The organism is Gallibacterium trehalosifermentans (genome assembly GCF_042433055.1).
GTDB lineage: Bacteria > Pseudomonadota > Gammaproteobacteria > Enterobacterales > Pasteurellaceae > Gallibacterium > Gallibacterium trehalosifermentans.
This window is the reverse complement of the sequence record NZ_JBHLWB010000001.1, coordinates 1-230,686: the sequence shown is the minus strand read 5'-3', so window position 1 is coordinate 230,686 and position 230,686 is coordinate 1. Positions and strand designations below refer to the sequence as shown.

Sequence of the window (230,686 nt, the reverse complement as noted above, 5' to 3'; positions counted from 1 at the left end):
AAACCCAACTCACAAATATTCGTTTAAATCAACCAGCCACTATTGTATTTGATCTCTATGGAGAGAGCGTCGAGTTTGCAGGAAAAGTTGTTGGTATTGATGCAGGAACAGGCAGTGCCTTTTCATTATTGCCAGCACAAAACGCAACAGGCAACTGGATCAAAGTAGTTCAACGCTTACCTGTCCGTATTGAACTCGATCCTGAACAAATTCAGAAATATCCATTACGGATTGGTCTTTCGGCAACGGTTGAAGTAAATACATCTAACCGTGATGGCGATGTTTTACCAAACAAAGCGCGGACAGAAACACGTTATGAAACCGATACGCTACACTATGATTTAGCCCCCATTAATCAAGAGATTATTAAAATAATTCAACAAAATAGTCATTGATTAAGGAAAATTACTATGAATACAGCACCGATCAAAGGTGGAGCATTAGTTATGATGACACTTGGGCTTGCTTTAGCAACATTTATGCAAGTCCTTGATTCAACGATTGCGAATGTCGCTATTCCTACTATTGCGGGAGACTTAGGTGCTTCAAGTTCGCAAGGCACATGGGTCATCACCTCTTTTGGCGTAGCCAATGCGATTGCTATTCCAATTACTGGTTGGTTAGCTCGTCGTTTTGGTGAAGTCAAACTCTTCCTTATCTCTGTACTCATCTTTGTGATTGCTTCATGGTTATGTGGGATTTCACATTCATTAAATATGCTCATTGCCTGCCGTATTATCCAAGGATTAGCAGCAGGTCCCATTGTCCCACTCTCTCAAAGCCTCTTATTGAATAATTATCCACCACAACGTCGTGCAATGGCATTAGCTTTCTGGTCTATGACGGTTGTCATTGCGCCAATTTGTGGTCCCATTTTAGGTGGTTGGTTAAGTGATGATTTTCATTGGGGTTGGATTTTCTTTATTAATATTCCAATAGGTATATTGGTTATTCTCTTTACCAAAATTACATTAGGTGATAAAGAAACTAAAACTTATCAACAACCGATTGATAGTGTTGGATTGATTTTACTGATATTAGGTGTTGGCGCCTTACAACTTATGCTCGATAGAGGACGTGAGGAAGATTGGTTTAATTCAACAGAAATTGTCATACTAGCTATTGTTGCTGTTATTGGCTTGATTGCACTAATCATCTGGGAATTAGGCGAAAAACACCCCATTGTTGATATTTCATTATTTAAAAAGCGAAATTTTACCGTAGGTTGTTTGTGTACCTCGCTAGCCTTTTTAATCTATCTAGGGTCAGTCGTATTAATTCCATTGTTATTACAACAGGTTTATGGCTATACTGCGACTTGGGCTGGGCTAGCAACTGCACCAATCGGGTTATTTCCTCTCCTACTTTCCCCGATTATTGGACGTTTTGGTTATAAAGTAGATATGCGCTTATTAGTTACCATTAGCTTCTTTGTCTATGCTTTCACATTTCATTGGCGTGCGGTAACCTTTGAACCAGAAATGGACTTTGCTGCTGTAGCATTACCACAATTTATTCAAGGTATCGCAGTAGCTTGTTTCTTTATGCCATTAACCACCATTACCTTATCAGGCTTAAAACCAGAACAAACTGCATCAGCCTCAAGTTTATTTAACTTTTTGCGAACCCTTGCAGGATCAATCGGAACTTCGCTCACTACCTTTATGTGGTATAACCGTGAAGCGTTACACCATGGACAAATGGTAGAAAACATTACGCCATATAATCCAATAGCTCAACAATATTTTCAATCAATGGCTGATAAAGGATTAAATGATACGCAATCTACAGCTTATCTCGCTAGCCAGATTACACAACAAGGTTTAATTATTGGTGCCAACGAAATATTCTATATTTCAGCTATCGCTTTTATGTTACTGTTTGTCATAATTTGGTTAGCTAAACCACCATTTAGTTCCCAGCACTAATATCTACCAATCATTTAGCTCACAAGTCCAATATTTCTTTTCGACAATAATCTATTATGTTATTAAAAACCTCTTTTATCGTGCTATTACTACGCTATTAAAAGGGGTTTTGTACTATTTAAAATTTGCAGGTATTTTGTTTTTCTATGACAGCGATAATGTTTTAAGCGACACGGCGTTTTTGCAAACGATGAATAGTACTGACCACCACACCTTGTAGATTTAGTGCTGTTAATTGCGTTACAGAAATATTTGGATATCGGGAATCTAGAGAAAAGAAAACAAATTTTCCGTCCTGTTTAGCAAAAAATTCATAAAGCTGTAATCCTTGTTCTTGTTCAATAACAACGAGATCGCCAAGCTGTAAATTGGTTGTTTTTTCAATAATCAACATATCACCAATATCAATCCCCCATGCAGCTAAATTCTCATTTTTCACCCGCATGAAAAAAGTTTCTTGAGGTTTCTGAATACAATATAGATTGAGATCCATTCGATAATGTATATCACTTTGCTTATTAAAAAATTCTTTTCGTGGATAATCATCATATAACGGCAAAGGAAGATAAGAGTATTTTTGTTGTTCCATATTGAACATTGAATGAGCTTGCATCTGCATAAACCATCTCCACCAAATCACTGTTTATTTATACAGTATAATTTACTGTATATGAATACAGTATTCAACTATTTTTTTGCTTTTCGTGAAATGTTGGTTAAATACCTTTCAACATTGGCAGCGAAATAAAAGTTGATTAAACTACTGAAGATTGAAATAAAGGAATGAGATAAATGCAAGTTCACCTAAAGCAAGCAAAAATGAGAATTACCTCACAACAATGGTTATATGTTGATCAATTCCAACTACAAGAAAAAAGTTTTACGATTATTGTTGGGCATAATGGCAGTGGAAAAAGTACATTAAGCAGATTTATTAGCCAATACCAACCTCCTTATTCTGGTCAATATACCAATGATTTTCAAAAGATTTCTTTAGTCTCTCTTGCCCAACAGCAACTACTACTAGAACAAATTTATCGTGATTTAAATAATGATAGTGTTAGCCCTGACGATCATGGAAAAACAGCTCAACAAATCATCTTAACTGGTTCCTCAGCGTCTAATGATCAATTAACAGCTATTGCAAAGCGTATTGGTATTGAAACATTATTGGATAGACCGTTTAAACTATTATCGACTGGCGAAGCTCGTAAAATATTACTTGCTAAAGCCTTAATTGAACAACCTGATCTCTTAATTCTTGACGAACCTTTTGAAGGGCTTGATTTTGCCTCTCAACAGCAATGGCTCACCTTGTTATCTCAATTAAAACAGCATTTAACTATTGTATTAGTCATTAATCGTTTAACTGATATCCCAATTTGGGCTGATTCCATTGCCTTATTACATCAATGCCAATTAATTACTCAACAACCTACACAACTGATATTAAATAGCGATATATTTAATCAGTTATGCTATGCAGAAAAATCAACTCACATACCGATCCCCCCTCCAGCAAATCCAAGAATTTTGTTACCTGAAAAACTAGACACTATTTTTGATTTATCCGAAGTTACAGTGAAATATGGCGACAAAATTATTTTGGATAAATTAAATTGGCAAGTCAAAACAGGTGAACATTGGTGGATTAAAGGACCAAATGGTTGTGGAAAATCAACGCTTCTTTCCCTTATCAATGGTGATCACCCACAAGCATTCAATAATAAAGTTAAACTATTTGGTAAGCAGCGTGGCAGTGGCGAAACAGTGTGGGAAATTAAACAATATATTGGCTTTTTAAGTAATCATTTTCATCTTGATTATCGGGTAAACTGTTCAGCCTTGATGGTAATTATTTCTGGGTATTTTGACTCTATTGGCGTGTATCAACATATAGACGAAAATACACGCCTCAATGCTTTACAATGGTTACAACGCATCAATATGGAAAAATTTGCTAACACCCCATTTCGAGCGCTTTCTTGGGGACAACAACGATTATTGTTAATTGCTCGTGCGTTAGTGAAACAGCCGCCTATTCTTATTTTAGATGAGCCATTGATGGGATTAGACGCGCTAAATCGACATCTCGTTTTAACCTTTATTGATCAACTTATTCAGAATAGTCATACACAATTATTCTTTGTCTCACATCATTTAGAAGATAAACCAAATTGCATTAATCGCATTTTTGAATTTTGTCCAGCCGAGCAAGGATATTATTATCTTTGTCAAAAGGTAACAAATCATAATTAATACAGGTTTTTCCTATGGATAACTGGCATTTCATGCTATACTCGACAACTGTTTTTGACGAAATTCAAACTATAGGAAATGTCTAAATGAGCGATTTAGCAAAAGATATTATTCCCGTTAATATCGAAGAAGAAATGAAGTCTTCTTACCTTGATTATGCTATGTCCGTCATTGTCGGCCGTGCATTGCCAGATGTAAGAGATGGCTTGAAACCAGTACACCGTCGTGTCCTGTTTGCAATGGCAGTGGGGGGAAATGACTATAATAAACCTTACCGTAAATCCGCCCGTATTGTTGGGGACGTTATCGGTAAATATCACCCTCATGGGGATTCTGCGGTTTACGATACTTTAGTGCGTATGGCACAACCTTTCTCATTACGCTATCCCCTAGTTGATGGTCAAGGTAATTTTGGTTCAATCGATGGGGATTCTCCTGCTGCAATGCGTTATACCGAAGCTCGTATGACACAAATTGCTCATGAATTACTCGCTGACTTGGAAAAAGAAACTGTTGATTATCAACCGAACTATGATGGTTCGGAAATGATTCCAGAAGTTTTACCTACCAAAATCCCTGCTTTATTAGTAAATGGTTCCAGCGGTATTGCTGTTGGTATGGCGACAAATATTCCACCACACAATTTAGGCGAAGTGATTGATGGTTGCTTAGCGTATATCGAAAACGATCAAATTTCGATTGATGAATTAATGACCTATATTCCTGGACCAGACTTCCCAACAGCGGCGATTATTAATGGCAAAAAAGGGATTGAAGAAGCGTACAAAACAGGGCGAGGCAAAATTTATATTCGTGCAAAAGCAGAAATAGAAACCGATGATAAAGGACGCGAAACAATTATTGTTCACGAAATTCCTTATCAAGTAAATAAAGCACGTTTAATTGAAAAAATTGCTGAATTAGTCAAAGAGAAAAAAGTTGAAGGCATTAGCGGATTACGTGATGAGTCTGATAAAGACGGTATGCGTATCGTGATTGAAATCAAGCGTGATGCAGTCGGCGAAATTGTTCTTAATCACTTATACGCTTTAACACAATTACAAGTTACCTTTGGGATTAATATTGTTGCTCTAGACCATGGACAACCTAAGTTACTAAATCTGAAAGAATTAATTGAGGCCTTTGTTCTTCATCGTCGCGAAGTCGTTACCCGTCGTACTATTTTTGAATTACGCAAAGCACGTGAACGCGCGCATATCTTAGAAGGTTTAGCCATTGCGTTAACCAATATTGATCCAATTATTGAGTTAATTCGCACTGCTCCAACACCTGCAGCAGCAAAAGAATCTTTATTAGCTAAACCGTGGCAATTAGGCAATGTGGAAGCGATGTTAGCCGCAACAGGCGTTGATGCAGCTCGACCAGAAGATCTTGATGAACATCTAGGTATTCGCGACGGTGTTTACTATTTAAGTGAAGCTCAGGCACAAGCCATTTTAGATTTACGCCTACAAAAACTCACTGGCTTAGAACATGAAAAAATCTTAGATGAGTATAAATCTTTACTTGATGTCATTGCGGAATTATTACACATCTTACATAGCCCAGAACGTTTAATGGAAGTCATTCGTGAAGAGTTAGAAAAAATTAAAGCACAATATAATGACACCCGTTTAACAGAAATTACCGCAAGCAGTGGTGATATTAACCTAGAAGACTTAATTAACCCTGAAGATGTTGTTGTAACCTTATCGCATGAAGGTTACGTGAAATATCAACCACTTTCTGACTATGAGGCTCAACGCCGTGGAGGCAAAGGTAAATCAGCCACGAAGATGAAAGAAGAGGATTTCATCGAAAAATTGTTGGTTGCCAATACACACGATACCATTCTCTGTTTCTCAAGTCGTGGTCGTCTCTATTGGTTGAAAGTTTATCAGTTACCTCAAGCAAGCCGTGGAGCAAGAGGTCGCCCAATCGTTAACCTATTACCACTTGAAGAGAATGAACGCATTACTGCTATTTTACCAGTGAAAGAATACGCCGAAGACAAATTTATTGTCATGGCAACCGCTGGTGGATTAGTGAAGAAAACCGCTCTTACTGAATTTAGCCGTCCTCGTGCTAGTGGCATTATTGCGGTGAATTTACGTGAAGATGATGAATTAATCGGTGTAGATATTACCGAAGGCAATAATGAAATTATGCTCTTCTCTGCTCAAGGCCGCGTGGTTCGCTTTGACGAAAATGCTGTCCGTGCAATGGGCAGAACCGCAGCTGGTGTAAGAGGCATCAAACTTGCCTTAACCAATGATATTTCTGATGAAGAGAATGATGCAGAAGACAGCAGTGATGAAAGTGAACAAACTCTAGATTTAACTATTGATAAAGTTGTTTCACTTGTTGTACCAAAAACCAATGGCGCAATTCTTACTGCAACACAAAATGGTTATGGTAAGCGTACTGCGTTAACAGAATATCCAACTAAATCACGCAATACAAAAGGGGTTATTTCCATTAAAGTGAGTGAACGTAATGGTAAGGTTGTTGCCGCAACGCAAGTTGAAGAAAGCGATCAAATTATGTTGATTACTGATGCAGGCACGTTAGTGCGTACACGTGTTGCAGAAATTAGCCTAGTTGGTCGAAATACTCAAGGTGTTCGCCTAATTCGTACATCAGAAACAGAACAGGTTGTCAGTATGGAACGTGTCTGTGATGATGAAAATAGCGAGGATACAACCGAATAATCATCTCCATAAAGACGATAGGCGGCGAGAGTCGCCTTTTTCTTTTAATTCCCTTGATTCCTTATTCAAAGTACAGTATTTTATGTCTAGACATCTAAACGTCTAATTAATAATTTATTATGAGGTAGAGAAAATGAGTAAATTATTTCCAAATGCAACACAACGCACGAAAGCACCATACCGTTTTGATATTGTTGGAAGTTTTCTGCGTCCTGAAACACTAAAACTGGCGCGTAGCCAATGCCAATGCGGTGATATTAGTTGTGCAGATCTAAAAAATGTTGAAGACCAAGAAATTAGCAAATTAGTTGAACACCAAAAACGAGTTGGTTTACACGCAGTAACAGATGGTGAATTCCGCCGTACATTCTGGCATATGGATTTCCTCTCAGGCTTAGATGGCGTTGAAGAAGTTGATGCAAAAAAATTCTCCGTACAATTTAAACACCATAATGTTCGCCCAAGAACCTTAAGAATTACAGGAAAAGTCCAATTTGGTAATCACCCATTCTTAGACCATTACCAATCATTACAACAAATTGCTGGTGATTTCCCTGTTAAATTTACAATTCCATCACCAACGATGCTGCACTTAATTTGTATTGTGCGTGAAGTAGAATATCAACCAATCGATCTCTACAAAAATAATCCACAACAACTATTAACTGATCTTGCACAAGCTTACCGTGATGCAATCGCTAAATTTTATGCTCTTGGTTGTCGTAATTTACAATTAGATGATACCAGTTGGGGAGAATTATGCTCAGAAGAGAAACGTGCAGCCTATGTTGAACGTGGTGTTGATCTAGAGCAATTAGCCAAAGATTATGTCAACTTAATTAATGAAGCAATCAAAGATAAACCAGAAGATATGACAATTACCATGCACATTTGCCGTGGTAACTTCCGTTCTACTTGGTTCTCTTCTGGTGGTTATGAGCCAGTAGCAGAGACCTTGTTTGGACACTGTAAAGTAGATGGCTTCTTCCTAGAGTATGACAGTGATCGTGCTGGTGATTTCAAACCACTTCGTTTTATTAAAGATCAACAAGTCGTACTAGGGTTAATTACCTCGAAAAGTGGTGAGTTAGAAGATAAAAATGCAATTATTGAACGCATTAAAGAAGCGACACAATATGTCGACATTAACCAACTCTGTTTAAGTCCACAATGTGGCTTTGCTTCCACCGAAGAAGGTAATATTCTCACCGAAGAACAACAATGGAAAAAACTTGAATTTATCCGTGAAATCAGCGAAGAAGTTTGGGGAAGATAGACTTATTTAGTTAGTTTTAACTTATACAATAACTAAGCTACATCTTTTTCAGATGTAGCTTATTATTAATTCACGATCACAAATATCCCCTTTCTCAAAAGAATATCGTTGATGAGATTGGATTGCTGCTAGAAAAGGTAAATTCGCCGCATAAGTAAGTTTATCAAGGTTAATCACTTGATGAGGAGTTGAATGAAAAATATAACGAATCACGGCGGAACCGATAAATCCAGCTCCGCCTGTAATAAAATATCGCATAAATTTAAATATTAATAAGCCCCACTTCTATTTAATACAACCTTAATTGTTTTAAATAAAATCACAATATCATTCCACAACGACCAATTTTTTACATACCAAGAATCAAAATAAACTCGCGTGGCATAATCGACATCATTACGCCCACTCACTTGCCATAAACCCGTCATACCAGGTTTCGCCATCAGATAATAATCAATATCATCATGATATTTTATTAGCTCATCTTTCACGATTGGTCTTGGTCCGACTAAGCTCATTTCCCCCTTTAATACATTAAATAGCTGTGGCAATTCATCTAAACTTGTTCTTCTTAAAAAATGTCCTATTTTTGTAATTCTTGGATCCTGCTTTAGTTTAAAATCTTTTTCCCACTCCGCACGGGCAACGGGATCTGTTGCTAATACTTCTTGTAAAACTTCATTTGAATTTAAAACCATCGAGCGAAATTTTAAACATTGTTCTAATAATTTCGTTTAATTCAAACCAGAATGGTTTTCGGTAAGTATAATGGCGCAATCTAGCCCAAAACCACCCCACACACAGGAAAGATAATACAATATGAATAAGTTCTCTTTGTAGGTATTCGGATTTTGGTAAATAATTATATAGGTTATTAGTAAATGAATTTATCAGCATAACACTTATAAAAAATGATAAATAAATAAGGATAAAATCATTCACCAACAACAAAAATTTAGTTATTTTTCTTTTGTACATACTATCATAATAATATAGTTAAAATGTTATTTCTCATAAATTAAAAATTTAAATAATACTTCACACTCTCGAGTCAACTCCATAACTTACAATATTAACGCCCTTTTTTCTAAATATTTCATAAATCTCTTTCATCTTTTCAACTTCCTTATCATAAATCGCAAATAACGTAATATTAGGAAAATTAATGATATTTAATAAGCTGCTACTAAATATAGTATATACAGATATACTAACATCTTTCCCCATCAACTCTTTTAATAAATAATCTTCAAACAACAAACTTGTTTCTATATACTTTACTGAAGAAAAATAACATTTAGTTTCTCTAGGGTGTGAAAAATAATAATCTATATTATATAATTTCAAATAACTACTTATTCTTTCATATAATATAGGATTAAACTCATAAAGTGGCTGCCCTAAAAAAATTTTAATTTCCTTACTCACATTATCAAAATTAGCGTTAGTTTTCTGGATTAATTTATCAAGTTTATCTGAAAAAAGTTCAATACAATATACATTATCAATAATGTTTTTTAAGTCTTTATATATAGTGAAGTGTAATTTAGACTTCGATTTTAATATAGATAATGATAATTTATTACCTATAATTTTCATCAACAAACGCTTCTTAGCACCTATTAATGTTTCTTTATAAAGATGACTACCTTCAATAATATTTGCCGTCCCATCATCAAATGTATATAGTTCATAATTTTTAAAACCAGATAAAAACATATGAACTCTAAAACTTTCAACATTTGCTAAAAATATTTTTTTATAAGATCTATTACCAAGATAAACTCCATACAACCTAAAATATAACAGATCTAGAACATCAAAAAAATTTCTACAAATTTTTATATTATGTGTAAGAAGTGTTTTTATACAAATAGCTTTTTTTACCTTTTTAAGCAACTTATTATAATAATATTGATATTTATCATTCATGTTATCTGTAATAACAACTAAAAAGAACTCCTCTTCTATATAAACATCAATTATTTTCTCAGCTAACAACATCTGAAAAGGGGTTGTGCAAATTATTAAATTCATAGTCTAATAATATTTTTTTATACCATTAATCACATAACAAACAAAATAAAAAATTGATTTTATAATCCCCAATTTCTGATATTTATAATATATATTCCATGTCCATAATGCACTTTTTATTTTATTTGATGACACACTACCATTCAACTTTAAACAAACTCTACATAAGGATTCTATATTATTAGAATAATTTATCGAACAATATCCCTCCTTTAATATATTAAGAAAAAATTGATAGTCTTCATGCTTTATCTGAGGAAAATACTTATTTTCTAATATAGTTCTATCAATCATCACCGTCATAATTTTAAATTGGTTTCCTTTTAAAAGAAGCTTATAATCAATAGAGTTTGATGTTATAACATCTTTAGTTACCTCTCCTGCTTCATTGCAAAAGCTAAAATTTCCATGAGTAATATATAGCTTATGTTTAAGCATAAATTGGAGTTGATTTTTTATCTTATTTTCCAAAATAATATCATCACTATCCAAAAATGTTATATAATCTCCCTTAGCATGCTGGAGAGCTATATTTCTTGCTATTGCTGGCCCGCTATTTTTTATAGTCTTCAATAATTTTATTCTTTTATCCTTTAAATATGGAGTAATAAGAGTAATACTACCATCTGTTGAGCAGTCATCTACTAAAAGCAACTCCCAATTTTGGTATGTTTGCTTTAAAATAGACTGAATACATGTTTCAATATATTTTTCTGCATTATATACTGGTGTAATAATCGTAATCAAAGAAGACATAACGTTTCCTTATTTTTATAGCGGGGGGGGGGGGGGGGAATATACAAAAAATGAGAAAATATTAATCTTATTATACTATTTATTTTTTTAATAGCAATATATATCTATATTTAACACACTCTACTTTTAAGAATTTTTTCCAGCAAAGTATAGCCTTCTTTATTCAAATTCAAACCATCATTTGTATATCTAATATTTAATTTTCCATAACCATCACTAAAAGTATTATTAAGTTCAATCCATTCCACTTCTTTCAGACCAATTCTTAAAATTTCATTCAATATTCGAATATCTTCATTATTCCGATCAGCTCTTAATGCTACTGGAATAATTTCTAAAAAATAAACTTCTATATCAGAACGAATTTTCTTTAATTTAAAAATAAGCCTTTGGATATCCTCCAATACTTGGTTACTTGTCCATTCAGGGTTAATGATGTCATTCATACCTGTCATCACAATTACTTTTTTCCCTAATTGTCTAATCATATTTTTTTCTAGAATTAATGATATATATTCCTTTGTTGATATATCAGAAATAGCCAGATTATTTACTTTCTTTCCATTTAAATTATCAATATTCCACTGTTCTAAGATAGAGTGCCCAATTAAGGTAATTTCTTCTTTTTTCTCAAATAAAAATCTTTTATATTCGATTCGTTCTTTTATTAAATTTAATAAAAGCGTCTCTTTATTCTTCTTTTGAAGAAGAAAATAAAAATACTCAAAATCCAAACGATCATCAATATCAACTGATACAGACTTATCCATAAAGTAAGCTTGACATCTTTCTCCATAAAAATGCTTTTGTAAAAGATAAGCTTCTGGTTTTGCTATAAAAATTGCGCCATTAGGTGAATATTCTAAATGATATTGCTGGCGAGTATAATTTGAATAATCTAACTGAAAATATTTTAAACTTTCGTCTTTATCAATTATTCTAGTTAAAGAAGTTGGCTTGTGAGCCTCACTTACAGAAACTAAATAATCAAAATTATTATAATTTTTCTCAAATTTTTCACAAGCTTCTTGAATATGCTTAGCAGTCCTCAGAGGTGAAGTAGGTTGTAACAAAACAAAATAATCAAATTTAATATTTTGATATTGTGATAAAACATCCTCAATTACAACAAAAGAACTTGCATTATCAGTAGCTAAATGTTCAGCTCTTTTAATAAACTCAACTGGGGGGGGGGTAGTGAGAAAGTAAATCAATATATTCTTGAGAGTCTGTTGTTATAATGATTTTTTCAAACTGTTGAGAACTAATAGCGGCTTCAATAGTATAAGCAACTAATGGTTTACCATATGCTAATAGCACATTTTTTTGAGGTAATCCTTTTGAACCAGCTCGTGCTGTAATAATTGCAATTTTTTTCATACGTTTAATATACTCATATATCTATTTCTTAAAAATTAGATTAATATTATGCTTTTTAAAAGAGCATAATAAAGCCAACTTACTTTTCTCTTCTTCATTATTTCATTCTTAAATTTCTTAGGTGTTCTTTTACTAAATACATAATAATAAAATATGATTTCATCAAATCTTTTTGTATCCCAAGGTTTTTCAGAACTAATAAAATGATAGATAAAAAAAGAGCTCTTTTTAAAAAATCTAAAGAAAATAAATTTTAAGATAAATCTCTTTCTATTTGAATGTGGCACATATAAACCAGGATTAACATTATAAAGATGAGAAATAAATTTACCTCCCCCCTTACGACTTCCTACAAAACTATTCAAAATATCTTGATCTTGATAGTATGGTTTGGATATATCTTTGAGAAGATTTAAACACTCCATCTCTAATGATTGATTTCTAATTTCTAATAAATTATATACTAAGACTCCAGCATTAAAATAAGAATAAGGATCTAACATTTTTAATTTATTTTTAAGGTAATCTAAACAAAATCCTTCTTTTGGATTATTTTCTTTTAGATATTTAAAAATATACTCATCTCTAACTGCAGCCAATAGCTCGCCATTAAAGTTTATATCTATTAAATTAGAAATATCAGAATTAATAATAAGATCACAATCTAAATATAAAATTCTATCATACTCTTTAAATACAGCAGGGATAAACAGTCTAAAATATGTACTTGCAGTCATATAAGAATTAAGATAAAAATCCTCATTATTAACATTATCTAATATAATAAACTTTATCTTTACATTCTCAATGTTTCTTGCCTGCCATTGAATCATCTCCTGATTTTCAAATGAAATATAATCAGATAGGATATTAATTTCATAATAATAATCTTTATTAAGATTTTCTAAAATTGATGAAATGGTTACAGATGCATACTTAGCATATTTATCATCACAAGTTAATACAATAGGAAATAATTTTAAGTTTAACATTTTTCACCTATATTAATTATTATTTATAGATAATTTTAACAACAGCATTTGATAGAATATAGTAAAAACATAAGCTACTGAAAAATGCCTCAACATAAAATATATATAGCCTATATAATAGAAAACAGAACGCTTAAATCCACACTTACAATATAATTTTTCTATAGACAATCTAAATTTTGCTTTTCTTAAGATAATTTCATACTCCTTATTTTTTGGGGTTTCTTGCAACAAATAATATTCTATTTTATTTAATTGATTTATTACAAAAACTTTTCTTCCTTTTGTTATTTTTTCCATTATAGATTGTGAATGAACTCGATAAAAGTATAATGATTGATTAAGAATATAAAAGTTTTTAATATATTTAGCTGCAATAGTATAAACCAATAAGTCTTCAGCCAGTACCAAATGATCTGTAACAACATCTAAATCTTTATATACCTGCAATAAAATATCTTTATGATATATTTTTCCTGCAGAAGACCAAATAAACTGATTGTAATATTTATTAAGATAAGTAATAAATGTTAAATTTTGTTGGTTTATACTAGATGATTCTGCGGGAAATTTAGGTACAAGAACATTATTTCTTTGATATTGAAATAATATAGCATCATACCTAGTATCCTTGTTTTCTAGTTCTACTAACTTGGCATAAAACACAGACATAGCATTATTTATAAAATAATCATCTGCATCTAGAAAAGTAATATATTTTCCAGTAGCAGACTGCACACCTTTTTTCCTAGCTAAAAATGTTCCTATATTTTTTTCTAAATAAATAGCCTTGATAGATATATTTTTATAGTAATTATTCTGCAATATAGCTTTAATTGCTTTTCTCGTTATATCTGAATAACCATCTTCCACAAGAATAATTTCAATTTGAATATCTGGTTCTATACAAGATTTAATTGCTTCATCTAAATACTCAGCATTCTTATAAATAGGTATTATAATTGATAAAAAGCAATCTTTTATGATTTTTTCCATGATTGAAATCCATAAGACTGTAAAGATTGAGTAATATATTGAGTATTAATAATATTAGCAGGTAAAAGCTTTTTATATGGTACTAATAAATTTTCCTTAGCTTCATCTAGTAAAACAAAATTTTCATCATTATTTTGTAACACCTCTCTTCTGCTTTTCATTAATGGGAAATGCCAATGCATAACTTCCGTATCTATCCAATATAAATCAGATAATCCTTGCAATAATTCATAAGCATATTTTCTTCCTTGTGAATCAATTCCAATGCTCATTTCAAATCTTAATTTTGGTGTTTTATATATAAGCCAATGATCTCTTTCTATAGATAATGGCATATTTCGCAAAACATAAAATTTTTTATCATAATAATGTAAATTAATCCTTGGAATAAAAATACACTCTTTTATATTTTTAGGCATTTTTAAAGTTGCTTGTAGAAGTTCTCTATCATAGACTTGATCACAATCTATTTTTATTAACCATTCATTATCAGGAATTTTATCTAATACAGCATTATAATAAGTATCCAAATAATAACATGAATTCTTAGGTTGTTGGGCATCAAAATATCTGGAATCATCCGCAGGCCATATAGAGTGTGGATATTTATAAGGAATAAACCCTTTATTACGTTCACAAAATTGTAGAATATATTCTTCTGTCCCATCAGTACAATCATGATAACCAATAACACCTCTTGTTATAATCCCTTCAATACTACTTAATGAAGCTTTGACCGTACGTATTTCATTATGAACTCTAATAAAAGCAAAAGGATTGACACTTTCTGCCTCTTGACTAACATTAAAAAGTGAGCGAAATTCAGGGGAGTAAAATAATTTCTTCTTTAGCTTATTTATATATGAAAATAACTTCATTATCTTCTCCTTATACTAACTAAAAAATCAATAGCTATATAAAAGTAAAAGTTCTTTTTAATAACAATCTAAAATAATTATTAAATATATAAAACAAAATAACCATAATAGTTCCCAATAATATACCAGATAAAAAAATCTGAAGTATTATAATATTATAACCATACAAACCTTCAAAAATATCTAAAAAATAAACATACATTATATAAGTCATTAATAATAATAATATATTCTTAAAGATAAAATAAAAGTAGTTCTTATATCTAATATGATGAAAGAACCTTTCTAAATAAATAGGCTTCCAGATTAAAATAAACAGATAACTAATAATATTGCTTATAATAATTCCAGTCAATCCCATAGCCCAACCAAGAATTAACAAGCCAGCCAAATATATAATTAATTCTATTATAGGTGCTCCAACATCTTGATAAATTCCTTTAGCAAATAAAAACGACTCTGGTATATCACGAATAGTCATAATAAATATAAAAATACTTAACAATATTTTATCTATTTTATCTAAAAGATATGCCTCCCCAAATAAAAGTATAATCAATGAATCAACATTAAAGAAAAAGCCAAATGCCATAAAGCCTCCTAAAAAAGTTTTTAAAGAAGCGAATTCATAAAATACATTTTTTTCTTTCTCTTTATTATTCTCAATCATTAAATTTCCTAGGCTGGCAAAAATTCCTCCAGTAATCATTTGAGATATTTGATTAAGTAATTTAACTAGTAACAGATAATTAGTGTAGCTAGTAACCACTTTGAGAGTTAGAAATATATATACAAATAAAGGTGATATATGCAGATTTAATACTGATGATACTCGGTAACAAAAGACCCTTTTAATTTGGCGGTATACTATTGGTTTAAGCTCTTGAACTTTTGAACTATGAGGTTCACTGTTTAACCAAGAAAAGTTTAGATTGATTTTTTTCTCAATAAATATTACTTGTAAAATATTCATTATCAGCTCTAAACTTAACCAATAAATATAAATGTATTCATTTTCATTAACAACCAAAACACAAATTATTTGAAAAACAGTTTTTAATTTTGCTGTCCACTCTATGATAGATATAACTTTATATCCCTCTTGGTTAGCCCAAAAAAGAACCTGCCGATAATTAAAAAAATATGTACTTAATGATCCAGAAATAAAAATCCAAAAAGCAAGGATAGGATAATACCATATGACATTTTCCTCTTGGAACCAATACGATAAAAAAGGTGTTAATATAATAGAAAAAATAAAAATAAAAATACCAATATATCGATAGAGTTTCTTAAATAAAGACATAATCGCAATAATGCTATTTTTATCATTATCATGCAAAGGCTTATAAAGCAAAAAAGAAATTGCAGCATAAATTCCTAATTCAGATAAGTTTAATATTCCAATAACATTATTAATAGTTATATTTAACCCTACTAGTTCATCTCCTAATGACTTAATAAATAGCGATCTAGAAAAGAAACTTAATATTATTCCAAGAGTAAAAAAGAATATATTATAAGAAATATTTTTTATACTTTTATTAGTTCTATTCATTTTACTTATAAACTCTTTTTGATATTAGCTAATTTTTTATTCTTCCTTGCCCTATTCATTGTATTCCAACGGAGAAAAGTATATAAAACTGGACATTTTAAAATAAATTTGACATATTGCCATACAATATAAAAGACTCCTTTTCTTTGTAAGTTCTTCCTCTCTTGTTCTAATTCAGATACCAATATTTGATCTTCTTTTACTAACCGTGGCTGGAGATGCCAAATATTTGCTCCAGTTAGCAAATCATTATTAGAAATTAAAGTTCTAATTACTTCAAAATCATCGGCTAACCAAAAAGGTTTGTCGTTAATCATTTTTGCCATTAAATTCTTTATGAACTGACTAGATACTACATAGCCAACAGTGCCACACGTATAATTCTTAGATATCTCACCTACATAAACAGAACTACTACAACTATAATTTTGATTAAGTTTATACTTTTGAGCAAAAAATTGCATAGGGTAACCAATACGGTGCCTTATCTTTCTATTAAAAGTTGGAATTTTAGACTCTCCAAAAATAATAAATGCAACATCATTAATTCTTCCACTTTCAAACCAATCACTTAAAATCTTTTCTAAGATTGGATAGCTTTCACTAAATACAGCATCATCTTCACAAATAATAGAAAATTTTATCTCATCATCTTTTATTATTTCTTTCCAAATAGCTAAATGGCTTAAAGTACATGCAGCCTCGCCTAAAGATATCTTTCTCTGATAAAGTGTTTCTGCTTTGCTAAAATCAAAGTTTTCTTCTATAAAGTTTTTTTCTAATTTACCATTGATAGCATTATACACTTTAAAGTCCTTAGCGTGCTTCTGAGAAAAAAATTTTTCACGCCTTTCTTTTGCAGAAGCTAAACTTAATACCCATTTAGTGTATTTTAAATTATTTATCATATATTAAAGTTTCCTATACTTAATAAAGTGATATTTCTGATATAAGTATGTTCCTAGAGGTGGATAGATACAAAAAAGAATATAAAACAATCTAATTACAATTCCAATCTTTTCCCCAAAAAAGAGAGAAATTGGATTATAAATATATTTAATATTTTTTCTAAGTCTTTTGATAATTTCACATTTTATCTCTTTAGATTTATCTTTTTGATATATTTCATTAGTTATAAAAAATAATTTTAAGGCGTAAGATTTATATATAGCTAACTTAATAAAAAAGGATTTTGTTGATAAATTTTTAGCCACTTTATTCCATATATTAACTTCATTAAGATAATTTTTATCCAAATACATAGTGGAAGATGGATTAATACAATATCCGTATAAATAATTATAAGAATATGCAATATAAGGACAGTCCATCAAATTAATAGAGAAAAAATAAAAATCTTCTCCTATTGGAGTATCAATAGGAAATTTCCTACTCCCTATCAATTCCCTAGAATAAAGAACACCAGGTCCTCTACATAAATTATCTGTTAAAATAAAATTATGGTTAAAAGAAACTTTTTCATTAAAACCATCTTTTGAGAACAAGCTTTTATTTTCAACTACATTAATATTTTCCTTATTTTTTGCTTGATCAACCATTCTAATTAAACACATAGAGATCTTACATTTTTGTTCTTGTACAGCATGTAGAAGGTATAATATATATTCTGGTGCGACCAAATCATCTGCATCAATAAAGGTAACATATTCACCATCAGCAATTTCTAAACCAGTATTTCTTGCAGAACTTACACCTTGATTCTGCTGATGAACAGCAATAAAACGATGATCCAATTTAGCATAATTATCACATATGACAGAACACCCATCTGTGCTACCATCATCAACAAGAATTACCTGAATATTTATATATAACTGATTTCTTATACTATCTAAGCATCTCTCTAAATAAGCAACTTTATTATATACAGGCACAATAATACTAACTTTAATTCTAGGGTCATTAACTAAAGCTATAATACTTTTATTATCTACTGCTTCAATTTTTGTTGCTTTATAAAAAGAAAAAGCTAGTCCTAAAACAACCCAATAAATATAGAATATATTAATATGTTCAGTAATACCCGCTATAAGTCTAATGATTATAATTATACTAATAATCCCTATTTCTAATTTTATACTTTTATTACAAGTTTTATTTATAAATAAATAACTAATAAATTTATATAATATGAATAGAGGAATAAATAAGAATACTAATAAGCTAAATACCCCCCCCCTCGCTAATTCCGAGGTATAGTATCCTAAAGAAGGGAAGCCACTCATATAGAACCCCTGATTAGTAATATTGGTAAGCCAGTTTTCTAGCTCTTCATTTTCTTTTTTATTATCTTTTATAGTACTAAATAAATAGGTATCTCTTAATAACTTACTCACACCAAAAAAAGGGTTATTTAACCATATATTTATATCACCATTCATAACAGTATACCTAGAGTGATTACTCCTACCATTATATGATGGTGATAAAGATGTAATATTATTAGAAATAAAATAATCCATACCACTTGATGCTGAGTTATTGATAGTCCTATTTGATGATGAATTAGAGTTTAGAGAATAAAGCTTATTTGTTTCAGTCTGTTCAATAGTTCTAATAGCTTCTGATTTATTTTGGTTAAGTATATAAGCATCTATATATTTAGATGATATAAAAAATATTGTTATAGAAATAGGAAGCAATAATAAAAATTTAAAAAGGTAAACTTTATCTTTGATAGAAAAAGATAATAATAAAGTCAAAATTAAAACTATACTAAATAGTAGCATTGATGTTCTAGATTGACTTAAAAATAAAATAAAAATAATTGAAGATAATAAAAAAATAATTTTCCAATTAAATAATGACTTAGACTTTATAAAGTAATAAAATAATACAGGGAAAGCAACACTTCCATATATCCCTAGATAAGAAGGTTCTGCAAAAATGGAATGTAATTGATTAGGTATTAATTTAACAGGCCAATAACCACCAGCATTTTCAACAACATGCAAATAAGGTGCTGTGGCCAATAACCATTTTAGAGCGGATTCACTACCTTGAAAATAAAGGAGTTCCCCAATAGAATATAATAAAACTAGAATAGTAGAAGATAAAATTGCATGACAGAATATATAAAAACCTCTTCTTTCATAGGAGAGATACCAGCAATACACTAAATAAAACAATCCAAATGTACTAATTATATCAACAAAAATTTCTTTTATACTTCTTTTAAAAATAATCCACCCAATAATAAAATTATCAGATAATGATAGATTAAAACCTATATTATAGAAAATTTTAAAAAAATTATTTTTAACATTATAAATAACATCTTCTATTTTTACTGAGTATTCTTGATAATATGGAAAGTAATAAATATTTACAAACAATGATACAATATAAACAATTACAAAAAAAACAATTATTTTTATTACACTAGGATTAAAAGAAAATAATTTTTTATACCAAAAATGATAGAAGATACTATAAAAGAAACAGATTATTAATGGATAAAATAGAAGATTATCCATCATAGGGAAATAAACATTATTAAAAAATTTAAATCTATAGAAATTATTAAATACGGATAGGAAAACCATTAAATAAAACAAGCAATCTATAATCTTCCTATGCGGAAAAGTCAAAAATAAGGACTTTAGCTTCATATATTGGGTCTCATCTAAAAAATTACAGAAAACAGACTAATCAAATAGGAGAATTTTATTGGTTTTAGCCTATACTCTCTTTATCTATATCTTTGGGAAGAATTATAAATGTTTTTTCTTATTTTTCAAGCAACATTAGTGAATTAACAAAATGATCAAACGAAAAATAACATTAAAAATCAAAAACTTAATAAAATAACACTTTTTCAATGACAATGATTAATATATAGACTCTTACTTTTCTACTTTCCACAATAGACATATCCATATATAATTATCTCACTCCACTGTAGCTAGCTTGTTAACCAATTTAAGTTATTAATTTTACTTAAAAAAAGAAGATTGCAATGCAAGGCACTATCTTAGATAACTTAATATAGATAACTTTTCAATATGAATATAATAGAAACTTTTTACCATCGTTATATTTTCCTTTTTTTTAATTTTATTATTTCTTATTTTTTTATTGCCTTAGTTATTATTCCAAAGGCTTATAGCAGTGGTGTTATTCTCATCATCTTCTCAGTATTTTTGATTATTTACTCATTAATAAAAAATAAATCTATTTTAGTGTTAAAAAACAAAAACTATTACTTTTTTATTGCCCCATTTTTTATTTATTTTTTTCTTTATATATCCAGTATTTTTATTCATCATGATTCAATCAAAGTATTAGATAACGCAAGTAGAGGTATTTGTTTTTTATTGCTCTTTTTATTAATAAAAGTATATCCACTTAGCTTAAAAAATCTTCTTTACAGTATCCCTTTATCAGGTATTCTAACAGGGTGTTATGCTTTTTATCAGAAGTTTTTCTTGCATTATGATCGCGCTTTATCCGATACGACTTATGTTATTCAATCTGGCGATATGGCAATGTCAATAGGAATGTTTAGCTTAGCATTAATGTTCTACTGTTGGCGAAATAAGCAATATTATCTAACTTTCTTATGTATCCTTGGTACTTTTGGCGGTATGTTAGGTAGTTTCCTTTCTGCAACTCGCGGTGGTTGGTTGTTAATGCCTTTTATTATTCTGACTTTATTTTATTTTAATAGACATATCCTCACAAAAAAAATTATTTTGAGTTTTTTCGTATCTCTTTTAGCTATTATTTCAGTCCTACTAATGATCCCTTCGGCAAAAATGTTATCGCAAATCGAAAGAGCTTATATTGAAGTTGTAAATTCTGGTAAAGCAAGTAATTCAAACACCTCCGTAGGTGCAAGATTAGATTTATGGAAAGCATCTATTTTGATGATTACCGAAAAACCTATGTTAGGTTGGGGAGAAAAAGGCGCAAAAGATCGTCGTAAAGAGTTAGGTAATTTAGGTAAATTAGCCACTTATCCAGCTAATTTAGGTCATGCGCATAATCAATATTTAAATGATTTTTTAGAAAGAGGGATTTTCGGCTTCTTTGCTTTATTAGGTATTTTTCTCTTACCATTATATGCTTTTATTAGAGATTATAAAAAGTATAAAGAAAATGAAGAAGTTAAACTCTTTGCTACTTTAGGTATTATTCATATTACTTCTGTTATGTCATATGGTTTAACTCAAGTCTTTTTTGCCCATAATTCAGGTAATATGTTCTACTTTTTCTTGACTGTTTTATTTTATGCTATGTTGTTGAGTCATAAGAAACAAAGAATTTAACCAAACTCTATAAATGCGTGGGAAATAGAGATTAAAATTGAAAATCAATAAACAAAAAAATCCCCTCTATTCGGGAAAAATAGAGGGGCAAACATTTGGAGTCATATTTTAGGGTATGGATAGGATTATAATCATCTAAATGTTATAACGCAATAACATTTTTAATATTTTTTTAACTTTTCTTCTCTCCATGTGGGTTGCGGGTATCTGCATCTACTAGATTTCGCATCAATAGCGCATACTCTAATTGAACGTCTTCTGGTATTGGTATCAGTACAAAATGCCCATCTCCTAAAGCGGCGTCCACAGCTTCACCTTTACGATTAAACATCGCTTTAATTGTAAAAATAATGTTACCATTTGGCGTCATCATCTCCACTTCATCGCCTAATAGGAATTTATTTTTTACAGCAACTTCTGCCATACCATTGCGACGAACCCCTGTAAACTCACCAACAAATTGCTGACGGGCTGAAATTGAATAACCGTAATCATAATTTTGATATTCATCATGTGTATGACGCCGTAGGAAGCCCTCGGTATAGCCACGATGAGCCAATGACTCTAAAGTTGTTAATAAGTGTTCATCAAACGGTTTTCCTGCTGCTGCATCATCAATCGCTTTGCGATAAACCTGTGCCGTTCTGGCACAATAATAGAAAGATTTTGTTCTTCCTTCTATTTTGAGTGAGTGTACCCCCATATTGGCTAACGTTTCTACGTGTTGTACTGCCCGTAGATCCTTTGAGTTCATAATATAGGTGCCATGCTCATCTTCAAATGCTTGCATTTGTTCGTCTGGGCGTTGACTTTCAGTCAATAAAAAGACTTTATCTGTTGTTGCTCCCTCTCCTAATGTCGGCGCAACATTTTTAATTGGAATCAACTCATTGCTATCAACAATATTGCCAATCTCATCTTCTTGCCCTTCTTTCACTTGATATTCCCAACGGCACGCATTCGTACAAGTACCTTGGTTTGGATCGCGTTTATTAATATAACCTGACAATAAACAGCGTCCTGAATACGCCATACATAACGCACCATGTACAAACACTTCAATTTCCATATCAGGTACTTGACGGCGGATTTCGGCGATTTCATCTAACGATAATTCACGCGATAAAATGACTCGGGTCAATCCCATTTGATGCCAAAATTTTACACTTGCCCAGTTGACAGCATTCGCTTGTACCGATAAGTGAATCGGCATGGTTGGGAAATGTTCTCGCACTAACATAATTAAACCAGGATCAGACATAATCAACGCGTCTGGTCCCATTTCTATGACTGGCGTAAGATCTTTGATAAATGTTTTTAGCTTTGAGTTATGAGGTGCAATATTCACCACCACATAAAATTTCTTACCTAAAGCGTGAGCTTCATCAATGCCAATTTTCAGATTAGCATGATTAAACTCATTATTTCGTACACGTAAACTATAGCGAGGTTGCCCCGCATAAACAGCATCTGCGCCATAGGCAAAGGCATAGCGCATATTTTTTAATGAACCTGCTGGCGAAAGCAGTTCAGGCTTGTGATCAATTTTTGTTGTCATAATTCTCTCTTGTTCTGATCTCAGGTCAGGTTATGCCATCAAAGGCATAAATAATGGGGCATGAATTTTAATCAGCCACTGTGCGGAATGCAAGTGGCGATTGGCTAAGATTGAAGTGTGTTATCGAGCGTTTTCTCCCATAAGCATTGATTACCGCTTTTTTTATTAATCATCTCTAAATATTTCTGATGCGCGGCTAACTCATCTGCTGTTGGCATTAAAACCGTTAATTTTCTTTTTGCTGATGCCACGTTATATTCTTGTTCAATGAGTTGATCTGCTGTTGCTACAGTGGAGGGAGTAGGATCAACTTCTAGTTGTAAACTTACTTGCCCCCCCGTCATCGCTAAATAAACATCCGCCAAAATTTCAGCATCAAGTAATGCGCCATGCAATGTTCTTCGGCTATTATCAATACCTAAACGCCCACAAAGCACATCTAACGAGTTTTTCTTTCCTGGATACATCTGACGAGCAACCTTGAGTGAGTCCGTTACTTTACAGAGATCATCAGTTGTTATTTTTTGCTTTAATAAAGTAAATTCTTGGTTAATAAATGCCACATCAAACGGCGCATTATGAATCACCAATTCTGCACCTTTGATAAATTCAATAAACTCTTGCTCAATCTCGGCAAAGCGTGGCTTATCTGCTAAAAACTCATTCGTGATACCATGAACTTCTATTGCTGCAGGATCAACTTCACGATCAGGTTGTAGATAAACATGAAAATTGCGCCCTGTATGGCGTCGATTTAATAATTCTACTGCCCCAATTTCAATAATACGATGTCCAATTTGTGGCTCACTTCCACCACTCATTCCCGTTGTTTCTGTATCAAGAACAACTATTCTATTCTCATCAATTTGCATACTTTATTTTTCTTTTCTTAATGAATTCTCTATAATTCCGCCTATTTTAACAATTCAGATACTATTATGCGAAAAAAAATTGAGATTTTTACTGATGGCTCTTGTTTAGGAAACCCTGGTGCTGGCGGGATTGGTATTGTCTTGCGCTATAAACAGCATCAAAAAAAGATCTCTGCAGGCTATCACCTCACAACCAATAATCGTATGGAACTATTGGCTGCCATTACTGCATTAAATGCGCTCAAAGAACCGTGCGACATCACGCTATACAGTGATAGCCAATATTTACGCAAAGGGATAACTGAATGGATCAGCCAATGGAAACGTAATCAGTGGCAAACAAGCCAGAAAAAAACCGTCAAAAATCAAGATTTATGGATAGCATTAGATCAGGCTGTTCAAGTTCACCATATTCATTGGCAGTGGGTAAAAGGACACGCTGGGCATCTAGAAAATGAATTATGTGATCAATTAGCTAAACAAGCAGCGGCTCACCCAACGCTAACTGACAATGGCTATCAAGCTGAAAATTAATCAGAGGAATATCCTTTTAACGTCAATTACTCCCCTAAAAATACGCTTGATTGCCATTTTACAAGCGTTGAATAGCCACCAGACTTCAGCCATTCAACTCAGATTAAGACGCAATACGATTAACCAATTTAAATAGCAAGGAATCTGCCATTTTTGATAACTGCGTAAAATCGCCTTGCTCCACCAGTTTGGCATTATCCATCACGATCACCTGATCAAACTGAGATAATCCTGTTAAACGATGGGTAACCATAATAACCGTTTTATCTTGGCAATAGTCAAGCAATAATGCTAACACTTGCCGTTCGGTTTCTCGATCTAGCCCCTCAGTTGGTTCATCTAATAAAATGATCGAAGCAGGTGATAATAACACGCGAGCAATACCCAAACGGCGTTGTTCACCACCTGATAAGGTGCGTCCCCCATCACCTAACCACGTTTCCAATCCTTGTTCTTGCGCTAATAAATAACCTAATCCAACTTTCGTCAATAATTCCACAAGTTGTTCATCAGTCGCCGTTGGATTAGCCAATAATAAATTCTCACGCAAGGTATCGCTAAAAATATGTACACGTTGCGTTAATAAAATCATCTGCTCTCGTAACGTTGCTTCACTATATTCTGCTATCGGCTTACCAGCTAACAAAATATCACCTTGCGTTGGTAAGTAGTTGCGAATGAGCAGTTGTAATAAGGTCGATTTACCACTGCCAGTTTTCCCCAAAATAGCGATTTTTTGCTGTCTAGCAAGCGAAAAACTAACATCATCTAACGCTTTTTCTGGCATATCTGGATAAGCAAAAGAAAGATGCTCAAATTGAATCAACTTCTCGTGTGGCACAAACTCAGTTACTGTTCCATCAAATTTCACCAAAGGTTGTTGGGAAATAATCTCTGTTACGCGTTCTGCCGAAGCAATCACTTGTCCTAAATGCAAAAAGGCGGCACCAATCGGCATTAAAATTTCAAATGACGCTAACGCAGCAAACGTTACTAAGGCGATTAAAGCAAATTTAAAATCCCCCTCACCCATAGGTGTTGCAGCGGCTAACCACAAAGTAACCACTACAATTACTCCATTCACAAATAACAAAATCGCACTAGATAGCCCCGCAAGTTGCGCTTCTCGTTGTTGTCCTTGCAGCCATACCTGTTCGGTTTGTTGTAATTGTTGTGTAACCCGATCGGTCGCATTAAACAACAATAATTCCGCTTGTGCTTGGATATATTCCACAAATTGGCTACGATATTTTGCTCGATTTGCTGTTAATGTTGCGCCAAATTTTTGCCCCAAGCGATAAAATACTGTGGGAATCACACATAATAAAAAGAGCAAGCTGCCTGCAATAAACCACGCAATTTTAACATCAAGAAAACTGATCCCAATGCCAATAAAAATGATCATACAAATTGCGCTCACAAATGGTGCAAATAACCGCAGATACAGCGTATCTAATGTATCCACATCTGCAACCAAGCGATTTAACAACTCACTATTACGATAACGGCTTAGTACCGCTGGGCTTAACGGAATAATTTTAGCAAACACCATCACCCGTAGTTTCGCTAAAATTTCAAAGGTTACATCATGCGTAACAACCTTTTCAAAATAACGTGCTGCCGTTCTGCCAATCGCCAATCCTCGTACGCCTGCAGAAGGATAAAAGAAATTAAATAGAATCGATACCCCAGCTAATGCCGACGCTGCTAAAAACCAGCCTGAAAGCGTTAATAAGCCAATGCTCGCCGCCAGTCCTGTCAGCATTAGCACAATTCCCAATAATAGACGACTTGGGGAATGTTTAAACATTGCAAAAAAAGGAAGTAATGAACGCATTAAATTATCCTTAGTTAAGAACGGTTTCACGTTGTGCTAATAGATCGGCAAAATAGCCTTGATGTTGCAGTTCGCTAAAGGTGCCTTGTTGCACAATTTCCCCTGCTTGCATCACTAAAATTCGATCTGACTGTTTCAGATCTTCAATTCGATGTGTAATCATTAAGGTTGTTTTACCCTGACTCATTTGCTGTAAACTTGCCAATACTTGATTTTCTGAACGTGCATCTAAACTAGCTGTTGGCTCATCTAATAGCAGTAACGGTGTTTCTATTTTTAGTAATGCTCTCGCCACTGCCAATCGTTGAGCTTGCCCTACGGACACCCCTAAACCGCCATCTTGTAGCACTTTGTCTAGTAAAGGAATCAATTCTGTAACATAGGCTTGCGTCAAAGCAGATTTTAGCTGTTCTTCCGTTGCCTGTGGATTAGCTAAGCGTAAATTCTCACGAATCGATCCTTGTAACAAAAACGGATTCTGCCCGACCCACGCCAATTTATTACGCCACGATGTTACATTAAGCTGATTTAACTCAATACCATTGACCCGCAAACTCCCTTGATAGGGTAGAAATCCGAGTAACACATTCATTAATGACGTCTTACCCGCACCACTTTGCCCAACTAAAGCAACATTCTCTCCTGCATTAATCACAAAATTAAGTGGTTTAGTCAGTGGAACACCTTTTGGCGATAACACCACTAATTGATCTGCTTGCAACTGAATTGCATCTGTATTCAATTCCTGCTCACCTTGTTGAGCAATTAAAAAATCTTGAGTAAGAAATTCCTCAATCGTTTCCGCTGCGCCTACTGCTGCTGCTTTATCGTGATAGTAGGTTCCAAGATCACGCAATGGTTGATAAAACTCTGGAGCTAAAATTAAACAGAAAAAACCAGAAAATAAGGTAACGCTAGTCGCATATCCCCCAAAATTAATCTGTCCTAAATAACTAAAACCAAAATAAACCGCAGTTAACGCAATCGAAATGGACGTAAAAAATTCCAATACCGACGAAGAAAGAAAGGCAACTTTTAACACCTCCATTGTTGTTTCACGAAAATCCTCACTACGTTCTGCAATTTGTTCTGTTTGTTCTTTGGTACGATTAAAAATGCGTAAATTCTCTAATCCTTGTAAACGGTCCAAAAATTGCCCACTTAAGCGTGCTAACATATTGATATTCCGTTGATTTGCTTCAGAGGCTTTGATACCAACCAAGATCATAAATAGCGGAATTAAAGGTGCTGTTAATAATAAAATTAATCCCGCCACCCAATTAATCGGAAAAATCGCAATTAATAAAATTAATGGTGCAATCCCAGATAAATATTGTTGTGGTAAATAGCGTGCATAAAAATTATGCAAATTCTCGACTTGTTCCAATGCCAACGTTGCCCAGCTACCCACTGGGCGATAAGCTAATGTTGCTGGACCAACTTGTTCTAATTTATGCAAAATTTGCTGGCGTAGATGTTGGCGTAATAGCTTACCACTATAAAATCCTACTTTTTCTCGTGCATATAACAGCCCTGCTCGTATTGCAAAAATCAAGGGTAAGGCGAGAAAACTTTCCCATAACTGCTCTCGTGGTACACCAACAATAATAAGATTATGCAACAACGAAGCTAATAACCACGTTTGCACAACTAATAAAATGGTCGAAATAATCGCAAAAAGCAGATTGAGTTTAAGCGGTTTTTTAATGATTTGACTTTGCTGTCTAAGCCAAGTTTGCAGCTGTTTCTGGCGAGATTTATCCATAACCTAAAAAATCGAGAAAAATACAATAAAATCCCCTCAATAATGAGGGGGAATAAATAAAAAATACTATGCGTTTTGTGCGTCTAAGACATCAAGATAGCGTTCTGCATCTAGTGCTGCCATACAACCTGTGCCAGCAGAAGTAATCGCTTGACGATAATGTTGATCCATCACATCACCTGCGGCAAAGACCCCTTCAACAGACGTTGCTGTCGCATTACCTTGTAAGCCTGATTTCACCACAATATAGCCGTTATTTAAGGCTAATTGTCCTGCAAAAATATCGGTATTTGGCGCGTGTCCGATCGCAATAAAGACCCCCTCTACCTCCACCTTTTCTTGTAAATCAGATTGCGTATCTTGTAACTGTAAATGCGTTACCCCCATATTATCGCCACACACTTCGGTAAGCGTACGGTTAGTATGCAAAACAATCTTGCCCTCTTCGACTTTCTTCATTAAACGATCTAATAAGATTTTTTCACTGCGGAAGCTATCACGGCGATGAACAAGATGTACTTCTGAAGCAATATTCGCAAGATATAACGCCTCTTCCACTGCTGTATTTCCGCCACCAATTACCGCCACTGGCTTATTACGATAGAAAAAACCATCACAAGTTGCGCAAGCTGACACACCACGTCCTTTATAAGCCTCTTCTGACGGTAAGCCAAGATACTTCGCTGAAGCGCCTGTTGCAATAATTAACGCATCACAGGTAAAGGTTTGGCTATCTCCATAAAGGGTAAAAGGGCGCTTAGAAAGATCTACTTGATTGATATGATCGAAAATAATTTCTGCCTCGAATTTTTCTGCGTGTTCTAGCATTCGCTGCATTAACTCTGGACCAGTCGTTTCACCTGCATCTCCAGGCCAATTCTCAATTTCATTAGTAGTTGTTAACTGCCCACCTTGTTGTAATCCTGTTACTAATACTGGCTTTAAATTTGCTCGTGCCGCATAAATCGCTGCGGTATAACCTGCTGGACCTGATCCCAAAATTAATAATTTACTATGCTTACTTGTCATATTTTGCTCCGATGTAATTTGTTATTTATTCTGCTTCACAACTTAATAAAGCAATGAATAGACGAAACGGCGATATTTATTCGTTAATGGATCGCTATTCCCCATTGCCGACAAAATCGCAAGATACTGACGTTTTACCTCTCCCTCTTCAGCATTGAGATCTTTTTGTAAAATCGCCAATAATAAATTTAACGCCTCTTCATTTCGGTTCGCTTGATGTAATTGTACTGCTAATTTTATCGCAATTTCTGGGGTTGGATTACGTTGATAATCTTGCTGTAATTGTTGAATTTCTGGCGTATCTGCCGCTTGGATTAATAACTCAATTTGTGATTGTAGCCCTTGCCAACGACTATCACGATCCTGCAATGGAATCTGTTTTAAAATCTCCTGCGCAGGTTCAACTTTCTTCATCGCAATATAGGTTTCAGCATAAAGTAAGGCGACATCACTATTTTTCTTATCAGAAAGTTCCCACGCCTCTTTTAACAGAGGTAATGCTTGTTCGTAATTCTCGACAGCTAAATAATCTAATGCTTGATTAAATTTGATTTCATCTTCTTTTGGTAAAATAACGCTTAAACGTTGCTGTAACTCTTGTTCTGGTAACTCGCCTTGAAAGCCATCAATAGGTGCGCCATCTTTAAATAAATAGGTGGTTGGTAATGCTTGAATTCTGAATTGTGCTGCAATCATTGGTTCAGTTTCGCAATTCACTTTAGCGAGAATAAATTGATTAGGATATTGTGTAGTTAATCGTTCTAATCCAGTAATAAAATTTTGTGAACTACTGTCTGTCGTGGCATAAAATACAAAGACTAATGGCTGTGTTTTCCCCATTTCTAACACTTCAGGCAAATTTTGTGTATTCACCTCAATAATTTGTTGCATATCAATTCCTTTGTTCATCTACAAAATTTGCTAAATTCTAGCAAAACTACCACCATTTTTCAGTAACTAAAAGTGATCATTTAAAGATACCTTGAGTTTGTTAGTGAGGTTATAAGTAAGTTTTTTGATTATTGATAGATTTAGGTTTTGTCCTAAAGGACGAACCTAAATATCTATTTAAGTAAAAACAAAGCAAAAATTAATTATGATAATTTTATTAACAAATTTAGTTTTAAACTCAAATCGCTATAAATGTTCACGGTTCCCTTGTGCCTTGCCCGAATGCAGGAAAGATTTTTAGGCAAAAAACGTCTAATTTTTCTGAGTTTTACGAAGAAAAATATCAGTTTTTTGCCGCTCGAAAAATCTTGACGAAATAAGGAATTAGCAAGGCACTAGGGCGTGCTTTTTTTGCTTCGTTTTTTTACACGAGTAAAAAAATGAAGTCGTCCTTTAGGACGAAACCTAAATCCAATAAAAATGCCACCTACTGGTGGCATTTTCATCATTGATTAACGCTTTAATGTTTAAAAGACCATTTTAAACGATACGCTCGGGGTTTGTTCTACTGAACCCTTACGGCTAGAAACATCATAACCGACAGACAAGCTCGCAAGTGGTGAAAGTTTATAATCCACGCTCACACCTGCACCAGTCGATAAACGGTTTTCTTGCGCACCTTGGGTTACAAAGGATTGACCTTTAGCACCTTGGAATGACGCTCTCACCGAAGCAGGTTCTGCCATCAAGTTGTAACCAACATTGGCATTTGCACCGACTAAAAGATTTGGTGCAACTTGCACTTTCACTTTGACGCCCACTTCACTAGTCATCGTCTCAAAACTTCCTGCGTCTGCATGTAAGTTTAAGATACCTGCGCCTTTTTCTGCGTACGCATTATTTCTTACCATACGGTAATCCAAACGTGCATAGCTTTCGAGTTTCACCGTATCAGAAAGGGAACTTGGTAAAGTTAACCCCAATCCTGCATAGGCAATTTTATTGCCATAGCTTGCGCTAGCAGTATTGCCCACAAAGCTAAATTTACGCTCTGAATCCACTTTGCTGTAACCCACGCCAGCCTTATAGTCTAACGCTAAGTCGCCAGCTAATGGCGTGTTACCATAGATACCTGTCTGTACGGTTTTGCTCTTCACGCTTTGTGCTGATGGTGATTCACGGCTAACTGCACTATCTTGTGCATAGCCAATCATCGCCCCAAAACGGCTACCGTTATAGCAGCGCTCCGCACCAATACCAAAACCATAGCTCTCATTATAATAGCCTGACGCACCTTTATATTGATGTTGTAAACGTTGGCTATGGAACGTTCTCACCCACGTTGGATTACCATCAAAATTGCTATACGCATCACACTGATAATTATAATCAGGCAATGTCGCTAACTGTTTGCTGCTATCGGCGATGATTTGGCTACTTGCTCCTGATAAGCTTGGTAACACAGAAACTAATGCCGCCGCTGTTTCATCATCATCTTTAATTCCATAGAAAAGTTTAGCCAATGGATCAGATGAATTATTTCTGAAGACATTATCTAATACTTTCGCCGCTCCTAACGCACGGGTTAAGCCTCGCTCACTAGCAATCTCAACTAAAGAGTCTTTTTCATAACGTGGCGTAAATGTAAGCCCATTCTCTGTATAGGTAGGATCGAAATTAAATAAGTTACTGGTATCTTTGATGTCATCAAATGTTCCTGTTAAATTACCTCCAGCGGTGATTGCGCTTAATACTTTCGACGTATCTAGATCTTCAACGCGATCGATATTCTTGGTATTTAACGTCAAGGTACCACCATTCAAGTTAACGTCGTTTTTCACGTCAAGCGTACCCACTTTATCTGGGGTAATCCCAATTTCAACATTACCATTTGGCTCAACGGTTAAACCACCAAGTTTAGTACCATTTTCATCAACAGATAAGGTGGCATCTTGATTTACCGTAACTTGGCTACCCGCTAAGTCTCCGCCATCTTTCATTGCTAAAGTACCTTTGTTCACATTGGTTTTCCCTGTGAAATCAGGATTTTGGTTGCTAACTTCTAATGTACCCTCACCGTTTTTATTTAATGCACCTCTACCACTCAGTGCCGCTGTTGGCGCAAGCGCAACGGTTTTATCTCCATCAATATCAAGATTGAGGTTACCATTAATTGCGATCGAATCACCCTCACCAGTATTCAAGCCATCAAACAACGGTCTTGCATCAGTTGGTTTTAAGTTGAGATTCCCTTTTTCGCCAATCGTAATGCTGGCGTTGTCATCATCAGTTGCTTGCGACGGATCAGAAACAATATTCGCTGCGGTTAAATCACCATTAACGGTTAAGCTACCTTTATTGACTTCTAACGCTTTATCGCCATTTTCACCAACTTTGAGGCTACCTGCTTTTGAATCTGCGTCATCGCTATCCTTGGCATCTACCGTTACGCTACCGCCATTAATTTTCGCTGACTTGTTCGCTGTTACCTCACCATTTTTCGCAACATTTAATGCACCGCTCTCATCAACAGATAAGTTATCGGCAACCATTTCACCCTCAACCACTAAAGTATCAGGAGAAGTGCTGTCATCACCGTCCTTATCCGTTTCTTTACTACCAACAGTTACACTCTCACTGTTTAATTTAGAGCCTTTTACAACCGTAGCCTTACCATCATTGATATTGGTTGCTGCTAAGGTGTTTTCTGGTGCGGTAAGTTTTAACTCACCCTCACCATTTTTGTTTAAGGTACCTTTATCGCCTGCTTCATTCGCGCTAATGCCTGCGGTGCTTGCTTGGCTTACGGTGCCATCTGCTGGTACGTCCACATTTAAGGTACCACCCACACCGATCTTGTCGCCATTTGCGGTATCAAATCCTTCAAATAAGGTATCGCCATCTTTCGGATTTAAATTTAAGGTTGCATTTTTAGCAATATCAATAAGCGATGGATTGTCTGTTGCTGGCGTGCTAGTAATATTTGCTGCGCTCACCTCACTATCAGGAGCAACCGCTAATTTACCGCCGTCCATTGCAATCGCATTTTTGACATCTAAGCTACCCGCATTGTCAGCATCACCAACATTAACCTCTGCATCTTTCTGCACGGTCATATCGTCTGCTTCCACAGTACCATTGTTAGTCAGTTTAGCGCTGCCTGCTTCACCCGTACCATCACCCACTTTAAGGGTATCAGTATCTAATGTAGCACCTTTATCAACGCTTACTTCACCATCTTTAATATCCGTGGTGTCAGCGGCTAATTCGCCACCAGTGATATTCACGTCAGCGCCGTTATCAGCGGTTAATGTACCAGCTGTGGTATTACCGCTTGACGTTAACTCACCGCCATCAACCGTTAAACCATTGTCAACATCTAAGTCGCCTGTGGTGGTTAAGTTTCCATCTCCGCTAACGGTTACATTATCGGCTTCCACCGTACCGTTATTGGTAAGTTTGGCACTATCTGGCTCACCTGTTTTATTACCCACTTTAAGGGTATTTGTATCTAATGTAGCACCTTTGCTAACGGTTACATTACCATCATTAATATTCGTGGTGTCAGCGGCTAATTCGTTATCTGTGATATTCACATTAGCACCATTATCAACATTTAATGTGCCAACGGTTGTAGTACCGCTTGAATTGAGTTCACCGCCCTTGTCAACGGTTAATGTGCCTGCGGTTGTGGTGCCGCTTGATGTTAATTCACCACCATCAACGGTTAAGCCATTTTCAACATCTAAAGTACCTGTGGTGGTTAAGTTTCCATCTCCGCTAACGGTTACATTATCGGCTTCCACCGTACCGTTATTGGTAAGTTTGGCACTATCTGGCTCACCTGTACCATTACCCACTTTAAGGGTATTTGTATCTAATGTAGCACCATTATCAACGCTTACTTCACCATCTTTAATATTTGTGGTATCAGCTTCTAATTCGCCACCAGTGATATTTACATCAGCGCCGTTATCAGCGGTTAATGTGCCTGCGGTTGTGGTACCGCTTGATGTTAATTCACCGCCATCAATCGTTAAACCATTTTCAACATCTAAAGTACCTGTGGTGGTTAAGTTTCCATCTCGGCTAACAGTTACATCATCGGCTTCCACCGTACCATTGTTGGTAAGTTTTGCACTATCTGGACCACCTGTACCATTACCCACTTTAAGGGTATTTGTATCTAATGTAGCACCATTATCAACGCTTACTTCACCATCTTTAATATTTGTGGTATCAGCTTCTAATTCGCCACCAGTGATATTTACATCAGCGCCGTTATCAGCGGTTAATGTGCCTGCGGTTGTGGTACCGCTTGATGTTAATTCACCGCCATCAACGGTTAAGCCATTTTCAACATCTAAAGTGCCTGTGGTGGTTAAGTTTCCATCTCGGCTAACAGTTACATTATCGGCTTCCACCGTACCATTGTTGGTAAGTTTTGCACTATCTGGACCACCTGTACCATTACCCACTTTAAGGGTATTTGTATCTAATGTAGCACCATTATCAACGCTTACTTCACCATCTTTAATATTTGTGGTATCAGCTTCTAATTCGCCACCAGTGATATTTACATCAGCGCCGTTATCAGCGGTTAATGTGCCTGCGGTTGTGGTACCGCTTGACGTTAACTCACCGCCATCAACGGTTAAGTTATCTTTAACCGCTAATTTGCCTGCGCTGGTTAAGGTTCCATCTCGGCTAACGGTTACATTATCTGCATTCACAGTACCGTTGTTAGTTAAAGCAGCTTTTTCATTTGTACCATCTGTACCATCACCAACATTGACAGCTTTACTATCTAATGTTGCATTTGCTGCGACCTCAACAGAACCTGCGTTAATATCTGTTTTTGGTGTTGTGGTTGTACCGCCATTTAAGGCAACTGCACCGCCATTAACGGTTAACGATTCTTCTGCATTTAACGTTCCAGTATTGGTTAATTTCGCATCTGCATTTACGGTTACATTTTTCGCATCAACAGTACCATTGTTAGTAAGTTTGGCATTTTCTTTGCCACCCTCTCCATCACCTACTTTAAGGGTATCGCTGTCTAGTTTGGCACCTGTCGCAACCTCAACAGAACCTGCGTTAATATCTGTTTTTGGTGTTGTGGTGGTACCACCATTTAAAGCAACCGCACCGCCATTAACGGTTAACGCTTCATCTGCTTTTAATGTTCCAGTATTGGTTAATTTCGCATCAGAATTTACCGTTACATTATCAGATTCAACCGTACCATTGTTGGTTAAACTTGCAGTGTTAGGACCACCTTGCCCATCGCCAACCTTAAGGGTATCGCTGTCTAGTTTTGCACCTGTCGCAACCTCAACAGAACCTGCGTTAATCTCTGTTTTTGGTGTTGTGGTTGTGCCACCATTTAAGGCTACTGCACCGCCATTAACGGTTAACGATTCTTCTGCATTTAACGTTCCAGTATTGGTTAATTTCGCATCAGAATTTACCGTTACATTATCGGATTTAACCTTACCATTATTGGTTAAAGTTGCAGTGTTAGGACCACCTTGCCCATCACCCACTTTAAGGGTATCACTGTCTAGTTCTGCATTGGCTACAACCGTTACATCACCATCATTAATATTTGTGGTATCTGCGGTTACTTTGCCAGCAGTGATATTCACATCAGCATCATTATTAACGTTTAATGTGCCAGTATTTGTCGTTCCGCTTGAAGTTAAATCACCGCCATTTACTGTTATGTTATCAGTAGCCGTTAATTTATTCGTATTGGTTAAATGACCATCACCATTTACCGTTACGCTAGTCGCTTCAACCGTACCATTATTGGTTAACCCTGCGCTATTATCATCACCGTTGCCATCGCCTACTTTCACCGTATCACTGTTCAAGGTAGAACCGCTTTCTACCGCAAGCTTACCATCATTAACATTAGTTGTTGCTAAGGTGTTGGTTGGTGCAGTCAGTTTTAACTCACCCGCACCATTTTTGTTTAGCGTACCTTTCTCGCCTGCTTCATTTGCGCTAATGCCTGCGGTGGTTGCTTGGCTTACCGTGCCATTTTCTGGTACTGCTACATTTAAGGTACCGCCCACACCGATCTTGTCGCCATTCGCAGTATCGAAACCATTAAATAAGGTATCGCCATTGGCTGGGTTAAGACTTAACGTACCCGCCGCTGCGACATCAATAACTGCTTTGGTTGCCTCAGTTGGGTTTGCATTTGAGGTAATATTTTTCGCAGCTAATTCACCGCCAGTTACACTAAGCTTACCGCTATTCAAGGCAATATCATTAGTTCCAGCATCAAGTTTACCGCCAGAAACTGCCACATTACCGCCATTTACCTCTGCGCCTTTGTTTGCTGTCAAGGTACCCGCAGTTACATTCAGATCCCCTCCAGCAACCGTGATCTTGTCATTTGCGGTTAAGGTGCCTGCGGTATCCACTGCACCATCAGCGTTAACCGTTAATGCGCCACCAACCGTTGCAGTTGCGCCTGCTTGAATATCAAGCTTCGCATCTTTGCCATCTGCGCTGCTGTTACCGACATTTAACGGACCATTGTTAGTCAAGGTTGCGTTACTTTCAACCGCTAATGTCCCTTTGTTAATGTTAGTAGTACCACTGGTTAAGTCGCCTTGTTTCACATTCAACTTACCATTGTCCACATCAACTTGACCAATGCTGTTGCCCGTTGCGGTTAAATCAAGGGTACCCTCGCCTGCTTTGGCTAAGGTTCCTGTACCTGAGAATGGCGCATCTGCATTTTGTTCTACGGTTTTACCTGCTGTTGTATTAACAGTCAGTTTACCCGCAATATCGATAATATCTTTGGTCGCATCAGTGCCATCTTTGGTATTTAAGCCCTCGAATAACGCTTTGTCATCGCTTGGGGTAAGGGTTACGTCCGCCCCGCTAGCAATTCTCACTTCCGCTTTTTGCTCATTATTTGCATCGTCTGAAGAAATAATATTACCTGCAGCGAGTTTCCCTTGAACATCTAATGTACCCGCATTTAACTCAAGGTTTTTCGTGCCATCTGCGCCGACTTTCAGGCTACCCGCTGTTGCATTTTCGCCTGTGCCTGCTGGCTCAACGGTTACGGTACCACCGTTAATTTTGGCGCTCTCTTTTGCGGTTAACTCTGTGCCTGATTTAACATTTAACGCATCACCAGTAACGGTCAAATTATTAGTAGTGAGGTTCGCCGACACATCTAAAGTACCGTCATTTACATTGACATTGCCAAAAGTGTTTTCTGCTTTTAGGTCTAACTCGCCATTACCGTTTTTATTTAACGTACCCTCGCCAGTAATTTTCGCATTGGCATTTTGTGCTGTCGTTACGCCTTCTGCGACATCAACATTTAAGTTACCATTCACAGCAATTAAATCGCCTTTGCTAGTATCAAAGCCTGCGAACAGTTCGCCATCAGTTGCGGTTGGTTTTAATGACACATTCCCTGTTGAGCCTACGGTAATTGAAGCATTGTCGTTATCATCATCGCGAGCCTCATTTGACTTAATATTACTCGCCGCTAAATCACCGTTAACCGTTAAACTTCCAGAATTTAAGGTTAAGGCTTTATCGCCATTTGCGCCGACTTGGAGGCTACCTGATTTAGTGCCAGTTGTGCCTTTATCGTCAATCGTTACTGCGCCGCCGTTGATGGTTGCACTCTGTTTTGCAGTTAACTTGCTGTCTGCGTTAACATTTAACGCATCGCCATTAACGGTTAGGTTATTGGTAGTGAGGTTCGCCGACACATCTAAAATACCGTCATTTACATTGACATTGCCAAAAGTGTTTGCTGCTTTCAGATCTAACGCACCGTTGCCCTCTTTATTTAGGGTACCTGCTCCTGTAATGCCTGCGGTGCTGTTTTGCGCCACGCTTGCACCATCGGCAACGGTTACTTTTAACTCCCCATTCACGTCGATGCTGTCGCCTTTGCTGGTATCAAAACCATTAAATAAGGTTTCGCCATTTGCAGGGGTTAAATTTAACTTGCTGTCTGCGCCAACACTAATGGTTGCATCTTCTGCATTGCCATCAGCTGCGGTATTTGAAGTGATATTTTTTGCGTCTAATTCACCACCTGTTAAAGTAAGGTTTCCGCTATTCAAGGCAATATCATTAGTTCCAGCATCAAGTTTACCGCCTGAAATTGCCACGCTACCGCCATTTACCTCTGCGCCTTTGTTTGCTGTCAAGGTACCCGCAGTTACATTGATATTACCACCTGCAACCGTGATCTTATCACTTGCGGTTAAGGTGCCTGCGGTATCAATCGCACCATCACTGTTAACTTTTAATGCACCACCAACCGTTGCAGTTGCACCTGCTTGAATATCAAGTTTCGCATCGCTGGTACCATCGCTGTTACCCACATTTAACGCCCCTGTATTCTTCAAGGTTGCGCCACTTTCAACCGCTAATGTCCCTTTGTTAATGTTAGTGGTACCACTGGTTAAGTCGCCTTGTTTCACATTCAACTTACCATTGTCCACATCAACTTGACCAATACTGTTGCCCGTTGCAGTTAAATCAAGGGTACCCTCGCCTGCTTTGGCTAAGGTTCCCGTACCTGAGAATGGCGCATCTGCATTTTGTGCTACCGTTTTACCTGCTGTTGTATTAACAGTCAGTTTACCCGCAATATTGATAATATCTTTGGTCGCCTCAGTGCCATCTTTGGTATTTAAGCCATCGAATAATGCTTTGTCATCGCTTGGGGTAAGAGTTACGTCCGCCCCGCTAGCAATTCTCACTTCCGCTTTTTGCTCATTATTTGCATCGTCTGAAGAAATAATATTACCTGCAGCGAGTTTCCCTTGAACATCTAATGTACCCGCATTTAACTCAAGGTTTTTCGTGCCATCTGCGCCGACTTTCAGGCTACCTGCTTTCGCATCTTCGCCTGCGCCTTGTGGTTCAACGGTTACGGTACCACCGTTAATTTTGGCGCTCTCTTTTGCGGTTAACTCTGCGCCAGATTTAACTTTTAACGCATCGCCATTAACGGTTAGGTTATTGGTAGTGAGGTTCGCCGACACATCTAAAGTACCGTCATTTACATTCACATTCGCAAAAGTATTAGTGGCTTTCAGATCTAACGCACCATTGCCCTCTTTATTTAGGGTACCTGCTCCTGTAATGCCCGCTGTGCTGCTTTGCGCCACGCTTGCGCCATCGGCAACGGTTACTTTTAACTCCCCATTCACGTCGATGCTGTCGCCTTTGCTGGTATCAAAACCATTAAATAAGGTTTCGCCATTTGCAGGGGTTAAATTTAGTTTGCTGCCTGTGCCAACGCTAATGGTTGCATCTGTATCGCCATCAACTGCAGTATTTGAAGTGATATTTTTCGCGTCTAATTCACCACCTGTTAAAGTAAGGTTTCCGCTATTTAACACAATATCTTTGCCATCGGCATTGAGTTTACCGCCCGAAATTTCCACGCTACCGCCAGTTACCGTTGCGCCTTGTGTGGCGTTGAGGGTTCCATTGGTAACTTCAACATTCCCGCCTGTAACATTTAGGGTACCGTTTGCGGTGGTGGTGCCTGAGTTTTTCAGTTGTCCATCAGCGTTTACGGTCATCGGTCCATTGATAGTTGCGGTACCTTGTACCTCAAATTTCGCTGTATTTGTCGTCTGTTCAGGATCTGAGTTTGGTTTCGCTTGACCATCACCGATATTCACGGTATTCCCAGTAAATGACGCACCTTGCGCAACGGTTACCGTACCATCGTTAAGATCCATTTTTTCTACGGTGGTGGTACCGCCGTTTAACGCCACATTCCCTGAAGCCACCACTAACGCCTTAGTCGCTTTTAAGGTGCCAGCGCCAGTATTGGTTAACTTGCCATCAGATTTAACCGTGATAGTTTCTGCATCAACCGTCCCTAGATTTTCTAACTGTGCGCTATTTTCGCCATCTTGTGCATCGCCGACACTGATAGTTGGGCTGGTTAAGGTTTTGCCCGCTTTTACTTGCAACTTACCATTATTAATATTGGTCGTTGAGATGCTGTTATCTGCGTCTAACGCTAATGTCCCTTTGCCTGTTTTATTAAAGGTTCCAGTACCAGTAAATGCCGCATCTTCTTGTTGTGAAACGTCGGCATTCTCAGCCACATTTGCGTTCCATGTACCATTAATGGTAATGGTGTCGGTTGCAGCGGCTTTTTTGAAGTTTTCAAATAGGGTATCGCCAGTAACTAAATTTGTGGTTAAGGTGCCGCCCTCGTTTACGGTAACAGTCGCTTGATCATCACCAGCTGCATCAGTGGTTTTAATATTACCAACTGTTGCGATTCCGCCATTAGCCACGGTTAAGGTACCGTTATTCACTTCCACATCACCAGAATCGTTGCCAGTTTTCGCCGTAGTTAATGTGCCATTAACGGCTAATTTCGCCACATTTGGATCGGTTGCAAAAGTCGATTTATTATCAATTAAGACATCGCTGGTTCCCTCGATTTTGCCATCAACAATTAATTCACCGCCCGATACGGTAGTTTTGCCACTGTGGGTTAAATCGCCAGTTGTGGTGGTGGTGTGCGTGTTTGATTTTTCAAAGTTACCTGCACCATTGATATTACGGCTAAAAGTTTCGTTAGCATCAAAATTAAGTTTTAATGTCCCTTTTTTAGTGTCGCTTGTACCAGTTGAAATCGCACTTGTGCCACGTCCCATTGCAGCAAAGCTATCAAATTGTAGCGTGCCGCCAGTGATAGAGGTGTTGCCTGAGAAACTATTATCCTTATTATTGACTGTAGTGGTGCCTGCACCGTCGTGGATCAAGTTCCCTTCGCCAGTGAGTAGGTTATCTAAAGTATAGTCATTGCTACGGTTAACTTTTAGGTTAGCACCACTACTAATCGTAACATTGCCAGTTCCAAGGTCGCCTGTTGCACCATCGTTGCCCACTTGTAAGGTACCAGAGATGATATTGATTGCACCCGTATAGTTTGCATTATCATTGGTCAATACGGTCATTCCTGAACCTGCTTGCTCCAATGTACCTGAACCTGAAATTTCATTATTTACGATATATTGATTGCTGCGCTTAATAATTAAATTAGTGCTTTCCGCCAATGAAACACGCCCTGTACCAAGAATCCCCGTTTCTCTGTTATCCCCAACCTGTAATGTCCCTTGTTGTACCTTAGTTTCCCCTGCATAGGTATTATCGGCTAATAAGGTTAACTGACCTGTCCCTGTTTTGTTTAATGTAGCAGAAGCGTCTGTCCCTTTTAACGACGCAGTATTAGCAAAGGTTAATGTTTTACCACTTTCTACCTGCACAGTTGAGGTTGCAGCTAAATTTAAATTATCATTTGCATCCCAATCTTGAAAGATAGTATATGAGTCCTGTGCAACTAAAGTACCGCCGTTAAAGTTAAAGCTTGCACTTTGTCCATTAGCAGTCCCTCGTTTTAAACGGTTGTAAGGTGAAGCTGTTCCCGCTAAGGTTAGTGTACCGCCCTGATTTAATGAAATAGAAGATCCACCATCAAGGCTAGTTTGATCATTTGAGGTTACTGTAGTGCTAATATTTAACGAAGATGTACCAGCCAAACTTACACCTTTATTTAAAGTTATGTCTCCACCAGACGCTGTCAATGAAGAGTTACCATTCATGGTTACGCTCTCATCAAAGGTTAAAGTACCAGCAGATGAGGTCAATGCAGCATTGTCATTTAAGGTTGTTGTGCCAGAAATCGTGTTTTTGTCACCTGAAAAATTTACCTTAGAGTTAGCACTCGCAGTGATCGCTTTAAATGTTGTAGTACCGCCCTCAACGGTTAAATTTGCAGTATGATTTAAGGTTGCTGCATTACCAAACGTTGCAGTCTCTACACCATTTTTCACAGTTAATGAAGACGTATTATTCAGATTGGTTCGATTAAATGACACCATACCAGAATTAAAGATTAATGCTGCATTATCGGTCGCAGTTGTTGTACCTTCAAATGTTACAGTTGAATTGGTAGAGGAAAAATTAACATTTTTATTAAAATTCGCATTACTATTAAAGGTTATCGTACTATTGTCAACAGTAGCATTAACATGCATATCATCCTTATCATGCCCTTTAAAAGTTGCTACACCATTAAAGGTTACATTACTGTTATTGCTAACAGCCATATCAGAAGCATCTAAAATCTCACTCACTTTTTGGAAGGTAACCGTACTATTATCAACCATAAATTTGGTTTTAATTGCTAATTTAGTATAGCCTCCGAACGTAGCCGTACTATCTTGAACAGAAAAATTTGTTTTTTCTGTCATTATAAAAGAATCCGTTGTAATGAAATTCCCCCCCCATTACTTCAATAGCCGAGATAGTCGGTTCATTTGAGTTAGCCGAGTCTGGGGTACTCCTTGGCGAACCTTTTAATAAACTAGCACCTCCAAATTGTAAGGTGGCATCATCTACTCGAAGAAGATAAGGGTGAGGATTGTTCCGTTTACCTGTAAAATGTCTTTCTATTGAATTAGTAATTGCAATATTGGCTTTATCTTGAATAATTAATGTCCCAGCACTATTATTTGCTCCCAACTGTATTATTCTTTTACCAAAATCTGGTACTACTGCTTGTATATCTGCTAGGGTCGCACCTTCTTGAGCGGTTAAGCTTCCATCTCCACCATATGTCGTACCGATATATAAATATCTACCACCTACACCAACCGCACCTGATTGCTCTACTTTAGCCGCAACTACAACCCCACTAATTGCACTTAAACAAAACAACGCTAACAGCTTAATCTTAAAATATTTCCCTAATGTTATTAGCTGAATAGTTTGCCCATTGGTAACGACAGACGATCCTTTTTTCCCGTGGCTTTTACCTAATTCTGATACACACTGCCATGCCCCTTTTGCCACATTCCAGACGATGCGATAAATCTTATTCATTAATCATCTCCATTTTTATGAATTACGTAAAAAAATTTAAAAATAATTTCGTTGTTGTTTGTCTTAATTTAAAAAGGGGTGGATTGTAACAAATCCCCCCCCCCAGAAGCCAGAAAAAACAAGCTGTTAGCAGGAAAAAATGCCCCATTTGCCTAATTAAAAGGCAATAAATACCCATAATGAGGTATAAACTCACCTTTCTTTCGCCCTGACAATCTATAATTTTCTTTAACTTTCTATACAAAAAGATTTATCCACTTCCTGTTTAACATTTTGTGTATAATTCGCGGGTTACAAATCAGCAGAGAAAAGATATGGATTTATTAAAATTAGATTGGCAATCCCTTGCGCCTACCTTAGACATTCAAGTAGATCACTGTTGTGAGCAGGTGGATTTTTGGGCGTTACAACCTCGTGCCACCGCAGCAATTCAGCATTGGTTAGCGCAAGAGGGACGCTTATTAGTGTTAAAAGGTGATGAGCAATTTAATGATTTACAACGTTTAGAACGTTATTTATTACAACACTACTTTAGCGAACAGCCGTTAGCGATTCATGGCGTGCATTATCAATTTCAGCCCGCAGGTGAGAATGCGTTTCCTACGATAACAATGCGCCCTGCGCAATATGCAACAGATAATTTTTTGCAACGTTATTGGGTAAAAAGTGCGGATTATCTTGATCCCCAATATCTTTTCGGGCAAGTGCTGCAATTAGCGAATAGCGATCAATTACAGTTAGCAGCAGGGTTAGTTCACCAATTAAATGGCGGCATTTTAATTCTTTCGGTGGCGCAATTATTGACGCAATTTGATGTTTGGTTGCGTTTGTTCAGTGTGTTGCAGCAGCAGCAATTTCATTGGCATTTGGATACGCCGTTGCAACACCAACCGTGTGTTATTCCAAGTATGCCGTTGCAATTAAAGGTGATTTTGGTGGGAAGCCGCGAGAATATTGCCGAGCTGGAAGCAATTCAGCCTGATTTATACCAGTTTGCCGATTATGCCGAATTAGCAGCATATAGCGAAGTTGCTACTGAACAACAACAGTGTCAATGGGTGGGTTATGTGCAGCATCTTGTTAGCGCAGAATTAAAAAAATCTATCAATCTCTCGGGAATTAATCGGTTATATCAATGGTTAGTGCGAGAAAGTGAAGATCGCCAATTAGTGTGTAATTCACCTCACCACTTGCTGCGTATTCTGCAAGGTGCGTTAATGACGCAACCACAAGCCACGCAGATTAGTGCCGAGATGATTGAGGCTTACTATACGCAGCAGTGCTATCAGCGAAATCTGTTACAACAACGGAGTTATCAAAGTGTGTTGAGTGAGCAAATTTATATTGCCACTGAGGGGGAGGAAATTGGGCAAATTAATGGGTTGTCGGTGATTGAATACCCAGGGGTGCCTTATGCTTTCGGTGAGCCATCACGCATTAGTTGTTTAGTGCAAACTGGCGAGGGCGAGATTGTCGATGTTGATCGGAAAAATGAATTAGCGGGCAATATTCATAGTAAAGGTATGATGATTGCGCAAGCGTGCCTGAGTAATATTTTGCAGTTACCAAGTCAATTACCTTTTTCGGCGTCGTTAGTGTTTGAACAGTCGTACACTGAAATTGATGGCGATAGTGCCTCTTTAGCGATGCTTTGCGTGTTAGTCAGTGCATTAGCGGAATTGCCGTTACCACAACATATTGCAGTAACAGGGGCGATTGATCAATTTGGTTTAGTGCATGCGGTGGGTGGCGTGAATGAAAAAATTGAGGGCTTTTTTACCATTTGCCAACAGCGAGGATTAACAGGTAAACAAGGGGTGATTATTCCTGCGGTGGCGTGTACGCAACTGAGTTTAAGCCGTGCAGTAACTGAGGCAGTGAAAGCGGGAGAATTTCATCTTTGGGTAGTCGAAGACGCTACCCAAGCCTTGCAAATATTGCTGCAACGTGATTTAGTCGAAATGCCTGATACGCAATATCACGCCAATAATCGTCCATTAAATCAATTAATTTTGCAGAACCTTGAGCAAAAAGCGGAGACTAAACCGCTCTTCTCTCGTTACTTTTCTTGGCTATACTCTGCTAAAAAGTAAACTAACTGCTCCGACCATTCAGCTAACAGGTGTAAGCTATTTTATTCCTTGCTAGAATAGCTTTCATCTTGTTGTTCCTTGCAAAAGGAATATTAATGCTTACTTGTAGGAGATCAGTATGCCAAACAGCCGTTCACAAAAAAGAATTTTTACTCACCAAAAATCATTTAGTTATGAGGAGTTATTGGCTTCTGGGCGTGGTGAATTATTTGGAGAAAAAGGACCGCAATTACCTGCGCCGTCAATGCTGATGATGGATCGGATTGTGGAAATGAATGAAACTAGCGGTCGCTATGCTAAAGGCTATATTGAAGCCGAATTAGATATTCGCCCTGATTTACCTTTCTTTGATTGTCATTTTATTGGTGATCCTGTGATGCCAGGGTGTTTAGGATTAGATGCGATGTGGCAATTAGTGGGCTTTTTCTTAGGCTGGATTGGCGGTGAGGGAAAGGGGCGTGCATTAGGCGTTGGTGAAGTGAAATTTACTGGGCAAATTCTCCCTACAGCAAAGAAAGTTACTTACCGTATTCACTTGAAACGTGTGCTAAATCGTAAGCTGATTATGGGTGTCGCCGATGGTGAAGTGGAAGTTGATGGGCGCATTATTTATACAGCAACAGATTTAAAAGTCGGTTTATTCCAAGATACGGCGGTGTTTTAAATTTTTTATTAGTGCTGTTTACTGACAAAGTGATATTCCTTCATTCTTACTTTGTTTTTCTTTTAAATTGAGATTTAGGTTTCGCCTAAGGGCGACCTACTTTTTTTGCTCAAATAGAGATTTTTTTGCTCAAACTGGTATTAGGTTTCGTCCTAAAGGGCGACCTACTATTATTCGCAAGTTCGCTCGGCTCACTTGCTCACCCTACGGGTCGCTGCAAGCAGCGCTCAAAAAGCAATGCTTTTTGTTGTGCAAAGAAAAGTAGGCAAAAAAATTTAGTTTAGTTGTATGGCAATAAAAATACTTTTTACATTGATGTACGAACATAATTCAATAAAGCTTCATTAATGCGAGATTGCCAGCCTTGTCCAGTGGCTTTAAACGCCGTAATCACTTCTGGCGATAAGCGAATAGTAATTGACTGCTTAGTTGGTAGCTTTTGCTTTCCTCTTGTACGAGGTTTAATTTTCCCTTCCGCTTCTCTTTGAGCTTGATGAGAGATCGCCATAGCAACAAACTCAGCTGGCATAACATCTTGGATAGGTTTCATTCTCGCAAAATCTGCTTTAGTTAATTCTCTCGCTTCACCATTTTCATTAATTGGTGGGTTATAAGGTATGTTTTTCATAATATTTTACCTCTCTTTTATTTGCCTTTCTAAGGCTAATAACTCTAATTCCGTCAGCTGTTGGCGTAAATACTAAAATAAATAATCTCTCTGTTTTTCCGATAAATCCAGGGCTATAAATCTTTGTTCTGGATAAGGTTTTCGTAAATCCGCTTCAATTACTGCTGTATCCCAATGAAAATCAACCACTAAATCAAATGGCAATTTGCGTTCATCAATATTTCGTTGGTTTTTATTTTGATCATAAGTAATTTTCATTGTTTATCATGATTATATTTCTAGCATAGAGTTTTATTGTAACTACAATTTATAAGAGAGCAAGTTATTTATTGTTATGATCTGATAAAAGAAAACTACCACTTAGTTATTTAGACTACTGAAATATCTAACGTTATGTAAGACCTCAACAAATCCCTCATGGATTCCCTTGTGCCTTGCCCGAATGCAGGAAAGATTTTTAGGCAAAAAACGTCTAATTTTTCTGAGTTTTACGAAGAAAAATATCAGTTTTTTGCCGCTCGAAAAATCTTGACGAAATGAGGAAACAGCAAGGCACTAGGGCGTACTTTTTTGCCCACTTTTCTTTGCGAGCAATAACAAAAAGCATTGCTTTTTGAGCGCTGCTTGCAGCGACCCGTAGGGTGAGCAAGTAGCTGAGCGAACTTGTGAATAATAGTGAGGCACCCTTTAGGGCGAAACCTAAATCTCAATTAAAAAGAAAAACAAACTAAGAATGAATGAATATAACTTTGTCAGTAAACAGCACTAAACATTCTTATTTAATTCATTATTAATACACGCTTTTAAGGTATTTATTGTATCTATTTTTGAATCAAATAATTTTTGCGATCTTGAAAAAACTTTTAAATGAGAAACTAGCCCGCTTTCGAAAACAGTTTGCACATTATCTGCAAGATTTTTCACTACATAATCATGATGATCTTTAGGAACATATCTTGGCTGCAGCCCTACAGCCTCTAATTCTTTAGCTCGTTTAATCGTACTTTCCCAACTTACTTCTTTAGGGCAAGTACAAACAATAACTTCAGCCTTATATCCTTTTTCTTTAAAATTATTTAACTCTTTTAACGGGGTTTCAGATGTTCTAAATGTTCCCTCTATCACAATATTAAAGCGACTTTTAATAGCTTCATCTCGAATCTTTTCAACCATTTTACCTGTAAAAGCACCTGTATATTTTGCTGCATCTTTGCCATATAACAGGTAAAAATCATCATAATGCTTATGATAAGATCTAAATTCATCACCATTAATAACAAGAACATTATTATTTAAACGTGTTTTAATCTCCATCGTTGCAAAAGACTTCCCTGCACCAGGCTGCCCACCTAATAAAACACCGATAGGAAATTGTTGGGGAGAAAGTGCTTTATCACTAGATAATCGTTCCCATAATTTAGTGAATTTTTTATTAACATCACTTTCTAAATCATACTTAGTTATGGCATCTAAAATATCTTCTTTTGATTTCATAATCAGTTTTACTTACGAATAATATTGATGAATAGGTAAACTAACATATTTATTTTTTATCATTTTTATCTTGTTTGATAACAACATAAAATCAATATTATCATGATGAGTACTATATAAATTATTTCTCAAATTAACTAAATAATGAAGATCTTCATTCTCTTTAGAAGTTGGATCTGTTCTTAAATCGATTGTTGCCATTGCGTTCGCAACCATTTCGATTAATACATCTTTTTGCATTAAAGTACACATAATAGCCTCTGAGATTTAGTTTGTGATCTTGTATGATTATAGTCTGCTTGTAAGTAAAAAATTACCTACAAATATAAATCATTTGATTTTATTAAAAAAGTGGTTTGCTGATTTAACTCTCTGCTTTTAAACGAAAACGTCCACGACTATATCTTGCTTTTAATTGTGTGTTATTTCCTGTTAATTGCACTTGCCCTGCTTTGGCAATTTGTAATGAATATTGGATAGAATGCGCATGAGTAATCGCAATCGCTAAGGCATCTGCCGCATCGGCTTGTGGTGAGGCGGATAAGTTTAACATTCTGGTTACCATATGCTGGACTTGTTTTTTATCCGCTGAACCAATGCCCACTACGGTCTGCTTTACTAATCTTGCAGCATATTCAAAGACTGGTATTTGTTGATTAGTTGCGGCGACAATCGCTGCTCCCCTTGCTTGTCCAAGTTTTAATGCAGAATCTGCATTTTTTGCCATAAAGACTTGTTCAATCGATAAGACATTGGGTTGAAATTGCGTGATAATCTCGCTTACTCCTGCATAAATGCGTTGTAAACGGGTGGGCAAATCATCAACTTCCGTGCGAATGACACCACTACCAAGATAAATAAGTTGTTTTCCTTGTTGGTGAATCACACCATATCCTGTTAGACGTGAACCAGGGTCAATGCCGAGAATAATCATAAATTACTACCTAAAAAATAGGGCGTTTAGAACGCCCTCATTTGCTACTTAATTTTTATATCAGATCTCTATCAATCTTGTTTTTTATAACAACGCAGCCACTTCGTCGCTCATATCACCATTGTGATATACGTTTTGCACATCATCACAATCTTCGAGCATATCCACTAAGCGCATTAGTTTTGGTGCGGTTTCTGCATCTAACTCTGCTGTAGTAGATGGGATCATCGTTACTTCAGCTTCATCAATTTTAAAGTTTGCTGCTAATGCGTCTTTCACTGCACTTAACTCTTCCCAAGCAGTATAGATTTCAAAACTGCCATCATCTTGTGGTTGAACGTCATCTGCGCCTGCTTCAATCGCTGCTTCCATCAAGGCATCTTCATCTGCTTCTTTCACTAAAATTAAGCCTTTACGTGTAAAGAGATAGGCAACTGAACCATCTGTTCCTAAGTTTCCACCACATTTAGTAAAAGCATGGCGTACTTCAGAAACTGTACGTTTACGGTTATCGGTTAAACATTCAACAATAATTGCTGTGCCACCTGGACCGTAACCCTCATAGACAATAGATTCCATATTGGTATCATCGCCACCACCTGCACCACGTTGAATTGCACGGTTGATGGTATCACGCGTCATATTGTTTGATAGTGCTTTATCTACAGCAGTGCGTAAACGTGGGTTTGAACCCACATCAGCGCCGCCTAATTTTGCTGCGGTAACTAACTCTCGAATTAATTTAGTAAAAATTTTCCCACGTTGTGCGTCTTGCGCCGCTTTACGGTGTTTAATATTAGCCCATTTACTATGACCAGCCATGAAAAATCCTCTTTAATTTTCAATAGGTTGATGTATTACAAATTTTTCTATCGCTTGCGCGTTATTCCAAGATTTTGTCATCTTTATTGCCGTTTCGGCTTCTACCCAACGATAAGCGGAATGTTCCGTTAATACCACGGGATACTCTTCTGCTAACGCTAAGGTAAACCAATATTCATGACAATGCGTTACATTAGGTGCATAACGATCACGAAATTGGGCAAAGATTTCAAAATCGACTTCATAATGACAATCTTTCAGCATACAAGGTAGCTTAGCAAGATCTAATTGTAGCTCTTCCAATACTTCCCGTTCTGCTGCTTGTGCAGGGGTTTCCCCCGCTTCTAAACTGCCTGAAACTGATTGCCAAAACGCCTGATCATCTTTACGTTGTAGCATTAATACTCGTTTTGTATCTGTACAATACACAACAACTAAAACTGATTCAGGACGTTTATATCTCTTCATTTATTCAGAAATAATTGATTTCGTTGTGTTAAATAGATAGCTTGGTTTTGCTACCCCAATTAAGGCGTTATACGGGATTAATAATTGAATTTCTCCCTCTGCGTATGCGCCTAATTCATATGGTCGATAATTGAATAAGACTCCTTCATAAGTAAAGGTAAAGTTATCCGTTGGCACCAGCTTCCACCCCATAGATTCTCTTTCTTGCAATAATTGCTGTAATTTTTCTAGGGATTGCTCATTTTCTACTGTTGATAAATAGTATAAAAAGGCATTTTGTAATAATTCATTAAATTTGAGCTGTTGGTTAGGCAATAAAATATCATCTAGCTTTAATAATTTTTTCGTTTGTAAATCAAAATTGCTAAAACGTGTTCCGTAGATACCATGTGCACCACCAGAATAGAGAGAAAAATAATCAACAAACATGGCTAATTGCTGATGTTGTGCAATAAAACGGGGTTGATATTCAAAAGCGTAACCAATAGGTGCATATTCAGGATCGTTAAATAAATCAGCGATACTCTTAATATATTCTGCTTTTAATTGTTCGAAAGATAATTGCTGCCAGTGAGCTTTCGCTTTATCAGCCTCTTCTGGTGATAACCCGCTATCTTCTGGGATAAGATACTCTCGGGCTTGTGTTTGAAAATAGTGATCAATCCAATCTACATTGGTTTTTAATCCTTTCATATCAATTTCATAACAGCGCTCATCTTTAAAACATTTTTTCTCTTGGATTAATGTCGTTGGTTCTGCACTAATTAAAGGGATTGTTGAGGCTTCAACGGCTTGTTGCTGTTCTGTTGTCTCTGCGCTAGATTTTGTTACTACTTGTTCATCTTTGCAGGCAAATAGGGCAAATGTTGCTAGAAATAATGCCCCTATTTTATATTGTTTCATGGTTCCCCCTTACTCTTTCACTTTTGTAACTTGAATAGCTAACTCTTGTAGAGCTTGCTCATTGGCATAGCTTGGTGCTTCTGTCATTAAACACGCCGCTGCAGTGGTTTTCGGGAAAGCAATGACATCACGGATATTTTCTGTGCCAGTTAATAACATGGTTAAACGATCTAAACCAAAAGCTAAACCTGCGTGTGGCGGTGTGCCAAATTTTAACGCATCAAGTAAGAAGCCAAATTTTTCCTGCTGTTCTTGTTCATTAATGCCTAAAATGCGGAATACGGTTTGTTGCATTTTTGCTTCAAAAATACGCACTGAGCCGCCGCCAACCTCGTAGCCGTTAATCACCATATCATAAGCATTTGCCACAGCATCAACTGGTGATTGTTCTAGCTCTTCTGGTGAAACGTGCGCTGGTGAAGTAAATGGGTGGTGCATTGCGGCTAAACCACCCTCACCATCATCTTCAAACATTGGGAAATCAATTACCCATAATGGCGCCCATTGATCTAACTTGGTTAAACCACAATCACGTCCTAATTTCAAACGTAACGCGCCCATTGCATCGGTAACCACTTTATAGCTATCTGCGCCAAAGAAGATAATATCGCCCGTTTGTGCTTGTACTCGTTCTAACACAGCGTTTAACACTTCTTCAGATAAGAATTTAGCGATTGGACTTTGTATTCCCTCTACACCAGCAGTCAGGTCATTAACTTTGATCCAAGCCAGCCCTTTTGCACCATAAATACTGACAAATTGCGTATATTCGTCAATTTGTTTACGTGTTATTTGATTACCGTTTGGTACACGGATCGCGGCGATACGTCCTTTTGGATCATTCGCTGGACCACTAAAGACTTTAAACTCAACTTCTTTTAATAAATCAGCGACATCTACCATTTCCAATGGATTACGTAAATCTGGCTTATCTGAACCAAAACGACGCATCGCTTCGGCAAATGTCATCACGGGGAATTTACCTAAATCCACACCTAAAATTTCTAACCATAAGCCATGTACCATTTCTTCCATAATTGAACGGACTTCTGGCGCCGTTAAGAAAGAGGTTTCTACATCGATTTGGGTAAATTCAGGTTGGCGATCGGCGCGTAAATCTTCATCTCGGAAACATTTTACAATTTGATAATAGCGATCAAAGCCTGACATCATCAATAATTGCTTAAAGAGCTGTGGTGATTGTGGTAGTGCGTAGAATTTTCCTTTATGCACACGGCTTGGGACAAGATAATCTCGCGCTCCCTCTGGCGTTGCTTTGGTTAGCATTGGGGTTTCAATATCAAGGAAACCATGGTTATCCATAAAACGGCGTACATAGCTGGTAATTTTCGCGCGTGTTTTTAAGCGTTGCGCCATTTCTGGACGGCGTAAATCTAAATAACGGTATTTTAAGCGTTGCTCTTCTGTATTATTTTGGTTGAAATCTAATGGTAATACGTCTGATGCGTTATAAATAAGGACATCGGTCGCCGACACTTCGACTTCCCCCGTTGCCATATTTTTATTGATTTGGTTATCTGGGCGCGCGATCACTTGCCCTTTAATTTGAATACAATATTCACTGCGTAAATTCGCTGCTTTTGCAAACGCTTGTTTATTTTGTGGATCAATAAATACTTGAACAATCCCCTCACGATCACGCATATCGATAAAAATTAATCCGCCTAAATCACGACGACGGTGTACCCAACCACTCAGTGTAACCTCTTGACCAATATGACTACGGTTTAATGCACCGCAATAATGTGAACGCATCATAATAATAAATCCTTGTTTTACATTAAGCTAAAAATTAATTTGGCGATTATAGCGAAAATCCACACTGGTTTGAATTGGATTAATACATTTCCCCGCAGAAATCAGGTAAAAAGCTGCTCTCTCGTCCATTTTCATCGCAATTTAGGCTTTAATCGCAAGCATTGAGCCAAAGTTAAAACATTGAAACCACATCGCGACATGTTGGAAGCCAATTTTTTCTAATAAAAGCTTTTGGCTGGCAATACTGTCGGTTTTCATCACATTTTCTAACGCCGTGCGTTTTTGGCTCACTTCTAATTCACTATAACCATTCGCGCGTTTAAACGTGTGGTGTAAATCAATTTGCAGCTCATTAATCACATCGTCTTCAAAACGATACTTTTCCGATAAAACTAAAATGCCACCTTTGGTTAACCCTTGATAAATTTTTGCTAATAGGGCTTCTCTGTCCACAGGTGGTACAAATTGCAGCGTAAAATTTAACACCACCATAGATGCGTTGGTGATTTCAACATCACGAATATCAGCACAGAGAATCTCAACGGGGACATCACTATGGTAAGCGGCTAAATGCTGTTGACAGCGTTGCACCATTGGCGCTGAATTATCGATACCAAAAATTTTTACGCCATCACATTGAATATTACGTCGCATGGATAAGGTTGCCGCGCCGCGTGAACAGCCTAAATCATATACGTTCGTTGCAGGCTGTACAAAGCGCTCCGCCAGCATACCTATTGCCGTAATAATATTGGAGTAACCTGGAATTGAACGTTGGATCATATCAGGAAAGACTTCCGCCACACGTTCATCAAAAGTAAAATCACCCAATTTCTCAATGGGTGCGGAAAAAATCATATCTTTAGACATTACGATATTCTAATAAATAAAAAGGTGGGTATTGTAATAGAAAATAATCAATTTTTGATAGCGATTATTTGTATTTTATTTTTCAGTTACTTTTTCATTAAATCATTTTTTGTTATTCATAACTAAAAACATTATGTAAAAGGATTAAATAATTCCACTTCTGCTTTCTGAAAATCAATAATATTTCTTGTTACTAAAATTAACTTGTGTTGTTTAGCCGTTGCAGCAATCCATGCATCATTTTCTGGCGTATGATCGGGAATATGTAATCGAGCACAAATTTCTGCGGTTTTTGCATCAATTTGTAATATTCGATTAATAAATGCGGGCTGTACAATTTCAGTCAACCAACGTCGAAGAATTGCACCTTGAACTGGATCTTTTCGTTCTTTTGCTAATACACCACGCTCAAGTTCCATCATCACAACTGGACTGGTATATATTAATTCGCTCGATGTATTTTTAACCCATCGTTCAACGCCAGCATTACATTTTCCCTGTTTTAAACGGCGAATCTCACTAATCACATTAGTATCTAATAGATACATATGCTATTCCTCTAAATCTACTATTGCACGTTTTGCTTGGCGTCTTGCGGGAATATCTAGCTCAACATCAGCCCCCAAGGAATTAGGATCACTCAATACATCAGCAATACTACTAAAAGGCTGTTGTTGTAGATGATTCATATATTCTACATAGCTCATTAGTACATAGAGAGGTTCGCCTCGATTGGTGATAATCACTGGTTCAACTTGTGCTGCTTTCTGGGCTTGTCCTAAATGTTGATTAAATTCTCTACTCGTTATAATTGTCATAATATAACTCCTTTTTTACATTATGTAGCTATGTAGCTATGTAGCAACAATGTAATAAATTTTTGTGCAGAAAGCAATCTATGAAAAATAATAGAGATAAAAAAAACCTTCCATAGCAAGCTATGAAAGATTTTCAAAAGCAAAAGCCACATCAATCAACTATTATTTATTTTCAGGTAAATGATATAAGCGGTGCTTATATAAATAACTACCCCAAAGTGCGTAACTTAATGCTTGCTTTTTCATTTCCTCAGGCGCTTCTGCTGGTATTAAGGTTTTTGTCATTAAATCATATTTAAATCCAGCTGGTTGTTTTTCAGGTTGTAAAATCACCACTTGTTGTTGTTCATTCATTAATGCCATCGATTTATCAAACTGCATTAACGCACGATTTGGGCTATATTTTGTTAAATCAAAGCCTAACATTGGATATTCTGCATCAATCCCAATCAGCGATAATAACGTTGGTGGCATATCAATTTGACTCACTAAACGATTATCCTGTTTTGCGTCAATACCTGCCCCTAAAATTAATGCTGGAATATGAAAATGCTTAATTGGCACCAAAGAAGCACCTGCAACACGTGAATCATGATCGGCAATCACTAAAAAGATCGTATCTTGCCAATAATCCGATTGTCTTGCCCGTTTAAAAAACTCCCCAATGGCAAAATCAGCATATTTCGCCGCATTATTCCTCGTTGCTTTCGGTTGTTCATAAAGTTCGATCTTATTATCTGGAAACTCAAAAGGATCATGGTTACTTGAGCTAAAGACTAAACTAAAAAATGGCTTGCCCTGCTGCTGTAATTTACGAAATTCTTCATCTGCGCGAATAAAGAGATCTTCATCAGATACTCCCCAAGTCCCTTTAAACATTGGTTTTGGATAATCATTTTGATCGATAATAAATTGGAAGCCATTACCGTAAAAGAAACTTGCCATATTATCAAAATGCTTTTCACCGCCGTAAATAAAAGAGGTGTGATAACCTTTTCTTGCTAATAAATCAGCAATCGTAAAGAAGCCTGTTTGACTATTTGGCAATTTCACTACTGCACGTGCTGGTGTTGGGGTAAATCCCGTTACCACTGCTTCAATACCGCGAACTGAACGTGTTCCTGTGGCATATAAATTTGTAAACCACCACCCCTCTTTACTTAACTGATCAAGATTTGGTGCTAATGGTAAGCCGCCTAATGAGCCAATAAATTGTGCGCCTAAGCTCTCTTCCAAAATAATTACCAGATTTTTTGCTTTACCATGGTAACTTGCTTCATTCTTACTTAATAATGGAATATCACCTGAAATATAATCGCTCTCTGGGCGAGGGTGCAATTTTTTCAGTGTAGCCTCCATTTCTGCAAACGGCATATGCCCATAAATTTCTGATGAATTTTCTTCATCGCCCATTTGTTGCAAGGCAAACAAGACTGAATAACCAGAATTTAAGACTAATGAATTCACTAACGCATCAGAAGAAAACGCCACCATGGCTGGGTTGATACCTCGATGAGCAAGTGTTGATCTCGCGCCAATAAAGACTAATCCCGCCACTAAAATAGCTACCACTGGGCGATAAATCCAGCGCCCTGCATTGGCATCTCTTACCACATAACCAGCAAGTTTCCAGTAGCCCCAACTCGCTAGAAGCGTAACAACGATAGACATTATCATCGTGAATAAATGCCCTTTTGCTAACATCGTAAACACTTCTTGCGGATTGACTAAATACTCAACAAATAAGCGATTTGGACGAAAATCATAGGTACTAATAAATTCTGGGGTTGCCAATTCCATAAAGAGAATAAAGACAGAACCTGCCGTTAACACGATACGCAAAATCACTCTAAATGCAGAACCCACGCGTGTTTTATCCAGAAATAAAGCAGATAAAAAAGCAAATAATCCAAACAGCCAACATAAGGACACCACGTCCATACGTAACCCTTGAATCAATAATGGAAACCAGCCCTCTACAGCATCAACCCGTTCTTTTTGCCAAAAAGCTAAGCCAAGTCGACTACTCGATAAAATGAGCAAATTGAAAACGAAAAAATAAAGTACTGGATAAAAAGATAAATATCGCAACATAATCACTTCACACTATAAATGTTTATTTGACTTAATAAAATAAATCTCTAATAACAAAGTAATTATTAGAGATTCATTTACCGAAAGAGTTCAGTTGTTTTGTTAATCTTTTAGTCAATTAAAAAAGGATTTTTATTTTTTTCATCTGCTATCGTAGTGAATAAACCATGTCCTGCGATAATTTGCATTTCATCATCTAATGCCCATAGCTTTTCTTTGATCGTTTGAATTAATTGCGAAAAATTCCCACCTGGAAAATCTGTTCGCCCAATACTACGATGGAATAAAACATCGCCTGTAAAGGCAATATTTTCTTCTTTATTAATAAAGCCAATATGCCCTGGCGTATGACCTGGTAGATGTAAAACCTCAAATGAGAGATCACCAACCGCAATTACATCACCTTCATTTAACCAACGATCTGGTGTTAATGGCGCGCAATAAGGTAAGCCAAATTGCTCTGCCTGTTGTGGTAATCCTTGCAACCAATAATCATCAGATTTTTCTGGTCCAACAATCTCAATGTTAAATTCACGTTTTAATTTTGCTGCTGCACCAACATGATCAAGATGACCATGCGTTAATAAAATTAATTTTGGAATTAATTGATTTTCTTGGATAAATTGAATAATTCTTTCCGCTTCTCCACCAGGATCAATGATAGCGGCATTTTTTTCATCGTCCCAGACAACAGAGCAATTTTGTTGAAAAGGGGTAACTGGAATAATTTGTACATTCATAATTATAGACTTCTATCAACTACCGCGCCATGTGCGATTAGGACCTGTATCAATATGCACAAAATTGCTTCGAGGGTAATAACCAACCCCACCATTATTTAAGGATTGTGCAACCTTACGTATTTTATCTAATGAAACATTACTGATACGAAAATCAATCGCTTGCCCACGCATATGATAACTATTACTTGCTACACCTTTACTACGACGGTGCATTGCTGCATTAGTCGCTGGTGCACGATAGCCACAAATAATCGAAATCTCACAAGATCTCAGCCCTAGGCGAGATTGGATTTGATAGAGTTTGGTAAATAAATGCGGATCCATATTGTGAACTAAATTTGTCCGTCTATCCCGCATCAAATAATTTAATTTCTGCAAGTCTGCTTTAGCGATACCTTTACTAGGCGCAAATGGCGAACTGAACTTCTCTCCAGTATTAATATTTTTAAAATGTAAAATTTTAGGCGCAGTGGTTGATAAAACCGCAAATGCAGAATTTGCTATAAATGAACTCCCTAGCATAATTCCACCTAGCGACAACCATCTACGACGAGATTGATCAATATTGCCCATTCCTTTGTTTCCTAGTGGTAAGTTGATTATCTAGAAGTAAACAGAAAAGCTATTGCCTAAGCAATAGCCCTCTGGATTATACCTGTTTTTTCTACAGATTAAAGAAAATATTGTTGTAAAAGTGCTTTTGTCTCATCATCAAGCATTAATTTTTTATCATATCCGTAAACATCTGCAACGGTATGTATTTGACCATTTACATCAACCCATGCGGTTACATAGTAAAGATAAACAGGATTATCAGATTGAATGCGTACTGACGTTGTTTTACGGCTTTTTAATACTTGTGCTTTTTTCTCTAGTGTCCAACCAGACTCTCTCAACAATAATGTTGCTAACTCATCAGATTTATTCACGCGCACACACCCTGAACTAATTGCTCTATTTTTATTATTAAATAAACGATGATTTGGTGTGTCATGTAAATAAATCGCATCTGAACTTGGCATATTAAATTTAAAGTTACCTAATGCGCTGTCGCCACCTGGTGCCTGACGTAAACGATATGGAAAACGTTTTGCCGTCATGTTATCCCAGTCAATCGTATAGGGATCAATCGTATTCCCTTTACTATCAATAATCGTATAACCATTACGATAGATATAACTCGGATCTTTACGCACTTTTGGAATCAAATCTTCATTAATTAAACGTACTGGCGCATTCCACGGTGGGTTCACGACAATATTACTCAGTTTGCTGGTCATCACTGGCGTTTTTCTTGTTTGCGTACCAACAATAACACGAGAATCTAGCACCTCTTTCCCATCACGATAATAGTGTAGATGATACGTTGGAATATTCACAAAAATTCCTGTCTGGAAATCTGGAATAAAACGTAGACGTTGTAAATTAATCGCTAATTTAGCTAACGTTGCATTATCTAATGTCTGTTGTTGCAACCCCGCAAGAATAGCGGCAGCCGTATGTGTATAGCGTTGATTTGGTTGATTATATTTTTCAACAAAAGCTAATAATTGTTGTTTTTCTACCGCAGATAGCCATGCAGTAATCAATTCATCTGTTGGTAGCTTTGCACGATAGCGATAACTATCATATAGCCAGTTTTGTGCATTGCTTGATACCTTTTCCACATAATTCAAATAATTCAACCAGCTATCTGTAATGAGAATATCAGTGGCTAAACTATTGCTATCTAGTTGTTTTAATTGAGTTAACTGTGCTTTCACGTCCTTAGAAATATCCGTTAAACCAAGTAATGCGTAATCATGTAAGAACTGTTGTTTTGCTTTTTCATCTAACCAAATTGGCGAAAAATTACGATCAGCATAAATTTTCGCTAACATTTCAGGAAAAACAAGCTTAATACCTTGTGTTGCTTGTTGTAATTTTTCCAAATTAACTTGTTGTTTCATTTGCTCTGCTGCAACTTGTTCTATTACAGCAGATTGTTGTTCTATCGCCGTTGGCTGTTGTTCTATCGGTGTAATTATTGTTTCTTCTGCAAAACTTGGTTCTAGCGCTACAGCAGAAAATAAAACTGTGGTTAAGATATGCTTTTTCTGTAACATCATAACCGCCCCCTCATTCATTAGTTCTTTAAGTTATTAAAATCGTTAAAATTGTGTAACATTATAAAATAAGACTATCACTATTTCACGGTAAAGATAAAAAAATCGCCTACGATTGAGGCGATTTTTAAACAATTAATTTTGTTTTTCTAGCAACATATCTACTGCCATGCGTTCAACTTCTTTCAGCACAAAATCTGGTGCTTCGTAATCTTTCGGTAAATCATCTAATTTCTTCAATGGTTTCTTCCCTTCACGCTTAAATCGAGCATTAAGATCTTTTAAGCGTTTATCATCATCTTTATCATTTTCTGCTTTGCGTTCATGTAAATTCAATGATAAAAATTTACGTTGATTCCGTTGATCTCGTGTTGCAATATCTTGATTTAATACAATAAATTCTGGATCATTTGCAACACGTGCTTTATGACGTTCCGCTAATGTTTTTACAGTTAAAGAAAGATCTGCTACTTTTTTATACGCCGCTTCTGGAATTTTATCCCATACTAACGCATTATCTTCTTTACTTTCCCCATACTCTGATTCATCAATAAATTCAGCGATAGTGATATCAGGCGCCACACCTTTCAGCTGTGTACTTCCCCCATTAATACGATAGAATTTTTGAATTGTATATTGAATCGCCCCCAATGGCGTTGGGTCCGTATCATAGATAAAGTTTAATGGACGACTTTGTTGTACCGTTCCTTTACCAAAGGTATTTTGTCCAACAATCACTGCTCGACCATAATCTTGCATTGCCGCCGAGAAAATTTCTGAAGCAGAAGCACTAAAACGATCTACCAAAACAATCATTGGTCCATTATAAAGTTGTTGTGAATCAAGATCTTCATGCACACGAATCCGATTAAAGGCATCACGTACTTGCACCACTGGACCATCAGTAATAAAGAGCCCACTTAAATTCACCACCTCTGGTAATGAGCCACCACCATTATTTCGTAGATCAATAATTAACGAGTCCGCTTTTTTCTCTTTCATTTCGTTCAATAATTTGACGACATCAGCTGTTAAGCCATTGTAAAAACTCGGAATTGTAATAATTGCAATATTTTTATCTTGAACCTTTTCAACTTTTAATTTCGCCGCGCGATCTTCAATCCGCACCCGATCACGCACTAATGTGATAATTTTTGTTTTACCACCTTTTGCGGGTTCAATTTCAAGGCGAACAGTCGTTCCTTTTTTCCCTTTAATTTTTTCCACGACATCATCAAGACGCCAGCCAACCACATCTTCGATTTCACCTTTCTTCCCTTGTCCAACCCCAACAATTTTATCTCCCGCTTTGATTTTCTTACTTTTATCCGCAGGTGCTCCTGGCACTAATGATTTCACAATAGTTTCATCATCTTCAGATTGTAAGGTCGCGCCGATCCCCTCTAAGGATAGATTCATATCTTCTTGGAAGCTTTTGGCATTACGAGGAGAAAGATAACTTGTATGTGGATCTAATTCACGAGCAAAAGCATTTAAGAATAATTGCGTAACATCATCTGCTTTTGTTTGAGTAAGACGTTTAATCGCTAAATTATAACGTTTTACTAATTTCTTCTTAATTTGTGTCCAAGATTTTCCTTGTAAACGCATTGCGATGATGTCATTTTTCACCCGTTCTTTCCAAAGTTTATTCGCTTCTTCTTCAGTCTGTGGGAAAGGTGCTTTACTTCTATCAATTTCAATTTGATCTTGTTCTTTTAAATTTGGTTCTTTATCTAATAAAGATAAGGCATAGCGATAACGTTGATAACGACGCTCTTGTAATAATTTATACATATCAAAAGCCGCAGCCAAATTACCTGCAACAAGATCATCATCAAAATGTTTCGCATATTGATTACGCAAAGTCTCAATATCAGACTGCAAAAATGTATTATGGCTATAATCTAGAAAATCGATATACCGATTAAAAATTTTCTCTGACATAGCGTCATCAAGTGTAAATTTTTTATAGTGTGATTGGAGCAATCTGGCAGTAACACGCTTTGTTTCAATTAAATTTGCTTCTGTCGCTGTTGGAATAATAATTTTATCTGCGCTTATTTCTGGCTTCACTGCCCATACTGGCATAGTTGTGAACAGATAGCCAATAATCATACTTTGTGCAATTCTCTTGAACTTCATTCGTGTTCAATCCTCTTAACGTCTTATCAATGTATCAATCAATTTGAACTTAGCTAAAAACATGAAGCAGGATCTTTGCCTGCTTCAATAAATCATTCTCTACTAACAATAATTACAGTTGGAAAACTCTATCTTCTGTAACGGTAAGTACTAAACCTTGTGCTAATTCAACACGTATATTGTCTTTACCAACTGCGAGCACTGTCGCTACTTGAGTCTTTTCTCCGACTTTAATTTTCACTTGTTGATCTGCTTGTAGCGTCGCAATATCCACTGGAACAAGTGCAGGTTTACGTCTTTCACCTTTTACATGAGACTTTTTAAAATTTGCTTTACGTGGCTTATGATCTTTTGTTTGTTTTGCCCGCTGTTCTGCTGTTTTGGCAAATTTTTTTGCTTTGCTCTCTTGTAAACGTTTTTCCGCGTGCTCAATATGCTGCACTTCCACTTCACCACATGGATTTCCATCTAAATCAACACGTTTGGCACCAGATTTATATCCATGTAAATAACGCCAGCCAGCAGTATACTGACGTAGTGCGCGGCGTAACTGACTATTAGAAACAGTTTCATCGTCTTTTAATTGTTCAACAAGATCTTGAAAAATACCGATTTTTAATGGTTTGGCTTCACCTTGCGTAGAAAAGCAAAGAGGAAATTTTTCAGCTAAATAAGCAATCACACGATTGTTTTCTTGAAATTTGTTTTTTGCAGTTGCTTCAACAGTTACCTGCTGTTCATTTTTATTATCTGTTTCTAACGACATAATCTTGCTCATAATTGTCTAAAACTGTCTTCAATCAGACTAACCTAAATGTATCAATCCTAATTTAGCCACCATGGCTAAACAAAATTGACGCCTATGTGAAATTCAAATCAATGAGATTATTTTACTTGTATATTGTCTCTTTATTTATATACTTGTTCAACAACTTTATTGGCTTATTTAAATGAATCACGTCATTCAGACAAAATTTTAATGCAAATTAGACCACTTTCTCATCACGCTATCACTGAGCGGGCTATTTGTTGTGATATTTGCGATCACGCGATGTTACTGCCGACATTACAGAAAAATCAAAAGGCAAACTGCCCTCATTGCCATCATACTGTTCGAGTGGGTAATTTGTGGAGCTTAAAACGTTGTTCGATTTTAGCATTATCAATTTTAATTTTAATGCCTTTTGCCTTTTCTTTCCCCCTGCTCAATATCCAGTTATTAGGTACGCCAATTTATACCTCAATTTGGAGTGGTATTTGGAAAATGGCAACTGAAGGCTACCCTTATAGTGCCTTTTTGATCCTAGTCTGTGCAATTGTGATGCCAATTTCATTTATTTTAATCATTATTTTATTACAAATATGTTATCTCTTTAAAATCAACGCCAAGATATTACTCCTCTCCTTGAATTACATAAAATCTTGGGTAATGCTTGATGTTTATCTTATTTCACTTGGTGTCGCTGCATTTAAAGTCAGAGAATATGCAAGCATCTCTTTCACCCCCTATCTCATTCCGTTTATTTTAGTTACTTTTTTAACCATTCTGTTATTTACTAAAACATCACCAAAACAATTTTGGGATAACTTTTACCCACCAAGCTTCACCAAATGTGAACATTTACGCTATTGCACAACCTGTGGTTTAAGTTTCCCAGCTACTCAAGCAATCGAACATTTTTGTCCTCGTTGTCATGCTACTACTACTGTAGATACCAATTTAATTCTACAACGCACTTGGAGTACGTTAATCGCTGGCGCAATTATGTTACTACCTGCAAATTTACTACCGATTTCCGTAGTTTATGTCAATGGTGTTCCTACCGCAGATACCTTGATGTCTGGCGTACTTACCTTTATCGAAATGGGGAATTACAGCATTGCAGCGATTGTATTTATTGCGAGTATCTTTGTCCCTATTTCCAAAATCATGATCATGCTCTACTTACTTGGCTGTATTCATTTTCGCCATGGTAAAAATATTCATTTACAGATGAAGCTATTTGCAATCGTTCATTTTGTTGGGCGCTGGTCAATGCTTGATCTTTTTGTTTTATCCTTGATGATGTCATTGGTAACACGTGGACAACTGATTAGTTTTTCCGTTGGACCTGCTGCAATTTACTTTGGTTTAGCTGTTGTTTTAACAATGATTTCAGCAGAAGTTTTTGATACCCGTCTACTTTGGAAAAACTACACTAACGATAGCGAACACCAATAAAAAAGGAGCATTTGACCTGCTCCTTTATACTACTTAAATCGTTAAAATTAGTGATGATGATGCCCACCGCAACCGCAGCCACCATGACCACCACCGCAACAACCGCTCTCTTCATCATGGTCGTGATGATGTCCATGTCCACCACAACAGCCCTCACCCTCTTGATGTAAATGACCATGGGCAATCTCTTCTGCTGTTGCTTCACGCACTGAAACCACTTCTACAGTAAATAATAACGTTTGTCCCGCTAACATATGGTTTCCGTCAACCACAACATCTTCATCGCCCACTTCAGTGATCACAACAGGCAATGGTCCAAGATCGGTATCTGCAATAAAACGCATACCCTCTTTTAATTCATCAACGCCAACAAAGACATCTTTTGGCACACGTTGCACTAAATTTTCGTTATAAACACCATATGCTTCTTCTGGCTTAACTTTTACATCAAATTTTTCACCAACGGCTTTACCCTCTAGTGCATTTTCTAAACCAATCACTAAATTATTATGACCTTGTAAATATTCTAACGGTTGGTTAGCTGGCGCTTCATCAACTAAAATACCATCTTCTGTACGAACTTGATAAGCAATGCCTACCACATGATTTTTTGCAACTTTCATTCATTTCTCCAATAAGTTACGCAAAGGAAATAAATTGTAACGAAATTTCGCTATTTCTGATAGTGAAATCACCTTACCCAAATTTTATTCACTATCAAACCAACCCCGCACAAATTGAATTGATAAAAATAATGTGAACAGTAACACCACATATAAAATATAGCTGATAATTGGGCGCGAAACAGAAGCCTCAGGACTGATTTCTTTTAGTGAAACGACATTACTAAACTCATCTAACATGGTGATCCGCCAACCATAATACTTCACCTCAACTAATGCCTTTTCATTGGCTAACGCTTGAGCTTTTGCTTGAATATTAGCAGAGTCAAATTTGAAGTAAAATGGAAAGCCCCAACGCGTATCTTCATTACGATATACCATTACTTTTTCTGTTTTTGGATCTTGGGTATAAATATAATAAACATCTCGTGTTGGACCATCTGCTGGATTAGATTTACTAATCGGTCCATCTTTATCAACACGTTTTACTTCTACCCCTGTGATTTGAGAAATAGCATAACTCGGAAAAACATAATTTATACCAGTAGCTAATATCCCGTGCACAACCAGTGCCACAATAATAAAGAACCACTTAAAAAAACGTCGAATAGTAAATTGTTGCGCCATGGTTACGTCCTCCTTTTACGCCTAAAAATGTTTTTATCCTAGCATATTATTGTGGCAAATTAACGCCAAATAATCGGCTAAAATTCTGTGTTGTGATCGCCGCCAATTTTTCAACAGATACACCTTTTAAAGTTGCAACATATTCACAAACCTCTCTCACATAGGCTGGTTGGTTTTGTTTACCTCGATAAGGAACTGGCGCTAAATAAGGTGAATCAGTCTCAATCAATAAACGATCTAAAGGCACATAGCGAATAACTTCTCGAATCTCTTCTGCATTTTTAAACGTAATAATGCCTGATACAGAAATATAAAAGCCTAAATCGAGTACTTGTTCAGCAAACCACTGATTTTCAGTAAAACAATGAATTACGCCCCCACAACGTTCTGCTTGTTGTGCTTTTAATATCTGAATCGTATCTTCTCTCGCCGATCGTGTATGAATAATCACTGGTTTGCTAAATTCTTTTGCAATATTAATTTGCTCAGCAAAATATTCCTGTTGTATCTGCTTATTTTCTGCACTGTAATAATAATCTAAACCAATTTCACCAACAGCAACCACTTCAGGTAACGCTATAATTTCACGTAATTTAACAGGATCGAAAATTTCCTCTTCAATATCTAATGGGTGTAACCCACAGGAAAAAGAAATATCTTCTCGCTGCCCTAACATCTGTTGTAATTGATGAAATCTAGCAATCCCGACACCAATCGCCAAGCAATGCTTCACATCTCGCTGTTTTGCTTTTACCAATACGTCATCTACATTTTTATGTAAATTTTCATAATCTAATACATCTAAATGACAATGTGAATCTACAATAAACATCTTCTAACCTTCAAATACTTCTTCAATTATCTTAATTAAGCCATCGACCACAATTAACTCTTGATTGACTCCATTAATCGTCAATAAATCTGTTCGCATTTGACGAATAATAGATAAGCCTTGATAAATTTTTAATGCGGGTAATTGTTGAGCTAATGTTTCTACACCTTGGCGTAAATCTTGGCATTGCCAGCCTGTATGAATACCTAATGCACATTTTAATGTATCCATCAAAAAAGCTTCTATCCAATTTAACTGTGGTATTGGATTATCCAACTGGACATAAGGAAATAACATCAAAAGATTTTTGTTGCGATAAAACTTCCAAAATTGACGCAAAAAATCCAAGCGCTGTGCCACTTCCCCTTCTTCCAAACTTTTCTTAGCGGCAAATGGACGGTAATAATTCATCGTCAATGCAGTTTGCAGCGCTTCCGATTGCGGAAAACCTTGTTCAATTAACCATTTCACAGCTTGATCTAGAGTTGGTTGCGGTAATGTCCAAAGTTGGCAACGACTATAAATTGTCGCAAGTAATTGATGTTCAATATCCGTTTGCAATAAAAAATAACAATGTTCTGTTGGCTCTTCGAGTGTTTTTAATAACGCATTCGCTGCCGCTTCAGTTAACAACTCTACACCTTGAATATAAACCACTTTTGCTGCTGTCTGTTGACTATGCCGTGAAAGTTTATCAATGACCTCTCGAATACTTTCAATACTGATTTTTTTCCCTTTTTCTGCGGCAATCCAGTAAAAATCAGGGTGAGATTGATGTTGAAAAAGTTGGCATTGTCGACAATGACCACATGCTTGTTCTGCTTGTTTATGTTCACATAATAACCATTGCGCCAATGTGAAACAAAATTGTTCTCCACCATTATCATTTGGCGTACGCAACAATAAGGCATGATGCCCATGCCCAGTTAAAAAAGCCTGTGTAATCCGTTGATAAACAGGATATAGCCACGTTAAATGCGTTAATTCTGTTGTTGAAACCATTGTGTAATTGCCTGCTCAATTTGCTCCGCCACCGCTGTTTCTGACAGATTAGCATTAATCGTAATACTGTTTGGATCGGCTGCCACGAGTTGTAAATAACGTTGCCGAGTTCGTGCAAAAAATTCAATTTGTTGCTGTTCAATTCGATCTAATGCACCACGTGTTCTTGCCCTAGCCAAGCCAATTTCTGGCGCTACATCTAAATAAAGTGTTAAATCTGGCTGGAAATCCCCTAAAATAGTCTGTTTCAATGTGGCTAATAATTGAGCATCAATTTGTCTGCCTCCACCCTGATAGGCTTGTGAAGAAAGATCGTGGCGATCGCCAATCACCCACTTCCCTTGTTGCAATGCTGGTTTAATCACATTGTCAACTAATTGAATGCGAGCAGCATATAACATCAATAATTCCGCTTTGTCCGTTATGATCTCATTGCCTACGCCTTGTTTGATTAATTGGCGCAACTGCTCCGCTAGCGGTGTACCGCCAGGCTCACGTGTAAAGATAAATTCATTAATCCCCAACTGTTGTAATTTTTTCACAACCGCATTTTTGGCAGTCGTTTTACCTGCACCCTCTAGCCCCTCAAGCACAATAAATTTACCTTTCATTATTTATTTCCCTGTTGCTTTTTCCAATTTCTATACCAACGAAGATAATCCTGTACTGCTCGATTATGTTCAGCTAAAGTGCGACTAAATTTATGCCCACCACTACCATCTGCAACAAAATATAAATAATCACTTTTTGCAGGGTTCGCCACCGCCTCCAATGAACTTTTATCTGGCATGGCAATCGGCGTTGGAGGCAATCCATTAATGATATAGGTATTATATGGCGTATCCGTATTTAAATCTTTTTTCGTAATATTGCCCTGATAACGTTCCCCCATGCCATAAATCACCGTTGGATCGGTTTGTAATTTCATTCCTTTCCGCAAGCGGTTAATAAATACAGAAGCAATTTTCGGACGTTCGCTCGCTAACGCACTCTCTTTTTCAATAATTGATGCCAAAATTAATAATTCATAAGCAGATTTTAATGGCAAAGTTTGATCACGTTGCAGCCAAACTTGTTGTAGCATTTTGTGCATTTTCTCAGCAGCACGTTGTAATATTGCCAAATCAGTCGAGTTCGCCGTATAGTAATAAGTATCTGGATACAGCCACCCCTCCATTTTATCTTTTACTACCAATTCCGTTGGTAAATGTAATAATTGATAAATTTCTGCTTCACTTTTTTCTTTTAAAGTATGCTGTAAATGAGGCGCTTCCGCTAATACTTTACGCCATTGATTAAATGTACTCCCCTCGGGCAACGTTAAAGCAAATTGCGCCTCTTTACCACGATGAATCAACAACAATAATTGCTGCAAATTTTCTACTTTTTCGAGCGAAAATGTCCCTGCTTTTAAGGTGTATTCTGGGTGTAATTTAAATAAATAAGGTAATCCCCACACAGATTCTTTTAGAAGTCCTTGCTGTACCAGTTTTTCAACAAACTGCTTACTGCTTGTACCTTTTTCAATAGTGAGTAATTGTTCTGCTGTATGGGTAATTGGTAACATTAATAATTGACTAAGATGATGGTAAATATAAACACCACTTCCGCCCAAACTCACTAATAATACAATTAAAAATAGGAGAAATTTTTTCATCAATGCTAAACGACTTTACAAAAAATTGGCTAAGTCTAACATAAACCTAAGCCATTCTTAATCTTAATTATTCATAAAATAATGGCGTACTTATTCCCTTTTGCACGCCATCTATTCTCACTTAACGTTGTGATTTTGCAACTTGAATCGCTTGCAATACATCTGCTTTGATGTCTTCAACATTTTCTAAGCCAACAGAAAAACGTAATAAACGATTACAAACACCGCGAGCAATCCGTTCTGCTTCAGGAATATCCATATGTGTTTGGGTCGCAGGGTAAGTTATAAAACTTTCTGTTCCACCTAAGCTTTCAGCAAAAGTAATTAATTTTAACGCTTTCAAAAATGGCACTACCCACTCTTCTTTTTGCAAGCGGAATGAAAGCATACCACCTTTATTAGGATACAAAACATCTACCACTTCTTCTTGTTCTGCAAGAAACGCTGCTATTTGTTGCGCATTTTGTTGATGGCGCTCCATGCGTAAAGACAATGTTTTTAAACCACGAATGGTTAAATAACAATCAAACGGCGCTAATACTGGTCCTGCACCATTTTGCATATAATAAAGTTTATCGCACAGCTCTTGCCCTTTTGCGACAATCAATCCCGCCAACACATCATTATGCCCCGCAATATATTTTGTACCACTATGAATCACAATATCAGCACCATGCTCAATCGGACGGAATAAGACTGGCGTTAAAAAAGTATTATCAACAATTAAGAATAAATTATGTGCTTTTGCAATTTTCGCAATCGCTGCAACATCACACTCTTCCATTAATGGATTTGACGGGGTTTCAATAAAAATCGCTTTAGTATTTGGAGTAATAGCTTGCTCAATCGCGGTTAACGAAGCAGTATTAACATAAACTGGCTTCACACCATGATTATTCTTATAACAAAAATCCAATAAGCGATAAGTGCCCCCATAGACATCACTGGAAATAATCCACTCATCTGGACTAGTAAATAAACTCATCACGAGTTGAATTGCCGCCATACCAGAAGAACAAGCAAAACCACGATCGCCTTTCTCTAATAACGCAATGCCATTTTCTAATACATTTCTGGTTGGATTTTTTGTACGAATATAATCAAAATTATCCGTTGCAACCCCTTTAATATCGGTATGACCAAATGCAGTGGAAAGATGAATTGGCGTAGCGACAGATCCTGTACTAGGATCAGTGCGATTGCCTAATTGAACTAACAAAGTATCGATTGATTGTTGTGCCATAATTATTCCTATCATTAATCTGTTCTACAAAAATGAACATTCTTGCACAAACTTTAATAACAGAAAAGTAAATCACTACACTTCATAAAAATTCAGCAATTTACGCATAAAAAAACAGCACTATTCCCTCCTTTATTGGTAATAAGCTTTTTTTTTCATCAATCAAACAAAAAAGTGAAAATAATCATTTGACAAAAAAATTCAATTCCGTAAAATGCGCGTCGTTGATTAGCAATGCTGTTAGCATAATTAATCAAAGCGGGAATAGCTCAGTTGGTAGAGCACGACCTTGCCAAGGTCGGGGTCGCGAGTTCGAGCCTCGTTTCCCGCTCCAAACTGCCCGGGTGGTGGAATCGGTAGACACAAGGGATTTAAAATCCCTCGCCTTTCGAGGCGTGCCAGTTCAAGTCTGGCTTCGGGCACCATTTAAAAACTAAAAAACTTTTTGCGGGAATAGCTCAGTTGGTAGAGCACGACCTTGCCAAGGTCGGGGTCGCGAGTTCGAGCCTCGTTTCCCGCTCCAAACTGCCCGGGTGGTGGAATCGGTAGACACAAGGGATTTAAAATCCCTCGCCTTTCGAGGCGTGCCAGTTCAAGTCTGGCTTCGGGCACCATTCATTTTATATATTCAATGGATTTTTAATAGTAACTTCCCTAAATTAGTTCTTAAACTTTAAAATCCTTGAAATGCCTTGTACGGCGTGTTAGCAAAGCGGTTATGCACTGGATTGCAAATCCATGTAGATCGGTTCGACTCCGGTACACGCCTCCATTTAATAATATATGGTACTTTATAGCAGTATATTTATTATTAATAAATCAACCACTTACGATAAAATTAGTATATAGCACTATATAGAAATATATCTATATCTACAAAAAATGGGACTACACTTTTTTTACTGCAATGGAATGATGTTATCAGTACTAAAATTTATTTCTGTTGCGAGGCCTGAATCTGCGACACAATAACTGTCGCAGATTCCGTGAAATAATAAATGTTTAAACTGTTTTTAAATTCTGTTTAAATAACCTCTCATTTTTGAAAAATAGTAATGCAAAAGATGGAGATATGAAATGACAGAAATCGAAACTTTAATGAAAGTCGGGCAAACCCTGTGCGGTCAACACTGGCAAGCAGATATGATGAAAGATTTAAAGTTATCAGATACAAAGAGAATCAGAGGGTGGTTGACAGGGAAACAAATACCAAACGGGATCTGGAAAGATTTATCAAAATTACTTAAAGATAAACAAAACGATATTAACACACTATTAGCAATATTAGATAAAACAGAATAAAAAGCTTATACACTCTTTTTTATTGTTATGCCAAAATCTTTATCTTTGTTATTCCAAAAAATTTACTCCTAATTATCGGAACTATATAAACAGATACAATATACTGCAAAAAAGAAAAAGAGAGCCTTTTGCTCTCTTTTCTTTTTTGCTTATCTAGCAACAATAATTGATTTTCTAACCTACATTGCGCCAATAATCATCAAAATATTCAGCTTCTTTACACTATGATTTCCTACACATAGAAAACATCTGAAATCATAAAGGGGCTTTTTAAATTAAACTGATTATTATCTAAAAAGCTATCACACTTTCCTAACCACTAAAGTAATGCCTTTTACCCCAACGACTTCTACATGATCATTGAGTTGTAATTGTTCCCCCTCAATACGCCAAGTAGTATCGCCAAATGCCGCTCTACCAAGATTGCTACTGACTAATTCTGTTACTTTTCCTTGCTGCCCTAACATCATCATATCACGTTGATTTAAACCATTATTTACTCTATCTTGTTGTGCATTTGTAGACTGGTAACGCCACCAAACAAGTGTAGCAATAATAGCAATAACAGCAAACGCAATGCTACTAGCTACGCCAGATAATGGAAATAAATAAGTCATCGCTGCGACTATTAGTCCCGCTATTCCCCACCATAAAAAGAAAATACCTGGGACAATAATTTCTAGAATTAACAAAATAAAGGCAAGGATTAACCAATGCATTGCACCCCAGTCAGCAAGCCATATCATCATTTTTTCGATCCTATTTCTTTCAATAATTCACTGATCCCTGCTACTGAACCAATTAAATTACTCGCTTCTAACGGCATTAGCACAACCTTACTATTACCCGATTGTCCAATTTGTTGTAATGCTTCAGTATATTTTTGCGCCACAAAGTAGTTAATTGCTTGTGTATTTCCTGCTGCGATAGCATCAGAGACCATTTGTGTCGCTTTCGCTTCTGCTTGCGCCTCACGCTCCCTAGCTTCTGCTCGTAAAAATGCCTCTTGACGTTCACCCTCAGCTTGTAAAATGCGTGATTGTTTTTCCCCCTCTGCCCGTAAAATGGCGGCTTGACGAATCCCTTCTGCTTCTAAAACTTCTGCTCGTTTATTTCGCTCTGCTTTCATCTGTGCATTCATTGAGTCAATCAGCTCTTTCGGTGGACGTACATCTCGAATTTCAATGCGAGTTACTTTAATGCCCCATGGATTAGTTGCTTCATCTACTATCGCTAAGAGTCGGCTATTAATTGAATCACGCTGCGATAGCATTTCATCTAGCTCCATTGATCCTAGCACGGTACGAATATTTGTTAAGGTTAAATTAATAATTGCCTGTTCAAGATGATTCACTTCATAAGCAGCATTACGTGCGTCAATCACTTGCACAAAACAAACTGCATCAATCGATACATTTGCATTATCTTTAGAAATGACTTCTTGTGATGGAATATCCAAAACTTGTTCCATCATATTAATTTTACGACCAACACGATCAATAAATGGCACAATAATATTTAAACCCGGTGTTAGTGTTCGGGTATAACGCCCAAAACGTTCAATCGTCCAATGGTAACCTTGCGGAACCGTTTTTACTGCCGAAAATAATGCAACAATGACTAAAACAATAAAGAAAAATGTGCCTACTGGCAGACTATCTAAATAAGACATAATACCCCCTATTTCTATTGATAATTAGCTATCTTCCCATATTTTTAAAGGAAGTCAAAAAGTTGATCTGAGAAATGTTATTAAGGTAGCAAAATTTCGCTTATCTCATTTTCTTTAAATGCTGGCGCATTCTTAAATTGATCATTTCCACACAGACTGAAAAACCCATTGCAAAATAGATATAACCTTTTGGAATATGGAATGACAAACTTTCACCAATTAATGATACACCTATCAAGATTAAGAATGATAACGCCAGAATTTTTAAGGTTGGGTGTGCTTCAACAAAACTACCAATCGGTTTTGCGGCAATCATCATTACTGCTACCGCTAAAATAATCGCAATAATCATCACTTCGACATGATTTGCCATACCGACTGCGGTGATCACTGAATCTAAAGAAAACACAATATCTAATAAAGCAATCTGAATTAATATGCCAACAAAACTCACTTTTTTCGGTGCTTTTTCTGCTTCAGCAGCGCTTTCTTCCATACTATGATGGATTTCTAAGGTACTTTTGACAAGTAAGAATAATCCTCCTAACAAAAGAATCAAATCTCGCCCAGAAAGTGTATAACCTGCCACTGAAAATAAGGGTTCTGTCAAGCGCATAATCCACGCCAAGGATAATAGGAGTAAAATTCGCGTTCCCATAGCTAAACCTAAGCCTAAGATACGACCAGATTGGCGTTGATGTACTGGCAATCGTCCGACTAAAATACTAATAAAAATAATATTATCAATGCCTAAAACAATTTCTAATGCAGTCAAGGTAAGCAAGGCAACCCACGCCTCTGGGTTACTGATCCATTCAAACATAATGCTCCTCTAGATATAAAATTACGCTTAATTATTGTGATAAATTACCAAGCGGCATACTATAGCGATCAATTTCAAAGAAGAAAATAGCTCACTTCATTTTCCTTGTTGAAAATGCCGCAAAATATTGCCAGTAAAGGTCTTACGCAGATAAAAGCCTAATGGTAATGTGTCTATTTTTTCCCCTTTTGCTCCTATCCCTTTGGTTAACGCTTTACTATTTGCACCTTTAGGGCGTAGCTGTAATACTTCGCCTAACGTCGCATTAATCTTTTTTACCTTGCCTAATACAATGAATTCCATCAGCTCTTCCCAATCTTGTTTTAATTGAGCGTCTTCCTCCACTGAAGGTTGCCATAAAATCGGTTGCCCAACTCTACGTTCCGCTAATGGAATCGAACGTTCTCCCTCGACTGGAATCCATAATACTTTAGATAACTTATAACGCACATGAGAAGATTCCCACATGACACCATGATTATCTGTTAATGGCGCTAAACAAACAAAAGTGGTTTCCAACGGTTCACCTTGTTGATTAATCGGAATCGTTTTTAACTCAATACCTAATTCAGAAAAATCCTGTTCCGCTTTACTCCCAGCTTTGGCACCAAGGGCAATTTCAATTAAATTGCCTACCCAACCTTTATCACGTCTTAAATTTTCTGGTACAGAGATATGTAATTGCTGTGCAATATCAGCTAATGTTCGTCCTGCTAACTGATAAGCTTGCATTAATAATTGCTGTTCTGTTATTGGCGATTGCATTGCTAATCGCGCCTCCTTAATTGCAAAATTTATCCAAAGATTTATAAAAGTTCAAAAAATAACCGACACTTTTCCAATTTTCTATTTTTTCACCAATATTTTTTAACAGTATGATTTTAAAGATTTTTTATTTTACTTGGTGCGTAAAAAAACATCACTAAATAAATTATACGTCAATTTACGTCTATTCAATCACAAATTTATCCACAGTTTCTCTGAATAACTCACACCCTGAATAAATAAACAGTATTGATTTTTTAAAATTTAACAACCTATTAAAAATAAGCAGACAATTTATTAATTTTTCAAGCTAACCTTTTAGTTATTAACTCATTTTTTTAACAATGAGATCACTTATCAACATCTAATTTTTTTCTTTATAAATCAAACAGAAATACAAACCTCACTTCTATTCACACAATATAAACTGATAAATTCCACAGCGTTATCCACAACTTAATATTTAGCAAGATTTTATTTTTTAGCTCAAAAGAATTCCTGTCGAGTTTTACAACAAATTCAGTTAAAATTAAAAGAATTTTTAAACTTTTTTATTGATAAGGATTATAAGGCTGTTTATATGTCAGTTGTTGGAAGAATTCACTCTTTTGAATCCTGTGGAACGGTTGATGGACCAGGCATTCGTTTTATTCTTTTTATGCAAGGTTGTTTAATGCGTTGTAAATATTGCCATAATCGTGATACTTGGGATTTACACGCAGGCAAAGATATTACTGTAGAAGAGTTGATGAAAGAAGTGGTTACTTATCGCCATTTTATGAATGCTTCTGGTGGAGGTGTAACTGCCTCTGGTGGCGAAGCCATTTTACAAGCTGAATTTGTACGTGATTGGTTTCGTGCTTGTAAAGAACAAGGTATTCACACCTGTTTAGATACCAATGGTTTTGTTCGTCATTATGATGAAATCATCGATGGTTTATTAGATGTTACTGATCTCGTTTTACTTGATTTAAAACAACTTGATGACACAATTCACCAAAATCTTATTGGTGTACCAAATAAACGTACATTAGAATTTGCTAAATATTTAGAAAAACGTAATCAAAAAACATGGATTCGTTATGTCGTTGTACCAGGTTATACCGATGACGATCATTCTGTGAATCTACTCGGTGAATTTATCAAAGATATGAAAAACATTGAAAAAGTCGAATTGCTTCCTTATCACCAATTAGGCAAACATAAATGGGAAACACTCGGTCTGAAATATGAACTTGAAGACATTAAACCACCAACAAAAGCGTCTTTGGAAAAAATTAAAGCGCAGCTCGAAACCTTTGGTTTAACGGTCAAATACTAATTTTTCATTCTAAAGGAGGCTAATATGGCTGTATTAGTAACAGGTGGCGCGGGTTATATCGGCTCTCACACTGTAGTTGAATTATTAAATGCGAATAAAGATGTAGTTGTTTTAGATAATCTTTGCAATTCCTCAGAAAAATCTTTGGATCGTGTTAAGCAAATTACAGGTAAATCAGTTACGTTCTATCAAGGTGATGTACTTGATCGTCAATTATTGAAACGTATTTTTGCCGCCCATCAAATTGAATCTGTCATTCATTTTGCAGGGTTAAAAGCCGTTGGGGAAAGTGTGGCAAAACCAATTGAATATTATCGTAATAATGTTGAAGGTTCACTCACATTACTTGATGAAATGCGGCAAGCTAATGTATTTAATTTTGTTTTCAGTTCTTCTGCAACGGTATATGGTGATCCTGAAATTATTCCAATTACTGAAAACTGTCGCGTTGGTGGTACAACTAACCCTTATGGCACCTCTAAATTTATGGTAGAGCGCATTATCATGGATATTGCTAAAGCAATCCCACAATTTAGTATGACTATCCTACGCTATTTCAATCCAGTTGGTGCGCATGAAAGTGGTTTAATTGGCGAAGATCCAAATGGTATTCCAAATAACTTATTACCATATATTAGCCAAGTAGCGATTGGTAAATTACAACAACTTTCAGTATTTGGCAGCGATTACCCAACTCATGATGGTACTGGCGTGCGTGATTATATTCACGTGGTCGATTTAGCAATCGGGCATCTAAAAGCCTTAGATCGTCATGAAAATGATGCAGGATTACATATTTATAATCTTGGTACAGGAACAGGTTATTCCGTATTGGATATGGTTCATGCTTTTGAAAAGGTGAATAATATTAAAATTCCATATCGTTTAGTGGATCGCCGTCCAGGTGATATCGCAACCTGTTATTCTGATCCTTCTCTTGCCTTAAAAGCGTTAGGTTGGAAAACTGAACGTGGTTTAGAACAGATGATGCGTGATACTTGGAATTGGCAAAAAAATAATCCGAATGGTTATCGCGACTAATTCATTGTACACGGGATCTTAACCATGCCAGTAAATACTTCTTTGATGCAACAAATTTTCAGTCGAAATATGCTGATTTGCGTATTTACTGGTTTTAGTTCAGGTTTACCACTCTATATTTTAATTAGTCTGCTGCCTTATTGGTTACGAACCGAAAATGTTGATCTCAAAACAATCGGATTATTTACGCTAATTGGCTTGCCTTATACTTGGAAATTCCTTTGGTCGCCACTCTTAGATCGCTTTATTTTACCTTTTCTAGGGCGGCGTAGGGGTTGGATTTTACTTTTACAACTTCTATTAGTTTTTTCTCTTTCTGGTTTTGCTTGGCTCCAACCAGCTCAAGATATTTCCATCATTGCCCTCCTTGCGACTATTGTCGCTTTTTTCTCTGCCTCACAGGATATTGTATTAGATGCCTATCGCCGTGAGATTTTATCTGATCAGGAATTGGGTTTAGGCAACTCAATTCATGTTAATGCGTACCGTTTAGCAGGATTAATTCCAGGATCACTTTCTATTTTTCTCACCGCCTATTATAGTTGGGAAAGTGTCTTCTTGATCACTGCGCTTTTTATGTTACCTGGTATATTAGCGACATTACTGATTGCATGGGAACCTCAAATTAACGGGCAATCTCACAGTTTAAAAGAGAATATCATTAATCCTTTTGTTGAATTTTATCAACGTAAAAAACTCAAAGGTATGATTACCGTATTAGCCTTTATGTGCTTATATAAATTGGGCGATACCATGGCAACTGCACTTATGACACCATTTTATGTTGATATGGGATATAGCAGCACCGATATTGCGATCGTTGCGAAAAATGCTGGTTTATGGCCAATGATTATTGCTAGTTTAGTCGGCGGTGTCATTATGCTGAAAATCGGGATTAATCGAGCCTTATGGCTATTTGGTTTCGTACAAATTCTCACCATTTTAGGCTTTGCTTGGTTAGCGAGTTTCGGTAAATTCAGTCAAATTGGTACATTTGAATTAATCGCACTCGCCATTGTCGTCAGTGGCGAATATATCGGCATTGGTTTAGGCACAGCTGCTTTTGTGGCGTTTATGGCACGAGAGACAAATCCTCTCTATACTGCGACCCAATTAGCGCTATTTACCAGCCTTGCAGCACTACCGCGCACATTATTAGGTTCAAGTGCTGGTTGGCTAATCGAACAATTAGGCTATTATCATTTCTATTGGCTCTGTTTTTTCCTTGCCATTCCAGGAATGATTTGCCTATTTTGGGTTGCCCCTTACAAAGATTCGCCAAGCAAGCAATAAATTAAAGTTTAGACTTGAGTTTGCCACCACATACAGGTAAGGTACTCATATTTTTGACACAAGAGGTTATATCATGAAAATTATTTTATTAGGCGCACCAGGTGCAGGAAAAGGTACACAAGCCCAATTCATTATGAATAAATACGGTATTCCACAAATTTCAACTGGTGATATGTTGCGTGCAGCAATCAAAGCAGGCACTGAATTAGGTAAAAAAGCCAAAGTATTAATGGACGCAGGGCAATTAGTCCCAGATGATTTAATTATTGCCTTAGTAAAAGATCGTGTCGCTCAACCTGATTGTGCAAAAGGTTTTCTATTAGACGGTTTCCCTCGTACTATTCCACAAGCAGATGCGTTAAAAGCAGCAGGTATTGCGATTGATTTTGTTTTAGAGTTTGATGTGCCAGACGAAGTGATTGTCGAACGTATGAGCGGTCGTCGCGTACACCCTGCCTCAGGACGCAGCTACCATATCGTTTACAACCCACCAAAAGTTGAAGGGAAAGATGACGTTACTGGTGAAGATTTAATTATCCGTGCAGATGACAAACCTGAAACCGTTTTAGATCGATTAAAAGTCTATCATTCAACAACGAAGCCTTTAGTTGAATACTACAGCAAAGAAGCGGCTAATGGTAAAACCCAATATTTCCGCCTAGACGGCACATTACCAGTTGAACAAGTGAGTGCAAAACTTGCTGAGACTTTAGGTTAATTTTTCTGTAAAAATAATCCTCCTTGATGGGGGATTATTTTTTATTGTACTTCTGTCGTTGTCATAATATTTTCAATTTCACTACTCGCTTTCGCTTCCATAATAGGAATTGTATTAATTAACATCGATTGATTAGGAATAAGTTCTGCTGCCTATTTCAATTTTTTAAACATATATAGAAATTTTAGGTATAAAAAACACCCTTATATACAAATATAAGGGTGTAAAAAATTTAATTATCTTATTGAATTACATAGTAATAAGTCAATTATCTGTTTCTTTTTTATTCTCTAATGTTTCTGGTACAAGATCTAATTTTGCCATTAACATTTGATCATGATCCTCTTCATTATTGCCAGTAACTAATAATTTATCGCCGTAGAAAATTGAGTTTGCACCTGCCATAAAGCACATTGCTTGCATTGCTTCTGGCATTTTGTGCCGACCAGCAGAAAGGCGTACATAGCTTTGTGGCATAGTAATTCTGGCAACGGCAATAGTACGTACAAATTCTGTCCAATCAAGTTCTTCTGCCTCCATCATTGGTGTGCCTTCCACTTTTACTAATTGGTTGATTGGTACAGATTCAGGTTGTGGGTCTAAATTTGCCAAACTCGCAATTAACCCTGCTCGTTCTTTGCGAGTTTCATTCATACCGACAATACCGCCACAACACACTTTTAATCCTGCTTGACGTACTTTACCTAAAGTACTAATTCGATCTTCAAAACGGCGCGTACTGATTACCTCTTCATAATGCTCTGGTGCCGTATCAATATTATGATTATAATAATCTAAACCCGCTTCTTTTAGCTGTTCTGCCATACCATCTTGCAATAAACCAAACGTACCACAGGTTTCCAAGCCAAGATCTTTTACCGCTTTAATAATTGCAGATACTTTTTCAATATCCTTTGGTTTGGGTCCACGCCATGCAGCCCCCATACAAAAACGCCCAGCGCCTCGCTCTTTGGCAATTTTTGCTTTAGCAACAATATCTTCAATATCTAATAATTGTTCGTTTTGTACGCCAGTTTGATAACGTGCTGATTGCGGACAATAACCACAATCTTCAGGACAACCTCCCGTTTTGATTGACATTAATGTCGAAAGTTGAATTGCTTGTGGATTAAAATGCTCACGATGGACTTGAGCTGCACGATAAACTAAATCAAGGAAAGGTGTTTCAAATAATGCTTCCACTTTACAAACAGACCAATACTCTACACTTGGGTGTGGAGTAATAGATGGCAGTTGGATTGTAGTTGTTGTCATAACGTATCCTTTTGTTCTTTTAGTCATTGCAAAGTTCTACCTTGCTAACAAAGTGCCATATTCTAACGACTGTTTTCCCGATCTACCAAATAATTTTCAGAGATCGTACCATTCTCAACCCTAATCACTCGATTCATAATGCCAATTACCTCACTTAGTTGATGCGTAACCAGTAATAAACAAAGTTGCTTTTCCTCACAAATTTTTGCTACTAATTCAACCATTTCTTGGCGTAATTCAGGATCAAGTGCCGAAAAAGGTTCATCTAATAATAAAATCGGACGATGCCGCAATAGCGTTCTTGCCAGTGCAACACGTTGTTTTTGCCCACCTGATAATGTGTCAGGTAAACGATTTAAAAAATCTTGTAACCCCACTTGCTCCGCAACTAACGCTACTTGTTGCTGTTCATTTTTTGATAACGATAAACTTGGCTTAATACCTAACGCAAGGTTTTGCGCAACAGTCAGATGATTAAATAAATTATTATCTTGAAACAACATTGATACAGGGCGTTGATGTGGCTCAGTTTTAGTATGATTTTCTCCATTTAAGCAAATTTCCCCTTGTTGCGGGATTGCAAAGCCTGCAATTAAATTCAACAAAGTTGATTTTCCTGCTCCACTCGCCCCAACAATCGCTACGCGTTCTCCCGCTACTAATTGCAAATCAAAATACATCTCCATTGGTGGATAATTATATTTCACCTGTTGTAGATTAATTATGTTCATCATTTTGTTCCGTAAATAAGAAAATTACAAAGTAGAACAGCAACAAAATCATTGCCGTTACAGCCGCACCATCACTTTGATAATGTCCTAACTGACGATATAACAGCAAAGGCAATGAGGTAAAACTATCATTACCAAACAGCGCAATCGCAGTAAAATCACCTAATGAAATCGCTGCAGCTAACGCAAATGCCGCTCGCAATGGGCGGATTAATGTTGTTTTTTCAATAATTTGCCAACGTTGCCAGCCTCGCAAATTGAGCGAAAGGCAAAGCCGTTGATAATTCAGCATATTGGTATAAAAAGCAGGGGTAAGAAGTTGTAATACAAATGGCATTGCGACTAATGCATTACACAAAGCGACTAATAAAAATAGTAAGATCGTGTCAGCGGTAATTTCACCTAATAACAAGAATAGTCCTGTTGCTAACACTAACGTTGGTACTGCTAAAATGATGGTTCCGATATTAAGCAATAACTGGCTTACTTTACGTTGTTCTCGCCAATAAAGTTGACGTGTTGTCAGCAATAAAGCAATGCTTAACCCTAACGATAACACGGCTGAGGTAGGTGCTAATAATAAAGAAAACATCACTGCCTGCCACAATTCAGGTTGCAACAACTGCTGCCAAAACTGGCGTGCAGTGAGACCTGCGATAATCGTTTCTAGTAATGGCATAGCAATAAACAGTATGGCAACTAATAACACGGAACAATGCCAATAGCGTTGTTTTTTGTTAAGTGGCAAACACCATTGTTCTTGATATTCACATTTGGCTTGTTGATAACGAGCAAAACGGCTGTTTATCGTAAATAAGATAAAACAAAATACAAATTGTAAAATTGCTAATAATGCCGCCGTTTCAATATCAAAATCAAAGGTAATCGCTTGATAAATAGCGACTTCCAAAGTGGTATATTTGGGACCACCACCTAACGTCAAAACGATTGTAAAACTGGTAAAACAAAGTAGGAAAATTAAACCAAATAGGCTAAAGCAAACTGGTCGGATAAACGGTAGCTCTACCCAGCGAAAAAAATGCCAATTCTGCAAATTTAATTGTGCAGCTAATTTAAATTGTGATACGGGAAGTTGACTTAACCGTTGATGTAATACTTTGGCACTCAATGGAATATTGAAAAACAAGTGCGCCAATAAAATACCAGATAAACCATAAATATCAGGTAATTGTAGCTGGAAATGGCGTAACATTTGGTTAATCCAACCATTAAAACCATAAATACCGATGATGCCAAAAATCGCTACTAATGCGGGTAATACATAAGTTAAGGAAAACAGTTTTAATAGTAGATTTTTGCCACGAAACTCTAAATAAAATAAAGCTCGTGCAACCAGTAACCCAAAAAAGAGTGCTAGAATCGCAGATAAACCTGCTTGATAAAAACTGAATCTAATCACTTGCCATAAATAGCGATTTTCAAACAAGACTTTCCATTGTGAAAATTGACTATATTGCAGTAATTGCCAAAGGCTGCCGCCATAAATGACGGCAAGCACAATTAATACAGTAATCCCCGAAAACAGGTAAGATGAACGGTTAATTTGGCGCAGAAACTTCATTATTTAGCCAAAGCATTCTGCCATACAGATAACCAATTTTTTGTTTGTTGATGTGTGATTTTTGCAGTATCAATCGTCTGCTCGGTCAACACTTGCTGACGCAGTTGATCATAATGCGGTTCAATCGTGGCATCTGTTACCGCAAACATCACATTGCTTTCACTTATCACTTTTTGTGCTTCAGGGCTAAGTAGGAATTGTAAAAATTGATCGGCTAACTTACCTTGCTTACTACTTTTTAACTTCGCTGCCACTTCAATTTGCAGCACATTACCTTCGCTAAATACTGTCGCTGCATAGTGATCATTTTTTTCATTCAATAAATGATATAGTGGCGAGGTACGATAACTTAATACGAGATCACTCTCTCCTTTCAAAAATGCACCATAAGTATCACTCCAACCTTTGCCTACAGTAACTGTATGTTTCGCTAATGTTTGCCAAGCTGTGGCTACTTGATCCGCAGGATAAACTTGATTTAGCCAGAGCAATAAACCACGCCCGACTGAGCTAGTACGCGGATCTTGATAAATGACGCGTAAATCTTGACGTTCTACAAGCTCTTTTAAACTGGTTGGCGGGTTAGTTAATTTCGTTTTATCATAAATAAAGGCATAACTGCCGAAATCATATGGGACATATGTTTTGTTCTGCCACGTTACAGGTAATTGCAAGCTGGTTAAATCCACTGTGGCTGGTGTAAATAATTTTGCTTGCTCTGCGGCTTCAATCAGACTTTGATCTAATCCGACAACCACATCTGCTTTCGCTTTTTTCCCTTCTAAACGTAAACGATTAAACATCGTTACACTATTATCAAAAGCAATAAATTTCACATCACATTGGCACTGCTGCTCAAATAATTGTTCCAATTTTGGACCAGGTCCCCAATCAGATGCAAAAGAATCATAAGTATAGATATTTAATGTGCTTGGATTGGCAAATGATGCTGTGCTAGCTGCGATAAATGTACTAGCAAGAACAATGTTTTTTAACATAGATGATTTCCTATTTCATAACATAACTGCAATGAACAGGATTTTGAATAGCGATATGCTTCTCAAATCCCTCCGCTGCGACTAATCAGTTCAGGTTCGACGGGTATTATCTCAGCCTACTGAGTTATAAACACAGCATGCACCCCGTTGAGAACAGCAATTACTATACGAGATTGCAGTAAATTAAACAATAGCTATTACAGCCAATTTAACTGTTTTAAGATAACAATGCCCACAGCTGAGCCAATAATCGAACCAATCGTCGTAATACCTACTATGTTAGCTGCCGTTTTCGCATTACCGCCCATACTGCGTACCATCGGATAGCTTGCCGCCGCGACAGGTGTAGCTGTCATTAAGAAAATCACGCCCAAGCCAATCCCCTCTAAACCAAATAATCGAGCAATCACCACTAGCATAATTGGGGCAATCACAATACGACCAATACTAGATTGAAATGCAATTTTAGATGAAGGATCCATACCTTTAAAATCCAAACTCGCCCCAGTACAAAGCAAGGCTAATGGTAATGTCATACGTGATAAATAATCGCCTGTACTCATCAATGATTTTGGAATAGTAAAACCAAATTTACTGATCACCAATGCAATCGCAATCGAAAGTATTAAGGGATTTTTAGCAATCTGACGTAAGATATAGATAAAACTCGTTTTTCCTGTACTTGATAATGAACGACTAAGGGTAATTACGGCTAGAATATTATATAGAATAGTAATTAACGCCGTGTACACCGAAGCGACCGCAATTCCACTTGTACCATAAGCATTCGCGCATAATGACAAACCGATAATGCCACTATTCCCTCGAAATACGCCTTGGACAAATGTTCCTCGCTCCCGTTTATCGGCGACAAAACGAGAGGCATATATTTCAGCCAATAGGAATAAAATCAAACAACCGACATATCCAGCAGTAATAATCTGTAATTGTGCGCTGTAATCCGTTGGATATTGCACAATACTTAAAAAAAGCAACGCAGGTAATGTAATATTAAATACCAATTTTGAACCTTGCATACAAAATTGATCATTGACCATTCCAATTCGTCGTAGATATACCCCTAAAAAGAGCATTAAAATATTTGGCAAGGTAACGCTAATTGAGAACGAAATAGAGTTAAGGAAGCCTTCCATCGAAATATTCCTTATAAATTAAACCACGAAAAAATTAATTGACCGAGATAGTATTTGAGAACAAGAAAAGCGGGAGAATCAATCAAACAGCACTTCTTAGACTCTGCTTCGCTATGTTACCACCACAATCATTGAAATACTTCACTTTTTGTATATTTCACTTTTTCAGCACAATACAATCATCGGTATAGCGAAAATATCCTGCTAAAAGCAAAATATATCATGAACATAATTCATATTAAATTTGAAAATTATTAAATTGACGCAACTTGGAAATCCCCCTATTTTAGTGTTTAGACGGCTAAACATCTAAATAGGAGAATAATATGAGTTATGCCAAAGAAATTGATGTGTTGAATCGTAATATTGCGGATTTAAATGGAGAGATTAATATCTCGTTTGAATTCTTCCCCCCTAAAAATGAGAAAATGGAAAATATTTTATGGGAGTCAATTCAACGTCTCAAAGTACTACAACCAAAATTTGTTTCTGTTACTTATGGTGCTAATTCTGGAGAACGAGAGCGTACTCATAGCGTGGTAAAAGCGATTAAACAACAAACAGGCATTGAAGCAGCGCCACACCTGACTGGAATTGATGCAACGCCTGAACAATTAAAACAAATTGCCCAAGAATATTGGGATAGTGGTATTCGTAACATTGTTGCCTTACGTGGTGATGAACCGCCTGGCTACACCAAAAAACCCTTTTATGCTTCTGATTTAGTCAAATTATTAAAAGAAGTTGCTGATTTTGATATTTCTGTAGCCGCCTATCCTGAGGTACACCCAGAAGCCAAATCGGCGCAAGCAGATTTACTCTTTCTCAAACAAAAAGTAGAAGCAGGGGCAAATCGAGCTATCACCCAATTTTTCTTCGACATTGATAGTTATCTCCGCTTCCGTGATCGCTGTGTTACGGTTGGTATTGATGTAGAAATCGTCCCAGGCATTTTACCCGTTTCTAATTTTGTACAATTACAAAAAATGGCAAAAATTACCAATGTAAAAATCCCAAGTTGGATGTATAAATTGTATGAAGGCTTAGAACAAGATCAAACCACTCGAAATCTTATCGGTGCAAGTATTGCGATTGATATGGTGAAAATTTTATCGAAAGAAGGAGTAAAAGACTTCCATTTCTATACGTTAAACCGTTCTGAATTAACTTATGCAATCTGCCATACATTAGGTGTTCGTCCACCTCTTACGGCTACATCATAAGGCGAAAAAATTTTATACTTTATAAATTAAAAGGCGATCAAATGATCGCCTTTAAACTTATAACAAACTATTATAGTTGTTGCGTTTTTCTCTCTTCTTCAATACAAGCTGCTGCAGTAAAGATAACATCTGTTGATGAATTCAATGCAGTTTCAGTTGAATCTTGTAGCACACCAATAATAAAGCCTACCCCAATAACTTGCGCAGCGACATCATTTGAAATACCAAATAAACTACACGCTAATGGAATTAATAAAAGTGAACCACCCGCAACGCCTGATGCACCGCACGCACAAATGCTCGCCACAACACTCAATAATAGTGCAGTTGGTAAATTCACATCTATACCTAACGTGTGGACTGCCGCCAATGTTAATACAGTAATCGTAATTGCCGCACCACCCATATTAATAGTAGCGCCAAGAGGAATAGAAACGGAATAGGTTTCTTCTTTTAAGCCTAAACGTTGTGCTAACTCCATATTCACTGGAATATTTGCAGCTGAACTACGTGTTAAAAATGCGGTTAAACCACTCACTCGAAGACATTTCCACACTAATGGATATGGGTTTGAACGAATTTTCCAAAAGACTAATAATGGATTAACAACAAACGCAACAAATAACATTGAGCCCACTAATACGGCTAATACTTGGATATATCCACCTAATGCAGATAACCCTTTATCCGCTAAAGTAGAGGCTACCAATCCAAATACCCCAACAGGCGCAAAAGAAATCACAACTTTAACAATCATGGAAATTGCTTCAGATACATCACCTAGTAAATTTTTGGTTGTATCAGAAGCATGGCGCAACGCCACACCAAGACCAATCGCCCAAGCTAAAATACCAATGAAATTTGCATTAAATAACGCATTAACTGGATTATCAATCACATTAAATACTAAGGTACTTAATACTTGAATAACACTTTCTGGTGGAGCGATTGATTGTTCGGCATCAGCCAAGGCTAATACCGTTGGAAACATAAAACTCGCAACTACTGCCACAAAAGCAGATAAGAAAGTCCCGAGAAGATAAAGAGAAACAATACTTTTTAGATTATTTTTTTCTCCCACTTTACGGTTTGCGATTGCAGCAATCACTAATACAAAGATTAAAATTGGGGCGATTGAGCGCAATGAACGCACAAAAATTTGTCCGAGAAAGCTAACATTCTCAGCTAAGTTTGTTCCTAAAACGGGTTCTAAATAAGGTGAAACTAAGGCTAAAAGAATACCTAATAATAAACCAGTAGCCACTCTTTTTACTAATGAACCTTGAAAGAGTAAAGCGGTAAAACGAGATGAAGTAACCATAATGTTAATATCAATAAATGTTGTGTTAATAATCAAGAGATCTGATGATCTCCACCCGTTGCTAAAGATAGCCGAAATTATGAATGATGCCAATAAAAATAATTAAAAAATAATCTTTTTTCTTGATTGATGAAAATTATCTAAAAGATCCCCTCTATTTTTAAATATTATAAATTAATTTATCATACCCTTGTTTCACGCAGACATTGTAATAGAGCCTCACCATAAGGCTTCCGCCAAGACTGCAATAATTCAGGCAATTTCTCCATTGACTCACCACCCCAATACCACTTCAATAATTGATGTAAGCTTTTTTTACTCGCAACCACTGGAAGCGGCAACTGCCCTTTTACTAACTGTTTCAATGTTTTTTGTAAAAGGTGTATCTGTTTTTTATATTCGGATCGATCTGCAATATTTTCGATTAACTCTGGATATTCCTCTGCTGGAACACGTTTGGCTTGCTCAAGCAATAATAAAAGTTTTTTTCCATGCCGTTTGATTTCCATTGGGTGTAGCCCTAATTCTAATAATTGTGCTGTATGTTTAGGAGAATGGATCGCGGCTTTGATTAGCCCCTCGTTGCTGACAATAAAAGTTAAGGCTAGATTACGTTTCATACCCTCTTGTAAACGCCATCTCGCCAAAAATTTTAAATTATTCAATTCAGCACGGTTTAAACGCCAAGCATTGCCAATTTCTAAATAAGCTTTATCTGGCGAAATCTGTTTACAGCGTTTTTCTGCAAAAAATTGACATTCTTGTGTAATCATCTCTGACCATGGTGATGCTGTGATTATCGTAGCCATATGTTGATACACAGGCAATAAATAATAAACATCGGCTGCAGCATACTGTAATTGCTGCTCCGTCAATGGACGTTTTAACCAATCCGTACGTGATATTTTTTTGTCTAAATTCACTTGTAAATAATGTTCGACTAATAATGCAAAGCCTGCTGAAAGTGGAAATCCTAAAAAATTTGCCGCAATTTGTGTATCTAACATCGGTTGTGGTCGTTGTCCAAATTGTTGATAAAAGATTTCAATATCTTCTCCGCTTGCGTGCAGCACTTTTAACACATTTTGATTCGCTAATAACTCAATAAATGGTCGCCAATCAGTAATCGTCAAAGGATCAATTAAAGCCACCTGTTCGCCGTAATAAAGTTGAATTAAACCTAATTTGGCATAATAACTACGGATACGCTCAAACTCCGTATCCAACGCTACAACTTGATACTGTTGTGCAGATTCACAGATTTGTTGTAATTGTGAATCTTGTTGAATAATTTGATAAGGAATAGATATTTGCATCGCTTTTTACTCAAAAAAATAAGGCATGAAACTCATGCCTTGATAATAACTTTACTCTTATTTATTCAATAATGATCAGTTCTCATCTGAATTATTCACGACATTAGCACGCTTAGCCAACTCTTCTTCACGTACAACACGACGTAAAATTTTACCTACATTACTTTTTGGTAACTCTTCACGGAATTCAATTTCTTTTGGAATTTTATATCCCGTTAAATAATGACGACAATGTTTACGTAATTCATCTCGTGTCAAACTTTCATCTTTTTTGGCAACAACGGCTTTAATTATTTCCCCTGAAATTGAATGAGGTACCCCGATCACAGCAACTTCTTTCACTTTAGGATTCAACATAATTACATCTTCAACTTCATTTGGATAAACATTAAAACCAGACACAATGATCATATCTTTTTTACGATCTACAATCCGTAATTGATAATCATCGTCCATTTCCACAATATCACCTGTTGCCAACCAGCCATCTTTTAACACTGCAGCAGTTTCTTCAGGCTTATTCCAATATCCTTGCATGACTTGTGCACCTTTCACCCACAACTCACCCGCCTGATTTAGACCTAACTCATTACCATTATCGTCCATAATTTTAATATCTGTATCTGGCACAGGAACACCAATTCTGCCTGCATGACCAGCAAAGTTCGCTGGATTACACGCGATCAATGGCGAACATTCGGTCATACCATATCCCTCTAGAATATGGCAACCAGTAACCTCAAACCAGCGTTGCGCAACAGATTTTTGCACCGATACACCACCACCAACAGTTAATCTTAACTGAGAGAAATCAACTTCTTTCAACTCTTCTTGGTGTAATAATGAATTAAATAAAGTATTCACCCCTGTAATCGCGATTGGGCGATAGCGTTTTAATTCTTTAATTAAATTCGGTAAATCACGTGGGTTAGTTATTAATATTCCAGTCAAACCAAAATGAATAAATAACAACGCATTTACAGTCAGTGAAAACACGTGATACATCGGTAAAATAATGGTTGCATAACGATTTTTACCCGCTTTAACAAATGGCTCTGCCAACCATTTTGCTTGGGCAATGTTATAAATCATATTACCATGTGTAAGCATTGCGCCCTTTGCCACACCTGTCGTTCCACCCGTATATTGCAAGAAAGCCAAATCTTGTTTACCAATATCTGGACGGATATATTGACGATATTTCCCAATACGTAAAACTTCCCGAAAAGTTACGGCATGAGGTAATTTATATTTTGGCACTAACTTTTTGATATATTTAACAATAAAGTTAACTAATGTTCTTTTGCCAAATGAGAGTTGATCACCCATTCTGGTCAAAATCACATGTTTAATATTCGTATTGAAAACAACTTTTTCTAAAGTAGAAGCAAAATTAGAAACCACCACAATCGCCGTTGCGCCACTATCTTGTAATTGATGTTCTAATTCTCTCGGTGTATATAACGGGTTAACATTGACTACGACTAATCCCGCACGTAATACCCCAAATAAGGCAATCGGATATTGCAAAAGATTAGGCATCATTAACGCCACACGCTCGCCACGTTCTAATTTCAATTCATTCTGCAAATAAGCAGCAAAAGCTCGGCTGCGTTCTTCTAATTTACGATAAGTTAGCGCTTGCCCCATATTGACATAGGCAGGTCTATCTGGATTTTCTCTTACTGCTTTTTCTAGCATTTCAACTAAAGATGATAATGCTAAAGTATCTGGATCCATACGTGATTCTGCTGGATAATTTTTAACCCACAATCTTTCCATTTTTCTTATATCTATCTATTTCTTGTCAAAAATTGCCACTATGTTACCACAAAACTAGATGATTTTTATAGGTATTCTGAATCTGCTTGGCGACATGAAAAATATTTCATCAGAAGAGCGATTTACAACAAATATCTTTACTACTGTTCTCTCATCGTTCTCTCATACTTTCATTCACTGTTTCTTGCAATGGGCTTAATAAATAGCTGATCACCCGTCGTTGTCCTGAAATGTTTGATTTCTGGATCAGTAGATACATATTTAATTGACAACTATACTTAATGATATTGATAAAAATCAATATAAAAAATAAATCTATATTGTGATAATTATCACACTTTAGAATAAATAATCTAATATCAGATAGCAGAGAGATTTTTATTAAAAAATATTTTTTGTCGAGATAATGAAATTGTGGTTCTAACAAAAAATATAGCTAATATGAGAAATCAATAAGGTAAGCATTAAAAACAGTAATTGCTTTAGCATCATCTTTCAAAGAAATAAAGATTTCTTTAGATTCTTGTGTCATAATATTGTCTCCTAATCAAAATCATCATTATTTAATGGTGTATTACCACAATTGCTTACAGGAATAGTATAAGGCTCAGAAGCTAGTCCAATGAAATTTGTACTAAATGTATAACTGAAACTAGATTCATAATCAGATATCCCCATGATATGCCCAAGATTAAGATAAAAATTGCCTAAGCCTGATTCACGTTTGACAAATCCACTATTTATTACAGAATTATCTAATAACTCTACTGGCATCACTTTATATTTATCCTTATTATCGAAAAAGAATAGTGTGCCACCACGAAACCCAACCGCAAGAAAAACACCTTCTGTATAAGGAATTTCTTTATCTAAATCTAATTTCTCATGCAGAAAAGTCTCAAATAAGACTTTTTTATCTTGATTAACTAATTTCCCATCATAATTATAATAACTAGTTTTTCTAAACGCTTCTTTAAAATTCTCAATAAAGGCTAAATCACTGCTGTTTTTTAATGAACCAAAATAATAAAAACCGCAATGCACCTTTTCACAGATTTTCCAATGTTTTTCGTTATGTTGTTTAATTGCTTTGCGAAGATTATTGAGATAACTTTTCTTTGCTAATAGATAAAATTGTTGCTGTCCTAGTTTTTGATATAAGTTTTCTCCTGTTTTCCAACAGATTCCTGAATGCATTCTCACTTTTAAATTTTCAAGGTATTGATAAAGAGAATAAGCAGATAGACTAAAGACGAAAAATATAATCAAGATATGCAGAAAAACTCTACTTAATCGCCATCTCTTACTACCAATAATTTCTAAATATATAACCAGAACAATAATAAAACTAATGATAATAACCCATAAGACATTTTCAAAGTCAATATAAAAAACATCAAAATTAAAAAAATTTCTAATATCGCTAAAGTTCATCTTTTCTCTTCCATTATATCTCATCACCAATACTGTTATTATGCTTATATAGTAATATGAGTTTTTGTTAATATGATCATGATTCTAGTATATCCCCATAATTCATTTTTAACCATCAAAAAAATACATCTTTTCTTCTTATGCAGTACATATCTAATTTTATATACAATTACCACAATTAAAATCAACATTAGTATTCTTACAAATCAAACAATTAACACACCATTATTTTACAGAAATTAACTCCAATAATAAGGAAAATAAATTAATAAAAAATTAGATAAATAAACATTATTAGAAATAAAGCACTTCATTATATAAAGTAAGTTACTAAAATAAAAAAACTCTATATAAAAATATAGAGTTCTTCTTATTATTATAGCTAATTAAAAATGATCAATTAACGCATTCAATATCTTACTTGGACGCATTGCTTGTTTAGCCAATATTGGATTCGGGTGATAGTAGCCTCCCATATCAACTGTTTGTCCTTGTGCATCGTCCAATTCTGTCATAATTGCTTGTTCATTGTCTTTTAATGCAACAGCTAATGGCTTAAATTGCGCAGCAAGTTCACGATCTTTATCTTGTTCGCCCAATGCTTCTGCCCAATAACAAGCAAGATAATAATGACTACCACGATTATCAATTTGTTTCACTTTTCGAGCAGGTGATTTGCCGTTAAGCAATAATTTTTCTGTTGCTTTATCTAAGGCATCAGCAAGGATTTGTGCACGTGGGTTATTTTCACGCTGTGCTAAATGTTCAAGTGAAACTGCTAAGGCTAAAAACTCCCCTAATGAATCCCAACGCAGGTGGTTTTCTTGTAAAAATTGTTGGACGTGTTTTGGTGCAGAACCGCCTGCCCCTGTTTCAAACATTCCACCACCATTCATTAATGGCACGATTGATAACATTTTCGCACTGGTACCTAACTCTAAAATTGGGAACAAGTCTGTGAGATAATCGCGTAAAACATTACCTGTTACAGAAATCGTATCTTTACCTGCCTTCGCGCGTTCAAGTGAAAACTGCGTTGCTTCTACTGGGGATAAGATATGTAATTCAACTCTACTAGTATCAATCGTTTGCAATGCTTTTTCGACTTTTTGCAGAATTTCACGATCGTGAGCACGATGTTTATCTAACCAGAATACTGCTGGCGTATCGGACAACTCCGCGCGTTTTACTGCTAATTTTACCCAATCAATGACAGGGGCATCTTTCGTTTGACACATACGCCAAATATCCCCTGTTTCTACGGTATGCTGCATTAAGACTTGATCATGTTGATCTAAAACTTTCACCACCCCATCGCTTGGTATTTCAAAGGTTTTATCATGTGAGCCATATTCTTCTGCTTTTTGTGCCATTAACCCTACATTCGGTACGCTGCCCATTGTTTTTGGATCAAACGCACCATGCTGTTTACAGAAAGCGATTGTTTGTGCATACACCCCAGCATAGCTACTATCTGGAATCACTGCTTTAGTATCTTGTAATTGCCCCTGCGCATTCCACATTTTTCCTGAACTACGGATCATCGCTGGCATTGAGGCATCAATAATCACATCACTTGGTACATGAAGATTGGTAATCCCTTTATCAGAATCAACCATCGCTAAGGCTGGACCATCTGCTAAGGCCTGTTCTACTGCAACTCGCACCTCTTCTGGTAATTTATCCAAATTCGCAATGAGATTGCCTAAACCGTTATTAACGTTAACGCCTGCTTGGTCAAGTAATGCGCCATATTTTTCAAATACAGGCGCTAAAAAGGCTTTTACCGCATGACCAAAAATAATCGGATCGGATACTTTCATCATCGTGGCTTTCATATGCAAGGAAAACAATACATCTTGTGCTTTTGCATCTTGAATTTCTTTACTTAAAAATGCCAGCAGCGCCTTTTTACTCATCATTGTGGCGTCTAGAATTTCACCTGCTTGCCCTTTTAAGGTTTTTAACACAGTTTGTTGACCTTGTGTATTTTCCAATACAATACGGATTTCCCCTGCTTGTGCTAAGGTAACCGCTTGCTCATTATGGTAAAAATCGCCCTCACTCATGGTGGCAACGTGTGTTTTTGAATCTGTTGACCACGCTCCCATGCTATGCGGAAATTGTCGAGCATAATTTTTTACGGCTTTTGGCGCTCGGCGATCTGAGTTTCCCTCTCGCAATACAGGATTTACTGCACTGCCTTTGATTTTGTCATAACGAGAACGGATAGTCTTTTCTTCTTCCGTTGTTGGAGAGTCAGGATAATTTGGTACCGCATACCCATGTGCCTGTAATTCAGCGATGGCGGCTTTTAATTGTGGAATTGACGCACTAATATTCGGTAGTTTGATCACATTTGCTTCAGGTTTTGTTACTAAATCACCTAATTGCGTTAAGGCATCTGCTACACGCTGCTCTTCTTTTAAATATTCTGGAAAATTTGCCAAAATCCGCCCAGCGAGTGAAATATCACTTATAACCACTTCAATATTTGCTGGTTTGAGAAATTTTTCAATAATCGGTAGGAAAGATAAGGTTGCTAAAGCAGGCGCTTCATCTGTGTAGGTATAAATAATTTTACTCATAATCACCTCTAGTATTTACGATTAAGTAATCTGTGTGTTTGCAATAAGGTAACTGCGCATTTATCTTATCATTTCATTATCAGTTTTAAACTATAATCATAAAGATTTTTTAACAAATTTAACTTATTTTCATCATTTGCATACAGGGTAGAAAGTTGTTCTAATTCAGCAATAAAATGTTCACTCGCTTTCTCTAGCTTGATACGACAATATTTCTGCCATTTTACCTGCTCTGCTCGTGAAAGCGTTTTATAACAATGTCTCGCGCGATAATGGAAAAGTAATTCAGAAATTCGTTGATCTTGAAAGACTAAACCATGATCGCCGAGTTTTTCTTCAGGTAACGTGCGCAAAATAGCTAAATTTTGCTTATCGGAATAAGAATAAAACCCTGTATAAAGTGCCGTTTCTACATCATCATATTGACTAGAATAGTCCTCAAGGTAAATTTGATGGACTTTCTCACGAATTTCAGGGTGTGCTTTTAATTGTTCTAAATTGCTCAAACAATATTGGCGATCAATGCCTAATCGATCCGCATCTTGTGATTGTAAGGTTTTTGCTGGTGCTAAAATCGGGCATTTATTGAGGTGCACCAATTTCAATGGTACTGATTTTTGTCCTAGCTGTTCTAATGCCGATTTTTTGGTATATAAACGTTGTTTCAATGTCTCTGTATCAAGAGCCAGTAAATCACTAATATCACTCGCTAAATCACAAAAAATGACCGCATTTTTATTGGTCGGGTGTGGTGCAAGGGGTACCATCAAGCTAATATTACTACGATAATTTCCTAACATTCCCGAAACATGCACCAATGGCGTCATATTGATAAAATCAACGAGTTCTTCTAAGGCTTTTTTGCCTCGATGGGTAAAAAAATAGTTAAATAATTTAGGTTGTTTTTGTTTAATCAATTTCGCCATTTCAATAGTCGCATAAACATCAGACATTGCATCATGTGCATGGCTATGTTCAATACCATTGGCTTTGGTCAACAATTCCAAACGAAAACTAGGCATTCCCTCATCATCATAAACCCAATTAATTCCCTCTGGACGTAACGCATAAGTTGCGCGCACTAAATCCAGCAAATCCCAACGAGAATTTCCTTGGCGATAACTATATTCATATGGATCGATAAAATTGCGATAAAAAGTATAACGTGTCATTTCATCATCAAAACGAATATTGTTATACCCCATAATGCAAGTATTGGGTTGGCTAAATTCAGCTAAGATTTTTGCTGCAAATTCAGGTTCACTAATGCCGTGTTGATTACAATGTTGCGGTGTAATACCTGTTAAGGCAACGGCTGCGGGGTGAGGAAGATAATCCTCCGTTTGTTTACAATATAAAATAACGGGTTCACTAATAATATTAAAGTCTTGATCTGTGCGAATACCCGCAAATTGTGCAGGACGATCTCTGGCTGGATCAACGCCAAAACTTTCATAGTCATAAATAAAAAAAGAAAAATCTGTCATATCTTATTTTTACAGTTAATACAAAAATGATTTGATGATTGATTATATAACATGATACACGAGGTAATGCCTTATTTTATGTATTAATTTGCCACCAAAATGGCTATTTTTAAACAAATTTACTGAATTTCTGTGATCTTCCGCTAATTTTAAACATTCGCCATTTGATTTATCTTTTGAAGTTAGATAAATATGTAAGGAGTACAAGGCATTCTTGTCATTGTATATTTTAAGTAAATCAAAAAATCCATTATTCGAGGTTATTATGGAAATCGGTGTAGTAAAGTGGTTTAACAATGCAAAAGGGTTCGGTTTTATTTCAACTGAAGGTCAAGATGGCGATATTTTCGCACATTATTCTGTGATTGAAATGGACGGATACCGTTCATTAAAAGCAGGACAAAAAGTACAGTTTGAAGCGGTTCATGGTGATAAAGGTTCTCATGCGACCAAAATTGTCCCTGTGGTAGAATAATCATATTGTAATACTTGATATATTCATTTTGCTCTTAAAGTAAAATTACCAATAAAAAAGATACACAAAATAGTGTATCTTTTAATTTTTGGTTTATTGACAATGTCATACAATTTAACTGTTATTTTTTTGTATAATAACCCGCCATTGCCTGATAAACAGCGGTTTCATTTTTAATTAAATTATATTTTTGAGACAAAATCGCAATTTGTGATGCTTTTTCAGTATTCGCTGCAGTTAACCAATCTTTTAATTCTGATACGCCCGCATTATAACGATCACGATAATACTGGCTAATTTTCTTATCGTAATTGTATTTATCTAACAAATTTCCATAACTTTTTTGTGATTGTTGGTAAGCAAAATAAAGTGCATCAACTTCATTCAATGCTGTCGTAATGCTTTGCTCAAAACTTAAACGAGAAGATTCATATGCGGCTTCAGAAATTTTCACATTCCATTTAACCGTTTGCCATGAAAGGAAAGGTAAAGTAATCCCCAATGCCCCAACTGCCGCCTGCGTTTCGGTTGCATTACTCACCTTATTCCCTTGCACTTGTATCGTTCCCGCTAAACTAATCGTTGGAAACCAACTCTTTTGCATCGCTTTCGTATCTTTAAAAGCACTTTGTAAGCGATTTTGTGCCGCTCTCACATCGGGGCGATTGGCAATCACTGAAACGGGTACATTTAAATTTACCCCTGGTAATTTTACATTTAATAAATTCGGTAATTGCAAATTCAGTGGCTCATTAGGTTTGAGATTTAATAGATTATGTAAGGTTTGTTGTACCGTTTTTTGTTGCGCTTGCAATTCAAGTAACGTATTACGTGCCGTTAATACCGCTTGTGTCGCTTGTGCGCTACTTAATCCATCAATTACCCCAAAACGTTGTTTATTTTGTACCACAGTATTAATCCGTTTGTAATACTGAATAGATTCTTCGGTTGCTTTTACCGCATCAGTTAAATATGCCAAACTATAATAAGCATTAATCACACTATTAATCAGTGCTAAACGCGCTTTGGCTAAATCTTCCACTGTCGCTTTATGCTCCCATTCTGCTGCCGTTGCCGAATCAGCTAATTTACGCCAAAGATCTAAAGTATAGCTAATACCAATTTGTCCTGTATGTGAAATAACAGAATTTCCACCATTTATAATATCTTTTACTGCTGTAGAATCTGTTTTGCCGCCAAAGGTTGGCACTAAATCGGCACCTAATAAATTTGCTTTATACAGTGCGACATTAACAGCCACTGCACTTTTCGCTAAATCAAGGTTATTTTTTAATGCAAGGTCAATTAATTGATTCAGTTGTGGATCGTTATAAAGTTTCCACCACTCTTCATTCACATTAAATTGAGAGGTCTCTGCAATATATTGCGCAAAATTTTTCTGGCTCGCATTAAATGAATCATCGATATTGACACAACCAGCAAGCACTGCAGTAAGCAATAATGCTGCTGTTATTTTATTAAGTTTATTCATAATTATCCTTAAAAATATATCCTTAGAAAGAAATTAAAGTTGTAAAAATTATAACAATTACGGCAACATTCAACCAGTAATCACATTTGTAATTATCCCCAATATTAGTAATTTTATTCCTGTGATAAGGCAGTAATCGGGTTTAATTTCGCTGCATTTTGCGCAGGAATATAGCCAAACACAATACCGATAAATGTTGAACAAAGCACAGCAATAACAATCGAAAACGTAGAAAATAGCATCGTGAAATCTGTCATAAATTGATTGAATAACACGCCAATAATCCCTGAAAGTACAATGCCAATAATGCCACCAACCAAACAAACTAACACAGCTTCAATCAAAAATTGTTGCAAAATATTGTGTTGTTTAGCACCAATCGCCATTCTCACCCCAATCTCTTTCGTCCGTTCTGTTACTGAAACAAGCATAATATTCATGACGCCAATGCCCCCAACAATTAATGAGATCAGCGCGATTGATGAAATTAAAAGTTTCATGGTATTGGTGGTACTTTCAATCGTTTGTTTTATGGTATCCGTATTAAAAATAAAGAAATCTTTCTTGCCATGACGACTTAGTAATAAGGCAGTTACATTCTTTTCCGCAGCTGAGGTGGTAATTCCTTCTGATACTTTTACCGTAATAGAACTAATTTTTTTCTCACCTGAAATTTTATTCATTGCGGTTGTATAAGGAATCCAAATATTCAGATTTTCACTATTAATCCCCATCACATTGGCTGTATTCACGACGCCAATAATTGTTAACGGTTTTTTATTAATCATAATGATCTGCCCCAATGGATTCATACCTTTAAAAATCCGTTGTTGTGTATTTTGATCAATAATTGCTACCGATTGATTTAAGCGAACATCTTGCGCAGTAAATAAGGTACCAGCCGAAGAATAAATTCCTTTGACATTAAAATATTGTTCACTGACACCCCGTACCTGAGCCGTAAATGCATTATTGCGATAAGTCAAGGTACCACTCACTGAACTATTTGGCGTTACACTTTCGATATAAGGTTGTTTCATCAAAGCTTCGCTATCTGCAACCGTCAAATTCTGCATACTCTCTGCCCGTCGATCACCAAAACCCGTACCGTTAAAAATATCCATCGTATTTGTCCCTAACGAATTAATATTTTGCAGCACCTTTTGTTGCGAACCATTCCCTAATGCAACCACACACACTACCGAAGTGATCCCAATAATAATACCTAACATCGTCAATAAAGAACGTAATTTATGCGAGATAACTGCTTTCACTGACATATGCAACGCTTCGATAAATTGATCACGATAAAAGCTAAATCCTCTATTATTTGTTTTACTTTGGCTAATCGCTTTCTGTTGAAAATGATGCTTTTGCCGATGATCACGAATAATCTCGCCGTCTTTGATTTCGATAATACGACTAGCAAATTGCGCAATATGCTGATCATGCGTAACTAAAATAATGGTATGTCCTTCTTGGTGCAGTTGCTGCAAGATGTCCATCACCATTGCACCACTTTTGGAATCTAGCGCGCCCGTTGGCTCATCTGCCAAAATAATATCACCACCATTCATTAAGGCACGCGCAATACTCACGCGTTGTTGTTGTCCACCTGATAACTGATTAGGGCGATTTTCCATTTTATTGGCTAAGCCTAATTTCGCTAACAGTTGTGCAGCTCGTTGTAAACGCTGCGCTTTGTTCATGCCTGTATAAACTGCTGGTAATGCCACATTCTCTTGCGCATTCAACGTTGGTAATAGGTTATAACGTTGAAAAATAAAACCAAAACGTTGTTGGCGCAATTCTGATAATTTATCCGCAGATAACCGAGCAGTTTCTTGTCCAGTCATTAAATACGAGCCATCTGTTGGCGTATCTAAACACCCAATAATATTCATTAAGGTTGATTTCCCTGAACCTGAAGTCCCAATAATGGCAATAAAATCACCTTGTTGAATCGCTAAATTGATATTTTTTAAGATATGTACACGGTTTTCTCCCTCACCAAAATATTTATTGAGGTCTTTTATTTCAATAATGTTTTGCATAAAGACCTCTTACATTATTCTTGGCGCTCTCATGCGGGCACTCGGCACATCATTTGCAGAAGATTGTGAAACAATAACTTTTTCACCCTCTGTTAAACCTGACAATACTTCCGTATTAATATCATCGTACAAGCCAGTCGTAATCTCTTTTTCAATCACGTTATCACCGTCTAATACTTGCACCACTGATTTACCTGCTTGTTTATGAATAGACAATGTCGGTACAACTAATACATTCTGTTTTTGCGCAATAATAATGGTATTCTGTGTTGTCATACCAATTTGTAATTTATGCTGTGGATTTTTTACCAACACATTTGCATAATAATAAACAGCATTTGTATCGCTCACTGATTCGCTATATTCATTATCTGTTAATGTTGTCATCGCAGGATCAACTGAATCAATTTTTGCGTTATAAACGTCATCTGGCTCAGCTAAGGTTGAAAATTTTACCGTCATACCCACTTTGATTTTTGTAATATCCCCTTCTGAAATTTCTGGCTTGATCAACATGGTATCCAAATTTGCTACTTGAATTATGGTAGGTGCAGTTTGATTGGCATTGACTGTCTGCCCTTCTGAAACAGGAATCGAAATGACGGTACCATCTAATGGCGAAGTAATTTTAGTATAATTTAAATTTGTCGTTGCTGTATTCACTTCTATTTCAGATTGTTTCACTTGTGCTTCTAATTGAGCCACTGTCGCTTTAGCCGTATCACGTGTATTTTGCGCAGTCTCTACGTCATTTAACGAACTTGCTTGCTTTTTATATAATTTTGCTACTCGTTCATAATTAGCTACTGCAATACGATAGGCGGTTTGAGCAGCTGCAAGCTGCGCTTGATAAGAGGCTAATTGTGCCATAGCGGTATCTAACGCATTCTGTTGTGTAACCGAATCTAACTGCGCAATTAATTCTCCTTTTTTCACTGGTTGCCCTAATTTGACATAAATTTTTTCCACTTTGCCTGACACTCTAGCTCCTACTTCAACCCGTTTAGAACTACGTACCGTCCCCGTTGCAACCACACTTTGCTGCAAATCAGCCCTTTTAACGGTTTCAGTAAAATAAGACGTTTTTGCTTGAGAATCGTGAGTAAAATAATAAATAGCGCCTAATGCGATAAAAGTAGTCGCCAAGCCCCAATAAACTTTTTTATTTAATGTCATATATTTAATCCTTTAAACTAACAAGGATATTTTTATACTAAATGAACATTCATTCATTTTATAAAAAGATCACCTTGTAAACAAATATTATTTTGGGAAATGTATAATCAGACTGTTGAGCAAAATGTACTTTTCGGTAGATACCAATTTTGCTAATAATCTGGTGAGTATGAATTGCAAATAGTGTGCAACGTAAAAATTAGTAGAAAATGAGCATTTCTTCCTGTGTTCAATTTGGTGTTATGTCTTAAAAAGTGTAAAATGCGTGGGTTATTTTTGCTAAAACTCAACTTGAGGACACTATGAGTCATACAGAAACGACTGAGATAAAACCAACTAATTTTATTCGCCAAATTATCGACGAAGATCTTGCACAAGGTAAACACCAATCCGTCCATACGCGTTTTCCACCTGAACCAAACGGTTATCTACATATCGGACACGCCAAATCCATTTGCTTAAATTTCGGTATTGCCCAAGATTATCAAGGTAAATGCAATTTACGCTTTGATGATACCAATCCAGTAAAAGAAGATATGAGCTATGTTGAATCCATTAAAAGAGATGTGGAGTGGCTTGGTTTTACTTGGGACGGTCAGCCTCGTTATGCGTCAGATTATTTTGATCAACTCTATGCGTATGCGATTGAATTAATTAAAAAAGGTTTAGCTTACGTTGATGAACTTTCACCAGAAGAAATGCGTGAATATCGCGGGACATTAACCGAGCCAGGCAAAAACAGCCCTTATCGTGATCGTTCAGTTGAGGAAAATTTAGCCTTATTTGAAAAAATGAAAAATGGTGAGTTTGCCGAAGGAAAAGCATCATTACGCGCCAAAATTGATATGGCATCGCCATTTATTGTCATGCGTGATCCTGTGTTATATCGCATTAAATTTGCCCATCATCATCAAACAGGCAATAAATGGTGCATTTATCCAATGTACGATTTTACCCACTGTATTTCTGATGCGATTGAACACATTACGCATTCACTTTGTACCTTAGAGTTCCAAGATAACCGTCGTTTATACGATTGGGTATTGGAAAATATTTCGATTGAACGCCCATTACCACATCAATATGAATTTTCACGTTTAAACCTCGAAAGTACTCTTACTTCAAAACGTAAATTACTACAATTAGTTAATGAAGAGATTGTTGATGGCTGGAATGACCCGCGTATGCCAACCATTTCTGGCTTACGCCGTCGTGGTTATACCCCAGAATCGATTCGTGAATTTTGTCGTCGCATTGGCGTAACCAAACAAGACAATGTGGTGGAATACAGTGCATTAGAAGCTTGTATTCGTGATGATTTAAATACTAATGCACCTCGTGCCATGGCGGTAATTAATCCATTACGCATTGTGATTGAAAATTTCAACGGTGAAGAAATGTTAACCGCACCAAATCACCCAAACCGTGAAGAATTAGGAAGCAGAACATTGCCATTCACCAAAGAAATCTACATCGATCAAGCGGATTTTCGCGAAGAAGCCAATAAGCACTATAAACGTCTTGTTTTAGGGAAAGAAGTGCGTTTACGCAATGCTTATGTGATTAAAGCGGAACGCGTAGAAAAAGATGAGCAAGGTAATATCGCAACGGTTTATTGTAGCTATGATCCCGATACATTAGGCAAAAATCCTGCTGATGGACGTAAAGTAAAAGGTGTAATCCATTGGGTTTCTGCAACACATAACCACCCTGCTGAATTCCGTCTTTATGATCGTTTATTTACTGTACCAAATCCAAGTGCAGCGGAAGATATTCATCAGGTACTAAACCCTGAATCGTTAGTGGTGAAACACGGTTTTGTAGAACAAAGCTTACTCACCGCTGAAGTGGAGAAAGCCTATCAATTTGAACGTGAAGGTTATTTCTGCGCAGATAGTAAAGATAGCCAGCCAGAACATTTGGTATTTAATTTAACAGTATCGTTAAAAGAAAGTGTGATGGTGTAAATCACTCAAGTAAGCAATCGCCAATAAATATCAATAGAAAAATGCCGTTTTAATTTAAAACGGCATTAAATACTTAATTAAGCAGTTGTTAAATCTTTCACTACAGTTTCAGCTGTTACTGCTTTTACGAGATCAATGGCGTGTTTACAACTTTGTTTGGTTGTATATCCCTCACTACTTGTAGCAATAATTTCGTGGTTACCAGCCTTTAATCTCCAACGGAATTCACCTTTAATATCTTTATAAAGTTCAAAATACATAGATTCTCCTTATCTAATAAACATCTCACAAAAATTGCAAGACAATTAATAAATATAACAATCTTGCTATTCAGTAAAGATATCAATTTAATAAATTAGAGATTGATCACATAACAAGGAGCAACGGCAAATCTCATTTCAATATCAGTTCTTTATTTAATCAAATACTTATCCAGCAATTACCCTGATTTTCCTTAATGAAGATAACAAATTGCTACTTATAACCCTGCTCTTTGGGCAATTTGATCAGCAAATTTACCAATGCTAATTGCAAAATAATAGGATTTATTCCAATCCATAATTGTTTTAAAGTTTTGTGAAACTAAAAAAGCCCGTCCTGCTGGTCCATTTGGCAATATTAACCAAACTTTAGTTTGTTGTAATTGCTTGATAGCGCGTTGCGAAAACCGATCTTGTGGGAATACGACACCCATTTGTTGCCAATCACGGATTGTTTTTGCTTTATTGCTGCCTATTCCTGTAATATTTGATGCAATTCCACCTGAGAGTTTTACCTCAATCCCCCATGGTAATTGACGATTCCAACCAACCGTTGATAAATAATTTGCGATTGAAGAAAATACATCATCATAATTCTGCCATATATCCGCACGACCATCATTATTCCCATCTTGCGCATAACGTAAGTAAGAACTTGGCATAAACTGAGTTTGTCCCATTGCGCCTGCCCAAGATCCTTTCATTCTTTCACGCGCAATATTCCCTCGCTCAAGAATACTTAATGCTTTAATAAATTCATTCGCAAACAGAGATTCTCGCCGTCCTTCAAACGCTAAGGTTGCTAGCACAGAAAGAACATCAAAATTACCTTGATAACGCCCAAAACTACTCTCCATTCCCCATAATGCGACCAAATATTGTGGTTGCACACCAAAACGCTTACTGGCTCTCTCTATCGCTGTCCGTTGTTCTGTAAAATAACGAAGCGCGAGGCTAACTTTTGTCGGCGTTAATACACGATTGAGGTAATTCTTCACGCCATTTGGGTTTGGTGCCGTTGGTCTACTACCACGTTTCCGCCCTGCTTGCTGTTGATCCAGTACAATCGAACGCTCAATAAATTGAATATTCTGTTGTGAATAAACCACTGTTGGATCAACACCTTGTGCCACTGCTTGCTGACGGAGGTAATCAACATAATGATCAAAATTAGCTGGCGTTCGTGCTTGAGAATAATGAAACGTCGTATTTTGATTGGGATCATGAGAGGGAGAACTGCTACACCCCACGACAGTGAATATACCTAAACTAAGGATAACCTTTTTCAACATCTTATTTATCACCTAATTTTGCTTAATCTACTGGTAACTGCGCTTGCTTAAATGTGGTTAATAAATTTTCAGGTGGTGGTGGCATTTGTAAATAAAAACCTTGCTGTTTAATCTGTGCCAACACGATCTGATTCTCTACTTGCACTAATTTTTTCTGCCCTAATAAATTAAATAACATCACAAATTGCGGCTGCCCAAAGAGGTGTAATAATGCTTCAGGAACAGCAGAAAAATTATCGCGTTTTTCAATATAAAGGTACATTCCCTCTTTTTTACGACTTTTATAGATTGCACATAACATCTTTTTCAAACCTACTCTGCTAGTTTAAATACGCCCCAATAGTTCGCACTCACATCATTATTTAACCAAAAATGCCCTGTGATAGGGTTGTAATGATAGCCTTTTAATTGTTCACAGACTAACCCAGTTTGATCACAATAATTGAGTAATTCTGCAGGCTTAATAAATTTTTCATAATCGTGAGTCCCTTGTGGCAAAAGTTTCAACACATATTCCGCGCCAATCACCACCAAAGCCCACGCTTTTAACGTACGGTTAATGGTTGACATAAACAACACTCCATCAGGTTTCAGTAATTGTTGACAACTACGAATCACAGATAAAGGATCGGGTACGTGCTCTAACATCTCCATACAGGTGATCACATCAAATTTCTCTGCTTGCTGCTGTTGGTGATTTTTTAAGAAATATTCGATGGTAATTTGTTGGTACTCAATCGTCAATTCCTGTTCCGCTGAATGCTGCCGTGCGACTGCCAACGGGGCAGCACTCATATCAATCCCTGTTACTACAGCACCCATTTTCGCTAAACTTTCTGCAAGAATACCGCCACCACAGCCAACATCTAAAATTGATTTTCCTGCCAAGACTCCAGCGTGTTGCAAAATATAATTCACTCGTAATGGATTCAGTTGGTGAATTGGCTTGAAATCCCCATTTGGATCCCACCAACTCTCCGCCATTTTGGCAAATTTCGCCAATTCTTGCTGATCAACATTCATATGATGATCTATGCTATTATTTGCACTCATTTTATCCTCTACTCTTGTTCCACAACCCATTGATTTTTATTCAATAATTGATCTGCTAAAGTAATGCGTTGTTTAAATTGTAATATTTGCTGTTGAAATTCTGGCGTATTATTAGAATTGCTCAACACTTTTTGCCCAAGAAAAGTCGCACTGCCTAATGGACTCAGCATGCCAACGATTCCTGTATTCCCGACCAAAATTGCTGGATTAGTATTTTTGGGGTGAATTAAAGATTGCCCAAATGTTGTGATTGGCGCTTGAATACCTAATAAATCTAAGATTGTTGGTAGTAGATCGTATTGCGTGGCAAATTGCTGATGACGTTTTGCAGGCAAACTTCCATCTGGCGTAAAAATAACTAATGGAATATGAAATTGCTCTTCTAAACTATCTGATGGCAATGAGTTTAGCGTATGATCCGCAGTAAAAATAAAAATAGTGTCTTGGTACCAAGGCTGTTTAGCAGCAGCTTGCATAAATTGTTGCAATGACCAATCTGAATAATATAACGCATTTAAGAAACCTTGCTCGCCTGACATACTATAAGGGTATAAATGAAAGGCTTCCCCTGCATTAGCAAACGGTTCGTGCGTTGTCCCTGTAAAAAGGAATGCAAAAAATGGTTGCTCTTGAGGCGTTTGATTAATCTTCGTCAATAAAAATTGTAAGCTATCATAATCCCAGCCAAAATGCGGCGGTGCCTGCGGATACTGTTTAATCACTGGCACATCTTCCTTGCCATAATATTCTTGAAAGCCTAATACGCTCGCAACACTGTTAACATTAAATGAACGACGATTAGAGGTCTGCATCATAATGGTACGATAATGCTGCTGATTTAATAGCTTACCAATTTGACTTACTCGATTCAGTTCTAAGCCAAACCCTAGTGTTGGATAGTTATGCAACACTGGCACTGAAGAGAGAATTGCTTGAATACCGATAATACTTCGCTTACCAGCTGCATAATAGTGATCCCAAGTTTGTGCTTGTGGAATTAAGCTATCCATAAAAGGGGTGGCTTTATAGCCTCGTTTAGCCAAACCATCAATATATTTATAACTCCAACTTTCTAATAAAATAAGCACAACATTTTTTTTATTTGGTGCTGAATTGGATTGAAAGTGAAATATTTCTCGATCGAAAGGCATGGCTAATTTCTGTTCTTCTGCATTCAATAACGCTAATGGTTTAAATTGATCTTTTGCGCGAATTTGTTTTAACACTACAAAAGGGGCATTTAAAATAAGATTTGCTTGATGAATTGAAGCGGTATTTTCAAACGCATCGGCATAACTAATCGGTCTTCCTTGAATAATCATTCCTCTTGCCAACCAAACACACACAATAATAAAAAGCAAACTGCCCATAATGCGTTTTACTAACGAGGAAGATCTCATTGAACCTTGCAGCAAGCCAAGCGGTCGAATAATGCTATAGTGAAAACTAATGACCAGTAATAACAAAAATACTAGCCCACAAACCGTATAAATTAAACGTGAACCAATCGCTAACTCCCATAAAAAAGAGAGATCTTCACCGAGCATCATTACCTCACGTCCAAGATGACGATAGACTTCACCAAAATAGGCTAAATCACTTAATGTGATAATGCTAAAAGCGAGAAAAACGACTAACGCCAGATAGGCTAACCCTTTTTGTATTTTTCTTCTAAACAAAAAAGGTAAAGGAACGGCACTCACTAATAAAATCGGCGCAAGAAAAATAGTGGTGATATTCAGATCAAAACGAATCCCATATAAAAAAGCTTGTAATAACTGTTTAATATCCAACTCAGTGAAAAAATAGTCTGGATAAACGAATACAAACAATAACCGAAAAACCGCAAATAATCCTATTGAAAATACAAACAATCTCACAGGTAATTGCAAATGTGGCATGACATCTCCCAATAAAACAGTAATTTATTAATCCATCTAGCATAATTAGCTAGCTCGATCGCAATATGATCAACTAGCCTAATTTACGCAATAATTTATACACTTGCCCCAAGAGCTTTCCAGGTAGAATACGCGTTGTCGCACGCACGATAAATATCCCCAATGCATTGATTGGATTTTGTATTCCTAGTTTGATCTTTAATTTTGCTAATTTCCATTCACTTTTAAAATATTGCACCCCACGACGACGATTATACATTCCTTGCCCTGCGCGCATTTTGATTAAAATATCAGGTAAGTTATGCGCAATATACCCTGCACTTAAAAAACGCAGCCACAAATTATAGTCTTCTAAAAAGAGGTGATGTTGATACCCGCCAACAGCTTGAATAGCTGATTTTTTATACGCTAATGCCATATGGTTAAATGGACAACGTACTGGTGCCATTTTTTTGATCTCGCTATCTTCGATCGGTACACGGCGAATTGATTTTACTGCTGGATTATCAGTATCAAATTCTTCAATTTGTCCACCTACCATGGATACTTCTGAATGTGCTTCAATATACGCCACTTGTTTCGCGAAACGATCTGTAACACAAAGATCATCAGTGTCCATACGAAATACCCATTCATAACTACACGCCGCTAACCCTGCATTTAGCGCCTTACCTAAACCAACATTTTCTGGTAACGGGACAATTTTTAATGGTAAGCGAGTTTGCCATTCATTCACACAATCTTGTAAAGGTTGTGGAATTGGACCATCAAACACTAAAACAATTTCAGTTGCAGGTACCGTCTGTGCCAACAGGCTTTGAAAACACTGCGTTAAATATTCCACTTTTTCTTTATAATACAAAGACATCAATACTGAAAAATGCATTTCTTATTCCTTCAAACTTTATGACTTTCGTGCTAAGACACGTTGATAGCAAGCAATTAATTGTTGAATATGCTGATCAATACTAAATCCTTTCGCTTGCAACGCAGCTGCATAATTTTCTCGATTATTGGCTAAAATCGCTTGTTGAATCGCCTCTGACCATATTACTTCACCTTGATCAATCGGATAAAACTGCACAAGATCTGTTATTGCCACTTCATCAGTTACGCTATCACTTACTAGCGTTGGTAATCCATTGCATTGTGATTCTAAAGTAGATAACGGGAAACCTTCAAAAAAAGAGGGCAATAAAAACATATCAAACAAATTCAATAATTGCGGTACATCTTTGCGATAGCCTAAAAACACAACCTTATCCTTGAGTTGATGTTGTGCTACCCACTGTTGATATTCGGCTTGTGTTTCCCCAACACCAATGAAAAAAAGTTTATAGTTTGTGGTTGTTTTCGCTAATTGCTCAAGCAAATTAAGTAAAAATTGATGATTTTTGACTGGCTCAAAATTGCCTACATGCCCGAGTACAATCGTCTCCTCTGTCAGTTGAAATTGGCTTCGCAACTGCTGGCGAATCTTGGCATCAAAGGCAAAACGTTTGCAATCAATCGCATTATAGATAATTTGATAAGGTTGATTTTTAAATAAAAACGCTCCTGCAACGCGACTACACGCAATCCGATCCGTTACAAATAACTTGGTAAGTTGATAAAACAGGCGATTAATCTGAGCTTTGATCTTATTGCCTGACGGCTGGCTACTATGCGAATGTAAAATGCGTCCATGAATGCCATACCGTTTCGCCCAATAAAAATGGATAAAAGAGAGATAAGGGTTATGGGCATGTACCAAATCAAAATGATATTGTTGGTATAACGCTTTCGTTGCTCGCCACAGTTTCCCAGTCAATAAATTCTTGATCGAAAAAGCAGGCAAGTGATGAAAAACGACACTTGCATTCTGTGCTAAAATCGCTTGTTCAAATTCAACAAAACGTTCTGCCAAATAATAAGTAATGTGTAAAACATACTGATCTTGCGGGAAATGTTGCGCTACACTTGTTAAATAGCTCCCTACTCCACCATGTACGGCAATACCGCATAAATATAAAATATGAATTTTGTTATCTGTTTGCATATTTCACCTCTGCCAACTCAGCTAAATAGAAATAGCCAAGTAAAGCAATAAAACTCACCATTCCCTTAATTAACAAAATAAAATAGAGGGTGAGTAACGCAAAATAAAGTAAGGCTCGTTGTGGGCGTAATTGCATAATCTTAGCGCTCAAATAACTATGCACCATTAAATTCACCACTAACCCAATAATTCCTACGGCAAAAATAATCCGCAAATAGCCGACATCTGTCCCCATATAATAAAGACCATCGATACTATTCCGCGTCAAGTAAAAACCATCACCAACCAACCATGTTGTCATTGTCGTTGGGAGAATTTGATACATCTCTAATAAAAGATCAGTGGATTCCGTTTCCAACCCTGACCCCGAAAAGAGATTAATAAACAATTCTGCGACAAAATAGAAAAGTTTTGAATGCAGTAAATCCACACCAAATAAATTATTTAATACAGCATATAAAAAAATAAGGAGTAGCAATAATGCACTCGGTAACAGTAAAAAGCAGAATAACGCTGTCCGATAATAATCACGAAAATAGCGCTGATAACAAAAAATAATTCCTCCGATTACAATGCCGACTAATACCGTTCTCGCTAATAATAAACCGACTAAACTGATTACTGCTAATATCACTAAATCACGAATAAACAATGTGCCTTTCTGTTGCTGTGCTAAACGAAATGACAATAGAATAATCGTAAACGCATAAATAATACCCGCCCCAAAAAACTGCGTACCAAAACCAATAAAACGGTTCCCTTGTACTAAAGAAGCAACAATTAAACTTCTTCCCTCACTGTACCGAATCAACCACAACAAAATATCTTGCATAAATGGCAACGTATTCACGGCAAGCGTCAGAATAGATTGCACCACTACAGCATTAATCCAAATTGCGGTTAAGCATTGGTAATTCACTTTCGGATAAATATGCAGCGCAAAACGATAGAAAAAATAGGTCGCACAGAGATAAATGATTGGCGTAATCCCATTTTGAATCAGATAAGCAATTTCAAACCCTGCAGGGTTGAACAATTTGGCTGGAAATAACGATAAAGCAAAAGGAATGACAATCAGCCCCAACGGCAAGAATTGCAAAGCGATATGTTGTTGCCGCCAATAATCACGCACTAACAAACAAGCGCCAATTACTCCCAACGTAACTGATGGGTGTAATGGTATGAAGTTATATTTAATATTAAATAACCACGTAAGAAACAGCCAATAAAAGACAATTTTTTTCATACTTATCTGAAAATTAACGCTGCAATAATTTTAACGCCAATAATTTAAACCAACGAACTAACAGCAATTTTTTCACAGGGTAAACCACTTGACTACTGACTTGGCGATAAATCGCACAAAGTTGCCCGAGTTGTAACGACTGGCTATTCGCTCGGTTAATAGCTAATGAATATTGCGTAACTTGCTCATCGGTTAATGATAAGTTTAGATGCGTGAACAAATATTGATGAATCTTACGCAACACGTCATTTTTTTGTGCTAAATTTTTTGCCAACAAACGTGTTTCACTATTAGGCAAAATACGATAACGCAAAATAACCTCTGACAAATTAGCAAATTTGTATCCTTTTGTGAGCAATGTAACCCAAAGCCCATAATCTTCTGCGCGATAATATTGTTGCTGATAAACTAATTCCGCTTTATCAATAGCATCAAGATTAAACATGACTGTCGGGTGGTGAAATGCCGATGCCAAGAAAAGATATGCTTTAATCTGCATATCTTCTGTTGGCAAAGATAATATCTGATTTGCGATACCCTCACCAAAGGTTTCGATTGCCCCGCCAAGCACCGCAATATCTGGGTGTTGTTCGAAAAATGCCACCTGTTTCTCGATCCGATCGGGCAATGCAATATCATCGGAATCCATACGCGCAATATATTGACCTTGCGCTAATTGAATTGCTTTATTTAAGGTTGCAATTAAGCCAAGATTTTGTTCATTTTCAATATAACGAACTCGTAAATCTTCTTGCGCGAAACGTTGTAAAATATCCGCCGATCTATCTGTTGACCCATCATTGATGACTAATATTTCTAAGTGATGATAACTTTGCTGCAGAATAGAATTCACTGCAGCTTCGATATATTGCTCGCCGTTATAGCAAGGAATAATCACAGAAACTAATATATCACTTCTCATTTTGTTGACTCATTCAATAAATGACATTGATTAAAATCTTGTAACCATGTTTGATAAAACGAGGCATTTTTGCCATAAGAGTTATCATAAATATAAACGGTTTTACCTAACAAAATACCCAAAATAAAACAGTGTAAACGTGTTGTATAAATTTGATCAAAACGATTTAGAAAATTAATCCCAAGTTCCATATAAAAATCATGACGATTTTCTATTTTTTCTAATGGCTGTACATAAAGTGGCATAAATATCGGTAAGCGATTCGCTACCCGAAATAAAAACTCTCTGAAAAAGAAATTAGTAAAATTTGGGTTATATTTAATTAATTGTTTAAACTCTGGTTCAAAAGTAGGCCAATCTGAAGTGGTAACATTTTCTAATTCTGCGACTTCGTGGTAATCAGCTGCTGTATTTAATTCTTTATCTGTACGTTTGACAAATAATGTTTTACCCGTTTTTTCTTCAGTAATAAAAGAGTCAAAATTTAAACAAAATGCCATATCTGGTAATAATAAAATTTGGCATTTTGTAAAATATTTATTTAATAAACCATAAGAAACTTGATCTCTCGCACAGATAGTTACATTACCATGTGCATTAAAAATTTCTGCACTTTTTTCTAATGCTTGTTGTGATTGATAATAAACTGTTTGTGGAAATACAATAATTTTATTATTTGGGCATTGCATAATGACATTTTCACGTAATTTCTGGCAGACGTCCCACACATCACCAAAATTCCCACCACCATGAAAAAGAATAATGTCATCTTTTTCAATTTTTTTCAGATCCACATTATAGTAGGGAGCGGCATATTTTAATTTATAAGGAAGGCGTGCTAAATATGCCATTTCTCCTGCCCAAATAGCCTGATCACCAATATTTTTATGATCTGGAATATCTAGCAGGACATAATCATTATCAATTAAAGGATCTAAGCGATCATAAATAATTTCACTTAAACGAGATAATTGTTGTCTATTTGGATTGATCATAAAACGCTCTCTTTTACTTTATGTAAAATTTTACTAATTAACTGCCAATTCAAAATAAAAAATAGAACTATCGCAGCAACCAGTAAAATGAAATTAATACTAAATTGATTAAGATTCACTAAATAACAATAAGCAAAACTTAATCCCAAAGGAAACCAAAATGATTGCCAAGCAAGTTGAATAGGATAAAACGATTTTACATCTCGTTGGCGAATAAAAAACACGAGCATAAAACTTGCTAATGTTCCTAATGCAGCAGCAAACAGTCCTAATGTAGCCATTAAACTCAAACTAATTACAATATTGACTACTGCTCCTAATAAAGTGGTTGTTAAAATATTTACAGTATTTTTCTTTTGTTGGTATGCTGTGCCTAAAAATGCACAAAAAGAAGTAAATACTGTGGCTAATATCAATAACGGCATATATTGCCATGCAGAATAAAATGTTGGAGCAAATAAATAATGGATTAATGGCTCACTAATACTGATAAAAATTAAACCGATTGAAAACATAAATTTTGCTAACTGAGCAAATGTTGTTGTCGTAACTTCACGATAATCTACTTGATTATTTTTTAGAATCACATCTTGCCAAGCTAATAAAAATAATGAAAAAACAATCATTAAAATACTTGGCAAACGAGAAGAAACAGCATAAATCCCATTAGCTGCTGTATCAATTTGTCGGAAAATAATATATTTATTTGCCATTGTCATCAGCCACCAACTCACAGCATTAGGTACTAATGGTAATGAATAAGCGAGCATTGGCTTTAATAAACAACGATCAATTTTTTGCCAAGAAAGATATTGATATAGTTTCCAACGGCATAAAATAATTAATGTTATTACAGCATTAGCTATAATCATACTAACTAATACCGCAAATAATTTATCACTAAACCAGTATAAAGCCGCCACTGACAATAATAACAGTAAGAACGAATATAAAATACCAGATAAAGCAAATTGTTTAGTTAACCCTAAACCTCTTAATGCCTGTTGCAAAATATAAAATAAAGAGGAAATAAGTAATAATACTAAGGTTTCTACTAAATAAGGCTGTGGATAAAAATAATTAATTATTACTGCCACCACAAATAATAATAAACTAGCACAAGCAAAAAGGAATAAAGCACTACTAATCACATTAGCTTCTGAACCAAGCGCTTTTTCATCAGAAATTAACCAACGATAAATCGCATCTGATAGTTGCAGTGTTACTACAGGCGTAGCCAACATTGTAAAGGTTAAAATTAAATCATATTGCCCCATTTCCACTGTTGATAAATAAAGTGAAAATAGAGGCAATAATAAAAAAGAAAGGATCTTTGAACCAAAACTACCGATACTATAAATGAATGTATTTTTCAGCAGCTTATCGCCGATAGCACTACCCATATTATTTTTTCTTTAAGACTAAAATAAATAGTAAAACCAAACAAGGAAAAATCAAACCAAATAAAAATCCAATCACGAGAATTAATGCTTTTTGTGGTTTTATTTTATATGGATAACTTGATTCACTTTTATATTGAAAGACATCTATTTTTAATATTTCTGCATCATTAACCAATGCAGCAAGATCAACAATTTTCTGTTTTGCCTGATAATAATCAGTAGGATAGATAAATTTCTGTTGTTTTAAGTTTGTTAATTGCGCTAATAAATTTTGACTACCCAATAAATATAAATAGGGCGTTGATAAATTAATATCTCCTTTATCTAGTTCAATATTTAATCGCACACTATCATTTTTAGGAGTATTACCCGTAAGTTGTGCAGTTGCTAATGCTGATTGTAAATATTGAATTTGTTCTTGTTTCTTTAATAATAACTGTTCTTCAATTTGTTTTTGTTGATGCTTTAATTCTGTAATTTTTTGCTTTACCTTAATTAAAAAGTCAGTTATTGCTTGTTGATAAGTAATCTGATTAGTAAATTTTATAAAACCATCTAATGTTTCTTGTAATAATTGAATATCATTATTAATAAAACTTAATTTTGCAGAAGAAACATCTGCAATCGCTTTATTTTCAGTCGTAATTACTGTGATATTATTCCCTTTTTTATTTATTTCTGGCGTAAAAACAGTAATACTTTTTATTAATTGAATTAATAAATCTTGCTGTTTATCTTTCTCTGTCTGTTTAGCTAATGTTTTATATAACTCTGATTCTAAAAAGTAATTCTTACGCACGTCAAAAATAGATGTATTTGTTACGAATTGATTAAATAATTCTGCTGTTACTCCATTAGAATTAAATTTTTCTCCACTAATCAACGCATAACGTTGCTTTAAATCAAGTAATTTCTCTACAGAATTTACTTGTGCAGGAATTACTTCAGCTGTAGTTGTCCATTCAGGCTTAACGGAATTAGCATAAAAATAAGATGCGACAGTAAAAAATAACGTTGACAATACAATCCACCATTTTTTACGCCAAATATATTGAAAAAATAGAATAAGATTAAACTCTTTTTGATATTTCAGGTAAGTTTTTTCATATGCCATATTAATAAGTATCCTATGAACTCATATTTGTATAAAAATGATAGGTATTTTAAAGGTGGGTATTATATTCTACAGATTTCACTAGCTAAATTGAGATAAGGGCTATTACTAGCCCTTGCAATTTATTTAATTAGTAGAAATTACTATCCGTCTATTTGGTGCCAAACATGGTATTAATTCTGATAACGGTTTGCCATCTAAGTTATCACATGATTTAGCAGCCATTGTTTTACCTGCGCCTTCCGTAGTAATTTGGTCTGCAGGCACACCTAGCTCAACCATATATTTCTTCACAGATTCCGCTCGTGCTTTAGATAATTTCTGATTATAAGCATCTGAACCTAACTGATCAGTATATCCTGTAATATGAACTTTTTGATCTTTAGGTAATTTCTGTACCACTGCTTGAACAATTTTTTTACTATTATTTTTTAATTTTGCCGAATCAAATTCAAATAGCGCATCGATTGATAATTCATATTCTTGATGATTTTTACAACTCTCTGGTAACCAATAAAGAGATTGCGATTCCATATTTTTATCAAAAAGAACTTTAAACTGACAAATTTTATGTTCACCATGTTGACGATAATTAAAGACATAATCCCATTCACGAACATTAAATAAACCTTCATTAAAATGTGGCGCGCCAATTAAGTCATAAATTTGAGCTTTACTCATGTTTTTATCAACTTTACGAACATTCGTCCAGTTAGGCCAAGAACCTCGATTACTTTTCTCAATTACTGGCCAGATCGGTTTATCCGTCGTCCCATCTTCACGTATATCGCTTAAATTACCACAAGCCGATAACACGACTGATAATATTACTGGGAGTAATAAACGTTTTAATTTCATTTTATCCTCTTCACTTTCTAACTTATGAATTTAACTTAATAAGTATAATGAATTTCTTATCGCATTTCATTAACTAACTATTCTTTACAATCTCAACAATTTCTTCAGCACAACTTCTAGCGAGTGTCTCATCTTCACATTCCACCATCACTCGAATAAGAGGTTCTGTTCCCGACTTACGTAATAAAACCCGCCCCTTGCCATGTAATCTTTTCTCAACATCAGCAGCAACTTGTTTTACTGCTTCGCTCTCTAACGGATTTACCCCACCATCAAAGCGAACATTAATCAATACTTGAGGGAACAACTGTACTGCACTAGCCAACTCATTTAAAGACAAACCATGTGCTATCATTGCAGCCAACACCTGTAATGAAGCAATAATGCCATCACCCGTGGTATTTTTATCTCCAATAATAATATGTCCTGAGTTTTCACCCCCTAATTTCCAGCCTCGCTCTTGCATTTGTTCCAATACATAACGATCCCCCACTTTCGCCCGCACAAATGGAATACCCAACATTTTTAAAGCAAGCTCCAAGCTCATATTACTCATTAATGTGCCAACAACACCGCCTGATAATTTACCAGAACGTAACGCTTCACGAGCAATAATAAAGAGAATTTGATCACCATCGACTTTATTCCCTAAATGATCCACCATCATAATCCGATCGCCATCACCATCATATGCTAACCCTACATCTGCTTTACTCTGCACAACAACTTCCTGTAAAGCTCGCACATCAGTCGCCCCACAACGCTCGTTAATGTTCATGCCATCTGGTTTCGTACCAATCTCAATTACCGTTGCACCTAATTCCCGCATCACATTTGGGGCAATGTGATAAGTGGCACCATTTGCACAGTCCACGACAATTTTTAATCCCTCTAGACTCAAATGAACAGGGAAAGTACTTTTACAAAATTCTATATAACGTCCCGCTGCATCATTAATACGGCTAGCTTTCCCTAAATCCGCAGACTCAACACAAGTCATCGGCTGTTCAAGCATTTCCTCAATCGCTAATTCAACCTCATCAGGCAATTTCGTTCCATCTGCAGAGAAAAATTTAATGCCATTATCATAGTAAGGGTTGTGTGAGGCGGAAATCACAATTCCTGCTTCAGCACGAAATGTTCGTGTTAAATAGGCAATCGCTGGCGTTGGCATTGGACCAACAAATGCCGCAGATAATCCTGCCGCTGCTAATCCAGCTTCTAATGCCGATTCCAACATATACCCTGAAATGCGCGTATCTTTACCAATTAATACTTTTCGCGATCCTTGTGTAGCTAATACTTTTCCTGCTGCCCAACCGAGTTTCAGCGCAAATTCTGGTGTAATTGGATAACTACCTACACGACCACGCACACCATCAGTACCAAAATATTTACGTTCTGCCATAATCATTCCTTTTGTTATTGTCTATCAAACAAAATTTTGCTTGCTATTCTACTACAAATTTAATTTATCGTTGCTTGCCAAATTTTTATCGCATCTATCGTTGCCGCGACATCATGCACTCGCACAATCCTCGCACCTTTCATCACCGCAATTAATGCGCCAGCAACACTCCCCACCATACGTTGATCTACGGGTTTATTTAACACATTACCAATCATTGATTTACGCGATAAGCCAATCAATACAGGATACCCTGTGGCGACAAAACGTTCTACTTGCTGCAGTAATTGGTAGTTGTGCGCCACTGTTTTACCAAACCCAAATCCCATATCAATAATCACATTTTCTCGTCTAAGCCCCGCACTCTCGCACTCTGCTGTACGTTGTAACAACCAGATCAAGACATCAGAGACAACATCTTGATAAACAGGATTTTGCTGCATAGTACGCGGCTGCCCTTGCATATGCATTAAACAAACAGGAAGATCTAACTCTACTGCCGCCGCTAACGCGCCCTCTTCTTGCAATGCGCGAATATCATTGATTAAATCCATACCGACTTTTGCCGCTTCCCGCATCACAGTAGCCTTTGAAGTATCTACTGAAATCCAACAATCAAAACGTTGACGAATAGCCTCCACAACAGGGATCACTCGCGCTAATTCTTGTTCAAGTGATACTTCATCTGCCATTGGGCGAGTAGATTCCCCACCAATATCAATAATACTCGCACCCTGTTCAAGCATCTTTTCGGCTTGATAGAGCGCACTATCTAACGCCAAGAATTTACCACTATCTGAAAAAGAGTCTGGGGTAACATTTAGAATTCCCATGACTTGCGGTTGAGAGAGATCTAATTCTCGTTGATTTTTACTATATATTTTCATCTATGATTTACTTTCTATCGTTTTCGTTACTACTGTTTGTTACCACTCTACTTGGCACAGGTGTCCCTTTTAACCATTTACGCACCCAGAAGCGATTTGGCTGTAATTCAGTAAGAATATCAGCACTGAGTGGCAATGGCTCACTATAAATTAATGAAGCTAATGTTTCCGCCAATAATGGCGCAGAAGTTAACCCTCTAGAACCTAATGCGCCTAAAATATAAAGGTTAGAATGATACGCCGCTGATGCGATAGGTTTACAACGGCGCCGTAAATTAAACAAATTGTGATAATCAACCGTTTGTTGTGCAAAATCACCTACATTGCCACAAATCGGCAAGCGATCACGAACACTACAACGTACACCGACTCGCGCCATATTTGTACTAGTATCAATCTCTGTCAGCCACTCAGCGGGCGCTAGATTTTGTTGGATTTTCTGTTGATTCTCTTGTTGTTCTTGTTGGCTAAAATGCCGTTGATCATCATTACGGATATGGCTTGCGCCAATGCAATGGAATTGTTTTGCCTGATCGACTGGTGTTAAATAGCCGTCATAACACAAAATTGCTTTTAACTGCTGTAATGTATTTGTGGTCGCAATGTGGCTCACTTGTCCACGTACAGAATAGGTCGGAAGCTCCTGTGTTTGACTAAATTGTGTCAATTTATGCCCATTCGCAATTACCACTGTCGAATGTAAATATTGCTGTAAATCTGTAGTAGTTAAACACCACTGATTATTCTGATATGTCATTGACTGAATCGCTGTTTTCCTAACAATTTTCATCCCTTGTTGCTGTAAAAAAGCAGCAAAATTTTGTACAAACTGACGAGGATTTAACCACGCGCCCCCCAAAATAACCGCGCCATCACAAGGTATTGCCAACCCAGCTCGTTTAGTTAATTGTTCTGCTGTTTGTAACTGGAATAGCGTATCAGAAAACCCTCTAGCAGCAATTTTTTTCAGTTTCTGCTGCACTGATGCTTGATAGCCACATAACAACACATCGCACCACTGATGTTCAAACGCAATTTGTTTTGCCATCTGTGATAAAAATTGCTGCCCATAAGCAAAAGCATGGGCATAAAAACGGCAATGACGCTCATCATCATCGCTTAATTGCGGATAAAATGCCCCTTGTTTATTCCCTGACGCATTTAAAGCTAATTCATCATCTTCACAATAGATCGTTACCTTACTTCCTCGTAACCATAACGCATATGCCAAACAAACACTTGCCACTCCCCCACCAATGATCGCGACCTCTTGCGGATTTGCTGCCGATTTCGCTAAATACCACGGGGTCAATAATGGCGTATGTACATCAGAAACTTTTCGCCCGATCAAGCATTCCCTTTTCCGCCCGAATCCTTCTCTTTTCTCTACCTGAAAGCCTGCCGCTAATAAACCTTTACGCACGATACTTGCTGCGGTGAACGTGGCAAAAGTGCCATTTACAGCTGTTAAACGAAACATTTGTTGAAACAGCGCATCTGTCCACATTTCGGGATTTTTACGCGGCGCAAAACCATCTAAAAACCACGCATCAATACGATTATTGTAGTAATCACCCAGTTGTGGCAAGTTGTCTGCGATGTCTCCAAACCAAAGATCTAACGTTACTGCTGCCGAAAAGTGATAACGATAACACCCTGCTATCGGTTGCTGCCAATGTAATAATAATTGTTGCACAGCAGATTGAAATTGTGGATAAACCGCATAAGCCTGTGCAAAATTTTCCGCTGTTAATGGATATTTTTCAAAACTGATAAAAAAAAGACGCTGTAATTTTGCTTGTGGAAACATCTGCCGAAATTGGCTAAATAACGCTTGTACTGCAAAAAAATTTAAACCTGTACCAAAACCTGTTTCAGCAATCACAAAACAGGCATCATCGTGTGTTTGCCAACGCTCCCAAAGATTGTTACCCTGTTGAAAAACATAACGACTTTCAGCTAATCCATCTTCTGGTGAAAAATAAATATCCTCAAATTGAGTTGATGTTGGGATACTTGCTTGAAAAGAAACTTCTGCAAAGGATACTTTTTGCATAGACATAGAACGTATAGATAACTTTATCAAAGGTGGGTAATAATATTATAATCAGCGCCGAATTTCATCTAAATATATTAAAGAGTTAAAAAATGTCTGCTGCATGATATGGCAACAGTTATGTATTATTTAGATTACTCAATAGACAATTTTGTTTTATTTAGCCCATAAAAACAGCATAAATGGTCTTATCTGTTCATGGTTAAATTAAAAAGTGCTTGTATTCTGTAAAATTCCGAGTATAAAGGGCGACAATTTCAAATTTATTTTAATTCCACTCAAGCTACATAAGGACTACGAATGAAAAGAGCTGTCATTACTGGTTTTGGCGTTATTTCTAGTATTGGAAATAATAAAGAAGAAGTATTAGCTTCATTATTAGAGGGAAAATCAGGTATTACGACCATGCCTGAATTTGTGGAAATGGGAATGCGTTCTCATGTTGCTGGTTCAATCAAATTGACCCCAAGTGAACATATTGATCGTAAAATTATGCGATTTATGGGCGATGCAGCGGCATATGCTTATCTCTCTATGCAAGAAGCGATTGCTGATGCAGGTCTAAGTGAAGAAATGGTTTCTAACGAAAGAACTGGTTTAGTGGTCGGAGCTGGAACTGGCTCTGCTCATAGCCAAATTGTTGCAGCAGATGCAATGCGTACTCCTCGTGGCGTAAAAGCGATTGGTCCTTATGCTGTAACTCGTACTATGGCATCAAGCGTATCCGCTTGTTTAGCCACCCCATTTAAAATCAAAGGCGTAAATTATAGCATCAGTTCTGCTTGTGCAACCTCAGCACACTGTATTGGTCATGCCGTTGAGTTAATTCAACTAGGTAAACAAGATATTATTTTCGCTGGTGGTGCGGAAGAGTTATCTTGGGAATGTGCTTGTGAGTTTGATGCGATGGGCGCAGTTTCGACTAAATATAATGACACACCAGAAAAAGCCTCTCGTGCGTATGATGCAAACCGTGATGGTTTTGTCATTGCTGGTGGTGGCGGCATTGTGGTCGTCGAAGAACTCGAACATGCGTTAGCCCGTGGGGCAAAAATTTATGCAGAAATCGTTGGTTATGGTGCAACTTCTGATGGTTATGATATGGTTGCGCCGAGTGGTGAGGGTGCAATTCGTTGTATGAAGCAAGCGTTAGCCACAGTAGATACCCCGATTGATTATCTCAATGTTCATGGTACCTCAACGCCAGTAGGCGATGTAAAAGAATTGGAAGCCATTAAAGAAGTATTTGCTGCAAATATGCCTGCAATTTCATCAACGAAATCAATGACAGGGCATTCATTAGGTGCTGCAGGCGTTCACGAAGCTATTTATACCCTACTGATGTTGGAAAATGACTTCATTGCACCAAGTATTAATATCGAAACATTAGATGAACGTGCTGAAAATTGTAATATCGTAACGGAAACTCGCCATAATGCGAAATTACAAACGGTGATGTCAAATAGCTTTGGCTTCGGTGGCACTAACGCCACGTTAGTTTTTAAACGCTTCGAACAATAATTTCTTGTTTTATCATGTCTCAAATCTCCTCCAAAATGAGGGGATTTTTTTTAAAGAAAAATAAAAAACCTCTCTATTTGCTATTTAACCCTTTTCCCTAATTGAGTTAAAATTCTGCTCAATATTTTCTTATTAAGGTAACGTTATGGCAGATTTATTAACTTTTGAACAAGCTCGTCAACAACTCCTAGAACAACTCCCCGCTTCACTTAACCGACCAACTGAAAAGCTTCCACTAACTGATGCAGATTGCCGTATTTGTGCAACAGATATTATTTCGCCAATCAATGTTCCCGCATTTGATAATTCCGCGATGGACGGCTATGCTGTCCGCCTTGCAGATTTAGCTTCAGGTAAGCCATTAACGGTTGTAGGTAAAGCCTTTGCTGGACAACCTTTTCAAGGTGAATGGCAAGCCAATAGCGTTATCAGAATTATGACAGGGGCAATGATACCAACTGGCACTGATGCCGTTGTGATGCAAGAAAATGTTCACGTCCACGCTGACGGCACCGTATCTTTCTCACAAATGCCAAAACTGGGCGAAAATATCCGTCGTGTTGGTGATGATGTTAAGGTTGGTGATGTCGTGCTAAACAAAGGAGCAAAATTAACTTCTGTCGCTCTGCCACTTTTAGCTTCATTAGGCATTGAATATGTTGAGGTTTTCCCACGCTTAAAAGTAGCGATTATTTCTACTGGAGATGAACTGGTGCCAGTAGGACAACCACTACAAGCAGGACAAATTTATGATACCAACCGATTTGCCGTAAAATTAATGCTACAACGTTTAAATTGTGAAGTGCTAGATTACGGTATTCTGCCTGACAACGAAACAGAATTTGAACACACCTTTAAAAAAGCAGAACAACAAGCCGATTTAATTATTACTAGCGGTGGCGTTTCGGTGGGAGAGGCGGATTTTACTAAAACTGTCCTTGAACGATTAGGCAAAATTAATTTCTGGAAGCTCGCCATCAAACCTGGCAAACCATTTGCTTTTGGTAAATTAGAAAATGCTTGGTTCTGTGGCTTACCTGGAAATCCCGTCTCAGCTTTTGTTACTTTCTATCAACTTGTTCAACCTGCTATTGCAAAATTGAGTGGCTTTAGCCAATACAAAGCACCTCAACAATTTAAAGCTATCACCACCACAAACCTTAAAAAAAGTGCTGGACGATTAGATTTTCAACGCGGTCATTATTATGTCAATGAGCAAGGACAAATTGAAGTCTCTCCTGTACGTTTCCAAGGCTCGCATATGTTCAGTTCTTTTGTGCAAAGTAACTGTTTTATTGTGTTAGAAAAAGATCGCGGCAATGTAACGGCAGGCGAAACAGTAACCATTGAACCATTTAATTTCTTACTTGATTAATTATGCAAATTGAACTAACTGATCACGAAACCTTACGCTACAACCGTCAAATTATTATGAAAGCGATTGATTTTGATGGTCAAGAACGCCTAAAAGGGAGCAAAATTTTAATTATTGGGCTAGGTGGGTTAGGTTGTGCTGCCGCGCAATATCTTGCTGTAGCAGGTATTGGTGAATTAATGCTAGTTGATTTTGATACGGTTGCACTTTCTAATTTGCAACGCCAAGTACTACATAATGATGCCAGCATCGGAATGCCTAAAGTAGAATCTGCCAAGCAAACCTTATCTGTTCTCAATCCATTGATTCAAATTAACACGATAAATGCACAATTAAATGATCAACAATTAGCAGATCTCATCGCACATTACGATCTCGTCGTAGATTGCACAGATAATGTCGACACTCGCAACCAACTCGATCAACTCTGTGAACAACAGAAAAAACCTCTCGTATCTGGTGCTGCAATTCGTATGGAGGGACAAGTAAGTGTCTTTACTTATCAACCTAATACACCGACCTATCGTGATCTAAGTCGTCTATTTGGAGAAAATGTATTAAGTTGTGTCGAAGCTGGCGTACTATCGCCTATTGTAGGCATCGTTGGCTCAATTCAAGCCTTAGAAGCGATTAAAGTATTATTAAATATTGGCACGTCGCTTTGCGGACGTTTATTAATGATTGATGGTTTAACGATGCAAATTCGCTCAATTAATTTACCACACAGTTAATCTCTAATTACCAGACTTATTAAACTTAAAAATCCCTTTTCAATCATTGAAAAGGGATTTTTGTATCAACCTTAAAATTAGAAACGATAATTTAATCCTAAACCATATAAGGTTGCCGTTGATTTAGACGTAAAGTTTCCTGTCAAACCATTTTGCGACTCTTCAAATGAAACTTTTTTCCCTTTGATATAGGCAAAGCCTGCATCTACAGAAAGATTTGGCGTAAAGCGATAAGTTGCCCCTAAAGCATACCAAGTACGATCGGTATCTGGAATAGAGATTGAAGCGTGTTTATTTACCGCGCTCTCATCATGTGCAACCCCTGCGCGTAAAGTTAATTTATCATCGACATCATAGATAAAACCGAGCGCAATGCGGGTAGTATCACTAAATTTTTCCTCTTTTTGGAATAACTCTTGTCCATTACGATGTGCATATAATTCTTTAAAACGACTCCATTCTGTACGTTTTACACTATAAGTAACGGCAAATTGTGGTAATACACGGTGATACCCCGCAATTTCCCAATAAGCAGGTAAAGGTAAAGTTAATGAACCATTTCCATTACCACCTTTAATATTTAATACACTCCATAAGGTAGCTGGAACCTCTGTTGTATATTTTCCATCAAAATCAATGTCTACATGAGAGTGGTAAGCAATACCGATACGGTTATTTTCATTAAACTCGTAGGTTGCACCAACATTCCAACCAAAACCCCAAGCATTCCCCTCTAACTTATGCAATAGAGTTGATTTATCTAATGATGCAACACCACCTGCCAATGCAGTATATTGTGTAGCAGCTGTAGTATTTGAAGCTGCAGTATTTGCTGCAGCTAATGCGGTAAGTTTTTGAGCCGCTGCAGCTCCCGCTAAACCTAATCGACGTTCAACAACCGCATCTGCATATACCACATTTACCCCTGCACCAATACTAAAATTATTGGTTACTCGATAAGCACCGCTTAAATTAAAGTTAAATGTTTTTAAATCAGTTTTACCCGCAAATGGACCTGCACTGTAATCATCATTAAATTCAGTTGCTAAACCATAGTTAACGTTTACACCACCACCCACAGCAAAACGATCATTGATTGGATAAACTGTATAAAGATAAGGAATCAATGCTTTTGGTGCGATATCTTTATGATCAGCATTTTTTCCTAAAAAAGTACCTTGTAAATCAATATTTGGACGTATATAGATGCTACCAAAAGAGACTTCAGGTTGTTTAAATTGCACCATTAACGCAGGGTTTGACGCAATTACTGAAGCATCTTCCGCAATCGCTGCATCTCCCGCATAAGCCCGCCCTAAACCAGAAGTTGAGGTTTCATGTAATTGAAATGCAGAAGCAAATACTCCAGATGAAGCTGTTGCAACTAATGTCGCAAGTAAAGTTTTAGAAAATAAACGCATTAATTATTCCTTGTGGTTATTAATAATATTTATGAAAGCCCGCATATTAGGCAAATTTATTATGTAACTCAACTCTATTTCGCACCATTTATCCAGTGATTAGACCAGTAACGAGGATTTAGCTTTGATATAAATCAAAATAATTTCACTCCTTGAGGTTTTCTTTCTTCCTCATGTTAAAATAAATTTGTTTTTTTATATCTTTTTTTGAAATGGAGTTATTTTATGAGCCAAATGAAATGTAAAGCTGAAGAGGCAAAAGTATGTTGCTGTGTTGATGTTGGCACAGTTATTGATAATGAAGATTGTAGTGTGAACTTTAGCCAAGTTTATGCTAGCGAAGAATTAGCGAAAGAAGCCCTTGCTTATTTAACTGAAAAAGCACGTGCTGCGGAAAGTGATCCTTGTGAAATCAACAGCGAAATTATCGCTGTCGAGGGAGGTTATCAATTAGAGGCAAGTTTTACTTTCTGTTGCCAAGCAGAAACAATGATTTTCCAACTTTCCACCCGTTAATAATCTTAAAATTTGGTTTCACCCTAAAGGGTGATTCCATTTAATTAGATTTGAGTTTCGACCTAAAGGTCGAAACACCAAATATTACTTCGTTACCACACACTCTTGTAATAACACTTTATCTTCTGTGGCAGTTTTACCCAATTTTAACCAAGAATGAATTTGACTCTGCTGCCATGCTTTATCTTGCAATGTTGTCAAACTTAACAGATAAGCAGAATTAGTAAATACAGGGCTATTCGGTTGACTTAATTCTTTATTTAGCCTTAATACCTGTATTTTGCCTTGCCAATTTACCTTTGCTTGTTCATCTTGATAAGTAATCGCTAAACTTTTTCCATTATCACAACGATAAATCACTTGCGTTAATTTGTCTGCTTGTTGCTTTTGCGCCGTTAGATCTGAGATCGATAATTTTACTGCATAAATTCTCTTCGCTTTCGGTTGCTTACGCGCATCATTACGAGTTTGATGAACTTTCAGAATATATTTACCAGAATAAGGTAATACTTGTTGGCTAGCATTTAAATCAACTTGTTTAGTCTTCTTTGCATAGGCTAATGAAAATTGCACTTGCGGATCTCTTTGCACTACTTCTAATGTCGCTAACTGCCCTTTCTTCGCATAAAACACATAATAATCTACATCATAGCCCTGAATCGTACCATTTAATTCTGCTGAACTTTCACCCTTAGGAAACTGCACTGCAAAATTATTGGTAGCAGCTATCGCTTGGAATGTTCCAATTTGTAAGCAAACTGCCAACAAGAGTTGTAAAAATGTTTTTAAATTCATAATTAAGTCCTCACTTAGCAAAAAAGGATAGCGATTTACTCACTATCCTTTCTCACGAACTAAAATGAAATAATTTAGTTTATTAAAGTGCTGATTTTGCTTTTTCAACTAAAGCAGCAAATGCAACTTTGTCAAATACTGCAATATCGGCAAGAATCTTACGATCGATTTCAACAGATGCTTTTTTCAAACCATTGATGAAACGGCTGTAAGATAAACCATTTTGACGTGCTGCCGCATTGATACGTGCAATCCATAATTGACGGAATTGACGTTTACGTTGACGGCGGTCGCGATAAGCATATTGACCAGCTTTAATAACTGCTTGGAAAGCAACACGATATACACGAGAACGTGCACCATAATAACCTTTAGCTGCCTTAAGAACTTTCTTATGACGAGCTCTTGCGATTACACCACGTTTTACACGGGCCATAGGAATCTCCTTTGTCTATTTGTACTTAAAAAATAACGAAACGTTCGCTAACCCGTGGGTTATGCGTATGGTAAACAAGCTACGACTAAAACTTGGTCTGCTTTCGCCACCATTGATTTATGACGTAAATGACGTTTACGTTTAGTTGATTTCTTAGTCAAAATATGACGAAGATGAGATTGTTTACGTTTGAAACCGCCAGTTCCAGTTTTTTTGAAACGTTTAGCAGCACCACGTACTGTTTTAATTTTCGGCATGAGTTTAACTCCGCATTGTTTTTACTATTAATCACCAATAATTAGGCGAATAAAAAGTAACGATTAATTCATCGTTACATTTATTACTTGAATTGCACTAATTATTTCTTTTTCGGGGCAAGTACCATCACCATTTGGCGACCTTCGATCTTAGATGGTTCAGATTCAACAACAGCTAATTCTGCTAAATCTGCTTTAATCCGCTCTAACATCTCCATACCAATTTGCTGGTGAGCTAATTCACGACCACGGAAACGCAGTGTGATTTTGGTTTTATCCCCGTCTTCTAAAAAGCGAATCAGGCTGCGTAGTTTTACCTGATAGTCGCCTTCGTCAGTTCCAGGACGGAACTTAATCTCTTTTACTTGAACAACTTTTTGTTTTTTCTTCTGCTCTTTTGCAGTTTTGCTCTTTTCATAGAGGAACTTACCGTAATTCATAATGCGGCACACTGGTGGCTCTGCATTAGGGCTTATTTCAACTAGATCGAGTTCGGCTTGTTCCGCCATATCCAATGCTTGTTGGATAGATACGATTCCCGCTTGTTCACCATCTTGGTCAATTAAGCGGACTTCTTTCACACGAATTTCTTCATTAATACGATTCGGGCGATTAGTTGCTGGGGCTTTTTTTACGGTTTTAATAGTCTTATTCCTCTAATAATTTCACTTACAACTGTACTGCTTTTCATTAAGCAGAAAATCAACTGTTGTTCACCAATCCTTTTCTTTGGCAAAAAACGTGCAAATTCTATAAGATTTCTGATAGCGATGCAATAAGAACTCTTGTTTTGTCTGCATTTTTTCCTACTTCACCTCAAATCTAATCCTGTCAGCTTGTATCACTCAATACTATTTATCTTTCCGCTAACTGAGCCAAACCAAAATGGCGATAGGTATGTGAAGTGGCGATCCTGCCTCTTGGTGTGCGTTGTAAAAAACCTTGTTGAATTAAATAAGGTTCTAAAACATCTTCAATCGTTTCTTTTTCTTCGCCAATCGCTGCTGCCAAATTATCTAAGCCAACAGGTCCACCATCAAATCGTTCGATGATTGCCATAAGTAGTTTACGATCCATAAAATCAAACCCTTCTGAGTCAATATCAAGCATATTTAAGGCAAGCTTAGCAACTTCTGCCGAAATAAATCCGCCATTTTTGACATCGGCATAATCACGCACACGCCGCAATAAACGATTAACAATGCGTGGTGTACCACGAGAACGGCGTGCAATTTCGTGGGCTGCTTCATCAGCAATTTGTAAATTCAGGCAATTTGCACTCCGCATCACAATGGAAGTGAGATCGGGTATCGAGTAAAACTCTAAACGCTGTACGATTCCAAAACGATCTCTTAACGGTGATGTTAAAGAACCCGCTCTTGTGGTTGCACCAACAAGCGTAAACGGCGGGAGATCTAATTTAATTGAGCGAGCAGCTGGGCCTTCACCAATCATAATATCCAGTTGGTAATCTTCCATTGCTGGATATAACACTTCTTCAATCGCTGGCGATAAACGGTGGATTTCATCAATAAATAATACATCGTGCGGTTCGAGATTGGTTAGCATCGCAGCGAGATCCCCTGCTTTTTCTAACACAGGCCCTGAAGTCGTGCGAATATTCACGCCCATTTCATTTGCCACAATGTTAGCTAAAGTGGTTTTACCTAATCCTGGTGGCCCAAAGATCAAGAGATGATCTAACGCATCATTACGCATTTTGGCAGCCTTGATAAAAATATCCATCTGTTCACAAACGTGTGGCTGACCAACATAGTCTTGTAACAATTTAGGACGAATCGCACGATCAATATACTCTTCTTCGGCTTTGGCGGTTGGGCTGATAATACGATCTACTTCAATCATCTTTTATACCATTTATCACAACGCATTTTTTAATGCTTCACGGATTAACTGTTCACTATTTAATTCAGGTTGGGCAACTCGCTTGACCATTTTCTCAGCATCTGCTGGCTTATAACCTAATGCAATTAATGCAGAAATAGCATCTTCTGCTGGCGAAGTCGTCGTAGCAAAAGTTGGCTCTGGAGAATGACTTCCTACTTTTTGTTCAACAAAGAAATCTTCATTACGGTATTGTTTAAATTTTCCTTTCAGTTCAACCAATAAACGTTCTGCAGTTTTCTTTCCTACCCCTGGAATTTTAACTAATTTAGAAAGTTCTTCATGCTCAATCGCATAAGAAAATTCAGTTACTGACATTGCCGAAAGGATAGCAAGCGCTAATTTAGGTCCAACGCCATTAGTTTTAATCAATTCACGGAATAGTGTACGATCTTGTTTTTGATAAAAACCGAATAGTAGATGAGCATCTTCTCTGACAACTAAATGTGTATAAAGCGAGACTTCTTGATTCACTTCAGGTAAATGATAAAAACTTGTCATCGGTAATAACAACTCATATCCCACCCCATTGACATCTAACAAAATTTCAGGCGGTGCTTTTTCTAATAATATCCCGCGTAAATGCCCAATCATACTTCACCTCTCAAAAAAATTGTCGCATAGCATACAAGAAAACTGTATAAATATCCAGTTAACTTAATTTTAAACTGTATTTAGGTTTTCAATATAAAAGTTACATTACAATTTAATTATCATTTTGCACAAAGAAACAGCTTTATTACTCAATTCTTAAGCACAAATTTTTATAAAACTACCATAAATCCCTTGTGCCTTGCCCGAATGGCGGAAAGATTTTTAGGAAAAAAACGTCTAATTTTTCTGAGTTATGCGAAGAAAAATATCAGTTTTTTTCCGCCCGAAAAATCTTAACGGAATGAGGAAATAGCAAGGCACTAGGGAGTGCTTTTTTTGCCCCCTTTTCTTTGCACGAGCAATAACAAAAAGCATTGCTTTTTGAGCGCTGCTTGCAGCGACCCGTAGGGTGAGTAAGTGAGCTGAGCGAACTTGCGAATAATAGTGGGTCGTCCTTTAGGGTGAAACCTAAACGAATAATTAAAATAATTAACAAATTCTCATTGAAAACGTTTTACAGACATTTCACGAATACCGATAATACAGAACTAATAAAAAAGAAAATGGACATACAAATGAAAAATATTAATGGTATTGGGGAAATCATTCTTTTCTTTGTTTCAATCTTAGCTGCACTCGGTTGGTTCTTTTCTAAATATGCGTTAGTCGGCTTTCCACCAGTAGGTTTTATCGGTTTACGCTTTTTCTCCGCCGCATTAATTTTCTTCCCTTTTGCTTATCCACAATTAAAACGTCTAACGCGTTCCGAAACGATCCGTGCATTAGCAACTGGACTCTTTTTTGCTATTTTTATGGCAACGTGGATTATGGCAATTACCTTTAATAATAATCTTGGATCAGGGGCATTTTTAGTCAGTATATCAATGTTACTTGCCCCACTCATCTCTTGGTTAGTTTTTCGCAATAAACCATTGCGTACATTTTGGATTGCCCTCCCTACGGCATTATGTGGTGTCTACCTGCTTGCAAATGCAAAAGGCGATTTGCATTTCTCCATTGATAGCTCACTATACTTACTTGCTTCACTGTTTTCTGCGATCTATTTTGTGTTGCATAATCAATATTCTAAATCCATTCCACCTTTACCACTAACTACATTACAGCTATCCGTGGTCGGTGTGATTTGTTTAACCTATTCACTAATTATGGAACCATGGCAAGCCGATATTCCAATTTCAGCCATAGGTTGGTTAGCGACAAGCATATTAGTTGCCACCAATTTCCGTTATATATTACAAACCATTGGACAACGTTATTGCCATATTGCCAATGCCTCAATCATTATGTTATTGGAACCTGTTTGGACAATTATTTTGAGTGTGATACTGCTTGGTGAACAACTCACTACAATTAAAATTGTCGGTAGTGCCTTGATTTTATCGGCTTTATTAATTTATCGAGTACAAAACCTAATCGGCTTATTTACTAGAAGAAATCGATAATCTGCTTGAGAAATTATCATTTTATACGCACAATAACGCCCTTTTAATTAGTAAAATAGAGAACAATATGCAAGAACCGATCTTTTTATCTGTTATGGACTCTCCTGTAGGTAAACTACAACTCCTAGCACAGCAACATCATTTGATCGGTGTACTGTTTGAGCGCGAACATCAAGGTCAACATCATTGGATTATTTGTGATGATCACCCTGTATTATGTCAAACGGAGCAAGCATTAAATCGTTATTTTTCAGGTGAGCCACACGCCTTTCACCAATTACCCTTAAAATTATTAGGTACGCCCTTTCAACAAGCTGTTTGGCAACAACTGTTACAAATTCCGTTTGGGCATACGGCTACTTATGCAGAAATTGCGGATCGTATTGGTAATGCCAAAGCAATTCGAGCTGTTGGTGGAGCGGTGGGGCGCAATCCAATTAGCATTATCGTGCCTTGCCATCGTATCTTAGGTAAACAGCGACAACTGACGGGATTTGGCGGTGGCTTACCTGCTAAACGTTATCTACTACAACACGAAAAGATTCATTTTATTGATAAAGGCATTGAATACGTCAACCCAAAACATTGGAATCAATTAGCAAAATAAGAGGAAAATTATGTTAAGTTACCGCCACAGTTTTCACGCGGGTAATTATGCTGATGTACTTAAACATATTGTGCAATTACTGATCCTTGAAGCACTACAACAAAAAGAGAAAGGCTTTCTTTATTTAGATACGCACGCAGGGGCTGGACTGTATTCCTTACAAAGTTTTGAAGCAGAAAAAACGGCAGAATTTGCAGAGGGTATTGGTTATTTATGGGAACGTAGCGATTTACCCGAAGTAGTACAACGTTACCTAACGCAAATTAAAAAAGTGAATCGTAACGGTCGCCTTACTTTCTATCCAGGATCACCGTTACTGGCAGCTAATATGTTACGTCCACAAGATCGCGCCGTTTTAACAGAATTGCACCCAAGCGATTATCCGCTATTACGCAAAAATATGCAGCCTTATGCCAATGTTCAAGCAAAACGTGAAAATGGTTTTCAACAATTAAAATCTGTTCTACCACCTAAAGAACGCCGTGGCTTTATCCTGATTGATCCTCCTTATGAACTCAAAGAAGATTATCAACTCGTGGTTGATGCCATCGTAGAGGGATATAAACGTTTTGCCACTGGCACTTATGCAATTTGGTATCCTGTCGTTTTACGTCAACAAGTCAAAAAAATAGTGCAAGCCCTTGAAGAAACCAAAATCCGCAAAATTCTACAAATTGAGCTTGGTATTCGCCCTGATACGCAGCAACGAGGAATGACGGCAAGCGGAATGATTGTAATTAATCCACCTTGGCAATTAGAACAACAGATGCGAGAAATTTTGCCTTACTTAACAAAAATTCTCGCACCAACAGGTACAGGACATTGGTCAGTTAATTGGATCACACCTGAGTAAATCGCTATTACCAATTAAACTAATTTATGCTACCAGTTAGCATCACAACATAAAATTCGCCACAATAGTGCGGTAAATTTCAAAACATCTCAACAATGGGAGAACTTATGACAAAAGAATATGATTATATTGCGATTGGTGGAGGAAGCGGTGGTATCGCTTCAATTAATCGTGCAGCGAGTTATGGTAAAAAATGTGCCATTATTGAAGCAAAATATTTAGGCGGAACTTGTGTAAACGTCGGTTGCGTACCGAAAAAAGTAATGTGGTATGGTGCACAAATTGCCGAAGCAATTAATCTTTATGCCCCTGATTATGGCTTTGATGTTACTGTCAATCGTTTTGATTTTGCAAAATTACGTGCAAGCCGTGAAGCCTATATTGATCGTATTCATCAATCTTATGAGCGTGTATTAGGCAATAACAAAGTTGATGTGATTCGTGGTTTTGCGAAATTTGTTGATGCAAATACAGTTGAAGTTAATGGCGAATTGATTAAAGCAAAACATATTTTAATTGCTACGGGTGGTCGCCCAAGTCGCCCAAATATTGAAGGGGCAGAATACGGGATTGATTCTGACGGTGTATTTGCGTTAACTGAATTGCCAAAACGTGTTGCAGTTGTGGGTGCGGGGTATATTGCGGTTGAGCTTGCTGGCGTATTACATAATCTTGGTGTAGAAACGCATTTATTTGTGCGTAAACACGCACCATTGCGTAATTTTGATCCATTGATCGTGGAAACCTTAGTGGAAATTATACAAAACGAAGGCGCAACGCTACACACTCAAGCTGTACCACAAAAAGTAGTGAAAAACACTGACGGTAGTTTAACCCTCTTCTTAGAAGATGGTCGTTCACAAACTGTTGATTGTGTAGTTTGGGCAATCGGTCGTGTGCCAATGACAGACAAATTAAACCTTGAAGCTGCTGGCGTAAAAACTAATAGCAAAGGCTTTATTGAAGTTGATAAATACCAAAACACTAATGTAAAAGGGATTTATGCAGTGGGAGATAATACTGGTGCAGTGGAATTAACACCTGTTGCCGTTGCCGCTGGTCGTCGTTTATCCGAACGTTTATTTAATAATAAACCAACAGAGCATTTGGATTATAGCTTAATTCCAACTGTAGTCTTTAGCCACCCACCAATTGGCACGATTGGTTTAACTGAACCACAAGCAATCGAGCAATATGGTGCAGATCATGTCAAAGTTTATAAATCCACTTTTACTTCAATGTACACAGCAGTAACACAACATCGCCAACCTTGCCGTATGAAGTTAGTGTGTGTCGGTGAAGAAGAAAAAATTGTCGGGTTACACGGTATTGGTTTTGGGGTAGATGAGATGATTCAAGGCTTTGCCGTTGCAATCAAAATGGGCGCAACAAAACAAGATTTTGATAATACTGTTGCTATCCACCCAACAGGCTCAGAAGAGTTTGTAACAATGCGTTAAATAACAAGATAACCGCAAACAAAAAACCGCCAATTTGGCGGTTTTTTTATTATTTAATAATTGGACTTTCTAGGCTTAACCTAACAACTCACGTAATGCTTTACCAATATCTGCAAGGCTACGTACTGTTTTCACACCTGCTGCTTCAAGTGCAGCATATTTTTCATCAGCCGTCCCTTTACCACCACTGATAATCGCCCCTGCGTGTCCCATACGTTTACCTTTTGGCGCTGTTACTCCTGCGATATAAGACACAACTGGTTTAGTTACGTGTTGTTTAATATAAGCCGCCGCTTCTTCTTCTGCAGAACCACCAATTTCCCCGATCATCACAATCGCTTTGGTTTCAGGATCGGCTTCGAACAGTTTTAAAATATCAATAAAACTTGATCCTGGAATTGGGTCGCCACCAATTCCTACACAGGTTGATTGACCATAGCCTTCATCAGTCGTTTGTTTTACCGCTTCATAGGTTAATGTCCCTGAACGAGAAACAATTCCAATGCTACCTTTTTTATGGATATGGGCTGGCATAATCCCGATTTTACACTCTTCTGGTGTAATCACGCCTGGACAGTTTGGACCAATCATACGCACACCAGTTTGATTCAATTTTTGTTTTACCACTAACATATCTACTGTTGGGATACCTTCAGTGATACACACAACTAACTGAATACCTGCATCAATCGCTTCTAAAATGGCATCTTTACAGCCTGATGCGGGTACATAAATCACAGAAGCTGTTGCCCCTGTTGCTTCTACAGCTTCACGTACAGTATTAAATACTGGTAAGCCTAAATGGGTTGTCCCCCCTTTATTTGGCGAAACTCCACCAACTAATTGTGTACCATAAGCTAGTGCTTGTTCTGAATGGAACGTACCTTGACCGCCAGTAAAGCCCTGACAAATTACTTTTGTATTTTTATCAATTAAAATAGACATTATTTTTCCTCCGCAGCTTTCACTACTAACTGAGCTGCTTCTGTTAATGAGTTGGCAGCCATAATTTTAAGCCCACTATTTGCAAGAATTTCACGCCCAAGCTGTGCGTTGTTCCCCTCTAACCGTACAACAACTGGTACATTAATGCCAACTTCTTTAACCGCATCAATAATACCGTTAGCAATTAAATCACAACGAACAATCCCACCAAAAATATTGACTAATACCGCTTTTACATTCTTATCGGAAAGAATGATTTTGAATGCAGTTGCCACACGTTCTTTAGTTGCACCACCACCCACATCAAGGAAGTTAGCTGGATTACCGCCATGTAGTTTCACAATATCCATCGTTCCCATTGCTAAACCAGCACCATTCACCATACAACCGATATTGCCATCAAGTGCAACATAATTCAGTTGTGATTCCTCTGCTTCTGCTTCACGTGGATCTTCTTGGCTTAAATCACGCATTGCTAAGAGATCTGGGTGGCGATAAAGTGCATTGCCATCAATGACAACTTTTGCATCTAAGCAGTGTAATTTATCATTATCTAAAATCACTAATGGATTGATTTCTAATAATGCCGCATCTTTTTCAATAAAGAGTTTAGTTAATTGGCAAAACATTTGGGTGAATTGTTTGGTTTGTTCTGGATTTAAACCTAATTTAAAGGCTAATTCACGACCTTGATACGGCATACCACCGATTAATGCATCAACATAAACTTTATGTAATAGATGTGGTGTTTTTGCTGCCACTTCTTCAATATTTACCCCACCTTCCGTTGATGCCATAAAGACAACAGATTGTGATGAACGGTCAATAACCATTCCAATATAAAGTTCTTTTTTTATCTTAGCTGAATGTTCTACATAAATCGTATTAACTGGTTGCCCGTTTGCATCTGTTTGGAAAGTAACTAAACGTTTGCCTAACCAGCGTTCAAAAAATTCTGCAACTTCTTGTTCTGAACGGACAAGCTTTACACCACCCGCTTTACCACGTCCACCAGCATGAACTTGACATTTCACAACCCATTCACTGCCGCCTAATGTTTTCATTGCTTGTAAACCTTCCTCTAGGTTTTGGCAAGCGATACCTTTACTCACTGGTAACTTATATTCAGCAAAAATTTGCTTACTTTGATATTCATGTAAATTCATGCTTTCTCCTATTGATTATGTACCTGCCATAACCTTATGGCAGGTATTATTAAAATGTGTCAGTTAAATTAGATTTCTAATAAAATGCGTGTTGGATCTTCTAATAACTCTTTAATAGTTACTAAGAACCCTACTGATTCTCTTCCATCTACTAAACGATGATCATAAGAGAGTGCGAGATACATCATTGGACGAATTTCGACTTGACCATTCACGGCAACAGGGCGATCTTTGATAGCGTGCATACCTAAAATCGCGCTTTGTGGTGGATTAATAATCGGTGTTGACATCAAAGAGCCAAAAACACCGCCATTAGTAATCGTAAAGTTACCGCCTGTTAAATCTTCAACAGTTAATTTACCATCACGCCCTTTTTCAGCTAACACTTTAATTTGTTTTTCAATTTCAGCCATACTGAGTTGATCGCAATCACGCAATACTGGTGTAACTAAACCACGTGGTGTAGATACGGCAATACTAATATCAAAATAGTTGTGGTAAACAATATCATCACCATCTAAAGACGCGTTGATCTCTGGATAACGTTTTAATGCTTCAACCACAGCTTTCACATAGAAAGACATAAACCCTAAACGCACACCATGTTTCTTCTCGAATTGCTCACCATATTGTTTACGTAATTTTTTGATTGGTGTCATGTCCAACTCATTGAATGTAGTAAGCATTGCTGTACTATTTTTCGCTTCTAATAAACGTTCTGCAATACGTTTACGTAAACGCGTCATCGGTACACGTTTTTCACTACGAGCAGCTAATACAGGTGTAGCTTCTTCTACTGCAGCAGCTTTTGTTGCATGAGATGCCGCATAAGCCTCAACATCTTCACGCGTTAATCGACCACCAACACCAGAACCTTTAATTTTGCTTGGATCAAGATCTTTTTCTGCTAGTAAACGACGAACGGCTGGACTTAAAGCATCATTTGAACTTTCAGGCTCAATCGCAGCCTGTTGACGATCGGCTGGTGTTGGCTCAGTTTTGCTCACGCTAGTATTAGTTTCCTCACCCTCTTTCACTTCACGGAGTTTACCTAACAACTGCTTACTAACAACCGTTGCCCCTTCTTCCTCAACAATACTGTCTAAGACCCCATCAATACTTGCTGGTACTTCTAACACGACTTTATCGGTTTCAATTTCAACCAGCACTTCATCACGTTTAACCACATCTCCTGCTTTTTTATGCCAAGTGGCGACCGTCGCATCTGCAACAGATTCAGGTAAATCAGGAACAACAATTTCAACATTACTCATTTATGTATCCTCTACTTCTTAGTTAAATTCTATTATTTAATTGTTAACGCATCATCAATCAACGCTTGTTGTTGTTTGACATGTAACGACATATAACCTACTGCTGGTGATGCAGATGCTGGACGACCTGCATAACGTAATTTTGCTCCATCTGGAATAGACGCATAGAAATTATGTTGGCTACAATACCAAGCACCTTGGTTTTGAGGTTCTTCTTGACACCAAACAAAATCCGTTACGTGTTGATAATCAGCTAAAATTTCTTTCATTTCTGCATGCGGATAAGGATAAAGCTGCTCAATCCGAATTAATGCAATATCGGTAATTTCACGTTTACGTCTTTCTTCTAATAAATCGTAATATACTTTTCCTGAACAAAGTACTACACGTTTTACCTGTTTTGGATCTAAGCTATCAATTTCCCCAATCGCATTTTTGAACTCCCCGTTATATAACTCGTCCATTTCAGAAACTGCTAATGGGTGGCGCAATAATGATTTCGGAGTAATTACAATCAATGGACGGCGTACTTTACGCAATAATTGACGTCTTAACATATGATAAACTTGTGCTGGTGTAGATGGCACACACACTTGAATATTATCTTCCGCACAAAGTTGTAAATAACGTTCTAGACGTGCAGATGAGTGTTCAGGACCTTGCCCCTCGTAGCCATGAGGTAATAACATGACTAAACCACACATTCTGCCCCATTTCTGCTCACCAGAGCTAATGAACTGATCGATAACCACTTGCGCAACATTGGCAAAATCACCAAATTGGGCTTCCCATAAGGTTAAGGTTCTTGGGGTTGTAGTCGCAAAGCCATATTCAAACGCCAATACTGATTCTTCTGAAAGTACAGAATCCCATACTTCAAACTCACCCTGTTGATCATGAAGATGTTGTAACGGCGTATAAGTAGTACCATTTTCTTGGTTATGTAATACGGCATGACGATGGAAGAACGTCCCGCGCCCTGCATCTTCACCCGATAAACGGATATGGTTGCCTTCATCTAATAACGTTGCGTATGCCATTGATTCCGCCATTCCCCAATCAAACGGCTTTTCACCTCTCGCCATCGCTTGACGATCAGTATAAATTTTCGCCACTCGACTTTGTAACGGGTGATCTGCTGGATACTCACTGATCTTCTGCGCTAATGCTTTAAAACGCGCTTCTGGGAACTTGCTTTCATAAGGCGATGTCCAGCTATGATCTAAATATGGCAACCAGTCAATCTTATTCATATCAATTGGCACAAACTCAGGCACCACACATTCACCTTGATCAAGTGCATCACGATAGTCGTTGACAAAAACATTTGCTTCTTCTTCAGTAATCACGTTTTGTGTAACTAACATATCTGCATACACTTTACGTGGTGTTGGATGACCTTTAATTTTTTTGTACATCAATGGTTGTGTTGCTGATGGTTCATCGGCTTCATTGTGACCATGACGGCGATAAGAGATAAGATCAATAAAAATATCACGTTTAAATTTAGTACGATATTCCACTGCAATACGTCCAGCAAATGCAACCGCTTCTGGATCATCACCATTCACATGAATAATTGGTGCTTGAATCATTTTCGCAATATCAGTGCAATACTCTGTTGAACGTGTATCGTGCGGATTTGAAGTGGTAAAACCAATTTGGTTATTAATTACAATACGGATAGTTCCACCAACAGTATAGCCTCGTGTCGCCGACATATTTAAGGTTTCTTGCACAATACCTTGTCCCGCCACAGCAGAATCTCCGTGTACCGTAACCGCTAAAACATTTTGACGTTCTGTATCATGACTACGATTTTGTCTTGCACGAACTGAGCCAATAACAACAGGACTTACAATTTCTAAATGTGATGGGTTAAATGCAAGTGCTAAGTGTACATAACCATGTTCTGTCACAAAATTTGAAGAGAAACCTTGGTGATATTTCACGTCACCAGTACGATTAGTTGCATGTTTACCCGCAAATTCATCAAATAATTCACTTGGTTTTTTACCTAGTACATTGACTAACATATTTAGACGACCACGGTGAGCCATCCCCATTACAACATCTTTTACGCCTTGTTTACTTGCATGACGAATAATCTCTTTCATCAATGGAATAAAGGCATCACTCCCTTCTAATGAGAAACGCTTCGCCCCTGGGAATTTTGCTCCAAGATAACGTTCTAAACCGTCAGCTGCAGTTAATTCTTTTAAAAAGGTTAATTGTTCTTCTTTTGTAAATAACGGTTTATTTAAGACTGTTTCGATTTTTTCTTGTAACCAACGACGAATTTCAATATCGGTGATGTGCATAAATTCTAGCCCGATATGGCCGCAATAAGTTTCTTTCAACGCTTTATCAATTTCGCGTAAGGTCATACTTTCACGTTGATACACATACTGCCCGATATTAAAACGTTCATCTAATTCTTCATCTGTAAATCCATGATAATGGAAATCCAATTCATCTATTTCTGGGCGATTCCACATTTTCAATGGGTCAAGATCTGCATTAAGATGACCACGGAAACGGTAAGCATTAATCCATTGTAATAAACGAACTTGTTTTGCACCGGCTTCTGGATCAATCACGGTTTGTTGATTACGGCGACCTTCGCTTGCTAAACGACGGAAATAATCTTTAATGAGAGCATGTGGTTGGTCATTTTCGGCTTTCCATTGTTGGAAAATTGATTGCCATTCTGGAGAAACACTGGTTGGGTCGGTTAAATAAGATTCATAAAGATCTTCAATATAAGCTTGGTTTGCACCTCCAAATGCGGTCGAGGCAAGCCACTCTTTCATTGTATTGTTAGATTGCATTGATAAGTCCTTCATTTTTTACTTACAACAGTTGTGCTACAACTTTTTTCACTAGTTTATAAGCTTAACAACAAATTCGATGTTACCCCTATAAAATAGCTAGAAGATTCACTCGAAATTGGAGTATGCTTATTATCGTCCATAAAAAAATTATTTTCTGTGACATTTGTTACATTTTTAACAAAAACAAAACAAACAATCCCGAAAAATTTTTTGATCTACCTCTAATTTTAAAAAAAATTGCAGGCAGTTCCAAAATAATGGTGATATATTGCATAACAACTTATTAACATATATGTAAGTCTAACAATATCATACTGACTTATTTCTAAGAAAGACAATACAAGGAGGAATTTATGTCAGAAGAACTTACTGCAAAGCTAACTCTGAGTGATGGTCGCGAATATGATCTACCAGTACAAAAAGCAACACTAGGCTACGATGCAATTGATGTACAATCACTCACTTCACAAAAACTCTTCACTTTCGATCCTGGTTTAATGTCAACCGCCACTTGTAAATCATCTATTACTTATATCGATGGTGATCAAGGAATTTTATTACACCGTGGCTACCCAATCGATCAACTTGCAGAAAATGCTGATTATTTAGAAGTCGCTTATTTATTACTTTTTGGTGAACGTCCTACACCAGAACAATATAAAGAATTCACTCAATTAGTTAAAAAGCATACTCTCGTACATGAACAACTTAGTCGTTTCTTCCATGGTTTCCGTCGTGACTCTCACCCAATGGCGGTTATGTGTGGGGTTAGTGGTGCATTAGCAGCGTTCTATCATGACTCTACAGACGTTCGTGATGTAAGACATAGAGAATTAACTGCTATTCGTTTGCTAGCAAAAATGCCAACACTAGCAGCAATGTGTTATAAATATTCTATTGGTCAACCATTCATGTTCCCACAAAACCATCTTTCTTATGCAGGTAATTTCCTTTATATGATGTTTGCAACCCCTTGCGAACCTTATGTAGTAAATCCTGTATTAGAAAGAGCAATGGATCGTATCTTTATTTTACATGCTGACCATGAACAAAATGCATCGACTTCTACTGTACGTACTGCGGCTTCTTCTGGTGCTAATCCATTTGCGTGTATTGCAGCAGGTATTGCTTCACTTTGGGGACCTGCACATGGTGGTGCAAACGAAGCCTGTATTAATATGTTAGAAGAAATCGGAACGGTAGATCGTATCCCAGAATTTATTGCCCGTGCAAAAGATAAAAATGATCCATTCCGTCTTATGGGGTTTGGTCACCGTGTTTATAAAAATTATGATCCTCGTGCAAAAGTAATGCGTCAAACTTGCCATGAAGTATTACAAGAATTGAAGATCGATACCCCATTATTTGATGTTGCTATGGAATTAGAACGTATTGCATTAAACGATCCATACTTCATTGAAAAGAATCTCTATCCAAATGTGGACTTCTATTCAGGTATTATTCTAAAAGCTATTGGTATTCCAACCTCAATGTTTACCGTAATGTTTGCTTTAGGTCGTACTGTAGGTTGGATTGCTCACTGGAAAGAAATGTATAATCAAGGCAACTTCAAAATTGTTCGTCCTCGTCAAATTTATACTGGCGAAGAACAGCGTGATTTTGAACCAATGAATAAAATTTAACTTCCTCCTACATTGATATTTACCCACACTTTTAGCAATAAAGGTGTGGAATTTTTTTATTATTCCTCATAATTATCTAATACAACTATCTTAAACTTCTCTAATAAAATCTTGACTCTGATCACAAAAAAAATAAAATGAACGAACGTTCATTCATTGAAAAATAAACATTTTTTAGGCTAAATATTATGCAACATAAATCCGATACAGTAGATATTATTTTTACAACAACAGAACGCTTAATGGCAAGAGATGGTTTACACCATCTTTCTATTCATAAAATTGCAAAAGAAGCAGGAATTTCTCCCGGTACTATTTATATTCATTTTGAAAATAAAGAAGCCTTATTAACTCGGCTTATTGAAAATATTTTTATTCGATTTGAAACCGCAATGTCTCAAAACTTTAATTTAGATGATGATCCTTATCATCAATATCATCGTTTTTGGTGGAACCTTTGGTTTGAAATACAAAAATGCCCTGAAACGGTATTAAACTTCCATCAATATCGTTCATTACCTGGCTTTTGTTCATTAGTACAAGAACGGACTAATAATCCAAATGATCCTTGGAATAAGTTTTGTGAACATGCTAAAGCAAAAGGCGTTTTATGCGATTTACCTTCACAAATTTTATTTACGATTAGTCTTGATAGTGCAATAAGTTTATCAGTCAAAACTTTTTATCATAATATCACTTATCCTAAATCCGTTTTAGAACAAGTGGTACAACAAACTTGGCAGGCTATTAAAAAATAGCGTTACACTTAACATTTCTTTCATTAATATTTATGGAGAACTCTATGAACCAAACTCAATCCAATAAACCAAAAAAATCACGCAGTTTCGTGATTAAATTGGTATTGGTTATTATTTTTCTTGTTTTTGCTGTTGTGATTGCATTTACAATGTATAAACAAAAAAAGATTTCAGAGTATTTAGCTACCCACCCTGAAGGTGCTAGCCCTGTTACTGCATTTAAAGTTACGGCTTCTGAATGGACACCTGTGATTGAAACCACAGGGTTAGTTCGTCCAAATCAAGGGGCTATGTTAAAAGCTCAATCTGCGGGTACAGTTTCAGCTGTTTTAATTCAGTCGGGACAAACCGTCAAAAAAGGTGATCTAATCATCGATATTGATAGTAGTGTAGAACAAGCGACTTTACAAGCCTCTGAAGCACAATTACCGTTCGCTCAACAAACATATCACCGCTATTTAAGATTAGCGAAAACCCAAAGTATTTCACAAACGGAGTTGGATAATGCTAAAGCTACTTATGACGCATTAGTCGCTAATATTGAGTCGTTAAAAGCAACCATTGCTCGTCGTAAAATTTATGCACCTTTTGACGGTATTGCTGGGATTGTCAAAGTAAACGTAGGGGAATATGTTACTGCAGGAACAGAAATTGTGCGTGTTGAAGATCGCAGTCAAATGAAAGTTGATTTTTCTGTTTCACAAAATGAACTTGATAATCTTACTGTAGGACAAAAAGTTACCGCTACGGCTGATGCGTTATTAGGCGAAACCTTTAGTGCTAAAATAACTGCGATTGAACCTGCCATTGATACCTCAACAGGATTAATTGCTGTTCAAGCGACCTTTGATAGCGAAAATAGCCAAAAATTATTATCCGGTATGTTTACGCGTTTGCGTGTTGCCTTGCCAACAGAAACGAACCAAATCATCGTGCCACAAGTCGCAATTACTTATAATATGTACGGAGAGAACACCTATTTATTAAAACCATTATCTGACGAAGATAAACAAAAATTCGCAGGTAATGAAAACCTTGATAATATGTATCGAGCAACACAAATCACCGTCAGTACCAAAGATCGTCAAGGTATTTATGCACAATTAGCCGGCAAAGATATTAAGGCTGGTGATCTGATTGTAACTGGTGGACAACAGCGTTTAAGCAATAACAGCTTGGTCGTTGTGAGCGAACAACAAGGTGTAGGTACTCAAGCTCCTGCAACCAAAACTAATCTTTAATTAGGGAGTAAATGGGAACAATAATATGAAATTTACCGATATTTTTATTCGTCGCCCTGTCCTTGCGATTTCTATCAGTATTTTAATTGTTATTCTTGGTTTACAAGCAATTTCAAAACTGACGGTGCGTGAATATCCAGAGATGACCACCACGGTAATTACAGTGAGTACCACTTATGCGGGAGCGGATGCTGAATTAATTCAAGCCTCAATCACGTCAACACTAGAAGAAGCTATCGCCCAAGCAGATAATATAGACTATATGTCTTCTAGTAGTGCCCCGAGTAGCTCAACGATTACGGTAAAAATGAAGTTAAATACCGATCCGAATGCAGCATTGGCTGATATTTCAGCCAAAGTGAACTCTGTCCGTTCTGATTTGCCAAGCAATGTGGAAGCCCCTACGATTACTTCCTCCGCAGGTGGAACGGGTATGATGTATTTAAGCTTTGTTTCTGATCGACTAGAACAACCGCAAATCGTGGACTATTTAGAACGCGTAGTAAAACCGCAATTCTTTACCATTCCTGGTATTGCTAAAATTGATATTTATGGTGGCGAATATGCATTACGCATCTGGTTAGATCCAGCTAAAATGGCCGCTCAAAATCTTTCAACAACCTCTGTTATGACGGCGTTATCTAATAATAACTTACAAACCGCAGCAGGAAGTTTCAATGGCTATTTTACGGTATATAAAAACAAAGTGGAAACCACCACAAAATCCGTTGAAGAGCTTGGCAATGTTGTCGTACATAGTGATGGAGATAATCTTGTTCGCTTGCGTGATATTGCAGAAATTACCCTTGATAAAGAAAGCGATAGCACTCGAGCAACAGCGAATGGGCGTGATGCAGTTGTATTAGCAATAGAAGCAACCCCAACCGCTAATCCATTAACTGTAGCAAAAGATATTTATCCGCTATTTGAAACCATTAAAAATAATTTACCCAATAGTATGGAGGCTGATATCCTTTATGATGGAACCATTGCCATTAATAATTCTATTAATGAGGTATTAAAAACCATTGCCGAAGCAACATTGATTGTTCTTGTTGTTATTACCCTATTTATTGGTTCATTCCGTGCTATTTTGATTCCTATCATTACTATTCCAATTTCATTAATTGGCGTAATAATGTTGCTACACGTTTTTGGCTTTTCAATTAACCTGATGACCTTGCTAGCCCTAATTCTCGCCATTGGCTTAGTGGTTGATGATGCTATCGTTGTATTAGAAAATGTGGATCGCCATATCAAACTTGGCGAAACCCCATTCCGTGCTGCGATCATTGGAACAAGAGAAATCGCTGTTCCGGTTATATCAATGACCTTAGCGTTAATGGCTGTTTATTCTCCAATGGCATTAATGGGCGGAATTACAGGTTCATTATTTAAAGAATTTGCTCTTACCTTAGCAGGTGCGGTATTTATTTCAGGTATCGTTGCTTTAACCCTTTCGCCAATGATGAGCAGTAAACTCTTACAATCAAAGGAACAACCAAGTTGGTTAGAACAACGCATTGAACACACCTTAGGAAAAGTAAATCGTCTTTACGAAGGCTTACTTGCTCTAATGTTACAACATCGTAAAGCAGTGATTGCTTTCGCAATAGGAATTTTTATTACCTTACCTATTATGTTTAAATCTTTATCAAGCGAGCTAACGCCTGCCGAAGATAAAGGAGCATTTATGGCTGTAGGGGCTGCACCAGCGAATGTCAATGTAGATTATGTTCAAAATGCCATGAAACAATTTGAACAAATTGTCAACAAGACGCCAGAGGTACATTACTCTCAAGTTATTGCTGGAGTACCAAATAGCAATGAATCAATGACCATTATAGTATTAGAAGATTGGGGAGATCGCAAACGTAGTCAAACTGAAATAATGAATGATCTAAATGATAAAGCAGATAAAATTCCTGAAATGTCAATTTCTGGTTTTGCTTTCCCTGAAATTAATACTGGAGAATCTGGGGCTTCTGTGGGCTTTGTGATCAGTACTGCCAATAGCTACCGTAACCTTGCGGAAGTAGCAAGTGAAGTGCTAACTGCCGCAAGAGAATCAGGATTGTTTGTGTATAACGAATTAGACCTAAAATTCAATACGGCTCAAATGAAAGTAACGATTGATCGTGAAAAAGCGGGAACTTATGGCATTACTATGCAACAAATTAGTAATACATTAGGAAGCTATTTATCCGGAGCAACCATTGAGCGAGTAAACATTGATGGACGTTCTTATAAAATTCTTTCACAAGTAAAACGAGATCAACGTTTATCACCAGAAAGCTTTAATAATTATTACTTAACCGCAAGTAATGGTGAATCTATCCCATTAAATAGCTTAATTACGGTTACTCTTGAGCCACAACCATTATCTTTAGCGAAATTTAACCAGTTAAACTCAGCAGAAATTAGCCTTGTTCCCGCACCGGGTTCTTCCGTAGGCGATGCCGTAAATTGGTTAAAACAAACAGCAGCAGAAAAATTACCACAAGGCTATAACTATGATTTTAAAGGGGAAGCAAGACAATTAGTACAAGAAGGAAATACGCTAGTTTATACTTTCCTATTAGCGGTGATTATCATCTTCTTAGTGCTTGCAATCCAATTTGAATCTTGGCGAGATCCGATGGTCATTATGATTTCTGTTCCATTAGCGATTAGCGGTGCATTATTAGCCCTTAACATCTTCTCTTTATTAGGCATAGCAGGAGCAACTCTCAATATTTATTCAGAAGTAGGATTAGTTACCCTCATAGGCTTAATTACTAAGCACGGTATCCTAATGTGTGAAGTAGCTAAAGAAGAGCAACTCTATCATGGTAAAAATCGTTTTGATGCCATTACACAAGCGGCTAAAGTTCGATTACGTCCGATCCTTATGACAACAGCAGCAATGATAGCAGGACTTATTCCATTACTATTAGCCTCTGGGGCAGGAGCTGTTGCTCGCTTTAGTATCGGTATCGTTATCGTAGCTGGTCTCGCAATCGGTACATTATTTACCTTATTTGTTTTACCAGTAATTTATACAATGATAGCCAGTAGGCATAAACCATTGCCTATCTTTGAGGAAATACCTATTAATAACGAATAACAAAAAATAAATACGCACTCTACTATTTTCTATCTAGATTATTGAAGAATGTGCGAATTTAAAGTATATTGTCTCTAATTCTATTAAGTATAAAATTTACTCATCCTTATACTTAACAGAAAACAATTAAAAAAGGAGGAGGGGTGAGCTCTCCTCCTTTTTTATTATTGTAAATAATAAATAATTACCAATTATTTTAGGATATCGTATTTATGTATAAACAATCTTTTCAAAAAACACTACTTAGTTTAGCAGTCAGCTCTTTAATAACTGGTACAGCGTTTGCAACTGAATATACCACTATAACCGCAACAAGTGGTAATTCAAAAACTGTTAGTGAAGATAGCATTACAGTAACAGGCAATGGAACTAACAATAAAGGCGTTATTGATGTTAACAGTGACCTAGGTAGAGGACAGTATAAAGCTACAACATTATATGTAACCAGTACTTCAGGCAATATTGAAATAGATGCACAAAATAAAGAAAGTGGTTTAGCCATATACGCACAGAGACCTGAAGCTCAACTAAATGTAACATCTGCTAAAGACATCACTATCAAAAATGCAGCGTATGCTGCAAAAGCAACACTTAGTGGTAATATTACCATTAATGCGACCAATGATATTACAGCCACTAATACAACTAATCTTTTATGGACGCAAGTAAATGATTCCACAGGCTCTAGTGGCATTGCAATTACCGCAGGAAATAATATCAATGCTGGTGATGCCGGAATAATAGCTGAAACAGGAACGGTCAATGTAAAAGCCACAAGGGGGGGAGTTACTGTTGGTAATATAGAAAATAAAACTGCCAACTTTGATATTACTGCACAGAAAAAATTAACCACAGGCACAATTAAGGCAACCAATGTAACACGTTTAACCTCTAATGGCACTGGCGAAGATGGCGGCGTTGCCACTCAAGACATCACCTCTTCTGACGCTGGTGATGTACAAATTACCTCTAAATCAAATGTAACAGTAACAGGTGATATTGCTAGTTCTAATAATGCAAAAGTTAATATTACCGCTGATAATGGTCTTGCTGTTACTGGCGCACTCAGACCTAACGACACCTCACAAATTAATTTAACCAATAACGCTGACTCTGGTGATCCTACTGATACTGCGAAAACTACTTCGATTGGCCGCATTAATGCAGAAGGTGGAACGATCAATGTTAACTCAACAAACGCCGCAACAACAGTAACTGGCACAACAGTAGTTGGCTCCTCTGATGCAAGTGCTACAGCTGCAGCACTAAATATTAAAGATTCACAAAAACCTATTACGTTTAATGGCGATGTTACCGTTAATAAAAGTGGTACTGCTACATTAACTGGCAACAAAAAAGTCGATTTAAAACAAACAACCACTGTAAACGATGGAACCTTAAATGTTGGCGCAGAAACCATTAATGCCAATACTATTAATTACAACAATGCTACAACCAATGCTCGTCCAGCTAATGGAGACGGTGGGCAAGTAACCCTTAATGCAACAAAAGATCTGAATATTAGCGGTAATGTCAGTTCAACTAATACAGGGTCTGCTGGGTCAATGAATTTAACCGCTGGCGAAACTATTAACTTTACTGGTACTAACTCTACAGTTACCAAAAGCGGTTCGATCATAGACCAAAACACTACGAATGCGATCAATATTACAGCACCAACGGTTAATGCAGAAAACACTTCCCTTGAAGCAACAGGAGTGAACTCCAAAATTAAGGTTTCTGCCAACACTGCTGCAACAGTCAAAGCTATACAGGTAACAGGTGCTCTGAGCGAAATCAGTATTAATAAGGATAGTGAAACAGGCAGAGTTAAAGTAAAAGATAGCATTAATGCCACTGGACTAGGTAGTAAAGTCAATATTGGTAACGCAAGTAGCCCTAGTGTGCAACTTGATGGTGCGATTACGGCACAATCTAGTAATGAAAGATTTAAATCATACATAACAGTTTTAGGGCAAGATATTCAAGCCAATGATGCTATCACTGCCGATAAAAACAGTGATATTTCACTTGGGGATAACAGCACTAATAACTTAAAAGTAACCAACACAACAACGGCAAATGGTTCTGCTGCGACCGTTATCCTGCAAGGGGATAATATCAATAAAGATCTTCCTGCGGAGAAAAGCGCTGGTGCGCTCAATGCCACCGACGGCGGTACGATTACGGTTAATAACACAAATGAAAATGATAACGCAGTAACCAAGCTAGGCACCCTCTCCGCCGACAAAACTGGTACGATTGATGTCAATAAAGACGCACAAAAAGGCTCGATTGATACTGGAGCAATCACCGCTGGAAATGGCGAAACCGACGGCACGGGCGGAAAAATTACTGTGGGGAATGATGCAACCACCAAAACCACAGCAGAGAGTGTTACTGCGAATGACGCTAAGGCGGTTGCAACGGTTAAAGGGAAAGTCGCCGAAGTTACAGGCGCAGCTGAGGCTAGCAATGGCGGTGTGGTCAATATCACTGGTGCAAATGAGACTGGCGGTAAAGGTGAAGTAAAAGGCACAGCTACCGCAACTGGCACTGGTTCAAAAGTGAACGTTTCAGGAGAAACTGCTAAAGCGAATGCAGCTACTGCAAATACTGGCGGCGTTGTTTCGGTTGGTGATACTTCAACTAAAAATGCTTCGCTTACTGGTGCAGCAACAGCGACTGGCGAAAATTCAAACGTTACAGTTAAGGGTACTGAATCGGCAACTGCAGGGAGTGCAAGCGCAGCTGATAAAGGTAAAGTAACAGTGGGTGGCGATACTACAACCACAGCATCTATTACAGGAACTGCTCAAGCAACCAACGGTGGGGATATTAATGTTAAAGCCTCTAATACAGAGGGAACTGCTTCAGTTACTGATAATATTTCAGCAAGTGGTAAAAATGGCGATGACACTTCAACTGTTACTGTAAGTGGAAAAACTGCAACAGCGGAAAAAGATGCTACTGCAGACAATGGCGGTGTGGTCAATATCACAGGTTCTAATGACGCTGGCGGCAAAGGTGAAGTGAAAGGCACTGCTTCCGCAGATGGCACTGGCTCACAAGTGAATGTTGCTGGGGAAACTGCAACGGCAAAAGCAGCCACCGCACAAAACAGTGGTGTCGTTTCAGTTGGTGATACCTCAACTAAAAATGCCTCTGTTACTGGCACTGCTCAAGCAACCAACGGCGGGGATATTAATGTTAAAGCCTCTAATACAGAGGGAACTGCTTCAGTTAGCGAGAATATTTCAGCAAGTGGTAAAAATGGCGATGACGCTTCAACCGTTACGGTAAGCGGAAAAACAGCCACAGCAGAAAAAGGTGCTACCGCAGACAATGGCGGTGTGGTGAATATCACTGGTTCTAATGACGCTGGCGGTAAAGGTGAAGTAAAAGGTACCGCTTCCGCAACTGGCGCTGGTTCACAAGTCAATGTTTCAGGAGAAACGGCTACGGCAAATGCAGCTACTGCACAAAACAGTGGTGTAGTTTCGGTTGGTGATACCTCAACTAAAAATGCTTCAGTTACTGGCACTGCTCAAGCAACCAACGGTGGGGATATTAATGTTAAAGCCTCTAATACAGAGGGAACTGCTTCAGTTACTGATAATATTTCAGCAAGTGGTAAAAATGGAAATGATGCTTCAACTGTTACGGTAAGCGGAAAAACAGCAACAGCAGAAAAAGGTGCTACTGCAAACAATGGCGGTGTGGTCAATATCACTGGTGCAAATACCACTGATGGCAAAGGTGAAGTGAAAGGTACTGCTTCCGCAGATGGCACTGGTTCACAAGTGAATGTTGCTGGGGAAACTGCAACGGCGAATGCTGCCGCTGCACAAAATGGTGGTGTGGTCAATATCACAGGTGCCAATAGCGATAACGGCAAAGGTGAAGTAAAAGGCGATGTTACCGCAGATGGTGCAGGTTCTCAGGTGAATGTTAAGGGTAAAACGGTTACTGCTGGCACAGAAAATAGCGATCCTGCGAATAAAGTCGAAGCTACGAATGGCGGTGCTATTACGCTAGGCGATACTAATACGACAACCGCTGCTATCAACTCGGTAATTAAGGCTGCGGGTAAAGATGCGAATGATAAAGGCGCAAGCGTTACGGTTGTAGGGCAAGATATTGATGCGAAGAAAGATGTTACTGCGTCTGACGGTGGTAAAGTAACATTAGGTAATGAGCAAACGGAGAGCCTTGATATTACAGGTTCTGCAACAGCCAGCACAGGCGGAACAATCGATCTCAATGCGAAAAATCCAGCAGGAACAATTACCGTTTCTCAAGATCTGAAAGCAGATGGTAAAGGCGCAACAGTAACCGCTGATGCAGAAACAGTTAACGTAACTGGTGATATTGCTTCTGATAATGAGGGTAAAGTTACTGTTAATGGTAAAACAGTAAGTGCTGATGACGTTACTTCTGATCACAGTGGTAATACGTCTGTAACAGGTGATACCGTTACTGTAAACGGTAAAATTTCATCAGATAATGGTGGGACAACGACTGTTACGCAAAACACGGGTAACTTAGATCTTTCAAATAATACAACCCAACCAAGTATTACTGCCAATAATGGTGGGACAACCAATGTTACCGCAACAAATGGCGATCTAACTGTTGGCAAAGTAGCCTCTGATGGCACAACTACGCTAGCTGATGGCACAGTAAAACCATCTGAAGTTGTACTTACTGGTAATAACATTACCGCAAAAGATGAACTTACTGCGAATAATGGCGGCAAAATTAAGCTTGATTCTAAAGGAACAGTAACCACTGAAAAACCAATTAAGGCAACAAACGGTGGGGAAATTGAGATTAATGCACCAACTAGCGCAACCATTAATAGCATTGAGCAAGATGCGGGTAGTACGGTGAAAATTAATAGCCCGCAAACAACTTTAGTGAACTTAAATGCTAACGGTGCAACCTTAGTTTCAGATAAACCAGGTTCGGTATTGAGTATTACTAACCCTGGATCAGGTAAAAATACTTATGGATTAAATTTAGCAATTAATCCTGCAGAAAGTAGTTATCTGAACTTTACGAACTCACCAGCAGCAGGACAGACTTTACAGCTACAAGATAAAGCGAAATATGCGAAAGTTGTGGCGGATTTAAAAGAAGCTTCAAAAGCGGCTGATGGCATTTACCGTATTCCATTTGCGGGTGTGGCGAATCCAAATGGTGCTGAAGTCTTTAAGACAAATTCTCAACCTGTGGGTAATGGATTTGATGTATTAGATCTCTACTTAGGGCATGAGAATGTCGCAAATGCAACGGCGAATGATCGCTTATTCTTAACTCAAGCAGGTATCAATGCGGGTGAATTCTATTATGCAAGTATCCGTTCTGTCGGTATAAATAGCAATGCGCAGAATAACCTCAATAATATTGCACTTGCTGGCTTAATGTTAGCAACGGATATGATTAATTCTGCACGTTCAGGTGTACCAACTGGAGAAGAGGGCTTATGGGCAACCTATTCAAACGCTGATTATGATCACAATGGCGTGAAATTGAACGCTCACCAAACAGAAATTGGTTACGATCGTGTAACAACGATTAATGATCGTACAAATCGTTTTGGTGTCTCGCTTGAGTATGATCGCGCTAGCGGTGATATTACTAATGGTGATATTGAGGCGAATAAAGTGGTTGCTAAAGTTTACAACACAACACGTTTTGGTAACGGCGCTTACACCAATGTGGTTGCCGCAATGGGACGTGTGAAAACCACTGCTGCGGTAGATGATGAAACCACGACCACTAAATTACATAACGATTATGCGGCAGTAAGTGCTGAATATGGTATGCGTTTCGATCTCGGTAACGGTTGGTATGCAATTCCACAAGCACAATTACAATATACGCTAGTACAAGCAGATAAGCTAAAAATGTATGATGCTGATGTAAAAGTTGGTAATACCAATAGCGTTCAAGCTCGCACTGGTGTATTAGTAGGACAAAATATAGCGTATGGCGATAAACTGGTGAACTTCTATGGTTCAATGGATATTTATCGTGAATTTGCTGGTAAACAACAAATGGAAGTTGACTCTTTCGCAAAATATAATTGGGAAGTTGACAACCGTGGTACTTGGTATCGCGCTGGATTAGGGGCTTCAATGAAGTTAACCTCTGGTACTGCACTCTATCTTGATGTATCACGTACATTTGGTAGCGCAGGTCGCCGTACCAGCGATGCGAATGTAGGCGTTAAAATTACCTTTTAAGTTTTAATTGCTTATTTTTAACTGCATAATAACCTCAAAGTGAAATACTTTGAGGTTATTTTTATGCCGGATTAGCGCCTCATTTGCCCTATTTGATCGAAAATTATTTCAAGAAAAAATCCGCCTAATACCCTATCAAAAGCGCGGATTTTTTGGTAAATTACACCCAATTTTTTCACTGTAAAAATAATCTATTTTATTCACATTAAAGCGGAAGATTATGTTTAAAAAAATTCGTGGTCTATTTTCTAATGACCTTTCTATCGATTTAGGCACAGCAAATACTCTTATTTATGTTAAAGGTCAAGGCATCGTACTTGATGAGCCTTCAGTTGTGGCGATTCGTCAAGATCGTGTTGGTTCATTAAAAAGTATTGCAGCCGTTGGGCGTGAAGCAAAATCCATGTTAGGGCGAACGCCAAAAAGCATTAGTGCAATTCGCCCAATGAAAGATGGGGTGATTGCTGATTTCTTTGTAACGGAAAAAATGTTGCAATATTTTATCAAACAGGTACATCGTAACAATTTTATGCGTCCAAGCCCGCGTGTCTTAGTGTGCGTACCTGCTGGTGCAACCCAAGTAGAACGTCGTGCAATTAAAGAATCTGCTTATGGTGCTGGCGCTCGAGAAGTGCATTTAATTGAAGAACCAATGGCTGCTGCGATTGGTGCGAAATTACCTGTATCGGAAGCAACGGGTTCTATGGTTATTGATATTGGCGGTGGTACAACTGAAGTGGCCGTAATTTCATTAAATGGTGTTGTTTATTCATCTTCAGTTCGTATCGGTGGCGACCGTTTCGATGAAGCGATTATTGCCTATGTTCGCCGTACATTCGGTTCATCTATCGGTGAAACAACGGCAGAAAGAATCAAGAAAGAATTAGCTAGTGCCTTTATTGAAGAAGGTGATGAAATTTTAGAAATGGAAGTGCATGGGCATAACCTTGCTGAGGGCGCACCAAGAACATTCACATTAAATACTCGTGATGTCCTAGAAGCAATTCAACAACCATTAGACGGTATCGTGCGTGCAGTCCGTACTGCTTTAGAACAATGTCCACCTGAACTTGCTGCTGATATTTTTGAGCGTGGTATGGTGTTAACTGGTGGTGGTGCATTAATGAAAAATATTGATGTATTACTTTCTCGTGAATCAGGTGTACCCGTCATTGTTGCAGATGATCCGCTTACTTGTGTTGCACGTGGTGGTGGTGAAGCACTAGAAATGATCGATATGCTCGGCGGTGATATTTTTAGCGACGAATAATCTTAATTATTAGACCAATTAGGGCAGCTTGTTAATCCAAGCTGCTCTATTTTGTATAAATTGTATGGTATGAAACCAATTTTCACAAAATCCCCCTCTCTTGGTGTCAGACTTACCTTTGCTGTGATTTTATCGGTAATCCTCATGTTTTCCGATGGGCAAACACGTAATTTATGGCAAATCCGTAGCGTTCTAGAAACCGCTGTCAGTTGGATCTATTACTTAGCCAATACGCCGCGCTCCGTACTTGACGGCGTCTCTGACAATTTAGTCGATACCAGTACATTGCAAATTGAAAATAAGGTGTTGAAAGATCAGTTATTGGAAAAAAATGCAGACCTCCTCTTATTAGATCAATTAAAAGTTGAAAATCAGCGTTTGCGTTTATTACTTAATTCCCCATTACGTCATGATGAATATAAGAAAATCGCGGAAGTATTGACTGCCGAAACTGATCCTTATCGTCAACAAGTTGTTATTAATCAAGGGGAAAAAGATGGCGCTTATGTCGGGCAACCAATCATTGATGAAAAAGGGGTGGTTGGGCAAATTATTTCTGTTGGACATAACACTAGCCGCGTTTTGCTAATTTCTGACGTTACACACTCCATTCCATTACAAGTATTACGTTCTGATATTCGTGTTATCGCCAGTGGTACAGGGCGCCCTGATGAGCTGGTCTTAGACAATGTTTCTCGTTCTGCTGATATTGAAAAAGGCGATTTATTAGTAACATCTGGTTTAGGTCGCCGTTTTCCTGAGGGGTATCCCGTGGCGATCGTTGAATCTGTTTCTCGCGAGGGAAATAATTATTTTGCTACTGTCATTGCCAAACCATTAGCTTCATTAGAACGCTTACGCTATTTGCTTTTACTTTGGTCTACCAATGAAGATATGAAGCGTGCAAATGGTCATGCCCCTATACAAATTAAAGAAGTGGTAAAACAACGCCTTTCTTCTCAACACACTGTACCCTCTAATGAAGAAAATAACGATTTACCAATAGATACATTAGATAAACCGATACTGCCAACAAAAGAAAAAGTCGAAGAAGAATAGTATGAAAGCAAATGTTATCCTGCAATGGCTGATGATTGTTATTACTTTTGTTATTGCATTAGTCTTTGAAATTATGCCTTGGCCAGCAGATTTTTCTGGCTATCGTCCAGCATGGTTAGTGCTAGTTCTGTTATATTGGATAATGGCAATTCCAGTTCGTCTCAACATTGGCATTGCTTTTATTATTGGGTTAATTTGGGATTTGGTGCTTGGTTCTATTCTTGGCATTCACTCCCTAGTTCTTTCTATCTTTGCTTATTTAATTGCCATAAATTCAATGATTTTACGTAATCTCTCGCTCTGGCAACAAAGTCTGCTGGTGATGCTATGTGTATTTTTAATTCGATTTGCTATTTTCTTATTAGAATTGTTCCTACATAGTGCAGTTTTTAATTCACAAGAAATTATGGGCGCAATCCTTAGCGGTATTCTCTGGCCTTGGGTATTTCTTATTTTACGCAAATTACGCCGTAAATTATCATTACGTTAACTATCTGCTACATTAATTGGTGGTAATGCGGTAATAATCGCTTTCACCAATGTAGCTAATGGAATCGCAAAAAAGACGCCCCAAAAGCCCCACAATCCACCAAAGAAAATCACTGATACGATAATCACTAATGGGTGTAAATTCACAGCTTCAGAAAACAATAAAGGCACTAATAGATTCCCATCTAACAGTTGGGTAATCATATAAACTAACATTAAGTAACCAAACGTTGCAGACCAGCCATATTGAAATAACGCAACTAAGGCTAATGGAATTGTTACTAATACTGCGCCAACATAGGGTACAAGAACAGATAAACCAATCGCTACGGCTAATAACAATGAATAATTTAATTTAAATAGTAAGAAAGTTACATAGCTAACTACTGTCATCACAATAATTTCAGTTACTTTACCTCGGATATAATTAGCAATTTGTAACTTCATTTCAGCCCAGACTTTATTTACTAATTGTCTATTTTGCGGTAAAAATCGAGTAATACCAGAAATCAGATAATCTCTATCTTTAATCAAGAAAAAGACCATTAGCGGAACTAAAAACGCATAAATGCCAATCGTTACTACACTGACGATTGAGACTAATGAATAACGTAAGGCTGACTCACCTACGCCTAGAATTTTCTCTCTCGCACTATTAAAAAGCGTATCAATCATTGCATAATCAACATATTCTGGATAACTCTCTGGCAACGATAATACCCATTCGTGTAACCGATTACTCATTGTGGGTAAATCTTTTAATAGATTCACTAACTGATTCCATAAAGTAGGAACCATCACGAGTAAAATAAAAAAGGCAGCCGCAATAAAACTACCTAAGACAATTACTAATGCTAATAGGTGTGGAAATTTAAATTTTGTTGAAAGGTATTGAATAGGAAGTTCTAATAAATAAGCTAAAACAATAGCTATCAATAATGGTGTGAAGAGATCACTAAAAAAATAAAAAACAATACAGACAATTAAAATTAAACTAAATAATCCAACCGCTTGCGGATCACTAAATCGACGTTTATACCACTCTTTAAAAATAGCTAGCATATATAAAACTCCTTCCACCAAAAGCCGTTAGATTATAAGCAAGTTATTTACTTGAATAAAGAGTAAATCTATACTATGCACACCTTTTTACTCGTTATATCAAGGAATTAAATAATGAACAGCACAACTGCAAGCAAAACTTATCCTCTTTATCAAAATAGTTGGGTCATTCGTCAAAGCGATCCTGGTGAAGAAGGCGCAAGAAATCATTTATTTGAAACAGTTTCCATACAATTAGATGCTGTTTACGCTAATCAAACTTTCCATTATCAATTTACCCGAAAAGTTGAAGAGAGAATGGAATTCACGCAACAATTTTCTGATCTAGAAAGTTTATTTAAATTCTTAGGCGAATCTCTTGATCCCGTTTCACTAGGATTACTTGGCGTGAAAATTGGACAACTACAAACACAAGTTGCTGAATAAAATCATTAAAGATGAAGCTGTTCTTTGACAAACGGAATGGTTAACTTGCGTTGTGTTTGCAAAGAGGCTTTGTCTAATTTATCTAAAATTGAAAATAAATAAGTAAGATCACGATCTAAGCGACTTAATAAAAATTTTGCGACTTCATCTGGCAATTCCAAACCTCGATTACGAGCCGTTTGCTGCAACACAACAGCCTTTTTGTGATCCGATAATTCAGCTAATTGATAACTCTCTCCCCAACTTAAGCGAGAACGTAGATCAGGCAGAACAATATTTGACTGTTGCACTGGTTCATTTGCCGTTATTAATAATAACGTTTTTCCCGTTTCTTTAATCCGATTAAATAAATCAAAAATGCCAACTTCCCACTCAGCATTACTCGCAATCGCATCAATATCATCTAAACAAACTAAATCAAGTTCTTCAAGCGACTCCAAAATTTCTGGTGAAAAATAGTTAGTTTTCGTTAACGGAATATAAATGGAAGAACGTTCTTGCTGTAAAAATAGATTATTCGCCGCTTTTAAAATATGGGTTTTACCACTACTTTTTGTTCCCCAAAGATAGAAAAACGGCTGGCGCAAATGAACAAAATTTTCAAACAAGGAATTACATAACACTTGATTATTTTCTGAATCAAAATTCTCAAATGTTTCCTGATCAAATTCGTGAATAGGTAAAATATATTGATGCTGCAAAAAACAACCTAATGAGCAAAGAAAAAATTTGCTTATAAGCATAAAGAAAAACATCAGGTTGAGCAAGCTCTCGACCTGATGTTTTTAAATGTTAAGTCTTTATTTTTCTGCTTTTTGTTCTTTTGGCAAAATGAGATTGAGTAAAATTGCCACAATCGCACAAAGGCTAATGCCTTTTAGAGATACTTCACCAAAATTCACAAACATTCCGCCGATACCAAACGTCATCACTACTGAAATAATACAAAGGTTACGAGATTCAGTTACATCTACTTTGCCACGAATTAAAGTACTCATACCAACCACAGCAATAGACCCAAATACCAACATCATTATTCCTCCCATAACAATCGTTGGGATAGTTGATAAAAATGCGCCCACCTTGCCACAGAAAGAAATCGCTATCGCCCAGACAGCTGCCCAAGTCATAATCGTAGGGTTAAAGTTTCGTGTTAACATTACTGCCCCAGTAACTTCTGCATAAGTGGTATTTGGAGGTCCGCCCAAGAAAGAAGCCATCGAAGTTGCAACACCATCACCTAATAACGTACGGTGTAATCCAGGTTTTTGTAGAAAATCCTTACCTGTTACCGAACTAATCGCCATAATCCCCCCAACGTGTTCTACGGCTGGTGCTATCGCAATCGGCAACAAATATAGAATTGCTTCAAGTTTAAACTCAGGCGTAGTAATCGTTGGTAAACTAAACCACGGCGCATCATAGACAGGTTGTAAATTAATTAATCCCATAAAGGCACAGACAATATAACCAGTAGCAATACCAAACATAATTGGAATTAATTTCATAATTCCTTTCGCAAACACCGCTACACATAATGTGGTCAATAATGTAATCATTGACACAAGAATTGCTTGGTCATAACTGTAAGGACTGTTTTTCCCTAACGCCATATCTACTGCAACTGGCGCTAATCCCATTCCAATAATGATAATCACAGGACCAACTACAATAGGCGGAAAAACACGTTGTAAAGCTTCAACACCTTTAACTTTAACCAATGCACTTAAAGCGACATAAACTAACCCTGCACAGGCTAGACCACCCATCGTAACGGGTAATCCCCAAGTCGCAACACCGTATTGAATAGGTGCAATAAAAGCAAAAGAAGATGCTAAAAAAATCGGTACTTGGCGTTTAGTACACAGTTGAAATAAGAGTGTTCCAACCCCTGCCGTTAACAACGCTGTATTACTATCTAAGCCAGTAATTAGTGGTACTAAGACTAATGCCCCAAATGCCACAAATAGCATTTGCAATCCAACAAATGCTTGTTTAACTTTACTTTCTGCAATAAATTGAGTTTCTATACTCATAAATTAGTTTCACCTCTCTGGATAAATTAACTAAAAAAGATATTTGATCTTATCTTGTACCAAATATCTTATCGCCTGCATCACCTAAACCTGGAATGATATAACCATTTTCATTAAGGTGATCATCAATAGATGCCGTATAAAGCTCTACATCAGGGTGTGCATTTTGCAATGCTTTAATTCCCTCTGGAGCCGCTACTAGCACTAAAACTTTAATTTTTGGACATTGTGCTTTTTTTAGCAGATCAATAGTAGCAATCATTGAACCACCTGTGGCTAACATTGGATCAACAATAATCGCTAAACGCTCTTCCATATCTGGTGCTAATTTTTGGAAATAAGGTACTGGCTCTAAGGTTTCTTCATTACGATACATACCTACTACACTAATTCTTGCACTTGGAATATGCTCTAATACCCCTTCCATCATACCTAAACCAGCACGTAAAATTGGCACAACAGTAACTTTCTTCCCTTTAATACGTTCAACCTGTACTGGTCCACACCAGCCATCAATCGTTACCACTTCAGTTTCTAAATCAGCAGTAGCTTCATAAGTCAATAAACTACCGACTTCTGTTGCTAATTCACGGAAATGTTTTGTACTTACATCAGCTGCTCTCATCAAACCAAGTTTATGTTTTACAAGCGGATGTTTTACTTCAACGATTTTCATTTTGTTGCCCCTTAAAAATTTCAAAAAAATCGGGTGATTTTAAACTACCCATTCCGAAATAGCTAGCCTCAGAACTGAAAATCTGCACATAACCTAATCTAGCGCAAAATATTTCTTGCATTTGTTTGTGATCTGTATCGCAAACGATTGCTTAATCGTGTACAATTTGCGCCCGAATCGTGTTAAAACCGCCTAAGGAGCAAATGTGGACAAACAAACATTAAGTTATAAAGACGCTGGCGTTGATATTAATGCAGGCAATGAATTAGTTGAACGAATCAAACCTCACGTAAAACGCACCCGTCGTGCTGAAGTTATCGGCGGATTAGGTGGTTTTGGTGCATTATGTGCTATTCCTGCTAAATATAAAGAACCTATTCTTGTTTCTGGTACTGATGGTGTTGGCACAAAACTTCGTTTAGCGATTGACCTACATAAACATGACACCATTGGGATTGACTTAGTGGCTATGTGTGTGAATGATTTAATCGTACAAGGTGCTGAACCACTCTTTTTCTTAGATTATTACGCTACGGGAAAATTAGATGTTGATATTGCCAGTGATGTCATTAAAGGTATTGCTAATGGCTGTGAACAATCTGGTTGTGCTTTAATTGGTGGTGAAACAGCTGAAATGCCAGGTATGTATCACGCAAACGATTATGATCTCGCAGGCTTCTGTGTTGGTGTCGTTGAAAAAAATGAGATCATTGATGGTAGTGCTGTTCGTGTTGGTGATGCACTAATTGCATTAGGTTCTTCTGGACCTCACTCTAATGGTTATTCATTAATCCGCAAAATTATTGAAGTTGCCAATATCTCTCCAGCAGAAACATTATTAGAAGGTAAACCGTTAGCAGAACACTTGCTTGCACCAACCAAAATTTATGTCAAATCTATTCTTCCATTACTCAAACACGTAGATGTCCATGCTATTGCCCATTTAACAGGTGGCGGTTTCTGGGAAAATATTCCGCGAGTATTGCCAGATCACGTACGCGCAGTTATTAATGAAGCTAGTTGGCAATGGCCAGCTGTTTTCCGTTGGTTACAAGAAAATGGCAATGTCGATACCTATGAAATGTACCGTACTTTCAACTGTGGTGTTGGTATCATCATCGCATTACCACAAGAAGATGTGGAAACCGCACTAGCATTATTAGCTCAAACTGGTGAAAAAGCGTGGGTGATTGGTCAAATTGAACATCTTGATCCAGAAGAAACGCAACAAGTGATTATTCGCTAATGAAAAAAAGAATTGCTGTTTTAATTTCAGGTGAAGGACAAACGTTACAGGCAATCATCAACGCTTGTAACGTTGGTCGGCTTAATGCAGATATCGTTACCGTCATCAGTAATAAATCTGGTGTTTATGGTTTGCAACGTGCGACTGAGGCAAATATTCCAACGCATGTCTTTTTGCGGAAAAATTTTACTGATAACCAGCAGATGGATTCTGCTATCGGAGATCTCTTAGCACAATATCAAGTCGATTTAATTGTCCTTGCTGGCTATATGAAAATCCTTACGCCTGAATTTACCCAGCGCTTTGCGGGTAACATTCTTAACATTCACCCGTCGTTGTTACCAAAATATCCTGGATTACATACTTATCAACGCGTCTTAGAAAATCAGGATACGGAACATGGTTTTAGCGTGCATTTTGTCAATGAGGAAATGGACGGTGGGCAAGTAGTGTTTCAATTTAAATTACCCATTTTGCCAGATGATACAGAAGAGAGCTTGTCCACTCGTGTGAAACATTATGAACAGCGCTACTACCCTGAGGTAATTGGTTGGTTTGTTGATCAACGTTTGACATTTCGTGATCAAGCCTATTTTGATAATCAACCGTTACTCACACCAATTATCAAAACCTTAATCGATGTAGAATAATGCAATTATTGAATTTGTTGACAACATCATATTTATTAATTTGGAATTTATTTTTTCACTCAAATTAAGATTTAGGTTTCGCCCTAAAGGGCGACTCCATTTTCTTTGCTCGCCCAAAGAAAATGGAGGAAAAGAAAAGGCGCCCTAGCTCCTTGCTACTCCTCATTTCGTCAAGATTTTCCGAGCGGCAAAAAACTGATATTTTTCTGCGAAAAATTAGACGTTTTTTGCCTGAAAATCTTTCCTGCATTCGGGCAAGTCGCAAGGGAACCCATTTGAATATTTTATAAAGATCTTCCTTAAATATAGGTTCGTCAACAAACTAGAATTCTGCATAATTTATAAAGTATCCTATCGCGCCACAACAATGCTCATCAATAAACACTAATGGGATTCGTGTTCGCTGCCAAGCTGGCACATTTAATTTTTGCCACACTTTTTTGATCTCTGTTTTAGTGGAGTGAGCACTAATTTGTACGCTTTTGGAATAGTGAAAACGGATAGTCAGTTGTTGATAATTTTCTGGTAATTTTATGGATAATTGATGTTGTTGCCATGCAAATACGGCAAATTGTTGCGCTTGTTGACAGCTTACTTCACCTAAATGATCGGGTAGCTCAATCACTTCATCTAATTGAATTGGCAATATATAGTCTCGTAAATTCTGATAAAGTGGCGTTAGGTACAATTTATGTTGAAAACGTCGTACCACTCGCGCATTTAACTGTAATTCTGGCTGCCGATCTGCCTCGGCATTCACTACTTCATTTAATAATACCTCTAACTGTGTTTGGCTTGGCATAGGTTGCTGTAAATGCGCTAGCCATAAGCGCAATAATTGACGCTGTTTACTGATAGAATAAGAAGAAAAGTGATCTAACGTAAAGCTCCCATCTGCGGCTAAATGCGTTAAAAAAATCGGCGTTAATAACTCTTGCAACAACTGTTCCTGCTCGGCACATAATTGTGCAGAACGTGCTACGGCTTGATCAAAATGTTGCCAACGCTGTTTCAATACTGGCAAGACTTGTTTACGCAAAAAATTCCGCTCATAACGAGTATCATCATTACTTTCATCAAAAATGGTTATTAATTGATGTTCTGTAATATATTGTGCTAATGCTGTGCGGGATACCGTCAACAAAGGACGAAAAATAGGTACAGAAAAAAGTGTCGTCTGCACGGGCATTGCCGCTAAACCTTTCACCCCACTGCCTCGTTTTAAGGCTAACAAGAAAGTTTCACATTGATCATCTAAATGGTGTGCGGTAACTAAAACTTCATTTGGTTGTAATACTTGTTGAATCGCTTGATAGCGTGCAGCTCTTGCTTCTGCTTCAATATTACAAGTTCCATTCAGCAAAACTTTTTGGCTTATAAAAGGTATTTGCCATTCCGAACAAATCTGCTCACAGTGCTGTAACCAATCATCAGCATTTTTACTCAAGCCATGATGAATATGGATTGCTCGAACGGGAATATTTTTACTTTGACGTAATTGTGCGAACAAATGCAGTAAAGCAGTGGAATCTACACCACCACTAAAACCAATTAAAAACGCCTTGTTCTGCAAGGCGTTTTCTGCAATTTGTTGAATTAAGACATCTAATAGATGATTCATTAAGCAATTTTTACCGCTTGATATTGGCTAATTGGCGTTACAATATAATTCCTTGCTGGAATAATTTGTAATTCATATTTCTGTGATTCTTTGGTTACAGTCATTACATCATTAACCGCATTAGCCGTATGCTCAAATGCTTCCACTTCTGACTTACCATTTAATAAGTTAGCCAAGAAAATCGCACTTGTCATATCACCCACACCAACAGGATCGCGACCAACAAATTCATGTAATGGACGACTGATGTGCCACATACCTTGCTGATTCGCTAACACCATTTCAAATTTATTTGCATCTTGCCCAACTTTGCTAAGATGTTTCACTAATACCGTTTTTGGTCCTTTCGTTAAAATCGCTTCGATTGCCGCTAAGGCTTGTGAAAAGTTTTCTACGGTTAACCCTGTTAATTCCCGTAACTCCACTAAATTTGGTGCAATAATATCTGCCTGACTCATTGCATCATTTACCAAAAATTCAGCAACACCAGGTGCAACCACACACCCTTTATCTGGGTGTCCCATAACAGGATCACAGAAATAGATCGCTTTTGGATTGGCTTTTTTGACGGCATTGACGGTATTTAAAATTTCTTGTCCTTGCTCTGCCGCCCCAATATAACCTGATAACACCGCATCACATTCTGCTAATGCGCCAATATCCATAATTCCTTGGGTAATTTCGGCAATTTGTTCTTTAGGGATCACCATGCCTTTCCAGCGTTGATACTGAGTATGATTTGAGAATTGCACGGTATTTAATGCCCATGCGTCTACGCCAAGCAACTGCATAGGGAGTATAGCTGCTTTATTACCTGCATAGCCATAAACAACATGCGATTGTATTGATAACACATTTTTCATAATAACGTCCTATTAACAATAACCGTAACTCATCAATCGTTGATAACGGCGATCAAGTAATTCTTCATCACCTAATAATGCCAATTCATCTAGATCTGTTTTAATTTGTGTTTTTAAATTTTCAGCCATTTGTTCAAGATTACGATGCGCACCACCTAATGGCTCTTCCACAATACTATCAATTAATGATAGCTTTTTCAGACGATCTGCTGTTAAGCCCATGACTTCAGCAGCAGTTGACGCTTTATCAGCTTTTTTCCATAAAATAGAGGCACAACCCTCAGGAGAAATCACCGAGTAAGTGCTGTATTGCAACATATTCACTTTATCGCCAACCCCAATCGCTAATGCACCACCTGAACCACCCTCGCCAATCACAGTACAAATAATCGGCACTTTTAGCATCGACATTTCACGCAAATTACGTGCAATCGCTTCCGATTGACCTCGCTCTTCTGCCCCAACACCAGGATAGGCACCTGGTGTATCAATAAAAGTGATAATTGGCATATTAAAGCGCTCTGCCATTTGCATTAAACGCAATGCTTTACGATAACCTTCTGGAGCAGGCATACCAAAATTACGCATCACTTTTTCTTTGACCGTACGCCCTTTTTGATGCCCAATCACCATCACAGGACGATCATCTAAACGCGCAATTCCCCCAATAATTGCTTTATCATCAGCAAAAGCTCTATCACCAGCTAACTCTTCAAACTCAGTAAAAATGTGTTGAATATAATCAAGGGTATAAGGACGTTGCGGATGACGAGCCATTTGTGAAACTTGCCAAGCCGTTAAATCAGCAAAAGTCTTTTTCGTTAATTCTTCACTTTTCTTCTTTAATCTAGCAATTTCTTCGTCAAGATTGATTTTATCATCTTGCCCAGATACCGCACGTAGTGAGTCAATTTTTGCCTCTAGTTCGGCAATCGGTAATTCAAAATCTAAAAAATCTTGATTCATACAGTTCCTTTTTCTTGTTAATACATTTGCGACAAAATAACTTGTCTATTCTATGCTTTTTTTTACTGAATTGCAGTGTTTTTCTCCAGTGGTAACCGCTTTACGATTAATTGATGCAAAAAATGTTGCCAACAAAGGACCTGAAATATTATGCCAAAAACTGAACACTGCACTTGGTACTGCCGCTAATGGATTAAAATAGGTTGTTGCTAAGGCTGCCCCTAACCCAGAATTTTGCATACCGACTTCAATCGCAATCGCTTTGCTATCGGCTAAATTTAATTTAAATAGTTTTGCAACAACGAAACCTAATAAATAGCCAAAAGCATTATGCAATACCACTACCAAGAAAATAAATAACCCCGATTCGATAATTTTATCTTTACTCACCGCAACCACTGCTGCCAAAATCAACACGATGGCAATCACGGAGACTAATGGTGTACAAGTCCCCAGTTTCACCATTTGTTTTGTTAACAGCGTTCTTGCCACTACTCCTAAAAATACTGGAAATAAGACAATTTTCAGCACAGAAATAAACATTGCATAAGCATTAATATCTAGCCATTGACTCGCGAGCACATAAAAAACGACTGGCGTTAAAAACGGTGCTAATAATGTGGATACTGAAGTACAAGCAACTGATAGTGCAGTATTGCCTTTTGCTAAATAGGTCATCACATTTGAAGAAGTCCCACCTGGACACGCCCCCACTAAAATTACGCCAACGGCTAAATCAGGTGGTAAATTAAAGCCTTTTGCAAGTACATAGGCAATTCCAGGCATAACAACAAACTGAGCCACTACACCAATAAACACGGCTTTAGGGTGTTTTACCACTTCGCTAAAATCTTGTACGGTTAATGTAATTCCCATACCAAACATCACGATCCCTAATAAATAAGGAATGTATCCCACTAAGCCCGCAAAATAACTTGGAAATTGATAAGCAAGAAAAGCAAACAATAATACCCAAATAGAGAATGTTTTCCCTGCGACAACACTGATTTTCTGTAATATTTGCATCATATTATCCTTAACAATAGCGATAAATTTATTCGTTGACAAAAGCATATTGATGTTTTGCTCGTTATCTAGAAGATCCAATTATTTCAACTCACCAACAAAATAGATAACGTGAGCTAAAGCATCAACATACCTTATAAAAGGATTAGAATTTACCGCGTTATAAGAAATTTTCAATCCATTTATCTATTTTTACCAAAAGAAAAGGCGAGAAATCCTTTCCTCGCCCTCTTACTGCAAATTTACTTTCTACTCTACTCGGACCGCAACATATATCTGATGCTGACCTGTGTTGCATAATAACAAATAGCTTTCACTTGTCAATAATAATTATTCTCATTTACAAAACTATTCACCAGATACTTTCATCTGTTCTATTAAGATTGAACCTGTGCGGATATTGGAACGTTGCTCGACATCATCTGCTACCGCAACAATCTGTTGCAACATTTCAGGAAGCTGTCCAGCAATCGTAATTTCTGCGACTGGAAACTGAATTTGTCCATTTTCTACCCAAAAACCTGCTGCGCCACGCGAATAATCGCCTGTTACTAAATTTACGCCTTGCCCCATTAATTCAGTAACCAATAATCCGCGATCCATTTGCTTTAATAAGGCGTCTAGTCCACCAGTGCAATTTGCTTTTACCAGCCAATTATGAATCCCACCCGCATGACCAGTCGTTTGCATACCAAGTTTTTTCGCACTGTATGACGTTAATAAATACGTTTGTAATACGCCATCAACAATGATCTCTTGATCTTGCGTTTTAACCCCCTCACTATCAAATGGTGTTGAAGCTAATTGCCCTAACAAATGTGGACGTTCGCTAATCTGAAACCAAGATGGTAAAACTTGATGCCCTAATTTATCCAATAAAAACGAAGAGTTACGATATAACGCTCCTCCGCTAATCGCCGAAGCAAGATGCCCCATAATTCCCGTTGCAACATCATTTAAAAAGATAACTGGCACTTGTAACGTCGTTAATTTTTGTGGGTTAAGGCGAGCTAATGTTTTCTTGGCACAATGTTCCCCCACCCATGCAGCCGATTGTAAATCAGCAAAATTTCTTGCAATGGTGTATTCATAATCACGTTCTAAGGCTTGATCTTGTTCAGCAATAACACTACAAGATAATGAGTAACGTGAAGATAAATAACTATTTAACACACCGTGCGTATTTCCATAGACACGAATACCTTCGCTTGAATGAAAACTTGCCCCATCACTATTGACAATTTTGGCATCATAACCTAATGCTGTCGTTTCTGCCGATAATGCCAACTCAACAGCTTGATCCACTGAAATATCTGCTGGGTGATAAAGCTGTAAATCTGGTGGCGAAAATGCCATTAACTCTTTTGGCGCTAACCCTGTACAAGGATCTTCTGAAGTATATTTTGCAATAGATAATGCAGATTCTACCGTACGTGTAATCGCCTCTTGACTTAAATCTGAAGTAGAGGCATTCCCCTTTTTATTACCGAGATAAACCGAAATGCCTAACGCCCCATCATTATTAAATTCTAAATTCTCAATCTCTTTTAAACGGGTGGATACACTTAACCCCGCCACTTTTGTCATTCCAACTTCTGCGGTGGCGCCTGCTTTTGCTGCTAGTGATAACGCGTATTCCGCAGCATCACACAGATGTTGCTGTTGTTGTTTAAGCTCATTTTTTTTCTGTGATGTCATTTCACTTCTCTCTTTCACATTTTTAGCAATAAAAAAGGATTATATAAAAATTTTTAGAACTTCTGCTAGAATGTACGGCTATATTTCATGTGATAACAGACAGGAACTATTAATTATGCGATTTAAAGATAAAGAGTTTGAATGGAAAGAAGAAGAGGAAGAAGAGATCATCTGGGTCAGCAAAAGTGAGATTAAACGTGATGCCGAACAATTAAAACAATTAGGGCAAAAAATCGTTGAGCTATCAGACAATGCGCTAGCACAAATTCCTTTAGATGAACAACTTGCTGATGCCATTCAACTGGCAAGAAGGCTTTCTCGTGAAAGTTATCGTCGCCAAATGCAATTTATCGGTAAATTATTGCGTCAACGTGATATTGAACCGATTCAATCCGCATTAGATAAAATTGAGAACAAACATAATCAACAACAACTCTTATTACACAAAATAGAAGCCTATCGTGAAGCTTTATTAGCTAATGGTGATCAAACCATTACTGAATTATTGCAGGACTACCCAACACTAGAACGGCAAAAATTAAGAGCATTAATTCGCAATGCGCAAAAAGAGAAAGAAAAAAATAGTCCACCAAAGGCTTATCGCGAGATTTATCAATATCTTAAAGAGCATATTTTAGATACGTAGTTTTCTACTATCAAAAAATAAAGATGCTTTCTTTCAAAAATTTTGTTAACATTTTGACCGTTTTTAGTACTTAATACGAAACTATTTATTAACATTATTTAACAATAAAGAGGAATACAATTATGGCTTTTAAATTACCTGAGTTAGGTTACGCTTACGATGCTTTAGAACCGCATTTTGATGCGTTAACAATGGAAATCCACCACAGCAAACACCACCAAGCATACGTTAATAATGCAAATGCAGTGTTAGAGGGGTTATCTCAAGAATTACAAGATATGTGTGCAGGTCAACTTTCTGCTAATTTAGATAAAGTTCCCGCAGCAAATGTTACCGCATTACGCAACAATGCAGGTGGTCATTTTAACCACTCTCTTTTCTGGAAATCATTGAAAAAAGGGACAACTTTACAAGGTAAATTAAAAGACGCTATCGAACGTGATTTCGGTTCTGTTGATGCGTTCAAAGCTGAATTTGAAAAAGCTGCAGCAACTCGTTTTGGGTCAGGTTGGGCTTGGTTAGTGGTGAAAGAGGGTAAATTAGCAGTTGTTTCGACTGCAAACCAAGATAACCCATTAATGGGCAAAGAAATTGCTGGTTGTGAAGGTTTCCCACTTGTTGGTCTTGATGTTTGGGAACACGCTTATTACTTAAAATTCCAAAACCGTCGTCCAGACTACATTAAAGAATTCTGGAACGTAGTAAACTGGGATTTCGTTGCACAACGCTATGAAGAACATTTAGCAAAATAATGTACAAGAATCCTATAAAGCCGCACCAAGCGGCTTTTTTCTTCTCTAGATTTCTCTATTTTTTTATTTTTTCGATCTTGCTCACAAAACAGTCTCAAAATAAAAGACTGAGTAAATAAATTTGCTAGCATAACGCTCGACAAATCAGTAGAATGCGTGATTTTTATATCATCACTACATTAAGCATTCTCTCGCCATAATGTGTAACAACGAGGCAATTTATTATGTCAACGACTGAAAAAACCAATTTACTCAATTTAACACGTCAAGAAATGCGTGATTTTTTAGCTACTTTAGGCGAAAAACCTTTTCGTGCAGATCAAATTATGAAATGGATCTATCACTATGGTGAAGATAATTTCGACAATATGACGAATATTAACAAGGTGTTACGAGAAAAATTAAAACAAGCAGCAGAAATTAAAGCACCTGAAGTTGCAGTCGAACAACGCTCCAGTGATGGTACTATTAAATGGGCAATGCAGGTTGGCGATCAACAAATTGAGAGTGTTTATATTCCTGAAGCTGATCGTGCGACACTTTGTGTTTCTTCACAAGTGGGCTGTGCCTTAGCTTGTACATTCTGCTCCACTGCACAACAAGGCTTTAATCGCAATTTAACGGTTTCTGAAATTATCGGGCAAGTATGGCGCGCCTCAAAAGTATTAGGCGCTTTTGGAAAAACTAAAATCCGTCCAATTACTAATGTTGTAATGATGGGAATGGGCGAGCCACTCTTGAATGTAAGTAATGTCGTTCCTGCGATGGAAATTATGCTCGATGATTTTGGTTATGGTTTGTCCAAACGTCGCGTTACCCTTTCTACTTCAGGGGTTGTGCCTGCATTAGATAAATTAGGGGAGATGATTGATGTTGCATTAGCAATTTCATTACACGCCCCAAATGATGAACTGCGAGATGAAATTGTACCATTAAATAAAAAATATAATATTGCAATGTTGATGGATTCCGTTAACCGTTATCTCAAAATTTCTAATGCCAACCATGGTAAGGTAACGATTGAATACGTAATGCTAGATCATGTGAATGATGAAATTGAACATGCTCATCAACTAGCCAACGTATTAAAAAATACACCTTGTAAAATCAATTTAATTCCATGGAATCCATTCCCTGAAGCACCATACAACAAAAGTTCAAACTCACGTATTGACCGTTTCCAAAAAACATTAATGGAATATGGCTTTACCGTGATTGTGCGCAAAACGCGTGGTGATGATATTGATGCTGCTTGTGGTCAGCTAGCGGGTGATGTTATTGATAGAACCAAACGTACTGCACAAAAACGAGCTTTTGGTCAGACTATTGCAATTAATCAATCGTAAAAATTAACTAAGTGAGGAGAATATGACAAAAATTTTAACTCTTTTTAAGCCTATTTTGCTATTTTTCTCACTTTTTTCTCTATTTGCTTGTAGTCATTCTCAGCAAAATAGTGCTCTGCCAACAGGCAATCAAGCTGCCGCTAAAACCCGAGTTGAATTAGGATTGGCGTATTTGGCACAAGGTAATGTAGCTTTAGCAAAAGCAAATCTAGATAAAGCATTGCAACACACGCCAAACGATTATTTACCTTATCTTGGCTTAGCTTATTTCTATCAACATACCGCGCAAAACCAACAAGCAGAACATCATTATCAGAAAGCATTACAACTGGTACCAGATAATGGCGATGTCTTAAATAATTATGCAACGTATTTATGTAACCAACGCCAATTTACCCAAGCATTCCAACTATTCGATAAAGCGCTGACTAGCAAAGCTTATTATCACTTCGCCGATACCTATGAAAATATTGCAATTTGTGCCTATTTAGCCAACAATCAGCAAAAATTTACTGTTGCATTGGCACAATTACAAAAATATGCACCAGAAAAAGCCGAAATATTACAACAACGTATCAAAAAATAATAAGAATTATGGTTGAATGATAGCAACTTATTTCATTCCTCTTCGCCATTCCTGTATAATGGACAAATTCTGAATTCTTCACTGATAGCTCGTCATCAAATCAGTGAGTCATTATTATTTTTTTCAACCACGATTAATTTTATTATGGATCAAGAACAATTCTCTAATAGCGTAAATTTAGGACAACAATTACGCAGTGCCCGAGAAAAACTCGGACTTACCATTGAAGACGTTGCAACAAAGACAAATCTAAAAATCGCTGTTTTAACTCAGTTTGAAAATAACGAATTTACAATTTCACATATTCCAGCCACATTTGTACGTGGTTACTTGCGTAGTTATTTAAAATTTCTCAAGTTACCCGCAGAGCTTATCCAAACTCAAGCGGCTTTTGGCGAAGAAGTAAAAAATGATTTAAATAAAAATCATCGTACTAAAAACTCTGTTAATCGCTATGTATCACATCACCATTGGTTACGCCCGCTTAGCTGGATTGTCGTTATTGTGATTATTGGCATGACAGTATTATGGTGGTGGCAAGATCATCAACGTTCAGCAAATGAAAGAGAATCATTTGTTGAAGAACATACGACAACAGAGAACGTATCTACATCTAATAACCTCCCTGAACAAGTGCAGCTATCCCAAATTGAAGCTGATAGTACAAATAATAGTATAGAACAACAAAACAATGTAGAAGCAGAACAAATTACAAGTGATAATTTTACGACGACTTCAATAACTGAAAATAAGGGTAGTGATAACAATATCTCTTATCCAAATACTTCAACCGAAGCACTTACTACGGAAATGAATAAAATTGATAGCGCAACAGCAGCAAATCTCACAACTAAAAATAGTACAGTTGCACCGACAGCAGATGTTATCCTAAACAATTTAAAAATTGAAATTACAGGCGAAAATTGCTGGTTAAGTGTAAAAGACAAAAATCGTAAAACCTTAGCTGAACGTGAATATCGTCAAGGTGAAATCCTTGATTTAACAGGTGAACCTCCTTATTCATTAATTATCGGCGCGCCACAAAATGTAAAAATTATTTATCAAGGGCAAGACGTTCCACTAAAAATTGATGGTCGTGTTGCAAAATTAACTTTACCTGCACAACAAAATTAATTTCTCTAAATAAAGAAAATAGCTATGTTAAAACAATCTCCAATTCAACGTAGAAAATCTACTCGTATTTATGTTGGTAATGTACCTATTGGTGATGGTGCACCGATTGCTGTTCAATCAATGACAAACACTCGTACTACAGATGTCGAAGCCACTGTGGCACAAATTAAAGCATTAGAACGAGTAGGTGCAGATATTGTCCGTGTATCTGTACCAACCATGGACGCTGCCGAAGGCTTTAAATTGATTAAACAACAAGTAAATATTCCGTTGGTGGCTGATATTCATTTTGATTATCGCATTGCACTCAAAGTCGCAGAATATGGCGTAGATTGCTTACGCATTAATCCTGGCAATATTGGGCGAGAAGATCGAATTCGTGCGGTAGTCGATTGTGCAAGAGATAAAAATATTCCTATTCGGATCGGTGTCAATGCAGGCTCACTAGAACGTGATTTACAAGAAAAATATGGTGAACCAACACCAGAAGCTCTACTAGAATCGGCACTCCGCCATGTGGATATTTTAGATCGTTTAAACTTTGATCAATTTAAAGTCAGTGTGAAAGCATCTGATGTTTTCTTAGCGGTTGAAGCTTACCGTTTATTGGCAAAACAAATTGAACAACCGCTACATCTTGGTATTACAGAAGCAGGTGGTGCAAGGGCTGGTTCAGTAAAAAGTGCCATCGGTTTAGGTATGTTGCTTGCTGAAGGGATTGGTGATACCTTACGCGTTTCATTAGCAGCCGATCCTGTGGAAGAGATTAAGGTTGGTTTTGATATTCTTAAATCTTTGCGGATTCGTTCTCGTGGAATTAATTTTATCGCTTGCCCAACTTGCTCACGTCAAGAATTTGATGTGATTGCAACAGTCAATGCGCTAGAACAACGTCTAGAAGATATCATTACACCAATGGACGTTTCCATTATTGGCTGCGTTGTAAATGGACCAGGAGAAGCATTAGTTTCTGATATTGGTGTAACGGGCGGTAATAAGAAAAGTGGTTTCTATATTTCAGGCGAACGGCAAAAAGAACGTTTCGATAACGATCAATTAATCGACCAATTAGAAGCGCAGATTCGTGCCAGAGTCAGTGCTTTAGATCCCAAAAATCAAATTAAAATAGAACAGATTTAATTAATAGGAATAAAACGTGGCAAAAACAATTCAAGCAATTCGAGGAATGAATGATTATCTCCCTAGCGATACACCGTTATGGCAATGGGTAGAAAGTAAAGTAAAACAGCGTTTAAGTAGTTATGGCTATGCTGAAATTCGTATGCCTATTGTGGAATCCACTCCCCTATTCGCACGTGCGATTGGTGAGGTAACCGATGTCGTTGAAAAAGAAATGTTTACTTTCAACGATCGTGATGAAGAGAGTTTAACGCTACGCCCAGAAGGAACAGCTGGTTGTGTACGAGCGGGTATTGAACACGGACTACTTTATAACCAAGAACAACGTTTATGGTATATCGGACCAATGTTCCGTTATGAACGTCCACAAAAAGGGCGTTATCGTCAATTCCATCAAGTTGGAGTAGAAGTTTTTGGTATCGCTAATCCATTAATTGATGCTGAACTCATTATTATGACGGCAAAACTGTGGCAAGATTTAGGTATTGCTGATCATGTACACCTCCAATTAAACTCTATTGGTTCTTTAGAAGCTCGCAAAAATTATCGTGCTGCTTTAGTTGAATACTTACAAGGACATTATGATGCGTTAGATGAAGATAGCAAACGTCGTTTAACCACAAATCCTTTACGCATCTTAGATAGCAAAGATGCGAGAGTACAAGAGGTGTTAAATGATGCACCGAAATTGCACGACTATTTAGATGATGATTCTCGCCAGCATTTCCAGACCCTTTGTGCTATTCTTGACCAATACGGTATCGCCTATGAAATCAATCAAAAATTAGTGCGTGGTTTAGATTACTACAATAAAACTGTTTTTGAATGGGTAACCACAGCATTAGGTGCACAAGGCACCATCTGTGGTGGTGGACGTTATGATGGATTAGTTGAACAACTCGGTGGTCATGCTACACCAGCAGTTGGGTTTGCGATGGGCTTAGAACGTTTAGTATTATTAATCCAAGAAGTTGTTGCGGATCTACCTGTTAATGCTAATGTCGATATTTACTTGGTACATCAAGGCGAAAATACCACATTACCTGCATTAACCATTGCTGATCAACTGCGCACTGCCTTTCCACACTGCAAAGTTTTACTCCATTGCAGTGGCGGTAATTTCAAAAAACAATTTAAACGAGCAGATAAATCAGGTGCAAAATTCGCTATTATTCTAGGTGAAGACGAAATTGCTCAACAACAAGTTGTTATTAAAGATCTTCTCAGTGGTGTAGAACAAGTTACTCTCCCTATGTCTGAATTGATCAATTATTTAACCCCATTTTACTCATCTCATTAAGGAGAACTATTGTGGCTTATACAACAAGTGATGAACAACTACAAATCGAAGAGGTTAAACAGTGGTGGAAAGAAAACGGTAAGGTAATTATTCTTGCCGTGATTCTTGCTATTGCTGGTGTATTTGGTTGGCGTTATTGGCAAAGTTATCAGCTCAATAAAATTCACCAATCTTCCGCAAACTTTAGCCAAATTTTAGCGACAGCACAAACAAACCCAACTGCAGATAATCCACAACTGACTCAATTTATCCAAGAAAACCCAAATAATACTTATGCAACTTTCTTATTATTGGATAAAGCGAAAAGTTTAGTCGATGCGAAACAATGGGAACAAGCGGCAACCGCATTAAATCAAGCTTTAGCCAATACCAAAGATGTAGCATTAGCTTCATTAATTTCCTTACGTCTTGCTAGTGTCCAAACTCAGTTAAAACAATTCGATAAGGCATTATCGACACTTAACAAAGTTTCTGAACAAGCATGGCAAGGACGTAAATCCATGTTAATGGGTGAAATTTATGTTGCTATGGGTAAAAAAGATGATGCCAAAAAAGCCTTTGAAACTGCACTTGCTACGGCTAATCCATTAGAAGCACAATGGCTACAAGTTCAGTTGAATAATTTGTAATTGATTGATCTATAAAAAAACCGCTAAACAGCGGTTTTTTTTATAAAGAAACTTCTTACTCTTTATATTTTACAAGCATATCTCTAGCAAGGGGCTAGAAACAGCAAACCCCACGCTGTGTAGAGTGGGGCTTAAAAAAGGAATTAGGATTATGCAACATTTTCAACTAATAATCCTGTTCATCTTACTAATGGCGATTAGTACAAACGCTTATTAGTAACTGAACTAAGTCCTAGCAACAGCAGCCACTGTTGCTAGGCAATTCCTAACTACTATAAATAATATCAGCATAAAAAGCAATAGGTTAACAACACAGAACACAGTAAAAACTACGCTCTAAAACTACAATAAAAAACGCTCGAAGAGGGCAAAGTTAAAGCGATTTCATTATGTCTTCGCTAATCTAGCTAACGAGTTTTACTCCCTTCCCTCAGAACTTGCTAACAATCGTCCAAATGGCATTAGAATACTTTGTGAAACTTATCATTTAAATAAATAAAATAAGAACTTCTGCACCATGATAGTAATTTTCTAAATCCACTTTTTTCACCTAAAATAATTTTCTACAAATTTAAGTTTCATTGATAGTCAAATTTTTATTATAAATTTTACTAGATTTTTATATCCCACATTCTAATTCTGCAATCTCAAAAATGGCAATAACAATAAGGCGATCACTGAAGCAGAACACGTAATAACAATAAAGAAGCCATTCCAATGGAAATATTGCATAATTAACGCTAATGGATAGCCTGCTAACGCTGCACCTAGATAAGCAAATAACCCCACAAAACCAGTTGCAGCACCCGCTGTTTTCTTATGTGAGCATTCTGCTGCAGCCATACCAATTAACATCTGTGGACCAAAGACAAAAAAGCCTATTGAAAAAAATACCGCGCATTGTAGGATAATTTTATCTTGCGACATCACCCATAAAGCTAAAATAGAACAGAAAATACCGATTGCAAATAACAATGCCATTGGTCCTCGATTACTGGAAAATAACCGATCAGATCCCCAACCAGCAACTAGCGAACCAACAAAGCCGCCTATTTCAAAAAGAGAAAGGATACTATTTGCTAATACAATATCGTAATGATATTTCTCTGTTAAATAGATATTACCCCAATCATTAATTGCTGTACGCACAACATAGACTAACGTATAACTTAATGCCAATAACCAAATATATTTATTAAAGAAAACATAGCGTTGCAAAATTCGTCGCCAAGTGAGATTTACTCCCTCTCTTTCTTGTGCCAATTCTAATTGGTCATGACGCCATCTCCCAACACTAGGCAATCCCATTGATTCTGGTGTATCCCGTAATCGCAAAAAAAGTAAAATACCAATTAAAATTGCGCTAATACCTGCGGTAACAAACCCATATCGCCAACTATAATGTAAAGTTAAATAGCCAATAATCAGTGGGATCAATGCACCACCTACATTATGTGCTGTATTCCAAACCGACCACCACAATCCCCGTTCCGTTCGTGAATACCAAGTAGTTAATAATTTTGAGCAAGCAGGCCAACCCCACCCCTGAAACCACGCATTCAAAACCCACAAACTTACAAACATAAATAACGAGTTTGATAAACCAAAAAAGATATTTGTTACACCTGTAAGAATTAAGCCTATTGACATAAAGTAGCGAGGATTAGATCGATCTGAGAATACGCCTGAAATAAACTTAGATACCCCATAAGTGATATAAAATAAGGTTGTCATTAGTCCAATATCACTTTTATCAATTCCTAAATCAGTAATTAATGCAGGAACAGCGTAATTAAAACTTTTTCGGGTGAAATAAAAACCTGCATAACCAATATACATCGCCAACATTAAATGAATACGCCAATAATGATATAGCTGATCTTGCTGATTATCTTTCACAAACATAATTAGACTCTTGGTAAAATAACCTTAATTGTTGTACCTTGCTGCTCAACATTTTGTTTTTGCATAACAGATGTAAGTATAAATTCTCCACCTAACATACTCACTCGTTCTTGCATACCTCGAATACCAAATCCTGTATCAGCAATAATACTTTTATCAAAACCAATACCATTATCTTGAATAATCAATGTAATATTTTCATTAATTATCATTTGAATTGATACTTGAGTCGCTTGAGAATATTTAACAATATTCGTTAAACTCTCTTGGCATAGTCGATAAAGGGTAATTTCCAACACATGGTCTAAGGTAATTTTTTCTTTATTTTGCCAATGAAACTTCACTGTAATACCATGACTTATAAAGTCTAGTTCAGTAAATAAATTTTGAATTGCTTGCTGTAAATCCAAATCATCTAATAAACGAGGGCGAATACGATTCAATAATCCTTTCATTGTGTCATAAATATTCAATGAAAGTTGTTCAATAATATTGGCTATTCTTTCTTGCGGTAGTGAATGACTAATCTTTTTTAAAATATTAGCTTGTGTACGAATTGCAGTAATATTTTGTCCAATTTCATCATGTAGTTCTCGAGAAATATCTTTCCGAATTGCCTCTTCTGCATTAATTAATTGTCGAGTTAAATATTTATTTTTTGCTAACTCAAGGGATAAACTGTAATTAAGATCACGTTGATGTTGAATACCTAATCCTAAAAAAACACCTGTTATCGTTTGAGCCGATAAAGTTAATAATAAATCCGTAATTTCCGCATTAGAAAAACTATGTGCGGTTCCCATTAATGCAATACTATTTAAAAGTGTACCTAATAGTGCTCCCTGCCAACCATATCGAAAAGCTAACAAGATAATTGGGATTGACAGATAAAATAAAGCAAAATGGTTAAAACTTTCTGGCAATGTAGTTTGGATTACAATATTAAGTATAAAGAGAAAAATATAAATAAAAATATGTTTACTTCTTAGAATTACTGGTTTGTTCACTAATGCCGCTGTTAATGGCAACCAGTGTGTTCCAAAGAGAAAACTACTAATGAGATAACAAGCTGGAATTAATAAAACTCCCGATGAAAAACTAATTAAAAAAGTAAAATAAAATGGTTCAGTAAAAAATAACAACCCATTAAGTCCACTTAATCCAATAATTAATCCTAATTGTAATAATAACCGCCTAAACTCACTACCCACATAATATTTCTGAAATACTATTAAAATGGGAAAACTTATTATACTCAACAGCACAATAATAAAATAATTATTCTCTGGATAAGCAAAGATTAGTAGGAATAGAACACTGTACTCTGCCAAATAAACGGCACTCCAATATCGCTGTACACTATGAATTAAAATACCGACTCGCAACGCAAATGGAAAAAATAAAAAAGCTATAAGAGAATTGCCAAGAAAATAATCTGAGATTACCCACATACAAAAGTAAGTACAGACAATTAAAAACCAGCTATAAATAAGCGTAAATAGCGTTTTCATTAAATTATATAACTTGTTGATTGAATAAATTGACCAGTTCTACATTATTTTTCACATTTAACTTACTCATTGCATTTGCTCGATGAACATGAACTGTTTTAAAACTCAACTTTAATTTTTCAGCAATTTCCTTAGCATCTAACCCTGATACTAATAATTCACAAATTTCACGTTCTCTTTTGGTCAGTTCAAGTATATTATGCGACCTTTTAGGTGCTATTAATTTCAATGTTAATTCTGGCATTAAATAAACTCCACCCGCATAAACCGTTCTCACTGCTTGAACTAATGCCTCTGGGCTACAACGCTTACTTAAATACCCTTTTGCGCCTAATTCTAATGCTTTTTTTACCATCACCTCTGAATCATTCACACTCAACATAATACAATGAATCTTACTAGGAATATCTTTTAAAAGCGCTAATCCACTTTCATCAGGCATGGAAATATCAATAATACAAATATGCGGTTTTAATCGCGGTAACCCTAAACGTGTTTCTTTGACCGAACCAAATTCACCAACAACGCGAATATCTGATTCAAGGGATAATAATTGCGCAAATCCAGAACGTACAATCACATGATCATCGACTAATACAATATCAATCATGCCCACTATCTCATTTAACTAAAAGGCGCATATTCTACACCAAGACAAAAAATATGCGGTAATTCATTTCACCGCATATTTCGAGTTTTATTATTTAATGTCTGTAATGATTGATAATTTTTTTAACTTCCTTATCTTTTTCTCTTCAGCTATCGCAACAAATGCCAGTAGTGCCATACACATCAATGCCGAGGTATTGAGCGCCGCGAATGTTCCAGACCAACCTGTTAAGCCAAAAATTGGTGTTCCATCTGCAATCATACCAATCCCCAATTTAGCAAAACTATCTCCAATTAAATATGCAAATGTCCCTTTTACACCATCTGCTACAGCAATCGCTTTCTTAGGTACAAAACCTACAGCAGCAACGCCAATTAATAATTGTGGACCAAACACTAAAAAACCTAATACAAATAATGCAGTAAGATACATATATTCATTGGTAGCAAATTGATAAAACTCTAAGGTAAAGACAATAAGGATCAAGGCAACACACGCTGTTAAACCACGGCGCCCATTGGCTAAATCAGAAAGATAACCCCACAAAAATGTTCCTACTAATGCGCCAACCTCAAATAAAGCAAACCCAGAAATGGCTGCGTCTTTTGAGAAACCTAGCTCTTGATAAGCATAGACTGGCGACCATTGGTCAATTCCAATCCGTACGATATACAAGAAAATATTGGCAAAACATAACAACCAAATAACTTTATTTTTGAGAATATATTGTACAAAAATTTGCCATTTAGAGAGTTGTTGTTCCTCTGCGGTTTTATCTTCTTCACTAATTTCTTCCCCAAAGAGTTCTTCTGCTTTACCTAAACCATAAGCCTCTGGTGAATCTGAACCATATCGCAAACCAACAAAACCAATAACCAAAGCGATAATTGATGGGAAGATAAACATTCCTACTACATGACCATTAAAAATCACATTTGCCCCAAATAGCGCAACGCCCGCAGCTGCAGCACCACCGACATTATGGGATAAATTCCAGAAACCTAAGAATGTGCCTCTTTTCTTACGCGGAGTCCATTTAGTGATAGTAGAATAACTAGACGATCCGCCTGTACTTTGGAAAAAACCACTTAAAGCATAAAATGCAATCATTAAAAAGAGTGCAACGCTACCACCACCCATACTTGCACTAAAGCCAAGCATACAAATAGCAGACAAAATCAACATAAACGGCACAAATTGTTTAGTATTTTTCCCATCAGCATAATAAGAGACAACCGTTTTTCCAATTCCGTAAGCAACTGAAAAACCTAAACCAATCATTCCTAATTCAGTTTTAGTTAAACCATAAGTTTCAATCATATCGTTTTGCGCAATATTAAAATTCTTACGAATCAAGTACATTGCCATATAGCCAATAAATACCACTAAATAAGATTGCATAAATGGTTTAAACCACATTTTACGTCTTTCTTCGACTGAAAGATCTAATACTGGTTTTCTAACTTCTTGCAAAAAACTAAGCATAAAAATTTCCCTAATATTTTAACTAAATAAGACTGGTTAATCTTAATCAAACAAAGAAGATATGCCTTGAGAAGATACTTTAGAAAAAATAGGAATTTTTCTTAGTTTTGTTATTTTTCATCTATTTTTGTGATGTAAATCACTTTTTTGCGAGCAAAATAAATCTAAATTTATTGGTGTAAAAAGCCCCCTAACATCAATAAAGCAAGGCTATATTTTTGTAAAGAAAAGGAAACTGCCATCATTTAGCTTATCAATTCACCAATTAAGCAATTTTTACGAAAAAGAAGTTGACGATATTTCGGAACGATATTATTATTCACGCCACGAAATGCGGAGCGGTAGTTCAGCTGGTTAGAATACCTGCCTGTCACGCAGGGGGTCGCGGGTTCGAGTCCCGTCCGTTCCGCCACTTCATAAAAAATATTCTCCTATTGCGGAGCGGTAGTTCAGCTGGTTAGAATACCTGCCTGTCACGCAGGGGGTCGCGGGTTCGAGTCCCGTCCGTTCCGCCAATTTATTTCACTTAATTTCTTCTAATATTTCATCAACTTATATTTTTGACTTTTTTAGAATTTGTTTAATAACTCATTTAACTTCAATTTCAATTTATTTTTGATAGTATCATCTAAACGAATACGATATGTTGGTGAGAAACAATTCCCATCTAGATCTAAATTTAAATGGTATTGTGTATATTCTCGTTTAGTAGGTTGAATTGCAAATTGCCAATCACATTGTGCAGTAGATGGATAAATTTTACCTCGTCCTAATAAACGGGCACCATGAAGTATAATTTCTGCTTGCTGTAAATGCCATTGTCGTGAATTGCCTTGTAATTGCCCTGCAATATGCTCAAACTCCGTATCTTGCATATCTTGCTCAAATCCTGCAATCGGAAATGGTAAAGCATTCCCCAACAAGCCTAATACATTAATCCCTTTAAATTTTCCTTTACTTACACTAGTAAAATTGAATTCAGCATCAGATAACGTATTCTGGAATTGTAATGCTCGCCCTTGCACATCAAGCCTTCCCTCAATCACAGGAGAATAGCCCAAGATTGTCGAAAAAAATATTGCGGGAACCCTTTCTCCTTGTAACGTCCATGCTGTTTTTTGCTCATCTATTTTTTGTTGTGTAATCTGTAACACTCCATCTGATAACCCAAATAAATAGGAAGTTTGATCTCCTCCTCGACGCAAAACAAATTCTGGCATTTGGAATTGATTAAAAATTACACGCTCCGCTTTAAGATTCAAAGTAGATTGTCTATGATCAATCGCTATTGAATCGACCGCTATATCAATATTTTGCCTTTGAGCTATTGCTTCTCGTAATTGCCCTTGTAATTTCAGTTGTTGTAATAAAAACGGCACATCTTCTCGCTGTTGTAACGAAAATTGCCCTTGTAGCATTGTGAATTGAGGTGTTTCAGCATGAATTAACGTGATGTTTTGTGTGTGCGTTAACTCCCCGTTGGTTTCTATAGTAAGTCTAACTTTATCTAAATAAGTCTGATCTAATTGTTTTATTTCGCCATTGATAATTTGTATCTGTTTAAGCCATTGATTATTTGATAACCAGCCAAGATAATTTAACTTAAAAATAATTTTGTCAGCGGATACTTGCCATTGTTCCCGTTGATAATTCACATTTTTAATTTGTACTGAAAGAGGGAAATAAGACACCACAAAATCTTGTGGTTGTAAATGAATTGCATAATCAGAAGATAAACGTTGAGTAATGTTTTGGGTAATTTTAATTACTTGATTTCGTATTATCCCCCCTGCAACGAGGATAACAAGAATAATACCAATTACCCACCATTTCTTCATTATCAATCCTCATTAATTTTACTTGCTACTGCGCCCTGCTGATTTTTATATTTTGCATCTAAACGGCTATTATATGGTCGTTTTGCTTCACCACTTAAAACTTCAAAACTTAATGCGCCAATTACCATTTTCGGGCGAAGTGCTAACGGTAACTTACCCGAGTTGTAAAACTCTAATACAATTCTGCCTTCCCAACCTGGATCAATTCGATGTGCCGTTACGTGCACCATTAACCCTAATCGCGCAAGTGAAGAACGCCCATCTAGCCAGCCAATAATATTGCTTGGTAATTTCACTGATTCATAAGTACTCGCTAATGCTAATACACCTGGGTGTAAAAAGAATGGTTCGCCATCTGCAATAATAATTTCTTCACTCATTACTTGATCAAGCTGTGCTGATACGGCTTCTTTCGGACCACTTAAATCGATATACGCCGCAGAATGATCACGAAATACACGAAAAGAATTACCTAAACGTACATCAACCGTTGCGCCATTAATTTTGCTGTTATCTGGACGTGGCGATAAAACAATTTTCCCTTCATCTAAATAACGTTCAATATCAACATCACATAATCTCATCAGTTCACCTTTACATTATTTTTTACGCAATAACTGTAAAATTTGTGCTTTTAAGATATTAATGGCTATTCGATTTTTACCACCGCGAGGCACAATAATATCTGCATACTGTTTTGAAGGCTCAATAAATTGGAAAAACATTGGACGTACTGTTTTACGATATTGTTCCACCACAGAATCCATCGTTCTGCCACGCTCCTCCATGTCTCGCTTTAAACGACGGATAAAACAAATATCCAATGGAGCGTCAACAAAAATTGAAACGTTCAGTTCATCACGAATACGTTCATCAGTTAATAATAAGATCCCTTCCAAAATGATCACTTTTTTGGGTTCAAAATGACGTGTATTTCCAGTACGAGTATGCTCAACATAACTATATTCTGGAATATCAACTGCTTTCCCCACTTTTAATGCTCGCAAATGTGCTAATAATAACTCACGATCCATTGAGTTTGGGTGGTCATAATTTGTTTTTGTCCGTGTTTCAAAATCTAAATGGCTTTGATCTTTATAATAAGAATCTTCAGAGATAATACCAATTTCTTCACAGCCCAACTCTTCACATAGTTCTTTATAAATCGTTGAAGCAATTAAACTTTTCCCTGAAGCTGAGGCACCAGCAATCCCAATAATAATTGATGGTTCTTCTGTTAATGGGTAATTGATTTGTGGCATAACGTCGTTTCGCTAATTAACTAGATAAAATTCTGCTTATTATAAAGAAGCTAACTAGTCATCACAACCGCCGAAAGAAGATAAATTTTCTTTTTTTTCAAGAATTTTGAGCTAAAAAGAGAAAGTGATAATAAGAAAATAACTACAAATAAATTCTAATGGCACGCCCTATTGGATTCGAACCAATGACCTACGGCTTAGAAGGCCGTTGCTCTATCCAGCTGAGCTAAGGGCGCATAGGAATGAGATATAATGAAGATAAAAAAATGGTCGGCGAGATAGGATTTGAACCTACGACCCACTGGTCCCAAACCAGTTGCGCTACCAAGCTGCGCTACTCGCCGACATATGTTGTGCATTATAATTTTTATTTCTTTTCCGTCAATCACTTTTTTAAATTTTGAAAATAACCGCTTAAAATTAATCCATACCCTTATCAAAGGGGCTTTTTTTTGAGAAAATCTCACAGTGATTTTACACAACAACATCATCTAATCTATATGGAGAAATCAATGCAAGCACAAACTCTCTCTGGTAGTGCCTTAGCCAAATCAATCAAAGCAGAACTTCAGGAAAAAATTCAAGCTATTGTAGAGCGAGGTCATCGTTCACCAGGACTTGCCGTGATCTTAGTTGGCGAAAATCCTGCTTCACAAATTTATGTCGAAAATAAGCGTAAAAGTTGTCTTGAAGTGGGAATTCAATCAAAATCATTTAATCTCCCTGAAACTATTTCAGAACAAGAGCTTTTATCATTAATAGATCAATTAAATCAAGATGATAGTATTGATGGTATTTTAGTACAATTACCTCTACCAAAACACATTAGTAGCGTAAAAGTCATTGAGCAAATTGCACCAGATAAAGATGTTGATGGCTTCCACCCATATAATGTAGGTCGTTTATGTCAACGTATTCCAACCTTGAGAGCTTGTACACCTTATGGGATTATGAAACTTCTCGAGACAACAGGTGTTGATTTACATGGGCAACACGCAGTTATCGTTGGTGCATCAAATATTGTAGGCAGACCTATGGCAATGGAGCTTTTATTAGCAGGTTGTACCGTTACAGTAACCCACCGCTTTACTCAAAATTTAGCCGAACTTGTTGGGCAAGCGGACATTTTAGTTGTTGCAGTAGGAAAACCTCATTTAATTCCAGGTGAATGGGTTAAACCTGGCTCAATCGTTATTGATGTAGGAATTAATCGTATTGATGGCAAAGTTGTTGGCGATATTGTATTTGAAACGGCACAACAACGAGCTTCCTACATTACACCTGTTCCAGGTGGCGTGGGACCAATGACTGTTGCAATGCTTATGGAAAATACGCTTCTTGCTTATCACCAACATTTAAGTATTACTGAAAAGTAACTTACCTGCGTTATAGTACTAATTATTTTACTCAAAAATATCTAGTTATTAGTAACTAGATATTTTTGTTTTATAATTTAGCTTTTAATTTAGTCAAAATCTTTTGATGAATTCCGCCAAAACTCCCATTACTCATCACTAAAATCTGATCTGTTGGTTTTGCTTCTTCCACAATTTTATCAACTAATAAATCAATATCAGCAGACCAAGATGCAGGTTGTACACACTGATTTGCTATTTCTACCACTTCCCATGGCAAATTATCTGGTTGTAATAAAAAAACATAATCCGCTCTGACCAGTGATGGTGCTAATTCTTTAGTATGTACGCCCATTTTCATCGTATTTGAACGAGGTTCTAACACAGCTAAAATACGTACGCCACCACCAACTTTATCTCGTAAAGCTGCTAATGTTGCTGCTATTTCAACGGGGTGATGTGCAAAATCATCGTAAACGGTTATCCCTTTTACTTCACCTTTAACTTCTAAACGGCGGTTAGCATTCACAAAGGTCGCTAGTGCTTTACAAGCACTTTCAATACTTACCCCCGCATGATAAGCCGCAGCGATTGCCATTAGCGCATTAAACATATTATGTTGACCAACAATATTCCATTTCACTTCGGCTACTTTTTGTTGGTTATGGAAGACTTCAAATTCAGTACAATCATTGCATAAGCGTTGAGCATACCATTCCTTATCTTTACCAATAAATTGTTGTTCGCTCCAGCACCCCATTGCTAATGTTTCCTTTACAGTTCCTTCATCTGCAAAAGCAAGAATACGACCTTTAGCTGGAATGGTTCTAATCATATGATGAAATTGACGCTGAATAGCAGTGAGATCATCAAAAATATCAGCATGATCAAATCCGATATTATTGATAATTAAAGTTTTTGGATTGTAATGAATAAATTTAGAACGCTTATCAAAGAACGCTGTATCGTATTCATCTGCTTCAATTACAAAAAAAGGTGATTTACCTAATCGAGCTGAAATACCAAAATTACCCGATATCCCTCCAATTAAAAATCCTGGTGCTAATCCTGCCTGTTCTAAAATCCATGTTAGCATTCCTGTTGTCGTTGTTTTACCATGCGTTCCTGATACAGCTAATACCCAACGATCGCGTAATAGATGATCATGCAACCATTGTGGACCAGACATATACGGTAAATTATTATCTAACACATATTCTACACAAGGATTACCTCGTTTCATTGCATTACCAATAATCACAAGATCGGGAGCTGGCTGCAACTGAGACACATCATAATTTGGAATAATATCAATACCACTCTTTTGCAAAAAAGTACTCATTGGTGGATAAACATTCACATCTGATCCTGTAACTTTATAGCCCATTTCACGAGCTAAAATAGCTAACCCTCCCATAAAGGTCCCACAAACCCCTAGAATATGAATATGTTTTTTACCTATTTTCATTACAACCTCATATTACTTATGATTTATTAATGTAAAATCTTTCTTTTCAAAAATTTATACTGTACCATCACATTTCCCTCTTTTTATTACTATAATAATGGTAAATTTTCCTATATCATAAACTTTGCAAATTGTATTGTAGTAATGCAAAATTTTTAGTTACTAGGATTGGATTATGAATGAAACAGTCAGTCAGTCAGTCAGTCAGTCAGTCAGTCAGTCAGTCAGTCAGTCAGTCAGTCAGTCAGTCAGTCAGTCAGTCAGTCAGTCAGTCAGTCAGTCAGTCAGTCAGTCAGTCAGTCAGATGATATTCTAATGCGAATCATAATATTAACACTAGGCATTTTCATTACTTTTTTTAGTTGCAATACATTCACATTTGCAAAGGCTTCTTCTCAAGCTTTAAATAGTCCAACTAATAACAATAGACCGCTTGCAAAAATTGCAGACATCAAGATCATTTCACAAAATATGCAACGTGAAAATGAGGGGAACCTATCTTTTTCAACCACTTATTTAATTCAGAATCAATCAAATAAACCAATTCAACAAATTGATTGGTATGCGGTATATATTTTCAACAATCGTATTATTGATACACGATTTATTGAATTAAAATTTAATCAATTTAATATCTTACAACCAGCACAAAAGTATTACTTATCGACGCTTTTACCTGAAACAGAAATGAATAAGCTCAGCAAAAAACTTTTTACCAACAATGCCTCTAACATTAAAGTTAAATTGATCGTTAAGCTTATTCAATTTGATGATGGTAGTATCATTTCTAAATAGACCTAAAATAGCCAGATTGGTGAAAATCCTGATAATCCCGTCCCTACCAATAATAGCCAATAATTCATCTTCGTCTTTTTAAAAATTGAATATCCCCAAATGACTAATAAAAATAGATGAGTAATAAAATAACAAGAAATGTTAAATGGCTTCCACGATAAAATTTGTTGATCTAAATACAATATTGAAAGACTCACCAGCACAAAAACACTGCTAGCCACTAATGCTATTAAAGTAAAATAAGGCAATAAATCGATTAATCTATCTAAGCGATTGCGAGAAACTAATAATCCCCAATAAGCCAAGCCAATACAAAATACAAGCTGTAACAAAGGATTAAAAGTTAAGCTTTCTGTCATTGGTAATAAAAATAAAGGAATCAATGCCAATAATAGCCCTATCCCTCCAGCAATCATTCCTAACCACAAAATGCCTCGCCTTAATTGCTCTTCTTTTGGTTGACGCCAAGTTGTTAACGTTAATATTGCACCACAAGCATATGCTAAACGAATTGGTAAATAAACTTTCACCTGAAAACAAGTCAGTAATAGCCACCCTCCCCAAAAAATAAGAAAATAAAGATTCCAATAGCTCAATCGACTACGCTGTCCGTTACAAATTTCACCACATAAAAAAATAATCTGACAAATCAACTGAGCTGAAAGTACTGCTATTGTTAGATGTGAAATAATCGACTGACCAAATGGTTTTGCCAATAATAAAATATATTCAGCTAAAAAAAGGAGTACGATTGGTAAAATAGAAAGGGCTATCACGTTTCTTTTTGATTGTTGATGATCAGACATAATCTCCTAGCCTTGATAAAAATTGTGATTTATGTCTCACATTATGGCATAATCAATAGGTTTTTTCTTTAAATTTCATTTTTCGTAGGAGGAAATATGCGTTTATTACATACAATGTTACGTGTCGGTGATCTTGAACGCTCTATTAAATTCTATACAGAAATCTTAGGTATGCGTGTTTTACGTCGCAGCGAAAATCCTGAATATAAATATTCATTGGCATTTGTTGGTTATGATGATGAGGATAAAACCGCTGTTATTGAGCTTACTTATAACTGGGGTGTATCTGAATATGATTTAGGATCTGCATTTGGACATCTTGCTATTGGTGTAGATGATATTTATGCAACCTGTGATGCAGTAAAAGCGGCTGGTGGTAAAGTTACTCGTGAACCAGGACCAGTAAAAGGTGGAACGACAGTGATTGCTTTTATTGAAGATCCTGATGGCTATAAAATTGAATTTATTGAAAATAAAAGCGCAAAAGCAGGTTTAGGACAATAAACCTTAATCTCTGTATAGATCTCACTCCTCATCACATTAATGAGGAGTGATTATTTTAACCTTTTTATCAGGAACTTGATGTGAATCAAACAACGGAACAATCATCTGAGCCAGTTAATTATCATCTTCTCAAACACCGTTTCCGAGGTTATTTCCCCGTTATTATTGATGTAGAAACATCTGGGCTTAATCACCAAACCGATGGTTTATTGGAACTTGCTGCAGTAACGGTAAAAATGAATGAGGAAGGAATTCTATTACCCGATGAGAAATGCCATTTTCATATTCAGTTATTTGAAGGGGCGAATATTGATCCTAACTCATTGAAAGTAAACGGCATTAATCCTAATGATCCTGAACGTCAAGCTGTTGACGAACTCACAGCTCTGACTGAGTTTTTCCAAATGGTACGTCGCGGGCAAAAAGCGGCAGAATGCAAACGTTCTATTTTAGTCGCGCATAACGCCATGTTTGATTATAACTTTCTCATGGCGGCGATTAATCGAAGTGGTATCAAACGAAATCCATTTCACCCATTTGCTACGTTTGATACCGCTACTTTAGCAGGATTTATGTTTGGGCAAACTGTATTACGCACCGCTTGCGATACAGCAGGAATACCTTTCGAACCAAGTAAGGCACATTCTGCGTTATACGACACAGAAAAAACAGCGGAATTATTCTGTCTAATGGTAAATAAATTAAAACAAGCAAACCTTTTCCCACCTATACGATTAGATGAGAAAAATTGCTCGACAAATCTCTAATTTTTATAGATTATTTCACTTTTCGCATCACAACATTTATTTAAGGAACTTTACTATGTTATTTAGCAACGAAGTTGTTATCTCAATTCTCGTGTTGCTTGCGTTGAGTTTAATGCGCATCAACGTGGTGATTGCGCTAATTATTTCAGCGCTTACAGCTGGCTTAGTTGGCGGATTAGATCTTAATAAAACCGTTTCAGTATTCACTGATGGATTAGGTGGCGGTTCATCTGTTGCGATGAACTATGCTGTGTTAGGGGCTTTTGCTGTTGCGATTTCTAAATCAGGTATCACCGATTTATTAGCTTACAAAGTGATTTCACGTTTAGGGCACACTCCAAGCCATCGCACACTTGTCTGGTTTAAATATTTATTACTAGCTATCTTATTAGCATTTTCTATTTCTTCACAAAATTTATTACCTGTCCATATTGCCTTTATTCCGATTGTCGTTCCTCCTCTACTCAGTATCCTGAATAAATTAAAAGTGGATCGTCGTGCAGTCGCTTGTGTACTCACTTTTGGTTTAACCGCAACTTACATGCTGTTACCTGTCGGTTTCGGTAAAATCTTTATTGAAAATGTCTTAGTTAAAAATATTAATGAGGCTGGTGCACAATTTGGTTTGCAAACGTCTACTGCTCAAGTTTCACTTGCTATGGTAATTCCTGTTATTGGTATGGTAATTGGTTTATTAACAGCAATATTTATCAGTTATCGTAAACCAAGAGAATATATTGTTCATTCAAGTGAACCCACTTCTGATGATTTACAACAACGCATCGCAACGATTAAACCATTTCATATTTGGATTAGTATTTTTGCAATTATCGCTGCCTTTACGCTACAACTTTTCACCAACTCAACGATTGTTGGTGGATTAGTTGGTTTAATTATCTTCGCTGTCGGCGGTATTTTTAAATTAAAAGAAAGCAATGATGTTTTCCAACAGGGTTTACGTTTAATGGCAATGATTGGTTTTGTAATGATTGCGGCTTCTGGTTTTGCCAAAGTGATTAATGAAACAGGTGGAGTAACTGAACTTGTTCAATCATTTAGTAATACCATCGGTCCAGACAATAAAGGTTTAGCCGTCTTTTTAATGTTATTAATTGGTTTATTTATCACAATGGGTATTGGTTCATCTTTCTCCACTGTGCCAATTATCGCCTCTATTTATGTACCAATTTGTATTAGCTTTGGCTTCTCTCCATTAGCTACCGCAGCAATTATTGGCGTTTCTGCGGCGTTAGGTGATGCAGGATCACCTGCTTCTGACTCAACATTAGGTCCAACATCTGGGTTAAATATAGATGGAAAACACGACCATATTTGGGATTCTGTTGTGCCAACATTTATCCATTACAATATTCCATTAATTATCTTTGGTTGGATTGCAGCAATGGTCTTGTAATCTTCTCTGAAGATAAAAAAATGGCTACCATTTCTGGTAGCCATTTTTTACTGCTTCAAACTAGGCGAAACCACGCTGATATTGGCGAGGAATATCATTCATTGGCGTACTATCACTCGCATTTTGCTCATATTGTGCATTTAATACCCAATAAGGATCTCGCAATAACCCTCTACCAACAGCAACTAAATCCGCATCACCACTACCAATTACAAAATCTGCTAAGGCAGGATCATCTAACATTCCAACAGCAATCACGGGTAAATTCGTTGCTTGTTTTACTTTGTGCGCTAAGTAAACTTGATAACCAGCAGCAAATTGTGGGTGTTTACCCTCAGCCAATGCACCATTACCACCACCGCTCACATGAATCATATCTACCCCAGCAGCAGCGAAGCGTTTCGCCACTTCAACACCATAATCACTATCAAATCCATTTGTAGAATATTCTTGTGCAGAGATACGGATAACTAACGGCATCTCTTCTGGCATTACGGCTTTAGCAGCATTGATAACTCGCTCACCAAATAACATTCTATCTTGCCCATATTCATCTTGCCGTTGATTAGATTTTGCTGAATAGAATTGATGGATTAAATAACCGTGAGCTCCATGTAATTCAATTAAATCAAAGCCTGCTTCCACCGCTCTTTTGACTGAGTCTTGGAATGCTTGGATAATCTCTTGAATTTCAGCTTTGCTTAATTCCCGTGGTGTTTTTAAATTTTGTCCAGGGTAATCCAAATCGCCATAATGGATCGCTGAAGGCGCAACGACATCATCACAATCCTGTGCTTTACGTCCAGCATGACCAATCTGAATACCAATTTTAGCACCTTGTGCATGAACGGCATCAACAATACGCTTAAACGCATCACGTTGTTGATCGTTCCATAACCCTAAGCAATGCGGCGTAATCCGTCCATTAGGTGCAACATTAGTCATTTCCACAATAATTAACCCTACGCCCCCAACAGCTCGTGATGTATAGTGTACAAAATGCCAATCGTTAGGTACGCCATCAACAGCGCTATATTGGCACATAGGTGGCATTACAATGCGATTACGTAATGTTAGATTTTTAATGGTGAATGGTTGAGTAAAATAACGAAACTTTGCCATTTAGGACTCCTTAAAAATAACCAATAAAATAGTAACGTCCGTTATTATACATTAAGAAATTAATATATTTCTCTTATTGATATGATTGTTATTGTATACCAAAGTCTTGATAGGATAGGGTGCGATTGAGAAAAACAGGCATTCAGAAATAAAGTGAGTAATATGTAACTCGCAATGACATAGTGAAGACAATCCTTAATCTAACTCATTCCATACCTCGCCCAAGGTGAGAAAATCTTGTTGCAGCATTGGGCGGATTTTTCCATTATGCATCGCTGCCGCTGGGTGGTACATTGGCAATAATAAAAATGAATTATCTCCTCTGGTTAAAGAAAATACTTGCCCGTGTATTTCGCTAATTTTGAGATCGGGTAAAAACACCGATAACGCAATTCTTCCAAAAGGAACGATAATTTTAGGTTTTACCAAGGCGATTTCTGCCTGCAACAACTCACAGAATGCCGCAATTTCATATTTATTAGGCTCTCGCTGTTCAGGACGAAATTTAACTACATTGGTTAAATAAATATTTTCCCTCACTAAGCCAATCGAGTTCAGCATTTGATCAAAGAATTTGCCACTTGTTCCCGCAAAAGGTCCTTTTTCTCGCTCATCTTTGCCTGGCGCATCACCAATAAACAGGATTTCTGCTTGTTGGTTGCCCCAGCCAGACGTCAGTTGCTGTTGTGGAAATTGTTGCTGTAGCGCTGCTTGTAACGCTTGAATGCTTAACTCGATTGTCATGATTTTACTGTTCTTCAGCTAACCACTGCGCCACTTGCTTAGCAAAATAAGTCAAAATACCATCTGCACCAGCACGTTTAAAGCAGAGTAACCCCTCAATAATACATTCTTTTTCTTTCAACCAACCATTTTGAATTGCAGCCATCTGCATCGCATATTCACCCGATACTTGATACGCAAACGTTGGTACACCGAAATGTTGTTTCACTCGCCACACCACATCTAAATATGGCATACCTGGTTTTACCATCACCATATCTGCCCCCTCTTGCAGATCTAAGCCTACTTCTTGTAACCCTTCATCGCTATTTGCAGGATCAAGCTGATAAGTAAATTTATTTCCTCCTTTAAGATTTGCAGAAGAACCAACTGCATCACGGAAAGGACCATAAAAACTAGACGCATATTTTGCTGAATACGCCATAATTAAGGTATTAATAAACCCTTTTGCTTCCAGTTCACGACGAATAGCACCAATACGCCCGTCCATCATGTCGCTTGGTGCGACCACGTCCGCGCCTGCTTGCGCATGGGAAAGTGCTTGTTTTACCAATACTTCCGTTGTAACGTCGTTTAAGACATAACCTGTTTCATCAATAATGCCATCTTGCCCATGAGTCGTAAAAGGATCTAATGCGACATCTGTCATTACGCCTAATTCTGGATAAGCCTGTTTTAATGCGCGTACTGCTCGTTGCGCTAAACCTTGTGGATTATAAGCTTCCTCTGCCATTAATGATTTTTTCTCTTGTGGTACTACTGGGAATAAAGCAATCATTGGTACGCCATATTTCACTAATTCTCCCGCCTCAATTAGTAACTGATCAATGGTTAAGCGTTCTACACCCGGCATAGATGGCACCGCTTCACGTTGATTTTCGCCCTCAATTACAAATACAGGATAAATTAAATCATCTACACTCAATTTATTTTCTGCCATTAAACGGCGACTAAAGTCTTGTTTGCGCATTCTACGCATTCTGCGTACAGGAAATTCTGAAAAAATTTGTTGAGTCATAATTATCTTCCTTATTTTTACTTTCGTTATTTTCTTATAAGGTAGAAACCGCCAAAATATGGCGGTTTCCTCCTAAAATGATTGCAAAATAATGAATTTACTCTTCTTCTTTTGCTTGATAGAAGCGAGCAAATAACACGCCGACTTCAAATAAAAGATACATTGGTACAGCAAGCAATGTTTGAGAAAAAATATCTGGTGGGGTTAACAACATTCCAATAACAAATGCCCCAACTAAAATATAGGGACGTTTCTCTTTTAAACCAGAAACACTCACCACCCCACTCCAACATAATAAAATAATGGCAACAGGTACTTCAAAACAGATACCAAACGCTAAAAATAACGTTAATACAAAATCCAAATAACTACTAATATCTGTTGCAATCGCCACACTTTCAGGGGCAGTTTTGGTTAAAAATGAGAACACAAGTGGAAAAACCACATAATAGGCAAATGCCACCCCTACATAAAACAATAATGTACTGGAAACCAATAGCGGATAAATTAGACGTTTTTCATGCTTATATAACGCTGGCGCGATGAATGCCCAGACTTGATACAAAATATAAGGAACAGATAAAAAAATTGCCGTTATTGCGGTTAATTTTATTGGCGTAAAAAATGGTGCAACAATATTGGTTGCAATCATGGTCGAGTTATGCGGTAACTCCTTAATTAAAGGTTCTGAAACAATATGATAAATATCATTTGCAAAATAAACTAATGCGACAAACACAATCAACACACATACAAAACTTTTTAAAATGCGATTGCGTAATTCGACTAAATGGGTAATTAAGGGTTGGGATTCATCAACATTCGGCATAGACTTCCCTCATTGATAACGACAATTATGACTCTTTTTTCTCTTTATTGGTAATATTCGCTGGCTCAGCAATAGTCATTGGATCATAAGTAGCAAGATCATCATCATGCTGTTCTAGAATTAATTTTTCTTCATCAATTTCTGCTAATTCCGCCTGTTCATCAGGTAAAATATCTGTATTTGCTACCGCAGCAGATACTTCTGCAGAAGACGTATTAACAGATGATGTGAATTGATCAGCTGCTTGATGTGCGACTTGAGCTTGCTGCTCGAGCTGTTGCTGCATTTTCGCTGCCGAAGCTTTTAACTCTTCAACTGTTTTGCTCAACTCTGGTGAAAGTGTTGATAAATTGAGATGCTCAGCTTTTTTAATATTTTCTTGCAGCTCTTGTAATTTTAATTCTTGCGCGAGTTCTGTTTGCACATTATTTGCAAGATTGCGTAATGTACGAATCCAACTCACTACAGTACGAATAGCCACAGGTAAACGCTGTGGCCCTAATACAACTAAACCAATAGTAAAAATCAGAACAAGTTCCGAAAAACCTATATCAAACACAGCTATGCCTGCTCTTTCTCTTTGTTTTTAACTTCGCTTGTAGAATTGGTTTGTGATTCAAGAGATTTGTTAAATTCAGCATCTTTTTCGTCTTCATTCATGGCTTTTTTAAAGCCTTTGACAGATTCACCAAGATCTGAACCTAAGGTCTTTAATTTTTTTGTTCCGAAAAGTAAAACCACAATTAAAACAATAATTAATAATTGCCAAATACTAATTCCACCCATAATAACACCTCAATAAATAAAAATTTCATTAGCTTACACTACGACGCTGTAGCATAAAAATAGCCATCACTATTACATTATTTCAATAAGACACTTCTTACTAACATTACGCTTGCAAGAATTAAGGTACTTATGCTCAACCAACTTGGTAAAAAGTGATAACCAAATAATCCGCCAAAGAATAACAAACTCGCCACAAGAACACCATACACCCGTTGGGTATTTTTTTGTTGTTGGCGCTTAAACTCACGCCTAATTATCTGCAATTCACGCTTAATTTCTTTTTGTTCTAATAAGGCATGATGTAGCGTTTGTGGGAATGAAGCAAAATGTTCGCGTAAATACGGAATATGCGCTTGGAAATCACGATACATTTTCTTCACACTAATTTGCTCATTAAGCCAATTTTGCAAGAATGGCTTTGCTGTTTGCCATAAATCTAGTTGCGGATATAACTGGCGCCCTAGCCCCTCAATATATAACAATGTTTTTTGCAATAGCACTAATTGCGGTTGTACCTGCATTTGGAAGCGACGTGCTGTATTAAACAGATTCAATAGCACATGCCCAAAAGAAATTTCCGCTAATGGTTTTGAAAAGATAGGTTCACAAACCACCCGAAACGCCTGCTCAAACGCGTCCAAATCGGTATCTTCTGGTACCCACCCTGAATCAATATGCAGTTGCGCGACTCGTCGATAATCTCGATTAAAAAAGGCTAAAAAATTCTCTGCCAGATAACGTTTATCCTCGCTATTTAATGTCCCTACAATCCCACAATCAATACCAATATACTGCGGTGATTCTGGCTGCTCATAACTCACAAAAATATTACCTGGGTGCATATCTGCATGAAAGAAACTATCGCGAAATACCTGCGTAAAAAACACCTGTACGCCGCGTTCTGCCAACAGTTTCATATCTGTACCATTGGCTTCTAACGCAGCGATATCTGAAATAGGAATTCCATAAATCCGCTCCATTACAATCACATTTTTATGACAAAAATCAGGATACATTTCAGGAATATACAGCATAGGACTATCCGCGAAGTTTTGTCGTAACTGTATGGCATTTGACATTTCTTGTCGCAGATCTAACTCAGCCAACAACGTTTTTTCATACTCTTGCACTACCTCTACAGGACGCAAACGATAGCCCTCTCGTGTCAAGCGTGGTATCCATTTTGCAATGCGGTACATCAACGCAATATCCAATGCAATCACAGGTTGAATATCGGGACGTATAACTTTAAAAACGACTTCTTTCCCTGCTAAAGGCTGATCAGCATTAAAACGCCCTGTATGCACTTGTGCGATCGAGGCAGACGCAAGCGCATTTTCATCAAATTGTTCAAACCACTGTTCAATCTTCCCCCCAAATGCTTTCTCAATTTCTGCTCGTGCCAGCTCACCAGAAAAGGGCGTAACTTGATCTTGTAATAAGGCTAATTCGTCAGCAATCTCTGCTGGGAAAAGATCTCGTCGCGTCGACAGCATTTGTCCAAATTTAATCCAAACTGGACCTAACGTTTGAAAAGCCAAACGTAAACGCATTCCTAATGACTTTTCAGTATGTTCATTTTTAATCCAGAAAAGTAATTTACTCGCACAACGTAGCGGTCGGGTAAGGGCTATTTTAGGCAATGCTTCATCTAATCCGTATTGCAACATAACCTTGGCGATTTGATAAAAACGACAATAATGTTTTAACTTCATACTTTTCCTGTTAAATGATTAATCTTGTCCTCAAGCCGTTGTACATCTTGAGCCAAACTCTCAACTTGATCATAAAAATCTAACAAAGCCAATGAGGGCGCAATTACTTGCCACTCTTCGCTTAAACGTGCTCCCCAATGGTGTTCGGCGGTTTGACGTTGGCGCTTAAATTGCTGTTGTAATTGTTGGACACCACGATTTAAGATGTGTGCCACTACATCGCCAAAATATGGTGCTAACAGTTCTGCTGGATTTTTTTCTAATTGTTCCACCAATGCCACTGTATCTTGCAGCACCTGTAAATCGCCTTGAAACACAATTTGCTGGCGATTAATAAACTCGGCTAGTTGGCTTTTTTGTGGACGTTGCCACAATATATTTGCATCGGCAATGACCACACAATCAGCCTCTCCCTCATACTCGGTTAAAATATCTACATGTTGTTGAGAAAACAGAAGAAAGCCGTGCCCACCTTGCTGGAAAGAAAAAGACAATACTTTATTATTCAATTTACGCAAATAAGGTGCTATCCCCTCACTGCGTTGAATTAAATAATTAAGCCCTTGCTCCAACAAACCATTCGCTATTTGCGACAACATTAATTGCTGTTTAAGAGAAGAAACAGGCATAGAAATCCTTAAAACTTATAACCACGATGTAAGGCAACAATACCCGCGGTTAAATTAAAATATTGCGTTTGTTCAAACCCTGCATCAATCATCATCTGTTCCAACACAGATTGTTCTGGGTGCATACGAATTGATTCAGCCAAATAGCGATAACTATCCGCATCATTCACCACGACTTCACCTACTTTCGGCAAAATATTAAATGAATAAAAGTTATAAACTTTACTTAGTGGCTCAAGAATCGGTTTGGAAAATTCTAAGACTAATAAACGACCACCAGGTTTTAATACACGGTACATAGAACGCAGCGCTTTATCTTTATCCGTTACATTACGCAGACCAAAACTAATCACAATACAATCAAAAGTATTATCCGCAAATGGCAACATTTCTGCATTAGCTTGTACATACTCAACATTGCCAACCACGCCTAAGTTACGCAATTTTTCTCTGCCCACTTGCAACATGGAGTCATTAATATCCGCTAAAATAACTTGCCCTGTTTCACCAACAATCCGCGAAAATTTTGCAGTAAAATCACCTGTTCCACCTGCTAAATCAAGCACTTTTTGTCCTTTGCGTACCCCACTACAATCAATGGTAAATCGTTTCCAAACACGGTGAATCCCAAAAGATAACAAATCATTCATCAGATCATATTTCGCCGCCACTGAATGGAAAACATTGGCAACTAATTGTTGTTTTTCTGCTTTGGCGACTGTTTTAAATCCAAAATGGGTAACCTCCTCCCCCATTTCAGTATGTTTTTGCTGTTGTTGTTCCATTCCTTATCCTTATTTTTTCTCTGGTATATTCGCTAATAATTGCGTTAATAATTGCCAATAAATGGCTACCGCTGGAATATGACAACGCTCATCAGGAGAATGTGCACCAAGAATAGTTGGTCCGATAGAAACCATTTGCATATGCGGATAAACCTTATTAATCAAGCCACACTCCAATCCTGCGTGAATCACTTTAATTACGCTTTCTTTACCAAGGATTTGATCATAAAGTGCTTTCGTTTGTTTCACGATAGCCGATTCAGCTTGTGGCTCCCAACCTGGGTAGCGTCCTGAGAATTTTACGTCTGCTCTCGCCAAGCGACACACCGAACGGACTAAACTCACCACCGCATCTTGTCCATGTTCATTTAAGGAGCGCGCTAATAAGGTTAATTTAATCTCCTGTTGCCGTGTTTCTAATACGCCTAAACTAATTGAACTCTCCACTACCTCTGGCAACGTATCACTATAACGTATTACACCATTTGGTAAGCCATTAATTAAATCCAATAAGGTTACTGTTTGTTCAAATGAAACACCTTGATTTGCCGTTACTGATGTGAGTTCTAACGTTAAATTCACTTCTGCTTGTGATAAAGCAACTTTTAACTCATCAGTTAACTTCGCTAATACCGTTTTAAATTGTTCACTCTCTGCACGATCAATAATCACCGTCGCAAATGCCTCACGTGGAATCGCATTTCGCACTGATCCACCTGCAATATCGGCTACCCGAAATCTGACTTGGGTAGCAGTTTGTTCTAATAACTGAGCTAATAATTTAATCGCATTACCACGATTGAGATGAATTTCTGCACCAGAATGTCCGCCCCTTAGCCCTGTTAATGCAATATGCCACGCCTCTTCATTGGCTGTAATGGCGTGCCAAGTAATTGGATAACGAATATCGACATCTTCACCACCTGCACAGCCAATATAAATTTCGCCTTCTTCTTCGGTATCGGTATTAATCATAATTTGACTCTGTAGCCAATTTGCCTGTAATCCTAATGCGCCAACCATTCCCGTTTCTTCACTTGCGGTCAACAACACCTCCAATGCAGGGTGGGCAATATCATCACTATCCAATACGGCTAAACAAGATGCCATGCCAATACCATTATCTGCGCCTAGTGTTGTCCCTTTGGCTTTGACCCAATCACCATCAATATAAGGCAAAATTGGATCCGTTAAAAAATTATGCGGTGTATTTTTATTCGTTTGTGGCACCATATCTAAATGCGCTTGCAATGCCACGGGTTGACGGTTTTCCATTCCTGCGGTTGCGGGTTTACGAATTAAAATATTACCAGTCTGATCTTGTTCCACCCAAAGCTGTTTTTGTTTTGCCCAATGAATAATAAAATCGGCGAGAGCTTGCTCATGATGAGATGGGTGAGGAATCGAACAGATAGTGGCAAACCATTGCCAGAGGAGTTTTGGCGATAATTCAGTAATTGACGGCATAAATTTTCCTTTTACATTAAAACTTTCTTACAAAATCAAAAGAAATTGCGTTAAATGATAGCATGAAAAACAATTTCAGGTTATCCTTACGCAATTTTATTTATCACTTCAAATCAAAAACATAAGGTATAGTTATTATGAGCGAAAAATATGTTGTTACTTGGGATATGTTTCATATGCACGCACGCAAACTTTCTGAACGTTTGCTTCCTGCATCACAATGGAAAGGTATTATTGCAGTAAGTCGTGGTGGTTTATTCCCAGCGGCAGTTATTGCTCGTGAGCTAGGTATTCGCTTAGTGGAAACTGTATGTATCGCAAGTTACGACCACGATCAACAAGGGGCATTAAAAGTGTTGCACCGTGCAGAGGGTGATGGTGAGGGCTTTATTGTCGTTGATGATTTAGTTGACACGGGTAATACTGCACGAGCTATCCGTGAAATGTATCCAAAAGCAAAATTTGTAACCGTGTTTGCTAAGCCAACTGGTGCACCATTAGTCGATGATTATATTGTTGATATTCCACAAAATACTTGGATTGAACAACCTTGGGATATGGGTATTACCTTTGTTCCACCTCTCTCTCGTAAATAATTTTAAGCTCAAAAATATTTGGAGTTGCTTATGTATTTGGCACAAATTAAAGCGGAATTAACCCAAGCTGCTGATGTTTTAGATAAGTTTTTATCTGATGATAAAAATATCCAACTTATTCAAGAAGCGGCTTTATTAATAGCAAATAGCTTTAAGCAAGGTGGAAAAGTCCTCAGTTGTGGTAATGGTGGTTCACATTGTGATGCGATGCACTTTGCAGAAGAGTTAACAGGGCGTTATCGGGAAAATCGCCCTGGCTATCCAGCAATCGCCATTTCTGACGTTAGCCACCTAAGTTGTGTCAGCAATGACTTCGGTTATGATTATGTTTTTTCGCGTTATGTCGAAGCAGTAGGTCAAAAAGGTGATGTTTTATTTGGCTTATCTACTTCAGGTAACTCTAAAAATGTCTTAAATGCGATTGATGCTGCCAAAGCAAAAGGTATGAAAGTTATTGCCCTCACAGGAAAAGATGGCGGTAAAATGGCAGGGTTAGCCGATGTTGAAATTCGTGTTCCACATTTTGGTTATGCTGACCGCATTCAAGAAATTCATATCAAAGTCATTCACATTCTAATGATGTTAATTGAATTTGAAATGGCAAAAATCAACGCTTAATACAACCACCTTTGTTTAGGGGAGTTTTCTCCCCTAATTTTTTGGAAAAACAATTCTTTAAGCTAAAAAAACTGAATGAAAAATTTTTCTTCTTTATTCCAATTAGCAACATTAAAACAGATTTGCATCATTATTATTGCGCTGATTGCTTTATATTTTTCCGCATTATTTATGTTAATGGGAAGTGGTAAAGAGATTGGCATACAAGATGTTTTACTTTTAGCATCATTAATTTTAATTTTTAATTCCTCTCGAATTACTTTTTATATCATCATTTTACCCATTGCGATTGCCTATACATTATATGCGCCTGTTGGTCTGATGTTTGGTGAACCTAATTACCAATATTTAGCTTCTGTTTTCGCTACTAATGTTGCAGAGGGCGCAGAGTTTTTGCAACAGATTCCACTAACATATTATGCTATGGCAGTCGCTATTCTTCCGTTATTGCTTATCTTTCGTTATCTTACTCAACGTTTTCAACTCAAGTTTTATCGGAATAAAACACTACTTTGTGTTATTTTTAGCTTTGCTTTGATTCACCAATCTCCATTTGCTTTTTTCTATACTTTTTTCGCAGCTGCCAACCAAGTAAAAGATGAATTAATCAAACTAAATCAATTTCAATTAGAAAGTGAATGGGGTACAGCTAAATTTTCTGGCAAATATCAAAATTATGTTTTAGTCATTGGTGAAAGTGTCAGACGAGATTATTTACATGCTTATGGCTATCCCATTCAAAATACCCCATTTATTGAAAACACTAATGGAATTATTGTTGATGGTTTAGCCTCTGCAGGAAGCAATACAATCTCATCATTACGCTTAATGCTGACCAAACCAGACACAAGTCGTTGGGCACCTAATTATTCATTAAGTTTAATAGACCTCATTAAAGCTGCGGGGTTAAAAACTTATTGGATTTCTAATCAAGGGTTCTTTGGTGAGTTTGATACCCCTATCACTGCGATTGCAGATTTAAATGATGAAACATATTTCATTACAAATAATGATTCTATCCTTAATACATCAAGTGATTTCCAATTACTCAAACCATTAAAACAAGTATTACAAGATAAAACAGATAAGCCAAAATTTATCGTTCTACATTTATATGGTTCACACCCAAAAGCTTGTGATCGGATTAAAGACTATAAAAATATTGCTCCAGTAAAAAACAAGAAGTATCAATATCTCAGTTGTTATGTTTCATCAATAAAAAAAACCGATGAGGTGTTAGCACAGATATATCAAGCTTTACAGCAACAATATCAAAAAGAACAACAACCATTCACTATGATTTATTTTGCTGATCATGGTTTAGCACATAAAACAATTAATGGTGAAATTCTCTTTTTTAACAATGCAGGTAGCCAATTACACCATAATGTTCCACTATTTATGACCGCATCAGATAGTCAACAACGCATAAAATGCAAAAGTTTTAAATCTGGCTTAAACTTTACTGACGCTATTGCTAATTGGATAGGAATTACTAACGAAAACATCTCACCTGAATTTAATCTCTTTAATTGTAAAGATGATCCTGATAGTTACGGGTTATCAGAACGCTTACCAAAAACTAAGCTTGACCCAGCGATTGATATTAGAGGGAAATAAATAGTATGCGAATACTTTTAGTTGAAGATGATCCAATGATTGCCAAGGCTCTATCAGAAAGCTTAAAAGAGGCAAGTTATGCCGTTGATTGGGTAGAAAATGGAGAAGTAGCACTGAGTGCTGTCAAAGCTCAACCCTATGATTTAGTATTACTAGATTTAGGGCTGCCAAAAAAAGATGGATTAGTTGTATTAGCTCAGCTCCGCCAACAACAGTATCGTTTTCCAATTATTATTCTGACAGCCAGAGATGACTTGCCAAGCCGTTTACAAGGGCTAGATGGTGGCGCAGATGATTACATCATTAAGCCATTCGATATGGCAGAGTTGTTGGCAAGAATCCGTGTTGCATTACGCAAGCAAAGTGAGCATTTCACCGCTGAACTCTGTTATGGTTCATTAAAACTGAATTTAAAAACCTATCAAGTTCATCATTTAGCAACAAATGATACTCACCAACTAACTAATAAAGAATTTGCGATTTTACAAGTGCTATTGCAACACCCAGGTGTGATTTACTCACGTAGTGATCTGGAAGATAAGATTTATGGTTGGGGTGAAGAAGTAGAAAGTAATGCGATAGATTTTTTGATCCATTCATTAAGAAAAAAATTAGGCAAAGAAGCGATTAAAAATATCCGAGGTGTTGGGTGGACTATTCCAAAATAAGCCGATTATTACGTAAATGGCGCTCATCTATTCAAGCAAAACTAACCTTTACATTAGTCATCGTTACTTTTATTACCGTTGTGATTACAGGAATCACAACAGCACATAATGCTTTTTATGCAGCCTATCAATTACAAGATGATTGGCTTATTCAAACGGCTCGTTTCGTTTCTTTACGAGGCACATTATCTGAACAGATACCATTAAATGACGATGATAATAAAATTTATGTGCAAACTTCATTAACACCAACACATAACAAATATTTTATTCCTTTTCTTAACCAAATGTACGAAGGGTTTTATACCATTCGGATTAATAAAAAAGAATTTCGTGTCTATATCCGTAAAATCAAAAATTTACGTATCGCCGTAATGCAAGAAACAGAATTTAGAACCAAAAAAGCGATTGAAGCCACTTGGGAAACGATGTTGCCATTCTTAGTATTTATTCCACTTGTTATTTTACTCAGTATTTTTGTTATCAATTTCACTTTTCTACCATTACGCAAATTATCGACTGCGATCAAACAACGTAGCGAAAATGATCTCAGTGTTATTCCACTGACCAATACGCCTTACGAAGTCCATAGCTTTATTCACGCTATAAACCATCTATTAAAACAAGTCGATAAATCAATGAAAGAGCAACAACAGTTTATCGCTAATGCAGCACATGAACTCCGTTCACCAATGACCGTTCTCTCTCTACAAGCGGAACGACTTGCTACTCATACTGTACCCGCAGAAACGAAAGAACAGATCGAACAACTAAGTATCGCAATTCAACGCAACCGCTATCTGCTTGATCAGCTCCTCTCTTTTGCTCGTTGTCAAGCTCATCACTCACAATCCGAGCGTAAACTCATTTCAATAAAAAATACCTTTAAACAAGTAATTGAAACATTGCTTCCTTTAGCAGAGCAAAAGCAGATCGACATCGGTGTGATTAGTGAAGAGGATTATATGCTTACTATCAGTGAAACCGATCTTTTTACCATAATCAAAATTTTGCTTGAAAATGCGATTTTATATACACCAGCAGGTAGTTTAGTCGATCTTGCCGTAACTAAAATAGAACAAAAGATTATTATTAGTGTCGAGGATAATGGCAACGGTATCCCAGCAGATGAATACAATAAAGTATTAAAACCGTTTTATCGCATTTTAGGCACCCAACAACAAGGAACTGGACTAGGTTTAGCCATTGCAAACACTCTCGCTCAACACTATCAAGCAACATTACAACTCAAACCAGCTCAACAGTATGAACATGGATTACGCGTTGAGATTACCTTTTCAGACAATACGCAAAATCATCTGTTGTCATAATAGAGTTTCAGATACTTACTACAACACACTAAGCATAACAAGATATTGTGCAATAGATTAAATAACAAAAAACCCTAATAACTAAAAGCTATCAGGGTTGAAAAGGCTATCTTATAATTCAATTAACCGCGATATTTCTTCCAAAGATGGATTAAGCGGCGATATTTTTCTGAAACAGCACTCACCAATGCTTGATCATCTAATTCATTCGCCAACCATTGTGCAGAAGGTTCACCAAAAATCGTTCTTCCTACCGCAAATCCTTTTACCATTGGTGCTAATGCAGCCTCTTTAAAGGTTTGATCAAATACACTTTCAGGTGCATCTAAACCTAAAATCAAGATACCACGACAATATGGATCATTTGCATTAATCACGGCGGTAAGTTGTTGCCAAGTAATAGATGTCATTCCTGGTAATTTCCACCAATCTGGTTTAATACCCAACTGATAGATATGGCGAACAATATCTAAATAATAAGTTTCATTTTGCTCCATATCTTTTGGCAAAATAACCTCTAACAATAGCTCATGTCCAGTTCGACAACACGCTTGATACACCTCTAATAATTTATGGTCTTGGCGTTGTTTAATGCTTTCATTGTCATTTGGGTGATAGAAAGTTAAACATTTTACAACGTGTTCTTTCGGCCATGAAATTAATTGACTACCTAAATCCCCATGTTCAAGCTCTAGTGGACGTGAACCTGGTTTTTCAATAGGACGACCAATCCACCATTTCTTCCCTGTAATCGCATTCAACGCATCTTGCCCATAGGTAGTATCGGCTAAAATACCTGCTTGACCTTGGTAAATGCCTTCTTCTTTTGCTGTCTGTTCCGCAGCTTGTAACAATAACTGTTTAAGTTTTGGAATCCGTTTAACATCAGCCCCACACTTCGCTGCCATATCTTCTAACTGCATACGATGATCAAAGGCAAAAATACAGAGATTTTCCCAAGACTGTTTACGTGTGGTAACACGGTGTAAATGATTCAACGTTTCATCTAAATCAGGACGAGGAACTGATTCGGCACGAGAGAGATAGTCATCTAGCTCAGCTTTAGTTGGCATCGCTGGTGCACAACCATGACGAGAAACGACTAATGCACCACAAGCATTCGCATAACGGCACGCTTGTTCCCAACCCTCACCGTTTACATAGCCACGCAATAAGCCAGACATAAAGGCATCACCAGCCCCTAAAACATTTAATACAGCAACACGCACGCCATAAACATTTAATCCGCCATCAAGATCATCAGGAATCACTCCCTCAAAGACCGAACACCCTAATGCACCTCGTTTACAGACTAATGTTGCTTGTGTGAATTTACGTACATTTTTTAATGCAGTTAAGGTATCGGTTGAACCGCCTGCGATATGGAATTCCTCTTCTGTACCAACCAATACATCAAAATGGTGCAGCACTTCTTGTAAAGACTTGGTTACTGCTGCTGAGTCGATATAGCGCGTTTCTCCATCACCTAATGAGGTTAATCCCCATAATACAGGACGATAATCAATATCTAATAAACGCTTAGTACCATTACGCCCTGCATATTCCAATGCTGTTAATACTGCATGGCGAGTTTTCGGGTGAGACAAGTGTGTACCTGTAATCGCTAGTGCTTTTGCAGAAGCAATATATTCTTCACTAAAATCCTCTGCAGTAATTGCCATATCCGCACAGTTATCACGATAGAAAATAAGTGGGAAAGTTTCTGTATCTTTAATACCTAAAATAACAAGCGCAGTTAAACGTTCTTTATCTGTAATCAAATGGCTAGTATCAACACCAACACTTTGTAATTCTTCACGCAAGAAACGTCCCATATGCTCATCACCAACTCGAGCTAACATAGAAGACTTCAAGCCTTGAATCGCTGTTCCATAAGCCACGTTACCAGATGAACCACCTAAATATTTAGAAAAACTACTCACATCTTCTAAACGTGATCCTATTTGTTGTGAATATAAATCCACAGCCACTCGTCCTAAACAAATGACATCTAATGTTTTAGACATTTCCTGCCTCCTAAATCAGTTGCAATTCACATTTAAAAAATAAAATATCTATCGATTTTAATTTTAGAATAAAAATTTCATTTTTCCACCTATTATGTTCTATTTTGCGATAAAGATCGCAAAATTTTTTCTTCTAGATTGCAAAAAGCGCTTTAACTTTATCAAATCGCTTACTTAAATGAACAATTAATCCTCACTTTTTAGCAAAAACTTTTAAAATAGTTGATCTACTTCTCAAAAATGAAATTTATATTTCATATTTCATTTTATTGGAAAAATTTTTGAGTAAAATAGATGTCAATTAAGCAGATTGATCCGATTTTTTAAGGAGAAAAGCAATGAAAACTCAACGTCTCACTGTTGCTCAAGCACTCGTCAAATTTCTTGATAACCAATATATTGAAGTTGACGGTAAAGTAACAAAATTCGTTAAAGGGGTCTTTGGTATTTTTGGTCATGGTAATGTACTTGGCTTAGGTCAGGCTTTAGAACAAGACTGTGGTGATTTAATTGTTCATCAAGGACGTAATGAACAGGGTATGGCGCATATCGCAACTGGCTTTGCCAAACAAAAGCTTAGAAAACAAATTTACGCATGTACGTCTTCCGTAGGTCCAGGTGCAGCAAATATGATCACTGCCGCCGCAACCGCAACAGCAAACCGTATTCCTCTGTTATTATTACCTGGCGATGTGTTTGCTACCCGCCAACCAGATCCTGTATTGCAACAAATTGAGCAACCTTATGATTTAAGCATTAGTACTAACGATGCGTTCCGTGCGGTAAGTAAATATTGGGATCGTGTAACTCGTCCTGAACAATTAATGAGTGCATGTATCAATGCAATGCGTGTTTTAACCGATCCAGCTGAAACAGGCGCCGTTACCATTGCATTACCACAAGATGTACAAGCGGAAGCTTATGATTATCCAGACTATTTCTTTGCCAAACGCATTCATCGAGTAGAAAGAACACCTGCTACCGAAGCGATGCTTACCCAAGCGGTTGAATTAATTAAAAGTAAGAAAAAACCATTAATTATTTGTGGTGGTGGCGTTCGTTATTCTGAAGCAGCCCAACAACTCAAAGCGTTTGCTGAAGCTTATCAGATTCCATTTGCCGAAACGCAAGCAGGAAAAAGCGCGATTGTGGCAGATCACCCATTAAATGTAGGTGGCGTAGGTGAAACTGGCTGTTTAGCAGCAAATTTACTTGCCAAAGAAGCAGATTTAGTAATTGGTATTGGTACACGTTATACTGATTTTACGACGTCCTCTAAATGGATTTTCCAAAATGAGGAAGTTAACTACCTCAATATCAATGTAGCTCGTTTTGACGCTTATAAACTTGATGGCGTACAAATGACTGCTGATGCAAAAGCTGCACTCCAACAGTTGCAACCGCTACTTGCTGGCTATCAAGCACAATGGGGTGAGCAAATTGCCGCAGCGAAACAACAAATGGCAGAAGAGTTACATCGCGTTGCACAGGTTACTTACGCCGAAAACTTTGTACCTGAAGTCAATGATGCGTTACCAAATCGCCACAAAATTTTTGCTGAATTTATTAAATTAACAGGTTCTTGCTTAACACAAAGCCGTGTACTTGGCATTTTAAATCAACAACTTGGTGAAAATGACATCATTGTGGCTGCTGCTGGTAGTTTACCAGGCGACTTACAACGTGTATGGCAAGCAAAAGGAGAAAACACTTATCATCTTGAATATGGTTACTCCTGTATGGGATATGAAGTTGCCGCCTCTTTAGGTGCAAAATTGGCAGAACCAACCAAAGAAGTTTACACCTTACTCGGCGATGGCTCTTACCTCATGTTACACACTGAATTAGTTACTGCCGTACAAGAACACAAAAAAATTAATGTTGTTCTCTTCGACAATATGACCAATGGCTGTATCAATAATTTACAAGTTGGACACGGCATGGACAGTTTCTGTACAGAATTTCGTTTCAGAAATCCAGAAACCAATAAACTAGACGCAGGCTTCATTCCAATTGATTTTGCTATGAATGCGGCAAGTTATGGTTGTAAAACATATACTGTACGCAATGAAGATGAATTACTCGCTGCGTTAGCTGATGCTAAAACACAAACCGTTCCAACCTTAATTGACGTAAAAGTTTTACCTAAAACGATGGTTCACGGTTATGGCAGTTGGTGGCACGTTGGGGTAGCAGAGGTTTCTAACAAAGAACGTATTCGTCAAGCCTATGCTCACTCACAAGTACGCATCAATGAAGCAAGACGTTATTAATATTTACTCATTTTCCTTTAGGAGATATTTATGAAATCTGAAAATGTAAAACTCGGTATTGCCCCTATCGGCTGGACTAATGATGATCTTCCAGAATTAGGGAGTGAAAATACATTTGAACAATGTGTAAGTGAAATGGCACTTGCTGGCTATCAAGGTTGTGAAGTAGGCAATAAATATCCACGTGATATTGCGGTATTAAAACATAAGCTTGATGTCCGTGGTATCCAAATTTGTAATGCGTGGTTTAGTACATTCTTTGTTGATGGTAAAAAAGAAGAAACCATTCAAGGGTTTATTCAACATCGTGATTTCTTACACGCAATGGGCGCAAAAGTTATCGGTTGTTCAGAGCAAAGCCGCAGTATTCAAGGGCAAGCAAAATCTATTTTCAAAGAAAAAACCGTTTTTACTGATGCAGAATGGCAACTACTTGCAGAAGGCTATAATGAATTAGCCAAATTAGCTGCTGAAAAAGGCATGAAAGTTTGCTTACATCACCATATGGGTACGGGTATTCAAACCCCAGCTGAAATTGATAAATATATGGAAATCACCAATGATGATGTTTATCTACTTTTTGACTCTGGTCATCTCTATTATTCTGAAGGTTGCCAACAAGCCATGTTAGCAGTACTGGAAAAATATGTTGACCGTATTGTTCATGTGCATTTAAAAGATGTACGTGATGAAGTGGTTGCAGAAGTAAAAGCAAACGACCTCAGTTTCTTAGAGGGGGTGAAAAAAGGAACCTTTACCGTACCTGGTGATGGCGTCATTGATTTCAAACCAATTTTTGACATTCTCGAAAAACACAATTACAAAGGCTGGATGGTCGTTGAAGCAGAACAAGATCCTGCATTAGCAAATCCATTTGAGTATGCAGTTAAAGGTCGCAAATATATTAAAGACGTAGCGGGAATTTAAGGAGTTTTAAAATGATTAAAGTAGGTATTATTGGTGCAGGTCGTATCGGTCGTGTACATTCAGAAAGTATCAGTAAATATGTGAAAGGAGCAGAAATTAAAGCTATTTCAGATATTAAAGTTACAGAAGAGCTACAAAGTTGGGCAGAGAGTATGGGGATCCCAAATGTTTACGATGATTATCGTAAAATTTTGCAAGATCCAGAAATTGACGCGGTATTAGTATGTTCTTCAACCAATACACACGCTCCAATTTCGATTGAAGCTGCACAAGCAGGCAAACATATCTTCTGTGAAAAGCCGATTGATCCAAATAAAGATAAGATCCGTGAAGTGCTTGATGTTGTTGCCAAAGCAGGTGTCAAATTCCAAGTTGGTTTTAACCGTCGTTTCGATCATAACTTTAAAGCCATTAGAGATCGTGTTGTGGCAGGCGATATTGGCGAACCACATTTAATCCGTGTTACCTCTCGTGATCCAGATGCCCCACCTATTGAATATGTCAAAGTATCTGGCGGTTTATTCTTTGATATGACGATTCACGATTTCGATATGATCCGTTATTTATCTGGTAGCGAAGTAGTAGAGGTCTATGCAGCGGGTGGCGTATTAGTGAACCCTGAAATTGGTAAAGCAGGCGATATTGATACGGCAGTGATTACCTTAAAACTCGCAAATGGCGCGATTGGTGTGATCGATAATAGCCGTAAAGCAGTTTATGGTTATGACCAACGTGCCGAAGTATTTGGTTCAAAAGGTGCGGTACAAACCCGTAACGATACTGATTCAACTGCCGTTTATTCTTGCGAGGCAGGCGTGATTGCAGAAAAACCAAAATATTTCTTCCTTGAGCGTTATATGCAATCATTTGCTGATGAAATTAAATGCTTCGTGGATTCAATCGTTAATGATAAACCAACACTAGTCAATGGCAACGATGGTTTACAACCAGTATTAATCGCTTTAGCGGCGAAAAAATCATTAGATGAAGGTCGTCCAGTTAAAATTAGTGAAGTCGCTTAATTAACTTTTGATACAATAAAAATCCCCGACTTTTCGGGGATTTTTTATTACGTTTTTATCCTTTCTTATCCTATTTTAAGGTGTATAAAACGTTGCCGATCCAGGTCCAAGAGGTAAACCTAAAACAAATACCCAGACAAAGAATAATAATGACCAAGAAACAAGGAATGCCACAGAATAAGGTAACATCATAGAGACCATCGTTCCCACGCCTGCATCTTTTTTATATTTAATGACCGTTGCCATAATTAAACCAAAATAACTCATCATTGGCGTAATAATATTGGTTACTGAGTCCCCAATACGATAAGCACCTTGTATTACTTCTGGTGCATAACCTGCTAACATTAACATTGGTACAAAAATTGGTGCTGTTACCGCCCATTGTGCAGAAGCTGACCCAATCATTAAATTAATAAAAGCACAAATTAAGATAAAACCAATAAATAATACGCCACCATGCAACCCTAAATCATTTAAGAATGTAGCGCCTTTTACAGCAATAATTTGTCCAATATTTGTCCAGCTAAAGAAAGCAATAAATTGAGAAGCAAAGAAAATAATAACTAAATACAACCCTAATGTACTCATTATTTCTGCCATTGCATTAATAACATCTTTATCATTACGGATTGTTTTTACAACAACGCCATATGCAATCCCTACAATAGAAAAAATAGCAAAAATAAAAACAACGATAGATTTAAGGAATGGCGATCCCGCAATTAAACCCGTTTTTGGATCACGTAAAATACCATTTTCAGGAATAACACTTAATGCTAATAATGCACCACAAATTAAAAATGCAATTCCCGCTATTTTTAGCCCTTTCTTCTCTAGAGGCGTCAATTCTGATGTTTGTTTACTCTCGGTTTCATTATCTGTTAGCGCACCTTGATATTGTCCTAATTGTGGTTCAACAATTTTCTCCGTAATGAGGTAACCTACAATAGAAATCACAACAGTACTCACTGCCATAAAGTACCAATTTGCTTCCGCGCCAACCGTATAAGAAGGATCTATAATTTGTGCAGCTTGCTGCGTAATACCAGCTAATAAAGGATCGATTGTCCCTAACAGTAAATTCGCAGAATAACCTCCTGACACACCTGCAAATGCGGCGGCTAGCCCTGCTAATGGGTGTCTGCCCAATGAATGAAAAATAATTGCCGCTAAAGGAATTAGCACTAAATACCCTAACTCCGCAGCCATATTAGACATAATTCCCGCAAAAACAATCGCTAGCGTGGTTAACTTCTTCGGCGCTTTTAATACTAATAAACGCATTGCCGCAGAAATTAATCCTGATTTTTCAGCAATACCGATCCCTAACATAGCGACTAATACCGTACCTAGTGGTGCAAAACTTGTAAAATTTTTAACTAAATTCGTCAAAATTTTAATTAAGCCTTCTTGATTTAATAAGCTTACAATATAAATAATGCCGTCTGGACTTCGACCTTTCGCCCCCTCAGGACGAGGGTCAATAACAGAAATCGACAAATATTCCCCAATGGCAGAAGCCACTAATAAAAATAGAATAAATATTACAAACAGTGTAACTGGGTGTGGCAGTGCATTGCCTAGCCACTCAACTGTACGTAAAAATTTGCTACCTTGTGAAGCTTCGCTTCTTTGTTTCATACTTTTTCCTCTGCTCATTGTTTAATCATAGATGATTCATTCTGCACCAAATCACGACTATTGTTAATTAAAAATAATTGCATGGTTAAACTTTTGTGATAAAACTCACAGTTATCTATTTTCTTTTTACGCTATCATACAAATAAAAAATCCCCACTTACGGGGATTTTGCTTAACAATATTATACTGAAAACGGATATTTAATCGCTGGGTGGCATTGATAATTATGCACTTTAAAATCGTCTAATGTTACCCAAGTTTCTAAATCTTCTAATGTTTTAATATCTGGATTGATTTCTAATTGCGGTAATGGCAAAGGTTCACGTTTTAATTGCACATTTTGCATTAACTCTAATTGGTCTTCATAAATATGCGCATTAATAATTTTATGGAATGCTAACCCTGGTTTATTCCCCGTAATTTGCGCAACGAGCGCCAATAAGGTAAAAACTTGAATCTGATTAAACGTTAAACCTAACGGTACATCACAAGAACGTTGATAGCTAGTGAGATAGAGGGTATCGCCCACTAAAGAAAAAGTATGGGTGTGCATACAAGGTCGCAGACAACCTAACTCAATTTCACCTGGATTATAGAAAGTGAGGATCTCGCCACGATCATCAATTTTTTGGCTTAAATTGTGGATAATCTTCTTTAATTGATCGATTGTTTCACCATTGGGCTTACGCCATTGCCTACCCTGCACACCGTATACACGCCCCATATCATCTTCGCCTTGACGGTTTGGATTCGCTAACCAAGCAGCATTTTCATTGGCATTCGCGTCCCATGTTTTAGTCCCTAAACGGCGAAAATCTGCCGCACTACTATAACCTCGCAGATAACCTAATAATTCAGCAATCGCCGCTTTCCAAAAGCTCTTACGCGTTGTGATTAATGGAAATTGGTTATTTGCCACGTCATACGTTAAATCCGCATTAATCAAGGTCAAACAACGTTTTCCTGTACGCTTATTTTCCACCCAAACACCATCGTCAATAATACGTTGGCATAAATCAAGATATGCTTTCATCGTTGTTTTCCTTGTCGTTGATAGGCAAACCAAATCAAACCAAGCCCAAGCAAAATCATTGGTGTTGATAAAATTTGTCCCATTGAAATTTCATGCCCAAAATAGAGTCCGAGTTGTGGATCAGGTTCACGGAAAAACTCAACTATAAAGCGGAATAATCCGTAACAGAATAAGAATAAACCAGAAGCAGCCCCCATTGGACGAGTTTGGCGAATAAAGAGATTTAAAATAATAAATAGCCCCACACCCTCTAAACAGGCTTCATAAAGTTGAGATGGGTGGCGTGGTAAATAGCCTCCTGAAGGAAATAATACCGCCCAAGGTACCTCAGTTACACGTCCCCATAACTCATCATTGATAAAGTTTCCAATCCGCCCCATTCCTAAACCAAATGGAATCAACGGCGCAACAAAATCAGCTACCGCAAAGAATTGGCGTTGCTGGCTACGTGCAGTGAACCACATAGCAATAATGACCCCAAGCAAGCCACCATGAAAAGACATTCCGCCTTCCCAAACGCGGAATAAATAGGCAGGATCGCTTAAAAAGAGATCGAACTGATAAAACAAGACATACCCAATTCGCCCTCCTAAAAATACGCCTAAAAAACCGTTAAAAAGTAAGTTATCAAACTGCTCGACTGTCCAGCCACTATTGGCTTGTTTAACACGACGAAGCCCTAACCAACGCGCAAACAGAAAGCCAATTAGATACATCAAGCCATACCAGCGTAATGCAATGGGTCCAAGAGAAAATATCACTGGATCAAATTGAGGATAAGTTAAAAATTCAGTTGTCATACCATTCCTTATTTAATAAACATATCAATGGCAATACAGATAAGTAGTAATGCAAAATAACGTTTTAATGTCGGTATCGGCAGTTTACTGGTCGTATTTGCCCCTAATTTTGAGGTAAAAAATGACGTCAACGTAATGCCAATCACAGCAGGTAAATAAACATATCCTAATGAATAATCGGGCATATTAGGCGTATTCCAGCCACCAACAATAAAACTGAACATACCTGATAGTCCTAATAACATTCCACAAAATGCAGAAGAACCTATCGCTTTCTTCATATCAATACCACGTGAATTAAGAAACGGTACAATAAACCCTCCGCCCCCAATTCCAGCAGCACTCGACACCATTCCAATAAGAATTCCACCAATCACTGACGCTGTTTTGGTTAGCGTTTTTGTTACCTCTTTGGGGCGGATTGACAATACCATTTTGATAGCTAAATACACCACTAAACAAGCAAAAATCTTACTCGTGATCGCCTTATCTAATTTGCCGATAAATAGACCAGAAATAAATACGGAAATCATAATCATCGGTGCAAGAATTTTAATTGCATTCCATTCGATATTCCCTAATTTATGGTGGCGTTGTGCAGAAGAAAATCCTGTAATCACAATGGTAGCAAATGATGTTCCTAGTGCCGAAGACATGACCAATTCATTGGGTATCCCAACCATGGGTAGCAAATAAACTAACACGGGAACAATAATTAGCCCCCCACCAATGCCAAATAAACCAGCAAGAAAACCAACTACGGCACCTACCACTAAACAAATTAAAAAAAATGTTAACATTTTTCACCTCTTGTTTTATGTATTGAACGTTTTTGGTATTTACCTGAGGTGAATCTTTTCTCGGGATTGGAGCGTCTATTTTCATGCATTACGTTAGCTTGATGGCTGCTTTCTTTCTCATTAAATACAACCGCAGCAAATTCTTTCATGACTTTACGATATACATCACGTTTAAAGGAAACTACTTGTCGTACGGGATACCAAAAGCTGACCCAGCGCCAACCATCAAATTCAGGTGAAACATTTGAATTAACATTGATTTTACTTTCTGGACAGGTGAGCTGTAACAGAAACCAACGCTGTTTCTGTCCAATACAAACAGGTCGAGAATCGAAACGAATAAGACGCTTAGGTAATTTATAACGTAACCAGTGTTTTGAACTATAAATAATTTTTACATCATTTTGCGTCAAACCAACTTCTTCATATAACTCACGATACATCGCTTGTTCTGGCGTTTCACGAGGATTAATGCCTCCTTGAGGAAATTGCCATGAATTTTGATTGTAGCGTTTAGCCCAAAAAACTTGTCCCTTTTGGTTACAAATAACAATACCAACATTAGGACGATAACCGTCGAAATCGATCACTATCGACAACCTTAAATATTATTTTATGGATAAATATAGCGTTGATTTTTCCATAATATTGTCTTTTTCTCAAGTTTAGAATGTCTGTAAAGCGGGCTATCAAGTAGTAAAGAATAACTAGCTATACTTCTGCTTATCTTAAAAATTATGCTACCATTACGGAGTACGGCTGTTTATACAAGGAAAACAAAATGCCTCAATGTACAGTAAAATCCTTTTTCCAAAAGTTGCTTATCCTTAGTAAGCAATGGTTAACCGTACATTTCAAAACGCTAGTAAAAATCTTTCTTTCTCTCTGTTCTCTCAGCGCTGTCATTTTGGTTTCTATTGATACAGGCATCAGTTTCTGGGTGCGTGATCGTATCTATCAAGATCTTAACAAATTACCTTATCGCCCTTATGGATTAGTGTTAGGTACCGCAAAATATTTCAAAAATAACACACTAAATCTGTTCTATTACAATCGGCTATCTGCCGCAGAACAGTTAGTTAAACACCATAAAGTCGATTATTTATTACTTAGTGGTGATAACCGTACTATGCAATATAATGAACCACAAAGAATGTTTAAAGATTTACTCAAAATGGGTGTTCCTTCTCAATCAATGTACTTTGATTACGCTGGATTTCGTACTTTAGATTCAATTATTCGTGCCGATAAAGTCTTTAATGTCCAATCTTTAACCATTATTACACAACGTTTTCACTGTGAACGAGCGCTATTTATTGCGAAACACTACAATCTAGATGCCATCTGTTTTGAAGCAGACTATCCTGAAGGGTATCCAATGGTGAGAATTCGTGAGTTTTTTGCCAGAGTACAAGCAGTATTGGATATTATTTTAGGCAAACAACCATATTTTCTGGGTAAACCAGAACCATTACCCCCTCCCATTTTGCCACCTTATAATGAATAAATACTAGATTTAGCTATTGTTATCCGCGCCAGAAAAAACGATAATAGCCCCCTTATTTTTAGGTGATAGGACAATGATTAGTTATATTCTGTTAATTATTAGTACAGCATTAATCAATAACTTTGTACTAGTGAAATTCCTCGGGCTATGTCCATTTATGGGGGTTTCTAAAAAAGTAGATACTGCAGTGGGAATGGGGTTAGCAACAACATTTGTCTTAACAGTTGCATCACTCGTTGCTTACCTTGTTGATCATTATATTTTATTACCACTCAACGCTATCTATTTGCGTACTCTTGTATTTATTTTAGTAATTGCCGTGGTGGTACAATTCACTGAAATGGTTATCAATAAAACGAGTCCAACACTTTATCGCCTATTAGGTATTTTTTTACCACTAATTACAACAAATTGTGCCGTGCTCGGTGTGGCATTACTCAATGTCAATTTAGCACATAATTTTATTCAATCTGTGATTTATGGTTTTGGCGCAGCACTTGGTTTTTCATTAGTATTAGTCCTCTTTGCAGCCATGCGTGAAAGAATTGAAGCTGCCGATGTACCTTTCCCGTTTAGAGGTGCGGCTATTGCCTTAATTACAGCGGGTTTAATGTCTGTTGCCTTTATGGGATTCAGTGGATTAGTGAGAGTCTAATGTCTTGGTTATTATCGCTATCACCCTATACTTTAATCTTATTTAGCATTGCTTTATTAGCACTAATTTTCGGTGCTATTTTAGGATTTTCATCAATTAAACTAAAAGTCGAATCTGATCCGATCGTTGATAAAATCGATGCTTTACTCCCACAAAGTCAGTGTGGGCAATGTGGTTACCCTGGCTGTCGTCCTTATGCAGAAGCGATCTCCAATGGCGATGTGATTACTAAGTGTGTGCCTGGTGGGCAGCCATTAATCGAAAAATTAGCCGACTTACTAGGGGTAGAAGCACCGCAAGGTGTATTTGCAGAAGAGCCTGAGGTAAAAGTCGCTTTTATCCATGAAGATATGTGTATCGGTTGCACAAAATGTATTCAAGCCTGCCCAGTAGACGCCATTATTGGCGCAAATAAAGCACTCCATACTGTTATTCCTGATCTCTGTACAGGCTGCGAACTCTGCGTTGCGCCTTGCCCAACAGATTGCATTACGATGGAAAAAGTTAAACCAACCGTTGATTCTTGGAATTGGAAATATGATCAAAATTTAATTATTCCAATCGTCGAAGTGCCAAATAGCCCTGCTGCAAAAGAGATGAAAAATTAGGAAAGTCGAAATGTTAGATGATGTATTAGCCCGAATTAAACAGAATCGATTGTGGAATTTTCCTGGTGGTATTTATCCTCCAGAAATGAAACAGCAATCAAATGGCAAAAAACTTTCCACATTAAAACACCCAGATACTTATTACATTCCACTAAAACAACACGCTGGAAATGCTGGACAATTATTGGTGCAAGTTGGCGATTATGTATTAAAAGGACAGCCTTTAACACAAGGCGAAGATTTCCGTACTTTACCCGTGCACGCACCAACATCAGGGACGATCACCGCGATTGGCGATTATACGTCATCTCACCCCTCTGGTTTAAATGAGCCAACAATTACTTTACAGGCAGATGGCAAAGATCAATGGTGTGAACGTCAACCACTTGATGATTTTCTAACTGTTCCGCCAGAACAATTAATCAAAAAAATCTACCAAGCAGGTATTGCTGGTTTAGGGGGAGCTGTTTTTCCTACCGCCTCTAAAATCGCTAGTGCTGAAAATAAAGTTAAGTTATTGATTATTAATGGAGCTGAATGCGAACCTTATATTACCTGCGACGACCGATTAATGCGTGATCGCAGCCATGATATTATCGAAGGAATTCGTATTTTGCGTTATATCTTGCGACCTGAAAAAGTTATTTTAGCGATTGAAGATAATAAACCTGAAGCAGTAAAAGCCATGCAATACGCATTATCAGGGGCAAATGATATTGAAATTCGCATCATTCCAACAAAATATCCATCTGGTGCAGCGAAACAACTGATTCAAATTTTGACGGGATTAGAAGTCCCTAATAATGGTCGCTCTTCACAAATTGGCATATTGATGAATAATGTAGCGACCGCATATGCTATCAAAAAAGCAATTATCAATGATGAGCCTTTAATTAAACGCGTCGTTACCTTAACTGGCGATAAAATCCCACAACCAAGAAATGTTTGGGCAAGAATTGGCACCCCAATTTATCATCTCTTGCACGAAGCAGGCTATCAATATGATGAGCGTTTCCCCGTTTTTATGGGAGGCCCCATGATGGGATTTATCCTGCCAAATTTAAATTCACCCGTTACCAAAGTAACGAACTGCTTAATCGCGCCTGATCATTTTGAGTATCAACCACCACCAGCAGAACGAAATTGTATCCGTTGTTCTGCTTGCTCAGATCACTGCCCATTAAAACTGATGCCGCAACAACTTTACTGGTTTGCACGTAGTGAAGATCATCAAAAGTCAGAGGAATATAATCTAAAAGATTGTATTGAGTGTGGTATTTGTGCCTATGTATGCCCAAGTAATATTCCATTGATCCAATACTTCCGCCAAGAAAAAGCAAAAATTGCTGAATTAGCCTTAAAAGCTAAACTAGCAGAAGAAGCCAAACAACGCTTTGAAGCAAAACAAGCCAGAATGGAACGGGAAAAACAAGAACGAGATCGCCGCACTCAACAAGCTGCTGAAACTCGACGTGCAGAAATGGCGAAACAACAAGGTGTTGATCCTGTTCAAGCCGCATTAGAACGCATTCGTCAAAAACAAGCTGAAAATGCAGTGAATAGCAAACCAGCTATTAAGACCATTACAGGCGAGCACGGGGAAATATTACCAGATAATAGTGATATTATGGCTGCAAGAAAAGCTCGCCGTTTAGCAAAACAAACACAAGCCGCTGATCAAGGTGAGAATAACGCTGCAACTGATAAACAAGCGGCGATTGCTGCAGCCATTGCGCGGGCAAAAGCGAAAAAAGCACAGCAACAGGCAGAAAGTGAAACAACGTCTACGCCGTTAGCGACAACCACTGTAGAAGCAGAAACAACAGAAACAGATCCACGCAAAGTTGCTATCGCCGCTGCGATTGCACGGGCAAAAGCGAAAAAAGCGCAACAGCAGGCAGAAAGTGAAACAACGTCTGCGCCGTTAGTAACGACCACGACAGAAACAGAACAAACCGAAACAGATCCACGCAAAGCTGCTATCGCCGCGGCGATTGCACGGGCGAAAGCAAAAAAAATGCAACAACAGGCAGAAAGTGAAACAACGTCTACGCCGTTAGCGACAACCACTGTAGAAGCAGAACAAACCGAAACAGATCGACGCAAAGCTGCTATCGCTGCAGCCATTGCACGGGCAAAAGCGAAAAAAGCGCAACAGCAGGCAGAAAGTGAAACAACGTCTGCGCCGTTAGTAACGACCACGACAGAAACAGAACAAACCGAAACAGATCCACGCAAAGTTGCTATCGCCGCTGCGATTGCGCGGGCAAAAGCGAAAAAAGCGCAACAGCAGGCAGAAAGTGAAACAACGTCTGCGCCGTTAGTAACGACCACGGCAGAAACAGAACAAACCGAAACAGATCCTCGCAAAGCTGCTATCGCTGCTGCGATTGCGCGGGCAAAAGCGAAAAAAGCCGAACGAGAGGGAAAAATAAATAATGTTTAGAATAGCCAGTTCACCACACGTTCATTCCACCAGTTTAACGACGAAAGTTATGCTTTGGGTTATCGTTGCGATGATCCCTGCTATCATTGTACAAATCTACTATTTTGGCTTTGGAACACTTATCCAAATTGCCTTAGCTGTCAGTTTTGCAATATTACTTGAATGGGGGGTAACAAAACTACGCGGTAAACGCCATTGGCAGGATTTATCCGATTTTAGTGTCGTATTAACAGCATTAATCTTAGCAGTTGCCATTCCACCTTACGCCCCTTATTGGTTGATTTTGCTTGGGATTTTCTGTGCGGTAATGCTAGGTAAGCACGTTTATGGTGGTTTAGGACAAAACCCATTTAATCCAGCAATGGTTGGCTATGCCATTTTATTGGTGTCATTTCCTGCACAAATGACAGCGTGGGCATTACCAAACCATTTATTACTGGAACCCACTACCTTTCGTGATGCGTATCTTTTGATTTTCCAAGGTGTAAGCAGTGATGGTTATAATTTACATCAACTCACCTCTACAATCGATGGCGTAACACAAGCTACACCATTAGACAGTGTGAAAACAGGCAGCAAAAATCATTTTGAATTAACCCAGATCGCTACTTCGCCAATATTCCAACATTCAGATTGGCAACAATACCTCACTGTTCCAATGGGAATTGGTTGGTGGCAAGTCAATCTCGCATTCTTACTTGGTGGATTATTTTTAATCTGGAAAAAGATCATTCACTGGCAAATTCCCGCTGCATTATTAGCTACCTTAACCTTATTTAGCACCGCTACTTGGTTATTTGCACCTGCCACTTTCCCTTCACCATTATGGCAATTATTCTCTGGTGCAACCATGTTCGGCGCGTTCTTTATTGCAACCGATCCTGTTACGGCTTCCATCACTCCCAAAGGAAAACTCTATTTTGGTGTATTAGTCGGGATCTTACTTTATGTGATTCGTTTTTATGGTGGTTATCCAGATGGCGTTGCATTTGCTGTCTTACTCAGTAATATTTGTGTGCCATTAATTGATCACTATACTCGACCTCGCCTATACGGTCGTTAAGGAGAACCTAATGGCAACCATTAAACGTACAACCATTAATTACGCTTTAATTCTAGGCTTAGTTGCATTAATTTGTACCCTAATCACATTAGGAATATATCTATTAACGCAAGAGCGTATTCAGCATGCAATGGAAAACCAGCAGCGCCAATTATTGGCAGAAGTACTACCGCAAAATTTTGCTGAAAATAACCTACTCTCTGCCTGTTATCACCCTAAAGAGAGCAGCCATTTACAACATATTTCTCGCTTATATTTAGCCAAAAAACAAGAAAATATTGTCGCCTATTTATTTGAAACCACCGCCCCTGATGGTTATTCAGGCAATATTCGTATCTTAGTAGCAGTAACACCAGCTGGGAAGGTATTAGGCGTGCGAGTATTGGAACATCATGAAACACCAGGGTTAGGTGATAAAATTGAAACTCGCTTATCAAACTGGATTTATGCGTTCACGAATAAAATCTTTAAACTAGAAGAAAGTGATAAATGGGCAGTAAAAAAAGACGGAGGTAATTTTGACCAATTTACTGGCGCCACTATTACGCCTCGAGCCGTTGTGAATGCTGTAAAAAAAGGCTTGCTACAATTTTTCGCTCAACCATTTACTTTTAATGCAGAACAATTTACTCGATGCCAATAACGGGAAGATCATTATGAATCATGGAACATCAATAGTAGATACATTACCCGAACAACAAGGCAAAACGTCTGTCTGGAAAACTTTGTTTTGGCAAGGTATCTGGAAAAACAACTCAACATTAGTACAGTTATTAGGGCTTTGTCCTTTATTAGCCGTATCTAATACCGTTGCCAATGCGTTAGGTTTAGGATTGGCTACTTTATTAGTCTTAACTTGCACCAATACGGTCGTTTCGTTATGTCGCCATCTTATTCCTAAGGCAATCCGTATCCCAATTTACGTTATGATCATTGCCTCTACGGTAACGATTGTACAGTTAGTGATGAACGCCTACACCTATTCACTTTATCAATCACTTGGTATCTTTATTCCGTTAATTGTAACTAACTGTATCGTCATCGGACGTGCAGAGGCATATGCGTCGAAAAATCCAGTATTCCATTCGATGTTTGACGGTTTTTCAATGGGGTTGGGAATGACATTAAGTTTAGTGGCACTGGGCGCATTACGTGAAGCGATTGGTAACGGGACATTGTTGAGTGGTATGGAAAATTTATTTGGCGAATCTGCAAAAGCCTTAAAAATTACACTTTTCCACACAGACAGCCATTTTCTATTAGCCATTCTGCCACCAGGTGCATTCTTAGGTTTAGGTGCATTATTAGCACTGAAAAATATCATTGATCGGAAAAAATAATGAACCAGCAGAAAAGAGTTGAAATTCTGACACGTTTACGTGCAGCTAATCCACAGCCAACAACAGAGCTACAATATAATTCACCATTTGAATTACTCATTGCAGTGATTCTATCCGCTCAAGCGACAGATGTTGGTGTAAATAAAGCAACGGCTAAACTATTTCCAGTTGCTAATACCCCACAGGCTATTCTCGACCTTGGACTTGATGGTTTAAAAAGTTATATCAAAACGATTGGTTTATATAATAGCAAGGCAGAAAATATTATAAAAACCTGCCGAGATTTGGTCGAAAAATATAATGGTGAAGTACCTGAATCCCGCGAAGCACTGGAATCACTTGCTGGGGTTGGACGTAAAACCGCCAATGTTGTATTAAATACGGCTTTTGGCTGGCCTACCATTGCTGTAGATACCCATATTTTTCGCGTATCTAATCGTACTGGATTTGCACCAGGTAAAGATGTCATCGCAGTAGAGCAAAAATTACTCAAAGTTGTGCCAAATGAATTTAAAGTCGATGTCCACCACTGGTTAATTTTACATGGACGCTATACCTGTATTGCGCGCAAACCTCGTTGTGGAGCCTGCTTGATTGAGGATCTCTGCGAATTTAAAGATAAAACAGAATATTTAAAATAGGAGAAGAGTTTAATGACAAACTCAACTGAAAGACAAACTTGGTCTAGCCGACTGACTTATATACTCACTGTTGCGGGAGCAACCGTAGGCTTTGGCGCTACTTGGCGTTTCCCTTATTTAGTAGGTGAAAATGGTGGCGGAGCTTATGTATTCCTTTTTTGTATCGCTATGGTTCTCATCGGCATTCCCATGATTTTAGTAGAAAATGTTATTGGTCGCCGTATTCGAGTCAATGCGATTGATGCTTTTGGTGGCAAGATCCATCACAAACCGATTCCCTCTGTTTGGAAATTAGTCGGTTATCTGAGTATGCTCGGTTCCTTTTGTATTATGGCGTACTATATGGTACTTGGTGGCTGGGTCATTAATTATATTGTTAGCTTAGTGAGTGGGAGTTTAGATATTAGCCAGCCAATTACCGCTGATCTCACCAAAAATTTTTTCCAAACAACAATAATGGATAGCCCTGCCCTCATCAGTTTTTATACCTTTCTTTTTGTATTGGTCAATTACATTATTTTAGTAAAAGGGGTGATTGATGGGATTGAAAAATCTGTTAAATATCTCATGCCATTACTATTTATCTTTTTAATCTGTATGGTAATCCGTAATATCACACTTCCAGGCGCATGGGAAGGGATCGTATTTTATTTAAAACCCGATTTTTACAAAATCACTCCTCAGTTATTCGTTTTTGTCTTAGGACAGGTCTTTTTTGCGTTAAGTCTTGGTTTTGGTGTGATCGTTACGCTATCTAGCTATTTGAAAAAAGGAGAAAATTTAGTACAAACTGCAGTGATTACTGGTTTTGTGAACACGATTATTGCCGTGCTAGCTGGTTTTATGATTTTTCCCTCTCTTTTTACGTTTGGTATCGCCCCTAATTCAGGTCCAACATTGGTATTTCAAAGTTTACCAATAGTGTTCTCTCATATGTGGGCGGGCAAGTTTTTTGCGATTATTTTCTTTAGCTTACTACTCATTGCAGCACTCACAACTTCATTAACGATTTATGAAGTTCTTATTACTGCTCTCCAAGAAAAAACAAAAATCAACCGCCGTTTAGCCATTTTCTTTGTACTAGGGGGCATTTTTGTATTAGGAAATGTGCCGTCCATTTTAAGCTATGGTCCATGGCATCATATTCAACTATTTGGCAAGAATATCTTTGATGCCTTTGATTTTATCAGTGGCAATATTCTCTTTATGCTAACCGCTTTATGCTGTGCGATTTTTGTTGGTTATGTCATGAAAGAAGAGGCAAAAAAAGAGTTGCATTTAGCAACGAACTCAAAATTAGCAACATGGTGGTTTAATTACGTAAAATTTATTGTCCCTCTTGTCATTATTGTCATTTTTATCAGTAATTTACTTTGAGTTTCTTAGCAACAAGCTAAGATTTACTTACCTAATCTAAATCAATTAGCCAAAATAAAAACAAATTGGTAATCCCGTAAAAATCTTTTGCGGGATTATTTTTTATAAACACATTACAGGCTAAAAATCAAACTCACTATAGTGAATATGAGAATGGCGTTTTTGCTTAATTTTTACCGCTTCAATTACATCTTCTAACGCATGGCTTAATAATGTACGATCATGTCGATAACTCACATCATCTGCATTTAACTTGCGAGATAAAACGCAATGTTCCTGCCTAAATTGTTCTGCTAAAGTCATCTCCGTACCAGTAATTACCCCATCAATAACAGATTTACCAAGATAACAATTCACCCAATTTACTCTTGCCACAAGATCTAATTGCGCTGATGGGCTATGTTCTGCCCCTAAATTATCGATAAAAATCTTAATCGCTTGGCTCTTTGCAATAGCAGCTTTAATCTCCACTAACAATAATGGCGGTAAAATACTGGTAAAAAAACTTCCTGGTCCTAATAAAATAATATCTGCCTGCTCAATCGCTGCTACGGCTTCTGGTGTAGCAGGCACAACTGGCTCTATGCTTAATTTTTGTGGAATCGCTTGTAAATTATCAATACTCACTTCTCCAATAATCATTTCACCATTATGTAACTCTGCAGCTAATTGTGCGGGTTTCTCTGACATTGGAATAATAAAAGGCTCAACATGAAGTAACTCCCGAATCAAGTTTACTCCCTCTAATGGACGCACTTTGATATTCTCTAAAGCAGTTAACATCAAATTGCCTAAATTATGTCCAGCCAATTCCCCTTCTCCGCTAAAACGATATTCAAATAATTCCGAAGCGGTTGTTGGCGTGGTAATAATTTGGTTTAAACAATTACGCAAATCCCCCCAAGCAATCCCGCCAAATTCAGTACGAATTCTACCTGTTGAGCCGCCATTATCCGTCGTTGTTACAATCCCCGTTAAACGGGAACGCATAAAACTGAGTGCTGACATCACTCGCCCTAGCCCATGTCCACCACCAATCGCCACAATACGGCGAGCTTCATTTAAATTTGGAGTAACAACAGAAGAAACAACCATTATCAGACCTATTATGCTATATCAGTAAAATTACTGTGCATCATTAATCTATTATCAAAAAATGAATAATATTAATGAGTTATTACAAAAATGAGTTATTTTAACGCGCTTTCTTTCGTTAGTCGAATTTGAAAAATATTTTACTGTCTAAAATAAAGTTTGTTATTCCTTTCACAATTTGCTATATTTCGTTCCGAAATTTAGACAGAACAAATCGAAACATTATGAGTAAGCGAAATACCAAACAACGTCGTCATGCCATTTTAAAATGCCTTGAAAAACAAGGGGAAGTTACCGTAGAACAGCTTGTCAATCAATTTGAAACTTCAGAAGTTACGATTCGTAAGGATTTATCTGCTTTGGAGCAAAATGGTTTATTACTCCGTCGTTATGGTGGGGCAATTTTAATGCCAGCAGAAGCATTAGCTGATGATGAAGAGAATGAAGCCTTATCGCCACAAAAACTTGCGATTGCTAAGCTTGCTGCCGCACAAATTCGCGATCATAACCGTATCATTATTGACACAGGTAGTACGACGTCTGCCCTCATTAGTCAATTAAATAAAAAGCAAGGTCTAGTGGTAATGACCAACTCATTAAATGTTGCCGCTGAACTACGCCAACTAGAAAACGAACCCACTTTATTAATGACAGGTGGTACTTGGGACGCTTCGTCAGACTCCTTTCAAGGGCAAATCGCCGAACAGGTATTGCGTTCATATGATTTCGATCAATTATTTATTGGCGCTGATGGGATTGATCTACAGCGTGGTACAACGACTTTTAATGAGCTTATTGGTTTAAGTCGCGTTATGGCTGATGTTTCTCGTGAAGTCATTGTCATGGTGGAATCGCAAAAAATTGGTCGCAAAATGCCAAATTTGGAACTGACATGGCAGCAGATTGATTATTTGATTACCGATGATCAGATTGATCCAACTAGCAAAAAACAAATTGAAGATCTTGGTGTAGAAGTATTCATTGCTTCTGCCAAATAATGTTATTTTTACTATTCAACAAAGGAAAAAATTATGTGTGGAATTGTTGGTGCAGTCGCACAACGCGATGTTGCAGAAATCTTAATTCAAGGTTTACACCGTTTAGAGTATCGTGGTTATGATTCTGCTGGTGTAGCAGTCGTTGATAACCAACACAATTTACAACGTGTTCGCCGTGTCGGCAAAGTAAAAGCATTAGACGATGCCGTCGAACAACAACCTTTAGTGGGAGGAACTGGTATCGCACATACCCGTTGGGCAACGCATGGTGAGCCATCAGAAGCAAATGCACACCCACATATGTCAGACGATATTGCAGTAGTACATAATGGAATTATTGAAAATTATCAAGAACTTAAAGCTGAACTGCAACAACGTGGTTACCAATTTACATCTCAAACCGATACTGAAGTCATTGCCCATTTAGTACATTGGGAATTTCAATCTTGCCAAGATTTATTACGTGCTGTACAGCAAGCGGTTAACCAATTAACTGGTGCGTATGGTATGGTGGTCATGCACCGCCAGCAGCCAGAACATCTCATTGCGGCACGCTCTGGTAGCCCATTAGTAATTGGTTATGGTGTAGGCGAAAATTTCTTAGCTTCTGATCAATTAGCTTTATTAAATGTTACTCGTCGCTTTAGTTTCCTTGAAGAGGGCGATGTGGCAGAGATCACTCGCCGTCAAGTAACCATTTACAATCTCTTAGGGGAGCAAGTGGAACGTACCATTTCTGAATCTAATTTAGAACAAGATGCCGCAGATAAAGGTCAGTTCCGCCACTTTATGCAAAAGGAAATTTTCGAACAACCAACGGCGATCATTAATACTTTAGAAGGTCGCATTACACAAGATAGTGTCATTATTGAAAGCATTGGCAGCAAAGCAAAAAGCATTTTAGAAAATGTAAAACATGTACAAATTGTTGCCTGTGGTACCTCTTACAATTCAGGTATGGTAGCACGTTATTGGTTTGAATCCTTAGCAGGTGTAAGCTGTGATGTAGAAATCGCTTCTGAATTCCGCTATCGTAAATTTGTTACGCGTCCAAACAGCTTGTTACTCACACTTTCGCAATCAGGTGAAACAGCCGATACTTTAGCCGCATTACGCTTAGCTAAAGAAAAAGGTTATATGGCAGCAATGACAATTTGTAATGTTGCTGGCTCATCATTAGTTCGTGAATCTGATCTGGCTTTTATGACGCGTGCTGGCGTAGAAATTGGCGTTGCCTCAACCAAAGCATTCACAACACAATTAGTCTCTATGCTCATGTTAGTAGTAGCGATTGGTAAATTAAACGGCAGTATTTCCGCAGAAAAAGAGCGTGAAATTGTCCATGCTTTAAATAACATTCCAACCGACATTGAAAAAGCATTAGTCTTTGATAAACAAATTGAAAAACTTGCCGAAGATTTTGCCGAAAAACATAACGCTTTATTCTTAGGGCGTGGTGAATTTTATCCAATCGCAATGGAAGCTGCATTAAAGCTGAAAGAGATTTCATATATTCATGCAGAAGCTTATGCTGCTGGTGAATTAAAACATGGACCATTAGCGTTAATTGATGCAGATATGCCAGTCATCGTCGTTGCCCCAAATAACGATTTATTAGAAAAAGTAAAATCGAATATTGAAGAAGTACGTGCGCGTGGCGGTCAATTATATGTTTTTGCTGATGCAGAAGCAGGGTTCCAAGATAGTGATAATATGAAAATTATTACTATGCCAAAAGTTAATGAATTAGTTGCACCAATATTCTATACCGTACCGATGCAATTACTTTCTTACTATGTGGCAATTATTAAAGGTACCGATGTTGACCAACCAAGAAACTTAGCTAAAGCAGTTACAGTTGAGTAATCATTGTAAATATTAAGGGCAGATTTAAAATCTCTGCCCTTACATTCTCAACGATAAACGATGTTGATTACAAAATCTCTTTCGCTTTTGCGACGACGTTATCAACCGTAAAACCAAATAACTTAAACAATTCCTCCGCTGGAGCTGACTCTCCAAAGCTATTCATACCTACAACACGTCCTGATAAGCCAACATATTTGTACCAAAAATCACTCATTCCCGCTTCTATCGCAACACGTTTGGTTACGCTGCTTGGTAATACGCTTTCTTGATATGCGGCATCTTGTTTATCAAATACGTTGGTACTTGGCATGGAAACCACGCGAACGTTATGACCTTCTGCCGTTAATCGCGCTGCCGCTTTTACCGCTAACTCTACCTCTGAACCAGTGGCAATCAGAATTAATTCAGGTGTGCCTGCACAATCTTTTAAGATATAAGCTCCTCGTTTGATATTAGCGAGTTGTTCCGCATTTCTCTCCATTT

197 protein-coding genes, 9 tRNA genes and 1 pseudogene (1 of these 207 cut by a window edge) are annotated in these 230,686 nt (G+C 37.1%); 77 read left to right on the top strand and 130 right to left on the bottom strand.

Going from position 1 to position 230,686, the window contains the following annotated elements:
- Both ACFFHK_RS01035 and ACFFHK_RS01030 read left to right on the top strand, forming a co-directional pair.
- Positions 1 to 395, top strand: partial view of an EmrA/EmrK family multidrug efflux transporter periplasmic adaptor subunit gene (locus ACFFHK_RS01035; protein WP_382367971.1) — the 3' end only. It extends 772 nt beyond the left edge of the window; 395 of the gene's 1,167 nt are visible here — the last part of the coding sequence; the start codon falls outside the window, past its left edge; the stop codon is at positions 393 to 395.
- A gap of 15 nt (positions 396 to 410) precedes the next feature.
- Entirely contained in the window at positions 411 to 1,928 is a 1,518-nt protein-coding gene (locus tag ACFFHK_RS01030) for a DHA2 family efflux MFS transporter permease subunit (protein WP_382367968.1), read from the top strand.
- A 163-nt stretch (positions 1,929 to 2,091) separates the two neighbouring features.
- Here the strand turns inward: ACFFHK_RS01030 and ACFFHK_RS01025 are convergent, their stop codons facing one another.
- The gene (locus ACFFHK_RS01025; RefSeq protein ID WP_382367965.1) at positions 2,092 to 2,547 is read right to left on the bottom strand and encodes a LexA family protein; all 456 of its coding nucleotides are present in this window, start codon (positions 2,545 to 2,547) and stop codon (positions 2,092 to 2,094) included.
- A gap of 173 nt (positions 2,548 to 2,720) precedes the next feature.
- On the opposite strand from ACFFHK_RS01025, the gene modF reads away from it, so the two are divergent.
- The 3 genes from modF (at position 2,721) to ACFFHK_RS01010 (ending at position 8,174) form a co-directional block, all read left to right on the top strand.
- Positions 2,721 to 4,187, top strand: a complete 1,467-nt coding sequence (modF, locus tag ACFFHK_RS01020; RefSeq protein WP_382367962.1) for a molybdate ABC transporter ATP-binding protein ModF — start codon at positions 2,721 to 2,723, stop codon at positions 4,185 to 4,187.
- Between the two features lie 86 nt (positions 4,188 to 4,273).
- On the top strand, positions 4,274 to 6,898 hold the full coding sequence (gyrA, locus tag ACFFHK_RS01015; RefSeq protein WP_382367959.1) for a DNA topoisomerase (ATP-hydrolyzing) subunit A: 2,625 nt from the start codon (positions 4,274 to 4,276) through the stop codon (positions 6,896 to 6,898).
- A 133-nt stretch (positions 6,899 to 7,031) separates the two neighbouring features.
- Positions 7,032 to 8,174, top strand: a complete 1,143-nt coding sequence (locus ACFFHK_RS01010) for a 5-methyltetrahydropteroyltriglutamate--homocysteine S-methyltransferase (RefSeq protein WP_382367956.1) — start codon at positions 7,032 to 7,034, stop codon at positions 8,172 to 8,174.
- A gap of 48 nt (positions 8,175 to 8,222) precedes the next feature.
- Here the strand turns inward: ACFFHK_RS01010 and ACFFHK_RS01005 are convergent, their stop codons facing one another.
- The 12 genes and pseudogenes from ACFFHK_RS01005 to ACFFHK_RS00950 all read right to left on the bottom strand — a co-directional run bounded on the left by ACFFHK_RS01005 (position 8,223) and on the right by ACFFHK_RS00950 (position 20,271).
- On the bottom strand, positions 8,223 to 8,432 hold the full coding sequence (locus ACFFHK_RS01005; protein ID WP_382367953.1) for a GDP-mannose 4,6-dehydratase: 210 nt from the start codon (positions 8,430 to 8,432) through the stop codon (positions 8,223 to 8,225).
- Positions 8,433 to 8,443: 11 nt separating this feature from the next.
- Positions 8,444 to 8,890: pseudogene (locus ACFFHK_RS01000) on the bottom strand (sugar transferase); the annotation flags it as partial.
- A gap of 322 nt (positions 8,891 to 9,212) precedes the next feature.
- The gene (locus ACFFHK_RS00995; RefSeq protein ID WP_382367950.1) at positions 9,213 to 10,211 is read right to left on the bottom strand and encodes a glycosyltransferase family 52; all 999 of its coding nucleotides are present in this window, start codon (positions 10,209 to 10,211) and stop codon (positions 9,213 to 9,215) included.
- A 3-nt stretch (positions 10,212 to 10,214) separates the two neighbouring features.
- Positions 10,215 to 10,967, bottom strand: a complete 753-nt coding sequence (locus ACFFHK_RS00990; protein ID WP_382367947.1) for a glycosyltransferase family 2 protein — start codon at positions 10,965 to 10,967, stop codon at positions 10,215 to 10,217.
- A gap of 110 nt (positions 10,968 to 11,077) precedes the next feature.
- Complete coding sequence (locus ACFFHK_RS00985) at positions 11,078 to 12,181, bottom strand: GDSL-type esterase/lipase family protein (RefSeq protein ID WP_382367944.1); 1,104 nt, start codon at positions 12,179 to 12,181, stop codon at positions 11,078 to 11,080.
- Positions 12,147 to 12,347 carry a cytidylyltransferase domain-containing protein gene (locus ACFFHK_RS00980; protein WP_382367941.1) on the bottom strand — a complete coding sequence of 67 codons (201 nt, stop codon included), beginning with the start codon at positions 12,345 to 12,347 and terminating at the stop codon, positions 12,147 to 12,149. Before ACFFHK_RS00980 ends, ACFFHK_RS00985 begins: the two co-directional genes overlap by 35 nt.
- 35 nt (positions 12,348 to 12,382) lie before the next feature.
- Complete coding sequence (locus ACFFHK_RS00975; RefSeq protein ID WP_382367938.1) at positions 12,383 to 13,339, bottom strand: glycosyltransferase family 8 protein; 957 nt, start codon at positions 13,337 to 13,339, stop codon at positions 12,383 to 12,385.
- Positions 13,340 to 13,351: 12 nt separating this feature from the next.
- Complete coding sequence (locus ACFFHK_RS00970) at positions 13,352 to 14,335, bottom strand: glycosyltransferase family 2 protein (RefSeq protein ID WP_382367935.1); 984 nt, start codon at positions 14,333 to 14,335, stop codon at positions 13,352 to 13,354.
- Positions 14,320 to 15,213, bottom strand: a complete 894-nt coding sequence (locus ACFFHK_RS00965) for a hypothetical protein (RefSeq protein ID WP_382367932.1) — start codon at positions 15,211 to 15,213, stop codon at positions 14,320 to 14,322. Before ACFFHK_RS00965 ends, ACFFHK_RS00970 begins: the two co-directional genes overlap by 16 nt.
- A 34-nt stretch (positions 15,214 to 15,247) precedes the next feature.
- Positions 15,248 to 16,771 carry a lipopolysaccharide biosynthesis protein gene (locus ACFFHK_RS00960; protein WP_382367929.1) on the bottom strand — a complete coding sequence of 508 codons (1,524 nt, stop codon included), beginning with the start codon at positions 16,769 to 16,771 and terminating at the stop codon, positions 15,248 to 15,250.
- Between the two features lie 5 nt (positions 16,772 to 16,776).
- Entirely contained in the window at positions 16,777 to 17,679 is a 903-nt protein-coding gene (locus ACFFHK_RS00955) for a glycosyltransferase family 25 protein (RefSeq protein ID WP_382367926.1), read from the bottom strand.
- A 3-nt stretch (positions 17,680 to 17,682) separates the two neighbouring features.
- The gene (locus tag ACFFHK_RS00950) at positions 17,683 to 20,271 is read right to left on the bottom strand and encodes a glycosyltransferase (protein WP_382367923.1); all 2,589 of its coding nucleotides are present in this window, start codon (positions 20,269 to 20,271) and stop codon (positions 17,683 to 17,685) included.
- Positions 20,272 to 20,796: 525 nt separating this feature from the next.
- Between ACFFHK_RS00950 and ACFFHK_RS00945 the strand changes: the two genes are divergently transcribed.
- On the top strand, positions 20,797 to 22,062 hold the full coding sequence (locus ACFFHK_RS00945) for an O-antigen ligase family protein (protein ID WP_382367920.1): 1,266 nt from the start codon (positions 20,797 to 20,799) through the stop codon (positions 22,060 to 22,062).
- 172 nt (positions 22,063 to 22,234) lie between these two features.
- On the opposite strand, the gene trhP is transcribed toward ACFFHK_RS00945, so the two are convergent.
- Both trhP and dnaQ read right to left on the bottom strand, forming a co-directional pair.
- Positions 22,235 to 23,620, bottom strand: a complete 1,386-nt coding sequence (gene trhP / locus ACFFHK_RS00940; RefSeq protein ID WP_382367917.1) for a prephenate-dependent tRNA uridine(34) hydroxylase TrhP — start codon at positions 23,618 to 23,620, stop codon at positions 22,235 to 22,237.
- A gap of 104 nt (positions 23,621 to 23,724) precedes the next feature.
- Positions 23,725 to 24,492 carry a DNA polymerase III subunit epsilon gene (gene dnaQ / locus ACFFHK_RS00935; RefSeq protein WP_382367914.1) on the bottom strand — a complete coding sequence of 256 codons (768 nt, stop codon included), beginning with the start codon at positions 24,490 to 24,492 and terminating at the stop codon, positions 23,725 to 23,727.
- Positions 24,493 to 24,558: 66 nt separating this feature from the next.
- On the opposite strand from dnaQ, the gene rnhA reads away from it, so the two are divergent.
- Entirely contained in the window at positions 24,559 to 25,026 is a 468-nt protein-coding gene (gene rnhA, locus ACFFHK_RS00930) for a ribonuclease HI (protein WP_382367911.1), read from the top strand.
- A 103-nt stretch (positions 25,027 to 25,129) separates the two neighbouring features.
- Here rnhA and cydC read toward each other — a convergent pair whose 3' ends face one another.
- From cydC to ACFFHK_RS00900, 6 genes are all read right to left on the bottom strand, one after another.
- Positions 25,130 to 26,863 (bottom strand): heme ABC transporter ATP-binding protein/permease CydC, encoded by a 1,734-nt coding sequence (cydC, locus tag ACFFHK_RS00925; RefSeq protein WP_382367908.1) that lies wholly within the window; start codon positions 26,861 to 26,863, stop codon positions 25,130 to 25,132.
- A gap of 10 nt (positions 26,864 to 26,873) precedes the next feature.
- On the bottom strand, positions 26,874 to 28,628 hold the full coding sequence (gene cydD / locus ACFFHK_RS00920; RefSeq protein ID WP_382367905.1) for a heme ABC transporter permease/ATP-binding protein CydD: 1,755 nt from the start codon (positions 28,626 to 28,628) through the stop codon (positions 26,874 to 26,876).
- Positions 28,629 to 28,694: 66 nt separating this feature from the next.
- Positions 28,695 to 29,657, bottom strand: coding sequence for a thioredoxin-disulfide reductase (trxB, locus tag ACFFHK_RS00915; RefSeq protein ID WP_382367902.1), 963 nt, complete (start codon positions 29,655 to 29,657; stop codon positions 28,695 to 28,697).
- Positions 29,658 to 29,699: 42 nt separating this feature from the next.
- The gene (locus tag ACFFHK_RS00910; RefSeq protein WP_382367899.1) at positions 29,700 to 30,548 is read right to left on the bottom strand and encodes a co-chaperone YbbN; all 849 of its coding nucleotides are present in this window, start codon (positions 30,546 to 30,548) and stop codon (positions 29,700 to 29,702) included.
- 527 nt (positions 30,549 to 31,075) lie between these two features.
- Complete coding sequence (locus ACFFHK_RS00905; RefSeq protein WP_382367896.1) at positions 31,076 to 42,835, bottom strand: autotransporter-associated beta strand repeat-containing protein; 11,760 nt, start codon at positions 42,833 to 42,835, stop codon at positions 31,076 to 31,078.
- Entirely contained in the window at positions 42,801 to 43,466 is a 666-nt protein-coding gene (locus ACFFHK_RS00900) for an ESPR domain-containing protein (RefSeq protein WP_382367893.1), read from the bottom strand. The genes ACFFHK_RS00905 and ACFFHK_RS00900 overlap by 35 nt, the downstream gene beginning before the upstream one ends.
- A 314-nt stretch (positions 43,467 to 43,780) precedes the next feature.
- Here ACFFHK_RS00900 and ACFFHK_RS00895 point away from each other — a divergent pair, with 314 nt between their 5' ends.
- Both ACFFHK_RS00895 and fabA read left to right on the top strand, forming a co-directional pair.
- Positions 43,781 to 45,559: an AAA family ATPase gene (locus ACFFHK_RS00895; RefSeq protein ID WP_382367890.1), complete on the top strand. Its 1,779-nt coding sequence runs from the start codon at positions 43,781 to 43,783 to the stop codon at positions 45,557 to 45,559.
- Positions 45,560 to 45,677: 118 nt separating this feature from the next.
- On the top strand, positions 45,678 to 46,223 hold the full coding sequence (gene fabA / locus ACFFHK_RS00890; protein ID WP_382367887.1) for a 3-hydroxyacyl-[acyl-carrier-protein] dehydratase FabA: 546 nt from the start codon (positions 45,678 to 45,680) through the stop codon (positions 46,221 to 46,223).
- Positions 46,224 to 46,530: 307 nt separating this feature from the next.
- On the opposite strand, the gene ACFFHK_RS00885 is transcribed toward fabA, so the two are convergent.
- From ACFFHK_RS00885 to proQ, 18 genes are all read right to left on the bottom strand, one after another.
- Positions 46,531 to 46,851, bottom strand: a complete 321-nt coding sequence (locus ACFFHK_RS00885) for a BrnA antitoxin family protein (protein WP_382367884.1) — start codon at positions 46,849 to 46,851, stop codon at positions 46,531 to 46,533.
- A gap of 72 nt (positions 46,852 to 46,923) precedes the next feature.
- Entirely contained in the window at positions 46,924 to 47,109 is a 186-nt protein-coding gene (locus ACFFHK_RS00880; protein WP_382367881.1) for a BrnT family toxin, read from the bottom strand.
- A gap of 507 nt (positions 47,110 to 47,616) precedes the next feature.
- Positions 47,617 to 48,345, bottom strand: coding sequence for a zeta toxin family protein (locus ACFFHK_RS00875; protein WP_382367878.1), 729 nt, complete (start codon positions 48,343 to 48,345; stop codon positions 47,617 to 47,619).
- A 12-nt stretch (positions 48,346 to 48,357) separates the two neighbouring features.
- Positions 48,358 to 48,585 carry a hypothetical protein gene (locus ACFFHK_RS00870; protein WP_382367875.1) on the bottom strand — a complete coding sequence of 76 codons (228 nt, stop codon included), beginning with the start codon at positions 48,583 to 48,585 and terminating at the stop codon, positions 48,358 to 48,360.
- A 124-nt stretch (positions 48,586 to 48,709) separates the two neighbouring features.
- Positions 48,710 to 49,279 carry a crossover junction endodeoxyribonuclease RuvC gene (gene ruvC, locus ACFFHK_RS00865; RefSeq protein ID WP_382367872.1) on the bottom strand — a complete coding sequence of 190 codons (570 nt, stop codon included), beginning with the start codon at positions 49,277 to 49,279 and terminating at the stop codon, positions 48,710 to 48,712.
- A gap of 84 nt (positions 49,280 to 49,363) precedes the next feature.
- Positions 49,364 to 50,101, bottom strand: a complete 738-nt coding sequence (locus tag ACFFHK_RS00860) for a YebC/PmpR family DNA-binding transcriptional regulator (protein WP_382367869.1) — start codon at positions 50,099 to 50,101, stop codon at positions 49,364 to 49,366.
- Between the two features lie 12 nt (positions 50,102 to 50,113).
- On the bottom strand, positions 50,114 to 50,569 hold the full coding sequence (nudB, locus tag ACFFHK_RS00855) for a dihydroneopterin triphosphate diphosphatase (RefSeq protein ID WP_382367866.1): 456 nt from the start codon (positions 50,567 to 50,569) through the stop codon (positions 50,114 to 50,116).
- Positions 50,570 to 51,472, bottom strand: a complete 903-nt coding sequence (locus ACFFHK_RS00850; RefSeq protein WP_382367863.1) for an RsiV family protein — start codon at positions 51,470 to 51,472, stop codon at positions 50,570 to 50,572. It lies immediately after the preceding gene.
- A gap of 9 nt (positions 51,473 to 51,481) precedes the next feature.
- A complete protein-coding gene (gene aspS / locus ACFFHK_RS00845; protein WP_382367860.1) occupies positions 51,482 to 53,251 on the bottom strand; it encodes an aspartate--tRNA ligase in 1,770 nt (589 codons plus the stop codon).
- 141 nt (positions 53,252 to 53,392) lie between these two features.
- Positions 53,393 to 54,121, bottom strand: coding sequence for a carboxy-S-adenosyl-L-methionine synthase CmoA (cmoA, locus tag ACFFHK_RS00840; RefSeq protein WP_382367857.1), 729 nt, complete (start codon positions 54,119 to 54,121; stop codon positions 53,393 to 53,395).
- A gap of 131 nt (positions 54,122 to 54,252) precedes the next feature.
- Positions 54,253 to 54,669, bottom strand: coding sequence for a type II toxin-antitoxin system VapC family toxin (locus ACFFHK_RS00835; RefSeq protein ID WP_382367854.1), 417 nt, complete (start codon positions 54,667 to 54,669; stop codon positions 54,253 to 54,255).
- A 3-nt stretch (positions 54,670 to 54,672) separates the two neighbouring features.
- Complete coding sequence (locus tag ACFFHK_RS00830; protein WP_382367851.1) at positions 54,673 to 54,939, bottom strand: type II toxin-antitoxin system Phd/YefM family antitoxin; 267 nt, start codon at positions 54,937 to 54,939, stop codon at positions 54,673 to 54,675.
- A gap of 162 nt (positions 54,940 to 55,101) precedes the next feature.
- Complete coding sequence (locus tag ACFFHK_RS00825; RefSeq protein ID WP_382367848.1) at positions 55,102 to 57,033, bottom strand: LTA synthase family protein; 1,932 nt, start codon at positions 57,031 to 57,033, stop codon at positions 55,102 to 55,104.
- Between the two features lie 110 nt (positions 57,034 to 57,143).
- Positions 57,144 to 57,773 (bottom strand): MBL fold metallo-hydrolase, encoded by a 630-nt coding sequence (locus ACFFHK_RS00820; RefSeq protein WP_382367845.1) that lies wholly within the window; start codon positions 57,771 to 57,773, stop codon positions 57,144 to 57,146.
- Between the two features lie 15 nt (positions 57,774 to 57,788).
- A complete protein-coding gene (mepK, locus tag ACFFHK_RS00815; protein ID WP_382367842.1) occupies positions 57,789 to 58,349 on the bottom strand; it encodes a peptidoglycan L,D-endopeptidase MepK in 561 nt (186 codons plus the stop codon).
- A 98-nt stretch (positions 58,350 to 58,447) separates the two neighbouring features.
- Positions 58,448 to 59,884, bottom strand: a complete 1,437-nt coding sequence (locus tag ACFFHK_RS00810) for a L,D-transpeptidase family protein (RefSeq protein WP_446685338.1) — start codon at positions 59,882 to 59,884, stop codon at positions 58,448 to 58,450.
- Between the two features lie 132 nt (positions 59,885 to 60,016).
- Positions 60,017 to 62,026: a carboxy terminal-processing peptidase gene (gene prc, locus ACFFHK_RS00805; RefSeq protein WP_382367838.1), complete on the bottom strand. Its 2,010-nt coding sequence runs from the start codon at positions 62,024 to 62,026 to the stop codon at positions 60,017 to 60,019.
- A gap of 112 nt (positions 62,027 to 62,138) precedes the next feature.
- A complete protein-coding gene (gene proQ, locus ACFFHK_RS00800) occupies positions 62,139 to 62,792 on the bottom strand; it encodes an RNA chaperone ProQ (RefSeq protein ID WP_382367835.1) in 654 nt (217 codons plus the stop codon).
- 213 nt (positions 62,793 to 63,005) lie between these two features.
- Between proQ and ACFFHK_RS00795 the strand changes: the two genes are divergently transcribed.
- Positions 63,006 to 64,247 (top strand): PqiA/YebS family transporter subunit, encoded by a 1,242-nt coding sequence (locus ACFFHK_RS00795; protein ID WP_382367832.1) that lies wholly within the window; start codon positions 63,006 to 63,008, stop codon positions 64,245 to 64,247.
- 47 nt (positions 64,248 to 64,294) lie between these two features.
- Here ACFFHK_RS00795 and slyD read toward each other — a convergent pair whose 3' ends face one another.
- The 7 genes from slyD to ACFFHK_RS00760 form a co-directional block, all read right to left on the bottom strand.
- Positions 64,295 to 64,870: a peptidylprolyl isomerase gene (gene slyD, locus ACFFHK_RS00790; protein WP_382367829.1), complete on the bottom strand. Its 576-nt coding sequence runs from the start codon at positions 64,868 to 64,870 to the stop codon at positions 64,295 to 64,297.
- An 84-nt stretch (positions 64,871 to 64,954) separates the two neighbouring features.
- On the bottom strand, positions 64,955 to 65,479 hold the full coding sequence (locus ACFFHK_RS00785) for a DUF1523 family protein (RefSeq protein WP_382368919.1): 525 nt from the start codon (positions 65,477 to 65,479) through the stop codon (positions 64,955 to 64,957).
- Between the two features lie 64 nt (positions 65,480 to 65,543).
- Positions 65,544 to 66,329, bottom strand: a complete 786-nt coding sequence (locus tag ACFFHK_RS00780) for a YchF/TatD family DNA exonuclease (protein WP_382367826.1) — start codon at positions 66,327 to 66,329, stop codon at positions 65,544 to 65,546.
- Between the two features lie 3 nt (positions 66,330 to 66,332).
- Positions 66,333 to 67,331 carry a DNA polymerase III subunit delta' gene (gene holB / locus ACFFHK_RS00775; RefSeq protein ID WP_382367823.1) on the bottom strand — a complete coding sequence of 333 codons (999 nt, stop codon included), beginning with the start codon at positions 67,329 to 67,331 and terminating at the stop codon, positions 66,333 to 66,335.
- Positions 67,310 to 67,945 (bottom strand): dTMP kinase, encoded by a 636-nt coding sequence (gene tmk, locus ACFFHK_RS00770; protein WP_382368916.1) that lies wholly within the window; start codon positions 67,943 to 67,945, stop codon positions 67,310 to 67,312. The genes holB and tmk overlap by 22 nt, the downstream gene beginning before the upstream one ends.
- Positions 67,942 to 68,988 carry an endolytic transglycosylase MltG gene (mltG, locus tag ACFFHK_RS00765; RefSeq protein WP_382367820.1) on the bottom strand — a complete coding sequence of 349 codons (1,047 nt, stop codon included), beginning with the start codon at positions 68,986 to 68,988 and terminating at the stop codon, positions 67,942 to 67,944. Before mltG ends, tmk begins: the two co-directional genes overlap by 4 nt.
- Before the next feature lie 121 nt (positions 68,989 to 69,109).
- The gene (locus tag ACFFHK_RS00760; RefSeq protein ID WP_382367817.1) at positions 69,110 to 70,231 is read right to left on the bottom strand and encodes a methionine biosynthesis PLP-dependent protein; all 1,122 of its coding nucleotides are present in this window, start codon (positions 70,229 to 70,231) and stop codon (positions 69,110 to 69,112) included.
- A gap of 258 nt (positions 70,232 to 70,489) precedes the next feature.
- Here ACFFHK_RS00760 and ACFFHK_RS00755 point away from each other — a divergent pair.
- The 6 genes from ACFFHK_RS00755 to ACFFHK_RS00730 all read left to right on the top strand — a co-directional run bounded on the left by ACFFHK_RS00755 (position 70,490) and on the right by ACFFHK_RS00730 (position 71,533).
- A tRNA-Gly gene (locus ACFFHK_RS00755) sits at positions 70,490 to 70,565 on the top strand.
- Between the two features lie 4 nt (positions 70,566 to 70,569).
- Positions 70,570 to 70,656 (top strand) — tRNA-Leu (locus tag ACFFHK_RS00750).
- A 22-nt stretch (positions 70,657 to 70,678) separates the two neighbouring features.
- Positions 70,679 to 70,754: transfer RNA gene (locus ACFFHK_RS00745), tRNA-Gly, on the top strand.
- A 4-nt stretch (positions 70,755 to 70,758) separates the two neighbouring features.
- Positions 70,759 to 70,845 (top strand) — tRNA-Leu (locus ACFFHK_RS00740).
- Positions 70,846 to 70,929: 84 nt separating this feature from the next.
- Positions 70,930 to 71,003: transfer RNA gene (locus ACFFHK_RS00735), tRNA-Cys, on the top strand.
- Between the two features lie 305 nt (positions 71,004 to 71,308).
- Complete coding sequence (locus ACFFHK_RS00730; RefSeq protein ID WP_382367814.1) at positions 71,309 to 71,533, top strand: hypothetical protein; 225 nt, start codon at positions 71,309 to 71,311, stop codon at positions 71,531 to 71,533.
- A 302-nt stretch (positions 71,534 to 71,835) separates the two neighbouring features.
- Here ACFFHK_RS00730 and ACFFHK_RS00725 read toward each other — a convergent pair whose 3' ends face one another.
- From ACFFHK_RS00725 to mutH, 4 genes are all read right to left on the bottom strand, one after another.
- Positions 71,836 to 72,279, bottom strand: a complete 444-nt coding sequence (locus tag ACFFHK_RS00725; protein ID WP_382368913.1) for an NfeD family protein — start codon at positions 72,277 to 72,279, stop codon at positions 71,836 to 71,838.
- Positions 72,279 to 73,205, bottom strand: coding sequence for an SPFH domain-containing protein (locus ACFFHK_RS00720; RefSeq protein ID WP_382367811.1), 927 nt, complete (start codon positions 73,203 to 73,205; stop codon positions 72,279 to 72,281). The genes ACFFHK_RS00725 and ACFFHK_RS00720 overlap by 1 nt, the downstream gene beginning before the upstream one ends.
- Before the next feature lie 100 nt (positions 73,206 to 73,305).
- On the bottom strand, positions 73,306 to 74,028 hold the full coding sequence (locus ACFFHK_RS00715) for a TerC family protein (RefSeq protein ID WP_382367808.1): 723 nt from the start codon (positions 74,026 to 74,028) through the stop codon (positions 73,306 to 73,308).
- 96 nt (positions 74,029 to 74,124) lie between these two features.
- Positions 74,125 to 74,793: a DNA mismatch repair endonuclease MutH gene (mutH, locus tag ACFFHK_RS00710; protein ID WP_382367805.1), complete on the bottom strand. Its 669-nt coding sequence runs from the start codon at positions 74,791 to 74,793 to the stop codon at positions 74,125 to 74,127.
- Positions 74,794 to 75,373: 580 nt separating this feature from the next.
- Here mutH and pflA point away from each other — a divergent pair.
- The 4 genes from pflA (at position 75,374) to adk (ending at position 79,166) form a co-directional block, all read left to right on the top strand.
- Positions 75,374 to 76,114, top strand: a complete 741-nt coding sequence (gene pflA / locus ACFFHK_RS00705) for a pyruvate formate lyase 1-activating protein (RefSeq protein ID WP_382367802.1) — start codon at positions 75,374 to 75,376, stop codon at positions 76,112 to 76,114.
- Between the two features lie 24 nt (positions 76,115 to 76,138).
- Entirely contained in the window at positions 76,139 to 77,155 is a 1,017-nt protein-coding gene (gene galE, locus ACFFHK_RS00700) for a UDP-glucose 4-epimerase GalE (protein ID WP_382367799.1), read from the top strand.
- Positions 77,156 to 77,179: 24 nt separating this feature from the next.
- Entirely contained in the window at positions 77,180 to 78,448 is a 1,269-nt protein-coding gene (locus tag ACFFHK_RS00695) for an AmpG family muropeptide MFS transporter (protein WP_382367796.1), read from the top strand.
- A 73-nt stretch (positions 78,449 to 78,521) separates the two neighbouring features.
- A complete protein-coding gene (gene adk / locus ACFFHK_RS00690) occupies positions 78,522 to 79,166 on the top strand; it encodes an adenylate kinase (protein ID WP_382367793.1) in 645 nt (214 codons plus the stop codon).
- Between the two features lie 41 nt (positions 79,167 to 79,207).
- On the opposite strand, the gene ACFFHK_RS00685 is transcribed toward adk, so the two are convergent.
- From ACFFHK_RS00685 to ACFFHK_RS00660, 6 genes are all read right to left on the bottom strand, one after another.
- Positions 79,208 to 79,306: a Fic/DOC family N-terminal domain-containing protein gene (locus ACFFHK_RS00685; RefSeq protein WP_382368910.1), complete on the bottom strand. Its 99-nt coding sequence runs from the start codon at positions 79,304 to 79,306 to the stop codon at positions 79,208 to 79,210.
- A 124-nt stretch (positions 79,307 to 79,430) separates the two neighbouring features.
- The gene (gene bioB / locus ACFFHK_RS00680; protein WP_382367790.1) at positions 79,431 to 80,441 is read right to left on the bottom strand and encodes a biotin synthase BioB; all 1,011 of its coding nucleotides are present in this window, start codon (positions 80,439 to 80,441) and stop codon (positions 79,431 to 79,433) included.
- A 62-nt stretch (positions 80,442 to 80,503) separates the two neighbouring features.
- On the bottom strand, positions 80,504 to 81,166 hold the full coding sequence (gene thiQ, locus ACFFHK_RS00675) for a thiamine ABC transporter ATP-binding protein (RefSeq protein WP_382368907.1): 663 nt from the start codon (positions 81,164 to 81,166) through the stop codon (positions 80,504 to 80,506).
- Positions 81,159 to 82,754 carry a thiamine/thiamine pyrophosphate ABC transporter permease ThiP gene (gene thiP / locus ACFFHK_RS00670; protein ID WP_382367787.1) on the bottom strand — a complete coding sequence of 532 codons (1,596 nt, stop codon included), beginning with the start codon at positions 82,752 to 82,754 and terminating at the stop codon, positions 81,159 to 81,161. The genes thiQ and thiP overlap by 8 nt, the downstream gene beginning before the upstream one ends.
- Positions 82,754 to 83,752: a thiamine ABC transporter substrate binding subunit gene (thiB, locus tag ACFFHK_RS00665; RefSeq protein ID WP_382367784.1), complete on the bottom strand. Its 999-nt coding sequence runs from the start codon at positions 83,750 to 83,752 to the stop codon at positions 82,754 to 82,756. The genes thiP and thiB overlap by 1 nt, the downstream gene beginning before the upstream one ends.
- Before the next feature lie 197 nt (positions 83,753 to 83,949).
- Entirely contained in the window at positions 83,950 to 84,906 is a 957-nt protein-coding gene (locus tag ACFFHK_RS00660) for an AEC family transporter (protein WP_382367781.1), read from the bottom strand.
- Positions 84,907 to 85,232: 326 nt separating this feature from the next.
- On the opposite strand from ACFFHK_RS00660, the gene metF reads away from it, so the two are divergent.
- Positions 85,233 to 86,129, top strand: a complete 897-nt coding sequence (gene metF, locus ACFFHK_RS00655) for a methylenetetrahydrofolate reductase (protein ID WP_382367778.1) — start codon at positions 85,233 to 85,235, stop codon at positions 86,127 to 86,129.
- Between the two features lie 70 nt (positions 86,130 to 86,199).
- Here the strand turns inward: metF and sstT are convergent, their stop codons facing one another.
- The 6 genes from sstT to sbcB all read right to left on the bottom strand — a co-directional run bounded on the left by sstT (position 86,200) and on the right by sbcB (position 96,057).
- Positions 86,200 to 87,450, bottom strand: a complete 1,251-nt coding sequence (gene sstT, locus ACFFHK_RS00650; RefSeq protein ID WP_382368904.1) for a serine/threonine transporter SstT — start codon at positions 87,448 to 87,450, stop codon at positions 86,200 to 86,202.
- Between the two features lie 182 nt (positions 87,451 to 87,632).
- The gene (gene rnd / locus ACFFHK_RS00645) at positions 87,633 to 88,766 is read right to left on the bottom strand and encodes a ribonuclease D (protein WP_382367775.1); all 1,134 of its coding nucleotides are present in this window, start codon (positions 88,764 to 88,766) and stop codon (positions 87,633 to 87,635) included.
- Positions 88,767 to 88,841: 75 nt separating this feature from the next.
- Positions 88,842 to 90,548 carry a long-chain-fatty-acid--CoA ligase FadD gene (fadD, locus tag ACFFHK_RS00640; RefSeq protein ID WP_382367772.1) on the bottom strand — a complete coding sequence of 569 codons (1,707 nt, stop codon included), beginning with the start codon at positions 90,546 to 90,548 and terminating at the stop codon, positions 88,842 to 88,844.
- 543 nt (positions 90,549 to 91,091) lie between these two features.
- The gene (locus ACFFHK_RS00635; RefSeq protein ID WP_382367769.1) at positions 91,092 to 91,982 is read right to left on the bottom strand and encodes a hypothetical protein; all 891 of its coding nucleotides are present in this window, start codon (positions 91,980 to 91,982) and stop codon (positions 91,092 to 91,094) included.
- Between the two features lie 386 nt (positions 91,983 to 92,368).
- On the bottom strand, positions 92,369 to 94,570 hold the full coding sequence (locus ACFFHK_RS00630; protein WP_382367766.1) for an NADP-dependent isocitrate dehydrogenase: 2,202 nt from the start codon (positions 94,568 to 94,570) through the stop codon (positions 92,369 to 92,371).
- A gap of 68 nt (positions 94,571 to 94,638) precedes the next feature.
- Positions 94,639 to 96,057 carry an exodeoxyribonuclease I gene (gene sbcB, locus ACFFHK_RS00625; protein WP_382367763.1) on the bottom strand — a complete coding sequence of 473 codons (1,419 nt, stop codon included), beginning with the start codon at positions 96,055 to 96,057 and terminating at the stop codon, positions 94,639 to 94,641.
- 265 nt (positions 96,058 to 96,322) lie between these two features.
- Here sbcB and cspD point away from each other — a divergent pair, with 265 nt between their 5' ends.
- Positions 96,323 to 96,532 carry a cold shock domain-containing protein CspD gene (gene cspD, locus ACFFHK_RS00620; RefSeq protein WP_382367760.1) on the top strand — a complete coding sequence of 70 codons (210 nt, stop codon included), beginning with the start codon at positions 96,323 to 96,325 and terminating at the stop codon, positions 96,530 to 96,532.
- A gap of 121 nt (positions 96,533 to 96,653) precedes the next feature.
- Here the strand turns inward: cspD and tdeA are convergent, their stop codons facing one another.
- The 3 genes from tdeA to ACFFHK_RS00605 all read right to left on the bottom strand — a co-directional run bounded on the left by tdeA (position 96,654) and on the right by ACFFHK_RS00605 (position 101,254).
- On the bottom strand, positions 96,654 to 98,024 hold the full coding sequence (gene tdeA, locus ACFFHK_RS00615) for a toxin/drug exporter TdeA (RefSeq protein ID WP_382367757.1): 1,371 nt from the start codon (positions 98,022 to 98,024) through the stop codon (positions 96,654 to 96,656).
- A 113-nt stretch (positions 98,025 to 98,137) separates the two neighbouring features.
- Positions 98,138 to 100,078, bottom strand: coding sequence for a MacB family efflux pump subunit (locus ACFFHK_RS00610; protein ID WP_382367754.1), 1,941 nt, complete (start codon positions 100,076 to 100,078; stop codon positions 98,138 to 98,140).
- A 9-nt stretch (positions 100,079 to 100,087) separates the two neighbouring features.
- Positions 100,088 to 101,254 (bottom strand): efflux RND transporter periplasmic adaptor subunit, encoded by a 1,167-nt coding sequence (locus tag ACFFHK_RS00605; protein ID WP_382367751.1) that lies wholly within the window; start codon positions 101,252 to 101,254, stop codon positions 100,088 to 100,090.
- Positions 101,255 to 101,556: 302 nt separating this feature from the next.
- On the opposite strand from ACFFHK_RS00605, the gene glnS reads away from it, so the two are divergent.
- A complete protein-coding gene (gene glnS / locus ACFFHK_RS00600) occupies positions 101,557 to 103,221 on the top strand; it encodes a glutamine--tRNA ligase (RefSeq protein ID WP_382367748.1) in 1,665 nt (554 codons plus the stop codon).
- A 77-nt stretch (positions 103,222 to 103,298) separates the two neighbouring features.
- Here glnS and ACFFHK_RS00595 read toward each other — a convergent pair whose 3' ends face one another.
- From ACFFHK_RS00595 to mnmC, 16 genes are all read right to left on the bottom strand, one after another.
- Complete coding sequence (locus ACFFHK_RS00595) at positions 103,299 to 103,481, bottom strand: YegP family protein (protein ID WP_382367745.1); 183 nt, start codon at positions 103,479 to 103,481, stop codon at positions 103,299 to 103,301.
- Positions 103,482 to 103,699: 218 nt separating this feature from the next.
- Positions 103,700 to 104,773 carry a lytic murein transglycosylase gene (locus ACFFHK_RS00590; RefSeq protein ID WP_382367742.1) on the bottom strand — a complete coding sequence of 358 codons (1,074 nt, stop codon included), beginning with the start codon at positions 104,771 to 104,773 and terminating at the stop codon, positions 103,700 to 103,702.
- Between the two features lie 22 nt (positions 104,774 to 104,795).
- Entirely contained in the window at positions 104,796 to 105,074 is a 279-nt protein-coding gene (locus ACFFHK_RS00585) for a YcgL domain-containing protein (RefSeq protein WP_382367739.1), read from the bottom strand.
- A gap of 11 nt (positions 105,075 to 105,085) precedes the next feature.
- Complete coding sequence (ubiG, locus tag ACFFHK_RS00580; protein WP_382368901.1) at positions 105,086 to 105,796, bottom strand: bifunctional 2-polyprenyl-6-hydroxyphenol methylase/3-demethylubiquinol 3-O-methyltransferase UbiG; 711 nt, start codon at positions 105,794 to 105,796, stop codon at positions 105,086 to 105,088.
- Between the two features lie 38 nt (positions 105,797 to 105,834).
- Complete coding sequence (locus tag ACFFHK_RS00575) at positions 105,835 to 107,727, bottom strand: LTA synthase family protein (RefSeq protein WP_382367736.1); 1,893 nt, start codon at positions 107,725 to 107,727, stop codon at positions 105,835 to 105,837.
- Between the two features lie 73 nt (positions 107,728 to 107,800).
- A complete protein-coding gene (locus ACFFHK_RS00570; protein ID WP_382367733.1) occupies positions 107,801 to 108,613 on the bottom strand; it encodes a glycosyltransferase family 2 protein in 813 nt (270 codons plus the stop codon).
- An 18-nt stretch (positions 108,614 to 108,631) separates the two neighbouring features.
- A complete protein-coding gene (locus ACFFHK_RS00565) occupies positions 108,632 to 109,765 on the bottom strand; it encodes a glycosyltransferase (RefSeq protein WP_382367730.1) in 1,134 nt (377 codons plus the stop codon).
- Positions 109,752 to 111,011, bottom strand: coding sequence for a hypothetical protein (locus ACFFHK_RS00560; protein WP_382367727.1), 1,260 nt, complete (start codon positions 111,009 to 111,011; stop codon positions 109,752 to 109,754). Before ACFFHK_RS00560 ends, ACFFHK_RS00565 begins: the two co-directional genes overlap by 14 nt.
- Before the next feature lie 13 nt (positions 111,012 to 111,024).
- Positions 111,025 to 111,933, bottom strand: a complete 909-nt coding sequence (locus ACFFHK_RS00555; RefSeq protein WP_382367724.1) for a glycosyltransferase family 2 protein — start codon at positions 111,931 to 111,933, stop codon at positions 111,025 to 111,027.
- Complete coding sequence (locus ACFFHK_RS00550; RefSeq protein ID WP_382367721.1) at positions 111,930 to 112,928, bottom strand: polysaccharide pyruvyl transferase family protein; 999 nt, start codon at positions 112,926 to 112,928, stop codon at positions 111,930 to 111,932. The genes ACFFHK_RS00555 and ACFFHK_RS00550 overlap by 4 nt, the downstream gene beginning before the upstream one ends.
- Positions 112,925 to 114,331: an oligosaccharide flippase family protein gene (locus ACFFHK_RS00545; protein WP_382367718.1), complete on the bottom strand. Its 1,407-nt coding sequence runs from the start codon at positions 114,329 to 114,331 to the stop codon at positions 112,925 to 112,927. Before ACFFHK_RS00545 ends, ACFFHK_RS00550 begins: the two co-directional genes overlap by 4 nt.
- A gap of 1 nt (position 114,332) precedes the next feature.
- A complete protein-coding gene (locus ACFFHK_RS00540; protein WP_382367715.1) occupies positions 114,333 to 115,445 on the bottom strand; it encodes an LPS O-antigen chain length determinant protein WzzB in 1,113 nt (370 codons plus the stop codon).
- A gap of 126 nt (positions 115,446 to 115,571) precedes the next feature.
- Positions 115,572 to 116,303 (bottom strand): OmpA family protein, encoded by a 732-nt coding sequence (locus ACFFHK_RS00535; RefSeq protein ID WP_382367712.1) that lies wholly within the window; start codon positions 116,301 to 116,303, stop codon positions 115,572 to 115,574.
- A 73-nt stretch (positions 116,304 to 116,376) separates the two neighbouring features.
- Positions 116,377 to 117,711 carry a phosphoglucosamine mutase gene (gene glmM / locus ACFFHK_RS00530; protein WP_382367709.1) on the bottom strand — a complete coding sequence of 445 codons (1,335 nt, stop codon included), beginning with the start codon at positions 117,709 to 117,711 and terminating at the stop codon, positions 116,377 to 116,379.
- A 59-nt stretch (positions 117,712 to 117,770) separates the two neighbouring features.
- Positions 117,771 to 118,598, bottom strand: a complete 828-nt coding sequence (folP, locus tag ACFFHK_RS00525; protein ID WP_382367706.1) for a dihydropteroate synthase — start codon at positions 118,596 to 118,598, stop codon at positions 117,771 to 117,773.
- Between the two features lie 7 nt (positions 118,599 to 118,605).
- Positions 118,606 to 120,654, bottom strand: coding sequence for a bifunctional tRNA (5-methylaminomethyl-2-thiouridine)(34)-methyltransferase MnmC2/FAD-dependent 5-carboxymethylaminomethyl-2-thiouridine(34) oxidoreductase MnmC1 (mnmC, locus tag ACFFHK_RS00520; protein WP_382367703.1), 2,049 nt, complete (start codon positions 120,652 to 120,654; stop codon positions 118,606 to 118,608).
- Positions 120,655 to 120,954: 300 nt separating this feature from the next.
- On the opposite strand from mnmC, the gene fabB reads away from it, so the two are divergent.
- From fabB to moeB, 3 genes are all read left to right on the top strand, one after another.
- Positions 120,955 to 122,175 (top strand): beta-ketoacyl-ACP synthase I, encoded by a 1,221-nt coding sequence (fabB, locus tag ACFFHK_RS00515; RefSeq protein ID WP_382367700.1) that lies wholly within the window; start codon positions 120,955 to 120,957, stop codon positions 122,173 to 122,175.
- 145 nt (positions 122,176 to 122,320) lie between these two features.
- A complete protein-coding gene (gene moeA / locus ACFFHK_RS00510) occupies positions 122,321 to 123,550 on the top strand; it encodes a molybdopterin molybdotransferase MoeA (RefSeq protein WP_382367697.1) in 1,230 nt (409 codons plus the stop codon).
- A 2-nt stretch (positions 123,551 to 123,552) separates the two neighbouring features.
- Positions 123,553 to 124,281 (top strand): molybdopterin-synthase adenylyltransferase MoeB, encoded by a 729-nt coding sequence (gene moeB, locus ACFFHK_RS00505; protein ID WP_382367694.1) that lies wholly within the window; start codon positions 123,553 to 123,555, stop codon positions 124,279 to 124,281.
- Between the two features lie 77 nt (positions 124,282 to 124,358).
- Here moeB and ACFFHK_RS00500 read toward each other — a convergent pair whose 3' ends face one another.
- Entirely contained in the window at positions 124,359 to 125,702 is a 1,344-nt protein-coding gene (locus ACFFHK_RS00500; RefSeq protein WP_382367691.1) for an outer membrane protein transport protein, read from the bottom strand.
- 225 nt (positions 125,703 to 125,927) lie between these two features.
- Here ACFFHK_RS00500 and ACFFHK_RS00495 point away from each other — a divergent pair, with 225 nt between their 5' ends.
- Positions 125,928 to 126,218 carry a YfcZ/YiiS family protein gene (locus tag ACFFHK_RS00495; protein ID WP_382367688.1) on the top strand — a complete coding sequence of 97 codons (291 nt, stop codon included), beginning with the start codon at positions 125,928 to 125,930 and terminating at the stop codon, positions 126,216 to 126,218.
- Between the two features lie 84 nt (positions 126,219 to 126,302).
- Here the strand turns inward: ACFFHK_RS00495 and ACFFHK_RS00490 are convergent, their stop codons facing one another.
- The 6 genes from ACFFHK_RS00490 to ruvA form a co-directional block, all read right to left on the bottom strand.
- Complete coding sequence (locus ACFFHK_RS00490; RefSeq protein WP_382367685.1) at positions 126,303 to 127,013, bottom strand: ACP-like domain-containing protein; 711 nt, start codon at positions 127,011 to 127,013, stop codon at positions 126,303 to 126,305.
- An 82-nt stretch (positions 127,014 to 127,095) separates the two neighbouring features.
- A complete protein-coding gene (gene rplT / locus ACFFHK_RS00485; RefSeq protein WP_066108956.1) occupies positions 127,096 to 127,449 on the bottom strand; it encodes a 50S ribosomal protein L20 in 354 nt (117 codons plus the stop codon).
- Positions 127,450 to 127,508: 59 nt separating this feature from the next.
- Positions 127,509 to 127,706 carry a 50S ribosomal protein L35 gene (rpmI, locus tag ACFFHK_RS00480; protein WP_013745268.1) on the bottom strand — a complete coding sequence of 66 codons (198 nt, stop codon included), beginning with the start codon at positions 127,704 to 127,706 and terminating at the stop codon, positions 127,509 to 127,511.
- 101 nt (positions 127,707 to 127,807) lie between these two features.
- On the bottom strand, positions 127,808 to 128,350 hold the full coding sequence (infC, locus tag ACFFHK_RS00475; RefSeq protein ID WP_382368898.1) for a translation initiation factor IF-3: 543 nt from the start codon (positions 128,348 to 128,350) through the stop codon (positions 127,808 to 127,810).
- 211 nt (positions 128,351 to 128,561) lie between these two features.
- On the bottom strand, positions 128,562 to 129,572 hold the full coding sequence (gene ruvB / locus ACFFHK_RS00470; protein ID WP_382367679.1) for a Holliday junction branch migration DNA helicase RuvB: 1,011 nt from the start codon (positions 129,570 to 129,572) through the stop codon (positions 128,562 to 128,564).
- Positions 129,573 to 129,587: 15 nt separating this feature from the next.
- On the bottom strand, positions 129,588 to 130,205 hold the full coding sequence (gene ruvA / locus ACFFHK_RS00465) for a Holliday junction branch migration protein RuvA (RefSeq protein WP_382367676.1): 618 nt from the start codon (positions 130,203 to 130,205) through the stop codon (positions 129,588 to 129,590).
- A 575-nt stretch (positions 130,206 to 130,780) separates the two neighbouring features.
- Between ruvA and ACFFHK_RS00460 the strand changes: the two genes are divergently transcribed.
- The 4 genes from ACFFHK_RS00460 to gorA all read left to right on the top strand — a co-directional run bounded on the left by ACFFHK_RS00460 (position 130,781) and on the right by gorA (position 134,588).
- Positions 130,781 to 131,668 (top strand): DMT family transporter, encoded by an 888-nt coding sequence (locus tag ACFFHK_RS00460; RefSeq protein WP_382367673.1) that lies wholly within the window; start codon positions 130,781 to 130,783, stop codon positions 131,666 to 131,668.
- Between the two features lie 67 nt (positions 131,669 to 131,735).
- On the top strand, positions 131,736 to 132,275 hold the full coding sequence (locus tag ACFFHK_RS00455) for a methylated-DNA--[protein]-cysteine S-methyltransferase (protein ID WP_382367670.1): 540 nt from the start codon (positions 131,736 to 131,738) through the stop codon (positions 132,273 to 132,275).
- A gap of 10 nt (positions 132,276 to 132,285) precedes the next feature.
- Positions 132,286 to 133,128: a 23S rRNA (adenine(2030)-N(6))-methyltransferase RlmJ gene (locus ACFFHK_RS00450; RefSeq protein WP_382367667.1), complete on the top strand. Its 843-nt coding sequence runs from the start codon at positions 132,286 to 132,288 to the stop codon at positions 133,126 to 133,128.
- A 107-nt stretch (positions 133,129 to 133,235) separates the two neighbouring features.
- Positions 133,236 to 134,588 carry a glutathione-disulfide reductase gene (gorA, locus tag ACFFHK_RS00445; protein ID WP_382367664.1) on the top strand — a complete coding sequence of 451 codons (1,353 nt, stop codon included), beginning with the start codon at positions 133,236 to 133,238 and terminating at the stop codon, positions 134,586 to 134,588.
- A 75-nt stretch (positions 134,589 to 134,663) separates the two neighbouring features.
- Here gorA and sucD read toward each other — a convergent pair whose 3' ends face one another.
- From sucD to sucA, 4 genes are all read right to left on the bottom strand, one after another.
- A complete protein-coding gene (gene sucD, locus ACFFHK_RS00440) occupies positions 134,664 to 135,533 on the bottom strand; it encodes a succinate--CoA ligase subunit alpha (protein ID WP_382367661.1) in 870 nt (289 codons plus the stop codon).
- Entirely contained in the window at positions 135,533 to 136,699 is a 1,167-nt protein-coding gene (gene sucC / locus ACFFHK_RS00435) for an ADP-forming succinate--CoA ligase subunit beta (RefSeq protein ID WP_382367658.1), read from the bottom strand. The genes sucD and sucC overlap by 1 nt, the downstream gene beginning before the upstream one ends.
- 68 nt (positions 136,700 to 136,767) lie before the next feature.
- Positions 136,768 to 137,973 (bottom strand): 2-oxoglutarate dehydrogenase complex dihydrolipoyllysine-residue succinyltransferase, encoded by a 1,206-nt coding sequence (gene odhB / locus ACFFHK_RS00430; protein ID WP_382367655.1) that lies wholly within the window; start codon positions 137,971 to 137,973, stop codon positions 136,768 to 136,770.
- A gap of 32 nt (positions 137,974 to 138,005) precedes the next feature.
- Positions 138,006 to 140,804 carry a 2-oxoglutarate dehydrogenase E1 component gene (gene sucA, locus ACFFHK_RS00425; RefSeq protein WP_382367652.1) on the bottom strand — a complete coding sequence of 933 codons (2,799 nt, stop codon included), beginning with the start codon at positions 140,802 to 140,804 and terminating at the stop codon, positions 138,006 to 138,008.
- A gap of 356 nt (positions 140,805 to 141,160) precedes the next feature.
- Here sucA and ACFFHK_RS00420 point away from each other — a divergent pair, with 356 nt between their 5' ends.
- The 8 genes from ACFFHK_RS00420 to mreD all read left to right on the top strand — a co-directional run bounded on the left by ACFFHK_RS00420 (position 141,161) and on the right by mreD (position 156,625).
- Entirely contained in the window at positions 141,161 to 142,450 is a 1,290-nt protein-coding gene (locus ACFFHK_RS00420) for a citrate synthase (protein ID WP_382367649.1), read from the top strand.
- Positions 142,451 to 142,638: 188 nt separating this feature from the next.
- Entirely contained in the window at positions 142,639 to 143,208 is a 570-nt protein-coding gene (locus ACFFHK_RS00415; RefSeq protein ID WP_382367646.1) for a TetR/AcrR family transcriptional regulator, read from the top strand.
- A gap of 44 nt (positions 143,209 to 143,252) precedes the next feature.
- Positions 143,253 to 144,449 (top strand): efflux RND transporter periplasmic adaptor subunit, encoded by a 1,197-nt coding sequence (locus ACFFHK_RS00410; RefSeq protein ID WP_382367643.1) that lies wholly within the window; start codon positions 143,253 to 143,255, stop codon positions 144,447 to 144,449.
- A gap of 25 nt (positions 144,450 to 144,474) precedes the next feature.
- Positions 144,475 to 147,555, top strand: a complete 3,081-nt coding sequence (locus ACFFHK_RS00405; protein ID WP_382367640.1) for an efflux RND transporter permease subunit — start codon at positions 144,475 to 144,477, stop codon at positions 147,553 to 147,555.
- Positions 147,556 to 147,767: 212 nt separating this feature from the next.
- Positions 147,768 to 153,806, top strand: coding sequence for a hypothetical protein (locus ACFFHK_RS00400; protein ID WP_382367637.1), 6,039 nt, complete (start codon positions 147,768 to 147,770; stop codon positions 153,804 to 153,806).
- Between the two features lie 217 nt (positions 153,807 to 154,023).
- Positions 154,024 to 155,076 carry a rod shape-determining protein gene (locus ACFFHK_RS00395; RefSeq protein WP_382368895.1) on the top strand — a complete coding sequence of 351 codons (1,053 nt, stop codon included), beginning with the start codon at positions 154,024 to 154,026 and terminating at the stop codon, positions 155,074 to 155,076.
- Between the two features lie 69 nt (positions 155,077 to 155,145).
- Positions 155,146 to 156,135 (top strand): rod shape-determining protein MreC, encoded by a 990-nt coding sequence (gene mreC, locus ACFFHK_RS00390; protein WP_382367634.1) that lies wholly within the window; start codon positions 155,146 to 155,148, stop codon positions 156,133 to 156,135.
- 1 nt (position 156,136) lies between these two features.
- Positions 156,137 to 156,625, top strand: a complete 489-nt coding sequence (gene mreD / locus ACFFHK_RS00385) for a rod shape-determining protein MreD (RefSeq protein WP_382367631.1) — start codon at positions 156,137 to 156,139, stop codon at positions 156,623 to 156,625.
- Here mreD and ACFFHK_RS00380 read toward each other — a convergent pair.
- Positions 156,622 to 157,686, bottom strand: a complete 1,065-nt coding sequence (locus tag ACFFHK_RS00380; protein WP_382367628.1) for an AI-2E family transporter — start codon at positions 157,684 to 157,686, stop codon at positions 156,622 to 156,624. The genes mreD and ACFFHK_RS00380 overlap by 4 nt on opposite strands.
- Positions 157,687 to 157,800: 114 nt before the next feature.
- Between ACFFHK_RS00380 and ACFFHK_RS00375 the strand changes: the two genes are divergently transcribed.
- The gene (locus ACFFHK_RS00375) at positions 157,801 to 158,112 is read left to right on the top strand and encodes a DUF5377 family protein (protein WP_382367625.1); all 312 of its coding nucleotides are present in this window, start codon (positions 157,801 to 157,803) and stop codon (positions 158,110 to 158,112) included.
- Positions 158,113 to 158,117: 5 nt separating this feature from the next.
- On the opposite strand, the gene hda is transcribed toward ACFFHK_RS00375, so the two are convergent.
- Genes hda through upp form a run of 3 tightly spaced genes read right to left on the bottom strand, consistent with a single transcriptional unit; the run spans position 158,118 to position 160,824 of the window.
- Positions 158,118 to 158,855 carry a DnaA inactivator Hda gene (hda, locus tag ACFFHK_RS00370; RefSeq protein WP_382367622.1) on the bottom strand — a complete coding sequence of 246 codons (738 nt, stop codon included), beginning with the start codon at positions 158,853 to 158,855 and terminating at the stop codon, positions 158,118 to 158,120.
- Between the two features lie 57 nt (positions 158,856 to 158,912).
- Entirely contained in the window at positions 158,913 to 160,148 is a 1,236-nt protein-coding gene (locus ACFFHK_RS00365) for a nucleobase:cation symporter-2 family protein (RefSeq protein WP_382367619.1), read from the bottom strand.
- Positions 160,149 to 160,197: 49 nt separating this feature from the next.
- Entirely contained in the window at positions 160,198 to 160,824 is a 627-nt protein-coding gene (gene upp / locus ACFFHK_RS00360; RefSeq protein WP_382367616.1) for a uracil phosphoribosyltransferase, read from the bottom strand.
- 205 nt (positions 160,825 to 161,029) lie between these two features.
- Between upp and purM the strand changes: the two genes are divergently transcribed.
- Positions 161,030 to 162,070 carry a phosphoribosylformylglycinamidine cyclo-ligase gene (gene purM / locus ACFFHK_RS00355; protein WP_382367613.1) on the top strand — a complete coding sequence of 347 codons (1,041 nt, stop codon included), beginning with the start codon at positions 161,030 to 161,032 and terminating at the stop codon, positions 162,068 to 162,070.
- A complete protein-coding gene (purN, locus tag ACFFHK_RS00350; RefSeq protein ID WP_382367610.1) occupies positions 162,070 to 162,720 on the top strand; it encodes a phosphoribosylglycinamide formyltransferase in 651 nt (216 codons plus the stop codon). Before purM ends, purN begins: the two co-directional genes overlap by 1 nt.
- Positions 162,721 to 163,042: 322 nt before the next feature.
- On the opposite strand, the gene tilS is transcribed toward purN, so the two are convergent.
- The 5 genes from tilS to pmbA all read right to left on the bottom strand — a co-directional run bounded on the left by tilS (position 163,043) and on the right by pmbA (position 168,894).
- Positions 163,043 to 164,341 carry a tRNA lysidine(34) synthetase TilS gene (gene tilS / locus ACFFHK_RS00345; protein WP_382367607.1) on the bottom strand — a complete coding sequence of 433 codons (1,299 nt, stop codon included), beginning with the start codon at positions 164,339 to 164,341 and terminating at the stop codon, positions 163,043 to 163,045.
- Positions 164,341 to 165,204, bottom strand: coding sequence for a pyridoxal kinase PdxY (gene pdxY, locus ACFFHK_RS00340; protein ID WP_382367604.1), 864 nt, complete (start codon positions 165,202 to 165,204; stop codon positions 164,341 to 164,343). Before pdxY ends, tilS begins: the two co-directional genes overlap by 1 nt.
- A gap of 12 nt (positions 165,205 to 165,216) precedes the next feature.
- Positions 165,217 to 166,170, bottom strand: a complete 954-nt coding sequence (gene accA / locus ACFFHK_RS00335) for an acetyl-CoA carboxylase carboxyl transferase subunit alpha (RefSeq protein WP_382367601.1) — start codon at positions 166,168 to 166,170, stop codon at positions 165,217 to 165,219.
- A gap of 45 nt (positions 166,171 to 166,215) precedes the next feature.
- Positions 166,216 to 167,196 (bottom strand): bile acid:sodium symporter family protein, encoded by a 981-nt coding sequence (locus tag ACFFHK_RS00330; RefSeq protein ID WP_382368892.1) that lies wholly within the window; start codon positions 167,194 to 167,196, stop codon positions 166,216 to 166,218.
- Between the two features lie 348 nt (positions 167,197 to 167,544).
- The gene (pmbA, locus tag ACFFHK_RS00325; RefSeq protein WP_382367598.1) at positions 167,545 to 168,894 is read right to left on the bottom strand and encodes a metalloprotease PmbA; all 1,350 of its coding nucleotides are present in this window, start codon (positions 168,892 to 168,894) and stop codon (positions 167,545 to 167,547) included.
- 115 nt (positions 168,895 to 169,009) lie between these two features.
- Here pmbA and yjgA point away from each other — a divergent pair, with 115 nt between their 5' ends.
- From yjgA to ACFFHK_RS00285, 8 genes are all read left to right on the top strand, one after another.
- Positions 169,010 to 169,540: a ribosome biogenesis factor YjgA gene (yjgA, locus tag ACFFHK_RS00320; protein WP_382367595.1), complete on the top strand. Its 531-nt coding sequence runs from the start codon at positions 169,010 to 169,012 to the stop codon at positions 169,538 to 169,540.
- Positions 169,541 to 169,662: 122 nt separating this feature from the next.
- Positions 169,663 to 170,292, top strand: coding sequence for a superoxide dismutase [Mn] (gene sodA / locus ACFFHK_RS00315; RefSeq protein ID WP_382367592.1), 630 nt, complete (start codon positions 169,663 to 169,665; stop codon positions 170,290 to 170,292).
- A gap of 224 nt (positions 170,293 to 170,516) precedes the next feature.
- A complete protein-coding gene (gene rlmN, locus ACFFHK_RS00310; protein WP_382367589.1) occupies positions 170,517 to 171,638 on the top strand; it encodes a dual-specificity RNA methyltransferase RlmN in 1,122 nt (373 codons plus the stop codon).
- Positions 171,639 to 171,660: 22 nt separating this feature from the next.
- Positions 171,661 to 172,224 (top strand): type IV pilus biogenesis/stability protein PilW, encoded by a 564-nt coding sequence (gene pilW, locus ACFFHK_RS00305; RefSeq protein WP_382367586.1) that lies wholly within the window; start codon positions 171,661 to 171,663, stop codon positions 172,222 to 172,224.
- 12 nt (positions 172,225 to 172,236) lie between these two features.
- On the top strand, positions 172,237 to 173,358 hold the full coding sequence (locus tag ACFFHK_RS00300) for a RodZ domain-containing protein (protein ID WP_382367583.1): 1,122 nt from the start codon (positions 172,237 to 172,239) through the stop codon (positions 173,356 to 173,358).
- 24 nt (positions 173,359 to 173,382) lie between these two features.
- The gene (ispG, locus tag ACFFHK_RS00295) at positions 173,383 to 174,498 is read left to right on the top strand and encodes a flavodoxin-dependent (E)-4-hydroxy-3-methylbut-2-enyl-diphosphate synthase (RefSeq protein WP_382367580.1); all 1,116 of its coding nucleotides are present in this window, start codon (positions 173,383 to 173,385) and stop codon (positions 174,496 to 174,498) included.
- A gap of 16 nt (positions 174,499 to 174,514) precedes the next feature.
- The gene (gene hisS, locus ACFFHK_RS00290) at positions 174,515 to 175,798 is read left to right on the top strand and encodes a histidine--tRNA ligase (protein ID WP_382367577.1); all 1,284 of its coding nucleotides are present in this window, start codon (positions 174,515 to 174,517) and stop codon (positions 175,796 to 175,798) included.
- An 11-nt stretch (positions 175,799 to 175,809) separates the two neighbouring features.
- Positions 175,810 to 176,427, top strand: coding sequence for a YfgM family protein (locus ACFFHK_RS00285; protein WP_382367574.1), 618 nt, complete (start codon positions 175,810 to 175,812; stop codon positions 176,425 to 176,427).
- A 633-nt stretch (positions 176,428 to 177,060) separates the two neighbouring features.
- Here ACFFHK_RS00285 and ACFFHK_RS00280 read toward each other — a convergent pair.
- From ACFFHK_RS00280 to uhpT, 4 genes are all read right to left on the bottom strand, one after another.
- Positions 177,061 to 178,332 carry an MFS transporter gene (locus ACFFHK_RS00280; RefSeq protein WP_382367571.1) on the bottom strand — a complete coding sequence of 424 codons (1,272 nt, stop codon included), beginning with the start codon at positions 178,330 to 178,332 and terminating at the stop codon, positions 177,061 to 177,063.
- A 2-nt stretch (positions 178,333 to 178,334) separates the two neighbouring features.
- Positions 178,335 to 179,843: a signal transduction histidine-protein kinase/phosphatase UhpB gene (gene uhpB, locus ACFFHK_RS00275; protein WP_382367568.1), complete on the bottom strand. Its 1,509-nt coding sequence runs from the start codon at positions 179,841 to 179,843 to the stop codon at positions 178,335 to 178,337.
- A gap of 4 nt (positions 179,844 to 179,847) precedes the next feature.
- The gene (locus ACFFHK_RS00270) at positions 179,848 to 180,453 is read right to left on the bottom strand and encodes a response regulator (RefSeq protein ID WP_382367565.1); all 606 of its coding nucleotides are present in this window, start codon (positions 180,451 to 180,453) and stop codon (positions 179,848 to 179,850) included.
- A gap of 90 nt (positions 180,454 to 180,543) precedes the next feature.
- Positions 180,544 to 181,938, bottom strand: a complete 1,395-nt coding sequence (gene uhpT / locus ACFFHK_RS00265) for a hexose-6-phosphate:phosphate antiporter UhpT (protein ID WP_382367562.1) — start codon at positions 181,936 to 181,938, stop codon at positions 180,544 to 180,546.
- A gap of 335 nt (positions 181,939 to 182,273) precedes the next feature.
- Between uhpT and ACFFHK_RS00260 the strand changes: the two genes are divergently transcribed.
- Positions 182,274 to 182,350, top strand: a tRNA-Asp gene (locus ACFFHK_RS00260).
- 26 nt (positions 182,351 to 182,376) lie between these two features.
- A tRNA-Asp gene (locus ACFFHK_RS00255) sits at positions 182,377 to 182,453 on the top strand.
- A 54-nt stretch (positions 182,454 to 182,507) separates the two neighbouring features.
- Here the strand turns inward: ACFFHK_RS00255 and ACFFHK_RS00250 are convergent.
- The 5 genes from ACFFHK_RS00250 to ACFFHK_RS00230 all read right to left on the bottom strand — a co-directional run bounded on the left by ACFFHK_RS00250 (position 182,508) and on the right by ACFFHK_RS00230 (position 185,382).
- Positions 182,508 to 183,776 (bottom strand): hypothetical protein, encoded by a 1,269-nt coding sequence (locus ACFFHK_RS00250; protein WP_382367559.1) that lies wholly within the window; start codon positions 183,774 to 183,776, stop codon positions 182,508 to 182,510.
- A gap of 2 nt (positions 183,777 to 183,778) precedes the next feature.
- Complete coding sequence (gene dcd, locus ACFFHK_RS00245; RefSeq protein ID WP_382367556.1) at positions 183,779 to 184,360, bottom strand: dCTP deaminase; 582 nt, start codon at positions 184,358 to 184,360, stop codon at positions 183,779 to 183,781.
- 15 nt (positions 184,361 to 184,375) lie between these two features.
- Positions 184,376 to 185,038, bottom strand: a complete 663-nt coding sequence (gene udk / locus ACFFHK_RS00240; protein ID WP_382367553.1) for a uridine kinase — start codon at positions 185,036 to 185,038, stop codon at positions 184,376 to 184,378.
- Between the two features lie 159 nt (positions 185,039 to 185,197).
- Positions 185,198 to 185,274, bottom strand: a tRNA-Arg gene (locus tag ACFFHK_RS00235).
- A gap of 31 nt (positions 185,275 to 185,305) precedes the next feature.
- Positions 185,306 to 185,382: transfer RNA gene (locus ACFFHK_RS00230), tRNA-Pro, on the bottom strand.
- A gap of 168 nt (positions 185,383 to 185,550) precedes the next feature.
- Between ACFFHK_RS00230 and folD the strand changes: the two genes are divergently transcribed.
- A complete protein-coding gene (gene folD, locus ACFFHK_RS00225) occupies positions 185,551 to 186,414 on the top strand; it encodes a bifunctional methylenetetrahydrofolate dehydrogenase/methenyltetrahydrofolate cyclohydrolase FolD (protein WP_382367550.1) in 864 nt (287 codons plus the stop codon).
- A 70-nt stretch (positions 186,415 to 186,484) separates the two neighbouring features.
- Here the strand turns inward: folD and mpl are convergent, their stop codons facing one another.
- On the bottom strand, positions 186,485 to 187,861 hold the full coding sequence (mpl, locus tag ACFFHK_RS00220; protein WP_382367547.1) for a UDP-N-acetylmuramate:L-alanyl-gamma-D-glutamyl-meso-diaminopimelate ligase: 1,377 nt from the start codon (positions 187,859 to 187,861) through the stop codon (positions 186,485 to 186,487).
- A gap of 175 nt (positions 187,862 to 188,036) precedes the next feature.
- Between mpl and ACFFHK_RS00215 the strand changes: the two genes are divergently transcribed.
- Both ACFFHK_RS00215 and ACFFHK_RS00210 read left to right on the top strand, forming a co-directional pair.
- A complete protein-coding gene (locus tag ACFFHK_RS00215; protein WP_382367544.1) occupies positions 188,037 to 188,177 on the top strand; it encodes a hypothetical protein in 141 nt (46 codons plus the stop codon).
- Positions 188,177 to 188,656, top strand: a complete 480-nt coding sequence (locus ACFFHK_RS00210) for a hypothetical protein (RefSeq protein ID WP_382367541.1) — start codon at positions 188,177 to 188,179, stop codon at positions 188,654 to 188,656. Before ACFFHK_RS00215 ends, ACFFHK_RS00210 begins: the two co-directional genes overlap by 1 nt.
- 2 nt (positions 188,657 to 188,658) lie before the next feature.
- On the opposite strand, the gene ACFFHK_RS00205 is transcribed toward ACFFHK_RS00210, so the two are convergent.
- Positions 188,659 to 189,462, bottom strand: a complete 804-nt coding sequence (locus ACFFHK_RS00205; protein ID WP_382367538.1) for an HI_1241 family integral membrane domain — start codon at positions 189,460 to 189,462, stop codon at positions 188,659 to 188,661.
- 96 nt (positions 189,463 to 189,558) lie between these two features.
- Between ACFFHK_RS00205 and gloA the strand changes: the two genes are divergently transcribed.
- The 3 genes from gloA (at position 189,559) to ACFFHK_RS00190 (ending at position 192,147) form a co-directional block, all read left to right on the top strand.
- A complete protein-coding gene (gene gloA, locus ACFFHK_RS00200) occupies positions 189,559 to 189,966 on the top strand; it encodes a lactoylglutathione lyase (protein ID WP_382367535.1) in 408 nt (135 codons plus the stop codon).
- 80 nt (positions 189,967 to 190,046) lie between these two features.
- Entirely contained in the window at positions 190,047 to 190,733 is a 687-nt protein-coding gene (rnt, locus tag ACFFHK_RS00195; RefSeq protein ID WP_382367532.1) for a ribonuclease T, read from the top strand.
- A gap of 55 nt (positions 190,734 to 190,788) precedes the next feature.
- Positions 190,789 to 192,147 (top strand): Na+/H+ antiporter family protein, encoded by a 1,359-nt coding sequence (locus ACFFHK_RS00190; RefSeq protein ID WP_382367529.1) that lies wholly within the window; start codon positions 190,789 to 190,791, stop codon positions 192,145 to 192,147.
- A 60-nt stretch (positions 192,148 to 192,207) separates the two neighbouring features.
- Here the strand turns inward: ACFFHK_RS00190 and ACFFHK_RS00185 are convergent, their stop codons facing one another.
- From ACFFHK_RS00185 to ACFFHK_RS00140, 10 genes are all read right to left on the bottom strand, one after another.
- The gene (locus tag ACFFHK_RS00185; RefSeq protein ID WP_382367526.1) at positions 192,208 to 193,269 is read right to left on the bottom strand and encodes an NADH:flavin oxidoreductase/NADH oxidase; all 1,062 of its coding nucleotides are present in this window, start codon (positions 193,267 to 193,269) and stop codon (positions 192,208 to 192,210) included.
- A gap of 195 nt (positions 193,270 to 193,464) precedes the next feature.
- Positions 193,465 to 194,013 (bottom strand): uracil-DNA glycosylase, encoded by a 549-nt coding sequence (locus ACFFHK_RS00180; RefSeq protein ID WP_382367523.1) that lies wholly within the window; start codon positions 194,011 to 194,013, stop codon positions 193,465 to 193,467.
- Positions 194,014 to 194,017: 4 nt separating this feature from the next.
- Positions 194,018 to 195,031 (bottom strand): porphobilinogen synthase, encoded by a 1,014-nt coding sequence (gene hemB, locus ACFFHK_RS00175; protein WP_382367520.1) that lies wholly within the window; start codon positions 195,029 to 195,031, stop codon positions 194,018 to 194,020.
- 97 nt (positions 195,032 to 195,128) lie between these two features.
- A complete protein-coding gene (gene tatC / locus ACFFHK_RS00170) occupies positions 195,129 to 195,860 on the bottom strand; it encodes a twin-arginine translocase subunit TatC (protein ID WP_382367517.1) in 732 nt (243 codons plus the stop codon).
- 25 nt (positions 195,861 to 195,885) lie between these two features.
- Positions 195,886 to 196,419: a Sec-independent protein translocase protein TatB gene (gene tatB / locus ACFFHK_RS00165; RefSeq protein WP_382367514.1), complete on the bottom strand. Its 534-nt coding sequence runs from the start codon at positions 196,417 to 196,419 to the stop codon at positions 195,886 to 195,888.
- 2 nt (positions 196,420 to 196,421) lie between these two features.
- On the bottom strand, positions 196,422 to 196,646 hold the full coding sequence (tatA, locus tag ACFFHK_RS00160; RefSeq protein WP_382367511.1) for a Sec-independent protein translocase subunit TatA: 225 nt from the start codon (positions 196,644 to 196,646) through the stop codon (positions 196,422 to 196,424).
- 77 nt (positions 196,647 to 196,723) lie between these two features.
- A complete protein-coding gene (ubiB, locus tag ACFFHK_RS00155) occupies positions 196,724 to 198,364 on the bottom strand; it encodes a ubiquinone biosynthesis regulatory protein kinase UbiB (RefSeq protein WP_382367508.1) in 1,641 nt (546 codons plus the stop codon).
- The gene (locus ACFFHK_RS00150; protein WP_382367505.1) at positions 198,361 to 198,993 is read right to left on the bottom strand and encodes a ubiquinone biosynthesis accessory factor UbiJ; all 633 of its coding nucleotides are present in this window, start codon (positions 198,991 to 198,993) and stop codon (positions 198,361 to 198,363) included. Before ACFFHK_RS00150 ends, ubiB begins: the two co-directional genes overlap by 4 nt.
- An 8-nt stretch (positions 198,994 to 199,001) precedes the next feature.
- A complete protein-coding gene (gene ubiE, locus ACFFHK_RS00145) occupies positions 199,002 to 199,778 on the bottom strand; it encodes a bifunctional demethylmenaquinone methyltransferase/2-methoxy-6-polyprenyl-1,4-benzoquinol methylase UbiE (protein ID WP_382367502.1) in 777 nt (258 codons plus the stop codon).
- 9 nt (positions 199,779 to 199,787) lie between these two features.
- Positions 199,788 to 201,245 (bottom strand): aminoacyl-histidine dipeptidase, encoded by a 1,458-nt coding sequence (locus ACFFHK_RS00140; RefSeq protein ID WP_382367499.1) that lies wholly within the window; start codon positions 201,243 to 201,245, stop codon positions 199,788 to 199,790.
- Positions 201,246 to 201,382: 137 nt separating this feature from the next.
- On the opposite strand from ACFFHK_RS00140, the gene gpt reads away from it, so the two are divergent.
- The 5 genes from gpt (at position 201,383) to ACFFHK_RS00115 (ending at position 206,078) form a co-directional block, all read left to right on the top strand.
- Positions 201,383 to 201,841, top strand: coding sequence for a xanthine phosphoribosyltransferase (gpt, locus tag ACFFHK_RS00135; protein WP_382367496.1), 459 nt, complete (start codon positions 201,383 to 201,385; stop codon positions 201,839 to 201,841).
- 30 nt (positions 201,842 to 201,871) lie between these two features.
- A complete protein-coding gene (gene lpcA / locus ACFFHK_RS00130) occupies positions 201,872 to 202,459 on the top strand; it encodes a D-sedoheptulose 7-phosphate isomerase (RefSeq protein ID WP_382367493.1) in 588 nt (195 codons plus the stop codon).
- 75 nt (positions 202,460 to 202,534) lie between these two features.
- Complete coding sequence (locus ACFFHK_RS00125) at positions 202,535 to 204,079, top strand: phosphoethanolamine transferase (protein WP_382367491.1); 1,545 nt, start codon at positions 202,535 to 202,537, stop codon at positions 204,077 to 204,079.
- A 5-nt stretch (positions 204,080 to 204,084) separates the two neighbouring features.
- Complete coding sequence (locus tag ACFFHK_RS00120; protein ID WP_382367489.1) at positions 204,085 to 204,747, top strand: response regulator transcription factor; 663 nt, start codon at positions 204,085 to 204,087, stop codon at positions 204,745 to 204,747.
- Positions 204,729 to 206,078, top strand: coding sequence for a sensor histidine kinase (locus ACFFHK_RS00115; RefSeq protein ID WP_382367486.1), 1,350 nt, complete (start codon positions 204,729 to 204,731; stop codon positions 206,076 to 206,078). The genes ACFFHK_RS00120 and ACFFHK_RS00115 overlap by 19 nt, the downstream gene beginning before the upstream one ends.
- Positions 206,079 to 206,200: 122 nt before the next feature.
- Here the strand turns inward: ACFFHK_RS00115 and ACFFHK_RS00110 are convergent, their stop codons facing one another.
- Positions 206,201 to 208,105: a bifunctional 5-dehydro-2-deoxygluconokinase/5-dehydro-2-deoxyphosphogluconate aldolase gene (locus ACFFHK_RS00110; protein ID WP_382367483.1), complete on the bottom strand. Its 1,905-nt coding sequence runs from the start codon at positions 208,103 to 208,105 to the stop codon at positions 206,201 to 206,203.
- A gap of 338 nt (positions 208,106 to 208,443) precedes the next feature.
- Here ACFFHK_RS00110 and iolD point away from each other — a divergent pair, with 338 nt between their 5' ends.
- The 3 genes from iolD to iolG are packed head-to-tail and all read left to right on the top strand — an operon-like array spanning position 208,444 to position 212,327.
- Entirely contained in the window at positions 208,444 to 210,378 is a 1,935-nt protein-coding gene (iolD, locus tag ACFFHK_RS00105) for a 3D-(3,5/4)-trihydroxycyclohexane-1,2-dione acylhydrolase (decyclizing) (RefSeq protein ID WP_382367480.1), read from the top strand.
- A 30-nt stretch (positions 210,379 to 210,408) separates the two neighbouring features.
- A complete protein-coding gene (gene iolE / locus ACFFHK_RS00100; protein WP_382367477.1) occupies positions 210,409 to 211,305 on the top strand; it encodes a myo-inosose-2 dehydratase in 897 nt (298 codons plus the stop codon).
- An 11-nt stretch (positions 211,306 to 211,316) separates the two neighbouring features.
- Complete coding sequence (gene iolG / locus ACFFHK_RS00095; protein ID WP_382367474.1) at positions 211,317 to 212,327, top strand: inositol 2-dehydrogenase; 1,011 nt, start codon at positions 211,317 to 211,319, stop codon at positions 212,325 to 212,327.
- 75 nt (positions 212,328 to 212,402) lie between these two features.
- On the opposite strand, the gene ACFFHK_RS00090 is transcribed toward iolG, so the two are convergent.
- The 5 genes from ACFFHK_RS00090 to rppH form a co-directional block, all read right to left on the bottom strand.
- A complete protein-coding gene (locus tag ACFFHK_RS00090; RefSeq protein WP_382367471.1) occupies positions 212,403 to 213,971 on the bottom strand; it encodes an AbgT family transporter in 1,569 nt (522 codons plus the stop codon).
- A gap of 181 nt (positions 213,972 to 214,152) precedes the next feature.
- Positions 214,153 to 215,004: a thymidylate synthase gene (locus ACFFHK_RS00085; protein WP_382367468.1), complete on the bottom strand. Its 852-nt coding sequence runs from the start codon at positions 215,002 to 215,004 to the stop codon at positions 214,153 to 214,155.
- Positions 215,001 to 215,804 carry a prolipoprotein diacylglyceryl transferase gene (gene lgt / locus ACFFHK_RS00080; protein ID WP_382367465.1) on the bottom strand — a complete coding sequence of 268 codons (804 nt, stop codon included), beginning with the start codon at positions 215,802 to 215,804 and terminating at the stop codon, positions 215,001 to 215,003. Before lgt ends, ACFFHK_RS00085 begins: the two co-directional genes overlap by 4 nt.
- Before the next feature lie 8 nt (positions 215,805 to 215,812).
- Positions 215,813 to 216,604, bottom strand: a complete 792-nt coding sequence (locus tag ACFFHK_RS00075) for a sulfite exporter TauE/SafE family protein (RefSeq protein WP_382367462.1) — start codon at positions 216,602 to 216,604, stop codon at positions 215,813 to 215,815.
- Positions 216,598 to 217,194, bottom strand: a complete 597-nt coding sequence (rppH, locus tag ACFFHK_RS00070) for an RNA pyrophosphohydrolase (protein ID WP_382367459.1) — start codon at positions 217,192 to 217,194, stop codon at positions 216,598 to 216,600. Before rppH ends, ACFFHK_RS00075 begins: the two co-directional genes overlap by 7 nt.
- Before the next feature lie 191 nt (positions 217,195 to 217,385).
- On the opposite strand from rppH, the gene ACFFHK_RS00065 reads away from it, so the two are divergent.
- The 9 genes from ACFFHK_RS00065 (at position 217,386) to ACFFHK_RS00025 (ending at position 226,241) form a co-directional block, all read left to right on the top strand.
- Positions 217,386 to 218,111, top strand: a complete 726-nt coding sequence (locus ACFFHK_RS00065; protein WP_382367456.1) for a SanA/YdcF family protein — start codon at positions 217,386 to 217,388, stop codon at positions 218,109 to 218,111.
- A 73-nt stretch (positions 218,112 to 218,184) separates the two neighbouring features.
- Positions 218,185 to 218,766 carry an electron transport complex subunit RsxA gene (gene rsxA, locus ACFFHK_RS00060; RefSeq protein WP_382367453.1) on the top strand — a complete coding sequence of 194 codons (582 nt, stop codon included), beginning with the start codon at positions 218,185 to 218,187 and terminating at the stop codon, positions 218,764 to 218,766.
- A complete protein-coding gene (gene rsxB / locus ACFFHK_RS00055) occupies positions 218,766 to 219,374 on the top strand; it encodes an electron transport complex subunit RsxB (protein ID WP_382367450.1) in 609 nt (202 codons plus the stop codon). Before rsxA ends, rsxB begins: the two co-directional genes overlap by 1 nt.
- A gap of 10 nt (positions 219,375 to 219,384) precedes the next feature.
- On the top strand, positions 219,385 to 221,820 hold the full coding sequence (gene rsxC, locus ACFFHK_RS00050) for an electron transport complex subunit RsxC (RefSeq protein ID WP_382367447.1): 2,436 nt from the start codon (positions 219,385 to 219,387) through the stop codon (positions 221,818 to 221,820).
- On the top strand, positions 221,813 to 222,883 hold the full coding sequence (rsxD, locus tag ACFFHK_RS00045) for an electron transport complex subunit RsxD (protein WP_382367444.1): 1,071 nt from the start codon (positions 221,813 to 221,815) through the stop codon (positions 222,881 to 222,883). Before rsxC ends, rsxD begins: the two co-directional genes overlap by 8 nt.
- A 10-nt stretch (positions 222,884 to 222,893) precedes the next feature.
- Complete coding sequence (rsxG, locus tag ACFFHK_RS00040) at positions 222,894 to 223,526, top strand: electron transport complex subunit RsxG (protein ID WP_382367441.1); 633 nt, start codon at positions 222,894 to 222,896, stop codon at positions 223,524 to 223,526.
- A gap of 13 nt (positions 223,527 to 223,539) precedes the next feature.
- A complete protein-coding gene (locus ACFFHK_RS00035; protein ID WP_382367438.1) occupies positions 223,540 to 224,223 on the top strand; it encodes an electron transport complex subunit E in 684 nt (227 codons plus the stop codon).
- On the top strand, positions 224,223 to 224,864 hold the full coding sequence (nth, locus tag ACFFHK_RS00030; protein ID WP_382367435.1) for an endonuclease III: 642 nt from the start codon (positions 224,223 to 224,225) through the stop codon (positions 224,862 to 224,864). The genes ACFFHK_RS00035 and nth overlap by 1 nt, the downstream gene beginning before the upstream one ends.
- Positions 224,865 to 224,876: 12 nt before the next feature.
- Positions 224,877 to 226,241: a sodium-dependent transporter gene (locus ACFFHK_RS00025; RefSeq protein ID WP_382367432.1), complete on the top strand. Its 1,365-nt coding sequence runs from the start codon at positions 224,877 to 224,879 to the stop codon at positions 226,239 to 226,241.
- Positions 226,242 to 226,361: 120 nt separating this feature from the next.
- Here ACFFHK_RS00025 and ACFFHK_RS00020 read toward each other — a convergent pair whose 3' ends face one another.
- On the bottom strand, positions 226,362 to 227,336 hold the full coding sequence (locus tag ACFFHK_RS00020) for a gluconeogenesis factor YvcK family protein (RefSeq protein WP_382367429.1): 975 nt from the start codon (positions 227,334 to 227,336) through the stop codon (positions 226,362 to 226,364).
- Between the two features lie 224 nt (positions 227,337 to 227,560).
- On the opposite strand from ACFFHK_RS00020, the gene ACFFHK_RS00015 reads away from it, so the two are divergent.
- The gene (locus tag ACFFHK_RS00015) at positions 227,561 to 228,334 is read left to right on the top strand and encodes a DeoR/GlpR family DNA-binding transcription regulator (RefSeq protein WP_382367426.1); all 774 of its coding nucleotides are present in this window, start codon (positions 227,561 to 227,563) and stop codon (positions 228,332 to 228,334) included.
- Positions 228,335 to 228,367: 33 nt separating this feature from the next.
- On the top strand, positions 228,368 to 230,200 hold the full coding sequence (gene glmS / locus ACFFHK_RS00010) for a glutamine--fructose-6-phosphate transaminase (isomerizing) (RefSeq protein ID WP_382367423.1): 1,833 nt from the start codon (positions 228,368 to 228,370) through the stop codon (positions 230,198 to 230,200).
- Positions 230,201 to 230,267: 67 nt separating this feature from the next.
- Here the strand turns inward: glmS and ACFFHK_RS00005 are convergent.
- Positions 230,268 to 230,686: transketolase-like TK C-terminal-containing protein (locus ACFFHK_RS00005; protein ID WP_382367420.1), on the bottom strand; the 419-nt coding region annotated here is incomplete at its 5' end.

What these genes read in the sequence shown, in the direction of transcription:
- ACFFHK_RS00635 (WP_382367769.1), bottom strand. Translation starts at nt 91,982, where the DNA reads ATGAACTTTAGCGATATTAGAAATTTTTTTAATTTTGATGTTTTTTAT.
- modF (WP_382367962.1), top strand. Translation starts at nt 2,721, where the DNA reads ATGCAAGTTCACCTAAAGCAAGCAAAAATGAGAATTACCTCACAACAA.
- holB (WP_382367823.1), bottom strand. Translation starts at nt 67,331, where the DNA reads ATGGTTTCAACAACAGAATTAACGCATTTAACGTGGCTATATCCTGTT.
- udk (WP_382367553.1), bottom strand. Translation starts at nt 185,038, where the DNA reads ATGCCACAAATCAATTACCCATTAACAGAAGAACCATCAATTATTATT.
- galE (WP_382367799.1), top strand. Translation starts at nt 76,139, where the DNA reads ATGGCTGTATTAGTAACAGGTGGCGCGGGTTATATCGGCTCTCACACT.
- ACFFHK_RS01025 (WP_382367965.1), bottom strand. Translation starts at nt 2,547, where the DNA reads ATGCAGATGCAAGCTCATTCAATGTTCAATATGGAACAACAAAAATAC.
- ACFFHK_RS00560 (WP_382367727.1), bottom strand. Translation starts at nt 111,011, where the DNA reads ATGAAAAAAATTGTCTTTTATTGGCTGTTTCTTACGTGGTTATTTAAT.
- ACFFHK_RS00085 (WP_382367468.1), bottom strand. Translation starts at nt 215,004, where the DNA reads ATGAAAGCATATCTTGATTTATGCCAACGTATTATTGACGATGGTGTT.
- prc (WP_382367838.1), bottom strand. Translation starts at nt 62,026, where the DNA reads ATGAAGTTCAAGAGAATTGCACAAAGTATGATTATTGGCTATCTGTTC.
- cydC (WP_382367908.1), bottom strand. Translation starts at nt 26,863, where the DNA reads ATGCGTTCATTACTTCCTTTTTTTGCAATGTTTAAACATTCCCCAAGT.
- sstT (WP_382368904.1), bottom strand. Translation starts at nt 87,450, where the DNA reads ATGGTTACTTCATCTCGTTTTACCGCTTTACTCTTTCAAGGTTCATTA.
- ACFFHK_RS00015 (WP_382367426.1), top strand. Translation starts at nt 227,561, where the DNA reads ATGAGTAAGCGAAATACCAAACAACGTCGTCATGCCATTTTAAAATGC.
- fabA (WP_382367887.1), top strand. Translation starts at nt 45,678, where the DNA reads ATGCCAAACAGCCGTTCACAAAAAAGAATTTTTACTCACCAAAAATCA.
- ACFFHK_RS00420 (WP_382367649.1), top strand. Translation starts at nt 141,161, where the DNA reads ATGTCAGAAGAACTTACTGCAAAGCTAACTCTGAGTGATGGTCGCGAA.
- ACFFHK_RS00455 (WP_382367670.1), top strand. Translation starts at nt 131,736, where the DNA reads ATGCAAGAACCGATCTTTTTATCTGTTATGGACTCTCCTGTAGGTAAA.
- ACFFHK_RS00540 (WP_382367715.1), bottom strand. Translation starts at nt 115,445, where the DNA reads ATGGCATATGAAAAAACTTACCTGAAATATCAAAAAGAGTTTAATCTT.
- ACFFHK_RS00720 (WP_382367811.1), bottom strand. Translation starts at nt 73,205, where the DNA reads ATGTCTTATTTAGATAGTCTGCCAGTAGGCACATTTTTCTTTATTGTT.
- ACFFHK_RS00120 (WP_382367489.1), top strand. Translation starts at nt 204,085, where the DNA reads ATGCGAATACTTTTAGTTGAAGATGATCCAATGATTGCCAAGGCTCTA.
- mepK (WP_382367842.1), bottom strand. Translation starts at nt 58,349, where the DNA reads ATGGGCAATATTGATCAATCTCGTCGTAGATGGTTGTCGCTAGGTGGA.
- ACFFHK_RS00405 (WP_382367640.1), top strand. Translation starts at nt 144,475, where the DNA reads ATGAAATTTACCGATATTTTTATTCGTCGCCCTGTCCTTGCGATTTCT.
- trxB (WP_382367902.1), bottom strand. Translation starts at nt 29,657, where the DNA reads ATGACAAGTAAGCATAGTAAATTATTAATTTTGGGATCAGGTCCAGCA.
- folP (WP_382367706.1), bottom strand. Translation starts at nt 118,598, where the DNA reads ATGAAAATATATAGTAAAAATCAACGAGAATTAGATCTCTCTCAACCG.
- ACFFHK_RS00545 (WP_382367718.1), bottom strand. Translation starts at nt 114,331, where the DNA reads ATGGGTAGTGCTATCGGCGATAAGCTGCTGAAAAATACATTCATTTAT.
- uhpB (WP_382367568.1), bottom strand. Translation starts at nt 179,843, where the DNA reads ATGAAAACGCTATTTACGCTTATTTATAGCTGGTTTTTAATTGTCTGT.
- ACFFHK_RS00035 (WP_382367438.1), top strand. Translation starts at nt 223,540, where the DNA reads ATGAATCATGGAACATCAATAGTAGATACATTACCCGAACAACAAGGC.
- sodA (WP_382367592.1), top strand. Translation starts at nt 169,663, where the DNA reads ATGGCTTTTAAATTACCTGAGTTAGGTTACGCTTACGATGCTTTAGAA.
- ACFFHK_RS00810 (WP_446685338.1), bottom strand. Translation starts at nt 59,884, where the DNA reads ATGATGTTACAGAAAAAGCATATCTTAACCACAGTTTTATTTTCTGCT.
- ACFFHK_RS01010 (WP_382367956.1), top strand. Translation starts at nt 7,032, where the DNA reads ATGAGTAAATTATTTCCAAATGCAACACAACGCACGAAAGCACCATAC.
- ACFFHK_RS00900 (WP_382367893.1), bottom strand. Translation starts at nt 43,466, where the DNA reads ATGAATAAGATTTATCGCATCGTCTGGAATGTGGCAAAAGGGGCATGG.
- ACFFHK_RS00795 (WP_382367832.1), top strand. Translation starts at nt 63,006, where the DNA reads ATGCAAATTAGACCACTTTCTCATCACGCTATCACTGAGCGGGCTATT.
- ACFFHK_RS00205 (WP_382367538.1), bottom strand. Translation starts at nt 189,462, where the DNA reads ATGTCTGATCATCAACAATCAAAAAGAAACGTGATAGCCCTTTCTATT.
- mpl (WP_382367547.1), bottom strand. Translation starts at nt 187,861, where the DNA reads ATGAAAATAGGTAAAAAACATATTCATATTCTAGGGGTTTGTGGGACC.
- ACFFHK_RS00885 (WP_382367884.1), bottom strand. Translation starts at nt 46,851, where the DNA reads ATGAAAAACATACCTTATAACCCACCAATTAATGAAAATGGTGAAGCG.
- tatC (WP_382367517.1), bottom strand. Translation starts at nt 195,860, where the DNA reads ATGCCGAATGTTGATGAATCCCAACCCTTAATTACCCATTTAGTCGAA.
- sucD (WP_382367661.1), bottom strand. Translation starts at nt 135,533, where the DNA reads ATGTCTATTTTAATTGATAAAAATACAAAAGTAATTTGTCAGGGCTTT.
- ACFFHK_RS00605 (WP_382367751.1), bottom strand. Translation starts at nt 101,254, where the DNA reads ATGACATTAAATAAAAAAGTTTATTGGGGCTTGGCGACTACTTTTATC.
- dnaQ (WP_382367914.1), bottom strand. Translation starts at nt 24,492, where the DNA reads ATGCAAATTGATGAGAATAGAATAGTTGTTCTTGATACAGAAACAACG.
- ACFFHK_RS00960 (WP_382367929.1), bottom strand. Translation starts at nt 16,771, where the DNA reads ATGAATAGAACTAATAAAAGTATAAAAAATATTTCTTATAATATATTC.
- ACFFHK_RS00250 (WP_382367559.1), bottom strand. Translation starts at nt 183,776, where the DNA reads ATGAAGAAATGGTGGGTAATTGGTATTATTCTTGTTATCCTCGTTGCA.
- iolE (WP_382367477.1), top strand. Translation starts at nt 210,409, where the DNA reads ATGAAATCTGAAAATGTAAAACTCGGTATTGCCCCTATCGGCTGGACT.
- mreD (WP_382367631.1), top strand. Translation starts at nt 156,137, where the DNA reads ATGAAAGCAAATGTTATCCTGCAATGGCTGATGATTGTTATTACTTTT.
- ACFFHK_RS00905 (WP_382367896.1), bottom strand. Translation starts at nt 42,835, where the DNA reads ATGACAGAAAAAACAAATTTTTCTGTTCAAGATAGTACGGCTACGTTC.
- glmM (WP_382367709.1), bottom strand. Translation starts at nt 117,711, where the DNA reads ATGGCAGAACGTAAATATTTTGGTACTGATGGTGTGCGTGGTCGTGTA.
- ACFFHK_RS00715 (WP_382367808.1), bottom strand. Translation starts at nt 74,028, where the DNA reads ATGTTTGAATGGATCAGTAACCCAGAGGCGTGGGTTGCCTTGCTTACC.
- hda (WP_382367622.1), bottom strand. Translation starts at nt 158,855, where the DNA reads ATGCTTATAAGCAAATTTTTTCTTTGCTCATTAGGTTGTTTTTTGCAG.
- rpmI (WP_013745268.1), bottom strand. Translation starts at nt 127,706, where the DNA reads ATGCCGAAAATTAAAACAGTACGTGGTGCTGCTAAACGTTTCAAAAAA.
- ACFFHK_RS00970 (WP_382367935.1), bottom strand. Translation starts at nt 14,335, where the DNA reads ATGGAAAAAATCATAAAAGATTGCTTTTTATCAATTATAATACCTATT.
- ACFFHK_RS00400 (WP_382367637.1), top strand. Translation starts at nt 147,768, where the DNA reads ATGTATAAACAATCTTTTCAAAAAACACTACTTAGTTTAGCAGTCAGC.
- aspS (WP_382367860.1), bottom strand. Translation starts at nt 53,251, where the DNA reads ATGATGCGTTCACATTATTGCGGTGCATTAAACCGTAGTCATATTGGT.
- ACFFHK_RS00730 (WP_382367814.1), top strand. Translation starts at nt 71,309, where the DNA reads ATGACAGAAATCGAAACTTTAATGAAAGTCGGGCAAACCCTGTGCGGT.
- ACFFHK_RS00415 (WP_382367646.1), top strand. Translation starts at nt 142,639, where the DNA reads ATGCAACATAAATCCGATACAGTAGATATTATTTTTACAACAACAGAA.
- sbcB (WP_382367763.1), bottom strand. Translation starts at nt 96,057, where the DNA reads ATGACAGATTTTTCTTTTTTTATTTATGACTATGAAAGTTTTGGCGTT.
- accA (WP_382367601.1), bottom strand. Translation starts at nt 166,170, where the DNA reads ATGAATCAAGATTTTTTAGATTTTGAATTACCGATTGCCGAACTAGAG.
- ACFFHK_RS00020 (WP_382367429.1), bottom strand. Translation starts at nt 227,336, where the DNA reads ATGGTTGTTTCTTCTGTTGTTACTCCAAATTTAAATGAAGCTCGCCGT.
- gloA (WP_382367535.1), top strand. Translation starts at nt 189,559, where the DNA reads ATGCGTTTATTACATACAATGTTACGTGTCGGTGATCTTGAACGCTCT.
- cspD (WP_382367760.1), top strand. Translation starts at nt 96,323, where the DNA reads ATGGAAATCGGTGTAGTAAAGTGGTTTAACAATGCAAAAGGGTTCGGT.
- gorA (WP_382367664.1), top strand. Translation starts at nt 133,236, where the DNA reads ATGACAAAAGAATATGATTATATTGCGATTGGTGGAGGAAGCGGTGGT.
- ACFFHK_RS00550 (WP_382367721.1), bottom strand. Translation starts at nt 112,928, where the DNA reads ATGATCAATCCAAATAGACAACAATTATCTCGTTTAAGTGAAATTATT.
- ACFFHK_RS00565 (WP_382367730.1), bottom strand. Translation starts at nt 109,765, where the DNA reads ATGCAAACAGATAACAAAATTCATATTTTATATTTATGCGGTATTGCC.
- rsxA (WP_382367453.1), top strand. Translation starts at nt 218,185, where the DNA reads ATGATTAGTTATATTCTGTTAATTATTAGTACAGCATTAATCAATAAC.
- ACFFHK_RS00610 (WP_382367754.1), bottom strand. Translation starts at nt 100,078, where the DNA reads ATGCAAAACATTATTGAAATAAAAGACCTCAATAAATATTTTGGTGAG.
- ACFFHK_RS00150 (WP_382367505.1), bottom strand. Translation starts at nt 198,993, where the DNA reads ATGCCTGTTTCTTCTCTTAAACAGCAATTAATGTTGTCGCAAATAGCG.
- ACFFHK_RS00990 (WP_382367947.1), bottom strand. Translation starts at nt 10,967, where the DNA reads ATGTCTTCTTTGATTACGATTATTACACCAGTATATAATGCAGAAAAA.
- ACFFHK_RS00590 (WP_382367742.1), bottom strand. Translation starts at nt 104,773, where the DNA reads ATGTTGAAAAAGGTTATCCTTAGTTTAGGTATATTCACTGTCGTGGGG.
- yjgA (WP_382367595.1), top strand. Translation starts at nt 169,010, where the DNA reads ATGCGATTTAAAGATAAAGAGTTTGAATGGAAAGAAGAAGAGGAAGAA.
- upp (WP_382367616.1), bottom strand. Translation starts at nt 160,824, where the DNA reads ATGAAAATCGTTGAAGTAAAACATCCGCTTGTAAAACATAAACTTGGT.
- pmbA (WP_382367598.1), bottom strand. Translation starts at nt 168,894, where the DNA reads ATGACATCACAGAAAAAAAATGAGCTTAAACAACAACAGCAACATCTG.
- nth (WP_382367435.1), top strand. Translation starts at nt 224,223, where the DNA reads ATGAACCAGCAGAAAAGAGTTGAAATTCTGACACGTTTACGTGCAGCT.
- ACFFHK_RS00365 (WP_382367619.1), bottom strand. Translation starts at nt 160,148, where the DNA reads ATGAGTATAGAAACTCAATTTATTGCAGAAAGTAAAGTTAAACAAGCA.
- uhpT (WP_382367562.1), bottom strand. Translation starts at nt 181,938, where the DNA reads ATGCTTAGTTTTTTGCAAGAAGTTAGAAAACCAGTATTAGATCTTTCA.
- ruvA (WP_382367676.1), bottom strand. Translation starts at nt 130,205, where the DNA reads ATGATTGGGCATTTACGCGGGATATTATTAGAAAAAGCACCGCCTGAA.
- tdeA (WP_382367757.1), bottom strand. Translation starts at nt 98,024, where the DNA reads ATGAATAAACTTAATAAAATAACAGCAGCATTATTGCTTACTGCAGTG.
- ACFFHK_RS00880 (WP_382367881.1), bottom strand. Translation starts at nt 47,109, where the DNA reads ATGAAAATTACTTATGATCAAAATAAAAACCAACGAAATATTGATGAA.
- thiB (WP_382367784.1), bottom strand. Translation starts at nt 83,752, where the DNA reads ATGTTAAAAAACATTGTTCTTGCTAGTACATTTATCGCAGCTAGCACA.
- ACFFHK_RS00875 (WP_382367878.1), bottom strand. Translation starts at nt 48,345, where the DNA reads ATGAAATCAAAAGAAGATATTTTAGATGCCATAACTAAGTATGATTTA.
- ACFFHK_RS00380 (WP_382367628.1), bottom strand. Translation starts at nt 157,686, where the DNA reads ATGCTAGCTATTTTTAAAGAGTGGTATAAACGTCGATTTAGTGATCCG.
- rnd (WP_382367775.1), bottom strand. Translation starts at nt 88,766, where the DNA reads ATGCAAATATCTATTCCTTATCAAATTATTCAACAAGATTCACAATTA.
- ACFFHK_RS00535 (WP_382367712.1), bottom strand. Translation starts at nt 116,303, where the DNA reads ATGAAATTAAAACGTTTATTACTCCCAGTAATATTATCAGTCGTGTTA.
- rsxC (WP_382367447.1), top strand. Translation starts at nt 219,385, where the DNA reads ATGTTAGATGATGTATTAGCCCGAATTAAACAGAATCGATTGTGGAAT.
- ubiE (WP_382367502.1), bottom strand. Translation starts at nt 199,778, where the DNA reads ATGGAACAACAACAGCAAAAACATACTGAAATGGGGGAGGAGGTTACC.
- iolG (WP_382367474.1), top strand. Translation starts at nt 211,317, where the DNA reads ATGATTAAAGTAGGTATTATTGGTGCAGGTCGTATCGGTCGTGTACAT.
- sucA (WP_382367652.1), bottom strand. Translation starts at nt 140,804, where the DNA reads ATGCAATCTAACAATACAATGAAAGAGTGGCTTGCCTCGACCGCATTT.
- glnS (WP_382367748.1), top strand. Translation starts at nt 101,557, where the DNA reads ATGAGTCATACAGAAACGACTGAGATAAAACCAACTAATTTTATTCGC.
- pdxY (WP_382367604.1), bottom strand. Translation starts at nt 165,204, where the DNA reads ATGAAAAATGTGTTATCAATACAATCGCATGTTGTTTATGGCTATGCA.
- fabB (WP_382367700.1), top strand. Translation starts at nt 120,955, where the DNA reads ATGAAAAGAGCTGTCATTACTGGTTTTGGCGTTATTTCTAGTATTGGA.
- ACFFHK_RS00065 (WP_382367456.1), top strand. Translation starts at nt 217,386, where the DNA reads ATGCCTCAATGTACAGTAAAATCCTTTTTCCAAAAGTTGCTTATCCTT.
- ACFFHK_RS00215 (WP_382367544.1), top strand. Translation starts at nt 188,037, where the DNA reads ATGAATGAAACAGTCAGTCAGTCAGTCAGTCAGTCAGTCAGTCAGTCA.
- ACFFHK_RS00025 (WP_382367432.1), top strand. Translation starts at nt 224,877, where the DNA reads ATGACAAACTCAACTGAAAGACAAACTTGGTCTAGCCGACTGACTTAT.
- mutH (WP_382367805.1), bottom strand. Translation starts at nt 74,793, where the DNA reads ATGCAATCGCCAATAACAGAACAGCAATTATTAATGCAAGCTTATCAG.
- cmoA (WP_382367857.1), bottom strand. Translation starts at nt 54,121, where the DNA reads ATGTCTAAAGATATGATTTTTTCCGCACCCATTGAGAAATTGGGTGAT.
- lpcA (WP_382367493.1), top strand. Translation starts at nt 201,872, where the DNA reads ATGTATTTGGCACAAATTAAAGCGGAATTAACCCAAGCTGCTGATGTT.
- ACFFHK_RS00965 (WP_382367932.1), bottom strand. Translation starts at nt 15,213, where the DNA reads ATGAAGTTATTTTCATATATAAATAAGCTAAAGAAGAAATTATTTTAC.
- ACFFHK_RS00280 (WP_382367571.1), bottom strand. Translation starts at nt 178,332, where the DNA reads ATGTTTGTGAAAGATAATCAGCAAGATCAGCTATATCATTATTGGCGT.
- ACFFHK_RS00660 (WP_382367781.1), bottom strand. Translation starts at nt 84,906, where the DNA reads ATGGAAGGCTTCCTTAACTCTATTTCGTTCTCAATTAGCGTTACCTTG.
- ACFFHK_RS00075 (WP_382367462.1), bottom strand. Translation starts at nt 216,604, where the DNA reads ATGTTAACATTTTTTTTAATTTGTTTAGTGGTAGGTGCCGTAGTTGGT.
- gyrA (WP_382367959.1), top strand. Translation starts at nt 4,274, where the DNA reads ATGAGCGATTTAGCAAAAGATATTATTCCCGTTAATATCGAAGAAGAA.
- ACFFHK_RS00495 (WP_382367688.1), top strand. Translation starts at nt 125,928, where the DNA reads ATGAGCCAAATGAAATGTAAAGCTGAAGAGGCAAAAGTATGTTGCTGT.
- dcd (WP_382367556.1), bottom strand. Translation starts at nt 184,360, where the DNA reads ATGAGATTATGTGATGTTGATATTGAACGTTATTTAGATGAAGGGAAA.
- ACFFHK_RS00780 (WP_382367826.1), bottom strand. Translation starts at nt 66,329, where the DNA reads ATGTTTATTGTAGATTCACATTGTCATTTAGATGTATTAGATTATGAA.
- ACFFHK_RS00725 (WP_382368913.1), bottom strand. Translation starts at nt 72,279, where the DNA reads ATGATATGGCTTGCTGACTGGGGTGCAATGCATTGGTTAATCCTTGCC.
- ispG (WP_382367580.1), top strand. Translation starts at nt 173,383, where the DNA reads ATGTTAAAACAATCTCCAATTCAACGTAGAAAATCTACTCGTATTTAT.
- ACFFHK_RS00185 (WP_382367526.1), bottom strand. Translation starts at nt 193,269, where the DNA reads ATGGCAAAGTTTCGTTATTTTACTCAACCATTCACCATTAAAAATCTA.
- ACFFHK_RS00585 (WP_382367739.1), bottom strand. Translation starts at nt 105,074, where the DNA reads ATGTTATGTGCAATCTATAAAAGTCGTAAAAAAGAGGGAATGTACCTT.
- ACFFHK_RS00570 (WP_382367733.1), bottom strand. Translation starts at nt 108,613, where the DNA reads ATGCATTTTTCAGTATTGATGTCTTTGTATTATAAAGAAAAAGTGGAA.
- ACFFHK_RS00090 (WP_382367471.1), bottom strand. Translation starts at nt 213,971, where the DNA reads ATGAAACAAAGAAGCGAAGCTTCACAAGGTAGCAAATTTTTACGTACA.
- ACFFHK_RS00910 (WP_382367899.1), bottom strand. Translation starts at nt 30,548, where the DNA reads ATGCAACAAATTATTGAGGTGAATACACAAAATTTGCCTGAAGTGTTA.
- ACFFHK_RS00270 (WP_382367565.1), bottom strand. Translation starts at nt 180,453, where the DNA reads ATGATTGATATTGTATTAGTCGATGATCATGTGATTGTACGTTCTGGA.
- pilW (WP_382367586.1), top strand. Translation starts at nt 171,661, where the DNA reads ATGACAAAAATTTTAACTCTTTTTAAGCCTATTTTGCTATTTTTCTCA.
- ACFFHK_RS00850 (WP_382367863.1), bottom strand. Translation starts at nt 51,472, where the DNA reads ATGAAACAATATAAAATAGGGGCATTATTTCTAGCAACATTTGCCCTA.
- nudB (WP_382367866.1), bottom strand. Translation starts at nt 50,569, where the DNA reads ATGAAGAGATATAAACGTCCTGAATCAGTTTTAGTTGTTGTGTATTGT.
- hemB (WP_382367520.1), bottom strand. Translation starts at nt 195,031, where the DNA reads ATGACTCAACAAATTTTTTCAGAATTTCCTGTACGCAGAATGCGTAGA.
- metF (WP_382367778.1), top strand. Translation starts at nt 85,233, where the DNA reads ATGAGTTATGCCAAAGAAATTGATGTGTTGAATCGTAATATTGCGGAT.
- rlmN (WP_382367589.1), top strand. Translation starts at nt 170,517, where the DNA reads ATGTCAACGACTGAAAAAACCAATTTACTCAATTTAACACGTCAAGAA.
- pflA (WP_382367802.1), top strand. Translation starts at nt 75,374, where the DNA reads ATGTCAGTTGTTGGAAGAATTCACTCTTTTGAATCCTGTGGAACGGTT.
- ubiG (WP_382368901.1), bottom strand. Translation starts at nt 105,796, where the DNA reads ATGAATGTTGATCAGCAAGAATTGGCGAAATTTGCCAAAATGGCGGAG.
- ruvB (WP_382367679.1), bottom strand. Translation starts at nt 129,572, where the DNA reads ATGATTGAAGTAGATCGTATTATCAGCCCAACCGCCAAAGCCGAAGAA.
- trhP (WP_382367917.1), bottom strand. Translation starts at nt 23,620, where the DNA reads ATGACAACAAAAATTGATCACAAGCCTGAACTGCTTTCGCCAGCAGGT.
- ACFFHK_RS00460 (WP_382367673.1), top strand. Translation starts at nt 130,781, where the DNA reads ATGAAAAATATTAATGGTATTGGGGAAATCATTCTTTTCTTTGTTTCA.
- purN (WP_382367610.1), top strand. Translation starts at nt 162,070, where the DNA reads ATGAAAAAAAGAATTGCTGTTTTAATTTCAGGTGAAGGACAAACGTTA.
- rplT (WP_066108956.1), bottom strand. Translation starts at nt 127,449, where the DNA reads ATGGCCCGTGTAAAACGTGGTGTAATCGCAAGAGCTCGTCATAAGAAA.
- proQ (WP_382367835.1), bottom strand. Translation starts at nt 62,792, where the DNA reads ATGTCGTTAGAAACAGATAATAAAAATGAACAGCAGGTAACTGTTGAA.
- iolD (WP_382367480.1), top strand. Translation starts at nt 208,444, where the DNA reads ATGAAAACTCAACGTCTCACTGTTGCTCAAGCACTCGTCAAATTTCTT.
- ACFFHK_RS00835 (WP_382367854.1), bottom strand. Translation starts at nt 54,669, where the DNA reads ATGTATCTATTAGATACTAATGTGATTAGTGAGATTCGCCGTTTAAAA.
- ACFFHK_RS00980 (WP_382367941.1), bottom strand. Translation starts at nt 12,347, where the DNA reads ATGAAAAAAATTGCAATTATTACAGCACGAGCTGGTTCAAAAGGATTA.
- ACFFHK_RS00450 (WP_382367667.1), top strand. Translation starts at nt 132,286, where the DNA reads ATGTTAAGTTACCGCCACAGTTTTCACGCGGGTAATTATGCTGATGTA.
- moeA (WP_382367697.1), top strand. Translation starts at nt 122,321, where the DNA reads ATGGCAGATTTATTAACTTTTGAACAAGCTCGTCAACAACTCCTAGAA.
- ACFFHK_RS00410 (WP_382367643.1), top strand. Translation starts at nt 143,253, where the DNA reads ATGAACCAAACTCAATCCAATAAACCAAAAAAATCACGCAGTTTCGTG.
- tilS (WP_382367607.1), bottom strand. Translation starts at nt 164,341, where the DNA reads ATGAATCATCTATTAGATGTCTTAATTCAACAAATTGCAGAAAACGCC.
- rsxB (WP_382367450.1), top strand. Translation starts at nt 218,766, where the DNA reads ATGTCTTGGTTATTATCGCTATCACCCTATACTTTAATCTTATTTAGC.
- ACFFHK_RS00190 (WP_382367529.1), top strand. Translation starts at nt 190,789, where the DNA reads ATGTTATTTAGCAACGAAGTTGTTATCTCAATTCTCGTGTTGCTTGCG.
- ACFFHK_RS00140 (WP_382367499.1), bottom strand. Translation starts at nt 201,245, where the DNA reads ATGCCGTCAATTACTGAATTATCGCCAAAACTCCTCTGGCAATGGTTT.
- ACFFHK_RS00630 (WP_382367766.1), bottom strand. Translation starts at nt 94,570, where the DNA reads ATGAGTAAAATTATTTATACCTACACAGATGAAGCGCCTGCTTTAGCA.
- folD (WP_382367550.1), top strand. Translation starts at nt 185,551, where the DNA reads ATGCAAGCACAAACTCTCTCTGGTAGTGCCTTAGCCAAATCAATCAAA.
- ACFFHK_RS00500 (WP_382367691.1), bottom strand. Translation starts at nt 125,702, where the DNA reads ATGCGTTTATTTTCTAAAACTTTACTTGCGACATTAGTTGCAACAGCT.
- ACFFHK_RS00975 (WP_382367938.1), bottom strand. Translation starts at nt 13,339, where the DNA reads ATGTTAAACTTAAAATTATTTCCTATTGTATTAACTTGTGATGATAAA.
- ACFFHK_RS00950 (WP_382367923.1), bottom strand. Translation starts at nt 20,271, where the DNA reads ATGATGGATAATCTTCTATTTTATCCATTAATAATCTGTTTCTTTTAT.
- adk (WP_382367793.1), top strand. Translation starts at nt 78,522, where the DNA reads ATGAAAATTATTTTATTAGGCGCACCAGGTGCAGGAAAAGGTACACAA.
- thiP (WP_382367787.1), bottom strand. Translation starts at nt 82,754, where the DNA reads ATGAAGTTTCTGCGCCAAATTAACCGTTCATCTTACCTGTTTTCGGGG.
- rnhA (WP_382367911.1), top strand. Translation starts at nt 24,559, where the DNA reads ATGCGAAAAAAAATTGAGATTTTTACTGATGGCTCTTGTTTAGGAAAC.
- ACFFHK_RS00870 (WP_382367875.1), bottom strand. Translation starts at nt 48,585, where the DNA reads ATGCAAAAAGATGTATTAATCGAAATGGTTGCGAACGCAATGGCAACA.
- ACFFHK_RS00375 (WP_382367625.1), top strand. Translation starts at nt 157,801, where the DNA reads ATGAACAGCACAACTGCAAGCAAAACTTATCCTCTTTATCAAAATAGT.
- ACFFHK_RS00575 (WP_382367736.1), bottom strand. Translation starts at nt 107,727, where the DNA reads ATGCCACATTTGCAATTACCTGTGAGATTGTTTGTATTTTCAATAGGA.
- ACFFHK_RS00895 (WP_382367890.1), top strand. Translation starts at nt 43,781, where the DNA reads ATGGATTTATTAAAATTAGATTGGCAATCCCTTGCGCCTACCTTAGAC.
- ACFFHK_RS01005 (WP_382367953.1), bottom strand. Translation starts at nt 8,432, where the DNA reads ATGCGATATTTTATTACAGGCGGAGCTGGATTTATCGGTTCCGCCGTG.
- ACFFHK_RS00825 (WP_382367848.1), bottom strand. Translation starts at nt 57,033, where the DNA reads ATGTTGCGATATTTATCTTTTTATCCAGTACTTTATTTTTTCGTTTTC.
- sucC (WP_382367658.1), bottom strand. Translation starts at nt 136,699, where the DNA reads ATGAATTTACATGAATATCAAAGTAAGCAAATTTTTGCTGAATATAAG.
- rsxG (WP_382367441.1), top strand. Translation starts at nt 222,894, where the DNA reads ATGGCAACCATTAAACGTACAACCATTAATTACGCTTTAATTCTAGGC.
- fadD (WP_382367772.1), bottom strand. Translation starts at nt 90,548, where the DNA reads ATGGAAAGATTGTGGGTTAAAAATTATCCAGCAGAATCACGTATGGAT.
- ACFFHK_RS00695 (WP_382367796.1), top strand. Translation starts at nt 77,180, where the DNA reads ATGCCAGTAAATACTTCTTTGATGCAACAAATTTTCAGTCGAAATATG.
- ACFFHK_RS00180 (WP_382367523.1), bottom strand. Translation starts at nt 194,013, where the DNA reads ATGACAATCGAGTTAAGCATTCAAGCGTTACAAGCAGCGCTACAGCAA.
- mreC (WP_382367634.1), top strand. Translation starts at nt 155,146, where the DNA reads ATGAAACCAATTTTCACAAAATCCCCCTCTCTTGGTGTCAGACTTACC.
- ACFFHK_RS00995 (WP_382367950.1), bottom strand. Translation starts at nt 10,211, where the DNA reads ATGAATTTAATAATTTGCACAACCCCTTTTCAGATGTTGTTAGCTGAG.
- slyD (WP_382367829.1), bottom strand. Translation starts at nt 64,870, where the DNA reads ATGAAAGTTGCAAAAAATCATGTGGTAGGCATTGCTTATCAAGTTCGT.
- moeB (WP_382367694.1), top strand. Translation starts at nt 123,553, where the DNA reads ATGCAAATTGAACTAACTGATCACGAAACCTTACGCTACAACCGTCAA.
- ACFFHK_RS00760 (WP_382367817.1), bottom strand. Translation starts at nt 70,231, where the DNA reads ATGGCACAACAATCAATCGATACTTTGTTAGTTCAATTAGGCAATCGC.
- ACFFHK_RS00820 (WP_382367845.1), bottom strand. Translation starts at nt 57,773, where the DNA reads ATGAATGTACAAATTATTCCAGTTACCCCTTTTCAACAAAATTGCTCT.
- mltG (WP_382367820.1), bottom strand. Translation starts at nt 68,988, where the DNA reads ATGAAAAAATTTCTCCTATTTTTAATTGTATTATTAGTGAGTTTGGGC.
- lgt (WP_382367465.1), bottom strand. Translation starts at nt 215,804, where the DNA reads ATGACAACTGAATTTTTAACTTATCCTCAATTTGATCCAGTGATATTT.
- gpt (WP_382367496.1), top strand. Translation starts at nt 201,383, where the DNA reads ATGAGCGAAAAATATGTTGTTACTTGGGATATGTTTCATATGCACGCA.
- ACFFHK_RS00555 (WP_382367724.1), bottom strand. Translation starts at nt 111,933, where the DNA reads ATGAGAAGTGATATATTAGTTTCTGTGATTATTCCTTGCTATAACGGC.
- ACFFHK_RS00860 (WP_382367869.1), bottom strand. Translation starts at nt 50,101, where the DNA reads ATGGCTGGTCATAGTAAATGGGCTAATATTAAACACCGTAAAGCGGCG.
- ACFFHK_RS01030 (WP_382367968.1), top strand. Translation starts at nt 411, where the DNA reads ATGAATACAGCACCGATCAAAGGTGGAGCATTAGTTATGATGACACTT.
- ACFFHK_RS00945 (WP_382367920.1), top strand. Translation starts at nt 20,797, where the DNA reads ATGAATATAATAGAAACTTTTTACCATCGTTATATTTTCCTTTTTTTT.
- ACFFHK_RS00330 (WP_382368892.1), bottom strand. Translation starts at nt 167,196, where the DNA reads ATGCAAATATTACAGAAAATCAGTGTTGTCGCAGGGAAAACATTCTCT.
- ACFFHK_RS00955 (WP_382367926.1), bottom strand. Translation starts at nt 17,679, where the DNA reads ATGATAAATAATTTAAAATACACTAAATGGGTATTAAGTTTAGCTTCT.
- rsxD (WP_382367444.1), top strand. Translation starts at nt 221,813, where the DNA reads ATGTTTAGAATAGCCAGTTCACCACACGTTCATTCCACCAGTTTAACG.
- ACFFHK_RS00110 (WP_382367483.1), bottom strand. Translation starts at nt 208,105, where the DNA reads ATGTCTAAAACATTAGATGTCATTTGTTTAGGACGAGTGGCTGTGGAT.
- tatA (WP_382367511.1), bottom strand. Translation starts at nt 196,646, where the DNA reads ATGGGTGGAATTAGTATTTGGCAATTATTAATTATTGTTTTAATTGTG.
- mnmC (WP_382367703.1), bottom strand. Translation starts at nt 120,654, where the DNA reads ATGCAAAAAGTATCCTTTGCAGAAGTTTCTTTTCAAGCAAGTATCCCA.
- ubiB (WP_382367508.1), bottom strand. Translation starts at nt 198,364, where the DNA reads ATGAAGTTAAAACATTATTGTCGTTTTTATCAAATCGCCAAGGTTATG.
- glmS (WP_382367423.1), top strand. Translation starts at nt 228,368, where the DNA reads ATGTGTGGAATTGTTGGTGCAGTCGCACAACGCGATGTTGCAGAAATC.
- ACFFHK_RS00830 (WP_382367851.1), bottom strand. Translation starts at nt 54,939, where the DNA reads ATGACAATTATAACGAGTAGAGAATTTAATCAACATTTAGGACAAGCC.
- bioB (WP_382367790.1), bottom strand. Translation starts at nt 80,441, where the DNA reads ATGACAACAACTACAATCCAACTGCCATCTATTACTCCACACCCAAGT.
- ruvC (WP_382367872.1), bottom strand. Translation starts at nt 49,279, where the DNA reads ATGATTATTCTCGGCATTGACCCTGGTTCACGTCTAACAGGATATGGT.
- ACFFHK_RS00490 (WP_382367685.1), bottom strand. Translation starts at nt 127,013, where the DNA reads ATGAATTTAAAAACATTTTTACAACTCTTGTTGGCAGTTTGCTTACAA.
- odhB (WP_382367655.1), bottom strand. Translation starts at nt 137,973, where the DNA reads ATGAGTAATGTTGAAATTGTTGTTCCTGATTTACCTGAATCTGTTGCA.
- ACFFHK_RS00125 (WP_382367491.1), top strand. Translation starts at nt 202,535, where the DNA reads ATGAAAAATTTTTCTTCTTTATTCCAATTAGCAACATTAAAACAGATT.
- cydD (WP_382367905.1), bottom strand. Translation starts at nt 28,628, where the DNA reads ATGGATAAATCTCGCCAGAAACAGCTGCAAACTTGGCTTAGACAGCAA.
- ACFFHK_RS00210 (WP_382367541.1), top strand. Translation starts at nt 188,177, where the DNA reads ATGCGAATCATAATATTAACACTAGGCATTTTCATTACTTTTTTTAGT.
- ACFFHK_RS00595 (WP_382367745.1), bottom strand. Translation starts at nt 103,481, where the DNA reads ATGTATTTTGAACTTTATAAAGATATTAAAGGTGAATTCCGTTGGAGA.